177 protein-coding genes and 8 pseudogenes (1 of these 185 only partly in view) are annotated in these 230,686 nt (G+C 70.3%); 98 read left to right on the top strand and 87 right to left on the bottom strand.

The window, feature by feature from the left end:
- Window positions 1-288 precede the first annotated feature (288 nt).
- The gene (locus OG206_RS31100; RefSeq protein ID WP_327121920.1) at window positions 289-681 is read left to right on the top strand and encodes a TOBE domain-containing protein; all 393 of its coding nucleotides are present in this window, start codon (window positions 289-291) and stop codon (window positions 679-681) included.
- 131 nt (window positions 682-812) lie between these two features.
- Here the strand turns inward: OG206_RS31100 and OG206_RS31095 are convergent.
- Window positions 813-1,007, bottom strand: a pseudogene (locus OG206_RS31095) (hypothetical protein); the annotation flags it as partial.
- Window positions 1,008-1,370: 363 nt separating this feature from the next.
- Between OG206_RS31095 and modA the strand changes: the two are divergent.
- From modA to OG206_RS31055, 8 genes are all read left to right on the top strand, one after another.
- Window positions 1,371-2,183, top strand: a complete 813-nt coding sequence (modA, locus tag OG206_RS31090; protein WP_327121919.1) for a molybdate ABC transporter substrate-binding protein — start codon at window positions 1,371-1,373, stop codon at window positions 2,181-2,183.
- On the top strand, window positions 2,180-3,061 hold the full coding sequence (modB, locus tag OG206_RS31085; RefSeq protein WP_327121918.1) for a molybdate ABC transporter permease subunit: 882 nt from the start codon (window positions 2,180-2,182) through the stop codon (window positions 3,059-3,061). The genes modA and modB overlap by 4 nt, the downstream gene beginning before the upstream one ends.
- 61 nt (window positions 3,062-3,122) lie before the next feature.
- Complete coding sequence (locus tag OG206_RS31080; protein ID WP_327121917.1) at window positions 3,123-4,217, top strand: ABC transporter ATP-binding protein; 1,095 nt, start codon at window positions 3,123-3,125, stop codon at window positions 4,215-4,217.
- 118 nt (window positions 4,218-4,335) lie between these two features.
- Entirely contained in the window at window positions 4,336-5,163 is an 828-nt protein-coding gene (locus OG206_RS31075) for a siderophore-interacting protein (RefSeq protein ID WP_327121916.1), read from the top strand.
- A 423-nt stretch (window positions 5,164-5,586) separates the two neighbouring features.
- Window positions 5,587-8,178 carry a rifamycin-inactivating phosphotransferase gene (gene rph / locus OG206_RS31070; protein WP_327121915.1) on the top strand — a complete coding sequence of 864 codons (2,592 nt, stop codon included), beginning with the start codon at window positions 5,587-5,589 and terminating at the stop codon, window positions 8,176-8,178.
- Between the two features lie 134 nt (window positions 8,179-8,312).
- Entirely contained in the window at window positions 8,313-8,468 is a 156-nt protein-coding gene (locus OG206_RS31065; RefSeq protein WP_327121914.1) for a hypothetical protein, read from the top strand.
- Between the two features lie 104 nt (window positions 8,469-8,572).
- Window positions 8,573-8,833 carry a hypothetical protein gene (locus OG206_RS31060; protein WP_327121913.1) on the top strand — a complete coding sequence of 87 codons (261 nt, stop codon included), beginning with the start codon at window positions 8,573-8,575 and terminating at the stop codon, window positions 8,831-8,833.
- Window positions 8,834-9,155: 322 nt separating this feature from the next.
- Window positions 9,156-11,216 carry a phosphocholine-specific phospholipase C gene (locus tag OG206_RS31055; RefSeq protein WP_327121912.1) on the top strand — a complete coding sequence of 687 codons (2,061 nt, stop codon included), beginning with the start codon at window positions 9,156-9,158 and terminating at the stop codon, window positions 11,214-11,216.
- Window positions 11,217-11,628: 412 nt separating this feature from the next.
- Here the strand turns inward: OG206_RS31055 and OG206_RS31050 are convergent, their stop codons facing one another.
- A complete protein-coding gene (locus OG206_RS31050; protein WP_327121911.1) occupies window positions 11,629-12,510 on the bottom strand; it encodes a class I SAM-dependent methyltransferase in 882 nt (293 codons plus the stop codon).
- 613 nt (window positions 12,511-13,123) lie between these two features.
- On the opposite strand from OG206_RS31050, the pseudogene OG206_RS31045 reads away from it, so the two are divergent.
- The 4 genes and pseudogenes from OG206_RS31045 to OG206_RS31030 all read left to right on the top strand — a co-directional run.
- Window positions 13,124-13,297: pseudogene (locus OG206_RS31045) on the top strand (BatC protein); the annotation flags it as partial.
- Window positions 13,298-13,368: 71 nt separating this feature from the next.
- Window positions 13,369-14,520 (top strand): cupin domain-containing protein, encoded by a 1,152-nt coding sequence (locus OG206_RS31040; RefSeq protein WP_327121910.1) that lies wholly within the window; start codon window positions 13,369-13,371, stop codon window positions 14,518-14,520.
- A 5-nt stretch (window positions 14,521-14,525) separates the two neighbouring features.
- Entirely contained in the window at window positions 14,526-15,425 is a 900-nt protein-coding gene (locus OG206_RS31035; RefSeq protein ID WP_327121909.1) for a sucrase ferredoxin, read from the top strand.
- A gap of 343 nt (window positions 15,426-15,768) precedes the next feature.
- Complete coding sequence (locus OG206_RS31030) at window positions 15,769-17,157, top strand: SDR family NAD(P)-dependent oxidoreductase (RefSeq protein WP_327121908.1); 1,389 nt, start codon at window positions 15,769-15,771, stop codon at window positions 17,155-17,157.
- Between the two features lie 144 nt (window positions 17,158-17,301).
- On the opposite strand, the gene OG206_RS31025 is transcribed toward OG206_RS31030, so the two are convergent.
- Entirely contained in the window at window positions 17,302-18,240 is a 939-nt protein-coding gene (locus tag OG206_RS31025; RefSeq protein WP_327121907.1) for a LysR family transcriptional regulator, read from the bottom strand.
- A gap of 132 nt (window positions 18,241-18,372) precedes the next feature.
- Between OG206_RS31025 and OG206_RS31020 the strand changes: the two genes are divergently transcribed.
- The 3 genes from OG206_RS31020 (at window position 18,373) to OG206_RS31010 (ending at window position 20,978) form a co-directional block, all read left to right on the top strand.
- Window positions 18,373-19,656 (top strand): MFS transporter, encoded by a 1,284-nt coding sequence (locus tag OG206_RS31020; protein WP_327121906.1) that lies wholly within the window; start codon window positions 18,373-18,375, stop codon window positions 19,654-19,656.
- 7 nt (window positions 19,657-19,663) lie between these two features.
- A complete protein-coding gene (locus OG206_RS31015; protein ID WP_327121905.1) occupies window positions 19,664-20,200 on the top strand; it encodes an NUDIX hydrolase family protein in 537 nt (178 codons plus the stop codon).
- 100 nt (window positions 20,201-20,300) lie between these two features.
- A complete protein-coding gene (locus tag OG206_RS31010) occupies window positions 20,301-20,978 on the top strand; it encodes a DedA family protein (protein ID WP_327121904.1) in 678 nt (225 codons plus the stop codon).
- A 185-nt stretch (window positions 20,979-21,163) separates the two neighbouring features.
- On the opposite strand, the gene OG206_RS31005 is transcribed toward OG206_RS31010, so the two are convergent.
- Complete coding sequence (locus OG206_RS31005) at window positions 21,164-22,189, bottom strand: C40 family peptidase (RefSeq protein WP_327121903.1); 1,026 nt, start codon at window positions 22,187-22,189, stop codon at window positions 21,164-21,166.
- A gap of 371 nt (window positions 22,190-22,560) precedes the next feature.
- Between OG206_RS31005 and OG206_RS31000 the strand changes: the two genes are divergently transcribed.
- The gene (locus OG206_RS31000) at window positions 22,561-23,241 is read left to right on the top strand and encodes a HEAT repeat domain-containing protein (protein WP_327121902.1); all 681 of its coding nucleotides are present in this window, start codon (window positions 22,561-22,563) and stop codon (window positions 23,239-23,241) included.
- Complete coding sequence (locus OG206_RS30995; RefSeq protein WP_327121901.1) at window positions 23,241-24,251, top strand: MerR family transcriptional regulator; 1,011 nt, start codon at window positions 23,241-23,243, stop codon at window positions 24,249-24,251. Before OG206_RS31000 ends, OG206_RS30995 begins: the two co-directional genes overlap by 1 nt.
- Window positions 24,252-24,302: 51 nt before the next feature.
- Here OG206_RS30995 and OG206_RS30990 read toward each other — a convergent pair whose 3' ends face one another.
- The 16 genes from OG206_RS30990 to OG206_RS30915 form a co-directional block, all read right to left on the bottom strand.
- Window positions 24,303-25,691 (bottom strand): phosphomannomutase/phosphoglucomutase, encoded by a 1,389-nt coding sequence (locus OG206_RS30990; RefSeq protein ID WP_327121900.1) that lies wholly within the window; start codon window positions 25,689-25,691, stop codon window positions 24,303-24,305.
- A complete protein-coding gene (locus OG206_RS30985) occupies window positions 25,675-27,315 on the bottom strand; it encodes a glycoside hydrolase family 13 protein (RefSeq protein ID WP_327121899.1) in 1,641 nt (546 codons plus the stop codon). Before OG206_RS30985 ends, OG206_RS30990 begins: the two co-directional genes overlap by 17 nt.
- Window positions 27,312-28,556 carry a Gfo/Idh/MocA family protein gene (locus OG206_RS30980; protein WP_327121898.1) on the bottom strand — a complete coding sequence of 415 codons (1,245 nt, stop codon included), beginning with the start codon at window positions 28,554-28,556 and terminating at the stop codon, window positions 27,312-27,314. Before OG206_RS30980 ends, OG206_RS30985 begins: the two co-directional genes overlap by 4 nt.
- On the bottom strand, window positions 28,553-29,629 hold the full coding sequence (locus OG206_RS30975; protein ID WP_327121897.1) for a glycoside hydrolase family 130 protein: 1,077 nt from the start codon (window positions 29,627-29,629) through the stop codon (window positions 28,553-28,555). The genes OG206_RS30980 and OG206_RS30975 overlap by 4 nt, the downstream gene beginning before the upstream one ends.
- 8 nt (window positions 29,630-29,637) lie before the next feature.
- Window positions 29,638-30,570, bottom strand: coding sequence for a carbohydrate ABC transporter permease (locus OG206_RS30970; RefSeq protein ID WP_327121896.1), 933 nt, complete (start codon window positions 30,568-30,570; stop codon window positions 29,638-29,640).
- A gap of 1 nt (window position 30,571) precedes the next feature.
- Window positions 30,572-31,534 (bottom strand): carbohydrate ABC transporter permease, encoded by a 963-nt coding sequence (locus tag OG206_RS30965; protein ID WP_327121895.1) that lies wholly within the window; start codon window positions 31,532-31,534, stop codon window positions 30,572-30,574.
- Entirely contained in the window at window positions 31,531-32,835 is a 1,305-nt protein-coding gene (locus OG206_RS30960; protein WP_327121894.1) for an extracellular solute-binding protein, read from the bottom strand. Before OG206_RS30960 ends, OG206_RS30965 begins: the two co-directional genes overlap by 4 nt.
- 85 nt (window positions 32,836-32,920) lie before the next feature.
- Entirely contained in the window at window positions 32,921-33,940 is a 1,020-nt protein-coding gene (locus OG206_RS30955) for a LacI family DNA-binding transcriptional regulator (protein ID WP_327121893.1), read from the bottom strand.
- 357 nt (window positions 33,941-34,297) lie between these two features.
- A complete protein-coding gene (locus OG206_RS30950; protein ID WP_327121892.1) occupies window positions 34,298-35,590 on the bottom strand; it encodes a glycosyltransferase in 1,293 nt (430 codons plus the stop codon).
- Window positions 35,591-36,125: 535 nt separating this feature from the next.
- Window positions 36,126-37,034, bottom strand: coding sequence for an SAM-dependent methyltransferase (locus tag OG206_RS30945; RefSeq protein WP_327121891.1), 909 nt, complete (start codon window positions 37,032-37,034; stop codon window positions 36,126-36,128).
- Between the two features lie 77 nt (window positions 37,035-37,111).
- Window positions 37,112-38,167, bottom strand: coding sequence for an NAD(P)-dependent alcohol dehydrogenase (locus tag OG206_RS30940; protein ID WP_327122452.1), 1,056 nt, complete (start codon window positions 38,165-38,167; stop codon window positions 37,112-37,114).
- Between the two features lie 50 nt (window positions 38,168-38,217).
- A complete protein-coding gene (locus OG206_RS30935; RefSeq protein ID WP_327121890.1) occupies window positions 38,218-39,621 on the bottom strand; it encodes an aldehyde dehydrogenase family protein in 1,404 nt (467 codons plus the stop codon).
- A gap of 10 nt (window positions 39,622-39,631) precedes the next feature.
- Window positions 39,632-40,381, bottom strand: coding sequence for a (5-formylfuran-3-yl)methyl phosphate synthase (locus tag OG206_RS30930; RefSeq protein ID WP_327121889.1), 750 nt, complete (start codon window positions 40,379-40,381; stop codon window positions 39,632-39,634).
- A gap of 515 nt (window positions 40,382-40,896) precedes the next feature.
- Window positions 40,897-44,697, bottom strand: coding sequence for a S8 family serine peptidase (locus OG206_RS30925; RefSeq protein WP_327121888.1), 3,801 nt, complete (start codon window positions 44,695-44,697; stop codon window positions 40,897-40,899).
- A gap of 405 nt (window positions 44,698-45,102) precedes the next feature.
- The gene (locus OG206_RS30920; protein WP_327121887.1) at window positions 45,103-45,312 is read right to left on the bottom strand and encodes a hypothetical protein; all 210 of its coding nucleotides are present in this window, start codon (window positions 45,310-45,312) and stop codon (window positions 45,103-45,105) included.
- 90 nt (window positions 45,313-45,402) lie between these two features.
- Window positions 45,403-45,801: a PGPGW domain-containing protein gene (locus tag OG206_RS30915; RefSeq protein ID WP_327121886.1), complete on the bottom strand. Its 399-nt coding sequence runs from the start codon at window positions 45,799-45,801 to the stop codon at window positions 45,403-45,405.
- A gap of 397 nt (window positions 45,802-46,198) precedes the next feature.
- Between OG206_RS30915 and OG206_RS30910 the strand changes: the two genes are divergently transcribed.
- Window positions 46,199-47,572: an FAD-dependent oxidoreductase gene (locus OG206_RS30910; RefSeq protein WP_327121885.1), complete on the top strand. Its 1,374-nt coding sequence runs from the start codon at window positions 46,199-46,201 to the stop codon at window positions 47,570-47,572.
- Here the strand turns inward: OG206_RS30910 and OG206_RS30905 are convergent.
- Window positions 47,484-47,945, bottom strand: a complete 462-nt coding sequence (locus tag OG206_RS30905; RefSeq protein ID WP_327121884.1) for a hypothetical protein — start codon at window positions 47,943-47,945, stop codon at window positions 47,484-47,486. The two genes, OG206_RS30910 and OG206_RS30905, sit on opposite strands and share 89 nt — an antisense overlap.
- Before the next feature lie 117 nt (window positions 47,946-48,062).
- Between OG206_RS30905 and sigJ the strand changes: the two genes are divergently transcribed.
- Together sigJ and OG206_RS30895 are read left to right on the top strand one after the other, a co-directional pair.
- A complete protein-coding gene (gene sigJ, locus OG206_RS30900) occupies window positions 48,063-48,980 on the top strand; it encodes an RNA polymerase sigma factor SigJ (RefSeq protein WP_327121883.1) in 918 nt (305 codons plus the stop codon).
- A 240-nt stretch (window positions 48,981-49,220) separates the two neighbouring features.
- Window positions 49,221-49,982, top strand: coding sequence for a DUF1838 family protein (locus OG206_RS30895; RefSeq protein ID WP_327121882.1), 762 nt, complete (start codon window positions 49,221-49,223; stop codon window positions 49,980-49,982).
- A 29-nt stretch (window positions 49,983-50,011) separates the two neighbouring features.
- Here OG206_RS30895 and OG206_RS30890 read toward each other — a convergent pair whose 3' ends face one another.
- Entirely contained in the window at window positions 50,012-50,839 is an 828-nt protein-coding gene (locus OG206_RS30890) for a glycoside hydrolase domain-containing protein (protein WP_327121881.1), read from the bottom strand.
- A gap of 231 nt (window positions 50,840-51,070) precedes the next feature.
- Window positions 51,071-51,619: a hypothetical protein gene (locus OG206_RS30885; protein ID WP_327121880.1), complete on the bottom strand. Its 549-nt coding sequence runs from the start codon at window positions 51,617-51,619 to the stop codon at window positions 51,071-51,073.
- A gap of 301 nt (window positions 51,620-51,920) precedes the next feature.
- Here OG206_RS30885 and OG206_RS30880 point away from each other — a divergent pair, with 301 nt between their 5' ends.
- From OG206_RS30880 to OG206_RS30865, 4 genes are all read left to right on the top strand, one after another.
- Window positions 51,921-55,088 (top strand): discoidin domain-containing protein, encoded by a 3,168-nt coding sequence (locus OG206_RS30880; protein ID WP_327121879.1) that lies wholly within the window; start codon window positions 51,921-51,923, stop codon window positions 55,086-55,088.
- 456 nt (window positions 55,089-55,544) lie between these two features.
- Window positions 55,545-57,050, top strand: coding sequence for a glycine betaine/L-proline transporter ProP (proP, locus tag OG206_RS30875; RefSeq protein WP_327121878.1), 1,506 nt, complete (start codon window positions 55,545-55,547; stop codon window positions 57,048-57,050).
- 148 nt (window positions 57,051-57,198) lie between these two features.
- A complete protein-coding gene (locus OG206_RS30870; protein ID WP_327121877.1) occupies window positions 57,199-58,611 on the top strand; it encodes a S8 family serine peptidase in 1,413 nt (470 codons plus the stop codon).
- A 47-nt stretch (window positions 58,612-58,658) separates the two neighbouring features.
- Window positions 58,659-59,231 carry a hypothetical protein gene (locus OG206_RS30865; protein WP_327121876.1) on the top strand — a complete coding sequence of 191 codons (573 nt, stop codon included), beginning with the start codon at window positions 58,659-58,661 and terminating at the stop codon, window positions 59,229-59,231.
- 205 nt (window positions 59,232-59,436) lie between these two features.
- Here the strand turns inward: OG206_RS30865 and OG206_RS30860 are convergent, their stop codons facing one another.
- From OG206_RS30860 to OG206_RS30850, 3 genes are all read right to left on the bottom strand, one after another.
- Window positions 59,437-61,389, bottom strand: coding sequence for a LamG-like jellyroll fold domain-containing protein (locus tag OG206_RS30860; RefSeq protein ID WP_327121875.1), 1,953 nt, complete (start codon window positions 61,387-61,389; stop codon window positions 59,437-59,439).
- A gap of 258 nt (window positions 61,390-61,647) precedes the next feature.
- Window positions 61,648-62,352, bottom strand: coding sequence for a GPR1/FUN34/YaaH family transporter (locus OG206_RS30855; RefSeq protein ID WP_327121874.1), 705 nt, complete (start codon window positions 62,350-62,352; stop codon window positions 61,648-61,650).
- Window positions 62,353-62,573: 221 nt separating this feature from the next.
- Window positions 62,574-63,929 (bottom strand): MFS transporter, encoded by a 1,356-nt coding sequence (locus tag OG206_RS30850; RefSeq protein ID WP_327121873.1) that lies wholly within the window; start codon window positions 63,927-63,929, stop codon window positions 62,574-62,576.
- Window positions 63,930-64,038: 109 nt separating this feature from the next.
- Between OG206_RS30850 and OG206_RS30845 the strand changes: the two genes are divergently transcribed.
- From OG206_RS30845 to OG206_RS30815, 7 genes are all read left to right on the top strand, one after another.
- A complete protein-coding gene (locus tag OG206_RS30845) occupies window positions 64,039-64,524 on the top strand; it encodes a MarR family winged helix-turn-helix transcriptional regulator (protein ID WP_327121872.1) in 486 nt (161 codons plus the stop codon).
- Window positions 64,525-64,586: 62 nt separating this feature from the next.
- Window positions 64,587-65,516, top strand: a complete 930-nt coding sequence (locus OG206_RS30840; protein WP_327121871.1) for a hydroxymethylglutaryl-CoA lyase — start codon at window positions 64,587-64,589, stop codon at window positions 65,514-65,516.
- 26 nt (window positions 65,517-65,542) lie between these two features.
- Complete coding sequence (locus OG206_RS30835; protein WP_327121870.1) at window positions 65,543-66,313, top strand: enoyl-CoA hydratase/isomerase family protein; 771 nt, start codon at window positions 65,543-65,545, stop codon at window positions 66,311-66,313.
- Window positions 66,310-67,515: a CaiB/BaiF CoA transferase family protein gene (locus OG206_RS30830; RefSeq protein ID WP_327121869.1), complete on the top strand. Its 1,206-nt coding sequence runs from the start codon at window positions 66,310-66,312 to the stop codon at window positions 67,513-67,515. The genes OG206_RS30835 and OG206_RS30830 overlap by 4 nt, the downstream gene beginning before the upstream one ends.
- A gap of 1 nt (window position 67,516) precedes the next feature.
- Window positions 67,517-68,404 carry an enoyl-CoA hydratase/isomerase family protein gene (locus tag OG206_RS30825; RefSeq protein ID WP_327121868.1) on the top strand — a complete coding sequence of 296 codons (888 nt, stop codon included), beginning with the start codon at window positions 67,517-67,519 and terminating at the stop codon, window positions 68,402-68,404.
- Window positions 68,401-70,020 carry an AMP-binding protein gene (locus OG206_RS30820; protein WP_327121867.1) on the top strand — a complete coding sequence of 540 codons (1,620 nt, stop codon included), beginning with the start codon at window positions 68,401-68,403 and terminating at the stop codon, window positions 70,018-70,020. Before OG206_RS30825 ends, OG206_RS30820 begins: the two co-directional genes overlap by 4 nt.
- Window positions 70,017-71,006: an NAD(P)H-dependent flavin oxidoreductase gene (locus OG206_RS30815; RefSeq protein WP_327121866.1), complete on the top strand. Its 990-nt coding sequence runs from the start codon at window positions 70,017-70,019 to the stop codon at window positions 71,004-71,006. The genes OG206_RS30820 and OG206_RS30815 overlap by 4 nt, the downstream gene beginning before the upstream one ends.
- Window positions 71,007-71,070: 64 nt before the next feature.
- Here OG206_RS30815 and OG206_RS30810 read toward each other — a convergent pair whose 3' ends face one another.
- Entirely contained in the window at window positions 71,071-72,651 is a 1,581-nt protein-coding gene (locus OG206_RS30810) for a purple acid phosphatase family protein (RefSeq protein ID WP_327121865.1), read from the bottom strand.
- Window positions 72,652-73,121: 470 nt separating this feature from the next.
- Here OG206_RS30810 and OG206_RS30805 point away from each other — a divergent pair, with 470 nt between their 5' ends.
- Entirely contained in the window at window positions 73,122-75,944 is a 2,823-nt protein-coding gene (locus OG206_RS30805) for a PQQ-dependent sugar dehydrogenase (protein WP_327121864.1), read from the top strand.
- Window positions 75,941-77,704: a ThuA domain-containing protein gene (locus OG206_RS30800; RefSeq protein WP_327121863.1), complete on the top strand. Its 1,764-nt coding sequence runs from the start codon at window positions 75,941-75,943 to the stop codon at window positions 77,702-77,704. Before OG206_RS30805 ends, OG206_RS30800 begins: the two co-directional genes overlap by 4 nt.
- A gap of 126 nt (window positions 77,705-77,830) precedes the next feature.
- Here the strand turns inward: OG206_RS30800 and OG206_RS30795 are convergent, their stop codons facing one another.
- The 3 genes from OG206_RS30795 to OG206_RS30785 form a co-directional block, all read right to left on the bottom strand.
- Window positions 77,831-78,655, bottom strand: coding sequence for an enoyl-CoA hydratase/isomerase family protein (locus OG206_RS30795; RefSeq protein ID WP_327121862.1), 825 nt, complete (start codon window positions 78,653-78,655; stop codon window positions 77,831-77,833).
- A gap of 342 nt (window positions 78,656-78,997) precedes the next feature.
- Window positions 78,998-79,249, bottom strand: coding sequence for a DUF3253 domain-containing protein (locus tag OG206_RS30790; RefSeq protein ID WP_327122451.1), 252 nt, complete (start codon window positions 79,247-79,249; stop codon window positions 78,998-79,000).
- A 106-nt stretch (window positions 79,250-79,355) separates the two neighbouring features.
- The gene (locus tag OG206_RS30785) at window positions 79,356-81,131 is read right to left on the bottom strand and encodes an MOSC and FAD-binding oxidoreductase domain-containing protein (protein ID WP_327121861.1); all 1,776 of its coding nucleotides are present in this window, start codon (window positions 81,129-81,131) and stop codon (window positions 79,356-79,358) included.
- Window positions 81,132-81,526: 395 nt separating this feature from the next.
- On the opposite strand from OG206_RS30785, the gene OG206_RS30780 reads away from it, so the two are divergent.
- From OG206_RS30780 to OG206_RS30770, 3 genes are all read left to right on the top strand, one after another.
- Window positions 81,527-82,969: a Gfo/Idh/MocA family protein gene (locus OG206_RS30780; protein ID WP_327121860.1), complete on the top strand. Its 1,443-nt coding sequence runs from the start codon at window positions 81,527-81,529 to the stop codon at window positions 82,967-82,969.
- A gap of 67 nt (window positions 82,970-83,036) precedes the next feature.
- Window positions 83,037-84,041, top strand: a complete 1,005-nt coding sequence (locus tag OG206_RS30775; RefSeq protein ID WP_327121859.1) for an NEW3 domain-containing protein — start codon at window positions 83,037-83,039, stop codon at window positions 84,039-84,041.
- 155 nt (window positions 84,042-84,196) lie between these two features.
- Window positions 84,197-84,895 (top strand): class I SAM-dependent methyltransferase, encoded by a 699-nt coding sequence (locus OG206_RS30770; protein WP_327121858.1) that lies wholly within the window; start codon window positions 84,197-84,199, stop codon window positions 84,893-84,895.
- 15 nt (window positions 84,896-84,910) lie between these two features.
- On the opposite strand, the gene OG206_RS30765 is transcribed toward OG206_RS30770, so the two are convergent.
- From OG206_RS30765 to OG206_RS30755, 3 genes are read right to left on the bottom strand one after another with little or no spacing between them, the layout of a single operon-like run.
- Window positions 84,911-85,681 (bottom strand): polysaccharide deacetylase family protein, encoded by a 771-nt coding sequence (locus tag OG206_RS30765; protein ID WP_442805922.1) that lies wholly within the window; start codon window positions 85,679-85,681, stop codon window positions 84,911-84,913.
- Window positions 85,678-86,544, bottom strand: a complete 867-nt coding sequence (locus tag OG206_RS30760) for a DMT family transporter (RefSeq protein ID WP_327121857.1) — start codon at window positions 86,542-86,544, stop codon at window positions 85,678-85,680. The genes OG206_RS30765 and OG206_RS30760 overlap by 4 nt, the downstream gene beginning before the upstream one ends.
- Before the next feature lie 36 nt (window positions 86,545-86,580).
- Window positions 86,581-87,405: an SDR family NAD(P)-dependent oxidoreductase gene (locus OG206_RS30755; RefSeq protein WP_327121856.1), complete on the bottom strand. Its 825-nt coding sequence runs from the start codon at window positions 87,403-87,405 to the stop codon at window positions 86,581-86,583.
- Between the two features lie 181 nt (window positions 87,406-87,586).
- Here OG206_RS30755 and OG206_RS30750 point away from each other — a divergent pair, with 181 nt between their 5' ends.
- Window positions 87,587-88,792: an MGDG synthase family glycosyltransferase gene (locus OG206_RS30750; RefSeq protein WP_327121855.1), complete on the top strand. Its 1,206-nt coding sequence runs from the start codon at window positions 87,587-87,589 to the stop codon at window positions 88,790-88,792.
- Window positions 88,793-88,840: 48 nt separating this feature from the next.
- Here OG206_RS30750 and OG206_RS30745 read toward each other — a convergent pair whose 3' ends face one another.
- Together OG206_RS30745 and OG206_RS30740 are read right to left on the bottom strand one after the other, a co-directional pair.
- Entirely contained in the window at window positions 88,841-90,079 is a 1,239-nt protein-coding gene (locus tag OG206_RS30745; RefSeq protein ID WP_327121854.1) for a SpoIIE family protein phosphatase, read from the bottom strand.
- Between the two features lie 131 nt (window positions 90,080-90,210).
- A complete protein-coding gene (locus OG206_RS30740; protein ID WP_327121853.1) occupies window positions 90,211-92,208 on the bottom strand; it encodes a CASTOR/POLLUX-related putative ion channel in 1,998 nt (665 codons plus the stop codon).
- A gap of 392 nt (window positions 92,209-92,600) precedes the next feature.
- Between OG206_RS30740 and OG206_RS30735 the strand changes: the two genes are divergently transcribed.
- Window positions 92,601-92,927 carry a GNAT family N-acetyltransferase gene (locus tag OG206_RS30735; RefSeq protein ID WP_327121852.1) on the top strand — a complete coding sequence of 109 codons (327 nt, stop codon included), beginning with the start codon at window positions 92,601-92,603 and terminating at the stop codon, window positions 92,925-92,927.
- 301 nt (window positions 92,928-93,228) lie between these two features.
- Here OG206_RS30735 and OG206_RS30730 read toward each other — a convergent pair whose 3' ends face one another.
- The gene (locus tag OG206_RS30730; protein ID WP_327121851.1) at window positions 93,229-93,612 is read right to left on the bottom strand and encodes a hypothetical protein; all 384 of its coding nucleotides are present in this window, start codon (window positions 93,610-93,612) and stop codon (window positions 93,229-93,231) included.
- A gap of 481 nt (window positions 93,613-94,093) precedes the next feature.
- Between OG206_RS30730 and OG206_RS30725 the strand changes: the two genes are divergently transcribed.
- The 6 genes and pseudogenes from OG206_RS30725 (at window position 94,094) to OG206_RS30695 (ending at window position 105,945) form a co-directional block, all read left to right on the top strand.
- Complete coding sequence (locus tag OG206_RS30725) at window positions 94,094-94,945, top strand: enoyl-CoA hydratase/isomerase family protein (protein ID WP_327121850.1); 852 nt, start codon at window positions 94,094-94,096, stop codon at window positions 94,943-94,945.
- A gap of 211 nt (window positions 94,946-95,156) precedes the next feature.
- Window positions 95,157-96,101, top strand: a complete 945-nt coding sequence (locus OG206_RS30720; protein WP_327122449.1) for an MIP/aquaporin family protein — start codon at window positions 95,157-95,159, stop codon at window positions 96,099-96,101.
- Window positions 96,102-96,249: 148 nt separating this feature from the next.
- Window positions 96,250-96,963 (top strand): annotated as a pseudogene (locus OG206_RS30715) (GAF domain-containing protein); the annotation flags it as partial.
- A gap of 1,131 nt (window positions 96,964-98,094) precedes the next feature.
- Window positions 98,095-99,486, top strand: a complete 1,392-nt coding sequence (locus OG206_RS30705; protein WP_327121849.1) for an FAD-dependent oxidoreductase — start codon at window positions 98,095-98,097, stop codon at window positions 99,484-99,486.
- Between the two features lie 476 nt (window positions 99,487-99,962).
- Complete coding sequence (locus OG206_RS30700; protein ID WP_327121848.1) at window positions 99,963-100,646, top strand: peptide deformylase; 684 nt, start codon at window positions 99,963-99,965, stop codon at window positions 100,644-100,646.
- 520 nt (window positions 100,647-101,166) lie between these two features.
- Entirely contained in the window at window positions 101,167-105,945 is a 4,779-nt protein-coding gene (locus OG206_RS30695) for a non-ribosomal peptide synthetase (protein WP_327121847.1), read from the top strand.
- 316 nt (window positions 105,946-106,261) lie between these two features.
- Here OG206_RS30695 and OG206_RS30690 read toward each other — a convergent pair whose 3' ends face one another.
- Window positions 106,262-107,350, bottom strand: a complete 1,089-nt coding sequence (locus OG206_RS30690; RefSeq protein WP_327121846.1) for a hypothetical protein — start codon at window positions 107,348-107,350, stop codon at window positions 106,262-106,264.
- Between the two features lie 894 nt (window positions 107,351-108,244).
- On the opposite strand from OG206_RS30690, the pseudogene OG206_RS30685 reads away from it, so the two are divergent.
- Window positions 108,245-108,442: pseudogene (locus OG206_RS30685) on the top strand (helix-turn-helix domain-containing protein); the annotation flags it as partial.
- A gap of 570 nt (window positions 108,443-109,012) precedes the next feature.
- Here OG206_RS30685 and OG206_RS30680 read toward each other — a convergent pair.
- Window positions 109,013-110,686 carry a B12-binding domain-containing radical SAM protein gene (locus OG206_RS30680; RefSeq protein WP_327121845.1) on the bottom strand — a complete coding sequence of 558 codons (1,674 nt, stop codon included), beginning with the start codon at window positions 110,684-110,686 and terminating at the stop codon, window positions 109,013-109,015.
- Between the two features lie 499 nt (window positions 110,687-111,185).
- On the opposite strand from OG206_RS30680, the gene OG206_RS30675 reads away from it, so the two are divergent.
- The 6 genes from OG206_RS30675 to OG206_RS30650 all read left to right on the top strand — a co-directional run bounded on the left by OG206_RS30675 (window position 111,186) and on the right by OG206_RS30650 (window position 133,204).
- The gene (locus tag OG206_RS30675) at window positions 111,186-117,497 is read left to right on the top strand and encodes a non-ribosomal peptide synthetase (RefSeq protein ID WP_327121844.1); all 6,312 of its coding nucleotides are present in this window, start codon (window positions 111,186-111,188) and stop codon (window positions 117,495-117,497) included.
- Window positions 117,498-117,547: 50 nt separating this feature from the next.
- Entirely contained in the window at window positions 117,548-118,828 is a 1,281-nt protein-coding gene (locus OG206_RS30670; RefSeq protein WP_327121843.1) for an ATP-grasp domain-containing protein, read from the top strand.
- Window positions 118,829-119,030: 202 nt separating this feature from the next.
- The gene (locus OG206_RS30665; protein ID WP_327121842.1) at window positions 119,031-124,391 is read left to right on the top strand and encodes a non-ribosomal peptide synthetase/MFS transporter; all 5,361 of its coding nucleotides are present in this window, start codon (window positions 119,031-119,033) and stop codon (window positions 124,389-124,391) included.
- A gap of 165 nt (window positions 124,392-124,556) precedes the next feature.
- On the top strand, window positions 124,557-131,123 hold the full coding sequence (locus tag OG206_RS30660; RefSeq protein WP_327121841.1) for a polyketide synthase: 6,567 nt from the start codon (window positions 124,557-124,559) through the stop codon (window positions 131,121-131,123).
- Window positions 131,120-132,175 carry a ketoacyl-ACP synthase III family protein gene (locus OG206_RS30655; RefSeq protein WP_327121840.1) on the top strand — a complete coding sequence of 352 codons (1,056 nt, stop codon included), beginning with the start codon at window positions 131,120-131,122 and terminating at the stop codon, window positions 132,173-132,175. The genes OG206_RS30660 and OG206_RS30655 overlap by 4 nt, the downstream gene beginning before the upstream one ends.
- 489 nt (window positions 132,176-132,664) lie before the next feature.
- Complete coding sequence (locus OG206_RS30650; protein WP_327121839.1) at window positions 132,665-133,204, top strand: SMI1/KNR4 family protein; 540 nt, start codon at window positions 132,665-132,667, stop codon at window positions 133,202-133,204.
- A gap of 44 nt (window positions 133,205-133,248) precedes the next feature.
- On the opposite strand, the gene OG206_RS30645 is transcribed toward OG206_RS30650, so the two are convergent.
- Both OG206_RS30645 and OG206_RS30640 read right to left on the bottom strand, forming a co-directional pair.
- Window positions 133,249-133,371 carry a hypothetical protein gene (locus OG206_RS30645; protein WP_327121838.1) on the bottom strand — a complete coding sequence of 41 codons (123 nt, stop codon included), beginning with the start codon at window positions 133,369-133,371 and terminating at the stop codon, window positions 133,249-133,251.
- Between the two features lie 140 nt (window positions 133,372-133,511).
- On the bottom strand, window positions 133,512-134,060 hold the full coding sequence (locus tag OG206_RS30640; RefSeq protein ID WP_327121837.1) for a hypothetical protein: 549 nt from the start codon (window positions 134,058-134,060) through the stop codon (window positions 133,512-133,514).
- Window positions 134,061-134,700: 640 nt separating this feature from the next.
- On the opposite strand from OG206_RS30640, the gene OG206_RS30635 reads away from it, so the two are divergent.
- Window positions 134,701-135,915: a glycoside hydrolase family 3 N-terminal domain-containing protein gene (locus OG206_RS30635; protein WP_327121836.1), complete on the top strand. Its 1,215-nt coding sequence runs from the start codon at window positions 134,701-134,703 to the stop codon at window positions 135,913-135,915.
- A 75-nt stretch (window positions 135,916-135,990) separates the two neighbouring features.
- On the opposite strand, the gene OG206_RS30630 is transcribed toward OG206_RS30635, so the two are convergent.
- On the bottom strand, window positions 135,991-138,123 hold the full coding sequence (locus tag OG206_RS30630) for an alpha-galactosidase (protein ID WP_327121835.1): 2,133 nt from the start codon (window positions 138,121-138,123) through the stop codon (window positions 135,991-135,993).
- Window positions 138,124-138,303: 180 nt separating this feature from the next.
- On the opposite strand from OG206_RS30630, the gene OG206_RS30625 reads away from it, so the two are divergent.
- The 7 genes from OG206_RS30625 to OG206_RS30595 all read left to right on the top strand — a co-directional run bounded on the left by OG206_RS30625 (window position 138,304) and on the right by OG206_RS30595 (window position 148,653).
- On the top strand, window positions 138,304-139,491 hold the full coding sequence (locus tag OG206_RS30625) for an ROK family transcriptional regulator (protein WP_327121834.1): 1,188 nt from the start codon (window positions 138,304-138,306) through the stop codon (window positions 139,489-139,491).
- Window positions 139,488-140,798: an ABC transporter substrate-binding protein gene (locus OG206_RS30620; RefSeq protein ID WP_327121833.1), complete on the top strand. Its 1,311-nt coding sequence runs from the start codon at window positions 139,488-139,490 to the stop codon at window positions 140,796-140,798. The genes OG206_RS30625 and OG206_RS30620 overlap by 4 nt, the downstream gene beginning before the upstream one ends.
- A gap of 58 nt (window positions 140,799-140,856) precedes the next feature.
- The gene (locus OG206_RS30615) at window positions 140,857-141,831 is read left to right on the top strand and encodes a carbohydrate ABC transporter permease (RefSeq protein ID WP_327121832.1); all 975 of its coding nucleotides are present in this window, start codon (window positions 140,857-140,859) and stop codon (window positions 141,829-141,831) included.
- Window positions 141,828-142,748 carry a carbohydrate ABC transporter permease gene (locus tag OG206_RS30610; RefSeq protein ID WP_442805921.1) on the top strand — a complete coding sequence of 307 codons (921 nt, stop codon included), beginning with the start codon at window positions 141,828-141,830 and terminating at the stop codon, window positions 142,746-142,748. Before OG206_RS30615 ends, OG206_RS30610 begins: the two co-directional genes overlap by 4 nt.
- Before the next feature lie 56 nt (window positions 142,749-142,804).
- Window positions 142,805-144,637: an alpha-galactosidase D gene (locus OG206_RS30605; RefSeq protein WP_327121831.1), complete on the top strand. Its 1,833-nt coding sequence runs from the start codon at window positions 142,805-142,807 to the stop codon at window positions 144,635-144,637.
- Window positions 144,638-144,982: 345 nt separating this feature from the next.
- Window positions 144,983-147,421 carry a glycosyl hydrolase family 95 catalytic domain-containing protein gene (locus tag OG206_RS30600; protein ID WP_327121830.1) on the top strand — a complete coding sequence of 813 codons (2,439 nt, stop codon included), beginning with the start codon at window positions 144,983-144,985 and terminating at the stop codon, window positions 147,419-147,421.
- Entirely contained in the window at window positions 147,418-148,653 is a 1,236-nt protein-coding gene (locus tag OG206_RS30595; protein ID WP_442805920.1) for an SGNH/GDSL hydrolase family protein, read from the top strand. Before OG206_RS30600 ends, OG206_RS30595 begins: the two co-directional genes overlap by 4 nt.
- A gap of 145 nt (window positions 148,654-148,798) precedes the next feature.
- Here the strand turns inward: OG206_RS30595 and OG206_RS30590 are convergent, their stop codons facing one another.
- The 5 genes from OG206_RS30590 to OG206_RS30570 all read right to left on the bottom strand — a co-directional run bounded on the left by OG206_RS30590 (window position 148,799) and on the right by OG206_RS30570 (window position 156,476).
- Window positions 148,799-149,620, bottom strand: coding sequence for a class I SAM-dependent methyltransferase (locus tag OG206_RS30590; RefSeq protein WP_327121829.1), 822 nt, complete (start codon window positions 149,618-149,620; stop codon window positions 148,799-148,801).
- Window positions 149,621-149,885: 265 nt separating this feature from the next.
- Window positions 149,886-152,819 (bottom strand): hypothetical protein, encoded by a 2,934-nt coding sequence (locus OG206_RS30585; protein ID WP_327121828.1) that lies wholly within the window; start codon window positions 152,817-152,819, stop codon window positions 149,886-149,888.
- A gap of 2 nt (window positions 152,820-152,821) precedes the next feature.
- Entirely contained in the window at window positions 152,822-154,669 is a 1,848-nt protein-coding gene (locus OG206_RS30580; protein ID WP_327121827.1) for an HSP90 family protein, read from the bottom strand.
- 65 nt (window positions 154,670-154,734) lie between these two features.
- Window positions 154,735-155,724: a hypothetical protein gene (locus OG206_RS30575; protein WP_327121826.1), complete on the bottom strand. Its 990-nt coding sequence runs from the start codon at window positions 155,722-155,724 to the stop codon at window positions 154,735-154,737.
- A 278-nt stretch (window positions 155,725-156,002) separates the two neighbouring features.
- Window positions 156,003-156,476 carry a VOC family protein gene (locus tag OG206_RS30570; protein ID WP_327121825.1) on the bottom strand — a complete coding sequence of 158 codons (474 nt, stop codon included), beginning with the start codon at window positions 156,474-156,476 and terminating at the stop codon, window positions 156,003-156,005.
- A 654-nt stretch (window positions 156,477-157,130) separates the two neighbouring features.
- Here OG206_RS30570 and OG206_RS30565 point away from each other — a divergent pair.
- Window positions 157,131-157,505: a hypothetical protein gene (locus OG206_RS30565; RefSeq protein WP_327121824.1), complete on the top strand. Its 375-nt coding sequence runs from the start codon at window positions 157,131-157,133 to the stop codon at window positions 157,503-157,505.
- 218 nt (window positions 157,506-157,723) lie between these two features.
- Here OG206_RS30565 and OG206_RS30560 read toward each other — a convergent pair whose 3' ends face one another.
- From OG206_RS30560 to OG206_RS30545, 4 genes are all read right to left on the bottom strand, one after another.
- The gene (locus OG206_RS30560) at window positions 157,724-157,900 is read right to left on the bottom strand and encodes a CsbD family protein (protein ID WP_327121823.1); all 177 of its coding nucleotides are present in this window, start codon (window positions 157,898-157,900) and stop codon (window positions 157,724-157,726) included.
- A 713-nt stretch (window positions 157,901-158,613) separates the two neighbouring features.
- Window positions 158,614-158,907, bottom strand: a complete 294-nt coding sequence (locus OG206_RS30555) for a hypothetical protein (RefSeq protein WP_327121822.1) — start codon at window positions 158,905-158,907, stop codon at window positions 158,614-158,616.
- Between the two features lie 142 nt (window positions 158,908-159,049).
- Window positions 159,050-159,892 (bottom strand): alpha/beta fold hydrolase, encoded by an 843-nt coding sequence (locus OG206_RS30550; protein WP_327121821.1) that lies wholly within the window; start codon window positions 159,890-159,892, stop codon window positions 159,050-159,052.
- A gap of 194 nt (window positions 159,893-160,086) precedes the next feature.
- Window positions 160,087-160,941, bottom strand: coding sequence for an endonuclease/exonuclease/phosphatase family protein (locus OG206_RS30545; RefSeq protein ID WP_327121820.1), 855 nt, complete (start codon window positions 160,939-160,941; stop codon window positions 160,087-160,089).
- Between the two features lie 180 nt (window positions 160,942-161,121).
- On the opposite strand from OG206_RS30545, the gene OG206_RS30540 reads away from it, so the two are divergent.
- Both OG206_RS30540 and OG206_RS30535 read left to right on the top strand, forming a co-directional pair.
- The gene (locus OG206_RS30540; protein WP_327121819.1) at window positions 161,122-161,592 is read left to right on the top strand and encodes a DIP1984 family protein; all 471 of its coding nucleotides are present in this window, start codon (window positions 161,122-161,124) and stop codon (window positions 161,590-161,592) included.
- A gap of 461 nt (window positions 161,593-162,053) precedes the next feature.
- Complete coding sequence (locus tag OG206_RS30535; RefSeq protein WP_327121817.1) at window positions 162,054-162,875, top strand: thioesterase II family protein; 822 nt, start codon at window positions 162,054-162,056, stop codon at window positions 162,873-162,875.
- 33 nt (window positions 162,876-162,908) lie between these two features.
- On the opposite strand, the gene OG206_RS30530 is transcribed toward OG206_RS30535, so the two are convergent.
- Complete coding sequence (locus OG206_RS30530; RefSeq protein WP_327121815.1) at window positions 162,909-163,457, bottom strand: GNAT family N-acetyltransferase; 549 nt, start codon at window positions 163,455-163,457, stop codon at window positions 162,909-162,911.
- Between the two features lie 175 nt (window positions 163,458-163,632).
- Here OG206_RS30530 and OG206_RS30525 point away from each other — a divergent pair, with 175 nt between their 5' ends.
- A complete protein-coding gene (locus OG206_RS30525) occupies window positions 163,633-163,854 on the top strand; it encodes a hypothetical protein (protein ID WP_327121813.1) in 222 nt (73 codons plus the stop codon).
- A gap of 154 nt (window positions 163,855-164,008) precedes the next feature.
- On the opposite strand, the gene OG206_RS30520 is transcribed toward OG206_RS30525, so the two are convergent.
- Entirely contained in the window at window positions 164,009-164,398 is a 390-nt protein-coding gene (locus OG206_RS30520; protein WP_442805919.1) for a TraR/DksA family transcriptional regulator, read from the bottom strand.
- A 135-nt stretch (window positions 164,399-164,533) separates the two neighbouring features.
- Window positions 164,534-165,037: a metallophosphoesterase family protein gene (locus OG206_RS30515; RefSeq protein ID WP_327121809.1), complete on the bottom strand. Its 504-nt coding sequence runs from the start codon at window positions 165,035-165,037 to the stop codon at window positions 164,534-164,536.
- A gap of 234 nt (window positions 165,038-165,271) precedes the next feature.
- Here OG206_RS30515 and OG206_RS30510 point away from each other — a divergent pair, with 234 nt between their 5' ends.
- Complete coding sequence (locus OG206_RS30510) at window positions 165,272-165,661, top strand: DoxX family protein (RefSeq protein ID WP_327121807.1); 390 nt, start codon at window positions 165,272-165,274, stop codon at window positions 165,659-165,661.
- A gap of 130 nt (window positions 165,662-165,791) precedes the next feature.
- Here the strand turns inward: OG206_RS30510 and OG206_RS30505 are convergent, their stop codons facing one another.
- Window positions 165,792-166,178 (bottom strand): hypothetical protein, encoded by a 387-nt coding sequence (locus OG206_RS30505; protein ID WP_327121805.1) that lies wholly within the window; start codon window positions 166,176-166,178, stop codon window positions 165,792-165,794.
- 290 nt (window positions 166,179-166,468) lie between these two features.
- On the opposite strand from OG206_RS30505, the gene OG206_RS30500 reads away from it, so the two are divergent.
- A complete protein-coding gene (locus tag OG206_RS30500) occupies window positions 166,469-167,791 on the top strand; it encodes a cation:proton antiporter domain-containing protein (RefSeq protein WP_442805974.1) in 1,323 nt (440 codons plus the stop codon).
- Window positions 167,792-168,183: 392 nt separating this feature from the next.
- Here the strand turns inward: OG206_RS30500 and OG206_RS30495 are convergent, their stop codons facing one another.
- The 6 genes from OG206_RS30495 to OG206_RS30470 form a co-directional block, all read right to left on the bottom strand.
- Window positions 168,184-168,462, bottom strand: coding sequence for a hypothetical protein (locus tag OG206_RS30495; protein WP_327121800.1), 279 nt, complete (start codon window positions 168,460-168,462; stop codon window positions 168,184-168,186).
- Window positions 168,463-168,609: 147 nt separating this feature from the next.
- Complete coding sequence (locus OG206_RS30490; protein ID WP_327121798.1) at window positions 168,610-168,813, bottom strand: hypothetical protein; 204 nt, start codon at window positions 168,811-168,813, stop codon at window positions 168,610-168,612.
- Window positions 168,814-168,922: 109 nt separating this feature from the next.
- On the bottom strand, window positions 168,923-169,405 hold the full coding sequence (locus OG206_RS30485; RefSeq protein WP_327121796.1) for a hypothetical protein: 483 nt from the start codon (window positions 169,403-169,405) through the stop codon (window positions 168,923-168,925).
- 238 nt (window positions 169,406-169,643) lie between these two features.
- Window positions 169,644-169,997 carry a PRC-barrel domain-containing protein gene (locus tag OG206_RS30480; protein WP_327121794.1) on the bottom strand — a complete coding sequence of 118 codons (354 nt, stop codon included), beginning with the start codon at window positions 169,995-169,997 and terminating at the stop codon, window positions 169,644-169,646.
- Between the two features lie 682 nt (window positions 169,998-170,679).
- On the bottom strand, window positions 170,680-170,994 hold the full coding sequence (gene mihF / locus OG206_RS30475; RefSeq protein WP_327121792.1) for an integration host factor, actinobacterial type: 315 nt from the start codon (window positions 170,992-170,994) through the stop codon (window positions 170,680-170,682).
- A gap of 240 nt (window positions 170,995-171,234) precedes the next feature.
- Window positions 171,235-172,356 carry an AI-2E family transporter gene (locus tag OG206_RS30470; protein ID WP_327121790.1) on the bottom strand — a complete coding sequence of 374 codons (1,122 nt, stop codon included), beginning with the start codon at window positions 172,354-172,356 and terminating at the stop codon, window positions 171,235-171,237.
- 451 nt (window positions 172,357-172,807) lie between these two features.
- Between OG206_RS30470 and OG206_RS30465 the strand changes: the two genes are divergently transcribed.
- On the top strand, window positions 172,808-173,635 hold the full coding sequence (locus OG206_RS30465) for an aldo/keto reductase (protein WP_327121788.1): 828 nt from the start codon (window positions 172,808-172,810) through the stop codon (window positions 173,633-173,635).
- 195 nt (window positions 173,636-173,830) lie between these two features.
- On the opposite strand, the pseudogene OG206_RS30460 reads toward OG206_RS30465, so the two are convergent.
- Window positions 173,831-174,498 (bottom strand): annotated as a pseudogene (locus tag OG206_RS30460) (NUDIX domain-containing protein).
- A 209-nt stretch (window positions 174,499-174,707) separates the two neighbouring features.
- Here OG206_RS30460 and OG206_RS30455 point away from each other — a divergent pair.
- Together OG206_RS30455 and OG206_RS30450 are read left to right on the top strand one after the other, a co-directional pair.
- Window positions 174,708-175,469 carry a DeoR/GlpR family DNA-binding transcription regulator gene (locus OG206_RS30455; RefSeq protein WP_327121786.1) on the top strand — a complete coding sequence of 254 codons (762 nt, stop codon included), beginning with the start codon at window positions 174,708-174,710 and terminating at the stop codon, window positions 175,467-175,469.
- A 178-nt stretch (window positions 175,470-175,647) separates the two neighbouring features.
- On the top strand, window positions 175,648-176,427 hold the full coding sequence (locus tag OG206_RS30450; protein WP_327121784.1) for a hypothetical protein: 780 nt from the start codon (window positions 175,648-175,650) through the stop codon (window positions 176,425-176,427).
- Window positions 176,428-176,539: 112 nt separating this feature from the next.
- Here OG206_RS30450 and OG206_RS30445 read toward each other — a convergent pair whose 3' ends face one another.
- Window positions 176,540-179,548 carry a family 16 glycoside hydrolase gene (locus OG206_RS30445; protein ID WP_327121782.1) on the bottom strand — a complete coding sequence of 1,003 codons (3,009 nt, stop codon included), beginning with the start codon at window positions 179,546-179,548 and terminating at the stop codon, window positions 176,540-176,542.
- 376 nt (window positions 179,549-179,924) lie between these two features.
- On the opposite strand from OG206_RS30445, the gene OG206_RS30440 reads away from it, so the two are divergent.
- From OG206_RS30440 to OG206_RS30425, 4 genes are all read left to right on the top strand, one after another.
- The gene (locus tag OG206_RS30440) at window positions 179,925-180,569 is read left to right on the top strand and encodes a dihydrofolate reductase family protein (protein WP_327121780.1); all 645 of its coding nucleotides are present in this window, start codon (window positions 179,925-179,927) and stop codon (window positions 180,567-180,569) included.
- 289 nt (window positions 180,570-180,858) lie between these two features.
- Window positions 180,859-181,077, top strand: a complete 219-nt coding sequence (locus tag OG206_RS30435; RefSeq protein ID WP_327122473.1) for a hypothetical protein — start codon at window positions 180,859-180,861, stop codon at window positions 181,075-181,077.
- A 13-nt stretch (window positions 181,078-181,090) separates the two neighbouring features.
- Window positions 181,091-181,582 carry an ATP-binding protein gene (locus tag OG206_RS30430; RefSeq protein ID WP_327121778.1) on the top strand — a complete coding sequence of 164 codons (492 nt, stop codon included), beginning with the start codon at window positions 181,091-181,093 and terminating at the stop codon, window positions 181,580-181,582.
- Window positions 181,583-181,974: 392 nt separating this feature from the next.
- Window positions 181,975-182,391, top strand: coding sequence for an ATP-binding protein (locus OG206_RS30425; RefSeq protein ID WP_327121776.1), 417 nt, complete (start codon window positions 181,975-181,977; stop codon window positions 182,389-182,391).
- A 175-nt stretch (window positions 182,392-182,566) separates the two neighbouring features.
- Here the strand turns inward: OG206_RS30425 and OG206_RS30420 are convergent, their stop codons facing one another.
- The 4 genes from OG206_RS30420 to OG206_RS30405 all read right to left on the bottom strand — a co-directional run bounded on the left by OG206_RS30420 (window position 182,567) and on the right by OG206_RS30405 (window position 186,783).
- A complete protein-coding gene (locus tag OG206_RS30420) occupies window positions 182,567-182,992 on the bottom strand; it encodes a DUF6003 family protein (RefSeq protein WP_327121774.1) in 426 nt (141 codons plus the stop codon).
- Between the two features lie 249 nt (window positions 182,993-183,241).
- Window positions 183,242-183,406, bottom strand: coding sequence for a hypothetical protein (locus OG206_RS30415; protein WP_327121772.1), 165 nt, complete (start codon window positions 183,404-183,406; stop codon window positions 183,242-183,244).
- A 265-nt stretch (window positions 183,407-183,671) separates the two neighbouring features.
- Window positions 183,672-185,012, bottom strand: a complete 1,341-nt coding sequence (locus OG206_RS30410) for a geranylgeranyl reductase family protein (protein ID WP_327121770.1) — start codon at window positions 185,010-185,012, stop codon at window positions 183,672-183,674.
- 307 nt (window positions 185,013-185,319) lie between these two features.
- Window positions 185,320-186,783, bottom strand: a complete 1,464-nt coding sequence (locus tag OG206_RS30405; protein WP_327121768.1) for an L-fucose/L-arabinose isomerase family protein — start codon at window positions 186,781-186,783, stop codon at window positions 185,320-185,322.
- A gap of 1,022 nt (window positions 186,784-187,805) precedes the next feature.
- Here OG206_RS30405 and OG206_RS30400 point away from each other — a divergent pair.
- Window positions 187,806-188,444 carry a LysE family translocator gene (locus tag OG206_RS30400; protein ID WP_327121766.1) on the top strand — a complete coding sequence of 213 codons (639 nt, stop codon included), beginning with the start codon at window positions 187,806-187,808 and terminating at the stop codon, window positions 188,442-188,444.
- Between the two features lie 118 nt (window positions 188,445-188,562).
- Here the strand turns inward: OG206_RS30400 and OG206_RS30395 are convergent, their stop codons facing one another.
- Window positions 188,563-189,114: a DoxX family protein gene (locus tag OG206_RS30395; RefSeq protein ID WP_327121764.1), complete on the bottom strand. Its 552-nt coding sequence runs from the start codon at window positions 189,112-189,114 to the stop codon at window positions 188,563-188,565.
- A 272-nt stretch (window positions 189,115-189,386) separates the two neighbouring features.
- On the opposite strand from OG206_RS30395, the gene OG206_RS30390 reads away from it, so the two are divergent.
- Window positions 189,387-191,645 carry an FUSC family protein gene (locus tag OG206_RS30390; RefSeq protein WP_442805973.1) on the top strand — a complete coding sequence of 753 codons (2,259 nt, stop codon included), beginning with the start codon at window positions 189,387-189,389 and terminating at the stop codon, window positions 191,643-191,645.
- 116 nt (window positions 191,646-191,761) lie between these two features.
- On the opposite strand, the gene OG206_RS30385 is transcribed toward OG206_RS30390, so the two are convergent.
- Together OG206_RS30385 and OG206_RS30380 are read right to left on the bottom strand one after the other, a co-directional pair.
- Window positions 191,762-192,562, bottom strand: coding sequence for a class I SAM-dependent methyltransferase (locus tag OG206_RS30385; protein WP_327121760.1), 801 nt, complete (start codon window positions 192,560-192,562; stop codon window positions 191,762-191,764).
- A 191-nt stretch (window positions 192,563-192,753) separates the two neighbouring features.
- Window positions 192,754-193,842, bottom strand: coding sequence for a polyprenyl synthetase family protein (locus OG206_RS30380; protein WP_327121758.1), 1,089 nt, complete (start codon window positions 193,840-193,842; stop codon window positions 192,754-192,756).
- Between the two features lie 433 nt (window positions 193,843-194,275).
- Here OG206_RS30380 and OG206_RS30375 point away from each other — a divergent pair, with 433 nt between their 5' ends.
- Entirely contained in the window at window positions 194,276-194,632 is a 357-nt protein-coding gene (locus tag OG206_RS30375) for a UBP-type zinc finger domain-containing protein (protein ID WP_327121756.1), read from the top strand.
- Between the two features lie 90 nt (window positions 194,633-194,722).
- Here OG206_RS30375 and OG206_RS30370 read toward each other — a convergent pair whose 3' ends face one another.
- Window positions 194,723-195,340 (bottom strand): TOPRIM nucleotidyl transferase/hydrolase domain-containing protein, encoded by a 618-nt coding sequence (locus tag OG206_RS30370; protein ID WP_327121754.1) that lies wholly within the window; start codon window positions 195,338-195,340, stop codon window positions 194,723-194,725.
- Window positions 195,341-195,490: 150 nt separating this feature from the next.
- Between OG206_RS30370 and OG206_RS30365 the strand changes: the two genes are divergently transcribed.
- From OG206_RS30365 to OG206_RS30350, 4 genes are all read left to right on the top strand, one after another.
- Complete coding sequence (locus OG206_RS30365) at window positions 195,491-197,557, top strand: DUF4139 domain-containing protein (protein WP_327121752.1); 2,067 nt, start codon at window positions 195,491-195,493, stop codon at window positions 197,555-197,557.
- A 7-nt stretch (window positions 197,558-197,564) separates the two neighbouring features.
- On the top strand, window positions 197,565-199,124 hold the full coding sequence (locus tag OG206_RS30360; RefSeq protein WP_327121750.1) for a mucoidy inhibitor MuiA family protein: 1,560 nt from the start codon (window positions 197,565-197,567) through the stop codon (window positions 199,122-199,124).
- Between the two features lie 182 nt (window positions 199,125-199,306).
- Window positions 199,307-200,227 (top strand): AEC family transporter, encoded by a 921-nt coding sequence (locus OG206_RS30355; protein WP_327121748.1) that lies wholly within the window; start codon window positions 199,307-199,309, stop codon window positions 200,225-200,227.
- Between the two features lie 90 nt (window positions 200,228-200,317).
- On the top strand, window positions 200,318-200,674 hold the full coding sequence (locus tag OG206_RS30350) for a DUF6204 family protein (RefSeq protein ID WP_327121746.1): 357 nt from the start codon (window positions 200,318-200,320) through the stop codon (window positions 200,672-200,674).
- Window positions 200,675-200,800: 126 nt separating this feature from the next.
- Here OG206_RS30350 and OG206_RS30345 read toward each other — a convergent pair whose 3' ends face one another.
- Window positions 200,801-200,938 carry a hypothetical protein gene (locus OG206_RS30345; RefSeq protein WP_327121744.1) on the bottom strand — a complete coding sequence of 46 codons (138 nt, stop codon included), beginning with the start codon at window positions 200,936-200,938 and terminating at the stop codon, window positions 200,801-200,803.
- A gap of 424 nt (window positions 200,939-201,362) precedes the next feature.
- Here OG206_RS30345 and OG206_RS30340 point away from each other — a divergent pair, with 424 nt between their 5' ends.
- The 5 genes from OG206_RS30340 to sbnA all read left to right on the top strand — a co-directional run bounded on the left by OG206_RS30340 (window position 201,363) and on the right by sbnA (window position 209,619).
- Entirely contained in the window at window positions 201,363-203,894 is a 2,532-nt protein-coding gene (locus OG206_RS30340) for a Pls/PosA family non-ribosomal peptide synthetase (protein WP_442805918.1), read from the top strand.
- Window positions 203,891-206,368, top strand: coding sequence for a non-ribosomal peptide synthetase (locus tag OG206_RS30335; protein WP_327121742.1), 2,478 nt, complete (start codon window positions 203,891-203,893; stop codon window positions 206,366-206,368). Before OG206_RS30340 ends, OG206_RS30335 begins: the two co-directional genes overlap by 4 nt.
- 27 nt (window positions 206,369-206,395) lie before the next feature.
- Complete coding sequence (locus OG206_RS30330) at window positions 206,396-207,403, top strand: TauD/TfdA family dioxygenase (RefSeq protein ID WP_327121740.1); 1,008 nt, start codon at window positions 206,396-206,398, stop codon at window positions 207,401-207,403.
- Window positions 207,400-208,467, top strand: coding sequence for a 2,3-diaminopropionate biosynthesis protein SbnB (sbnB, locus tag OG206_RS30325; RefSeq protein WP_327121738.1), 1,068 nt, complete (start codon window positions 207,400-207,402; stop codon window positions 208,465-208,467). The genes OG206_RS30330 and sbnB overlap by 4 nt, the downstream gene beginning before the upstream one ends.
- A gap of 69 nt (window positions 208,468-208,536) precedes the next feature.
- The gene (gene sbnA / locus OG206_RS30320; protein WP_327121736.1) at window positions 208,537-209,619 is read left to right on the top strand and encodes a 2,3-diaminopropionate biosynthesis protein SbnA; all 1,083 of its coding nucleotides are present in this window, start codon (window positions 208,537-208,539) and stop codon (window positions 209,617-209,619) included.
- Window positions 209,620-209,633: 14 nt separating this feature from the next.
- On the opposite strand, the gene OG206_RS30315 is transcribed toward sbnA, so the two are convergent.
- Window positions 209,634-210,179: an MOSC domain-containing protein gene (locus OG206_RS30315; RefSeq protein WP_327121734.1), complete on the bottom strand. Its 546-nt coding sequence runs from the start codon at window positions 210,177-210,179 to the stop codon at window positions 209,634-209,636.
- 262 nt (window positions 210,180-210,441) lie between these two features.
- On the opposite strand from OG206_RS30315, the gene OG206_RS30310 reads away from it, so the two are divergent.
- A complete protein-coding gene (locus tag OG206_RS30310; protein WP_327121732.1) occupies window positions 210,442-210,645 on the top strand; it encodes a cold-shock protein in 204 nt (67 codons plus the stop codon).
- Between the two features lie 62 nt (window positions 210,646-210,707).
- Here OG206_RS30310 and OG206_RS30305 read toward each other — a convergent pair.
- Together OG206_RS30305 and OG206_RS30300 are read right to left on the bottom strand one after the other, a co-directional pair.
- Window positions 210,708-210,839 (bottom strand): annotated as a pseudogene (locus tag OG206_RS30305) (SRPBCC family protein); the annotation flags it as partial.
- 60 nt (window positions 210,840-210,899) lie between these two features.
- The gene (locus tag OG206_RS30300; protein ID WP_327121730.1) at window positions 210,900-211,910 is read right to left on the bottom strand and encodes an aldo/keto reductase; all 1,011 of its coding nucleotides are present in this window, start codon (window positions 211,908-211,910) and stop codon (window positions 210,900-210,902) included.
- Window positions 211,911-212,057: 147 nt separating this feature from the next.
- Here OG206_RS30300 and OG206_RS30295 point away from each other — a divergent pair, with 147 nt between their 5' ends.
- From OG206_RS30295 to OG206_RS30285, 3 genes and pseudogenes are all read left to right on the top strand, one after another.
- Window positions 212,058-212,960, top strand: a complete 903-nt coding sequence (locus OG206_RS30295) for a LysR substrate-binding domain-containing protein (protein WP_327121728.1) — start codon at window positions 212,058-212,060, stop codon at window positions 212,958-212,960.
- A 114-nt stretch (window positions 212,961-213,074) separates the two neighbouring features.
- Window positions 213,075-213,242 (top strand): annotated as a pseudogene (locus OG206_RS30290) (GNAT family N-acetyltransferase); the annotation flags it as partial.
- A gap of 87 nt (window positions 213,243-213,329) precedes the next feature.
- Complete coding sequence (locus OG206_RS30285) at window positions 213,330-213,710, top strand: hypothetical protein (RefSeq protein WP_327121726.1); 381 nt, start codon at window positions 213,330-213,332, stop codon at window positions 213,708-213,710.
- A 229-nt stretch (window positions 213,711-213,939) separates the two neighbouring features.
- On the opposite strand, the gene OG206_RS30280 is transcribed toward OG206_RS30285, so the two are convergent.
- Window positions 213,940-214,206 (bottom strand): hypothetical protein, encoded by a 267-nt coding sequence (locus OG206_RS30280; protein ID WP_327121724.1) that lies wholly within the window; start codon window positions 214,204-214,206, stop codon window positions 213,940-213,942.
- Between the two features lie 277 nt (window positions 214,207-214,483).
- Here OG206_RS30280 and OG206_RS30275 point away from each other — a divergent pair, with 277 nt between their 5' ends.
- The gene (locus OG206_RS30275; RefSeq protein ID WP_327121722.1) at window positions 214,484-214,915 is read left to right on the top strand and encodes a VOC family protein; all 432 of its coding nucleotides are present in this window, start codon (window positions 214,484-214,486) and stop codon (window positions 214,913-214,915) included.
- Window positions 214,916-214,972: 57 nt separating this feature from the next.
- On the opposite strand, the gene OG206_RS30270 is transcribed toward OG206_RS30275, so the two are convergent.
- Together OG206_RS30270 and OG206_RS30265 are read right to left on the bottom strand one after the other, a co-directional pair.
- A complete protein-coding gene (locus OG206_RS30270) occupies window positions 214,973-215,740 on the bottom strand; it encodes an NPP1 family protein (RefSeq protein ID WP_327121720.1) in 768 nt (255 codons plus the stop codon).
- 176 nt (window positions 215,741-215,916) lie between these two features.
- The gene (locus OG206_RS30265) at window positions 215,917-217,005 is read right to left on the bottom strand and encodes a hypothetical protein (protein WP_327121718.1); all 1,089 of its coding nucleotides are present in this window, start codon (window positions 217,003-217,005) and stop codon (window positions 215,917-215,919) included.
- A 201-nt stretch (window positions 217,006-217,206) separates the two neighbouring features.
- Here OG206_RS30265 and OG206_RS30260 point away from each other — a divergent pair, with 201 nt between their 5' ends.
- The gene (locus OG206_RS30260) at window positions 217,207-217,716 is read left to right on the top strand and encodes a GNAT family N-acetyltransferase (protein WP_327121716.1); all 510 of its coding nucleotides are present in this window, start codon (window positions 217,207-217,209) and stop codon (window positions 217,714-217,716) included.
- Window positions 217,717-217,873: 157 nt separating this feature from the next.
- Here OG206_RS30260 and OG206_RS30255 read toward each other — a convergent pair whose 3' ends face one another.
- Complete coding sequence (locus OG206_RS30255) at window positions 217,874-218,689, bottom strand: PepSY domain-containing protein (RefSeq protein ID WP_327121715.1); 816 nt, start codon at window positions 218,687-218,689, stop codon at window positions 217,874-217,876.
- Window positions 218,690-218,915: 226 nt separating this feature from the next.
- The gene (locus tag OG206_RS30250) at window positions 218,916-219,170 is read right to left on the bottom strand and encodes a DUF5133 domain-containing protein (RefSeq protein ID WP_327121713.1); all 255 of its coding nucleotides are present in this window, start codon (window positions 219,168-219,170) and stop codon (window positions 218,916-218,918) included.
- A gap of 275 nt (window positions 219,171-219,445) precedes the next feature.
- On the opposite strand from OG206_RS30250, the gene OG206_RS30245 reads away from it, so the two are divergent.
- The 4 genes and pseudogenes from OG206_RS30245 (at window position 219,446) to OG206_RS30230 (ending at window position 221,790) form a co-directional block, all read left to right on the top strand.
- Window positions 219,446-219,700, top strand: a complete 255-nt coding sequence (locus tag OG206_RS30245; RefSeq protein WP_327121710.1) for a DUF6296 family protein — start codon at window positions 219,446-219,448, stop codon at window positions 219,698-219,700.
- Window positions 219,701-219,882: 182 nt separating this feature from the next.
- A pseudogene (locus tag OG206_RS30240) lies at window positions 219,883-220,209 on the top strand (D-beta-D-heptose 1-phosphate adenosyltransferase); the annotation flags it as partial.
- On the top strand, window positions 220,206-221,153 hold the full coding sequence (pfkB, locus tag OG206_RS30235; protein WP_327121708.1) for a 1-phosphofructokinase: 948 nt from the start codon (window positions 220,206-220,208) through the stop codon (window positions 221,151-221,153). The pseudogene OG206_RS30240 and the gene pfkB, both read left to right, overlap by 4 nt.
- Before the next feature lie 202 nt (window positions 221,154-221,355).
- Window positions 221,356-221,790, top strand: coding sequence for a protein-tyrosine phosphatase family protein (locus tag OG206_RS30230; protein ID WP_327121706.1), 435 nt, complete (start codon window positions 221,356-221,358; stop codon window positions 221,788-221,790).
- Between the two features lie 16 nt (window positions 221,791-221,806).
- Here OG206_RS30230 and OG206_RS30225 read toward each other — a convergent pair whose 3' ends face one another.
- Window positions 221,807-222,094 carry a hypothetical protein gene (locus OG206_RS30225; protein ID WP_327121704.1) on the bottom strand — a complete coding sequence of 96 codons (288 nt, stop codon included), beginning with the start codon at window positions 222,092-222,094 and terminating at the stop codon, window positions 221,807-221,809.
- 123 nt (window positions 222,095-222,217) lie between these two features.
- The gene (locus OG206_RS30220; protein ID WP_327121702.1) at window positions 222,218-222,649 is read right to left on the bottom strand and encodes a DUF2000 domain-containing protein; all 432 of its coding nucleotides are present in this window, start codon (window positions 222,647-222,649) and stop codon (window positions 222,218-222,220) included.
- Window positions 222,650-222,734: 85 nt separating this feature from the next.
- On the opposite strand from OG206_RS30220, the gene OG206_RS30215 reads away from it, so the two are divergent.
- Window positions 222,735-223,541 (top strand): AraC family transcriptional regulator, encoded by an 807-nt coding sequence (locus OG206_RS30215; RefSeq protein ID WP_327121699.1) that lies wholly within the window; start codon window positions 222,735-222,737, stop codon window positions 223,539-223,541.
- On the opposite strand, the gene OG206_RS30210 is transcribed toward OG206_RS30215, so the two are convergent.
- From OG206_RS30210 to OG206_RS30195, 4 genes are all read right to left on the bottom strand, one after another.
- Window positions 223,538-224,044, bottom strand: coding sequence for a mycothiol transferase (locus tag OG206_RS30210; protein ID WP_327121697.1), 507 nt, complete (start codon window positions 224,042-224,044; stop codon window positions 223,538-223,540). The genes OG206_RS30215 and OG206_RS30210 overlap by 4 nt on opposite strands.
- Before the next feature lie 87 nt (window positions 224,045-224,131).
- Window positions 224,132-225,139, bottom strand: a complete 1,008-nt coding sequence (locus OG206_RS30205; protein ID WP_327121695.1) for an alpha/beta fold hydrolase — start codon at window positions 225,137-225,139, stop codon at window positions 224,132-224,134.
- A 172-nt stretch (window positions 225,140-225,311) separates the two neighbouring features.
- Window positions 225,312-225,749 carry a nuclear transport factor 2 family protein gene (locus OG206_RS30200; RefSeq protein WP_327121693.1) on the bottom strand — a complete coding sequence of 146 codons (438 nt, stop codon included), beginning with the start codon at window positions 225,747-225,749 and terminating at the stop codon, window positions 225,312-225,314.
- Between the two features lie 90 nt (window positions 225,750-225,839).
- Complete coding sequence (locus tag OG206_RS30195; protein ID WP_327121692.1) at window positions 225,840-226,553, bottom strand: DUF4230 domain-containing protein; 714 nt, start codon at window positions 226,551-226,553, stop codon at window positions 225,840-225,842.
- A 671-nt stretch (window positions 226,554-227,224) separates the two neighbouring features.
- Here OG206_RS30195 and OG206_RS30190 point away from each other — a divergent pair.
- Window positions 227,225-228,985 carry a glycoside hydrolase family 6 protein gene (locus OG206_RS30190; RefSeq protein WP_327121690.1) on the top strand — a complete coding sequence of 587 codons (1,761 nt, stop codon included), beginning with the start codon at window positions 227,225-227,227 and terminating at the stop codon, window positions 228,983-228,985.
- Between the two features lie 49 nt (window positions 228,986-229,034).
- On the opposite strand, the gene OG206_RS30185 is transcribed toward OG206_RS30190, so the two are convergent.
- Window positions 229,035-229,850, bottom strand: coding sequence for a VanZ family protein (locus OG206_RS30185; protein WP_327121688.1), 816 nt, complete (start codon window positions 229,848-229,850; stop codon window positions 229,035-229,037).
- A 62-nt stretch (window positions 229,851-229,912) separates the two neighbouring features.
- Here OG206_RS30185 and OG206_RS30180 point away from each other — a divergent pair, with 62 nt between their 5' ends.
- Window positions 229,913-230,413, top strand: coding sequence for a tetratricopeptide repeat protein (locus OG206_RS30180; RefSeq protein WP_327121686.1), 501 nt, complete (start codon window positions 229,913-229,915; stop codon window positions 230,411-230,413).
- Window positions 230,414-230,665: 252 nt separating this feature from the next.
- Here OG206_RS30180 and rpmG read toward each other — a convergent pair whose 3' ends face one another.
- On the bottom strand, window positions 230,666-230,686 hold the 3' portion of the coding sequence (rpmG, locus tag OG206_RS30175) for a 50S ribosomal protein L33 (RefSeq protein WP_327121684.1). 144 nt of this gene lie beyond the right edge of the window; only the last 21 of its 165 coding nucleotides appear in the window; its start codon lies beyond the right edge, outside the window — the gene reads right to left on this strand; its stop codon occupies window positions 230,666-230,668.

Raw genomic sequence — 230,686 nt, 5'->3', positions numbered from 1 at the left:
ACTCTTCGTCACCTGTCAAGAAGGTGACGAAGGGGAGTCGAAGGAGCACAGCCCCAGGTGGAGGGCGAGGGGCGTACCGGCGGAGCGGCCGGGCGTATCGTGAGCGGCGTTCGCCGACTCGATCATGTCGGGCGGCAACATCACGCAGCAGTCGCCACGGCGCGGCCGAACGGCGAAGCCGTCGTTTCGCGCCCGCGCGAGGCAATATGCCGTCGCAAGCTTGCATTTACCCACCTTCATGGCCCTATCTGCTTGCAGGTGCATGAATCAAGGCTCTATGTTCAGACTATGCAGCTCTACACGATTGGCCAGGCCGCTCGACTGCTGGGCGTGAGTCCGGATACGGCCCGCCGCTGGGCGGACGCGGGCAGGGTGGCGACCCATCGTGACGAGAGCGGGCGCCGGCTCATCGACGGGAAGGACCTCGCGGCCTTCTCGGTGGAGATCGCCGGCACGGGCGAAGTCGACGACGCCTCGTACACCTCGGTACGCAACGCCTTTCACGGCATCGTCACCGCCGTGAAACTGGGCGACGTGGCGGCCCAGGTGGAGATCCAGGCGGGACCTCACCGCCTGGTGTCGCTGCTCACGCGTGAGGCCGTGGAGGAGCTCGCACTGGAGGTCGGGGTCGAGGCGACCGCCCGCGTGAAGTCCACCAACGTGCACGTCGACCGTTCCTGAACACCGCGTCGACGCCGCCCTCGCCCGGGTGACCGGCGCCCGTCTCGACCCGGGCCATACCCGCCTCGGCCGGCGCGGCACCGTCCGCGGAGGGGGCGCAGGCCACGCGCCCGCCTCAGGCACTGGACGGGGTATCCGCCGTCCACGCGGATGCCGTTGATTCCACTGATGCGCCTGGCGCCGCAGCGGTCCTGAGGCAGCATGAGTTGAGGGCCGATCCGGTCCAGAGGCGTCTCGTCGATCCTCGCCGCGAGCAGGACGGGCGCCCGTCCGAAGTCCGGGTCGATCTCGGCCCAGGAGAGCAGGACGTGGTGGCGGCGAGTTCCGCCAGGGGATCGGCTGCCGCGACCGACTGGTTCACGAGAGACCACCTCCGGGAATGACGTACCCGGACGGCAGGACCGTATAAACGCACATGCCCACCTCTCCTGCGTCCAGTCCAGCTCATGCAATGCCACAAGTGACTTACACCTTGAATCTGCAGCAGTATGATCAGCGCATGCGGGCGTCGCGGATCGGGAGGTGGGGGCTTGACCGCTTACGAGTCCGCGCACCTCGGGGTTGCGCCTGCGGCGGGTGGCGGCCCGCCGGAAGGTCGACAGCCCCCGTCAGAGGGGGACGGGCCCGCCGGGCTCTTCCCGCGGAATGCCGACGGACTCTTCCGAAGAGTCAGAGGGAGTGGACACGAGATGACCCGTTCCGCGCAGTGGACCCTGCGGATGGCCGGAGCAGGCGTGGCCGCGCTGCTGGCCCTGAGCGCCTGTTCCTCCTCCGACGACCCGTCGCCGACATCGGATCCGTCGGCGTCGAACGTGTCGGAGAAGTTGTCGGGCACAGTGACCGTGTTCGCCGCAGCCTCCCTCAAGGAGAGTTTCACGACCCTGGGCGAGGACTTCGAGAAGTCCCACCCCGGCACGAAGGTCACCTTCAGCTTCGGCGGCAGCGACAGTCTCGCGGCGAGCATCACGGGGGGCGCCCCGACGGATGTCTTCGCCGCCGCCAGCCCCAAGACGATGGCCATCGTCACCGATGCGGGCGACGTGTCCGGGACGCCCGCGACCTTCGTGCGCAACCAGCTGGAGATCGCCACTCTTCCCGGCAATCCCGACGGAATCGACTCCCTGAAGGACCTCACCGATCCGAACCTCAAGGTGGTTCTCTGCGACAAGACGGTGCCCTGCGGCACCGCCGCGCAGAACGCCCTCGACAGCGCCGGGCTGAAGGTCACCCCGGTCTCCTACGAGCAGGACGTCAAGAGCGCCCTGACGAAGGTCGAGCTGAAGGAGGCCGACGCCGCCGTCGTGTACAGGACCGACGTGAGGGCCGCGGGTGACAAGGTGGAGGGCGTGGAATTCCCCGAGTCCGCCGACGCCGTCAACGACTACCCGATCGCTCTGCTCAAGGACGCACCCAACGCCGCAGCGGCCAAGGCGTTCATCGGGTACGTGCGGTCCACCGAAGGGCAGAAGGTCCTGACCTCAGCAGGATTCCTCGAGCCGTGACCGAGCTGGACAAGTCAGGTGCCGCGGCTCGGACCGCCACGGGTGGAGACACCCGCGGCGGCGGGCCGGGAGGGAGGCGTGATCGGCCGTCCGGCGGTCGCCGCGGGGTACCTCTGCCGCTGCTGCTGCCCGCCGTCGTCGGCCTCGCGTTCCTCCTGCTCCCGCTGGCCGCCCTCCTCGTGCGGGCGCCTTGGCGCAGCCTTCCGGAGCAGCTGACCAGCCCGGAGGTCTGGGACGCCCTCCAGTTGTCGCTGATCTGCGCGAGCGCGGCTACGGCCGTGAGCGTGGTGCTGGGAGTACCACTGGCATGGCTGCTCGCACGGACGGAATTCCCGGGGCGGGGCTTCGTACGTGCCCTGGTGACGCTGCCTCTGGTCCTGCCCCCGGTGGTGGGCGGTGTCGCACTGCTGCTGGCACTCGGCCGCAACGGGATCGTGGGGCAGTGGCTGGACGCGTGGTTCGGTATCACCCTTCCCTTCACCACCGCAGGGGTCGTGGTCGCCGAGTCGTTCGTGGCCCTGCCGTTTCTCGTCATCAGCGTCGAGGGCACGCTGCGTGCGGCGGATCCCCGCTTCGAAGAGGCTGCCATGACACTCGGCGCCTCCCGCTTCACGGCGTTCAGGCGGGTCACACTGCCGCTGATCATGCCTGGCATCGCCGCCGGCTCCGTCCTGGCGTGGGCCCGCGCGCTGGGCGAGTTCGGCGCCACCATCACCTTCGCCGGAAACTTTCCGGGCCGTACGCAGACCATGCCCCTGGCCGTCTACCTGGCGCTGCAGAGCGATCCCGCGGCTGCCATCGCGCTGAGCCTGGTCCTGCTCGCCGTCTCCATCGCGGTCCTGGCCGGGCTGCGCGACCGGTGGATGACCGTGACATGACCCGCTTCACCCACTCCCCCACGGTCTGCGCCGGACCGCCCGACCGCTGGATGGCCGCCTCATGACACACACGGGCCAGGAGTCCGGCCGTTCCCGCGGCACGGACCACAGCCGGTCTGAAGGGCTGGACGCACACCTCGTGCTGGACCGCGGCGCGTTCCGTCTCGACACGACACTGGCCGTCGCCCCCGGGGAAGTCGTCGCGCTCCTCGGGCCGAACGGTGCGGGCAAGACCACAGCCCTCCGCGCCCTGGCAGGCCTCACCCCGCTCACCGGAGGGCACCTGCGCCTGGACGGCGTCGCCCTGGACAGGACACCGCCCGAGCGCCGTCCGGTGGGCGTGGTCTTTCAGGACTACCTGCTCTTCCCTCATCTGACGGCCTTGGACAACGTCGCGTTCGGGCCCCGCTGCCAGGGCGCGTCCAAGTCCGAGGCCCGCGCGCAGGCCGCCCCGTGGCTGGAGCGGATGGGGCTCACCGAGTACGCGGGTTCCAAGCCGCGCCTGCTCTCCGGCGGCCAGGCCCAGCGCGTCGCACTCGCCCGTGCCCTGGCGACGCGCCCCCGGCTGCTCCTCCTGGACGAACCGCTGGCCGCGCTCGACGCCCGTACACGCCTCAGCGTGCGTTCCCAGTTGCGGAGGCATCTGGCGGAGTTCGAGGCTGTCGCCGTTCTGGTCACGCACGATCCCCTGGACGCCATGGTGCTGGCCGACCGGCTTGTCGTGATCGAGCACGGGCACGTCGTACAGGAGGGAACCCCTTCGGACATCGCCCGCCATCCGCGTACGGACTACGTCGCCCAGCTCGTCGGGCTGAACCTCTTCAAGGGGCAGGCCGCCGGTCACCGGGTGCGGCTCGAGGCGGGGCCCGTGATCACCACCACCGAAGATCTCGCCGGCCCCGCCTTCGTCGCCTTCCCCCCGAGTGCCGTCACGTTGTACCGGGAACGGCCCACCGGTGCGAGCGCCCGCAACCTGTGGCACTGCGAGGTCGCGGGACTCGAGACGCACGGCGATCAGATCCGTGCGGACCTCACGGGCGACCTGCCTCTCGCCGCGGACCTGACGACCGTCGCCGCCGCCGAACTCGACCTCCACCCGGGCGCTTCGGTCTGGGCCACGGTCAAGGCCGCACAGACGCACGCCTATCCCGCCTGACCCGGCCGTCGGCGACCCGCAGGCCCGCCGGTCCGCGGTCGGCGAAGACTCCGCAGAGGAGACGCGGCGGGCACCCCAGGGGGTTGGGCTGAAAGTTAGCTTAGGCTAACCTTTATTCGTGTCGAAGACCCCCAGGCTCATGCCCAAGCACCCCGGTCTGTTCCGCGGCGAAGTGGTCCGTACCGAGCGCTACTCGCCGTCGATGCAGCGCGTGACGATCACCGGTGCCCACCTCGGCGACTTCCCGTGGCTGGGGTACGACCACTGGTTCCGCCTGTTCCTGCGCCTGCCGCACCAGGTCGAGTTCGTGCTTCCGGAACTGTCCGGCCGGCGATGGTGGGATCCCTACTTCGCCATTCCGGAGTCCGTGCGGCCGCACTGCGCCAACTACACCGTCGCCGACTTCCGCCCCCGGGACGCCGAGATGGACATCGACTTCGTGGTCCACTGCGGCCCGGAGGGTGAGCCCGAGGGCGCGGCGGCGATCTGGGCCTGCGGAACTCGTCCGGGTGACCCGGTCGCCCTGCTGGACCAGGGACTCATATTCGACCGCCCCGAGGACGCCACCGAGGTCCTCGTGGTCGCCGACGAGAGCGGCCTGCCCTCGACCGCCGGCATCCTGCGCTCCCTCCCGCGGGACACCGTGGGACGGGTCATCCAGGAGATCCCGCTCGCCGGGGACCAGCGCCCGCTCGCCGCACCGGCCGGCGTCTCGGTGACCTGGGTGATCCGGGACGACGCGACCGCGGTCCCCGGCGCAGCCGCCCTTGCGGAACTCCGCCGCCACGACACCGTCGACGGGGCGGGCTACGCGTTCGTCGTCGGCGAGTCGACGCTCGCCACCGAGGGGCGCCGCCACCTCGTCCGCGCGGGCCTTCCCAAGGACCGCATCACGTTCTCCGGTTTCTGGAAGAGCGAGAAGAAGGAGTCGCTCGTACCCGCATGAGGGGCGGATCGAGCCGCTCCGCCGGAAGACGTGGGCCGGTCGTGGGGACGTCCTGACCACGGCCCGGCAACGAACGCGGGGAACTGACGAGGCCACAGCGTCGCGCGGGGGCAGGGGGCAAAAGACGAAGGCAAGGAGTTTCCCACTCCTTGCCCTCTCCAAGTTATAGCGCACAGGGGGGCTTGCGGCAAGGCCCCGGGGGCAGCGCAGAATGATCGGCCGAAGCCACCACCTGCGGAAATGGGAGCACGGAGTGCGTGTGTTGTTGTCGGCGTCCGGAAAGCGCTGTGACGTCGGACCTGTGGGACGACCGCCGGAGGCCGGAGCGCGCCCGGCGACGGGTCCGACGAAATGGGGGGCGCCGGTGATTCGATCGGCATGCGCAGGGCGACTGAGCACGACGGCTGCCTCGGAGGTATCGGAATGACCGGACAGTACGTGGTGGATCTGCGCGAGGCCGACGCGACGCAACTCGCCGAGGTCGGCGGGAAGGGAGCGCGTCTGGGCGAGCTGTCGTCGATCGAGGGCATCCGCGTGCCGCCGGGCTTCTGCGTGACGACGTCCGCCTTCCGTCGGATCATGGCGGAAGCACCTTCGATCGACGACCGGCTCGACGAGCTGTCGCGCGTGGACCCGGAGGACGGTGAGGCGATCCGCGTGCTCAGCGCGGAGATTCGTCGGACCATCGAGGGGATCGCCGTCCCGGGCGGGATCGCGGCCGCGATCACCGCCGCCCTCGCCCCGCTCGGTGAGCAGGCCGCCTGTGCCGTGCGCTCCAGCGCGACGGCTGAGGACCTGCCGACGGCGTCCTTCGCCGGCCAGCAGGACACCTACCTGAACGTCATGGGCCGTTCGGCGATCCTCCAGCACGTCAGCCGGTGCTGGGCCTCACTCTTCACCGAGCGGGCCGTGATCTACCGCCGGCGGAACGGCATCGACCACCGCGCGGTGCGGATGGCCGTGGTGGTGCAGCGGATGGTCTTCCCGCGGGCGGCCGGCATCATGTTCACGGCCGACCCCGTGACGGGCAACCGTAAGGTGGCCACCGTGGACGCCGGCTTCGGCCTCGGCGAGGCCCTGGTCTCCGGCCTGGTGAATCCGGACGTCTTCAGGGTCCGGGAGGGTGAAGTCGTCGCCAGGGCGATCGCCGCCAAACAGCGTGCCGTTGTCGCCGTGCCCGGCGGTGGTACGAAGGAGGTGCCGATCGCCCGGGAACAGCAGGGACAGCCGGCACTGACGGATGCACAGGCCGTACGGCTCGTGCGGCTCGGACGACGGATCGAACAGCACTTCACCGGCCCGCAGGACATCGAGTGGTGCCTGACCGACGACGACTTCCACATTGTGCAGAGCCGGCCGATCACCACGCTGTTCCCCATCCCCCGAGCGGATGACCAGGACAATCACGTCTACGTTTCCGTCGGTCATCAGCAGATGATGACCGACCCCATGAAGCCGCTGGGGTCCTCGATGTGGGCGCTGACGGCCATGGTGCCGATGCACGAGGCCGGCGGGAGGCTGTTCGTCGACGTCACCCGGCGCCTGTCCTCGCCGGCGAGCCGCGCCGGCCTACTGGAGGTCATGGGGAAGGGCGATCCTCTGATCAGGGACGCCCTGGAGACGGTCCTCGAACACGACGCCTTCATCCCGTCGCTCCCGGACGCGGCCCCCGGCGGGGCGCCGGCCGGCCCCCCGCCGGTCAAGACGGATCCGGACATCGTCTCCGGGCTGATCGAGCGCAGCCGGGCATCGACCGCAGCGCTGAGGCACGACATCCGGACGAAGAAGGGACCGGCGCTGTTCGACTTCCTTCTCAAGGCCTTCGAGGAGCACAAGCGGGTTCTCAGTGATCCGCTGAACCTCCAAGTGATCATGGCGGGGATGGAGGCCACGTGGTGGCTCAACGACACGCTCCGGGAATGGCTGGGCGAGAAGAACGCCGCTGACACACTCACGCTGTCCGCCCCCGGCAACGTCACCTCGGAGATGGGGTTGGCGCTTCTCGACGTCGCGGACGTGATCCGTCCGCACCCGGAGGTGGTGGCCTTCCTGCGGGGCGCCGACGACGCGGACCTGCTGGACGGGTTGGACGGACTCGCCGGCGGGAGGGAAGCACGCGAGGCCATCGAGGGCTACCTCGACCGGTACGGCATGCGCTGCGTCGGCGAGATCGACATCACGAGGCCGCGTTGGGGCGAGCGCCCCGGCACGCTCGTGCCCGCGATCCTCGACAACGTCAGGAACTTCGGTCCGGGCGCCGCCAAGAGGCGCTTCGAACAGGGGCGGGAAGCGGCCCTGAAGAAGGAACACGACGTGCTGTCACGCTTGCGGGACCTGCCGGACGGCGCGCGCATGGCCGACGAGACCAAGCGGATGATCGACCGCGTCCGGACGTTCATCGGGTACCGGGAGTACCCCAAGTACAACATCATCAACCGCTACTCCGTCTACAAGCAGGCCCTGCTGGCGGAGGCCGGGCGCCTGGAACAGGCCGGTGTGCTCCGGGAGAGGGAGGACGTCTTCTACCTCAGCTTCCAGGAGTTCCACGAGGTCGCACGGTCGAAGCAGGCGGATGAGCAGCTCATCCAGCAGCGCAAGGACGCCTTCCGGTCGTTCCGGGCGCTCACCCCGCCGCGGGTACTCACATCGGACGGCGAGGCCGTCGACGGAGCGTACCGGCGCGACGACGTACCGGCCGGAGCGCTGATCGGCCTGCCGGTTTCCACCGGGATCGTCGAAGGGAGGGCCCGCGTCGTCCTCGATTTGGCCGATGCCGATCTGGAGGCGGGCGACATCCTCGTGACGACCTTCACGGATCCGAGCTGGTCACCGCTGTTCGTCGGAATCGCGGGCCTCGTCACGGAGGTGGGCGGCCTGATGACCCACGGCGCGGTGATTGCCCGGGAGTACGGCTTGCCGGCCGTCGTGGGCGTGGACCGGGCCACCCGTCTGATCCGCGACGGACAGCGCATCCGCGTGGACGGAACCGACGGACACATCGAGATCCTGCGGTGACGTCACGCACGGAGAGGCGGGGCGTTTGCCGGTCGGTGACTCGCTGCGGTAATGCCGCGTCGGGCATGACTCGATTCCGAGGGGGAACCCGCCCGTACGGCAACGAAAGTGACAGATCATACGAGGAGAGGGCCATGGATACGCGGACAGACCTCCAGCCGAGAAGCAGCAAGGTGCCCCCGGAGGCACGGGTACGCACGTGCCGTCCGGCGACTGTGGAGCCCGGACGCGAACCGGAAGGTCCGGTGGACACAGGACCGGAGCGCAACATCGTCCGCAGCGACGACTGACTCCGGTCGGCCCTGACCAGCCCACTGCCTGGCACCGGCGGGCCCCCCACGCCTGTCGGCCCGACATGGCGTGTCCTGCGGGAGCGGGGCGCGTTGTACCGATCATGAACGTATGCCGAGCCCTCACCATTGCCACAGCCGGGTCCTTCCTGCTGGTGGCCGCCCCCGTCGCCCACGCCGACAATCTGGCTCCGGCGCTGACCGATACCGCTCTGGCCGCGAGCAGCATCGGGGAACAGACCGGCACGGCCGCACACGGGGTGGCGCAGCGGACCGGAGTGGCGGACGAGGCCTCGACCGTCACGGGCCTCGTGGAGGCGGGGGCCGAGGCGGTGAGCGCGCGCGACCGGTCCGTCGACAACTGACCGCGAGACTCCCCCGCAGCTGTCCCAGGAAGACCGGTGGCAGAACCCGTGCTCCTCGCGAGCTGTCCACGGGCGGCGGGATCCGGCCCCCGTTCAATACGCGTGTCACCAACACCTGTTGTCCGGGCACGTCGTGCACGTACCCTCCCACGAGCCGCAGACGTGGGAGGGTACGTGCCGTTCGTGGGCAGGGCCGTGCCGCTGGGGGCTACGTTCTCCAGGTGTACGGCGGGGTGTCACGGACCTGCCCCCGTCCGGTACCCCGGGACCGCTGTCCTTGGGGCGCCCCTGACACCCCCCATCACACCAGAGGTCGTCACCCATGACAGAGCTCGACCGCCGCAGGTTCCTGCAGATCGCCGGAGGCACCGCGGCCTTCGCGATGCTGAACGAGAGCATCGCGAAAGCCGCCGCCATTCCGGCGCAGGGAAGCACAGGGACGATCCAGGACATCGAGCACGTCGTCGTCCTGATGCAGGAGAACCGTTCCTTCGACCACTACTTCGGCGCCATGAAGGGCGTGCGCGGCTTCGGGGACCCCCGGCCGGTACTCCAGGACAACGGTCGATCGATCTTCCACCAGTCCGACGGAACGAAGGACGTCCTCCCCTTCAACCCGAAGGTGGCCGACCTCGGCATGCAGTTCCTGGAAGGGCTGAACCACGATTGGGCCGGTGGCCACCAGGCGTACAACAACGGCAAGTACGACAAGTGGATTCCGGCCAAGACGGCCACGACCATGTCGTACATGACGCGGAACGACATACCGTTCCACTACGCCCTCGCCGACGCCTTCACCGTGTGCGACGCCTACCACTGCTCCATGATCGGAGCCACCGATCCCAACCGCTACTACCTCTGGTCGGGTCACACCGGCAACGACGGCACGGGCGGCGGCCCTGTCCTGGGCAACCAGGAGGCGGGCTACAGCTGGAAGACCTACCCCGAGCGACTCGAATCGGCCGGGGTCTCCTGGAAGGTCTACCAGGACATGGGCGACGGCCTGGACGCCGCCGGGTCCTGGGGCTGGATCAACGACGCCTTCCGCGGCAACTACGGCGACAACTCCCTGCTGTACTTCGACAACTACCGCAACGCCAAGCCCGGCAGCGCCCTGTACGAGAGGGCCCGCACCGGCACCGACGTCAAGGCGGGCGGCACCTACTTCGACCTGCTGCGGGCGGACGCCGTCAACGGCACACTCCCGAAGGTCTCCTGGATCGCCGCCCCCGAGGCCTTCAGCGAACACGCCAACTGGCCCACGAACTTCGGTGCCTGGTACATCTCACAGGTCTTGGACGCTCTGACGGCCAATCCTGCGGTGTGGGCGAAGACCGCCCTGTTCATCACCTACGACGAGAACGACGGCTTCTTCGACCACGTCGTCCCGCCCTACCCCCCGGCTTCCTCCGCCTGGGGCCTGTCCACGGCCGACGTGTCGAGGGACCTCTACGCGGGCGGCGGAGGATACGAGGCGGGCCCGTACGGGCTCGGCCCGCGCGTGCCGATGATCGTGGTCTCGCCGTACAGCAAGGGCGGTTACGTCTGCTCCGAGACCTTCGACCACACCTCGGTGATCCGCTTCATGGAGAAGCGCTTCGGGGTACAGGAGCCCAACATCTCGCCGTGGCGCAGGGCGGTCTGCGGGGACCTGACGTCGGCCTTCGACTTCGCCCGCCCGGACACGGCACCCGCCGCGCTGCCCTCCACGGCCGGTTACGTCCCGCCGGACAGGAACCGTCACCCCTCCTACCACCCGACCCCGCCGGGAAAGGGCACCCTGCCGAAGCAGGAGGCGGGCTCCAAGCCGACCCGCGCCCTCGGCTACAGCCCGTACGTGGACGGCCGGGCCACCGTGTCCACCGGCAAGTTCACCCTGACGTTCGCCGGCGGCCCGAGCCTCGGCGCACACTTCCACACCACCTCGGGCAACCGCACGGACGGTCCCTGGCCCTACACCGTCGAGGCGGGCAAGACCCTCTCGGACACCTGGAGCACCAGCAGTTCCACCGGCTACCGGATAGACCTCACGGTCTGGGGACCCAACGGCTTCCTGCGTACCTGGAGGGGCCAGGCGAAGAAGACGGGCCCGGAGGTCACCGCACGCCACGTGCCGGGCGGGGGCAATCTGGCGCTCACCATGACCAACTCGGCCCCGACAGCAGTCAACCTGACCGTCACCAACGCCTACGGCGGCGCGGCTCAGACCTTCAAGGTCAACCCCGGCGCGACCGTCTCCCACACGGTCGACCTGCGCACGACGGCTCGATGGTACGACGTCGAGGTCGTCTCCGACGCCGACAGCACCTTCCTTCGCCGCTTCGCCGGCCATGTGGAGACTGGGGCATCCGGCGTCTCCGACCCGGCGATCAGGACGGTCTGACGCGACCCTGCGGCGTTCGCGGCAGCCGTCGTTCCGGGACCGGCCGGTCTGCAAGCGTCGGCTGCGGGGAGGCGCGGCGCCTACGGCTCGCCGCCCTCTGAGGGATGTCGAAGGCGGAGTCCGGTACCCGCCCCAGGACAGGTACCGGACTCCGCACCCCGGCCGGCCCGTCCCCCCACGGGCCGGACCAGCCGGGGAGCCTTGAAGCGGCTCACCCCGGTCAGCGGTGCCGGCAGTCAACGCCGGGCCGGACTGAGCGGCGGCTGTCGGACGCCCGGCCTTCCGCCGATGTGCGAAATGCAGGGTGCCTCCGGTCAAGACACGTGGCAAACGCCCATCAGGGTTCACACCATCTTCGCCGGACTCACACGTGGCGCACGCCGATCCGCCCTGGGGTGACGGACACGCGCCCTCACGGTGCGCCCTCAGCCTCAGGTGTTCTGCTCCAGGCCGTGACGGCTGTCGGCATGATCACCGTTGCGAGTTCCTCGGTGAGCTCCTGGCGCAGACGGTGGAGCAGCGTCTCTACGTCGCCGATCGTCTGCGCACGGCCGCCGTCCCGGGAGTTGCCCGGGAGGGCCGCCTGGGACAGCGCCCGGTAGGTCTGCACGACGAGCGGAAGTACGGTGGCGTCCTCCGCTCCGCCCATCGGTGTGGTCGCCGACAGCCCCGACGGGGGGAGACCGGCCCGGTGGAAGAGCGAGTAGAGACGCGCCCCTGCGCCGAGACTGGTTCCACCCACGGTGAGCGCTTCGGTGATGGCCTTCAGCACGGCGCCCGCCAGAGGTGTCGGCGGTTCGACGCGCAGGGGGAAGTTGTCGAAGTCCTGGAACAGGATGAGCCCGCCGGGGCGTACCAGACCGGACAGATAGCGCAGCGCAGCGACGGGGTCGGGCAGATGCCCCAGGACCAGGCGGCCGATCACCGCGTCCACCGGTTCGTCGAGGTTGATGTCCGTCAGAGTCGTCTGCTCGAAGCTGAGAGGCCCTCGCGCGACCGGTCCGCTCCCCCTGCGCGCCACGGCGCGCGAACGCGCGACCTCCAGCACATCCGCAGCCGCGTCGATTCCGGTCACCGCGCCCGTGGGACCCACGATCTCCGCCGCCAGGAACGATACGTCCCCGGCGCCGCACCCGACATCGAGGACCCGCATCCCGGGGCGGAGTCCTGCCTGACGCAGCACCTGTTCCGTGATCGGATCGTACAGGCGGGCCTGCAGGACGAGTCGGTCGGTCTCCGTGGGTGAGTGACCCAACAGGTAGTCCGAGGAGGGTTGTTCATGGGCGCGTGACATCTGGCGTCCTCCCGGGACGAGAGCATCGGATCGGTGGGACCGTGCCGGGCGCGGTCCCACCCGAACAGCATTACTTGCATGGCAAAGTAAAACACCGTAGGCCGAGGTGTCAAAGGCGTAGATCTGCGGTGACCGGCCGGCAGAGGACAACGGACCGCGTGTGATGCACACCGACGACCGAATCGATCGCAGAGGCGGACCAAGCCCGGGAGTAGCCTCCGTAGCGAGCCTGCAATCAGGCGCGACGCGGCTTCCCTTGCCATCCGACACGCGCATCTGCAATTCCGTCACTCCAATGGCCGAAGGAAGACCTGGGCCCGAAAACGGACCGCTGAGTGCGACGCCTATATCTGCGGCGACAGGGAGACGCACCCATGACGGCAGGCCGCGCACTCCACCAGGCCGAGGGTCCCGGTGACGAGCCCTCCTCAGACGTCCCCACCCGACAGGTGCGGCAACGCCCCCGTCCCCCATGGCCCCTCTTCCTCCGAATCGATGCATACGCCGACCGGCAGTACGCTGATCACGGCGACGTCCTGATGAGGTCGCTCTCTCACACCCTTTCTGTCACCGAGGGAATTCGGCTGCAACCCTTCCATTTACTGGAGGAAGCATGACCAACCCCGAACAGGATCCGAACCAGCAAGAGGGCCCGGCGGACGGCGGAGCTGCGGGCACGCCCGGCACCCACGACGGCGGAGCCGACGGAGGCGCCGAAGGCCCCGCGGACGGCGGAGCAGCCGGCACACCCGGCGTCCACGACGGCGGAGCCGACGGAGGCGCCGAGGAGTCCGGCAGCCGCTCTTGAGTACGCCCCCGAGGGGTGCCGGTGGCGCGGCCGGCGCGACGGACACGGCGGTGTCGATATCACGTCTGACCGGGCTCGGCCCGCAGGAGTTCGCCCGGGACGTGTGGGGCCGTGCGGCGCTTCTGGCTCGCGGCGCCGGTGACTTCTCCGATCTGTTCTCCGCCGAGGCGGTGGATGAACTGGTGTCGCGCCGTGGTCTGCGCATCCCCTTTCTCCGCGTCGCCAAGAACGGGGCCACGCTTCCCGAATCCTCGTACACGTCGCCGGCGGGCGTCGGGGCCGGTGTCGGTGATCAGGCGGACGACACCGCTCTGTGGCGTGCGTTCGCCGACGGTGCCACTCTGGTGTTGCAGGCCCTGCAACGCACATGGGCGCCGGTCGCGGACTTCAGTGCGGGGCTCGGCTCGGAGCTGGGGCATCCGGTGCAGGCCAATGCCTACGTCACTCCGCCGCAGAGTCGCGGGTTCGACGACCACTACGACGTCCACGACGTCTTCGTGGTGCAGGTCGAGGGCACCAAGCGCTGGGTCGTCCACCGGCCGGTGCATCCCGACCCCCTCCGCGATCAGCCCTGGACGGCGTTCAGGTCCGCGGTGGCCGAGGCAGCGTGCGGCGAGGCCCACACCGACACGGTGCTTGAGCCCGGCGACGTTCTCTATCTGCCGCGAGGCTGGCTGCACGCCGCCCAGGCACAGGGTGAGATCTCGATCCACCTGACGCTCGGAGTCCACACCTGGACACGCCACGCGCTGGCCGAGCAGCTCGCCCGGGCCGCGCTCGACGCGCTGCGGGACGACCCCGAGATGCGCACCTCCCTGCCCCTGGGCGTGGACGGGCCGGAGGGTGAGATCGGTATCGTCAGGAAGAGGCTGATGGCCGCAGTCGCCGATGCGGACTCCGCGTCCCGGTTCCATCGTGCCCAGCGGCGGCAGGCACGCCCGGCACCACTGGGGCCGCTGGCTCAGCTGCGGGCCGTCGACAGTCTCGGCCCCGCGTCGCGCGTCCGGCTTCGTGAGGCGCTGGAAGCGCGGCTGGAGGGTGCACGGCTGCTCACTCGCGTGGGATGGCTCGACTTCCCGACGGCGGACCTGCCCTCTGTCGAACGGCTGCTGGACGGCGGGATCCACCTCACCGCCGACCTCGGCGTCGACCTCGTCGGGAGACTGCTGCACGCGGGTGTGGTCGTGCCCGCTGGGCGGTGAACGCGGTGTCGGCGTCCGAGCGCTTCTTCTGCGCCGACGCGGCCCGGATACGCGGCGACTCGATCATGGGCACAGCGCCGCACGGTTCGGTCTGGATCCTCATCGAGTACCGCGGCGGCTGGCCGGCCAACGGCTTCGACGGTCTCGATCTCGAGCCGGACACCAAAGCGCTCGTGTACTCCGCCGCCCAAGCGGTCAGGGCCCGCGTGCTGCTGGTCAGGCGCCACGGACGGCTCAGAAGCGAGGAACCGCCGAACTGGGCCGTCCTGCACTTCGAGGGCCTCGGCGCATACCGCCAGCAATGGGGAAGGTGGAGCCGTGACGAGGACCTGGCGCAGATCGCGAGTGCCCTCGATGCCCCCGGCAGGCTGGGCTGCCCTCCCGTGGTCCTCGTCTGTACCCACGGGAGGCACGACACCTGTTGTGCGGTGCGCGGACGGCCAGTGAGCCGTGCCCTCAGCGAGCACTGGCCCGATCTGGTGTGGGAGTGCACGCACGTAGGGGGTGACAGGTTCGCGGCGAACGTCGTCATCGCGCCCGACGGCGTCTACTACGGCGATCTCGACGCCCTCTCCGCGGTCACGGCCGTCCGGGAGCATTTGGCCGGCCTCATCCACGCGGAGCACCTGCGCGGGTACACGAATCTGTTTCCACCGCAGCAGGCGGCCGTGACGGCTGTGCTCGAGCGCTTCGGTCCCGCGGGACGGCACGACTACACCGTCGCCGCGACCTCCCGCGTCGCTGACGACCGCTGGCAGATCCACGTCGACGGCAGCCTGCCGCACCCGGCCGGCCTGCAGGTCGAGGTGCACGCCCACCGGACACCGCCACGACGGTTGACCTGCCACGGACCGTCCACGGGCCGCGCCGTCGCCTACGAGGTCACTTCGATCCGCGCCCGCTGAGGAGGCGGGCCGCTGAGGGGACGGGATTCCGAGAGGCGTCCTGCCCGCGGATCAGATCGCGTCATTTCGTCGCCCGTGGCCGGCGGGCCTTGCAGGACAACGCCCGCGAGCGCGTCGGCCACGCTGTTCCCGTCCTGCGTCAGCAACGGGTTCATGGCCGGGGCGTTCGCGGACTGCCGGTAGAGCTCGACGATGTCGAGCTCGGCGAAGGCATCGAGGCCACGTCGCGAGGCCCTGCGTGACACGACAAGGATTGCTTGACGACTGTCAAGCGGAGATGCATGCTTGCCAAGTCAAGCAAATGTCCGTTTCGAGAGATATCGGCCCATTGATCAGAGGTGCCATGTCCAGCAAGAGGGACCGTTCAGCCGCAGTGACGCACACCTGGGAACCCGGAAGGCGCGGGAAGGCGATCGGGCTGCCGGTCGCGCCGCCCTCCCATACCGGTTACAACGGAGACCTCGGCAACGGCCCCGACCGCTCCACCTCGCAGGGTGTGATGCCCCTTGGATTCGACGGATCCGAACAGCTCGAAGACCGGATCAAGAGTGACCTGCCCGTCTGGACGGGACTCCGGGACGCCGCGCCTGCCTCCCTCGACCGGCTCGCGAAGGACGGCAGGACCGTCACACGCACCAGTGGCGAGGTGTTACTCACGGGGATGGTGCTCGGGATGACCGCGTCCGGCCGCACGGCCGGATCCAGCGGCACCCCCACCGGCCGCGTGATCCACGGCGGGTCCCCGTCGAGCACCGATCCGACGGCACCTACGACAGGTTCCCCGGCGACGTCGACGACAGCAGTCGCCCCGAACCGTCACACCAGCACCGAGCAGGACTGCGCTGGGGCCGGCCCCGGCCTCCACGAAGGAGTGGGCCGACACAAAGCCAGCCCGCGCATCCCCGGCTCACACACGCATCACGGGGCCCGATGGCCCCAGGACGATTCACGAAACAGGAGCAGGACCATGGGAACACTTGACGGAAAGATCGTGCTCATCACGGGCACCAGTGGAGGCATGGGACGCGTCGCGGCGCTGATCTTCGCCAGAGAGGGTGCCAAGATCGTCGGTGTCGACATCCAGGCCGAGACCAATGCGGAGACGGTCGACCTCGTACGCCGCGCCGGCGGCGAGATGACGAGCATCGCACCGGTCGACCTCACCGACCCGGAGCAGGTGCACCGGATGGCCGACGAGGCCGCGGCCGCCTATGGCGGGCTCGATGCCGTCTACAACAACGCGGCCATGCAGCGCTTCGGCGCCATGCCCGACTTCTCCGTCGAAGACTGGCGTGCGACGGAGGCCGGGGAGCTCGACATCCCCTTCTTCGTGTCCAAGTACACCTGGCCGCACCTCGTCCGGCGCGGTGGCGGAGTCATCATCAACGTCGCGTCGGAGGCCGGGCTGATCGCGGGCGCCACACCCCCGATGGTCGCCCACACCGCCGCCAACGCCGGCGTCATCGGAATGACACGACAGCTCGCACTCGAGGGTGCGCCTCACGGAATCCGAGCCGTGGCGATCAGCCCGGGCCCAGTTCTGACTCCCGCCAGCGACCGGGACCTCGGCGACAACCAGGCCATGAGGGACGCCATCACCAGCAAGGTCCTCCTCAAGCGCTTCGCACAGCCCGAGGAGATCGTAGAACTCGCCGCCTTCCTCGCCTCCGACCGGGCCTCCTTCATCACCGGCGCCAACTACCCCGTCGACGGCGGAGCAAGCGCCTGGTAGGAACTCCGGCTCACCGCACGGGGTACGCCGCGCACTCACGAGCGTGCCCACGTCCGCCTGCTTCCCAGCCAGGCCGGCGGTGGCACCCCGGGAATCCGGCAACCACGATCGCAGCGCGTGCCATGAGGCGTTCAGCGTTGGCGTTCAGCGGGGAAGAACCCAGCTCGGCGTCCAGGTGCCGGCCGCACCGTGGCCGGCAGCGGCGGAGTCGGCGAGGTAGGCGCGGAGCGAACTGAGCGCCGGGTGCGGACTGTCCCGGTGCCAGAGGAGCGAGTGCGGGTAGACAGGTGTCGGGCTGGTCACCGGGATACGGCGCAGGCCGTGGCCGGACGGCCAGACGAGGCGGGTCTGCCCTCCCATGAAGGTGGCCAGGGCAGGGGTGTCGGCGATGGTGTCCAGGAGCGCGTCGGAACCGAAGTTGGGGCCGGTCGCCTCGATGGTGAGGCCGAACTCGGCGACGAGATCGTCGTAGTAGGCGGCCCACTCGGTGCCCGGGACGATACCGGGCATCCAGATCCGGTGCCCGGCGAGCTGGGTGACGGTGACCGACCGGGCGCCGGCCAGCGCGTGGGCGGGGCCGGTGAGGAGTTGGAGCGGCTCGTCGAGTACCCGGACGGACTCGATGTCTTCGGGGAGGGGCCTCCCGGGCACGGACACGGCGCGGAAGGACGCGTCGATCGCGCCGGACCGGATCGCGGCGACGGCCGTCTCGATGTCGAACAGCATGACCACGTCGAGCTCGGTCTCGGGGTGCGCTCGGTGGAAGCCACGCATCAGACCGGTCGCCGCGCCGCGCGAGGCGATCACGTCGACGCGCAGCGGACGTCGGCCGCTGCGCACGGACCCGACGGCACGCTCGGCGACACGCGTCAGCTCTCGCGCGTGGGTCAGGAACGCCTGCCCGTCGATGGTGAGCTCGGCGCCGCGCGCCGTGCGGGTGAACAGCCGCACACCGAGTGTGCGCTCCAGTGCGGCGATGCGTTTGGAGACGGCCTGCTGGGTGATCGCCAGCTCGACGGCGGCGTCCTGGAACCGACCCGCGTCGGCGACGGCAATGAAGGTCCGGACGGTGTCGAGGTCCATACCGACACCCTAGGTGAACAACCCCTGGTTGTGGCTGACGGCTCTGCGGTTGTTTGATTCGCTGGTGCGGTGCTCGCTTTGATACTTCCGACCGCGATTCAGTTGTGCGGGTGAGCGGCGAGGGGCGTGGGCATGAAAAGCGGGTACCGGCTGGGGCGGCGGTTCGGCTGGCTCTGGGGTGCGTACGGGACCAGCGCGCTCGGCACATGGCTGGCGTTCGGTGCGTTTCCGCTGATCGCCGTCCAGGTCCTGGACGCAGGGCCGGCCGAGGTCGCCGCACTCGCCGCCACGGGGTCGCTGGTGGGCGCCGCCGCCGCGGTGCCGCTCGGCCCGTGGGTGGAGTTCCGCCCCAAGCGGCCGGTGCTGATCGCGATGGACCTGGTGCGCTTCGTGGCGCTGCTGACGGTCCCCGCCGCCTTCGCGCTCGGGGTGCTCACCTTCATCCAGCTCCTGCTGGTCTCGGTCACCGTCGCGGCGGCCGACATCACCTTCCGGGCCGCTTCCGGCGCGTACCTGAAGACGCTGCTGCCGGCCGCCCACCTTCTCGTCGCCAACGCCCGTTTCGAGTCGACAGCCTGGACGACGACGATGATCGGGCCGCCGCTGGGCGGCGTCGCCATCGGCCTTCTCGGCCCGGTGGCGACGGTAGTGGCCGACGCGGTCAGCTATCTGCTCTCCGCCCTCGGCATTCGTGCGATGGGCGGGGATCACGAGCCGCAGCCCGCGCGCCGTGAGGCCAGGCGGGTGCGGGCAGCGGACCTCTTCGACGGCTGGCGCCACATCCTCGCCGACGTGACGCTGCGTCCGCTGTTCTTCAACACCGCCCTGTTCAACGGTCTGGTGATGGCCACCCAGCCTCTGCTCGCCGTCCTGATGCTCGGCCCGCTGGGTTTCGCACCCTGGCAGTACGGCCTCGCGTTCGCCGTGCCGTCGATCGGCGGACTGCTCGGTTCGCGGCTGGCCCGCCCTCTCGTCACGCGTTTCGGGCAGCACCGGGTCCTCGTCGTCGCCGGCGCTACGCGGGCGATCTGGCCCGTCGGTCTGGCCTTCCTGGGGCCCGGCACCGGGGGGCTCCTGCTGGTCATCGGTGTCGAGTTCGGACTCATTCTCTGCTGCGGAGTCTTCAACCCCGTCTGCAGCACCTATCGGCTCGAACGCACTGCGACCGACCGAGTCGCCCGCACCGTGTCCGCCTGGGCCGTGACGTCCAAGGCGACGACCGCACTCCTGACGGCGGTCTGGGGCGTACTGGGCAGCCTGCTCGGCCCTCGCACGGCCGTCGGCCTGGCCGGGGTACTCCTGCTTGCGACCCCGCTGCTGCTCCCTCGCCGCGAGGCCGCGCCGAAACCGGTGGCAGAGGCCCTGCCGGGCGTTCCTGAGAAGGACACCCACCAGGACGCGGCCCGGAAAGTATGATCGGGCGATGTCTGACTTGACCGAGACCACGCCCGGCTGGCTCAGCACGGACGAACTGCACATGGCCCGCGCTCGCATGCCCGTCCTCTACGTCGAGGCCGTGCCCGTGCGAGTGGACGAGAGCGGAGAAGTCACCAGCATCGGGGTGCTCCTCCGGATCGGCGCCGACGGCACGATGAGCCGTAATCTCGTCTCCGGCCGCGTCATGCACCACGAGCGCGTCCGCGACGCGCTCCTGCGCCACCTGGAGAAAGACCTGGGCCCGGTGGCCCTCCCCCACGTCCCCGCCTCTCTGCAGCCCTTCACGGTCGCCGAGTACTTCCCCACGGCTGGCATCACCCCGTTTCACGATCCCCGCCAGCACGCGGTGTCCCTGGCGTACATCGTCCCGGTCACCGGCGACTGCCGCCCCCGGCAGGACGCACTGGACCTGGTGTGGCTCAGCCCGCAGGAAGCGGCGTCTCCCGCTGTCCAGGGCGAGATGCCCGGCGGCCAGGGCGTCCTGCTGAAGCAGGCTCTCGCCCACACGGGGCACATGTACTGAGGGTTCCGGAACGACGGGCAGGTACCCCCTGCCCGTCGGCTTCACGGCCTCCGGACCGTCTTCAGGGTGGCTTCAGGTTGGGGTCACTACCGTGGCTCGCATGATCGACAGCGGCGCGACGCAATGGGTGACCGACCTGATGGGCACCCTCGGGGCACCAGGGGCGGGTCTGGCCATCGCACTGGAGAACATCTTCCCGCCGCTGCCGAGCGAGGTGATCCTCCCGCTGGCCGGATTCACGGCGAGCACCGGCGGGATGAACCTCTACGCCGCTCTGGTGTGGACGACCGTCGGATCGGTCGTGGGCGCACTCGCGCTGTACGGCATCGGCGCCGCGCTGGGCCGCGACCGCGTCGTCGCCGTGGCGGCCAGGATTCCGCTGGTGAAGGTGGCGGACGTGGAGAAGACCGAGGCGTGGTTCGAGCGCCATGGCACCAAGGCCATCTTCTTCGGCCGGATGATCCCTGTGTTCCGCAGCCTGATCTCGGTACCGGCAGGCGTGGAACGCATGCGCCTCCCGGTCTTCCTCGCCTTGACCACCCTCGGCAGCGCGCTGTGGAACACGGTGTTCGTGCTGGCCGGATTCTTCCTGGGCGAGCAATGGGAAGTGGTCTCCGGCTACGTATCCACCTATTCCAAGGTGGTACTCATGGCCGCCGCCCTCGCGCTCCTCGTCCTGATCGGGGTTCGGGTATTCCGCAGGTCCGGAACAGGGGGGCCGGACCTGCGGAATACGGAGGAGATGCGGACGGACCGAACCTCAGGCTCAGATCGCTGAGGCCGCGTCCCCGGCGCCCCTTCGCGGCAGCGGACGCGGCGGCCGTTCGCCGGCACCCACTGCCGCATCGCGCCCGGCAGGGCACAGGCCCATGCACAGTTCGGCTTCCCTGATGGCCGTATGACTTCCGTGCCGCCGATCGCCGTGAGCCTTTCGGGGGCACGGCGGAGAGCCCGTTCGACCGATCAGATGCGCACCGCGGCCTGGAAGCTGCCGATGGTGCTCATCGACTCGTAGCGGACGTAGGCGCCCGGGTAGGGGGCGTGCAGCACGCTGTTGCCGCCCGCGTAGAGGCCCACGTGCGACGTGTTGTTGAAGAAGACCAGGTCACCCGGCTTGAGCTGGCTGCGCGCGATGCGAGTGCCCTCGTTTATCTGGGTGTACGTGGTGCGGGTGATGTTGGCACCGGCCTGGGCGTAGGCCCACATGGTCAGGCCCGAGCAGTCGAAGGAGTCGGGGCCCGTGGCGGTGCGCACGTACGGCTTGCCCACACGTGTGTCGGCGGCCGCCAGCGCGGCGGCGCCGAGCGCGGACGCGGGAACCTCGTTGCCGAGTTCGACCCGGTCACCGGCCGCGCGGCTGGCACGCTGGTCGTCGGCGGCCATCTTCGCGCGCTCGGCGGTCGTGAGGGTGTTGAGCAGCTTCTGCGCGTCGGCGAGCTTGCCCTGGAACTTCTGCTTGTTCTTGCCGAGCGTCTCCCGGACGTCGTCGAGGTCGGCGAGCTTGGCCTGCGCCTCCTTGCGCTGCTGCGCGAGAGTGCGCTGCTTCGCCTGGATCTTCTGCAGCGACTCGGCCTGCTTGGCCGTCAGCTGGTCGAGCGCGGATGCCTGGTCGAGGAAGCTGTCCGGGTCCGAGGAGAGCAGCAGCTGGACCGAGGGGTCGAGGCCGCCCGAGCGGTACTGCGCCGTGGCCAGCGAACCGAGTTCGCCGCGCAGTGTGTTCAGCTCGTCCTGACCGCGGGCGACCTTGTCCTGGAGGGCGTCGGCCTGCTTCTTGAGCTTGTCCTGCTGCTCCTTGGCCCCGTTGTACTTCTCCGTGGCCTCCTCGGCCTCGTGGTAGAGCTTGTCGACCTTCGCCTTGACCTCGCTCTTGATCGGCTTGGGGTCGGCGTGCGCGGCCTGGGAGGTCAGGGCCACAGCTGCGGCGGCGGTCGCGGTGAGCACGGTCACGCGGGTGCGGCTCGGCTGCTTGGGACGACGGTGGGACGCCACGAAGGCGAGCTCCTTCTTCCTTGAGCCGCCTACCGGGCTGTGGGGGACGGAATCCCCGGCTCCGTGCACATCACGGAATCGGCGGTTCCTTCGCTGCCACCCTGGATGGGTGACGATCACGCGAAGGCTCGAGGCCCGACTTTAGTGACCATCTTGTAATCAGTTCAATGTTCGAGTGAAGAATGTCGACACCCTGGGGACTTCTTTACCCACAACACACGGCATTTGATCATCACTTGACGGCCAGTCAGGCATTTACCGTCATCCACAGCCTCCACGCCTCCGAGATGCGGTCAGCATGCGGTGTGACCGTGCGCGCTTGACCTTGACACCGTGACAAGGTCTTCCCTGGAGCGCAGGAGGTGGTCCCGATGACCTTGCCGGAAGAGAGTCCGGACACGAGTCGTGCTCTCCGGGGACTCGGCAGCGACAGTTCGTCGACGCGGCTGCGTGCGGCGCTGGCGACGGGCTCGGCCCCCGACCCGCGGTCGGTCGGCACGCTCATCGAGCGCTGCGCGATCGAGCCCGAATTCCTGGTGCGCGACATGCTCACGTGGGCGCTCACCCGTCACCCGCCCTCGACGACGATCCCGCAACTGGTGGCGGAGCTGCGCTCGGAGCGGCCGCAGGCACGGAGCCAGGCGCTGCACACCCTGTCGAAGATCGGCGATCGACGGGTGTGGCCGGCGATCACCAAGGCACTCCTGACCGATGCCGACGCCGAAGTGGCACGGAGCGCCTGGCGGGCGGCAGTCGTGCTCGTACCCGAGGGTGAAGAGCGCGGGTTGGCGGCGGTCCTGTCGACGCAGCTCGGTCGCGGCGGCGACGAGACGCGGCGGAGCCTCAGCCGGGCGCTCGTCGCACTCGGTGAGGCGGCCGTTCCGGTGGTGCGTGCGGCGATGGCGGAGAGGGACGCGGAGCCCGGCAAACGCGAGCACGCGATCGCCACCGAACGGCTGTACCACGACCCCGAGGCCGGATTCGCCTCCGCGATCGAGGAGGCGAAGCGCATCATGGTCCTCGGCCGGGCAGGACAGGAGGGTGGCGGGTAGTGCTGATCGGTGAGGTTGCGCGGCGGTCCGGGGTCAGTGCGCGCATGCTCAGGCACTACGACTCGCTCGGCCTGGTGCGGCCGAGCGGTCGTACCGGATCCGGCTACCGCGAGTATTCCGGCGACGACATCCGGCGGATCTTCCACATCGAGAGCCTGCGATCGCTGGGCCTGTCACTGCGTGACGTCGGACGCGCACTGGACGACTCCGGTTTCGAGCCCTCGGAACTCGTCGACGACCTCATCCGCCGGACCCGGGAACGCATCGCCGACGAGACGGCACTGCTGACGCGGCTCCGCCGGATCGGGGCCGCGGAACCCGCAGACTGGGAAAACGTCCTCCAGATCGTCGGGCTCCTTCAGTCGCTGGGGTCGAAGAGCGCAGGGACACGTCAGCGTGCGGCCCTGTCCGCAGTGGGAGAGGTACCGGTGGAGGTGCTGGCCGAAGCCGCCCTGCGGGAGGCGGACCCGCACGTGGCCGGTGCCCTTCGATGGGCTCTGGCCCGGTCGGGCGGTGACGGCCCTGCACTGCTCGCCGAGGGACTCGACGCGACGGCCGCCGAGGTTCGTACGCGTGCCGTGCGGTCACTCGCCGAGATCCCGGGCGACGAGGCGACGGCACTGCTGCGGGATGCCCTCGGACATACGGACGTCGTGGTCCGCGGGTACGCGGCCCTGGCGCTCGGAGCACGCGGGGTCGCCGACGCGGTCCCGACGCTCGTCGACATGGTCGTCGGTGAGGCTGACGACGTCGACGCGGCCGACGTCCTGGGCACGTTGGCGCGGCGTCCCGCGCTGGCGGATCGGATCGCCGTGCTCCTCGTCGAACGCCTCGAAGGCGGGACTCTGGAGGCGTCCGCGCGCCGGCGTCTCGCGCAGGCGCTCGCGGATGTCCCCGGGGAAACGGCGTCGGCCGCCCTCGAAGGTCTGTCACATGATGACGACCGCGCCGTTGCCCTGACCGCGGCATACGTCCTGCGGATTCGCGCGGGTGATCTCTCCACGCCATGAGACCCGTGTACGTGCGAGTGCGCCGGTCTCATGGCGGCCGCGGCCCGCGGCTCACGAACGGACGAGAGCCAGGACCTCGTCGCGCAGGGTCCGCATGGTGTCCGGGTCGCGGGCCTCGACGTTGAGCCGCAGCAGCGGCTCCGTGTTGGACGGCCGGAGGTTGAACCACCAGTTGTCGCCTTCGACGGTGAGGCCGTCGAGTTCGTCGAGGGTCACGCCGGTCCGGTCGCGCCAGGCGGTACGGACGGCGGCGAGGCGGTCGGCCGGGTCCCCGACGGTGGAGTTGATCTCTCCGGAGGCGGCGTACCGCTCGAAGCTGCGCGTGAGGGCCGAGAGGGTGCCGTCCTGTCCGCCGAGCGCGGCGAGGACGTGGAGCGCGGCGAGCATCCCTGTGTCGGCGTTCCAGAAGTCGGCGAAGTAGTAGTGCGCGGAGTGCTCGCCACCGAAGACCGCACCGGTGCGGGCCATCTCGGCCTTGATGAAGGAGTGGCCGACGCGGGTGCGCACAGGTGTGCCACCGGCCTCACGGATCACCTCGGGCACGGCGCGCGAGGTGATCAGGTTGTGCAGAACGGTGGCGCCGGGCCTGCGTGCGAGTTCGCGGGAGGCCACGAGTGCGGTGACGGCGGAGGGTGAGACCGGCTCGCCCCGTTCGTCGACGACGAAACAGCGGTCGGCGTCGCCGTCGAAGGCGAGGCCGAGGTCGGCGTGCTCGGCGCGTACACGGGCCTGGAGGTCGACGATGTTGGCCGGGTCGAGCGGGTTGGCCTCGTGGTTGGGGAAGCTGCCGTCGAGGGTGAAGTACAGCGGTACGACGTCGACGGGGAGCCCGGCGAGTACGGTCGGCACGGTGTGGCCCCCCATGCCGTTGCCCGCGTCCACGACGACCTTCAGCCGGCGGATCGCCGTGAGGTCGACCAGGGTGCGCAGGTGGCGCGCGTACTCCGTCAAGGTGTCGTGGTGCGTGACGGTGCCGGTGCGTTCCGGGGACGGCGAGGGCGCACCGTTGTCGGACCACTGCTCGACGAGCGCGCGGATCTCGGCCAGGCCGCTGTCCTGACCGATCGGTGCGGCGCCGGCGCGGCACATCTTGATGCCGTTGTAGCGGGCGGGGTTGTGCGAGGCGGTGAACATGGCGCCGGGCAGGCCGAGCGCGCCGGAGGCGTAGTAGAGCTGGTCCGTGGAGCACAGGCCGGTCTCGGTGACGTCGGCTCCCTGTGCTGCGGCGCCTCGTGCGAAGGCACGCGCGAGGCCGGGCGAGGTGCTGCGCATGTCGTGCCCGGTCACGAGCGCGCGCGCTCCGGTGACCCGCACGAACGCTGCGCCGAACAGCTCGGCCGTCGACTCGTCCCACTGGTCGGGGACGACGCCGCGCACGTCGTACGCCTTGACCAGCGAGGAAAGGTCGGTGCGCGGAGAGGGTTCAGTGGACGCGGCCATGGCCGACTCCTTCGTAGTGCTGCGGATCTTCGTTGTGCTGCGGATCCGTGTCGTCGATGAGCCACACCGCTGTGTCGGGCGGGATCGTGCCGCCGTCGAGGGGTCCGCTCGTGAGTACGGGGCTGCCTGTCACGCCGAGCGCGGCCCACGGCAGCGGCTGCGTGCCGAAGTTGACGACGCAGGTCAGCGCGGAGCGGCGGAAGGCGAGGTACGGGTCGGTCGGCGCCGAGTACCAACGGGGTGCGGCCGTCGGTTCGTGCGCGGGGTGTGCGCGACGCAGACGGAGCGCTTCGCGGTACAGGGTGAGTGTGGAGGCGGGGTCCCGTTCCTGTGCGGCCACAGTGTACGGGGCCCAGTCGTCCGGTTGCGGCAGCCAGGTGCGCTCGGCCCGGGCGGTGGTGAATCCGTACGGGGGGAGGTCACCGGACCAGGGCAGCGGCACGCGGGAGCCGTCACGTCCCCGGTCGGTGTGACCGGAGCGTTCCCACAGCGGGTCGCGGATGCGGTGGTCCGGGACGGTGGCCTGCGGCAGGCCCAGTTCCTCGCCCTGGTAGATATAGGCGGAGCCGGGCAGTGCGAGCATGAGCAGGGCGGCGGCCCGCGCGCGGCGGGCGGAGCCGAGACGGGTCACCGGCCGCACCGCGTCGTGGCTGGAGAGCAGCCAGGTGACGGCTCCCCCTCCGGGCGCGGACAGGGAGGCGTCGATGACGCGGCGGAGCTCGACCGGGTCCCAGGCGGCCTCCAGGAAAGCGAAGTTGAAGGCCTGGTGCATCTCGTCGGGGCGGATGTAGCGGGCGAGCCTGGCCGGGTCGAACACGGCGGATTCGGCGACCATGACCCGGTCGTGCGGGGCCACTGCACCCGGCGGCGCGGGGTGGGTGTCCAGGAGCTTGCGCCATTCGCGGTACAGCGGGTGCAGTTCCTCCTGGTCGTAGTAGGGCATGAGGTGGTTGCGCAGCGGGTCCTGGTGTTGGCCGGGGCCGGCGTCCGGCATGCCCTCGGCCTTGAAGAGGGCGTGCGCGACGTCGATGCGGAAGCCGTCGACGCCCCGGTCCAGCCAGTACCGGAGGATGTCGGCGAAAGCGGAACGAACCTCCGCCTCCCGCCAGTTGAGGTCCGGTTGCTCGGACGCGTGCAGGTGGCAGTACCACTCGCCGTCTGCCACGCGGGTCCACGCGGGACCGCCGAAGGCGGACTGCCAGTCGTTCGGCGGGAGTTCGCCGGCGAGGCCACGGCCCTGGCGGAACAGGTAGCGGCCGCGGGCGGTGGAGCCGGGGCCCGCGGCGAGCGCCTCCTGGAACCAGGGGTGCTGGTCGGAGGTGTGGTTCGGCACGAGGTCGACGATGAGCTTCAGGCCCAGGTCGTGGGCGCGGTCGGTGAGCCGGTCGAAGTCCTCGGAGGTGCCGAGGTCGGCGGCGACGGCGCTGTGGTCGGCGATGTCGTAACCACCGTCCGCGAGCGGCGAGGGGTAGAACGGCGTGATCCACACGGCGTCCGCGCCGAGTTCCGCGATGTGACCGAGGCGGGCTGTCGCTCCGGCGAGGTCGCCGGTCCCGTCACCGTCCCAGTCGGCGAAGGCGCGGGGGTACAACTCGTAGCAGACGGTGTCCTGCCACCAGCTCATGAAGACTCCTGGAGGTGCGGTGGTGCGCTGGTACCCGGGGTGCCGTCGAGCCCCGGAACGAGCTGTTCGGTGCCCGTGACGGCGGCCAGCGTGGCGGCTTCCGCGACGGCGACGGCGGTGAGACCGGCCACCGCGTCGGCGACCGGGGTACCTCCGTCACGCGCGACACGGACCAGATCGGCGACGGCGGCACGGACGCTCTCGGTGTAGACGTGCGGTTTGCGGGCCTCGCCGCCGAGATCGAGGACGGCGCGGACGTGGTGCGGCACGACGCGCGTCTCTCCGCGTCCGCGCGCGGGGGCGCGGGCGCCGGCGTCTCGTTCGACGGTGACGGAGACGCGCTCGCCACCGTGCGGACGGAAGCCGTCCACGTGGAGCAGCGCCTCCGCCCGGGCGGGCAGCTTCTCCCACGCCTCGGCGCCGTTCTCGTCGGTCCACGCCGAGATCTCGGCCCGGACCGGGATCCAGCCGTCGATCCTGGTCTCGGCGAAGCCGTGGTCCAGGCGCATCAACTGGCGTTCGCAGCGGTGCGCGTGGGTGAAGGAGTGGAGGTGGGAGGCGAGAACCCCGCCCGGGTGGAGGACGTCGGCGCTGACCATGTCGACGGGCCCGCCCGGCCGGCGTACCTCGGTCGCGCGCACGCTGAGCGGATCGGAGCCCAGCAGGGCGCGCGCCGCGTCGAAGAAGTGCACGCCGTGCTCGACGAAGATGCCTCCGCTGTGTGCGGGGTCCCAGAACCAGTGACCGGGGCCGAGGTCCTGGTCGGATGCGTCGTTCTCGAAGAGGAACCGGCGCGGGGACGCGAGCAGCCCTTCACCGATGAGCCCTTGCAGGGCCCTCAGGAGCGGGTTGTAGCGCAGGACGTGGTCGACGACGAGGGCACGCCCGGCGCGCTCGGCCTCGCGGGCCACGGCGCGGGCGCCCTCGGTGGTGGTCGCGAGCGGCTTCTCGCAGAAGACGTGCCGGCCGGCGCGCAGGGCGGCCGTGGCCATCGCGGCGTGCGCGGCCGGCGGTGTGGCGATGGCGACGGCCGCCACGTCCTCGCGCTCCAGCAGCTCCTCCAGGGAGCCGAGCGCGGGGACGCCGTACCGTTCGCCGAGCGCCTTCGCCCGTACGGGGTCGGGGTCGGCGACGGCGGTCGGCCTCAGCCCGGGGAGGCCGGCCACGGCGTCCAGGACGTATGCCCCGAAGCCGCCGCAGCCGACCAGTCCGAGGCCGAGTGGGGCCGGCGCGGATGTCATGCCGTGCGCTCCAGGAGGGCGACGCCGATGTGCGCGTCGGCCATGCCGTAGAACACGTACAGCTGTCCGTCGACCTCCTCGATGGCGGTCGGGAAGACGACGTTCGGCACGGTGCCGGCGCGCTCCTCCTCCGTCTCGGGCGCCATCAGTGGCTCCTCGGAACGGGCGAGGACCTTCGAGGGGTCGGCCGGGTCGAGGATCATCGCACCGGCCGCGTAGGACACGCTCTGGTTCTGTGCGAAGGGGTCCTCGATGTGGCCGGAGACGCCGTGGTGGATGAGGAGCCAGCCCTCGGGGACGCGGATCGGGGCGGGGCCGCCGCCGATCTTCAGCTCTTCCCACGGGTGCTCGGACAGGGCGACGAGGCGGTGGTCGCGGGGGCGGGCGAGGGCGCGGATGTCGGCCTCGACCTCGGCGACCGGCACGTACGAGATCCAGATGCCGGGCCGTTCGTCGGTGATCCCGGCCGGCAGGTGGACGCCTTCGCCGGGGCGGAACCAGCCGAGGTCCCACATGGGGCGGTGCAGCATCGCGTACGCGGGCTCGCCGTCCGGGCCGGGTACGGGCTCGGGGAAGTGGACGACGTCCTTGTTCGGGAAGAGGTTGAGATCGGTGTCGAGGTCCGGCTGGTAGGCGAACTGGACCGGGCCGAGGCGGGTCCAGCTGGTCAGGTCCTCGGACACGGCGAGGGCCGGCTTCGGGCCGAGCGGACCGTAGGCGACGTAGGACATGACGTGCTTGCCGAGCGAGGGTATCCAGGTGACGCGCGGGTCCTCGACGCCGGCGTTGTTCTTGCCACGCTCCCAGCCCTCGTCGGGCGAAAGGACGACTCCGCGTCGCTCGACGCCACTGGGCACACCGTCGGTGAAGGTGACCTCGGCAAGGCCCACACGGGACACGTTGCCCTCGGCCACCAGGCGCGGCAGCAGGTGCAGACGGCCGTCGGGGGTGCGGCCCGACGCGGGGTTCAGGACTCCCTCGGCCTCGTTCGCCTCGCCGGGAAGCGGGGACATGATCAGGCCTTTGCGCACCAGTCGGTACGGGATGTGCGAGGTGGTGCTGGTGGTGCTCATGCGGGAAATCAGCCCTTTACTCCGGAGTCGATGTCTGTCGAGGTGAAGTGGCGCTGGAAGAGGATGAACAGCGCCACAGCGGGGGCGGCCAGCACACAGGCGCCGGCCAGGAGGGCGCCGGTCGGGTTGGCGACCGTGCCCTGGAGGTTGGACAGGAAGCTGGCGAGGGAGACGGCCAGAGGCTGCATGTCGGCGTTCTTCGTGACGAGGAACGGCCACAGGAACTCGTTCCACGGTCCGATGAAGGTCAGCAGCATCGCGGTGAGTACCGCGGGCCGCGCCATCGGCAGGGCGATCTTCCAGAGGATGCGCAGTTCGCCCGCGCCGTCCAGACGCGCTGCCTCGAAGAGGGACTGCGGCAGCTGGAGGAAGAACTGGCGGAAGAGGAAGACGGCCGTCGAGTTGATCGCGAACGGAAGGATCATGCCGACGTAGTTGTCGCCCAGCCCGTAGTCGCGGACCACGAGGACGTACAGCGGCAGCGTCAGCAGCTGGAAGGGCACCATCTGCACGAGCATCAGCGAGGCGAACACGGTCCCCCGGCCGCGGAACTGCAGCTGGGCCAGCGCGTAGCCGGCGAGCACCCCGAAGACGAGGGTGCACAGGAGGACACCGATCGTCATGATCCCGGAGTTCAGCAGGGAGCGCCCCAGCGAGATCGCGCCGTTGACGGCCGTGTAGCTGCTGCCGGTCAGTCCGCTGGGCACGGCTGAGGACAGATCACCCGTCGTCGTCTTCCGCAGCGAGCCGACGATCATGTAGTAGAAGGGGAAGAGGAAGGCGACCGCGCCCAGCGAGAGGACGGCGTACTTGACGACCGTCCCCCGGGTGCGGTGCGCGCCGGCGGACCGGGGGCGGGCCCTCCGGGTACCGGAGGACGGTGTTTTCACGGCCGGGCTCATCGGAGTGCTGGACCCCGGGGCCGGAGTGGAGACGCTCATGTCAGTTGCCCCTCTCGGTGAGCTTGCGGGCGGCCAGCGAGATGACGAGGACGAAGGCCACCAGGACCACGCCCAGGGCGGCCGCGAAGTCGGGGTGCCCCTGCTCGATGCCCTTCTGGTACATGAGCAGGACGGGTGAGGTGGAGGCGTGGTCGGGGCCGCCGCCGCCCGTCAGCAGGTAGGGCTCACTGAAGAGGTTGGCGCCGGTGATGATCGCGTAGATCACGACGAGGGTCGTGGCCGGCCGTACTCCCGGCACGGTCACCGAGAAGAACTGCCGGATGCGCCCGGCCCCGTCCACGGAGGCCGCCTCGTACAGCTCCTTGCCGACGTTCTGGAGTGCGGCGAGGTACAGCATCACGAAGAAGCCGAGCTGCTTCCAGGTGACGAAGACGGCGATCATCGGCATCGCGAGGTGTGAGTTGACCAGCCACGAGGGATCCGGTGCGTGCGAGCCGAGGAGATGGTTGACGAAGCCGTCCGACCCGAACAGGAACTGCCACACGGCGACGAGCGCGACGCTCGCCGTGATGTACGGCAGGTAGTAAGCGGCACGGAAGAAGGCACGGAAGCGGATCTTCGCGTTGAGCGCCGCTGCCAGGACGAGCGCCAGGAGCACCGTGAGCGGCACGTTGATCACGAGGAAGACGGCGATGTTGAGGAAGGCGCGCCCTACGACGGGGTCGGTGAAGACGTCCCGGTAGTTGGAGAGCCCGACCCAGGGCGAGTCCGCGTGTGTGCCGGGAGCCGTGAAGTAGAAGCGGTGAACGGAGATCCACAACGTGTAGACCATGGGGATCGCGAACACGACGAGCAGGAACAGCACGTACGGCGTCACGAACAGTGCGCCGGTCCGGGTGGTGAGCCGTCGGTGGCGGGAGGCGGCGCCTTCGGCCGGCCCGCGGCCGCCGACGACGGCGGTACCCGCGCGGGGGGCGGTGACGGCGGATCGGAGGTTCGTCATGACTGGTCCCCGTACTCGTCGAGCAGCTCGGATATCTTCTCCGAGGCCTTGCGCAGACCGGTGTCGGTGGGCTGGTCGCCGAAGACGACGGACTTCGTCCACTCGTCGCGGAAGGCCTGCCAGATGTCGACGGAACCCGGCACGTTGGGGACCTCGACCACATGCTCGGCCTGCCGTGCGAACGCGTTGTACAGCGGCTTCTTCGCGAAGAAGTCCGGGTAGCGTTCGGTGAGGTCCTCGCGCATCGGCATCTGGCCGGTCGCTTCGAGGAACTTCCCGTCCTGCTGGGCGGAGCTGGAGAACTTCAGCAGGTCCCAGGCCGTGCCCCGGTTGCGGCAGGCGCTGAACATCGCGGCGGACTTCTCGTCGCTGAAGGAGTACGTGTCGTCGGGCGACTTCCCCTTGGCCGTCGGCACGGGGGCCACACCGATGTCGACGCTGTCCTTGTATGCGGAGACCGCCCAGGCTCCGACGGTGGCCATGGCGGCCTTGCCGTCGTTGACCGCGTCACCGGGATACATCTCCTGCGGCGCGAGCTTCTCGGAGTACAGCTTGCGCCAGAACGCCGCCACCTGGCGGCCGGCCGGCGAGTCGAACTGCGGCTTGCCGTTCTCGATGAGCTGCTTGCCGCCGGTCTGCGCGGCGAAGGCGGGGTAGAAGTCGAGCCACGACTGGAAGAACTCGCTGCTGGGTGCAGGCCAGATCGCCGCCCTGGCGGCGCCGCTGTGCACCAGGGTGCGGGAGGTCTTCAGGAACTGGCTGTAGGTCGCCAGCTGGGGGTGCTCGGGGTCGAGACCGGCCTTCGCGAAGATCTTCTTGTTGTAGAGGATCATCACCGGGTTGCTCTTCCAGGGCAGCTGGTAGAACTTGCCGTCCTGCGACTTGTACTGGTCGGTGAGCGCGCCACCCCGCTTCTGGATGTAGGCGTCACCGTCGGAGAAGTCACTGAGCGGCACGAGACCGTTCTGCTTCTCGAAGGTCGGCACCGAGGCGGGCGCCGTGTTGTAGACCAGGCACGCGCTTGTGCCCGCGATGATCGAGGCGCTGATGGCTTCCTCGGAGGTCTTACCCGCCGGGATCTGCTGGACCGTGACGTGCTGGTCCGGATGGATCTTGTTCCAGGCGCCGACCATGCTCTTGCCCCAGGCCACTTCCTGGGCGTTGTTCGACAGCCAGATCGTGATGGGACCGCGTGCGGTCGCCGCGGTCGCCTGATCCGGTGCCGACCGCCCACAGGCGGTCGCGGTCGCGGCACCCGCGAGTGCGAGCGCGACCAGCGAGTACGCCGTTCTCCTCAGCATGCAAACTCTCCGAACTGTTCACGCCCGGCCTCGTCGCCGGACGGACATTCCTTGCCGTGCCTCGATCGGCCCGGCGACCCGGCCGTCAGGTACGGGGCGCGGGGCCGATCGAGGCACGGGGGATGAACTCGGCGGGCGGCAGCACCACGTGTGCCACCTCCTCGCCGGACAGCACCCGGTCCAGAGCACGGGCCGCGGCCTCGCCCCAGCCGCGCGCGTCGGCGCGGGCGGAGGAGAGCGGCGGGTGCGTGTAGCGGGTGAGACTGGTGTCGTCGTAGCCGACGACCGAGAGGCGGTCCGGTACCGAAACGCCGAGTTCCTGCGCCACGGACAGTCCTGCCGTCGCGGCGAGGTCGTTTCCGTAGACGATCGCGGTGGGCGGCTCGGCCAGCGACAGCAGCTCGCGAGTGGCGCGGGCGCCGCCCTCGGCCGTGAAGCCGCCGGGCCGTACGGGCCCTTCCGGCAGTCCCAGGGCGTGCAAAGTCTGCTCCCAGGCTACCCGACGGCGGTGCGCGTGGCGGAGCTCCTGGGGGCCTTCGACATGGGCGATACGCCGGTGTCCCAGCTCGGCGAGGCGCCGGACGGCGTCGACGTAGGCGGGCCGGTCGTCGAGGCTCACGGAGCTGAGCCCGTCGCTCCACTCGCTCTGTCCCACCACGACCGCGGGCAGCCCGAGCCGGTGCATCAGGGCGGGCCGTGGATCGTCGTGGCGCAGGTCGGTGAGGAGCACGCCGTCCACCCGGCGGTCGGCGGCCAGCCGTTCGTACACGGACGGCTCCCGCTCGGGGGTGGTCAGATGCACCATGAGCCCGTCGCCGCGCTCGCCCAGGGCGACCTCGACGCCCGCTATGAAAGCCGGGAAGAACAGGTCGGCGCCGATCAGGTCCGGTTCCCTCGCGAGGACGAGACCGAAGGCTCCTGCCTTGCCGAGCGACAGCGCCCGGGCCGGACGGCTCGGGGTCCACCCGAGTTCGGCCGCGACCGCCAGGATGCGTTGCTTGGTCTCCTCTGCGATGCCGGGCCGGTTGTTCAGGGCGAACGAGACGGAACTGCGCGAGACACCCGCACGCTGTGCGACGTCGTCGATGGTGGGCTTCCGAGCCATGGCGCCTTCCGCTCTCTGTGCACCCGGGGAACCGGGCGACCGGTGGAGAACGTCCCCCCACTGGCTTCTAAACCGGTTTAGACGTTCAACTGGCGTTAACTAAACCGGTTTGAAACAGGAGGGTCAATGGTCGGACCCACGTGATCCGGACCACATGTGCGTGAAGGCGACCACGCGCGGGCGCGCCCTCCGGGCAGCCGGACGGCCGACCCGGTGGCGATCAGGGGGCGCGCACCCCTGTGCGGCAAGGAGCCGGCCGGGCGCACGGCGCGCGGGCACCCGGGCGTCGCGCCGGGATGACGGACGCCTCGGCGCGGGGACGTGCCGCCCGCACCGCAGGTGCCCGCGCGCAGGCCGTTACGCCTGTTCGACGATCTCGGCGATGGCGTCGAAGGGGCGGCTCTGCTGGATACGGGTTCGGATCCAGTCCGCGCGCTCACGGTAGCGCGAGCCGCTCAGTACCTGGTCGACGGCGCTACGGATGGCAGCCACGTCGGGCCGGGCGGTGCGCAGATTGATGCCGACGCCGGACCACTCGACGCGGGCGGCCACCTCGGGCTTGCCCTCGGTCTCTCCACCCACCACAAGGGGAACGCCGTGGCGCAGTGCCGTCTGCACACCGCCGTATCCGGCGTTGGTGATCAGAAGGTCAGCGGCGGGCAGCAGCCGGTCGAAGGGGACGAAGCCGGCCACATGGGCATTCCCGGGAATGGTCTCCCCCATCACCTCACGCACCATGCCGGGCCCGTCAGGGCGGGCCGTGGCCGCGATGACGGTGACGTCCATGTCCGCGAGGGCACGGAGCGTGGGAATGAGGAGCTGGGTGAGATCGTCGTTCTCCAGAGTTCCCTGCGTGACGACGACGACCGGCCGCCCGGCCGGCAGGTCGTGCCACCATTCGGGGAGGTGGGAATCGGGCTCCGGGGCGGGCGGCAGCGGGCCGATGCAGCGGAACCCTTCCGGCGCGTCGCTGCGAGGGTACTCGAACTCGGGCACGGTCAGCTGGAGCATGCGGTCGGGAATCGTGGCGCAGGCGTTGAAGATGAAGTCGGGAAGTGTGACTCCCATCGACGCGAAGACCCTTTCGACATGCTGCTGCCCGTCGGCGAACATGGCCCGCGCATCCTGCCTGATCCCCTCGTACCGGGCCCGGTCTTCGTCGACGGCCGGAGGCGGCAGGCCCGGCCCGTAAGGTGCGGTGTCCACGCTGTCGAAGAGCGGCGGATCCGCACTGACCGTGACCACCAGCGGGCGTCGGCCACGCGGGGCGCGCAGGGCCATCGGAAGGAGCCCGAAGGAGCCCACCTCACCCATGACCACCGAGGCCGGAAACTCCGTGAGCAACTTCTGAATGCGCTCGTCATGGGCGGGAATCGCGTCGGCGAAGACGTGCTTCAGGTCGAAGTTGAAGCGGTCTACGGGAGCCAGGTGTTTGCGCCCCGGGAAGGAACCGTCGAGGTCACGGTCGTCGTAGTCGACCTCCGCGGCGTACGGGACGAAGCGCGCTCCGGTCCTCAGCACCCGCTCCTCGAACCGGGCGCCCGTATAGACCAACACCTCGTGCCCGCGATTCGTCAGGTCGGCCGCGATCGCTTCGATCGGTGCGACATGGCCTTGGAACGGCGTCGACGTAAGCAGAATTTTCGCCATGATCTCATTCCGTTGGAGAGGCAGCAGGCCGTCCCGCGCGCAACGATGCTGCTGCACTTGCTCGCTTTAATTGCCGCGTCAATTATGACGACAGCTGTGCGGGCGCTTCGAAGCGCCCCCCGGCACAGGCGACTTCTCCGCCCCCGGTGGCAAGGGCGGACCGGGACGGCCGGGTCAGCTCATGGGCCGTTCGAGCAATCCACTCCGTGTCCGAACGGACCGCAGTCGCCCCGCGGCCGAGCCATGCGCGCCCTTCTGTCCATGCGGCGCCCCAGGCCGACGCGAGCCGGCTGATCAGGGGGCGAGCGGACCGAGCCCGGTCCCGCGTGCGGTCCGAGCTCGGCGGCAGCGTCCCGCCGAGCCGGCGGTGGAGGACGTCCTCACGGGTGCGGGCCAAGTCGGACTCGCCGTACTGACAGGGGCCGTGCTCCGGCTGACGCCGAGCAGACGCGACCCAACACGTACATGTTGCGCCGAGGTTCCTGCCTGTGCCGTCAGGGGGGTCCGTCAACGGACCGTGCGACGGGACTCCATGTCACGGCCGTTGCTTTTCGGCGAACACCCAGCGGTTTCCCTCCAGCGCGTCGTTCTGCTCGGGCAGTGGACCGCGTCCGTGTCGGTGGGTGAACTCGAAGGGGGTGTGCACCGAGGTGAACCAGCCCTTGCCCGCGAGGTTCCCCGCGGAGTCGGGTCGCGCTTCCGCGTCGAACAGATCGAGCAGGTCGATGCCGAGCTGCTCCTTCGTCGCCACGTAGAGCGGACTGTGCCGGTACGTCAGCAGGTCCTTCTCCAGCTTGACCTCGTAGGCCAGGGAACTGCCGTCCGCGCTGAGCCGGTCCACCGTGTCGATGAGGTTGGTCTCGGCAGCGGCCGGCAGATAGAACAACAGCCCCTCGGCCAGCCAGACAGCCGGTTCGGCCGGGTCGAAGCCCGACTCGGCCAGCGCTGCCGCCCAGTCGGCGCGCAGGTCCAGCGGAATCGCCACACGGGCCGCCTTCGGCCGGGCGGATGAGCCGTCCAGCACCTCACGTTTGAAGGCCAGGACGCCCGCCCGGTCGATCTCGTAGACCACACAGCCCGAAGGCAGGTCGAGCCGGTACGCCCGTGTGTCAAGTCCCGCTCCGAACAGGACGACTTGGCGTAGGCCCTTGCCGTGCACCGAACGCAGCACGAAGTCGTCGAGGACCCGTGTCCGAAGGCCGAAGTAGCGCGCGAAGCGCCCCCACAGCGGGTTCGCGTCACCGTCCGGAACCTGCTGGATCCGGACGGGCCAGTCCACAGAGGCAGGTGCGGCGCGCACGAAGTGCTCGGCGTGGACATCCCGTGCCAGGCTGTCGTGACGATGGGTCTCGATCGCCCGTGCCGCGGCCACCAGGAGTGCGGTCACACCGACTCCCCCGTCCACGCCCTCCACTCCGGTGCTCTGCTGTGCGGTCTCGGTCATGTGTGGAGCTCCTCCGGGTGTGGGTGCGGACGGCGCGTGTGCTTCGTGGCACAGGCGCTGCGAGCCGGGTGTCCTGGTCACAGACCGGTCCCCTCCGGAATCAGGACGGGTTTGACCACACGTCCGGCATCGCAGTCGCGCTCGGCCTCGTTGATGTCGGCGAGCGGATAGGTTCGGATCAGCTGGTCGAAGGGAAAGAGCCCCGCCTGCCAGAGTGCGGTCAGGCGCGGAATCAGCAGGGCGGGCACCGCGTCCCCCTCACAGATGTGCGAGATCCTCCGGCCCCGGTCCAGCGTCCCCGGCTGGAGCGCGAGCGGGCTGTGGAGGCGCGCGACCAGACCGAGGTGGCCGGTGGGCCGCAGAGCGCGCAGAGCGTCGTTGATCAGCTTGGCGGAACCGGTGGTGTCCAGCGCGAACTGTGCTCCCCCATCGGTCAGACGGCGGATTCGGTCGTCCAGGCCGGCTGAGGCGGAGTGCAGCGGCACGGCTCGGAACCGCTCGGCGAGGGCCAGCCGCTCGGGGTGCCGGTCGACGGCCACCACGACCGCCCCGGCGGCCGCGGCGGCCATCACGGCGGCCAGGCCCACCGCTCCCGCGCCGAAGACGGCGACGGTGTCACCGGGACCGGCCCCGAAGGAGTTGAGGACCGCTCCCGCTCCGGTGAGGAAGCCGCAGCCGAGCGGTCCCAGCAGTTCGACCGGCAGGGCGGGATCCACCCTCACGGCGTTGCGGGCACGGACCACCGCGTACTCCGCGAAGGAGGACTGGCCGAACCATCTCGGGGCCAGAGTCCCTCCGTCGAGGTCGGTGAACCGAGCCGTGCCCTCCTCGCGCCCCCCGAAGAGGTTCAGCGAGGCGAAGGATTCGCAGTAGGCGGGAGCCGCCCGCACACAGTTCCGGCAGTGTCCGCACGAGTCGAAGCTCAGCACGACATGGTCTCCGGCACTCAGGCCGGTGTGCGGCCCTCCCACCTCCGTCACGACTCCGGCGCCCTCATGACCCAGCACCGCCGGCAAGGGCGTGCGGCCGGCCGAGTGCCGGACCGCGAGATCGGTCCGGCACATTCCGCAGCCCGCTATCCTGACCAGGACCTCGCCGTCGGCCGGGCCGTCGTCGAGATTCACCTCCTCCATCGAGAACCGGCCTCCGTACGTGCGCAGCACTGCCGCGCCGAACCTGTGCCTCACGTGTCCTCCGGGCGGTGCACGACGAAGGGTCTGAGGTTCCCGTAGAGCCCCCACGGCCCGCCCGCGACCCCGACCCCGCTCTCCTTGATGCCCGCGAAGGGCTGGGCGAGGGAGAGTTCCGCGTGATGGTTGATCCAGGCCGTCCCGCATTCCAGCCGTTCCGCGACGGTCTCGGCATGGTCGAGGTCGGTTGCCCACACCGAGCCGCCCAGTCCGAAGCCGGTGTCGTTGGCGGCCTCCACGGCCTCGTCGATGTTCTCGTAGGACAGCACGGGAAGGACGGGGCCGAACTGCTCCTCCGTCACCACCGCGCTCCGGGTGGACACGTCGGCGAGGATCGTGGGAGCGAAGAAGTATCCGGGCCGGTCGAGCCGGTGGCCTCCGGTCACGGCCTGGGCGCCGTCGGCGAGGGCCTGCGCCGTGTACCGCTCGACGCGCGCGAGTTGGGGGGCGTTGTTGACGGGACCGATCTCGGAGCCGGGATCGAGTCCGGCTCCGACGACCGCGGACTTCGCGCGCTGCGCGAGGGCCTCGACCACCTGGGAGTAGAGCCGGGCCGGGGCGTATACGCGCTTGACGGCCATGCAGACCTGTCCGCAGTTGCGGAAGGCCGCCCAGAACAGCCGGTCGGCGATGCGGTCCACATCCACGTCGTCCAGCAGAACCGCGGCGTCGTTGCCACCGAGTTCCAGGGTGACGCGGGCGAGTGTGGCGGCCGCTCCCCCGGCGACCGCCCGTCCGGTGGGAATGGAGCCGGTGAAAGTCACGTGCCGGATCCCGGGGTGGGACGCGAGACGCGCGCCGAGGGCCTCACGGCCCGTGACGATCGTCAGTACGTGCTCGGGGAGCGCGGTGGACATGATGGATCCCAGCAACCGCGTGGCGAGGGGTGTGAAGGGTGAGGGTTTGAGCACCATCGTGTTGCCGGCGGCCAGAGCGGGCGCGAACTTCGCCGAGGCGAGCTGGAGCGGGAAGTTCCACGGTGTGATGGCTGCGACGGGTCCGAGCGGCCGCCACCGGACTTCGCTGCGTACCGCCCGCCCGTCCGTGATCGCCTCACGGCCGGGCCGCAGCTCGGCGAAGTAGCGCAGGCGGGCTGCCGTGCGGCCCACCTCCGCGTACGACTCGCGCAGTGGTTTGCCCTGCTCGCGGGTCAGCAGGGGTGCGAGGTCCGGCGCGGCCGCCTCGACGGCGCCTGCGGCCTCGATCAGTGCGTGTCGGCGTGCGGAGGGGTCGGCACGCCAGCTGTGCCAGGCCGCGTGGGCCCGGTCGACGACTGGGTCCAGCTCGTCAGGGTGCTGGTCGGGAGCCTCGTCGAACGCCTCGCCCGTCGCCGGGTCGAGCACGGGGATGCGTCGGCCTCGGGCGCCGGGCGAGCGACCGGAGTGGGTTGTCGGCATGCGTGGCGCGTCAACTCGCCGTGGCCGCTGTGTGTTCCCGCGCGTGCCGGTCCATCTCGGCGCGGAAGGCCGCCACCAACTGCGGCTGGATCCTGCCGGTGTTGCGGTCGCCACCCTGGCAGACCGCTCCACGCACTCCGACGATGTCCGTGCCGATACGGGTCAGCTCCGCGAGGTCGGCCGCCTTGATACTGCCGGCGAGGGCGGCGAGGAGGCCGTTGTCGTGGGCGCACCGGACGAACTCCGCGCAGGCGTCGGGCGGGACGTGGTCGAAGAGCCGTGTCCCGTCCTTGATCGCCGTGTCGAGCATCGCCGCGTCCGAACCCGAGCGGCGGGCGATGTCGGGGAGCGCGAGCGGATTGACGCAGCCGATCCGGTGGGCATCGGCGTAGCCCGAGGCGACGACGAAGGCGTCCGGCCGGTAGTCCTTCACTGCCCGGACGACTCCTCTCATGACGTCGACGGCCTGGTCGGGCGTCGTGCATCCGTAGAGGCCGACCTTGATGTACGTGGCGCCGGAGACTGCTGCGCCGAGCGCGGCCTGGGCAACCGTCCCGGGCTTGTACGGGACGTCTCCCACTGTGGCCGAGACCGGCTTGTCCGCGGGGACCGCGGCGCGGATCTCCTTGATGACCCAGGGAAAGTTCGCACCGAGCGAGCCTTCGTCGGGCTTCTTGACGTCGACGATGTCGAGGTGTTCCGCCGCCTTGGCGCAGTCGAGGGCTTCTTCGACACCGTCGGGAGAGATGAGGAGCAACAACGTGTTTCCTTCCACCGGATGGGCCTGCCGGGAGACAGGTGTGCGGAGTTGTCGGGATCACGTGCGGTCCACTCATCATCTCCGCGGCCGGTGGTCGCGGGCAGGGCGCGTGGAGTGCCGAACGGATCACTGTCATCGTGTGTCCGCGCCCCTGCGGGTGCGCCCTGCACGCCGGTCGGGAACCAGCCGCGGTGGCGCAGCGGCACGTGACTGTCCGGCAGGTGTGAACCCCCGCACTGCGGATCGGTGACAACTGCACAGGGGACGCCGCGGCGGAACACGCCTCGTCACGGTGCTCACACATCCCCGTCCACGGTGCGTGGACACGTGGTGGTCGCGGTCCGGGAGTCCGGCCGGACAGGGGCGGGTCGTAGCCCCGGGGTCCGCACGGTCGCGCTCGGGTGGCCGAGTCGCGTACGCCGTGGCGGGAAGACGAAAGCCTCGCGGCCGGCCCGGATGACCGGACCGGCCGCGAGGCCGTGCGCACTAGGTACGCGTCGAGCTGTTCCCGCCGGTCATCCGGCGATGCCCGCGGCCCTCACCACCGTCTGGGTGACGGTGTTGCCGTGGCTGTCCCCCGCGTGCACCCGCAGGGTCAGGTAGCGCGCCGGCTTCGGCGCCTCGAGTACGGTACTCACCTTCCCGTTGCCACGGCCGCTGACGCGGGCCGTCGTCCAGGTGGCACCGTCGTCGTAGGAGATCTCCACCCGCCGCGTGTGCAGTGCGGCATGGGTGGCGCCCGGCAGGTGCAGCGGTGTGACGAGCAGTGTCGCGTCGCGTGCGGCCCTGCCCTCCCCGTCGGTGGGCAGGGCGTAGTCCACCTGGATCAGGGGCAGTTGCTCGGACTCGGCCCTGCCGTTCGGTGCGGCCGAAGTGAACGCCCACTCGGTGCTGGTCGCGGTCGAGTAGGGGAACTCCGTGGTGGCGTCCCGGGTTGCGGTGTGGAGCAGGCGGTAGGAGCCCTTGGCCGCTGGTACGCTCGCCGACACCTCGCTCGAGCCTGTGCCGAGGAGGGACCCAGCGCGGTACAGCTCGGTCTTCTCCGTGAGGCCGTCGCTGCCGAAGGCCGCGAAGTTGGCGTGATCGCCGCCGGAGTCCCCCCAGGCCGGGACGACGACGTCCATGTGATCGCCGGTTCGGGTGGGTGGCTGGACTCCGTCGTTGATGCGCGGCCTGGTCACCGTGCCGAACCAGTGCACGTCGGTGGTGCGGCCCGCCGGGTAGCGCGTCTGCCCGGAGGTGCTGAACACCACCGGGTAGAGCATGGCCTCCTCGGACCAGGTGAACGTGGCATCGCTGCTGACGTAGTCGGTGCGGTCGGTGCCGGACGTGCTCAGCCGGGCGGTGGCGACGTTGTACACGGTCCACGGGTGGACGTCGTAGCGGTTCTCGTACACCTCCCGCCCGTTCGGGTTGCGGAAGTGCGCCTCCACGCGTGCGAGCTGCCCGTCCTTCGGGGCGTACGTGAGGTCGGTGGGGATGCGTCCCTTCCAGGTGTGCACCAGGTCGTACAGGTAGGCGGTACGAGGACGGGACACGGCGTGCAGGCGCACACTGTGCGAGGCACTCGCGTCGATACGGGCGATCAGTTCCTCACCCTGGGTACGGGAGAGACCGACGACCTGGATGGTCGACCTGATGATCGGCTGCCGCAGGCGTCCGTCGAGATCGTGCACGAACAGCAGCATCTTCACGCCGGCCGCCTGCGCGGCCCTGATCTGGTCGTCCGCGGTGTCCTCGTCGTACGAGTCCCAGCGCACGACAGCGGCCTTGCCTGCGGCGTCGACACCCTTGTAGTCGGCCGCCATGCCCTGGCCGGGGTGGATAAGATCGAAGTCCCGATCGCCTTCGGTGAGCCTCGACGATCCGGGCATGATGCTCAGGTCGTCGAACTCCTGGGCTCCGGCGGTCAACGTCAGCAGCGGCTGCCGGTCGCGCCAACGGACGGTCAGGTACTGCTCACCGTCAGGCCCCGGCGAGGTCGGAGCGGTCCACAGGCTGTCGTAACCGTCGGCGATCTCGGTGCTGTCGGTCACCAGGGAGTGGTCGTCGAACTGCCGGTGGTAGTCGACGCGCCGGAGAATGTTCTCCGTCTTCCTGGGGGTGCGTGCGGTGACCTCACGGAGCTTGGTGCCGTCGAGGACGAGATCGGCGTCGCCGGTGACATCCACCTGCGGAAGGACCATGCGGGCGTAACCGGCGGAGGAGGCGCCGTGCGTGCCCTCGACGCGGAAGTCGGCGTAGACCGTGTACCGGCCGGGCGGCAGCAGCTCGTCGGAGACCCCGCCGCCGTAGGGGTAGATCCCCGCGAAGTCGTCGCCCTTGCGGAAGAAGGTGAGGACACCTTCGGTGGCCTCACCCGAACGTCCGGTGATCTTCGTACGGACGTGTGCGAGACGGTTGCGGGTGCTGACCCCGAGCAGGGTGCGGGTGCGGACGGTGTCGTCGACGGACGCGGTCAGCCGGCCGGTCCAGCGCTTCAGTTCGCCGGTCTTGGCGAGGTCCGTCCGCACCGTGACGGCGGTTGTGCCGTGGGCCGGAACCGTACGTCGGTTCTCGGAGAGGGTGAAGACGCCTGCCGGGACGCCCGGCGCGTCCACGGCGAGGTCCACGGTGACCGCCCGGTCGGAGGTGTTGGTCCAGGTGACCTCGGACTCGACGAGGGCCTGGTCCCCGCCCGGCGTGTGGATGCCCGCGTCCGCCTTTGCCGTGGCGGTGAGGGTGCCCACGGCCGCGGCTGCGTCGACCCTGCCGTTCCCGCCGTCGTCGATCGTGATGCCGGGGGTCGGGCGCACCGTGCTGATCAGCGCGTCCTTGACGCGGTTGCCACTCCAGTCCGGGTGGGCGGCGGCCACCAGCGCCGCCGCGCCGGCCACGTGCGGGGTGGCCATGGACGTGCCGCTGAGACTGGCGTAGGAGCCGGATCCCCAGGGGGCGTACTGCGACCTGGCGGCGAGGATGCCGACACCGGGTGCGGTTATCTCGGGCTTGAGCGCGTCGTCGCCGTAGCGCGGGCCGCGGCTGGAGAATTCGGCGATCTCGTCGGCGGAGTCCACCGCACCGACGGTGAGGGCCGCGTCGGCCGTGCCGGGTGACCTGACGGTCTGGGCATCGGGGCCGTTGTTGCCGGCCGCGATGGTGAAGAGAGCGCCGGTCTCCTCGCTCAGCTCGTTCACGGACCGGGCGAGCACGGTCTCGCCGTCGGCGTTCTCACTGCTGCCGAGACTCATACTGATGACGCGGGCGTGCACGTCTCGTGCGGCCCACTCCATACCGGCCACGATCCACGAGTCGTACCCCGACCCGGCGTCGCTCAGGACCTTGCCGACGTGCAGGTCGACGCCGGGAGCCACGCCCTTCTCCCTGCCGTCGGACGCTGCGCCGCTGCCGGCGATGGTGGACGCCACGTGTGTTCCGTGGCCGTTGCGGTCGGTGGCGTCCTCCCCGGGGACGAAGCTGTGGCTGTCCTCGACGGCATCCTTCAGATCGGGGTGGTCAGGGTCGTACCCGGTGTCGAGGACGGCCACGTCCACGCCTTCGCCGCGGTTGCCACCGGACCAGACGTCGGGGGCGCCGATCTGGGCGACCGAGTCACTCAGCGTGGCCTCGGCTTTGCCGTCGAGCCACACCTTGGAGACGCCGCCCCGGAAGGCAGCCTTCGTATCCTGAGCCTTCGCAGGCCCAGCGTTCGTGTGCCGAGCACTCCGGTCAGGCCCGGGCCCCCCGGTGAGGGCGGCCCACAGTGCGCCGCCGTCCTCCCTGTCGGCTGTCAGTGCGACACCGTTGACGCTGGTGAGCGGAAGCGTGACGTCGCCCGGGATCGCGTCGCCCCGCCGGCGCAGGGCTGCCGCGCCCGCTTCCTCGCCGCCGTACGTCACGATGAGGGGCAGCCGGTCGAGACGGGCGTCGTCGTAGCCGTCGGCCACCAGCCGGGTGACGTTGAACAGCCGTTGGTCCAGGGCTCCGGCCGTCAGGTACGGCCGGACGGAGTCCGGATAGACGTAGGTGTCGCCGCCCACGGTCATGACCCGGGCACCGGTGGGCTCCCCGTCGGGGTCCTGAACGGTGATGGTTCCGGGACCGCCGCCGGCGGCGGGAGCCACGGTGACCTTGTCTCCGGTCAGCAGGGTCACGACGGATGAGGCAGGTCGGTCGCCGTGGGCTTCGGCAACGGCGTCGGAGTGCGTGGCGGTGGCCGCGCCGACGGCGGAGGAGACGTCTGCGGAAGCGGTCGCGAGCGGGGTCGCCGCAGTGACCAGGACGACGGCCGCGAGCAGGAGCGGGCTGCGCCGTCTTCCGGAGTGATGGTGTGTCAAAAGATTCCCTTGACTCGAAAAGTCCTACAGGCAGACGGAATCTAAGTGCTGCGGGGTGATCTTGGGAAGCCCCTGACGGCGGTGTTGGCACACCATCAACACGCGCGAAACATGTGTGTGCCCGCCTGCCGCTTGAACGTTTCAGAGAATTGCGCCGAAGGCCTTGCTCCGCGCACCGTCGACCGACAGGGTGTTTCGAGTACGTACAGGTGTCGCGAGCACGTACCGCCACAGCGGGACACCGTGACCTCGATGGGCGCGCGACTCCCCTCCCCCTGTCACGGCGCCGCGTACGCCGCGATCCTTCCGACTCCTTCGCTCACTGGCAAAGGCAGTTGACGGGTAATCCAGCTGTCTGCGCCCGCCGCCCGTCAAGGCTTCCCGAGCCGGTCCGGGACTCGCAGCTCACACCAGCACGACCGGGTTCGTCAGAGCTGCCATGTGACCGTAGGGATGTCGCACCTCGATCCGTACGAATGCCGCGTCCTGCGCTGTCGTATGCCACACGGCGGTACCCACGCCGGACTCCGGCAGGGTGTCGCGGTATACGTTGCCCCGGTCCGTGTCGAAGCTGACGCTCGCCGAGGAAACGCCACGTATGTGTGCACGCACCATGAGGGGCTCTCCGAGGGTGGCCAGGCATTCGGCGATCCCCGCGCTCCGGCCGGCGGCGGACTCCGCTGTACAGCTTCGGTTGAGGGACCCTCAGCGGCCGGTACGCGTCGTGCGGTAGCTGTACACCAGCAGAGCCACGAGGACAAGACTCGAGAGGATCAGCCCGGCGCCGGTGGGCCAGCCGCCGAAGGGCAATTCAGGCATCAGACCCCAGACCAGGCCCGCTGCCAGAAGAACCGCCGCCGTGAGGGCCGAACCGGCGATGCGGACCGGTGAGGCCACGCTCTCCCTGGCCGCACGCATGGCACGGTCGCGCACCGGGTCGACGTAGCGAGCCACAGCGGGGAACTGATCGGCGAGAACGAGCAGGCCTGCGAGGATGAGCAGCAGCCCCGGGCCGGGCAGGACGAGCAGCGCGACGCCCAGGATCAGCAGCGCGGCACCTGCTACGAGGGCGGCACCCCTGCGCAGTGGGTTTCGGCTCTGCACCTCACTTCCCTCCTGGTCGCACCGGACGAGTCCGGGAACCGCTCCGGCTCTCGGTCGGCTGATCGGTGGGATCACTCCCGTCCCTGACGGTTTCCACCTCCATGCTGCGGCTGGACCGCTGCACGCGCAATCGACCGCGCCAGGTGGTCGAGCAGACACGCCGAGGCCCTCACGCCGCGCGTGCGGGCAGGTCGCACCGCACGGGTTCCGCCGGCCGGAGACAGGAGGCCGGCCCGACGGGCTCGACGGCCGCCGCGTCGCCGATCGGTCCGCCACGGTCCGGCAGGGCCCGCCCGGGGCACGACGTCCAGGCCCACGGCTGCCGGCGAGGGCGGTACCCGCCCGAAGATCGCCAAGCAGTAGGCTCGCTCCGCAACACGACGCGAAGGGGAACACGGTGGCGCGGGTTGCGGTGATCGGTGGGGGCATCAGCGGGCTGGGGACGGCGCTCATGCTGGGCCGGCGGGGCCATTCGGTCACGGTGTTCGAGCAGGACCCGCGTGAGGCGGGAGAGGATTCGGACCGGGACTTCTTCCACTGGGGCAGGCCCCGTGTCCCGCAGGCCGTCCAGCCCCATTCGCTCCTCGCGCCGGTGCGCACGGTACTGCTCGCCGAGGCCCCGGACGTCTACGCGGACGTGCTGGCGCGCGGAGCCCGCGAGTACCACGAGTTCGACTGGTTCGACGGGCATCCGCCGCACCGGCCCGGCGACGAGGACCTGGTGACCCTGCGCACCCGTCGCATCGTGCTGGAGGCCGCCTTGAGCGCGGCCGTGCGGCGGGAACGCACCGTCGAGGTGCGGCGAGGTCAGCGCGTGCACGCCCTCACCCTCGCGGAGGGCAGCCCTGCCCGGGTCACCGGCCTGCGGGTGGGCGCGGAAGCGTACCCGGCAGACCTCGTCGTCGATACGTCCGGCCGCCGCTCGCCCGTACCCGCCTGGCTGGCCGCGGCCGGCTGCCGGCCGCCCGTGGCCGAAAGCCACCGCAGCGGGATCGCTTATCTGTGCCGCTGGTACCGCCTGCGGCCCACAGGCCCTCGCGGCCCGGGGCGGGTGAAGACCGGATCGGCCGCGGCGTTCGCGCTCGCGGGCGTCTTCCCCTCCGACAACGGCACCTTCGCGGTGAGCCTGGTGCTGTCCACAACTGATCCGACCCGCGGCGCGCTCGCCGACCCCGCCGTGTTCGAGGCTGTGGCCCGCCGCTTCCCCGCCACTGCCGCCTGGCTCGACCTGGCCCCCGAACCGCAGTCGGCCGTCCTGGCCATGGCCGGCCTGGACAACCGCTGGACCGCTCTCTCCGACGGAGACGGACCGGTGGTCACCGGCCTGGTCAATGCCGGCGACAGCCTCATCCACACCAATCCCACCTTCGGTCACGGCGTGGCTCTCGGACTGCTCGCCGCGCGGCATCTCGCCACCCACGTAGAGCGGACAGCGGCAGACCCGGCCTGCTATCACGCCTGGACGGCACAGGCCCTCCGCCCGTGGTTCGACGCGCAGGTGACGGCCGACCGCACCAGCGGGCAACGCCTCGCCGAGGGCGCGGCGGCCTCGGACCGGCGAGCTGCGGCACTGGCCCTCTGCGCCTTCGACGACCCTGTCGTGATGAGAGCGCGGGCCCAGGTACGCCACCTCGTGCGCACGGCCCAGGACGCCTATGGCACCGACGAGGTGGACCGGCACCTCACCTCCTGGCTGGCCGCCCACCCCGACTTCGCGCCGAAGCACGACGGACCGACCCGGGAGCAGTGGGACGCGCTCGTCCCGGGATGAGCACCTGCCTCAGCGCCAGCACGCTCAAGCCGAACATCAGGACGCCCAGAGGAAGGTGCACCGCCGGGACGTGCGCGACACCGAGCACGACCTGGACCGAGGCCAGGGCCAGGAAGCCGCCTGCGTACAGGACCGGCCGGACCGATCCGCCACCCGGCTTCCACGCGAGTACCGCCGCGAGCACGTACAGCATCGACGCCCCGTACATCACACGGGCCCCGCCGCTGTGCAGCGGCTCCCCGTACGACGTGCTGAGCAGCAGCCCGGCGGACACCGCCTGGAGGAAGATGGTCAGCGTCTGCAGGGCGATCGCAGTCCGCACGAGCGATGAGCCGCGCCGTTCCCGCAGCCTCGCCGTCGCATGAGTGGCCATGTCGTGGTCTCCTTTTCCGCCCTCGGGCATTTCCGCCCTCGGGCAGCAGATCGATAGAGTCTCGACAGCTCGACGACGCGGGTACGCGAGAGGTAAGGCGAGGGAGCGGCCGGAAGCATGGGGACTGTCGGGACCGGACCGGACGAGGTGACCGGTGAGCGACGTCAACTGCTCAATGTCGCCTACCGGTTGCTCGGCTCGGTCACCGAGGCCGAGGACGCCGTGCAGGACGCCTACGCGCGCTGGTACGGGCTGTCACGGGGCCGGCAGGACGAGATCCTGTCCCCCGGCGCCTGGCTGACGACGGTGACCAGCCGCATCTGCCTGGACGTGCTCGGCTCCGCACGGGCTCGCCGTGAGCGCTATGTCGGCATGTGGCTGCCCGAGCCGCTGCCCGACCGGACGGAGGGGGCCGGGAGCGGCGCGGGCCCCGCAGGGCACGCAGACCCCGCCGACCAGATCGTCCTGGACGACTCGGTGAGCATGGCCTTCCTCGTCGTCCTCGAGTCGATGACGCCCGCCGAGCGGGTGGCTTTTGTCCTGCACGACGTCTTCAGGTATCCGTTCGCCGAGATCGCGCTCGTTCTCGGCCGGACGCCACCGGCGTGCAAGCAACTGGCGGCTTCGGCCCGAAAGCGGGTCGGCGTTCCGCGCGCGCAGGAGGCTGCGACCCGCCGGGCCGACGTGGTGAGAAGTGTCAGGAAGGCGTGGGAGGCCATGGATATCGCCGCCCTCGTGGGCCTCCTCGATCCGGCCGCCGTGATGACCGCCGACGGCGGCGGCACGGTCGGCGCGGTCCTGCGACCGGTCGTCGGCGGCACCCGCATCGCCCAGTACATGGCAGGTATCGCCGGGAAGGCTCCGGGTCTCCAACTCCTGGAGCGTTCGGTCAACGGTGCGCCGGGGCTGGTGGCCCTGCACGGCGGGGCCGTCATGACAGTGGCCTCGTTCGACGTGTCCGACGGGCGTGTCACCCGCATCTGGGCAGTCCGCAACCCGGAGAAGCTACGGCCGTGGGCGCGGGCTGGCCGATGACGGCATCTCAGGCCCACCGGACGGAATGACGCTGAGGTTCAGGGGGGCAGGCGGCGGGTGTCCGGGGCGGAGTCACGTACCTGGGACGGCACACCTGGCCCCCGGATGCACCGAGGGTGCGGCATCGGAGGCTACGGGAAGCGCTGTCTCACCGACGCGCGTCCGGGTTCCGGCACCACCACCTCACCTGCTCCTGGCGGAACTTGCCGGTCGGGGTGGCGGTCGCGCACAGTACGCCGTATGACGAACCCCGCAGAACTGCTCCGCTCCCTCGCCCGCACCAGGGCCTCACTCGACGGCGAGGAGGTCACCTACTGGTGGTCGGGAGATGTCTACACCTGGGCGCCCGACGAGCCCTACCAGCGCGTGTTCGGCTTCGAGGGGCTCAATGTCGCACGCCTCGTCCAGGACGACGCCGGGCCGGACACGTATCAACTGCTGACCCGTGAGGCCGCCTTCTATCTGGACCCCGTCACGCGTGAGATCCTGGAGACCTGGCACGACCTGCCCGTTGTACACGTCTGGAACGACCCGGCGAACCAGAAGTGGCGGCCCTTCCCGATCCCGACGACCGAACTCGGCGAGCAGGTCTGCTTCAGTCTGGAGATCCCGCTCGCCTATCCCTCGCCGCTGCCGGTGGCCGATTACCCCGTCCACTCGGCCGGTGACACGTACAAGGCCCTGGAACTGTTCCAGTTCTTCGCCGACCGCGCCGACCTCGCCGGCCCCGCACCAAGTGTCCCGGCGACCATGTCGTGGACGCGGATGTCTCCATGGCTGCCGTGGATGGCCCGCGGGCAACGGCCCGGCGGCCTCACCTATCACTGCCGGGGCAGGAAGCTGGGCTCCTACGCGGAGGTCCCCGAGCGCACACGCGCCTACATCGCGGACCACAACCCTGAGTTCGCCCATGCCCCGGAGAAGTGGGCCGAGCCCAACGAAACCAGCTGGACGTACTTCCGCAAGCTCAACCCGCCCAGCACGCCTCGGCCGGCCTCCTGACCGGCCGAGGGGGCGTCCGACGCGGGCTGTCAGCCGATGATCGCGACGGGGGCGTCCCACGCGTTGCGATCGACCGTGATGGTGTAGCCGCCGCGCTTTTCCTTACTGTTGACCATGTACTGGTGAGCGCGGCTGTGACCGGTGAACTGGGACGGGTTCCACGGCCAGTCCGTGGTGGTCGTGTTCTTCTTGTCCCACAGCGCGTACCAGAGATTCCCGGGCAGGTCGGTCTTGTTCGTGGCCGTGGCGACGGCCTTCGCGCTGGAGCTGCTGAAGCCGTAGAAGCCACCTCGGTAGGTGGCGTTGCGCAGGGTCTTGGTGAACGACCGCACGTACGTCAGGACGGCGTCGTTGCACGCCTTGTCGGTGATGTCGTACGGCTCCATGTCCAGGTAGACGGCGCTTCCCGCCTTCATCCCCAGGGCGGAGGCCTTCGCCACCGCGTCCTTGCCGTTGCTCGCGCCGAGGGAGGCGGCCGTGGAGGCCGTGAACCTCTCGGGGTTCGAGCTCTTCTGGCAGGGCGGCTGAGCGCCGACGTAGAGCGGGATCAGTTTCCATCCCGTGGCACTGACCGACTTGACCCAGGACTTCGTCAGACTGGGCTGGGCGCAGCCACGGTTCTTTCCACCGATGTAGACCGCGGCGGCGCCGTAGAAGCCCGTGTTCCACGCCTTCATCGCGCTGAGCGAGGGCGCGGTGCACGCGTCGAAGGCGCGTCCCGTGTAGGTCTTCTGCGCAGGCCAGGCGGTGGCGGCCATGGTGGTCTGCGCCGCGATCCCGGCACCCGCGACGACGACGACCCCTGTCGTCGCCAAGGCGATGTAGCGGCCCTTCCTGGACAGCCGATGACTGGACATTCCCCACCCCGTTCACTGGGCGACCCTCGGTCGCACCGAATCCGACGCGCCTGCTGGTGCCGCGCTGCTCCGCCGATACCGCGTGGCAGGTGCGGCGCCCGCACACGGTGGTACGGCAGTCCCCCTCCGGACACCGAAGCGCACCGCAGAATAGCCCACGGGCGCGCCTCCGCCGGGCGGTCCGGGCATCGCCCGTCTCTCGTCCCGGGGTAGCCGGCCGCGTCGACCCCCTCAGCTGTCACTGGCCAGCAGCTTCTTGATCGCTGCGACGGCGGTCTGCGGTTCGTCGGCGTGGCAGCGGATCGTACGAACCTCCGTGCGCTGCCCCCACAGGCTCACGGCGGTGACTGGCTGGGCTAACTCGACAGTGATCGAAGTCTGCGACGCGATAGCCAACTCCAGTACGCCGTCTTCAGACTTGTTCCCATCCGGGAACCGGAGATCGTGACGGGCGGACGCGATCAGTTCCAGCGGTATCCGCAGATCACGTCGCGTACCGCGCCGCACCCGCAGCCCGCCCGGCCCCACGACGTGGGGGCGCGTGACGGCGGCGGCGTGCAGCCCCAGCACCAGAAACACCGTGTAGAGGTCGAGAAGCAGCATGACCAGGTGGGCGACCGGATACGGGGCGAGCATGAAGGACACCCCGACCGTCTCGACCACGAACACGAACACCAGCCCGTACGCCGTTGACGCCTGAGCACGCGCATACCCAACAGCGATGTCCTCGCCACCGACCTCATGCGAGCGTCGAGCCACCCACAGCCCGAGGCTCGCCATCCACCGCCCCTCGTGTGCCGCCAGCCGTCTCGTCTGTGTGATGAGCACCCCGATCCCCATGTACCTCAGTGAATCAGAACTCGAATTCCTCCCCAGGTCGTTGTCTGTTTGCCGTCGGCGCATCCGGTCGGACGTGTCCTCGACGGACTGGGGGCGGGGGCGTGTTCGGCCACACGGTGCCGCCTTCCGGGTCACGGCGTTCCGTCGCACATCAGGCGGTCAGGCCCCTTGACGGCCGCCTGGGCCGGGTAAAAAATGAGCCACCACATTGACAACGTTGTCAGTACGCTTCGGAGGACCCATGTCAAGCGACCCGGCCCACTACGACAGGCGTCGTTTCGTGCAACTCGCGGGACTGGCAGGACTTCTGGCCGCCAGTCCCCTGTCCCTCACCACCGGGTCGGCGGCTGCCGCGGCGCCCGCCCACCCCGGTGGGCATCCCGCCGACCCGGTGGACCAGGACAGCATCGCGGCCACCTACTACCAGGCCCTTCTCACCCACACCCGCTGGGCGGAGACCCAATGGGACGACGCACTCGGCCATTACACGGCCAAGGACTTCGGTTTCGCCGTCGTACTCGGCCATGCGGTACTCCTCACCCATGGCACCTACGACGCCGAGCGCGCCGGCATCGGCAAGGACGTCCTTCTCAGTCGCACACTGGCCACCATCAAGCACTTCGCCGCGTCCAACCGCCTCACGGGCGGAACGGAATGGGGCCGGAAACTGTTCTTCGACACCACCTTCCAGCTGTACTTCGTGCTCGCGGCCCGCTTGCTCTGGGACCAACTGGACGCCGCCACCCGGCAGAACGTCGAGACGATCGCCGCGGAACAGGCGCAGTACACGACAGCCCTGGGTACCTCGGCCGACCCCGCTTCCGGGGGGTGGACGGCCAACGGGCTCAAGGGCGGCTTCGTCGGCGACACGAAGCTGGAGGAGATGGGCGTCTACGCCCAGTCACTGGCACCCGGCCTCGCCTGGTCGTCCGCTGATCCCCGCCACGGCGACTGGGAGGCGGCCTTCGGCCGCTGGACCAGGAACGAAGCGGGCCTGCCCGCCGCGGACCTGGCCAACCCCGCCCTGGTCGACGGTGTTGCCGTGAACGCGAACACCGCGACGAACCTCTATGACACGTTCATCGTCGAGAACCACGAGTCCTTCGGCCCGCATTACCAGGAGGAGCTGTGGCGCACCTCCGGCCGCAACGCGGCTCACTTCATCACCGCAGGACGCCCCATGCCACAGGTCCTGACGGCGCAGCCGAACGCGGAGCCGCTGTGGCGGACCCTCCTGATGGTCATGAGTGACGCGGGGGAACCGCTGATGCCCATGGTGGCCGACCGCGAGCACCTCTACGGCCGCGATGTCATTCCGCTGGCCTTCCTCGCGCAGGTGACGGGCGACCGGGCCGCCGCCTGGGCCGAGGCCGCGATGGCGGAGCGGCTGGCCCCCTACCAGGGCTACGCTCCGGTCAACCGGCTGGCCAAGTTCTCGGGTGAGGCGAAGTACGAACCCGAGGCCCGGGCCGAGATCGCCATCAGCTACCTGCTCCACCGGTGGCGGGCGTCGCACGGTGGGATCGTACGCCCGCTGTCCGACACGGAGTTCTTCGAGAAGGCGGCGGGAGTGCGGGACTTCGGTCCCGGTCCCGGGCTGGTGGTCCAGCAGTCCCCCGCGGCCTGGGCGGCGTCGGTGAGCAAGCCGGGCTTCGTCAAGTTCGCCTGGCAGCCCGCGCACGACGACTGGCTGTTCGCGCTGAGCGGCAACAGCCCGGTGTTCCTTCCCTCCACCGGGGCGAAGGTACTGCACCGTTCGGCCACCACGTACACCGAGGTGCGTGACGGCCTCGACGCCACTGCCACACTGCTCCAGCTCGACTCGGGGTTCGCCGGATTCACCACGCTGCCGTCGGGGGCGGTCGTCTACGCGACCAGCGGGACCGCCCCCGGGGAGGGGCGCCTGCGGGTGCACAACCTCACCATGCCGGGACTCGCCGGGCTGGACGGCACGCGTACGTACACCGCGGCTGACGGCTCGGCCGAGGTGGGTTCCGCGGACAGCGGCACCATCAAGGTCAAGCCCGGGCCGCGCGTCGACACACTGGCACTCCCCAGGAGTTCCTGCCGCCACGTGCGCATGCAGGGCGTCTCCGGTCACCCGCAGTACGGGTACTCGCTCTACACCTTCGGCGTCACGAACGGCGAAGGCGGCCCCGACCTCGCCCGCGGCCGCACCGCCACGGCGTCGTCGGCAGCGACGGGCTACGGGGCGGAGCGGGTGCTCGACGGTGACGCGAGCACCCGCTGGGCCGTGGCCGTGGGCGAACGGAGCCGTCAGGACAGCTGGTTGAGCGTGGACCTCGGCAGCACCACGGAGTTCGACCACCTCACCCTGGCATGGGAGTCGGCAGCCGCGACCGCGTACCGGGTGCAGGGGTCCGACGACGGGAAGACCTGGACGGACCTTGCCCGGTTCCCCGAAGCGGACCTCACGAGCCGCGGCGGCTGGCTCTCGGTGGACGGGCGGGCCGGACTGGTCGTGCGGGGCGGCGGGAATCCCCTGGCCGTCTACGGCGACGTCGTGATCCTGTCCGACGGTCCGGCCGAAGCCGTGACCGTGGAGGGTCACCCGAACGGGGACCCCGCCGACGTGAAGGCCGCGGCGTCCCGGAGGGCGCCGCTGGCTCAGGACCCCGTGGTCCACGCCAGCACGGTCGGTGGCCACCTCAGTCTGTTCAACCTCTCATCCGAGCCGGTGAACACCGTGGTATCCGTGCCCGGGCAGGACGACGGCCTCCACCTGTATGCCGGCTCGCAGACCGTGACCGCCGAGGGAACCGATTTCAGAGCGGAACTCGCCGCCGCGACGGCCGAGATCGCCGCAGCACGGTTCACCCTGCGTACGGCGACGGGAGCGGCGGTCCCGGCAGGTGTCCGGGCGGATGTCGTCGACGCCTCGACGCTGTGGCTCACCGGACCGGCCTGCGATCTGGTCGTGGCCTCCGGCGACGGCCGGAGGACACGGGTCCGGCTGCGTAGGGGCAGGACCCGCAAGGTGTCCGTACCGGGCACGACCGCCTACCCGCTCAATGACGCCGCCCTCGGCTGTGAGACGTTCCCCACCGGTCCTCTCCCCGGCGGCATGTCCGACCCTGCCGCCGTGGTGGACGGGGACGCAGGGACCTCGTGGACACCCGGCTCGGACAAAGCCCGGCTGGTCGTGGATCTCGGTTCCTCCGTGCCCATCGGGCGGGTCGTGACGGAATGGACCCCGGGGCGCGTTCCGGGCGCGACGATCGAGTTCAGCGACGACGGAGTCACCTACGCGCGGAGGGGAACACTCCAGGGCCACACCGCCGTACGAGGCCTGACGACCCAGGCCACCGCTCGCTACGTGGCGCTCGACGTGTCGGGGTGGCGCGCTGGACACGCCAGGCTGAGGTCGCTGTCGGTGACGCCTCGGTAGGACACCTCGATCCGAGCGAAGTGACGCCCCGTCGAGGACTTCGCGGTCTCGCGGGTGTGACGCCCCGCCGAGTGCTTCCGGTCCTCGGCGGGGCGTCTTCACGTGCGCCTCCCGAGGAGTGGGAGGGCGTGACCACCAGGCAGCACCGACGGTCGAGGGCGCGGAACGGTGTGCTCGGCACCTGATTCCGCTACCGCGTCCGTGGGGGCCCACGGCCCGGTGACGCTCGCACGCGATCACCCGTCCGGCCTCGTCCGTACGGGTCCCCTGGCTCACTCCTGCGGCACAGTCACGCGACGTTCCGGGGAACGGGCAGACAAGGTGGGCCCCCTACGGAGGACCAGAGGCGGCGCCGCGCGGTGCGGCGCTACGGCAGAGGGCGGGACAGTCATGCCGGGACCGAGACGACAGCCGGGTGTTCCCCGCCGCCGAGGTGACCGCGGGGCGACGGACCAGATGCTGCGGACGCTGCTGCGTCGCCGCAAGAAGACCTTGGCCGCCGAGGACGTGACCGTCACCGATCCCCCCAAGGTGCGACGCGCCGTGACGGCCGCGGCGCTCGGCAACACCATGGAATGGTTCGACTTCGGTGTGTACGCCTACCTGGCGGGCACCCTCGGCAAGGTCTTCTTCCCGTCGAGCTCGCCCGGTGCGCAGGTGGTGTCCACCTTTGCCACCTTCGCCGCCGCCTTCCTCGTACGTCCCCTCGGCGGTCTGGTCTTCGGCCCGCTGGGCGACCGTGTGGGGCGCCAGAAGGTGCTGGCGATCACGATGATCATGATGGCGGCGAGCACCTTCGCCGTCGGATTCCTCCCTTCGTACGCCACGATCGGATTCGCCGCTCCCCTGCTGCTGCTGCTGTGCCGTCTGGTCCAGGGGTTCTCCACCGGAGGTGAGTACGCGGGCGCCACCACGTACATCGCGGAGTACGCGCCGGACAAACGCCGTGGATTCCTCGGCAGCTGGCTGGACTTCGGGACTTTCGTCGGCTATTCGCTGGGCTCGGGGCTGGTGACCGTGCTGACGGCGGTCCTCGGTACGGACGGGCTGACGGACTGGGGGTGGCGCATTCCCTTCTTCGTCGCCGGCCCGCTCGGCCTGATCGGCCTGTACATGCGGCTGAAGCTGGAGGAGACGCCCGTCTTCCGGCGTGAGGAGGAAGCACAGGCCGAGGCCCTTGCCGAGGGCGACCCCGTCGAGCAGGCGCGTCAGTCCGGCAAGGGCCGGCTCAAGGAGATCTTCACCGGTCACTGGCAGGCGGTACTGATCTGCATGGGCCTGGTGCTGGTCTACAACGTCACGAACTACATGGTGACCTCCTACCTTCCGACGTACATGTCACAGACGCTCGGCGAGCCCGAGACGACTTCCCAACTGCTGGTCCTGGGCACGATGCTGCTCGTGGTGCTGACCATCACGACGGTCGGCAGGTCGTCGGACCGCTGGGGCCGGCGGCCGGTCTTCCTGGCGGGGAGCGTGGCCCTCGTCGTTCTGGCGATTCCCGCCTTCCTGCTCATCCAGGAGGGCGGCATCCTGCTGCCGGCGATCGGCTGCTGCGTCCTCGGGCTGCTGCTGGTCTGTTTCGCGGGCGCCTCGGCCTCGACGCTCCCGGCCCTGTTCCCGACACGCATCCGCTACGGCGCCCTGTCGATCGCCTTCAACATCTCCGTGTCCGTGTTCGGCGGGACCACACCGCTGTTCGCCTCCGCCCTCGTGGAGGCGACCGGAGACGACATGGTCCCGGCGTACTACCTGATGGTCGCGGGCATCGTCGGTCTGGCCGCCACCTTCTTCCTGCACGAGACGGCGGGCAAGCCGTTGCGCGGCTCCGGGCCGATGGTGGAGACCGCGGAACAGGCGCGCGTCCTCGTCGCCCGAAGCAGGACACGTGCGGGCAGACAGGCACGCGACGTGTGGATCCGGATGCGGCATCCCTGGAGCGGGGACAGCCACAGGAAGTGACCGCACCCGCTGATCCGGACGCGGCCTGACGGTGATGTGATCACAAACACACAACTCCATGCCACAGCAGCCCCGTTGCAAGGGTGTCAGGGGTTCTCCATGTCGAAACGGCGACGAACCCCGAACCCACAGAGTGAAGTGAGGGCGCGTGAGGCGACGAATAGGGACATGGGCAGGACCGGCGACGGGGGCACGCCGGTGGGCGTTCACGGCGGCAGCGGTCACCGGGCTGGTGTGCTCCGCGCTCACGGCGAACACGGCGCCGTCTTCGGCGGCACCCACCGCGGACGCGGTCGTCATACCCCCACTGCCCGTCACACGGCTTACCGGGGAGGCGAATTCGGGTGAGGGTGTCGCCCGCCTGCACCAGCAGGTGAAGGAGGGGACACTGCTCGATCACCACGGCTCGCGACCGGTCTGCCCCACGTGTCACGCCGAGGTCGTCACCGAGGGCCCCAAGGGCGACACCCCGCTGCGGTCTGCGGCACCCGCCGGCTACGGTCCGGCCGAACTGCAGACGGCCTACGGGCTGCCCGCCGCCTCGCGCGGCACCGGCACCATCGCCATCATCGACGCGGGTGTCTATCCGACGCTGGAGAAGGACCTCGCCGTCTACCGCAAGACGTTCGGCCTGCCGGCGTGCACCATCGCCTCCGGCTGCCTCTCCCTGATGAACTACGACGGCGGCAAGCGGCCGGCTCCGCAGACCGGTGACCAGGGCCGGCTCATGGAGGAGGGAGCCGCCCTCGAGACGGCGCTCGACCTCGACATGGCTTCCGCCGCCTGCCCGTCCTGCCGGCTCCTCGAGATCTCCGTGCCCTGGCAGGACGCCCAGGACGACAACGACGTGTCCACGGGCGACTTCGCGCAGGCGGTGAACACGGCGGTGGCAGCCGGCGCCTCGGCTGTCAGCATCAGCTACGGCTTCCGGGCCGACGTCCAGAACACGCACGGCTTCCGCCGTACCGCACTCGACCACAAGGGTGTGGCCATCGCCGCCTCGACCGGCGACGGGGGCTTCAACAGCGGCGTGCACCAGCTCTGGCCGTCCGCCCTGCCGTCCGTGATCAGCGTGGGCGGAGTCTCCCTGCCCGCCGCCGGGGAGGAGGCGGCAGCCTGGTACGCCGCGGGCAGCGGATGCGAGCAGGCGTTCCCCGCCGCCAAGGGCCAGCCTTCCTCGGTCGCCGCCGCCTGCGGAGGCCACCGGGCGGCCTCCGACATCTCCGCGGACGCGGACCCCGCCACCGGTGTCGCCGTGTACGACACCTACGCGCCGCTGAGCGACCAGCCCAACAACTGGGTCGTCGCCGGAGGGACCAGCGCGTCGGCGCCCTACGTGGCCGGACTGTTCGCCCGCGCCGGCCACCTCTCGGCCGTCGACGGGCCCGCGAGCCTCTACCGCGCGCCGAAGAGTGCCTTCACGGACGTCACGAGCGGCAACAACGAGATCTACCACCAGTGCACCTCGTACCCCGCGATCAGCCCCGCGCTGTGCAACGCGGGCCCCGGCTGGGACGGACCGACCGGTCTGGGTGTTCCGCACGGGCTCGGCGCGTTCTGAACGCACGCGCCGGCCGACCGCATTCCTACTGTTCGTGGAGGTACCCCATGCGTCTCAATTCCCGTGCCGCCGCAGTCGCGGCAGCCGTCGCCGCCCTGCTGCTGAGTGGTACAGCGGTGGCGAGCGCCACCATCGGTGACCGGGCGACGGCGGGCACGCCCGCCGCGACCCGGGCCCCGGCCAAGCCGACGACTCCCCGTCCGTGCACCATCGAGGACGTCTCGTTCCACTTCGGCGGCTACACGGCCGGTCTCAGCAAGCGCAGATTCGACCTGACGCTGCTCGCCCACGACGGCGTCGTCTGCACGCTCAGCGACACCCCGCTGATCACCGTCAGAAAGGCCGAGGACGGCAAGCCCGCTCCGGTCAGTGCGAACGGCCGGGGCGGCACCCTCGTGCTCAGGCCCGACTCGCCGCTGCACACCACGGCGATCTACAACATCCCCGACTCGCCCGAACACGGCGCCAAGGTCAACGCCTTGACGCTGTCCATGCCCGACGCCAGCAGCCGGAGCACGTACTTCTACGCGCCGGGTGACACCGACGTCTATCAGGCGGGTGTGTCGTTCACGTCCTGGACCACCGGCCTCGGACTGGGGCAGGGCGAGGAATCGTTCTGACCTCTCCTCGTCCCGGCCTTCGTCTTCTGACGTCCGGGCGTCTGCCTGACCCGGCCTCCGCTTCGGCTGCCGCCGCTCCGGAGGGATCAGGACGGTGAACGACGCAGGGGCCGGTCCTCCTGGACCGGCCCCTGCGTCTCGGCGTCACGCCGCGCGTCTCCCCGCCTCCCCGGCCGGGCGGCAACACGCCCGAGCGGGGGCAGCGCTACTCGGCGGTCAGGAACTCACGGTGGGACAGCGGCCGGTCGACGATACGGATGTCACCGACGTTGCCGTGGAAGACGACGTCGATCGCGCCCGCGTACTCATGGCCACCCACGAGCCAGGGCAGGCCGAGCGAGGTCAGTCCGGCCGACACCCTGCTCGGGTTGTCGAGCACGGGAGCACCCTCGACGTACAGCTTGGTGTGGCGGCCGTCGTTGACGACTGCCAGGTGGAACCACTTGAGTTCCGGCATGCCGTGACCCCAGTTGGTCGTGGGGTAGGTGTCGTTCGTCGGGTAGTGGTTGAACTGCGCCTCGCGGCCGTTGTTCGTGATGGCGAGCTGTGCCAGGGGCTCCTTCGGGTCCGTGTTCCTGCCGTGCTTGCCGGCGTCTCCGGCGGCGCCGCGGCGGCTGAGGATCGAGGCGTTGCCGTTCCTGCCCCCGTCCCAGTCCAGCGGCATCCTGACGAAGGTCTCGATCGTGTATCCGCCCTTGAACGTCTCGGTGTTCAGGGGCGCCTTCGCTCCGGTGGTCAGGTACGAGCCGTTGACCGGGTTCCTGCCGCCGACGAACTTCAGGCTGGCGTGGCCGGGCTGGTCGGGGTGGTGGTCGGCGGACCAGGACAGCGCGCCGTCGGGCGTGCCCGGCACGGTCACCACGGTCAGGTCGTTGCCCTTGCCCGACAGGTCAGGGACCTTCTGGCCCGCGCTGAGCGAGGCGCCGGGGGCGCCCTGTCCGTCGAAGCGCCAGTACGCCAGGGTGCCCTTCACCAGTTCTCTGTGGGCCGGGCGCGCGGGACGGACCGGGATCGGTATGAAGCCGGAGAACCGCTGCTCGAAGTCGATCGGGACCGAGAAGTTGTCGACCGGGCCGGTGATCCGGGCGTGCTCGGCGGCCAGCTCGTTGCGCGACTCGGGGTCCTGGGCCAGGATCCAGGGGTTGATGGTCTCGACGTCGATCGTGTTCCGGGCCAGGTCGAAGTGGTACAGCCGGATCATGCCGCCACCGCCGAAGTAGCGGTTCTGGTAGTTCGTGATGTGCATGTCGACGTCGTTGCCGGCGCCGTTCTTCCTGGTCGTGCGCCCGGGCGGCCAGTAGTGACCGTTGAGGGTCAGGAAGATCTGGTCGTTGTCGTTGATCAGCTTGTCCCAGACGGTCTGCCCGTAGCCGGAGAGTACGGCGTTGTTCTCCGGGTCGCCGGACTCGTACGGGAAAACGTTGTCATCGTACGGCGAGGCGACGATGTCGTGCGAGGTGAGGATCACCGGCATCTTCGGGTGCGCCTTGATCACGTCGTTGGCCCACGCGAAGCCCTGGTCGGTGGTCCGCCAGTCAAGGGCGAGGAGCAGCCACGAACGGCCGGCCGCCTCGAAGACGTGCGCGGTGTTGTAGCCCGTCCGGTCCGCCCCGGCGAACGTCTTCGCCCGCCTGAAGCGCTGCGGGCCCATGGTGCGCAGGTAGGGCGTGTCGCCGCGGCTGTCGTCGCCGGTGACGTCGTGGTTGCCGGCCAGCACGCTGTAGGCGGCCCCGTGCTTGTCCAGCATCCCGAACGCCTTGTCGACCTGCTCGAAGGACGAAGGATCGGCGTCCTGTGTGAGGTCGCCGAGATGCGCCATGAAGACGATGTTGTCGCCGGCGGAACCGCTGTTCTCGATGATGTAGCGGAAGGACTCCTCCTGCGGCGTCCTGTTGACGCTGTCCTGGCTGCCCCAGTAGAGGAACTGGGTGTCCGGCATGACCGCGAGGGTGAACTGGAGCGAGGCCGGGTCAGGGCTCCACGTGGCGGACGGGCCGTGTCCGGAGGCTTCCGCGGCGGACGCGGGCGTCGCGCCGAACGCGGTCACGCCGACGCTCGCGGCGGCCGCCCCCGCACCGGCCAGAGCCGCGTTGCGCAGGAAGCCGCGCCTGTTGTGCCCGCTCGGCTCGTGTGACTCGGTGTCACCAGTGTGGGACATGTGGGGGTCCTTCTCGGGTAGGTGGTTCAAGATGCAATGACGTGGGTCAAAAGCTCCTCGAACAGGGCGTACGCGAGATGACCACCGGAGGTCAGGCGTCTGTATACGACGAGAAGTGCGTATCGGGCCTCATGGCCGTAAAACGGCCGGTAGGCGAGAAAGGTGCGACCTGAGCGGGTTGCGCTCCGTCACAGCCGCCGCCGGACGGCGGCGGCAGGCAACCGGTGTCCGGGCTTCACCGCAGAGCCGGACCACGCCTCACAGCTGGTGGCGGACTCCGGCTTCCTGCTGCGCGGGGGTGAGCTGTTCACGCAGGTCGCCCTCGATGGACCTGCGTGCGGCCCCACGCCGGAAGAGCGGCAGTACGGTGCGCTGCTTGCCGTCCTCCACGAGGAGCGCCAGTCCGCCGTACAGCGCGTAGACGCCGATGACGATGCCGGTCCAGCCGGCCGCGACCTGCAGCGTGTTACCCGTGCCCGCTTCGTAGAGACCCGTCAGTCCGAAGCGCAGCGCGGTGAGGGTGAGGAGCGCGGCGAACAGGGGCTTCGACTGCACCGCCGCACCCGCGAGTGCGAGGACGAAGGGGACGAGCGCCAGCAGGAAGACGGCTTGTGCCACCACGGGCCGGCCGGGCGGAGAGTCGAGGGAGGTCACGCTCGTTCCGGCCCAGGCGGCGGCGAGCAGGAGCAGCGCCGTGCCGGCACCCGCGTCGCGGGCGAGGAACGCGAAGAGTCCGGCGACGAACTGCAGGGGGACGACGAAGATGAGGACCAGGAGCAGCAGCATCTCGCTCTGCCCGGTCGGCACCCAGCCGAGTTGGAGCGAGGACAGGACCACACTGCCGATGCCGAGGGCGAAGAAGCCCAGGGGAAGAGGGCTCGCGACGGGGCGCAGCACGATGCGTGTGACCGCGTCGGTGGTGAGTGGTTCGGACGGGCCGGGTGTGTCAGAGGTCTGGGGCATCGTTGCAGGGTACGGGCCGGGCTGTGGTGCATCGCGGGTGCCCGTGCGATTCGCGGACGCCTCGCCGCCCGCCCGGATCAGCGGCAACGGGAGAGGCCCTTCGGTCCGCCGCCGAAGGACGGGGTGTCTCCCCGCGGGGCCCCGGTACGAAGGCTGCGGGGGAGGGTCGGTGCGGCGTCCGTACGGCCGCACCGGCCCTCCCCCGGCTCGCGCCGGGAACGTCAGGAGGGGCGCTCCTCCCGCAGGTCCTTCGCCTTGACTCCGACGAGCAGGAGGACGACGGCGAGCAGCACGATTCCCGCGCTGATCTGCAGGCCGAGCGACAGGCTGCCCGTGCTGCTCTGGATGAACCCGAGAAGGGAGGGCGATGCGGCGGCGGCGAAGGAGCCCATGGAGGTCACCAGGGCGATACCGGTGGCCGCCGCGCGTTCACCCAGGTAGATGGACGGGATGGAGTAGAAGACGGTGAGGCCGGAGTAGTGCGCGGCTGCCAGGACGGCGAGGAGTGCGACGACCAGGGCGACGTCGTCCCCGGACAGCGAGATCGCGACCATGGCCAGGGCCGCCACGGTCCAGCTGAGGGCCGCGTGCCAGCGGCGTTCCAGGGTGCGGTCGGAGTGCCGTCCCACGATGAGCATGACGACGATGCCGAGCAGCGGCGGCAGTGCGGAGAACAGGCCCAGGTCCAGGACGTCGCCCACGCCCGCGTCGGCGATGATCCGCGGCGTCCAGAACGACACCGCGTTGGCGAGCGTGTAGGCGCCGCAGGCGCAGAGGCCGATGGTCCATACCTTGGGGTCCTTCAGGGCGAGGAGGAGTCCACCGTGCCCCTTGCCGGCCGCCCTCCCGGCCTTGCGCCTCTGGTCCGCGTCGAGGTCCTCGCGGACGGCGGCCCGTTGGGCGAGGCTCAGCCAGCGGGCCTGCTCCGGTTCGTCGACGAGCCACAGCATCACCGCACCGGCGAGGAGGATCGGGGGAATCCCCTCGATGATGAACAGCCACTGCCAGTCGGCGAGTCCCGTGCTGCCGTCGAAGGCCTTCATGATGCTGCCGGACATGAGCGAGCCCAGCACGCCGGAGACGGGTACGCCCGCGAAGAACACCGCGGTCATGCGTGTGCGCCGTGCGGAGGGGAACCAGCGCGACAGGAAGTAGAGGGCGCCGGGGAAGAAGCCGGCCTCCGCCACTCCGAGGAGGAACCTCGCGATGTAGAAGGTGATCTCGTTGTGGACCAGTGAGGTGCCCAGGGTGACGACCCCCCAGGACACCATGATGCGGACCATCGTCCTCCGTGCGCCGAGCCGGGCCAGCAGGGCGCTGCTCGGCACTTCGAAGAGGATGAAGCCGACGAAGAACAGGGTGACGCCGAGGCCGTAGACGGCGGAGCCGAAGCCGAGGTCCCTCTCGAGTCCCTGCTGGGCTATCCCGATGTTGGTGCGGTCGATGAAGCTGACGACGTAACAGGTGACCAGGAGCGGCATGACGCGCCAGGCGATGGTGCGGTAGGTCGCCGCGCGGTCGACTTCGGAGGTGTCGACTGCGTCCTGCTGTGCGATGGAGGTCGAGGGGTCGGCCACGACGTACGACTCCTTTGTCGAGGTATGTCGCCGAGAGCGGCGGGCATGGCGAGTTTCCGATGCTCAAGTTGATAAAGTCAACACCTTCAACGGAGATAGCATGCGGCCCATGGTGAAACGTGATGACGGCCGGGACCTGGCGCCGATCTCCGAACTGCTGTCCTACAGGCTCTCGCGGACATCGTCGGCCCTCTCGCGCAGCGCGGCACTCAGGTACCGCCGCGAGTTCGACGTGAGCCTCGGCGAATGGCGCACCATCGCCCTCATCGCGGCCGATCCGACACTGACGCTCAATCGGCTCGCCCGACGGGCCGGCCTGGACAAGGCCCAGATGAGCCGCGTCGTGCGCGGCCTGGTCGAACGTGACCTCGTCCGCCGCACCGAGGGCGCCGGCCGCAGCAGGCAACTGGCCCTGACCGACGCCGGGGTCGAGGTGTACCGGGGCCTCATCGCGGCCGCCAACGAGCGGGACGCGGCCTTCGCGGCACTGCTCTCCGACGAGGAGGCGGAGGTCCTGGGGCGCGCCCTGGAGAAGCTGGCAGACCTGGCACTGCCCCTGGAGAAGCGGGAGCGGGAACAGCTCGACGAGAAGTAGCTGTTGACATTATCAACACGTGGGGCGTACAAGTTGTCGAGTCATCCTGAGGAGGTGGCTCGATGACCGACATGGTCACCATCTGCGAGTGTTTCGCCCGTGACGGGCTGCAGCACGAACCCACGTTCGTGCCGACCGCGGACAAGATCGCCCTGCTGGACACCTTCGCCGACGCGGGCTTCCGCCGCATCGAGGCGACCAGTTACAGCCATCCGAAGTGGGTGCCCGCCTTCGCGGACGCCCGTGAGGTCCTGGAGGGCGTCACCCGACGGCCGGGCGTGGCGTTCAAGGCGACGTGCCCGAACCCGCGTGCCGTCGAGCGGGCGTTGGCCGATCTCGACCGCGGCTCGGGCGCCGAGGAACTGAGCCTGCTGGTGTCGGCCAGCGAGAGCCATACGCAGAAGAACCTGCGCAGCACACGCGCGCAGCAGTGGGAGCGCGTCGAGGAGATGGCCGCCCTGGCGGCCGGGCGCTTCCGGCTCGTGGGCGTCGTGTCCGTCGCGTTCGGCTGTCCGTTCGAAGGGCAGGTGGATCCGGGGCGGGTGGCCGATGACGTCGCCCGTTTCGTCGATCTCGGCGCGGACGCCGTCACTCTGGGGGACACCACGGGCGTCGCCACCCCCAGGACGGTCGCCGCCCTCTTCGACCGTCTGGGCCGTGCCCACCCCGGACTCGCGCTCATCGCCCACTTCCACAACACCCGCGGGACGGCCGTCGCCAACGCGGTCGCCGCCCTGGAGGCCGGCTGCCGGCACTTCGACAGCGCCCTGGGAGGAGTCGGCGGCCACCCGTCGAAGATCGGCTATGGAGCCGGCCTCACGGGGAACGTGTGCACAGAGGACCTGGTGTCCCTGTTCGAGAGCATGGGCGTGGACACCGGCATCGACCCGGAGGCACTCGCCACCGCGTCCCGGGCCTGCGAGGCGGCGTTGGGCCGCCCCCTGCACAGCATGGTGGCCCGTGCCGGATTCCAGCCCTCCGCCGCCGCCTGACCCCCGCCCACCGAGGAGGATCTTCTGTGACCGTCACGACCAGCGGGCAGCCGGCCGACGCGGCTACGGCCGCCCCCGGCACACTGCTCGTCGAGGACCGCGGATCCGTCCGCGTCCTCACGCTCAACCGTCCCGACAAGCTCAACGCCCTGGACACCGCGCTCACCCGCGCCCTGAGCACCGCGCTCACCGCGGCCGAGGACGACGAGCGGGTCCGCGCGGTCGTCCTCACCGGCGCGGGCCGCGCCTTCTGCGCGGGCGCCGACCTGTCGGAGTTCTCCACCCTCACACCGGACCGGCCCGGGGCCGTCCTGGAGCGGGCGGAACTGACCGCACGCGTCCAGACCCAGATGCAGCGGATGGGTACGCCGGTCGTCTCCGCCGTGCGCGGTGCGGCCGTGGGCGGCGGGGCCGGACTGGCCATCGGCGCCGACATGACGGTCGTGGCGACGGACCTGAAGTTCGGCTACCCCGAACTGCGGCACTCCATCGTCCCGGCCCTGGTCATGACGGGACTCCAGCGGCACCTGAACCGCAAGCTCGCCTTCGAACTGATCAGCACGGGCAGGCTGCTGACCGCGGCCGAGGCCCTGGAGCACGGCCTGGCCAACCGCGTCGTGGAACCGGACCAGGTGGTCGACTCCGCGCTGGAGACCGCACAGCGGTGGGCAGCGGTCGAGCCCCGTGCGCTCCGGGCGGCGAAGGACCTGTTCTACCGTGTCGCGGACCTGCCCACCGAGGCCGCGATGCGGGCGGGCCAGGACGTCAACGCACTGATGCGGGGGTTCCGCAGGTGACGGACAGCACCACGTCAGGCCCGCTCGACGGCATCACCGTCCTCGACTTCTCCCGGGTCCTGGCCGCCCCGATGGCCACCCAGATCCTCGCCGAGCAGGGAGCAACCGTCATCAAGGTCGAACGACCGGGCGGCGGCGACGAGACGCGCGGCTTCGAACCCCGTCTCCCCCACGGTGAGAGCGCGTACTTCTTCGCATTCAACCGTGGAAAGCACTCGGTCACCCTGGACCTCAAGGACCCCCGCGGGCGGGACGTCGCCCGCAGGCTCGCCGCCCGGGCCGACATCGTCGTGGAGAACTTCCTCCCCGGCGCCATGGAACGTCTGGGCCTGGGGTACGAGGATCTCCGCACGCACAACCCGGGGCTCGTGTACATCTCGGCCACCGGTTTCGGGCAGAGCGGACCCGACCGCATGCGCAAGGGCTACGACACCGTCTTCCAGGCCCTGTCCGGTGTGATGGCGATGACCGGTGAGCCCGACGGGCCGCCGAGCAAGACCGGCATACCGGTGGCGGACATGACGTCCGGCCTCTGGATCGCCATAGCCGCCCTCACCGGGCTGGCAGGCCGGGGTGTCACCGGCCGCGGCCGCCACTTCGACGTCTCCATGATGGACGTCCAGCTCAGTCTTCACGCCCTCAACGCCGCCAGGCTGTTCGCGCTGGACGAGGACCCGGTGCGCACCGGCACCCAGCACCCGGGGCGTGTCCCGTCCGCGGCGTTCCGGGCCGCGGACGGCGGCTGGCTGCACATCAGCGGAAGCGACCAGCACTGGGCGCCGCTCTGCTCCGTGCTCGGCCTAGCGGAGCTCGGCGCCGATCCGGCCCTGCGGCACAACGCGGGACGCGTCTCCCAGCGGGACCGGGTCATGACCGCCCTGCGCACGGCCGTCGGCGACCGGGACCGCGAGCAGCTCCTGAAGGACCTGCGGGCCGCCGACGTCCCGGCCGGGGAGGTCCGGGACGTACGCGAGGCCCTGGCTGCCCCGCAGGCACACGCGCGGGGCGTCGTCACCGAATTCGAGCACCCCACCGAGGGCACGTTCAAGGCCCTGCGCACACCGCTGCGCGAGACCGGCGGGGATCCGGTACCCGTGGGCACACCGCCGCTGCTGGGTGCCGACACCGATGCCGTGCTCGCGCGGTTCGCCGACCTGGACGACAGCGAGATCGAGGGCCTGCGGGCCGCGGGGGTGATCTGAGATGACCACGGCCGACGAACCGACCCGTCCGGACACACCCCGCGTGACGTGCGCGGTCACCGACGGCATCGCCCGGGTCGAACTGGCCAGGCCCGAAGCACGCAACGCGGTCGACCTCCGGATGTGCCGGGAACTGCGGTCCGTGTTCGAGGAACTGGATGCCGCCGACGACGTCCGCGTGGTACTCCTGTCCGCCCGCGGGCCCGCCTTCTGCGCCGGAGCCGACCTCAAGGAACGGGCCGGCCGGGACGCCGCCTGGGTCCGCCGGCGGCGGCTCGCCTCCTTCGCCGCCTACCAGGCCGTCCAGGAGTGCCGCCGCCCGGTCGTCGCCCTCGTGCACGGCGCCGTCGTGGGATCCGGCGGTGAGATCACGCTGGCCGCGGACTTCGCGGTCGCCGCCGAGGGCACCACCTTCCGTTTCCCCGAACCGCACTGGGGCACGGTCGGCGCCACCCAGCGCCTGCAACGGGCCATCGGCAAGCGCCGCGCCAAGGAACTCCTCTTCACGGGGCGCTCCATGTCCGCCGCCGAGGCGCTGGACCTGGGCGTCGTGGCCCGTGTCGTACCGGACGACCGTCTGGCGCAGGCCGGGGCGGACGTCGCCGCGGCCATCGCCGGTGCGCCTCCGCTGGCCATCGCCCTCACCAAGCGGGCCGTCGACCTCGGCAGCGAGACCGACCTCGACCGCGGCATACGGATCGAGATGTCCGCCATCGAACAATGCCTGTCCGACGGCGGCTGGCGCGACGGCGTGGAACGGTTCTCACGCCGCGGTTCCGGCGACTCCCCGACCGACCGCTCCCTGATCGACAGCTCCGGGACCGACGAAACCGCGACCACCGACTCCGCGACCACCGACTCCGCGACCATCGACGAGGAGCAGCGATGAACCTCAGGCAGGCCTGCCCCCTGACCGCTCACGAGGCGCTGGAGCGGGCGGCGCTGCTGGCCCCCGACGTGGAGGCGGTGGTGACCACCGGGGAACGCCTCAGCTACGCCGCGCTCGCCGCCGAGGTCACCCGTATCCGGTCCGCTCTCGTGGGCGCCGGCATCGGCCGGGGCGACCGTGTCGGTCTGTGCCTCGGGAACGGACCGCGCTGGGTGGCTCTGTTCGTCGCCCTGGGATCGGTCGGTGCGGTGACCGTGCCGGTCAACACCCGGTACACCGCCGACGAGGTGGAACACACCCTCGTCCACGCCGGGGTCACCACCCTGTTCGTCGCCGACCGGGTACTGCGCGTCGACTTCACCGGGATCCTGCGTGATCTCGGCGTCGGCGCGGACGGAACCGCGGCGAGCCCCCGTCTGCCGAGCCTGCGCCGGGTCGTCGTGTGCGGCGACGAGGTGCCCGGCTGGGCGACGTCCTGGCCGCGGTTCCTGTCCGGGGGCACCGGCGACGCCCCCGCGACCGGCACTCCGGACGACGTCCTGCTCGTCCAGTACACCTCCGGGACGACCTCTCGGCCCAAGGGCGTACTCCTCATCCAGCGGAGCATGTGCGCCGACGCGTTCTTCTCCGGCGCCCGTCTCGGCCTGCGTCCCGGGGACCGCTTCCACAGTGCCCGGCCCTTCTTCCACGTCGCCGGCAGCACGCTGTCCGTGCTGGCGTCGATACAGCACGCCACCACCCTGGTGACGATGCCGAAGTTCGAGCCGGCCGAGGCACTGCGGCTGATGGAGCTGGAGCGCTGCACCCACTTCTCCGGCAACGACACCATCGCGCTGATGCTGCTCAACCACCCCGACCGAGCGCGCCGGACGCTCCGCCTCCGGGGTGCGTGGGTCGCGGCCTCCCCCACGGTGATCCGCAGGGTGATCGACGAGCTGGGAGCTGCCGAATGCGTCGCCGGCTACGGGCTGTCGGAGGCGTCCCCGAACGTCGCCCAGTCCTGCTGGTGGGAGGACGACGAGGTGAGGGCGTCCGGTGCGATGCTGGTGGAACCCGGCGTCGAGGTCCGCATCCGCGCGGCGGACGGAACCCGCGACTGCGCCCCCGGCGAGCCGGGTTCGATCCTGGTGCGTGGATGGAACGTCATGAAGGGCTACCTCGACGCCCCCGAGGCGACCGCCGCGGTCATCGACGCCGACGGCTGGCTGGCCACCGGTGACGTCGGCGCTCTCGACGCCACGGGGCGCCTGCACTTCGTGGGGCGGACCAAGGACATCATCCGGGTGGGCGGGGAGAACGTCGCACCCGCCGATCTGGAGAACACGCTCCACCGCCACCCGCTCGTCCGGCAGGCCGTCGTGGTCGGCGTTCCCGACGAACGGCTGGTCGAGGTGCCCTTCGCCTTCGTCGTGCTCACCGGGCCCGGCACCACAGAGGACGAGCTGATCGCGTGGGCGCGTACCCGCATGGCGGGCTTCAAGGTTCCCCGTCATCTCCGTATCGTCGACGGCTTCGAAAGCATCGGTATGACCGCCAGTTCCAAGATCCAGCGCAACCGGCTGGCCGCGCACGCCCGCGGGCTCCTCGCCGGGACGGACCACGAGGTGTCCGCATGACCAGCATCCCCACTCCGGTCACCCGCCTGCTCGGCACACGCCTCCCGGTGGTCCAGGCGGGCATGTCCTGGGCCTCGTCGAGCTCGGCTCTTCCCCTCGCGGTCAGCCGGGCCGGGGGGCTGGGTGTCGTCGCCGCAGGACCCATGCGCCTGGACGACCTCGCGCGTGTGCTCGACGAGACGGCCGCGGGGACCGACCTGCCCTGGGGGGTCAACCTGCCGCTGTACCGGGCGGGGGCCGACGACGTCATCGACCTGCTTCTCGCCCGGCGTCCCCCGGTGCTGATCGCCTCTCAGGGCGGACCGCGCCGCTATCTGCGGCGTTTCCAGGACGTCGGCACCGTGTGCCTGCACGTCGTGGCGGGTGTCGAGCACGCCCGCAAGGCCGCCGACTCGGGTGTCGACGGCCTGGTCGTCGTCGGAGCGGAGGCCGGCGGGCATCCGCCGCCCGCACTGGTGACCACCCAGGTGCTCGTCCGGGCAGTCGTCTCGGCCGTGCCGGACCTTCCCGTGATCGCCTCCGGCGGAGTGGCGGACGGAGCGGGGCTGGCGGCGATGCTCGCGCTGGGAGCGGGCGCCGCCCAGTTCGGCACGCGGTTCCTCGCCACGGAGGAGGCCACCGTGCACGCGGAGTACAAGGCCGCGGTCCTCGCGGCGGGCGTGGAGGACACCCGTACCGTCGGGCACGGTCTCGGACTCATTCGTGCGCTGGACAACGACTTCACCGCACGCATGCAGCAGCTCGAGGAGTCCGGCGCCGAACTCGACGTCCGGCGTGAGGCGTTCCGGGCCTCCAGTCTCAAGGACGCCGCGCTGCACGGCCTGATGGGCGAGGGCAAGGTCGAGGCAGGTCAGTCCGCCGGCCTCGTCGACGCGGTCCTCCCCGCGGCGGAGGTCGTCGAGCGCATCGTCGCCGAGTACCGGATCGCGCTCGGCCGTCTGCCCCTGCCCCAGGTCACCGGCGCGCAGCACGTCGTGGCCGGGTGACGGTCGGGGCAGGGCCCCACAGATCGTGGCCGGTACCTCCTCGGAGGTACCGGCCACGCCCCTGTCAGCCCCGGCTGATCTCGAAGTGGTCGATGCGCTCCCCCGACTCGGCGAGCGCCGTGACCTTCATCCGGGGGTGTCTGCCGGGCTCCACCTCCACCGCGAGGAAGGAGAATCCGGTGTAGCGGACCCGGGACCACTCGACCGTCTCGGTGGCCTTCGCGCCGCCCTTGACGACGTGGTAGGTGTTCACGCTCTCCAGGTCCTTGACATGGCCCTCGTAGCTGTCCGGGGCGGGGAAGTCGTACAGAGCCTTGCCCGCCCCGCCCGCCGTGACGTACACGATGCCGTCCCGCGTCGGGTCGGTGCGCTCCCCGATGGGGACCGTGCGCTTGACCGCGTTCTTCAGGATCGCGTCAGTGCGCTCGTAGACGTGGTTGTGGCCGTTGATGACCAGGTCGACCTGGTGCTTCTCGAAGAGCGGCACCCAGGCGTCACGGACGCCGCCGTCCGAGGCGTGGGCGTTGGTCGTGGAGAAAGCGCAGTGGTGGAAGAACACCACGACGAAGTCGATGTCGTGGCGGGCCCGCAGCTCTCCCAGGCGCCGGTCCAGCCAGCGCGTCTGCTTGCCTTCGCTGATGCCGAAGTTGGCCGGGATCTCGTACGAGACGTCGTTGGCGTCGAGCGCGATCACGCCGACGTTGCCGTGCGTGAAGGAGTAGGCGCCGGGCTGGTGGACGGGGTCCGGGCCGTTGCCGGGCAGGGTCCAGCGGGCGTTCTGGCCGCCGTAACCGTTGGGTGAGTACCAGGCCTCCATGTCGTGGTTGCCGGTGGTCACCATCCACGGCACGGTCTTGGACACCGTCTCGGTCTGCGCCAGGAACTGGTCCCAGGTGCGGGCGTCGTAGGTGTCGGAGGTCTGCCCCGAGCCGGACGGGTCGGCGTAGCAGATGTCGCCCGCGTGCAGGTGGAAGGCGGGGTTCTGCCCCAGGATCAGCTGGTCGTTGCCGAGCGCGTGGTAGCTGACACCCTGGTCGCCGAAGGCGGTGAAGGTGAAGGCCTCGGCGCGGTCCGGCGCGGTGGTGAAGGTGCCGAGTGTGCCGAGGTTACGGGTGTCGGCGGGGTCGAAACCGTCGTGACCGACGCCGTAGTAGTAGGTCGTGCCGGGCTTCAGCCGCTCCAGGGCGGCGTGCACGTAGTACTGCTCGGCGGCCGCGATCTTGCCGCCGTTGAGCATGGGCGTCGTCAGGTGCCGCACCTCCGCGTCGATCTTGCGGCTGAGTGCCCATGGCTTGTTTCCGATGCGGATGTAAGGCCGCTTCACCGCGAAGGGGACCTGCCAGGAAACCGCCATCTCGGTCTTCGGGTCCGCCCCGTACGCGAGATGCCTGCCGAAGGGGGCGACCAGCGAGCCGTCCACCTGCGTCGAGGTGTGGTGCGACGCGATCACGTCCGGTCCGGCGGCGTACGCGGACGGGGAGACCAGGCCCGAGGCCGCCAGTCCGGTGCCCGCGACGGCCGCCGTGGCCACGCCGGTGCGGAGAACACCGCGACGGGTCAGCCTGGCGCGCAGGTATTCGTGCTGCTCGGCCATGCTCATGCGGTCGGCGAGCTTCTCGGGGATTCCGAAACGGGGGATGTCCATGGCCGAAAACATCTACCGGAATTCTGACCGGATTCCGTCAGGTGTGTGAACGCTACACGTACAACCCTCCATGAGTTCCTATAGCGGACACGGCGCGTCACGGAGCGCGACGGCCGGCACGGCGCCGGGCGGAGTGCCGGCGAGCGGTCACCGGCCCCCCTCACCTGGGCATCACTCACGGGCGCGGGCACCGCGTGCGCGGGCGGAGACCGTCCCACGCACCGGGTCGTGCGCGGCTCCCCCACGTCCACGCCGGCCGGATTCCCGGCGGGCCGCTTTGTCTCCCCACTAGAGGAAGTTGCGGTCCGGTGCGTCAAAGGGGTTTCTGGCCGGTGCAAAAGCCATTACCTTCCTGATCTGAACCGGACAACAACGGCCGGGCGCCCTCCCCTCCCCCGGGCACCCGGCTCGCCGGCGCGACGGCGCGCGCCTGTGCTTCACCCCGCCCCGTCACCACACGGAGGTATCGCGTGCACAGGAGATTCACCCGGCCTCTCGCGGCGCTCGCCTGCACCCTGCTCGCCGCCGCGGGCGCCCTCGCCACTCAGCAGAGACCGGCCGAAGCCGCACCCGCCGCGGCCGAAGAGTTCCAGCAGGTCACCCTGGCCAAGGGGGTGGCCGAGACCGGTGAGCCCATGACCCTCGCCGTCCTGCCCGACCGATCCGTCCTGCACACCTCGCGGGACGGCACCCTGCGGCTGACCGACGCCGCGGGCACCACCAAGGTCACCGGCCGGCTCGACGTCTACTCCCACGACGAGGAAGGCCTTCAAGGCGTCGGCGTGGACCCGGGCTTCACCAGTAACCGCTTCGTCTATCTCTACTACGCACCGAAGCTGTCGACGCCCGCGGGAGACGCCCCGGCGAACGGCTCGGCGGCCGACTTCGCACCGTTCGACGGCGTGAACCGTCTCTCGCGCTTCGTGCTCCGGACCGACGGCACCCTGGACATCGGTTCGGAGACGAAGGTCATCGACGTCCCCGCCAGCCGCGGTCTGTGCTGCCACGTCGGGGGTGACATCGACTTCGACGCCCAGGGCAACCTGTACCTCTCCACGGGCGACGACAGCAATCCCTTCGCGTCCGACGGATACACCCCCATCGACGAGCGGGCGGACCGCAACCCCGCGTACGACGCGCAGCGTTCGGCGGGCAACACGAACGACCTCCGCGGCAAGGTGCTGCGCATCAAGGTCAACGCCGCGGGCGGCTACTCCATCCCGTCGGGCAACCTGTTCGCGCCGGGAACCGCGAAGACCAGGCCCGAGATCTACGCGATGGGTTTCCGCAACCCGTTCCGGATGTCGGTCGACAAGCCCACCGGCATCGTCTACCTCGGTGACTACGGCCCCGACGCGGGTACCGCCAACGCGGGGCGCGGGCCGGCCGGACAGGTCGAGTTCAACCGGATCACCAAGGCGGGCAACTACGGCTGGCCCTACTGCACCGGCAACAACAACGCCTACGTCGACTACAACTTCGCCACCGCGACGTCGGGCTCGGCCTTCTCGTGCGCCGCCCCCAAGAACACCTCGCCGAACAACACCGGCCTGACCGATCTCCCGCCGGCCCAGGCCGCCTGGATCCCCTATGACGGCGGCTCGGTACCCGAGTTCGGCAGTGGCTCCGAATCGCCCATGGGCGGTCCCGTCTACCGCTACGACGCGGCGTCGGCCTCGGCGGTCAAGTTCCCCCAGAGCTACGACGGCGACTTCTTCGCCGGTGAGTTCGGCCGCAGGTGGATCAAGCGGATCGAACAGGGCTCCGACGGGACCGTCCAGTCGATCAACGCGTTTCCGTGGCAGGGCACCCAGGTCATGGACTCGGCCTTCGGACCGGACGGCGCCCTCTACGTGCTCGACTACGGCACCGGCTACTTCAACGGGGACGCGAACAGCGCGGTCTACCGCATCGAGTACGTCACCGGAGGACGCTCCCCGCTCGCCAAGGCGACAGCCGACCGGACCTCCGGCACTGCCCCCCTCGCCGTGAACTTCTCCTCCGCCGGCAGCTCCGACCCGGACGGGGACCCGCTCACCTACGCCTGGAAGTTCGGCGACGGCGGCACCTCGACCGCCGCCCAGCCCGCGCACACCTACACCGCGAACGGCCGGTACACAGCCGAGCTGACGGTCTCCGACGGTACGGGCAACACGGCGACCGCCTCGGTGATCATCACCGTCGGCAACACGGCGCCCACGGTCACCCTCGACCTGCCCACCGACGGTTCCATCATCGACCCGGGCGCAGCCGTCCCCTTCAAGGTCACCGTCACCGACCCCGAGGACGGCGCCGTCGACTGCTCCAAGGTCAAGGTCACCTTCATCGTCGGACATGACAGCCACGGACACCCGCAGACCTCCGCGACCGGGTGCTCGGGAACCGTGCAGACCATCGCCGACGGCGAACACGACCCCAACGCCAACATCTTCGGGGTCTGGGACGCCGAGTACACCGACAAGGGTGCGAACGGTCAGCCCGCCCTCACCACGCACGACCAGAACGTCAGCCAGGGCAGCCAGCGCCAGGCCGAGCACTTCGGGGACTCAGCCGGTGTCCAGATCGTCGACAAGACCGCAGCGCACGGGGGCAAGGCGGTCGGCCACATAGAGAACGGCGACTGGATCTCCTTCAAGCCGTACCTCCTCGCCAACGCCACACGGATGACGGCCCGCATCGCCTCGGGCGGTGTCGGAGGGACGCTGGAGGTCCGTGCGGGCACACCCAGCGGCACTCTCCTCGGATCGGTGTCGGTCCCGGTCACCGGGGGCTGGGAAGCCTTCCAGAACGTGTCCGTGGACCTCACCGACCGCCCCGCCGGCACCACCACCCTCCACCTCGTCTTCAAGGGAGGGAGCGGATCCCTCTTCGATGTCGACGACTTCACCTTCACGACCGGTGCAACGACCGTGCGGACCGGCGCGATCACCGGAATCGCCGGCAAGTGCGTCGACGTCGCGTCGGGAGCCAGCGCCGACGGCACACAGATCCAGCTGTACGGCTGCAACAAGACGGCCGCGCAGACCTGGACCGTCTCCGCCGACAGCACACTGCGGGCACTCGGCAAGTGCCTGGACATCAGCGGCGCCGGCACGGCCGACGGGACGAAGATCCAGCTGTACGGGTGCAACAACACCGGAGCCCAGAAATGGGTGCCCCAGGCCGACGGCACCCTGAGGAACCCCGCGACGGGCAAGTGCCTGGACGCGGCAGGAGGGGCCTCCGCGGACGGTACGAAGCTCCACCTGTGGACCTGCACCGCCGGCGCCAACCAGAAGTGGATCCTGCCATGAGCCGACGACTCCGGCGCCTCGCATCCTGGGGCACCTGCGCCTTACTGAGCACCGCCCTGCTGCCCGCGGCGGCCACCGCCGCCGTGGCCGGGAGTGACACACGACAGGCACCGCCCTCGACGGTGGCCGCCGCGGCCGACCCGGCGTACGACGTGCTGGTCTTCTCCAAGACCGCCGGCTTCCGCCACTCCTCGATCGACGAGGGTGTCACCGCCCTGCGCGAGCTGGGCGCGGCCGGCAACTTCACCGTGACCGCGACCGAGGACGCGGCGGTCTTCACCCCCACCGCCCTGGCCGGCTACGAGGCCGTCGTCTTCCTCTCCACGACGGGCGACGTGCTCAACGCCTCGCAGCAGACCGCCTTCGAGGGCTACATCCAGGCCGGCGGCGGATACGTCGGCATCCACGCGGCGGCCGACACCGAGTACGACTGGACCTGGTACGGCGGCCTGGCCGGCGCCCTCTTCCGGGCACATCCGCAGATCCAGCCGGCCACGGTCACGGTGGAGGACCGGGCGCACGACGCCACCGCCCACCTCGGCAGGACCTGGCAGCGCACCGACGAGTGGTACGACTACCGCACCAACCCGCGCACCACCGCGCATGTCCTGGCCTCGCTCGACGAGTCCACCTACAGCGGTGGAGGCATGGGCGGCGACCATCCGATCGCCTGGTGCAAGGACTACCAGGGCGGCCGCGCCTTCTACACCGGCGGCGGTCACACCGAGGACTCGTACGCCGATCCGGCCTTCCGCCGCCACCTTCTCGGTGGAATCCGCTGGGCCGCGCGCCTGACGGAGGCCGACTGCCGGCCCGAGACGGGCTACACGACCCTGTACGGCGGCTCCGGCACCACCGGTTGGAAACAGGCCGGCCCCGGATCGTTCGGCGAGAGCGACGCCACGCTCACCTCCCGCGGCGGCCTCGGCATGCTCTGGTTCCAGGCGAAGGAGTACAGGGCGTACTCCCTGAAACTCGACTGGCGGCAGGCCGGCGACGACAACTCCGGTGTGTTCGTGGGCTTTCCGGCTTCCGACGATCCGTGGTCGGCCGTCGACAGCGGATACGAGATCCAGATCGACGCGACGGACACCCCGGACCGCACCACGGGATCCGTCTACGGATTCCAATCGGCCGATCTGCCCGCGCGCGACGCGGCACTGAACCCCCCGGGAGAGTGGAACACCTACGAGATCCGGGTCGAGGGCGAACGCCTCCAGCTCTTCCTCAACGGGCGGAAGATCAACGACTTCACCAACACCGACCCCGCCCGCAGCCTCCAGCAGGGTCACATCGGACTGCAGAACCACGGCGCCGACGACGACGTGTCCTTCCGCAACGTCCGCATCAAGGAACTCGGCGGCACGACAGGACCGAGGGAGGGCGCCATCACGGGAATCGGCGCCAAGTGCGTGGACGTCGCGAACGGCTCCAGTGCCGACGGCACGCAGATCCAGCTGTGGACGTGCAACCAGTCGGCGGCCCAGAAGTGGACGGTGGGCACGGACGACACGCTCCGCGCACTCGGCAAGTGCCTGGACATCAGCGGCGCCGGCACAGCCGACGGCACGAAGATCCAGCTGTACGGGTGCAACAACACCGGAGCCCAGAAATGGGTGCCCCAGGCCGACGGCACCCTGAAGAACCCTCAGTCGGGCAAGTGCATGGACGCGTCGGGCAACTCCTCGGCGGACGGCACCAAGCTCCACCTCTGGGCATGCCACACCGGCGCCAACCAGAAGTGGGCCCTGCCCGGCTGATGTTCCCCCGACTCCGTCGTCACCGCGGGAGGCAGTGGCGACGGGGGCCGGCCGCTGTTCCGGGCCGGTGACGGCGGCGGGGCGTGACGCCGAAGCGCCCTGCCGCCGTTCCTCCCGTCCGACGGGTCACGAAAGGTCCGCCACCTGCCTGCCGAGGTCCCGCTCCACGCCGTCCGCCCGCTGCAGACCGCCGTCGAGGAGCCGCTTCACCCGGTGGGAGTTCTCGGGCCTGCCGGAGGTGCCGAAGAACGCTGCCAGCGCCGCACCGAACTCCTCGACCGGTGGCTGGGTGCCGGCGTCGACGAGTTCCTTGGTCTTCCGCAGCGCCACCTTGTCGAAGCCGGCGATGCGGCGGGCGAAGGTGTCGACGAACTGCTCGAGTTCCTGTCCCGGCACGACGCGGTTGACGTAGCCGTACGCTGCCGCAAGGTCGGCGGGGAAGTCGTCGGAACCCAGCAGGATCTCCAGGGCCCGCGCCCGCCCGACCAGACGGGGCAGCCGGCCGGTGGGGTTCCCGCCGGGGACGGAACCGACGCCCACCTCGAAATGCCCGAGGACCGCGTCCGGTCCCGCGAAACGTATGTCGGTCGACAGGACGAACTCGCTGCCGGCGCCGCGCGCCCGGCCGTTGATCTCGCTGATGGTGACGGACGGCACCCTGCCGAGCCGGTACATGTTGTCGGCGTACGGATGCAGACCCGAAGCGGCCGTCTTCATGGCGGCCACACGAGAGCGGTCCGACAGCATGTCCCAGTGCGCCATGAAGAAGTCCGGGTTGGCACTTCTGAACACGACGACCGAGAGCTCGGGGTCCTGCTCGATGCGGGTGATCAGCTCGGCCAGCTGCTCGACGGTGTCGGGATCCATCAGGTTGATCTCGCCGTTGGAGAACGTCACCCTCCAGTAGGACGGGCTGACTTCCTGGACGGCGAACTGCTCGTCTGTGCTCATGACACCGGTCCTTGTGGGGATTGGGGGACGGACACGGGGGCCGCGGCCTCGCTCGAGACCACGTCCCGGAGATGGCTCCGTACGGGGCCGCCTCCGCACTGTTCCGGTCCACGCGCCGCCGCCGGTATGCGGGGGCGACCGTGGAAGGCGGTTCGCGATGGCGACGTCGCCCGGGCCCTCCACATCTTCCGGGATCCCGAGATGTCAGTATTTCACTGGTTTCGCGGGCACGCATCCGACCTGGTCGGCGTGCACTCCCCCGCCCGTACGGCGCCGGTCGCCCTCCTGATCAGCGAGCCTCTCCGACGGTCTCCGAGGGCAGGACGCTCCCGTCCCGGTACGTCAGTGAACGCGCCGGATGCGGATCGGTCCCCGGGCTTCTGCCGGCTCTACGGGACGGCCAGCCTGGGTGATCTCCACCTCACCCGCTGCGACAAGTCTCCGCGCTGCGGCACGGGCCGGCTCCATGAGCGCGCGCCAGCCGTCGTCGTCCCCCTCGTAGACCGCCCGCGCGGCGTCGGAGGGGCAGATCGTCGCGCCCGGGCGGCGGTGGGCCAGCAGCTCGACAATGGTGCGTTCCAGGCGTCTGGCCATCCGGTCTTCGATGTCCGTCACTCCGCCAGTGTCGCACCGGCGGCGCCGGGAGCCAGGGCGACGGTCCCCCGGACCCCGGCGGGCACGGTACGCCCCTCGGCCCGGTTCACAGGTCCAGGACCACCGGCTCGGACGGCGTGGAGCAGCAGATGAGGACGTTGCCCTCCGCCGGCGGCTCGACCGGTTCGGGGTCGTAGTCCACGGCCCCGGCGAGCAGGCCCAGTTCGCATGTGTGGCAGACGCCCGTGCGGCACGACCACCGGACGGGGACGTCGCACTCCTCGGCCAGTTCCAGGAGCGACCCGTTGTCCTTCCCCCAGCGGACACTCATCCCGCTGCGCGCGAAGGAGACCGGTGTGCCGTCCTGCGGCATGCCCTCCGGCTGATGCGGCGCACGGCCGGTTCCGGGCTGTGCCACGCCGGGCGTGAGGCCGGCGCCGGACCCGAACGTCTCGGTGTGGACACTGCTCGCGTCGAGTCCCGCCTCGTCCAGTGCCTTCGATGCCTCACTCATGAAGACGGCGGGTCCGCAGATGTACACGTCGGCTCCTTCGGGGAGCGCCAGGTCCCGGATCCGCTCGGCGGACAGCCTGCCGGTCTCGTCGTAGTCCGTCCCCGCCCGGTCCGTGCCGGCGGGCTTGCTGTAGAAGACCGTCGCATGCGCGTCGGGAAGATCCCGCAGCAGCCGGCGAGCCTCCTCGGCGAACGGATGCTCCGCGCCGTCGTGGGCACCGTGGAGCCACCAGACGGACCGCGGTGACCGTTCGTGCGCGAGGGCGTGCAGCATGGCCAGCACGGGGGTGACCCCCACTCCGGCGGACATCAGCACCACCGGGTCACTTCCCGGTACGAGCCGGAAGCTGCCGCGGGGTGCCGCTACGTCGAGCGTGTCTCCGACTCGCACCGTGTCGTGGAGCCAGGCGCTGGCCGAGCCGTGCGGTTCGCGCTTCACGCTGATGCGGTAGGCGTCGGCACCGGGTTCGCCGGACAGCGAGTAACTCCGTATCAGCGGGGCGCCGGTGCCCTCGGGGGTGAGCCTCACCGTCAGGAACTGCCCCGCGGCGGCGTCCGGCAGTGCCGAGCCGTCCGGCGCCGACAGGTACAGCGATCGGACCGTCCGGCTCTCCGCACGGACCGCCGAGACCTTCAGGGGGCGAAAGCCCTGCCATACGGGCGCGGGGGACGCCGCGGCCTCGCTCAGCCCCACGGCGCCCGTGGAGCCTGCCGTACCCTCGCCGTCCGCCGCCTCCAGCAGTGCCCGCATCGATCCCTGCCATCCGGGGCTGAGGGCGGGGATACGCAGCGCGCGCTCGACCTGTTCGCGGGTGTGGCCGGGCAGGTAGAGCACCCCGTCGATCTCCTCGATGGTCATCCGCTCGGGCCCCGAGGCAACCTTGGCGATCTCCTGGCCGGCCTCGATCTCGCCCTCCCGCAGGACCCGCATGTAGAAGCCCGGGCGCCGGTGGGCGACCAGCAGCGCGGCCATTCGGGGCTCGCCCACACGCAGCCCCACCCGGTAGCAGGTGACGCGGGGCTGGGTGACTTCGAAGAGGGCTTCGCCGATGCGATACCTGTCCCCGACGCACACCTGGTCGTCGGGCAGGCCCTCGACGGTGAGGTTCTCCCCGAACCCACCCGCATCGAGGTCAGCGCGCCCCAACTGCTTCTTCCAGAAGTCGTAGGAGTCGACCTGGTAGACCAGTACGGCGCGCTCTTCACCCCCGTGTCCACCGAGATCGCCCTGGCCGTCGCCGTCGATGTTGAGGCGGCGCACCATCCGCGGACCGCTGACGGGCCGCTTGTAGACACCGGTGTGCACGGTCCGGCCACGCCACGGAACGTCTGCGGGCATTCCGACGTTGACGGATACCAGCCTGCCCATGTCGCTCCTCCTTACCTCCGGTGGAGGCGAAGTCGTCGCGGTTCGTGGCTGACGTCGGCGGAATACCGGTCACTCCTGTCACGTTAAGCCCGCTCGCGGCGGGGGGCAACAGCCTCGATGTGCACGCGGACGAGGGACGGGCCGGAGGGGCGGCCGCCCCTCCCCCGGACCACAGGACGAGCGAAGGCAGCGGCCCGCCTTCCCCCTGACGTCAGCCTTCCTGCTGCGTCAGGTCGCCGAGTGCCCGCTCGACTCGATGCGCACCAACTCGCCACTGGCTGATTGATTTTGCTCGTAACGCACTTCTTTCGAGCATCTATTGACATGCAACTGGCGTCACGGCCAGAGTCGTCCCCGCCAGTGCTGCCGGTCGACGCATCGAGGAGTGTCTCGCCATGCCCGGAATCCCCGCCGTCTCACGTCGCTTGCTACTCGGAGGAACACTGGCCACGGGAGCCGCCGCGGCCGGGCTCGGACCCGGCGCTGCCACTGCCGCGGGAGCGGCACCGGCGGAGGCGGTGACCGCTGCCACCCCCGGCCGCCGGCCGGGCCAGAAGTCGATGATCAACGTGCCGTTCGAGCCGTACAGGACAGTCCGGGTGGGTGTGATCGGGCTCGGTAACCGGGGCTCCGGCATGACCACGGGCTGGTCCGTGGTTCCCGGCTGTGTCGTCACAGCCGTGTGCGACATCCGTGCGGACCGCGCCGCGCGCACGGCCGACGGCCTGGTCGCGGCCGGCAAGCCCCGCCCCGCCGAGTACGGCGGATCCGCGGAGGCGTACGCCAAGATGCTGCAGCGTGACGACATCGACCTCGTCTACATCGCCACCCCGTGGGAGTTCCACTTCGAACAGGGCAAGGCCGCTCTCCTGGCCGGTAAGCACGCGGTCGTCGAACTGCCCGTCGCGACCGAACTGCACGAACTGTGGGACCTCGTGGACACCTCGGAGCGCACCCGCAGAAATCTGATGCTGTCGGAGAACTGCAGCTACGGCCGCAACGAGCTGGCCATGCTGAAGATGGCGCACGAGGGGCTGTTCGGCGACGTCACGAACGGCCACGGCGGCTACCTGCACGACCTGCGCGAGCTGCTCTTCTCGGACACGTACTACACCGACGCGTGGCGCCGGCGCTGGCACACCCGCAGTACGGCTTCCTTCTACGCCATGCACGGGCTGGCGCCGGTCGCTGCCGCGATGGACATCAACCGGGGCGACCGGATGACGACACTGAAGGCGACCGCGACCGCCCCGAAGGGACTCGCCGACTACCGGGAGCGCTTCATCCCGAAGTCGCACCCGTCGTGGCGCGAGACGTACATCAACGGCGACCTGGTCAGCTGCGCGATCGAGACGGCCAACGGCAGGACCATCAGGGCCGAGCACGACGTGAGTTCACCCCGTCCGTACAGCCGCATCAATTCGCTGGCCGGCAGCCGCGGCATCTTCGAGGACTACGCCGGCACGTCGACGACCGGCGGACGCATCTACGTCGAACCGGACCACGGCGGCCATTCCTGGCGGGACTTCGACACGTACCTCAAGGAGTTCGACCACTGGCTCTGGAAGAAGATCGGAGACGACGCCGCGAGCAACGGCGGCCACGGTGGCATGGACTACGTACTCCAGTGGCGCACCGTGCAGCTGATGCGCACGGGCCTGGTGCCGGACATCGATGTGTACGACTCGGCCTCCTGGTGCGCACCGGTTCCACTGAGCGTCATGTCCCTGGAGAAGAAGGGCCGCCCGGTACCGGTCCCGGACTTCACACGGGGCAGCTGGGTCAACCTCCGCACCGGTCTCGACTCGCGCAGCACGGACATGCCGCCCGTGTCGTGAGCCTCCGCTCCGGCCGCTCCTCCCCGCCTCCGCCCCTCTGCCCCGCTGTCACCCGAAGGAGCACGTGATGAGACCAGCACGACGGTTCGGTCCGCTCAGAACACTGGCGGCGGTCGCGGCCGTCGGGGTGACCGCCCTCATGCCCGCCCGGACGACGGCGTCCGCCCAGGACATCCCGGCGACAGCCGCTGGCACCGAGGTGACCATCGCCCCCGTGGACCTCGAGGGGCCGGCCATCTCCGCCGTGACGGTCACCGTCAAGAACTCCGGCCCTCAGCGCCTTCGTTCGCTCGCGATCGCCTTCGCCGGACCGAAGGGCTGGGCCGTCCAGCCCTCCGTGCGCAGCGTCGACGGTTCCCTCGGGGCCGGCGCGTCGGCCGACGCGTCGTTCCGGATCCAGGTGCCGGAGAAGCGACCCGGTCTCGTCATCCGTACGTTCACGGCGACCGCGACATACCAGGGTGGCGACGGTCGCGGCACGGCGACCGGCACCCGCACCGAACGCTCCGGCTCACCGCAGGAGAACCTGGCGGCGGCGTACAACAACGTCGGCATCACCGACGAATCGGCGACCGGGCCCGGCGATTACGACGGTGAGGGGAACAGCTTCTCCGCTCAGCGACTGGCGGCGGCCGGCCTGACGCGCGGCGCGAAGGTCGAAGCACTGGGAGCCGAGCTGACCTGGCCGGACGTGGCGGCGGGCACGAAGGACAACGTGTCCAGCGGGGGCCAGGCGGTGAAGCTCACCGGGAAGGGCGGCAAGCTCGTCTTGCTCGGCTCGGGTGTCACGAGCGGCGCGACAGGGAACGCCACCGTCCATTACACCGACGGGACATCGAGCACCGGGACGTTCGGCTTTCCCAACTGGTCCTTCGACCCGGCCGACGCACACGGCGCCGAGCTGGTGAAGTCGACGGACGGTCGCAACCGTCCGGACGGCTACGGCAACGCCACAGTGAAATACCGGGTGTTCGCCCACTCGATCCCGCTCGACCCGTCCAGGACGGCCGAGTTCGTGATCCTGCCCGCCAACGCCAACATCCACATCTTCGACATGGCGATCGCCCCGTGAGTGCGGAGACGGCCACGCCCCCGACCCCGGTCCCAGCCTGAGTGGAGCGTTGGTCGGCTCCGCCGGGGCGCGGAGCCGACCACCCCGATGCGGACGACAGGATGGACCGGGTCGAACCTGTGGTGAGCCGATACGGCGTCAGGAATGGATGGCGAATGACCGCGCACCAGGAACCCCTTCAGCCGTGGACCGTCTATGGGCAGCAGCAGCTGGACCGCGGCTACCTACCTCCCGTGCCGGACCGCATCGACTGGGGCTTCTGGACAGGCGTCGGGCCGGGGGCCGAACTGCTCGGAGACCTGCGCGGCAGGCGTGTACTCGACATCGGCTCCGGCCCCGGCCACCACGCGGTCCACCTGGCCCGGGCACACGGCGCCCTTGTGGACGGCGTCGACGCGTCGCCGACCCAGCACGCGCGCGCCACGAGGACTTTCCCCGCAGAACCGGGAGTCCGTTTCGTCTGCTCGGACATCGCCGAGCACCTGGACCGCGTCGAACCGTACGAGGCCGCGTACGGCGTCCGCACCTTCGGCTGCATCGACCCGCTCCATCTCCTGCCGGCCCTGCGTGACGGATTGGCCGACGGCGCGGTCCTCGTCTTCTCCGCGCTCCACACGAACAGCGAGGGTCGACAGCCATCCGCTTCAGTGGCACCTCGATCCGATTTCATCCGGCTCCGGGGCGAGGAACCCATCCCGGTGCGGATCTGGGCCCTCACCCCCGGCCTGTGGAAGGACCTGCTCGCCGAGCACGGCTTCGCTGTGGAGAGAGTGGATCTGATCCGGGCGCCGGAGCCCGGCAATCCCGTAGTGGTGCAGCTCATCCGCGCGCTGCGTCGGCACACCGGCGACTGACGGCTCGGTACTCGCTCAAGCCCGCACCGATGACGTGTCGCCATGCCCGATCCCGTGCTCGTTCAGCGGGCCCGCGCTCAGACCGAGCCGACGGCACTCCGCCAGCAGACCGGGGAGTGCGGCCAGTGTCGCCCGCCACGCACCCGGCGCACTCCACCCGTCCGCGTCGTGCAGCAGCACAGTGCCACCGCCGGTGAGGTCCGCGAGGACCGAAGCCTCCACCGACCGGGCATCGGCCTCCGCCGTCCAGTCGCGGCCCCATGACGACCACAGCACCGGTCGCAGCCCCGAGCGGCGGGCTGCGGCCAGGCGGCCGCCGCTGAGGATTCCGTACGGGGGCCGGTACCACTGCGGCTCCGTCCCGCAGATCCTCCGTACCGCATCGGCCGTTCGGGCGACCTCGCGCGCGTCTCGCAGTGGCGCGGGGAACCACGGGCGGTCGTGATGCCATCCGTGCACCGCGACCTCGTGCCCCGCCGCCACCAGGGCCCGGCCGAGGGCGGGATGGCGCTCGAGCGACTCGCCGACGACGAAGAAGGTCGCCCGTACGTCGTGATCGGCCAGGGCGCGCAGGAAGTACGGGGTGCTGGCCGGATCCGGCCCGTCGTCGAAGGTCAGCGCCACGTGGTCGGGGCGGCCCCGGCCGTCCAGCCCGGGGCTGAGCCTCCTGCGCACAGGGGGCAGCCAGGTGGCGGCAGGCCCGATGTGCCAGGCCGCCACCAGACCCAACGCGCACGCCGCCACGCCGGACGCACGTCCCGCACTTCCGGTAGCACCACGTCTCACCACCGCTGTGCCTCCTTTCCCGAGACGAGGGGTGATCTGCTCAGATGTACGCACGCGAACGCGATGAGCCCGAGCGACGCCAGTTCGGGAAGCACCCGCCAGCCGAGGGAGATGCTCTCGTCGAACAGCGAGACGCCCAGGATGACGCTCAGCAGCGAGTCGCCGAGCGTGAGCGCGGGCTGTGACGCGGCCAGCGATCCGGCCCGCAGGGTCGCCTGCAGCATCAGGAAGGACGTCAGGCCGACGGCAGCGGCCGTGTACAGCTGCCACCCGGTGAACAGCTCTCCCGGCCCGTCGGGCAGCAGGCCCAGCGTGTCCTTGATCAAGGCCGCGGTGAAGGAGAATCCGATGGCGGTCACCGTACCCAGCACCGCCGCCCGCGCGGAGAACCTCTGCCGTCTGCCCACGAAGATCAGTACGGCCGACACGACCACGGCGGGCACCGCGCTGACCAGCCATCTCTTCGGTGGCACCGTTTCCGTGCCACCGCCCGGTCCGGCGAGCAGGAGGAAGGCCGCCAGACCCAGCGCCATCGCGAGGAAGGCCGCCCAGGTTCCGGCTCCCGGCGGCCACCTGAACACTGCCGCGGCCAGAACGAGCGTGAACAGGAGTTCGGTCGTCATCACCGGCTGCACCACCGCCAGAGGGCCGACCGCCAGGGCGAGGGCCTGTGCCACACCCGAGACGGCGAGCAGCCCCGCCCCCCAGCGCCAGACCCGGAGACGGACGAAGCCGAACCGCCCGGCCGGGCGGCCCCCGGCGGATGTGGACAGGTCGGTCGCGGCTGCACGGCGTTGGAGGACGGACGCCGCCGCGTTCCCGAGGGCGGCCAGCAGAGCCAGCAGGACACAGAGGACGATCATGTGTCACCCCCGACCCCGGGCCGGCCGGGAGCCCGCTCAGCCAAAGCGCATGGCCAGCCTGCGAAAGAGGTTCGGCGCCATGCCCTGCACCCGGGCGGGCGCGCCGAGCCAGCGCGGCACGGTGATCTGGCCCCGGCCGCCGGCCAGGGCTTCCTCGACCGCCGCCGCGACCCGCCCGGCAGGGACCGGCCGCGGCCAGGAACGCGTGTAGGGGGCATCACGGCGGGCGAAGAAAGGTGTCGCCACAGGACCGGGCTGCACCAGGCACAGCTGGACCCCCGTGCCCTGGAGTTCGTAGCGCAGGCTCTCCGCGAAGGGGATGAGTGCTCCCTTCGTCGCCGCGTACGCCGCCTCGCCACGCACGCCGTACCGTCCCGCGACGGAGCCCAGCAGGACGAGCCGGCCCGACCCTCGGGCCACCATCTGCGGCAGTACGAGGCCGACGAGGTGGAGCACGGCGCAGACATTGACGTTCACCAGGCGGTCGACGGTGGCGGGAGTCATGTCCGTGTACGCGCCCGCCCAGCCGAGTCCCGCCGCGGCGACGAGTGCGTCGATTCTGCCGCTGTGCGCCAGTGCCGCCTCGGCGAGCCTCCGGCAGCCCTCCTGGGAGGCCAGGTCCATCGGCAGCGCGGCTCCCCCGGTTCGGGCGGCGACCGCACCGAGCCTGTCCTCGTCCCGCCCGTTCAGCAGCAGTTCCCACCTGTTGCCGGCCGAGAGGCGTGACGCGACCTCCGCGCCGATCCCGGACGAGGCACCGGTGATCAGCACGACCCGCCGTCCGCCGCGGGCAGGCTGCCCCGCCCCGGGCGCGGCGTCGCCGGCTGCGGGGTTGATGCGAGGTGGGGGGCTCGCGCGCATGGGCTTTCCGTCCTCCGTCGCCGCCGACAGGCGAGCTCCTCTCCGAGCCCGCCGACACCGGACCGTCCTGACTCATCCTTCATGGAACCGGCCCACCGGCAAACGCGCGTGACCGCTTCGGGCTAACGACGTGACCTGTCCGGATGTGGCACACCTGCCGTTATACGAAGAATATTCAGGAATGAGCAGGTTCCTGCTAGTCAGTGCCAGCATGGGTGCGGGACATGACGCCGTCGCGCACGAACTGGCCGGGCGGCTGCGCGCGGCCGGCCACCGAACCGCACACGTGGACTTCCTGGACATGCTGCCCGCAGGTGCCGGCCGCGGGCTGCGCGCCGCCTACCGCGCGACCGTACGCCGCTGCCCGTGGGCCTACCAGGCGGTCTACTCGGCGTTCTTCCGTGACCGCGGGGCACCGGGCGGGCGGAGGGGCTGGGCGCCGGACACGGGGCCCTTCGCCGCTGCCCTCGAGTCCCGTCTGCTCGACGTCGTCGACCGCTGGCGGCCGGACGCCCTCGTGCCGACCTTCCACCAGGCCGCTCAGGTCACCGGGCGGCTGCGAGCCGCCCACGGCACGGACTGCCCGCCCAGCGCGGTCGTGGTCACCGACTTCGCCGTACACCGGCAGTGGCTCCATCCGGGGAACGACCTGCACCTGTGTCTGACGGACGCGGCCGCGGCACGGGTCCGCGCATCGATCGGGCGCCCGGCAGAAGTGTGCGGCCCGGTCGTCCCGGCGGCCTTCACCACTGCCGCCCGGACACGTCCGGGTGAACATCCGCCGTCACGGTGGGCGCGCGAAGTGGCGCGGCAGGGCAGGGGCCGGCCGGTGGTGCTCGTGTCGGCCGGAGCCTGGGGGGTGGGGCAGGGGCTGACCGCGACGGCGCGCCTCCTCGCGGGCGCGGATCATCTGCCGGTGCTGCTGTGCGGCAGGGACGAGGGTCTGCGAGTCCGTGCGGCGGGACTCCCGGGCGTCCTCGCCCTGGGCTGGGTGGACGACCTGCCCGACCTGATGGCGGTGTCGAGCGCCCTGGTCGACAACGCGGCGGGGCAGACAGCCGTGCAGGCCCTCGCGGCGGGCGTACCTGTCGTCGGATACCGGCCGATTCCCGGACACGGCGCCGAGGGAGTCGGCGAAATGGCCGCCGCGGGCATCACCGAGCACGCATCCGACGAGAAGGCGCTGCTCGGAGCACTGAACCGCCTGGCACTCCCGGGCCCCGAACGGGAGCGCCGGATCACCGCAGGCCGCGCCGTCTTCACCGCGGACCCTGCCGCACTCCTGGCCCGGTGGGCTGATCCCCGCACCCGCCCGGGGGGCATCGCCGAAGAGGGAGGCGTGAGCCGACGGGCGGCACGGGAACGGCGCGGGACGTCCGGAGCGTGACGCCCGCAGGACATGGCCCCCCTCCCGTCGCCGTGGGATGCCGTCGGACTACAGACGGATGACGACGAGCGCGACGTCGTCGGCGGCACCCCCCGCGATGCCCAGGCGGCTCAGCAGCGAATCGGCGAGCTGGGCGGGAGCGAGGGTGCTGTCCTGGGCCAGGGCTCCGGTCAGCCGGGCCAGGCTGACGTCGATGTCCTCGTTACGGCGCTCGATGAGGCCGTCGGTGTACAGCACGAGGGTGTCCCCGGGGGTGTAGGCCAGCCCCGCCTGAGGGCGCGGGACGTGGTGGAGGCGGGCGCCCAGCGGTGGATCGGTCGCCTGGTCAAGCAACTCGTGGGTCCCGTCGGGGTGGAGCAGCACCGGCGGCGGGTGTCCGGCGTTGCTGTAGATGATCAGACTGCTGCGCGTGTCGATCAGTACCTTGACCGCGGTCGCGGCCGTCGCACCCTCCAGGGACCGGGCATAGAGTCCGAGGACTTCCAGGGCCTGTGCCGGGCTGGGGATGGCACGGATGACCGCGCTCAGGGCGCTGCGGAGCATACCCATCACCGCCGCGGCCTGCAGCCCGTGACCGACGACATCTCCAACGGCTGCCGCGAAGCGGTCGGGCGGCAGATCGACGACGTCGTACCAGTCCCCGCACACGTTCAACGACGTCGTCGCCGGCAGATAGCGCACGGCGATGCTGTCGTCGTGCCGGTCCAGGTCCGGGACGGTGAGCATGGCTTCCTGCAAGGTGACGGCGACCCGTCGTTCACGGGCGTTGGACTCACGCAGCTTCTCGTTGAGCCTCTGGAGTTCGTCGGCCCGGACGCACAACTCGGCCGCCATTCCCTGTTCCTGACCACTGAACTCCTCGGTGAGCCGCCGCGCCCGGCGGGAGCGGACGAAGGCCGTGACGTCCTCGGCCCGTTGGACGACAAGCTTCACCTCGCCGTCGGATCCGCGCAGGGGTGTGTGAATCGTGGACCACCAGCGCTCCTCGAAACCGCCCGGCTCGTCCGGGGCGGGAATGTCGTAACGCTGGAGCACCAAGGTGTCCGGTTTCCCGGTCTCGAGGACCATGCGCATCGACGCCTTCAGATTCCGTTGTGCGTCCCCGGTGCCACCGGGGCGTTCGGGGAGGGCGTCGAAGAAGTACGTGCCGATGAGCTGGTCCCGGGTCCGGCCCATGCTGTGCAGGTACGCCCGGTTGACATAGCAGATACTCAGGTCCGTATCGAGCACCACGTAGGGGCTCGGCGTGGCGTCGAAGAATTCCGTGAGATCAATGTCGATCGTCATCACGCGCTCTCCATGGCTGTGGAGCGCTGCCTTTCCCTCCAATCTACGCGCGATCCTCCGACCGGGCTCGAGTACCGGGACCGTCGGCGGATCGCGTGTGTGCCCGCCGTGGTGTGTCACTGCGCGATGTGTCACTGCGCCGTGATGACGATGACGTCGTCGTCCGCGCCCCACCGACGGGCAGTCGCCTTGGAGGGATTCACGTGGACCCGGTGGCCCCGGTCCCGCGCGGGGTCACGAGTCCGGAATCCGATGGCGCACTCCCCGCGGCGCGAAGCCGATTCGACGACCGTGGCGAACGAGGCGTGGCCTCCCTCTCGGATGTAGTCACCGGACGGTCTGAGGTGGATCCCGTTGCCGCCGGGGGCGAGGAGGCTCTCGAATACGTCGGCGAGGAGCGAGTTCTGGGAGATCTGAGCCATCAGGAGTCCGATCAGCTTGCCGCTGACGACGAAGTCGGCACCCGGGCCGGCTGGTGCGATCGACCTGTTGCGGTCGTCGGTCATCTCGGTGACCACGGAGACCGGGCGGCCCGTTCCCTCTCCGAGGGCGCGCAGGAGCAGCAGGGTGACCAGCGCGCGGTCGTCCGGCGATCCGGTCCCCGCCGGGTGGTCGGGCCCCAGAACGATGACGCCGTCGTACGCGGCGGGGAACAGGGCGTTCACCGTCTCGGGGAGAGCCGGATCTCCGCGGTGAAAGGTGATCTGCAGGCCGGTGGCCTCGACGGCCCCCCTCCGCACCTCCCTGCGCGCCGTGTCCGCGTTCTCGGTCACCACGTGGAGGACGGTGCCTGCCGTCGCGTGGCCGGACAGGTGGTCGACGATGCGCCGCGCCCTTCGGTTCCACCCGAGCAGGAGCAGCCGTTCGGGCCTCGACCGCGTCACCGGGCCCGACACGATCAGCGACTCGTCGAAAGCCGCCGGCACGTCGGTCGCCGACGCCGCGCCGTCGTCCCGCGCGATGACGACGAGTTTGTCTCCGGGGCGGACGGCCGAGTCCCGCGCCGGGTTCAGACGCACCGCTCCGTCCGCACCCACCAGGCCGACCACGCTGGCGGTGGGATGGAACAGCACCACCTGCCCGAAGGTGCGGCCTGCCTGTGCCCGGGCATCGATGACGTGGAACTCGTCCCCCGCGAAGTCGAACAGCTCCTGGTAGACGAGAGAGAGGCCGGGCTGCCGCACACACTGTGAGACCAGGCGGGCGGTGATGTCGTCGATCTCGAGGACGACCGCGTTCGCGCCCGCAGCGAGCCGGGCGGCGAGCCGGTAGCGCTCGTCCCGGACCACGGCCACGATCCTCACACTGCAGTCGTCGCCGACCAACGCCCTCAGCGCCAGGAGGGTCTTCACGACTTCCGCGTCCTCGTCCGGCTCGTCCCGGGGAAGCACCAGCACGACGTCGGCCGTGCCGGGGCTGACCCGTGCGAGTGCCACCGGGTCGGTGGCACGCCCGTTACGGCAGATGATCCGTGTTCGCCCGGTCTCACCCACCTCGGCCCTCAGTTCTTCCTCCATCTCGGTCTTGTCCAGGTCGGCCAGCACCGCGATCGCCCTCTGCCGCCCGCTCGTGTCGGCGGCGACGAGTTCGGCCGCCACCGTGTGGATCTGCGCCGACCAGCCGAGCACCACCGTGTGTCCCTGCTCCAGCACCGTGGAGTGTCCCAGCCGCAGGGCCACCAGTTCCTCGGTGATCGCCGTGGTGATGAGACTGACGAGGGTGGAGACGTAGAAGAGGGCCACCAGGGCCAGCAGTACCGAGAGCGCGACGCGCAGGGGTGAGCCGACCTCGCCGCCCAGCCTGAGCGTCTGCCCGACGGTCCGCCACACCGCCGCGGCCTTGGCCCACGGCGCGTGGGGGGCGCTGTCGTCCGTCCAGACCAGGACGGAACTCACGGGGACGACGATGGCGAGGCAGGCGACGGCGAGCCAGCCGATGAGAGCGGCCACACCGCCGGTCAGTGTGTTGTCGAACCAGTACCGCACGTGATCGGTCCACGGGGGCCGGCGAGTGTCCTCGGCCTTCAGGCGCACCGCGGCCAGCGGTGCGCGCTTCGGCTGTCGCTGTCTGCCCACCCGGGCGCTGCCGGCGTGGGGGCGCCGGTCGGCACCACCTCTTGTCCTCTGCACAGGAGCAGCGTGAGGAATCGGTGTCCCCGGCACGTGGATATCGGGCCGGGGTTCATCCTTTCGGGATGCGTTGCCAGGGGCACGTTCCGGCCCGGGGGGAGCACGCCGGTCGAGGCAGCGCGACGGAGCCGTCGGTCCAGGGTGCCGGACCCGCTTCGGCGAGGAAGACGGCGAGGCGTGGGGGGCTGGTGTGCGCGCCTGGTCCGAGGGGCCCGCCAGGCGCATCCCCCTGCAGTCGGCCGAGCGCACTGCGACCTGAACCTCGGGCGCCCGGGCGGGTGATGGCCGTCGGACACCTGACCCGCTGCCTGACGGCGGGCTATCGGATGCGGCCTCGCGGGACTCCCCCGCACCCGACCGGCCGCCCCACCCCGACAAGGCGGCAGAACAGCGTGAGCTCTACCGTGATCCGCCTCGTCGAGCCGTCCGACGGCCCCGCACTCGCGGACCTGCTCGACCGGGACAAGCAGGTCCGTGCTCGCCTGCTGCCCGCGCGGCCGGCGGAGTTCTACACGCCCGACGGGCAGGCCTCGGTCATCACATCCCTTCTGGCCTCCCATGGCAACGGGCTGGCCTGGCCGGGCGTGGTGGTCCTGGACGGGACCGTCATCGGGCAGATCGGCATCAGCTCGATCCTGCGCGGCTCGTTCCAGACACGGATTCAGCCCCTGGGGCATCGCCCAGGGCTTCGGCGTAGTTGCGTGATGTCTGATTTGTGATCATATGATGCCGAGCAAGGCGGCGGGCGGGACCGGGGATGATGCGACGGCAGGCACGGGCTTCCGTAGGGATCACTGGACTCGACACCCACATAATCTCGGAAGCCCGCGCCTGCCCTGCATCCAGGACTCCAGCAACGCGCACCAGGACAACACGCTCAAACCGCAACTGCGCCGAAGCCCTGGTCAGACTTGGAGCAAGTGCGCGCTACGTGGCAGCTCGCGACCGGCCGCGAAGAAGCCGTGATGATCTCTGAACGCTATCGGTTATCTGCTCCCAGATGACTGATCCCAGAGTGGGTCAGCCGGTCGCCTTCGAGCAGTCGACCCAGGCGACGAGGTCGGTGCTGAAGTCGGGATCGTTGACGTGGACGACGCCGAACCTGATGTGCTGTCCCTGGGACAGGGGCTTGAGACAGTCGATCGGGCTGCGGTCGTGCCAGGTGCCGTTGGTGTCCTTCCACGGCACGGCGCCGAGCCCGAAGCTTCTTCCCGGCTGGTGACCGTCGAGGGAGACCCCGAACTTGTCTCCGTTGACCCCGACTGCCGAAACCGTGCCCTGGAACACCTGCGGGGTCGCAGTATCCGTCGGTAGCGTGTGGCCAATCCCGAATCCGACACCGGCGACCACCAGGCCCGCGACTACCAGCAGCGCCGACTTCGACTTGGTCTTGTGTATTTCCATCCGCGCAACATACGCGGATTCCGTCAGCGCCGCGCCTGGTCGGCGTGACGGGCGTGTGCCTTCCTGAACACGTTCACCTTGAAGTTGATCGCGATGTCAGGCAGGGCTCACCTCGCCCCGGGTCCCCGGGCCGGCCTGGCGAGCTGAACAGGAGGACTTGACAGAGAACTCCACCAACGCGCACCAGGACAACACGCTCAAACCTCAACTACGCCGAAGCTCTGGGGCATCGCCCATGACCACTTCTACGCCGACGGCGCATGGCGCGACGAACTGTTCTGGGAGAAGAGGCTGTCTGCGGCCATTCATTCCCCCGGTCTCGAAAAAGGCCCGCACAACTGAACTCCGGAGTCCGCCGGCAGGCGTTCCCGTGCCCATGAAACAGGCTCACGCAGCTGGAATTCGTGTGACAACACGACTCTGCGCGTCATTGGGCGAGTCTCTGATCCGGCACGGACATCGGGCATTAGCGTCACGACCCATGGCCTCCCCCACCCGGTTCACCCTGACCGAACATTCCCCCACCCTGTGGCGCGTGACCTTCAACAATCCTCCGGTCAATCTCGTCGACTCGACCATGACGAGCGAACTCAACGAGGTTTTCACGCGCGCGGAGAAGAGCGATCGCGTCGCGATCATCGTCTTCGACAGCGCCGACCCCGAGTTCTTCATGGCGCACTACGATCTGTCGGCCAAGGACGAACTCGACCACGTCCTCGCCCACCCGGAGGAAGTCCATCCCTACACGGCCCTCCTGACCCGTCTCACCAAACTGCCCTTCGCCACCCTCTCTTCCATCAGGGGAATCGCGCGCGGCGCCGGAAGTGAGTTCCTGCTCGCGACCGACATGCGTTTCGCCAGCCGCGAGAAAGCGGTATTCGGTCAGTTCGAGATCGGCATGAGCGCCATCGCGGGCGGCGGTCCCGCCACACGGCTCCCCGGACTGGTCGGACGGGGCCGGACCTTCGAGATCCTCTACGGCGGCCTCGATCTCGACGGGGCACGCGCCGAGCAGTACGGATATGTCAACCGGGCCTTCCCCGACGCCGAACTCGACTCCTTCGTCGATGAGTTGGCATCTCGTATCTCCTCCTTCGACCTGCAGACGATCAGGGACATCAAGCGGTTCGTGAATGTCGCCACCCTCCGGCCGGACGCCGAGTTCAAGGACCAGATGGACGCGTTCTGGGCCGCGGTGAACCGTCCCGCGCAGCAACACGTCGCAGGCAAGCTGTTCGAGGCCGGACTCCAGCAGCGAAGTGAACTGGAACGCGACCTCCCCCAGTGGGTGACGCGCTTTCAGTACCGCTCCGGAGCCGACGAAGGAAAGTAGTCCTCCGCCTGGACGGACGCCACCGGCCCGTCCGGACCTCCCGACGTCCTCGCTCGAGTCGCAGCGGGTGCCGCCGCGGATCGGCGCCCCGTGACCTCATGACGCCGGTTCCGCCTCACGGAGCCCGCGTCGTGCCGGCACCCCCGCACCGAGCCGGCACGACGGGCTGTGCGAGCACCCGCCGGTGACACGGCCGACCCTAGGAGCCATGATGGCTGTTGAAATTCCCCCCTTGGTCAAGCCCTCACGGCTGAGACGTCGAGGAGGGCTGCTCGGCGAGTGCCTGGCGGAATTCCTCGGCATGTTCGTCCTGATCTCCTTCGGGTGCGGGGTGGCGGCCATGGCGGTCGCGGCTCTCCCGGGTTCGGGGCGCACGGCAGGACCCACGACGAGCTTCCTGGCAGCGGGCGACTGGGTCATGCCCGCACTCGGTTGGGGCCTGGCCGTGACGCTCGGCATCTACGTCGCCGGAGGGGTCAGCGGCGCCCACCTCAACCCGGCGGTCACTCTCGCTTTCGCGGTACGCCGCCGGTTCCCCTGGCCGAAGGTGATCCCTTACATCGCCGCCCAGGTGGTCGGGGCCTTCGCCGGTGCGGCGCTGGTGTACGCGGTCTACCACGACGCGATCAACGCGCTGGACCTGGCGATGAAGGGGCCGAAGACGAACGGGCACACGCTCGCCACCTTCTCCATCTTCGGCACCTTCCCCGCGTCGTACTTCCACGGGGGGATCTGGGGCCCGTTCGTCGATCAGGTCGTCGGCGCCGGGTTCATGCTCGTGTTCGTGATGGCGGTCATCGACCTCCGCAACCCTGCGGTGAGGGTCTCGCTCGGGCCGGTCCTGATCGGCCTTGCGGTCGTGGCGATCGGCCTGTCGTACGGTGCGAACGCCGGCTACGCGATCAACCCGGCGCGCGACCTCGGCCCCCGCCTGTTCGCCTGGGCACTCGGTTGGCAGGAACTCGCCATGCCGGGCACGCTGCCGGGGGCCTTCAGCGACTACTTCTGGATTCCTCTCGTCGCACCCCTGGTCGGCGGTGTCGCCGGGGTGCTGCTCTACGACCTCTTCATCGGGGACGCGCTGTTCACCCGTACGCAGATGGCCAAGCCGCCGGAGGTCGGTTGCACCCGGCCCGTGACGAGCGCGAAGGGCTGACACCCGGAGCACGACCGCGTCCGGCCCTGACGGCCCGCGCGGTCACTCCCGCGGGTACGCCGACGGCGATTGACCCGTTCCCGGTGCTTGTCGCGGACGCCCCCTGCCCCGACGATGGGAGCCAGGCGGGCAGGGACGGGAGGGCGAGTTGACGGACCCCTGGGTGGCTCTGCCCCCGGACGCCGATCCCGGCACCCGGCTCGGTGAACTACGCCGCGCACACGAGGTGTTCACCTCCGGCGGCCGGTTGGAGACACCGGTACGGTCCGTGGTCGGCCAGTCGTGGCGGCGGTCCGCTCGGGCGCGGGTCAGCCCGGACGGTGCGGCGCTTGTCGAACTCCGCGCGGACGAGCTCGGGCCTTACCGGGACGCACATCCCCTGGCACGCGTCATGCCGATGATCCGTGAACTCATGGGTGCCTACGCGATGGACGGCGAGCATCTCCTCGCGGTCTGCGATGCGCACGGCCGGCTGCTGTGGGTGGAAGGACACGCCCGGGCGCGCCGTCGCGCGGAGCGGATGAACTTCGTGGAAGGCGCCCGCTGGGCCGAGTCGGAGGCCGGGACGAACGCACCCGGCACAGCTCTCGCGGTCGACCGCCCGGTCCAGGTGTTCGCGGCCGAGCACTTTCTGCGGCCGGTCCAGCAGTGGACGTGCGCGGCGGCCCCGCTGCACGACCCGCACACGGGCCGGGTGCTCGGCGCCGTCGACATCACCGGAGGCAACGGGCTCGCTCATCCGCACAGCCTGGCGTTCGTACACGCCGTGGCCCGGGCAGCCGAGTCCCAGCTCGCGCTCGTCGCGCCAGAGCCCACAGGAGCGGCGGTGCGGCTCTCCGCGCTCGGGAGGGACGAGGCACTCTCTCTGGCATCGTCGTACATCTCCGCCACCAAGGCGCGTGCAGACGCGGGATCGCCCTCGGCAGCTGCCGCGCGGGCCGACTGCAACGTGGAGCGCAGTCGTGTACGGACCTGAGGATCCTCGCCAGTCCGGGCGTTCAGATAGCCGGACCACACATCGAACGCCTTGCTCAACTCGGCATCCAGCATGATCTTGTGCACGTCCGGCACTCCGCACCGCTCCTCCGTCGGGCCCGTCCCGGCATGGACGGCAGCGGACAGGACAGGACGGGAACTGGGCGGGACGCCTGCGAATTACCTGGTGCGGGGTGCAGGAGCCACGCGTCAACTGAGATGCGCACCTCTGCCACCCAAGTGCGCAGGTGCCGACGGCAGCCGAGGACGCGACGGACGGGATCGACCGGGACGTGTCGGCGGACTCGACAGCGATACGAGCCCACCAGCACGCCGCCGGCGCGAGGAAGGCACCTCAGGCCGCCGTTCCTCGAAAGGGGGCCGAGCGAGGGACGAACCAGGCTGATCCGGCACTGCGGAGACTGGTCCCCCCGTCTGGAGGAGGTGGTCAGATCGGCGAGTGTCCGGGACGTTCCCGCGGCGGATTCACCGCCAGGATCCGCCTTGCCGCCGAGGGGCGATTCCGGCCCTCGCGTTCGTCGGCCGGCCTACCTGTTGCACATGCGAAGCGAAGGATGTGACACAGACACATCGGCCACCCGTAAGTGTTCATCAACTATCGTGTGTACGAGGGTTTTTACGGGCACGTTGCGTGCGTCGCCCCCGGTCAGCCGCATGGTGGCCAGGCGTCACATCCCGGGTGGACGTGGTGCCGCAACAGGCAACGTACTTCTGCTGCGGGACGATGCCTGACGCGACACTGGGCACGGCCACTCCCCCCTTGTTTTGCTGACGAATCATCACAAACGAGCGGTGGAACCGCTGCCCGGGGCGCTGAACCGTCAACCCGGGCTCCCCTCACACTTAGTTGACCCAACAAAGATCTCTTGTATTGTGCCCTTGTTCGGGGCGGAGATCCGCATGTACTCATGGCCGACTGCGCTGGCTCAGACCACCGTTGGCCACTGGGCCGAACCATTCAGGGTGGCCCAGAGCGCCACCGAGGCAAGGAGTAGTTGTGGTTGACTCACCCGTTGCAGTGTTCGACAGACTGGTCCGACTGGACCTGCCCGAACGCGCGCCCGTCCTCTTAGACACGGTTGCTGTGCTCGGTGGCAGCGTCGCCGGCCTCCTGGCCGCACGGGTTCTCTCCGACCATGCTCATAAGGTCCTGATCATCGAGCGTGACGACCAGGTGAACGTGGAGGGGCGCCCCCGCACGGGAGTACCGCAGGATCGTCAGGTGCATGGTGTCTTGACCGGGGGCCTCGAGCTGATCAAGCGCTGGCTGCCGGGCTTTGAGCGTGAACTGCGGGACCGGGGTGCGGTTTTCGTCGGCTCGGAGCAGATGACCACGTACGTTGACGGGTACGAGCAGCCGCGCATGGGCGACGACAGTCACCACCACTTCACTCGGCCCTTCTTCGAGTCCCGAATTCGCAGCCGCGTTCTCGCCCTGCCCAACGTCTCAACCCTGACGGCACAGGTGACGGGTCTGGAATACCGCAACGACGCGGTGAGCGCCGTACGCTATGCGGTCGACGGCGTCGAGACAGCGGTGGACGTCGACTTCGCGGTAGACGCGATGGGGCGTGCCAGCAAGCTGTCGGACTGGGTTGAGCAGGCCGGCTACGAGCGGCCGCGACTGCAGCGGATGCAGACCGGCGTCAGTTACGCGACCGCACTGTTCGAAAGACCGGCGAATATTCAGCCGACTGCCACGGTCTCTCGGCACTCCCCCCTCGGCCGGCCGGACGAACTGGCCGTCGCGCTGCTCACCCCGGTCGAAGGTGACCAGTGGCTGATAGGCCTGACAGCCTTCGGGAAGAGCCAGCCGCCCAAGACGATCGAGGAGTTCCGGACCGTCTGTTCCACCCTGCCGCCGGGCTTCGCCGCAGTGGCCGCCGGTTCGGTGACCCGTGAGGTCCTGAACTTCCACCAGGCCGACAGCAGGAGGCGGGACTACGTCGGGCTGTCGCGCTTCCCTGCCCGCCTGGTCAGCGTGGGTGACGCGGTCGCGTCCATGAACGCGACCTACGCCCAGGGTATGTCGTCGGCCGCGCTGCACGCCTCCTGCCTGTCGGAGTATCTGGTCGGCGAACCGGACTTCGCCTCGCCCGCCGACGAGTTCTTCGCCCTGCAGGAAGTCGCCGTGGACGCTCTGTGGGCTTCCTCCGCCGGCGCCGATGCCGACCGCCTGGCCGTGATGAACGGCGTCGAGGCGTCGGAAGAGGTTCAGCAGCAGCGATGGGCCATGGGGCAGATCATGCAGGCCTCCTCCCGGGACGAGGCCATTGCCGAGGCGTGCAAGGCAGTGTTCTTCGTGTCCGCCCACCCGTACACCTTGGCTGACCCGACCCTGCTGGAGCGGGCGATCGCTGTCAACCAGCAGGTGTCCGCAGACGCCTGAGTCGCCAGGCCCCTGAGTTTGTTCCTCTTCCTCCGCCCTCGAACGGTGTCTCGAACTGGTTCGCTCACCCGGGGGTTCACCGGACGTAGGTGCGGCCTTCGTCTGATCATGTGCTCGACCAAGGTGCACGTGACCACGACGAAGGCCGTGAGGGTGAGTCTCCTGGCTGATGCTGTCCGGAGGGAAGCATTCGCAGAAGCGTCAGGCTTGCGGGGCGAGTTCCACGAGTGTCCGACCGCCCGGCGCGACGAACTGTTCGAGCCGGCGCACGCGGTGCCATGTGCCGACGGTGCGTTGAAGTCCCGTCGCGCGTCACGTGAAGGCCGCACTGCCGTCCCGGGAACACCACGAACGAGTGATCGCCGGGCCCGTCAGTTCGAATCCTTCCGAACCTGGGTGCGGCTCAGCCTCAGGAGTGAGACGACTCGGCGGCGACCGGGGCCATCCCTGAATCCGGTCTTTGAGATGCTGGAGCGATGGAAACCGGGATACTTGTCGATCTTGTTGAGGAACTTCTCTCTGGGCCCCGACCTCTGCCTGTCGTCCGTGCCGGGGACCCGGTTCTGCGGCGGCCGACCATGTCCTACGAGGGACAGCTCGGTGCGGAGCGGTTGGCTCGCCTCGTCGAGGCGATGAAGGAGACCATGCGTGCCGCGCCTGGGGTGGGTCTGGCGGCACCGCAGGTCGGGATCCCGCTGCGGCTTGCTGTGATCGAGGATCCGGTCGAGTTGCCCCCTGAGCTGCGCGGGACACGTCCGGAGATGCCCGTGGAAGTGCGCGAGATCCGTGGCCGAGTGCCGCTTCCTTTCCGGGTGCTGGTGAACCCGCAGTACGAACCCGTTGGCGAGCGCCGGGCCGCGTTCTTCGAAGGATGTCTGAGCATCCCCGGTTGGCAAGCCGTCGTTGCCCGGCATGAGCACGTGCGACTGCGCGGGGAGGACGAAGCCGGACGGAGCTTCGACGAGGAGTTCTCGGGCTGGCCCGCACGTATCGTTCAGCATGAGACGGACCACCTTGAGGGCACGCTCTATCTTGACCGCGCTGAACTGCGTTCCCTGGCAACACACGAAGCAGTGGCCGAGCACTGGCAGCAGGCCACTCCCGCCGACGCCGCTCTGGCCCTGGGTTTCCCGCTGCCTGAGCTGAAGTGTGACCGGTGAGGTCGGCTGGTCGGCGGGGGACGGCTGGCCCTCGATGATGCGGTACTGCCCGGTGCAACTGTCGTAGTCGTGGGCTGACGTCGGGGATGCGAGGGCTCGGTTTCCCCTTGGCGGGACCGCCGGCCGGGCAGAGGGCCGGCGGCTTCGTCCTGCCGAGCGTGCACGGGAAGCGCGGCTGCGCTGACGCCCTGCGTGTGAGCAGGGCGGGCGAACACTGCGGATCGGCGGCACTGACGAGGTCCATACGGTGCCTTGACGTCGCCTTGATTGCCGCACCGGTTCACAGGCACTTCCCGGTGTTAGTGTTCGAATTCCCAGGAACCCAGTGCCCTTCGCGCAGCCACACCGTCGCTTCCCTTGTCGGCTGTAGGCGAGGGAAATACGGAGAACGTGCGCAACAGGCCGACGGCTTGAACGGTTCGCGGCGAATGAAGCAGCGGCCGAATTGGCTTCCCCTGTGCATCGCGCACGGTAGGCAGAGAGCTCAATGAGAACTGAACTTCATGCGACAGCGGCATGCGTGCACGAGGAATTCGAGCAGCAGGCCCTGAGAAATCCGGACCTCACCGCGGTGGTGGTCGGCGAGGCCAGGCTCAGTTACACGGAAGTCGACAGGATGGCGAACGGCATCGCCAGGCGACTGCGCGCCGCGGGGGTGCGCAGCGGCGATCGTGTCGGCTTGTGCGTGCGACGTGATGTGTGGCTGGTGCCGGCCCTGTTGGGGGTGATGAAGGCCGGTGCCGCCTATGTGCCACTGGATCCGGCGTACCCCGAGGAGCGCATCAGGTTCATCGCTGAAGACGCCTCGCTCTCGGCGGTCCTCACCTCGGCGGGCACAGAGCACGTGATCCCGGGCACCGCCACGTCCATGTGCGTCGAGGACACACCGCCCGCGGACAGCCCCGGCCCGGAATCCGATCCGCACGGTCCCGCGTACGTCATGTATACCTCCGGATCCACCGGGGCGCCCAAGGGTGTGGTCGTCGAGCATCGCAACCTTCACAACCTGATCAGCTGGTTCGCGGCTTACCTGTCCGCGGACGAACTGCGCGGCATGCTGGCGTCGACGTCGGTCTGCTTCGACCCCTCGACCGTGGAGATCTTCGCCCCGTTGGTGGCCGGCGGCACCGTGATTCTCGCGGAGAACCTCTTCGCCGTACCGACGCTCCCGGCCCGTTCCGAAGCTGTCGTACTGATCGCTGCAGCGTCCGCCCTGTCGGCGCTGATGAGTGCCGGACTGCCGCCTGGCGTGCGAACGGTGATCACAGGTGGCGAGCCGGTCACCCGCGCCCTGTGCGACCGCGTGTACGCCCACCCCCAGGTCCGTCGGGTGCTCAATTTCTACGGCCCCACCGAGTGCACCGTGTGCTGCACCATGGCCGAGGTGGACCGGCACGGCAGCGGCAGTCCACCGATCGGACAGCCGATCGCCGGAGCGAAACTGTCTGTCCGGTCCCCGGACGGCGGCCTCCTGCCGGAGGGCGGGACCGGCGAACTCTGGATAGCCGGGCCGGGTGTCGCCCGCGGCTACCTCGACCGGCCGGAACTGACCGCCGAGCGCTTCGGCCCGTACGGCTACCGCACGGGCGACCTGGGACGCCGACTGGGAGACACCTACTACTTCGCCGGTCGGGCCGACGAACAGGTGAAGGTGGGCGGCGTCCGGCTGGAGCCGGGTGAGGTCGAGGCCGCGCTCGCCGACCACCCCGGCGTCCGGCACGCCGTCGTCCTGGCCACCGGCGACCGGCTCGTCGGGTACGCCGAGTCGGACGCGGCGACCGAGGCGGAGCTGCGTGCCTGGCTCACCGCCCGGCTGCCGCAGCACGCTGTGCCGTGGCGCATCGCGGTGCTGCCCCGCATCCCCGTCCACCCCACCGGCAAAGCCGACCGCGCGGCGTTGCCCGTCATCACGGCGGGCCGTCGGCCGGACGCGCCGTACACGGCGCCGCGCGACGACACCGAGCGGCTCGTCGCGGACGTCATCGCCGAGGTCCTCGGTATCGACCAGGTCGGGGTCGACGACCGGTTCGCCGATCTCGGCGGACACTCCCTGGCCGCCGCCCGCGTGGTCAGTGAACTCGGAACGCGGCGCGGGACTCCGGTGCCGCTCGCGATGTTCCTGAACCATCCCACCACCGCGTCGCTGGCGCGGGTGCTCGGCACGGTCGCCGCAGAACCGCCCCTGCGCCGGGCGCCGGAACGGGCGCGCTACCCGCTCACCGCCGTGCAGCGGGAGTTCTGGCTGCTGCGGCAGCTCGCCCCGAACGTTCCCGTCACCACTCTGACGATGCGCGTCGGCCTGCGCGGCCCCGTGAGCGGGCCGGCAGTGCGAGAGGCGCTGGACGCGATCGTCAGACGACACGAGGTGCTGCGCAGCACCATCCGGTCCGACTCCGAGCCCTACCTCGTGGTCGGTCCGCCGGTGTCCGTCCCGGTCAGCGAGGTCGACCTGCGCGCGCTGCCGGCCGACGAGCAGCGGCGTCGGCTGGAGGTGCTGCACCAGGGCACCGCGACGCACACCTTCGACCTGAGCGACGAGAGCCCGCTCATCCGGGCCGCGTTCGCCCGTACGGCCGACGATGCGGGCGAACTCGTCGTGGCCGTCGACCATGTGGCGTTCGACGGCGCCTCCGTCCCCGTCTTCATGCGTGAACTCGCTGCGGAGCTCGACGGCGAACCGGTGGACGAACTTCCGGTACAGATGGGCGACATAGCGCTGCACGAGCAGGGGCTCGACGGCCAGCCGTCGCGCCGCGACCGGCTGAACGCCTTCTGGCGGACCGCGTTGGAGGGTGCCGTCATCCCTGACGACCTGCCCGGCCGCCAGGAGGCACCGGGGTGGGAGACGGAGCGGGTGACCTTCGCGCTGGAACAAGCCCTGGTGGCCAGGTTGGTTCGGTTCGCGGCCGAGACGGGAACGACTCCGTTCGCCGGTTACCTGGCCGCGCTGGGGCTGGTGACCGGTGGCCTCGGCGGACACGACGACGTCGTGATCGGCGCGGCCGCTGCCCGTCGTCACCGATCCGGGACCGAGCGCGTACTCGGCCCGCTGGTGGACACACTGCCACTGCGGCTGCGCATGAGCGGCGACCTGACCTTCAGGGACCTGATGCGGCAGTGCGCCACGACGATCGTCGGCGCACTCGCCCACCAGGAGCTTCCCGCACGTGAGCTGCTCGAACACCTTCCGGCCCACCGGGTGGCCGGCGCGTCGCGCACTCCGGTCGTCATCACCATGCTGCCGCTCGACGAGCCGGCGTCGCTGTCCGGCGGACCGTTTCGGCTGGAGCTGCGGTCGGACCGGGGCAGCGGCGCCGCGGCGAACGAGTTGTCGGTCTTCGTGTCGCGGACGGTCACGGGCTTCCAACTCCAGGTCGAGTACGCCACCGCCCGCTTCACGCGGCAGGACGCCGAGGCCTTCGCCGAGCGGATGCTGAGGACGCTGCGGACCGGGCTGGCGGATCCCGACCTTCCACTGTCCGGCGTCGAGCTGGTCAGCCGGCAGGAGCGTGACACCGTGCTGGAATTCGCCACGGGACCCGCTCTGCCGGCGTCCAGGCCGGCGACCGTGGTGGACGCCGTGCTGGCCGTGGCCGGGACCCGACCGGAGACGGTCGCCGTGACCGGGTCCACGGGCTCCCTCACCTACGCCGAACTGGTGGCCTGGTCCGGGCGGGTGGCCGCGGGGCTGCTCGACGCCGGAGTTCGCCCCGGCGACGTCGTCGGAGTGAGCGTGCCTCGCGATCATCTGCTTCCCGCGGCCCTTTTGGCGGTGTGGCGGGCCGGGGCGGCCTATCTGCCGCTGGACCCCGACCACCCGGAGGAGCGACTGGTCCGGCTTGCCGCGGACGGGGGCGCACGGGCAGTCCTGGCGCGGGGACCGATCCCGCCCGGGCTTCCCACGCCACTGGACGCCGACGAGTTGTCCGCGCGCGCCACCGGGCGCGACCTGCCCGAGGTCCGCCCCGGAGAACTCGCCTACGTCCTGTACACCTCGGGGTCGAGCGGCCGGCCCAAGGGTGTAGAAGTGACGCACGCCAACCTGGCCGCGTTCGTCGAGGGCTTCCGTCTCTCGCCCGGCATAGGACCGGCCGACTCGATGGCCGCGGTGGCTCCGCTGTCCTTCGACGTGTCCGCCGAGGAGATCTGGGCACCGCTGGCGGTCGGGGGTCGCTGCGACATCGTCGAGCGGGCCTGCGCGACGGACGGATTCGCCCTGGCCGAGCGGATCACGGCCGACGGGGTCACCATGGTGCACCTGACTCCGACGACAGTGCGCATGCTGCTCGCCGCGGACTGGCCGGGCGACCCGCGGATGCCGGTCGTCACCGGCGGCGAGGTGCTGGACCCGCAGCTCGCCCGGGAACTGCTCAGCAGGGTCGGCCAGGTGTGGAACTCCTACGGGCCGACCGAGACGACCGTCACCGCCACCGTCCACCGCGTGACCGCGAGGGACGGCGACACGGTCCCCATCGGCCGCCCGGTGGCGGGCGCCCGCTGCTACGTGGTGGATCCGCTCGGCCGACTGGTACCACCGGGAGTGACCGGTGAACTGTGGGTGTCGGGCAGCGGGGTGGCACGCGGGTACCGGAACCTGTCCTCGACGGCGTTCATGGCCGATCCCTTCGAGCCGGGTGAGCGCTGCTACCGCACAGGCGACAGGGCTCGCTGGCGGCAGGACGGGACGTTGGAGTACCACGGTCGCAGCGATGACCAGGTGAAGGTGCGCGGATACCGTATCGAGCCCGGCGAGGTGGAGGCCGCACTGCGTGCCGACGCGCGGGTGGCCGACGCCGCGGTGGCGGTGTCCGGCACTGGCGGTGGCAGGCATCTGGTCGGCTATCTGGTGCCCGACAGCGTCGACACCGTGGCCGTCCAGGCACAGCTGCGCCTGCGACTGCCCGCGCACATGGTTCCCAGCCGGTGGGTAGGGCTCGCAGCGCTGCCTGTCCTGCCCAGCGGCAAGGTCGACAGGGCGGCACTTCCGCTGCCGTCGGAGGACTCCGGGCATTCACGCGTGTCACCCGGTAGTGAGGCCGAACTGTTCGTCGCCGACGTATGGGCGACGGTGCTGGGAGTCTCCCCCGTCTGGTCGGACGACCACTTCTTCGCGCTGGGCGGCCACTCGCTCGCCGCCACCCGCGTCGTCGGCAGGTTGCGGGAGACCCTGCGCATACCGGTGGCGGTGCAGCTCCTGTTCGACCGGCCCGTCCTCACCGACTTCGCGGCCGCTCTCGAGGCGCTTCTGATCGACGACTTGACCGGCCGGGCTCAGGGGCCGGCATCCAGCGAGCCGTGAGGTGAGGTGACGGGATCTCACTGGGCGGTGCGGCTCCAGGGCGGATGAGCGCCGGTCCAGTGCTGCCGTGCCAGGGGCGAGCCGTGCCGCACCGCCGCCGTGGTCTGGAGGGATGTGCCCTGCGGCTTGGATAAATTCCTTTGATAGCTCCAAGGTGGTGAAGAACCTGTTTGGCCTGCGCATATCCAGCCCAAACGAGGTTGGGCAATGCCGATGCCCTCCTGCCGTCCGGGCGACTATTTCTGGCTCTATCGCAGCCCCCGAAACGCGAAGGGTCCGTCGCGCTTATCGACGGACCCTCACGAAAGATCGAGGCTCAGAACCGCCCGGACCCCTTCCAAACGTTTACCGCGTCGGACCATACAACCCCCAGCATGACCAGAGTCACACCGTGGTTCACCAAATGAAGCGTGTCCGGCTCCAGTTCCCCGCCATGGACGTCCGGATCAGGCGCGCCGGTCACCGTCGTCCAGCCCCCGTCCAGTCGCACACCGGCGGGCTGGTTGCCATCGGAGCGGATGGTTATGATCTGTCCCCCGCCGTCGGTGCCCCAGACGCCGCCGTTGTTCACCCACGGGGTCACAGCAATCTGCCCTGCGCCGTTGTCCGTTAGCGCTACGGTCGGCGAATTCTGGGTTGAGACGCCGGCGATTTGCCGGGGCGTGGACCAGTAAGCGGATCCGTAGAGTTGCGTCGAGTAATTGACCTGCAGATCCGTTCCGGCCCAGGTGAGGACGAGGTGATTCCAGGAGTTGTTGTACGCGATGGAGGGTGTGCTGGATGAAAACACACCCGGGATGGCCCGGGGCGCTTGCCATCCAGTGTTGTAGCGATCGTCACCGAAGCCGTTGAAGAATGCGCCGTAGATCTGGTCGCTGGTGGCGCCGTGGTAGGCGAGATAGACGGACTCTCCGCGGGGCATGGCAGTGACGGCTGGAGCCATGTTGTTCCGCGTGATCACGCCCGGGACCGTTCGCCAGCCGCCAAGAAGACCGACCTGACCAGCATTTATGGACAGCCCTGCGTAATAGATGCGCCCATCCGTGCCAGTGTGATACACGCGGAATCCGTAGTCAGTCGCCACGATCTGCGGAGTCGCGTACGTTGTCGCTGCCCCGCCATCGGCGTTCGCCGGCCACCGGTAAATTGCGCCATTGTTTGCGGCAACGTAAATGGCGTTGTCGCTGTAGCCGCGCCACGCCTGCACGAGGTTGCCGTTCGCGTCGTGCGCCTCCGTCATCCCCCCGCGCGACTCCACCCTTTCCCCGTGGTCGTACTGATAATGCCATTCGGCATCCTCGCCAGGCTGCGCGGCAAAGGCGGAAGCCCCTGCCCCGACAGATATAGCCAGCGCGGCGGTGAGCGTCACAGCTGCTCGGCGAAGCGTTTTCACTCGCTTGTTCACTTTTCCCCTTTTTCTTATCTTGCTGAAATTGGCAGTTCGATGGTGTCGTCGATACGCCGATACCAGGCATTTCTCTTCCGAAGTGCACGGCGGTGCGGGCCGCGAGGAGGAATATCCTCAGCCACGGTTTCGGCTCAACGCCTTTCCAGTTGCCGAGAAGTCCCCATGGCGTCACTGCGGGAGATGTTCACGCAGTCGCCCAGCCTTGCCCTCCTCAGAGCAGAGCGGGACTCTTTGCAACGGGTTAACGAGTCTCAGTACAGAAAGGGTTCACGCCAACCCGGGATCCGTGTCGCGGTTGCGAGCGAGGTCAACACGAATCGGAATCCCCCCATTGTCCTGATCACATCAGCTCCATTCACAGTTCCCGGCAAGCGGGGTGCGGAGCGGGATCGATTGATCAACACGGAGGAATGGTCGGCCGGCCCCTCCACTCTGGAGTGCTTGCTAGGGGAAGAGAATACCAGACCAGATGATGATCATCATCTTCGTGTCTGTGCGCGCGGACTGCGCGGACAGTGTGAGGCCGGTGGCCACTTCGGCCTGACCGACCCTTCCGGCCTCGTCGGACTGGCCCGGAGAAAGAAGGACGCTGCGGGCACGGCGGGCCCGGTTGGCGGTGGGCTGGGCGGGCACTCCGCGCTCGAACGCCCTCACGCTCGACGGCTTGGCCTTGCCGGAGCCGGTGCAGAGGTGTCAGCCCCGAGCAGCCAACATCTCGACAGCACCGCAGCGGCGCCGGTCCCGGACGGGCTCTCGAAGCCGGCGCCACGTCGAGTGAGCTGTTTCGGAGTCGCCACTGATCGGTGATGCCGGCGGTGTGCGCAACGCACGAGGCTCCCGTGCCGTCGGGGGAGGTGTTCGAAGTCTCAGCCCACGGGCACAGGAGCCGTGTTGGTTCCGTATTCTGCCGCACTCGACCTGCCTCATGCTCTGGTCGAGTGGGTCACCATGCTCATCCTCACCCGCGAGGGTGAGCGCCGCTGCAAGCTCCCGCCGCACCAGCGTGCCCTGGTCGGCCTGGTGTACCTGCGGCGGCACGACACTCTCGCCCAGCTCGCTGCCGGGTTCGGCATCTCCGTCGGCTCCGCAAGGCCCGGTGCAGCCCGAATCGAATGTCGTCAATCGCTGCAGCCGTCCTCACCCTGGAGCGGCAACGCTGAACCCAAGACACCGATCTATCGCGATGGGAGTCCGACGATATCCAGGCCGTTGTTCGACGCTCTGCTGCAGCGCGGTCGTGAGATCGGCGGCAGGTTCGGGCTGAGGCGGTTCGGCCCAACCGTGGGCGTCAGCCGCCTCCGCCTCCACCGCTGGTGTTGTCCGGACCGAGGTCATACTCCCGGCTCTGGTTCGCGCCGGATCCCCAATGCTCGTAGCAGATGAGCCCCGCCCCGACGAGCAAGACGATCCCCGTAGCTATCAGCGATATCCATGCACCGGCATCCATGCTTGCGGATGTACCCACCGCTGTCAGTCCGAAGCCTCACCCGGGCCTCCACCGATCCGGAGCGGTTCAGTGGGCGTTGTACAACTTGGCTGACATGCCGGGTGCCTGAGACGATTCTCTCCACATCGTGCGGACGGACCACGGCAACGAGGCGGCAGGGGCCCGGGCCCGCCGACTGGTGGTCCCGGCGGGGGGGCGGGGTGGTGACCGGGTCAGCGGAGCTGGGTGAAGATCTCCTGCAGCTGACGACGCTCGTACGACTCCTCGTGGTCCACGCCTCCCAGCATGTAACCGCCGAACTTGATGTTGGCGCCGCTGTTGTCCAGGGCGATGACCCCCCGTCCGAGATCGGTGAGCGCTGCCTCGACATCCGCCAGCTCCACTTCGGTGTTCTCGCGGATATAGAGTTCCGAGAGCTTTCTGATGGGAAGCAACTCGCCGTGCCATTCCCTCACGACAGCATGCTGGTTAAACGCGTCCCGGTACATGCGGGAGCCCGGGATGATCGCGGGCGCGGCCACCGAGATGGTCGTGATGGATCCTGCGAAGGTCTCTGCCATGGAGAGCCAGTTGTCCACCTCCTCCTTGAGTTGCCGCAAGGTGGTCCCCGGAAGCCCGAGAATGCCCGACAGGTACATTTTGTAGTCAAGGCTCCGCGCCAGTTCGAGCGCCTCGAGAACCCTGTCGGGCCCCTTGTTGATGCCCTTGGAGTTTCCTTTGAGAAGTTTGGGGTCGAAGGCTTCGATTCCGACGTTCCAGGTCTTCACGAAGCCCTTGCAGAGCTCTGCCGACTGAAGGAACTCGTAGACCAGGCCGTAGGCGAGCATGAACCGCCGGCCCCGCAGGATCTCCGAGCCGGCGCACGCCTCTGCGAGATCGTCGAGGAACGATATGTTCCCGCCCCATTGGGCCTTGGACATGCCGAGAGTGGAGTCACCGGCCGCGTAGACGTTCGACTTGAGCCGGCCGACCAGCACCTCGAGGGTCGAAACAGCGGCGCTGACTTCGGAGGTCTTGGGAGTCAGTCCCTGGATGGAGCAGTGCAGGCACCGGCGTGTGGGGCGCCGGCCCCAGTTGCAGCCGCCGTCGAGCGGAAGGGTGACCATGCGCTTCAAGTCGTAGTGCGACGCGTACCAGACGCTGAACGCGTCGTCGTAGTGGGCTTCCAGCTCGTTCTCTATGAGCCGGTAGTCGGGGAGCACGCGCCCGGACAGCGGATACGTGGGCGCCGCCTGGTTGTGGATCTCGCCGGCTCCCCCGCGGTACGCCAGGGAAGGAATCCGTGAGAGGTCCAGTCTCCCTTCGAGCCACGACAGCAGTCCCATCATCGTGAAGGGGCCGTTGTTCCCCGTACAGACGAAGTCCACGATCTTCGACCCGTAGGTGCCCGAGAGGACCTCGCGGTGCAGGATCCCCGGGTGATCGTTGCCGAAGACGACAACGGCATCGGGGTTCACCCGCTTGATCTCGGCGGCGACGATGTAGGCCCACATCGCGGTCGAGGAATAGACGGTGAACGCCGCCACGTCGGGAGGATCCGACTGGATCCTCGCGCGAACGTCCTCCCAGTCGAGATGGCTCATGTCCAGGTACTCCCAGCCAAGATGGGGAAAGCACTTGTCCTGATAGGTGATCATCTCGACCAGTGAAGAGTGCGGGTAGACCGTGCCCTCGTTGGAGTAGCGGGACTGGTCCCCGGCTTCGTCGATCAGTGCTCCGCCGCCCGAGTGGCTGCCGCGGTGAGCGGATGTGAGAGGGAGCCCCACATACCAGACGGACTGGAGCTTTTTCGTCTGCGGCTCCGAGACGGGCTGATCGACGGGGTAGGACCAGACGTATCGGGAATCAGTGGCGGAGACCAGCTCTTCCACCGGCTCAAGGCTCATCATCAGGTTCGTCTCTCAGCTTTCTTGAACGGGTGCACATAGCGCGTGGACATACGTGCCGACTTCGACGTGGCGCGGTTCGGCCGGGCATCCGGCCGACGGGGCTCGTTTTCCGGCCCGAATCAGTCGGCGGTGCACGAGACGCGGCCTTCGGAGCGGGGCGGAGGCGGGGTGAATTCTGCTGTCAGGGCTGCAGTTGCAGGATTCTCCGGGCGCAACAAGGGGAGCTGATCCGCCGGACCCGATCGTACGGGGGCAAGGCGTGCTGAAAGCGTCAAGATGGGGGCGATAGCCGTCATGGCTGCGTTAATCGCCGGGGCAACCGGCCCCGGAGCCGTACATGGTGGTCACCGGACAGTCGCGAGCACAGGAACGCCGCTCGCGCGGCCTCCGTCACCGGCGCCGCCACCCTCACCCGTCACCGGCCCAGGGCCTCGGGCCTCGGGCCTCGGGCCTCGGGCCTCGGCGAGCCGGCCTAACGACCTCCAAGAAGGGGAACATGAGCAACACAGGCGACGGCCTGCGCGATCAGTTGAACGCGCGATTCGCGGCCGGTCGTGAGGCCGTGGGCCTGGAAACCGTCCGGCCCAGGACCATGGGCCCGGATGCTCCGGTCCCGCTGTCGGCCGTGCAGCGCAGGCTGTGGTTCCTCGCGCAGCTGGAGCCGGACAGCCCGGCGTACAACGTGCCCGTGGTACTGCGACTCTCCGGCGCGCTGGACGAGGAGGCCCTGCTCGCCGCCCTCCGGGACCTGGCAGAGCGGCACCGAATACTGCGCGGCGTCGTCGATCCGGACGGACCCCGGCCGGTCGTGCGCACCCGCCCGGCCGCCGAGGTGCCGGTGTCCGTGGCGGACCTGGGAGAGGAGGAGCTGGACGCGGCGCTGGCCGAGGAGACCGGCCGTCCGTTCCGGCTCACCGCCGAGCCGCCCATGCGGGCCGTGGTGTTCCGGACGCCCGACGGCTGGACGCTGGCCATGACGCTGCATCACATCGCCACCGACGGATGGTCGCATCGGATCCTCCTCGCCGACCTGGCCGCCCTCTACGCCGCCCGCCGTGGTGCCGGCGGGCCCCTGCCCCCGGCGTCGCAGTACGGGGACGTGGTGACCCAGGAGGCCCAGGACCCGGCCGGGCTCGACTGGTGGGCCGGTTACCTGGCCGGCCTCCCCCCGGTGCTCGACCTGCCCACCGACCGGCCCCGGACCCTGGCGTCGGCGTGGCCCGGCGCGGCCGCGCCGGTCGCCGTGCCGCACGCGACGGCAGCCCGGGTCCGTGCGGTCGCCGCCGAGTCGGGGGCCTCCCCGTTCATGGTGCTCATGGCCGCCTGGCAGGCCCTCCTCGGGCGCCTCGCGGACACCGACGACGTCGCGGTGGGCGTCCCGCACGCGGGACGGCACTCCGCGGCGAGCGAGACCGCCGTCGGCTGCTTCCTGGACACGGTCGTGGTGCGCGCCGACCTCTCCGGCGAGCCGTCCGGACGTGATCTGATCGCCCGCGTGCGCGCCGGGGCACTGGACACGTCTCGCCACTCCCGAGTGCCGTTCGAACGCGTCGTGGAGCGGCTCCGCCCGGAGCGAACCCTGTCGGCGACACCGGTGTTCCAGGTCATGCTCAACCTGTACGACGAGTTGCGGCCACTCGCCCTGCCCGGTGTACGGGCCGAGTGGCGCCCGGTACCGCCGCGTACCGCCAAGTTCGACCTGAGCATGGAACTGGCCGACAGCGGCCCCGGCTCCGGAATGAACGGCCGCCTGGAATACCGGAGTGACCTGTTCGATCCGGGAACCGCCGAGAACATGGTGCGGTGGTTCATCGCCCTGCTGGACGGGATGGTCACCGAACCCGGACGGCCGGTCGGCACCCTACCCCTGGAGCCGGCAGCGGGTCCCGTGCTCGCAGGCCCCGTCGCAGGACCGTCCTCAGTGCCCGTGCACGCCCTGATCGAACGATGGGCGGACGAACTCCCGGACGCCACGGCCGTGGTGGGTGCCGACGGCCGGCTCACCTACCGCGAGCTGGAGTCGCGTGCCAACCGGCTGGCGCACCGGCTGATCGCGCTGGGCGTGGGCCCGGACGACACGGTCGGCATCCTGCTGGAGCCCGGGATCGACTTCGCCACTGCGGTGCTCGGCATCCTCAAGTCAGGCGGCGCGTACCTGCCGATGGACGCCGCCCACCCCGCCTCCCGCATCCGCGCCATGCTCCGCTCCTCAGGTACGCGGCTGGTGGTCACGGCGGGCGAACCGGCGGACCGGGTCCGCGGACTCGCCGACACCGTCGATCCGATGGTCTCCCACGGCGGCCCCGAGAGCCGGCCCGCCGTGCAGGTCGCCCCGGACCACCTGGCGCACGTCATCTTCACCTCCGGCTCGACCGGCGCGCCCAAGGGCGTCGCGGTGCGGCACGGCAACCTGTCCCACCGCGTCGCCGGTCTCGTCGGCCGGATGCCCCAGGTCGCGGGCGGGTCCTTCGCGACGGTGTCCACGGTCGCGGCCGACCTGGGCCTCGCCTGTCTGTACGGGGCATGGCTCACCGGCGGCACCCTCCACCTGCCGGACCGGGAGACCACGACCGATCCCCGTGCCTTCGCCGCCTACCTCGCGCGGCACCGGGTGGACGTCGTCAAACTCGTGCCGAGCCACCTCACCATGCTCGCCCGGCACGGCGACCTGGCCGACGTCCTGCCCGGCAGGCTGCTGATTCTCGGCGGGGAGTCCTGTCCCTGGTCGCTGGTCGAGGAGGTCCGGCGCCTGCGGCCGGACCTGACGGTACACACCCACTACGGGCCGACCGAGACCACCATGATGTCGCTGATCTGCGACGTGGACGAGGTCCCCGCCCCGGCGCGCACCGGCCTTGTGCCGCTGGGCCGTCCGCTGCCGGGCGTGACCGGCCGGGTGGTGGACCGTCTGGGCCGCCCCCAGCCCGCCGGTGTACCCGGCGAACTCCTCCTCGGCGGTCCGGGGGTGGCGCGTGGCTACACGGGCCGCCCGGACCTCACCGCGGAGCGGTTCGTCGACGACCCGGAGGGCGGCCGCTGGTACCGCACCGGCGACCTGGTCCGGCTGCGCGACGACGACGTGGTGCAGTTCCTCGGCCGGGCGGACGACCAGATCAAGGTGCGCGGTCACCGCGTCGAACCCGGGGAAGTGACCGCCGCGCTGCGGGCGCTGCCCGAGGTGGCCGATGTCGTCGTGCTGCCCGAGGGCGAGGCGGACGAGCGCCGGCTGGTGTGCTGGATCGTGTCCGCTGCCGGACACACGGCGCGGCCCGACAGGATCCGCGCCCGGCTGCGGGAGTCGCTGGCCGAACACATGGTGCCGGCCGACGTGGTCGTACTGGACCGCATCCCGCTCACCTCCAACGGCAAACCCGATCGGGCGGCCCTGCGGCAGGCGCCGAGAACCGCACGGCCCGAGGCCTCCGCCGTCGTGCCGGGCACGCCCGTCGAGGAGGCGGTCGCCCGGGTGTGGACCGCACTGCTCGGCCTGCCCCGGGTCGATGTGACCGATGACTTCTTCGCGCTGGGCGGCCACTCCTTCGCGGCCACCCGCATGGTGGGCATGCTGGCCGAGGCCACCGGCTGCAGACTGCCGGTCCGCGTGGTCTTCGAACGGCCGGTGCTGCGTGACCTGGCCGCCGAGCTGGAACGTCGTACGGAGGCGACGGCCGCGTCAGGGCCCCTGCCCCGGCGCGCGGATCCCGCAACCCCGGTCCGGTTGTCGCCGGCCCAGGAGCGGTTGTGGTTCCTGTGGCGGCTGCGTCCGGACAGCGACGCCTACCACACCAGCGTGGCACTGCGGTTGAACGGCCCGCTCGACGTGGTGGCCCTCCGTACGTCCCTGCGTGGTCTCGGCGCACGTCACGAGGTGCTGCGCATGGTCGTGACGGAGGACGAGGCGGGGCCGCTGGCCGTACCGGTGGCTCCCGGCACCCTTCCCGTGTCCGTGGTGGAGGCCGGGACGGACGGCGTCGGCGCCGCGGTGCGGGAGGAGACCACGCGACCGTTCGCGCTGGACCGCGAACCGCCCTTCCGCGCGCTGGTGCTGCGGATATCGGCGGCCGAGCACGTTCTTGTTCTGACGATTCATCACATAGCTGTCGACGCCTGGTCCTGGACGACGCTCCTGGAGGACCTGTCGGCGCTGTACCAGGAGCACCGGGACGACGGCGGCCCGGCTCCACAGCCCCTCGACCTCCAGTACGCCGATGTGGCCGAGTGGCACCGCGCCCGTCACCCTCAAGGCGCTGCGGACGAGCACCTCGGCTGGTGGGCGGCGCACCTGGACGGCCTGTCCCCGCTCACGCTCCCGGTGGACCGCCCGCGCGGCCCGGCGACCGGCTGGGCGGCGGCGGCCGAACCGATCGCTCTTCCCGTTGGCTCGACGGCACGGCTTCGCGAGGTCGCGGCCGAGCTGGACTGCACGCCGTTCATGGTGCTGCTCACCGTCTGGCAGGTGCTTCTGGCCCGGCTCGCGGGCACCGAGGACGTGCCGGTCGGTGTGCCGGTGTCCGGGCGCACGCACCCTGGCACCGAGCGCATGGTGGGCTGCTTCGCGAACACCCTGGTCCTGCGCGGCGACCTGTCCGGAGACCCCACGGTCAGGGAGGCACTGCTGCGCACCCGGACTCGTGTGCTGGACGCCCTCGACAGGGCCGAGACGCCGTTCGAGGAGGTCGTGCGGCAGTTGCGTCCGGAACGCGATCCCGACTCCACTCCGCTGTTCCAGGCGATGCTCAACGTCATCGGACTGCCGGGCGCCGTGGACTCGTTCGCCGACCTGGCAGCGGCGCGCATCGACACACCGCGGACGGCGGCGCAGGTCGACCTGTCACTCGCCCTGGTGGACGACGGCACCGGGTTCACCGGCACACTGACCTACCGGTCCGGCCTGTTCGACCGGGCCACCGTGCGACGCTGGGCGCGCTGGTTCGTCGCTCTGCTCGACGGCGCGCTCGGCGAGCCGGACCGGCCGATCCTCGGGATCGACCCGCTCTCCGCCGGTGAACGCGCGGAGCTGCGCTCGGCGGCCACGGGCGAGGATCTGCCCCAGGGCCGGCCGGCGACGGTCGTCGGTGCTGTTCTGGAACAGGTACGTCGCCGACCGGACGCGGTCGCCGTGCTCGCCGCCGACGGCTCGGTGAGCTACGCCGAACTCGCCGACTCGTCAGGGCGCGTCGCGGCCTGCCTCTCCGCGCGAGGGATCGGACCAGGTGAACCGGTCGGCGTCTGCCTCCCGCGTGGCCGGCGGCTGCCGGGAGCGCTGCTCGCCGTGCTGCGGGCGGGGGCGGCCTACGTCCCGCTCGATCCCGATCACCCGTCCGCCCGGCTGGCCCGGCTTGCCACGGACGCGGGGGTGCGCGTGGTCCTGTCCGGCGGCACGGCCCTCGCCACGGCCCGCCTCGCCCTGCCGGGGGTGACCGTGCTCGACGTGGACGAGGCAGCTGAGCACGCCCCTGCCGCCGACCTGCCGGAGCCCGAACCGCAGCGGGTGGCATACGTCCTGTTCACCTCCGGCTCGACCGGGAGGCCGAAGGGGGTGCGGGTGACCCACGCGAATTTGGCCGCCTTCGTCGCCGCGCTCTCGGCGAGCCCCGGGATGGAAGAGGACGACGTCACCCTCGGTGTGGTGCCGTTCACCTTCGACGTGTTCGGCTACGAGCTGTGGGTGACTCTCGCCCGCGGCGCGCGACTGGCGCTCACGGACCGGCACACCACCACGGACGGCCACGCACTGGCCGAGTGGATGGAGCGCACCGGCGTGACGGTCGCGACGGCGACGCCGACCACGCTGCGCCTGTTGCAGGCCGCCGACTGGCCGGACCGGCCCGGGATGCGGGTGATCAGCATCGGTGAAGTCCTCGACCCGGCGCTGGCCCGGGCCCTCGCGCCGCGCGTCGGGGAGCTGTGGAACGCGTACGGGCCCACCGAGACCACGATCTACTCGATGACCGGCCGCGTGGACAGGCCGGTCGCCGACCGCGCCGTGCCCATCGGCGCCCCGATCGCCGGAACCCGGATCCACGTGGTCGACCGGTGGGGCAGGCCCGCCCTGCCCGGAAGCACCGGTGAACTGTGGATCGCGGGTGCGGGCGTGGCCACCGGATACGTGGACCGGGCCGCGCTGACCGCCGAACGCTTCGTCAGGGGACCCGACGGCGAGCGGTGCTACCGCACGGGAGACCTGGTCCGGTGGCGTGGCCGGTGGCTGGAGTACCTGGGCCGGACCGATCTCCAGGTGAAGGTCCGGGGCCATCGCGTCGAACTCGGTGAGATCGAGTCGGTGCTGCGCGAACACCCTGACGTCGCCGACGCCGTCGTCGCAGTCGCCGGCCCGCCCGGTGAACGGCACCTGGTGGGCTACGTCGTGTCCACGACGCCTCGGCACGCGGCGTTCGAAAGCCATCTCGCCGAGCGACTGCCCGACTACATGGTTCCGCGCCGCTGGGTCGTGATGGACGGCTTCCCCACCACGCCGAACGGCAAGGTGGACCGCGCCGCGCTGCCCGAGCCAGGAGCGGTCGAAACGGCAGCCGGGGCACCCATGTCGCTGATGCAGCAGGTCGTGGCGAAGGTCTGGGCCGAGGTGCTGCACACGGACGAGGTCGGACCGCGGGGAGACTTCTTCGCTTTGGGCGGCACCTCGTTGGCTGCCACCCGGATGGTGGGTCGCCTTCGCGAGGCGCTCGGCCGGCGGATACCTGTCCGGGCCGTCTTCGACCGTCCGGTGCTCGCGGACTTCGCCGACGACGTGGAGCGGCTGATGCTGGAACACCTCGCCTCCGAGCAGATCGACGACCCGGCATGACCGGAAGCCGGCGCGCCGCGGACCAGGAACGACAGAGCAGGGAAATGGACTTGACGACGCATCCCGTGATCATGGTCGGGTTCGCCTGGACCTCGGTCGCCGCCATCGGCGCCTTCCAGCCCGACGCCTCGGTGATCGTGATCGAGGAACCCGACGTCGTCCGCAAGCGCGGACTGCGCTCCGCGGTACGGGGCGCGGAGGTGATCGGCGACCTGGTCGAGTGCGAGTACCAGCTCGCGGGCGCCGCGGACGCGTTCCACAGAGCGCACCCCGGTCTCGCACCCGCCGCGATCGCGCCGACGGTCGAGGACGCCACCCTGTTCGCCGCGCGCCTCGCGGAGTGCTACGGACTCCCCGGCGCCGGGCTCGGCGCCGCACAGGTGCTGCACGACAAGTCGTTGCTGCGCGGCGTCACCCGGGCGGCAGGTATCCCGAACCCCGAGTCGCAGGCGGTGCAGAGCCCGGCACAGGTGGAAGCGTTCATGGCGGCCCACCCCGGTCCGGCGGTCCTCAAGCCCGCCGACCGGCAGGGGGCCGTGGGCACCCGCGTGCTCCGCTCCGCGGACCAGGCGGTGGAAGCCTGGGCCGAGTGCGCCGCCGAGTGCTCCGCCCTGTCCGGGAGCGTCTGGGTGCCGGACCGGGCGGTCCCGGTGCGGATGCTGGTGGAGCGGTACGTCAGCGGCCGCGAGTACAGCGTGGAGATGCTGGTGTCGGCGGGCAGCGCTCTGTTCGGCAACGTGACCGAGAAGGACCTCTACCCCGGACCTCGGCCGGTCGAGCGCGGGCACCTGGTCCCCGCCGACATTCCCGCCGAGCTCGACACGCTCCTGCGGGAGCAGACGGAGCGGGTCGTGCGCGCGGTCGGCTTCGGCACGGGCATGGTGCACTGCGAGTGGATCGTGGAGGCCGGCACGCCCTATCTGGTCGAGTGCGCGGGGCGCCCTCCGGGCGACGAGATCGCGGAACTGATCGAGTGGGCGTACGACACGGAGCTGGTACGCGCCTTCTGGACCCTGCTCAGGGGAGAACCGCTGGCGCGTCCACTGCCGCGGCGCGCCCGGAGGGCCGCGGCCATCCGCTTCCTGGGGGCCCCGGCCGGTGTGGTGGCGAGCCTCGACGGACTGGCTGCGGCATACGCGGTACCAGGCGTGATGGCGTGCGGATTTCTGGTGGAGCCCGGCGCGCGCACCCGCGAGCCGCACCACTCACTGGACCGCGTCGGATACTCCATCAGCTGCGCGGCGACGCCGGGGGAGGCCGTACGCCGGGCGGAGGAAGCGATCGGCCGGCTGCGGATCGGGATGCGGCCCTCCCACGCGTCCGGATCGTGACGCTGCACCCGCGCCCGCCTGCCCGGGCACGAAGACGGGCACGGCCTCGGCACGGATTCCACCCAATCGCTCGCCGGACGTCAGTCGCGAGCCTGACAAGCACGATCGCCAGGGCACAGGTGGCCCCGTACGGACACGCGTACGTGTCGTCCGTTCCTTCGGGCTCCTGCGACCGCGCGCACGTCGATGGAGACTGAACACAATGGGAACTGAGATTCTCGGCACGGCCCCGGGCGCTGACACGGCCGATCCACGGACACGTCCCCGTGAGCTGTTGGAACAGCGTCTGGCCGCGGCACTCGCCCGGCCCGCCGACACCATTCCACGACGGTCCGAGCCCGCCGCACCGGTCCCGCTCTCGGCCGCGCAGTCCAGGCTGTGGTTCCTGGAGGAACTGGGCAACAGCGGCTCCGCGTTCCATGCCCGCCTCGTGCTGCGACTGAGCGGCCCCGTGGACGAAGCGGCCCTGCTCGGCGCGGTCCGGGACCTCGCGCAACGCCACGAGGTGCTGCGCAGCCGGATCGAGGAGCGGGACGGGAAACCCGTCACCGTGGTCGGCAGCGCCGCGGATCTGCCGGTGTCCACCGGGGACGTCCGGCCGGAGCGACTGGAGGCGGCGCTCACCGCTGAATGCGACCACCCTTTCGACCTGAGGCGGCGGCCGCCCATGCGGGCGGCGCTGTTCCGGACCGCCGACGAGTCGGTGCTGGCACTGACGTTCCATCATGTAGCCATCGACGGATGGTCTCTGGGGTTGGTCCGCGCCGAGCTCCCGGCGCTGTACGCGGCACGACTCGGGATCGGCGAGACGCCACCGCCGCCCGCCCAGTACATGGACCACGCCGCATGGCTGGCCGGGCTTCCGGACCGGCCCGAGACCGTGGACTGGTGGGAGGAGAAGCTGGCCGGTCTCGCGCCCCTGCTGGACCTGCCGACCGACCGGCCCCGGCCCGCAGTCGCCGGATCCGCGGGCGGTGAGGTCTCCTTGGCGGTGACCGGCCGTCTGGCGGAACAGGTGCGTTCGGTGGCCGGGCAGACCGGCTGCACACCGTTCATGGTGTTTCTCGCAGCGTGGCAGGCACTGCTGTCGCGTATGTGCGCCACCACCGACGTGCCGGTGGGCGTGGTGGAGGCGGGCCGCCGCCACCCCGGTACCGACGGCATGGTGGGCTGCTTCGTCAACACCGTCGTCATGCGTACCGACCTCTCCGGCGACCCCACAGGGTCCGAACTGCTCACGCGGGTCAGAGAGGTGGCACTGGACGCGTTCGCACATGCCGATGTGCCGTTCGAGCAGGTGGTGGCCCGGCTGCGGCCCGACCGCAGTGCGACGTCGGCCCCGGTCGTGCAGACGCTGCTGAACTTTCTCGTGCTGGACGAGGAAGGGCCGGGCTTCCCCGGCCTCGATGTGACCGCGGTGAGCAGACCGGTACCGGCCGCCAAGTCCGATCTCCACCTCACGCTGGCGGAGAGCCCGGACGACTTCTCCGGCAGCCTCAACTACCGACGTGACCTCTTCGACGAGGAGACCGTGCGGGGCATCGCCTCGTGGTACCTGAGCCTGCTGGCCCGGATGCTGGACGATCTCGATTCCCCGGTGGGTGCAGCGGAGTTGGGGTCCACCGCCGCATCGGTGCTGCGCGGCCCGGTACGTGAGGAAGTCCCACGCACCCTGCACCCGCTCGTCGAGCGGTGGGCGGACCGCACCCCCGACGCGCTCGCCGTCGTGGCGCCCGACGGCAGGCTCTCCTACGGCGAGCTCGACCGTATGGCCAACCGCGTCGCCCACGCCCTGATCTCCGCCGGTGTCCGCCCCGACGAGCCCGTCGGAGTCCTGCTGGAGCACTCCGTGGCCCTGCCGGCCGCCCTGCACGGCGTGCTCAAGGCCGGTGCCGGCTATCTGCCACTGGACGCCACACACCCCGCGAGCCGTATCGCCGCGATCCTGGACACCGCGGGCGTGCGCACGGTCGTGACCGTGAGGGAGTTCACCGGGCTCGTCGAGGGAGGCGCCCGGCGCGTCGTCGTCCTGGACGACCCGGCCGTACTCGAGGACAGCCCCGAACACCGGCCGGACGTCCGGGTAGACCCCCGTCACCTGCTGCACGTCATCTTCACCTCCGGCTCCACCGGCACCCCGAAGGGCGTTGCCGTCGAGCACGCCAGTGTGACCGACTACCTGGACGGTGTCCTTCAACGACTGGGCGACGACGTACGCGGCGGCGCGTACGCCGTGATGTCCACGATCGCGGCCGACTTCGCTCATACCTGCTTCCACGCGGCACTCGCCACCGGCGGCACCGTCCACTTCGTGGCACGGGAGACAGCCATGGACCCTGTGGCGCTCGCCGGCTATCTGGCCGACAACCCCATGGACGTCATCAAGCTCGTCCCGAGCCACTTCGAGTTGCTTGCGGCCAACGGCGACGTGGGCGCCGTCATGCCCCGGAAGCTGCTGATGTTCGCAGGCGAGGCGCTGCCGTGGTCCATCGTCGAGCGCGCCCGTGCCGCCCGCCCCGGACTGCGGGTTCAGAACCACTACGGGCACACTGAATCGACCATGGTCCGCACGGTCTGCGACGTGGACGACGTGCCCGAGGACCTGCGGGCCGACATCGTCCCGCTGGGCCGGCCCGTGCCCAACACCGTCGGCTTTCTGGTCGACCGGGAGGGCCGCCCGGTACCTCCGGGCATCCCGGGAGAACTGCTGGTGGGAGGGCCCGGGGTCGCACGGGGCTACATCGGGGCGCCCGAGCTCACCGCCGAGCGGTTCATCACCGTGGAGGGACGGCGCATGTACCGCTCCGGCGACGTCCTGCGGATGCGCCGGGACGGCTGGGTGGAGTTCCGCGGACGCGTGGACGACCAGGTCAAGGTGCGCGGCTACCGGGTGGAGCCGGGCGACGTCGCGGACGCCCTGAGGCGGCTGCCGGGCGTCGCCGAAGCGGTCGTCCTGCCCGTCGGCGAGGGGCAGGACCGGGGACTCGCGGCCTGGGTGGTGCCGCAGACCGGGGAGCGGCTCGATGTCCGGCAGGTACGCACCGACCTGCGGGAGCGCCTACCTGAGTACATGGTGCCCGGCTCTGTCTCCGTTCTCGACCGGATGCCCCTGACGCCGAACGGCAAGGTCGACAGAAGGGCCCTGCCGCTGCCCGAGGCCGGGGAGTCCGGAGGCGGGGTGCTGCCTCGCACCCCCACCGAGGGCCGACTGGCCCGGGTGTGGGAGCGGATCCTCGGGCTTCCCGAGGTCGGGATCGACGACGACTTCTTCGCCCTGGGAGGGGACTCGTTCGCGGCGGTCCGTGCCGTGCGGGCCTGCGACCCCGGCCTGCGGGTGATCGACATGTTCACCCGTCCCACCGTGCGTGAACTGGCGGCACATCTGGACGCGTCCGACACCGGACAGGGCCGGATGCTCCACCGCCTGAGCGGATCGCGGGAGGCCGTGGCCACCGTGGTCTGCATTCCCTACGGCGGCGGGTCGGCGGCCGTCTACCAGCCACTCGCGGCGGCACTGCCCGACGATCTGGCACTCCTCGCGGCCGAACTGCCGGGACACGATCCGGCCCGGCCCGCGGAGGACTTCGTGACCCTTGACGAGCTGACCGAGCGGTTGGCCGAGGAGATCGAGGCGACGGTGACCGGCCCCGTCGTCGTCTACGGGCACTCCGTGGGATCGGCCGCCGCCGTCGCACTGGCCCGCAGGCTGGAGGCCGGCGGTCGCCGGGTGCTCGGCGTGGTCGTGGCGGGCAACTTCCCGTCCGCACCGCTGCCGGGACGAGCGGTCGCCTGGGCCCACCGCATCCTGCCGCTGGAGCGGTGGGCCTCCAACCGCCATTACCGGGACATCCTCCGCACGACCGGCGGAATCCTGGACGACATGGACGAGGCCGCCACCGAGACCGCGCTGCGTGCGATGCGTCACGACTCGTCCGAGGCGCGGGCGTGGTACGCCCGGGAACTCGCCGAACCGCACGCCGTCCTACGGGCACCGATCCTGTGCGCTGTGGGTGAGGCCGACCACTCCACCGAGCTGTACCAGGAGCGGTACCGCGAATGGGAGGCCGTCTCCGACCGGGTCGAACTCGTCACCATCCCCAAGGCGGGCCACTACTTCCTGCGCCACCAGGCGACCGTCCTCGCGGCCCTGCTCGGGGAACGGATCACGGACTGGACCGCGGGGCGCCTGCCCGAGCCGGTCGCCGCGGTCCGGGCGCCCTCGGGGCTGCGGGCCTTCTACACCGTCGCAGCCGGACAGTTCCTGTCCATGCTGGGCGGCAGCCTCAGCATGTTCGCCCTGGGCGTGTGGGCCTACCAGCGCAGCGGCCGCGTCCTCGACCTGGCGCTCGTCACGATGCTCGCCACGCTCCCGGCGCTCCTGGTCACACCGGTCGGCGGCACGGTCGCCGACCGGGTTGACCGCCGCCGCGTCATGCTGGCCGCGGACAGCACGAGCGGCCTGGCGATGACTGCTCTGGCCCTGCTGCTCATCACCCACCGGCTGTCGCTGGCGGCCGTGTGCGTCATCGTCGCCGTCACCGGGGTCGCGACCGCCTTCCACCGGCCCGCGTACCTGGCCGCCACCGCCCAACTGGTGCCCAAGCCCTATCTGCCGCAGGCCAACGCCCTCGTCGGGCTCGGGCTCGGCTTCGCCGGTGTCGTCGGTCCGCTCCTCGGTGCTGCGCTCGTGGCGTCCGTGGGCGTGACCGGCGTCGCGGCCGTCGGCGCGTGCGCATTCGCCGCGGGCATCGGGTCCCTGTTGGCCGTCCGTTTCCCCGAGCGCATGTTCCACCGACAGCGCGAGTCCTTCGGCCAGGCACTCCTCGGCGGCTGGCGCTTCATCGCGCACCGCAGGCCGCTGCTCCTGCTGACCGGCTTCGCCGCGGTACTGAACCTCTTCGCCTCGGTGGTGTTCGTCGCGGTGCAGCCGCTCGTCCTGTCGTTCGCCGGTGTCCCACAGCTCGGCCTGGTGACGACCGTGGGCGGCCTGGGCGGTGTGCTGGGCGGCCTGCTGATGGTGCCGTGGGGCGGCACCCGGCGCCGGGCGATCGGCATGATCGGCGCCACCATCGGAGTGGGGGCCGGGACCGTGGTCATGGGACTGCACGCGTCCGTGCCCCTCGTGGCGCTCGGACTGACACTGCGCATGGGCGCCATGGCCGTGCTGAACGCCCACTGGCTGTCGATCATCCAGGTCAAGGTGGGACAGGAACTGCAGGGCCGGGTTCTGGCAACCAACGTCATGCTCGCGCTCGCCACCCAGCCCGTCGGGTTCCTGGCGGCCGGGCCGCTCGCCGACCACGTGTTCGCCCCGGCGCTGCGGGAACACACCACGCTCGGCAGCGTGCTGGGCAGCGGCCCCGGACGCGGGACGGCCCTCCTGCTGATCGTGAGCGGGGTGTGCCTCGTCGTCTGGGGCGCCCTCGGTCTGTGCTTCCGGCCGCTGCGCCGGCTGGAGGACGACCTGCCGGACGCCACCCCCGACCACGAGACCGAACGTGATCTCGACGCTGTCCAGGAGCGGGCGGAGCGCCGGCTCGCCGCCTGGCGCCGGACGGGATGAGGTCTCCCGCAAGCTGCCGTTCTCACCCGGTGATTCCCGGCCGCGCCCGGAACAAGCGGCAGCCCGGAAGGCGAGCGGCCCCCCTGCGGGCCCATCCACCGTTCACCCCGGCAGTCGGCCCACGCGGCTGACTCCGACCACCGACTCACGAATCAGGACGACCCCGTGCCCGTGGACGATCGGTCCAGTCGCACATCAGCGACGGACCCAGCTGAACCCATAGCCATCATCGGGATGGCCGGCCGCTTCGCCGGTGCCGACACGGTCCCGGACCTGTGGACACTGCTGCGCGGTGGCACCGATGCGATCACCGAGATTCCCGACGACCGTTACGACGTCGAAGCCGTGTACGACCCGCGGCCGCGTACACCCGGCCGTACCGTCAGCAGATGGGGCGGTCTCCTCCGGGACGTCGGGGACTTCGACGCCGAGTTCTTCGGCATCGCCCCGCGGGAAGCCTCGAAAATGGACCCCCAGCAGCGCCTGCTGCTGGAAGTCGCCCACGAGGCCCTGGAGGACGCGGGCGTACCGGTCTCCGGCCTGGCCGGTTCCGACACCGGGGTCTACGTGGGCCAGACCGGCGGCGACTACTGGCACACCCAGTACGGGACACGTGACCGGCTCGACCTGTACGGCATGACCGGAGCCGCGTTCCGCGCCATCACTTCGGGCCGGCTGTCCTACACCTTCGACCTCCGGGGACCCAGCTTCACCGTCGACACGGCCTGCTCCTCGGGTCTGGTGGCGGTGCACAACGCCGTGCAGGCCCTCCGCCTCGGCGAGTGCCGCATGGCCATCGCCGGCGCGGTCAATCTCGTCCTCCGGCCGGAGGAGGGAATCGGCTACTCCAGCGCGGGCATGCTCGCCAGGGACGGCCGCTGCAAGTTCGGCGACGCGTCCGGGGACGGCTTCGTCCGCAGCGACGGGATCGGCAGCGTGATCCTCAAGCCGCTCTCACGGGCGCTGGCCGACGGCAATCGGGTCCGGGCCGTCCTGCGCGGCTCAGCCGTGGGCAACGACGGCCGTTCCAGCGGTTACCTGACCACTCCCGGGGTCGAGGGTCAGCGCGACGTGCTCGTACGCGCGTACGCGAACGCGGGCGTCGATCCGGCGGACGTCGACTACGTGGAGGCGCACGGCACCGGGACCGCCGTCGGTGATCCGGTCGAACTCGACTCACTCGCCCACGTGCTGGGAAGGGGGCGGTCCGCAGATCGCCCCGTCCTCGTGGGATCCGTCAAGACCAACATCGGGCACACCGAGGCTGCGGCGGGAATCGCCGGCCTGATCAAGGCGGTGCTCTGCCTCGAACAGCGTGCCGTCCCGCCGAGCCTCCACTTCGACACCCCCAACCCGGCCGTGCCCTGGCCGGATCTTCCACTGACCATCGCGACCCGGAACACCCCGCTGCCCGACGCAGGACGGCCCGCCCTCGCGGGCGTCAGCAGCTTCGGGCTTTCCGGCACCAATGCGCACGTCGTCCTGGAAGAGTACGTACCCGCCCCGGCGCGGTCCGTCGGTGAAGTGCCAGTGGATCGAACGGAGTTGCTCACCCTCTCCGCCGCGACCCCCGAGGCGCTCAAGGCGCTGGCGGCGTCCGTGGCCAGGTTCCTGGTCGCCGCCGACACCGGTCTCCCCACCCTTCGGGACGTCTGCCACAGCGCGGCGTTGCACCGCTCCCACCTCGACGCCCGGCTCGCCCTGCCGGTGGACTCCCTCGATCAGGCCGCGCTCGCACTGGACGCCTTCGTGCGGGACGAACCCGAACCCGGTCTGTCCTTCTCGGAGTACACCGATCCCGGCCGGCGCCCCCGGGTGGCCTTCGTCTTCCCCGGGCAGGGTTCCCAATGGGCGGGCATGGGACGGGAACTGCTCGACACGTCGCCCGCCTTCGCGCGCGCCATGCGGATGTGCGACACGGCCGTGCGGGCGGAGACCGGCTGGTCGGTCGTCGAACTGCTCCGCAGCGGTCTTGAGGAACGCCTCGCCGAACTCGATGTCGTACAGCCCGTGCTGTGGTCGATGGAGATCGCCCTGGCACAGCTGTGGCGATCCTGGGGGGTCGAGCCCGATGTCGTCATCGGCCACAGCATGGGCGAATCGGCGGCAGCGTACATCGCCGGCTCGCTGAGCATCGAAGACGCCGCGGCCGTCATCTGCCGACGCAGCCGGATCGCCAAGCGCCTGTCCGGCCGCGGCGCCATGGCGTGGGTCGCCCTGTCCGCCGCCGAGGCCACCCAGGCGCTGGCCGGCCATGAGGACTCCGTAGCCGTAGCGGCCGCCAACAGCCCCACGTCCACGCTGCTTTCCGGTGACGCCGACGTCCTGACCGAGATCCTCGCGGCACTCGACGCCCGTGGCACACCCCATCGGCTCGTCAAGGTCGACTTCGCCTCCCACAGTCCGCAGATGGACGCTGTGCACGACGACCTGCTGGACGCCCTGAACGACGTGCACCCCCGCCCGGCGGCCGTCCCCATCCACTCCACCCTCCTCGGCGAGGTCATCGACGGCTCCGGTATGGACGCCCGTTACTGGGCCCGCAACATCCGTGAGCCCGTCGACTTCGTCGGCGCCGTCCGTCATCAACTCGACTGCGGAACAACCGTGTTCCTTGAGATGGGCCCTCACCCCGTGCTGGTCGGCAGCATCAGGGAGACCGCTCGCACGGCGGGCAGGGCAGACACCATCGTGGCGGGGTCGCTGCGCCGCGAGGAGGACGGACGGACCGCCCTGCTGAGCGCGGCGGGTGCCCTCCACACCGCCGGGGTGCCGATCGACCTCGCCGCGGTCATCGACGGCGGCCGCTACGTCCCGCTGCCCGGCTATCCCTGGCAGCGCACCCGGCACTGGCTTCCCGAACCCGACTCCGTGCAGGGGATCTCCGCGGGCCCGGTCCCTCCCCAGGGCCTGCCCGCTACCGCGCCCCGGCATCCTCTGCTGGGAACGCCGACGACGGCCGCCGACGGCACCCGCGTGTGGCAGGGCCCCCTCGACATCCGTCATCACCCCTATCTGGCCGGCCACCGTGTCCAGGACGCGATCGTCGTACCGGGAACCGTCTACCTGGAGTTGCTGACGGAGGCGACACGTCAGGTCCTCGGTGACGGACCGCTGGCCCTGGCGGACGTTCACTTCGAGCAGGCTCTCTGTCTCGACGAGGAGGGCCCGGCTCCCGTCCTGCGGGTGAGTGCCGGCTCCGCCGGGGGGCAACTGGCCTTCCAGGTGCACAGCAGCTCCACCGGCCGTGCGCCGTGGGCGCTGCACGCCGAAGCCAGGGGGTACGCCCTCCAGGCGGGCGCCGACGAAGCCCCCGTCGACCTGGCAGCCGTCCGGGACGCCCTCCCCGAACGCCGAAGCGCCGCCGAGTTCTACGCCCACCACGCCGAGCACGGCAATCAGTGGCAGGGCGCCTTCCGAGGCGTCAGTGAACTGTGGTGCCGCGACGGCGAGGCCCTGGCACGCGTCGAGTGCCCCGAAGAGCTGCGGGCCACTGTGGCCCACCACCACTTCCACCCGGCACTCCTCGACGCCGGCTGCCACGCGATGGCAGCAATCCGTCCCCGGCAGGAAGCCGGCCCGGAAGGCGTGTTCGTCCTCGGCGGCATCAAGCAGTACCGATGCTACGACCGGCCCGGAACGGAACTGTTCGGCCATGCCCGTCTCGCACCGAGCCAACGCGCCGGCTCTGTCACCGCCGACCTCGGCATACGCGACGCCTCCGGACGGCTCCTGGCCGAAGTGACGGGTGCGCGGCTCCAGTACCTCGCCGGCCCTGCCCCGGCCGAAACCGCTTCCCGCCCGCCCGCGGTCCGCACACCCCAGCCGACGGACGATCCGGACAGCTGGATGTACGACGTCCGGTGGAAGGCGCTGCCGCGCTCGGACGCCGGCGGGCGGGTCCCGCAACGCGGCACGTGGCTGGTCTTCACGGACAGCGGGCCCTTCGGCCGAGCCGTGGTTCGAGGACTCTCGGCCGAAGGCGAGGACGTGGTCGTCGTCACTGCCGCAGCCACGTACCAGGCCGCAGACAACCGGCTCCGCATCGACCCCGGTGACGCGGCGCACTACTCCGCGGTGCTGGACGAGGTGGCCGGGCGGGGCGGACTCCGCGGCATCGTGCACATGTGGACCCTGGACGCGGAAGCGGGGCTGCAAGCGACCGGAAAGGAGATGGACCGGGCTCAACTGCTGTCCTGTGGCAGCGTCATCCATCTCGTGCAAGCCCTGGACACCCGGGAACTTCCCGGTGCCCCTGGAGTCTGGCTGATCAGCCGGAACGCCCAGCGGGTGACACCGGACGACCGGCTCGTCGCTCCGTTTCAGGCTCCGCTGTGGGGCCTGGGACGTACGCTCGTCGCCGAGCACCCCGCTCTGCGCAGCCGTCTCGTCGACCTGGACCGCAGCTCCAGGAGCGTGGCCGCCCTGGTCGCGGCCCTGCTGACCCCCGACGACGAGGACCAGATCGCATTGCGTGACGGCACCCGCCACGTCGCCCGCCTGGTGCCACATCGAGGGGTGTCCGCGGGCGAGGGCAGCCCGGTCGCCGCGGTGCGCCTCTCCCTCCCGCCGTCAGGCTCCGTCGACGACCCGCAGCTGATGCCGGTGGCCATCCCCGTGCCCGCCGCGGACGAGGTCACGATCCGTGTCTCGCACGCCGCGCTGCACAGCCCGCCCACCCCGGACGCTGCCGGTCCCCACCCGATACGGGGTGATCAGCCGCTCGGCACAGCGTGCTCGGGGACCGTGATCGCTGTCGGTGACGGCGTGCACGACGTGGCTGTCGGCGACCAGGTCATCGCCCTCGCCGAGAGCGCGACGGCCACGCACGTCGTCACCATGGCCGTTCTGACGGCGCCGAGGCCCGACGGCCTCACGCCTGCCGCCGCCGCCGCACTGCCCGGGGCGTACCTCGGCGCCTACCACGCGCTCCACGAGCGTGCCCGCGTCGGGAGGGGCGATCGTGTGCTCGTCCACTCGGCGGCCGGGGGAACCAGCCCGGCCGCCGTCAACGTCGCCCGCTGGCTGGGCGCCGACGTCCATGTCACGGCCACCGGGCGTACCGGATTCGACGCGGTCGTGAACACCCTCACGGGCGTGGCCGCAACCGCCGGCCTCTCCCTCCTGGCGCCCTACGGCCACTACCTGGACCTCGCCGCGCCCGACACGGCCGGGGTCGCCCCCCTGAACCGAGGGCTCCTCGCACCCAACATCTCCTTCCACGCGATCGATGCCGCTCACATGATCAAGCACCGCCCGTACCAGGCCGGCGCCGTGCTGCGGGCGACGGCCGGCCTCGTCGCCAACGGAGCGCTCGCACCCCTGCCCCACCAAGAGTTCAGCGCTGCCCGAGCCGGGGAGGCACTGCGGTCGGCAGCCGGGCAGCGGCATGTCGGCGAGATCGTCCTTGCCTTCACCGACGATGTGCTTCCCACCCCGCAGCCCAGCCGGAAGCCCGTGGAGCCTGCAGCGCGGGTGCACCCCGTCGGCACCTACCTCATCACCGGCGGCACCGGCGGCATCGGGGCGCAGGTGGCGTCGTGGCTCGTCGACCGGGGTGCCCGTACCCTCCTGCTGACCGGCCGGACCCCGCTGCCCGACCCCGCGACCGCTGCTCCCGGCCACCCACGGGCCACGCAACTGGCGGTGCTGCGCGATCTCGCCCGGCGAGGCGTCGATGTCCAGTACGCAGCGGTCGACGCGGCGGACCACCAGGCCATGCGCGCCCTTCTCCACGAGCGAGGCCGTCAGGGCAAGGCCCCGCTGCGAGGGGTATTCCACGCAGCCGGCACTCTCGACGGCGTCCTGATACGCGACATGACGGCCCGGCAGCTCACCGACCACTTGAGGGCCAAGGTCTCGGGCGCCTGGAACCTCCACCGGCTGGTCCGCGACGTACCCCTGGACATGTTCGTCCTGTTCTCGTCGTGCTACTCCATCCTGTCCGCGCCCTTCCTCGGCGGTTACGCGGCCGGAAACGCGTTCCTCGACGCCCTCGCCCACCACCGCCTCGCCGGAGGAACCCCGGCCACCTCGGTCAACTGGGGGTACTGGGGCGGTGTCGGCATGGTCGCCCGCAGGGAGGCGGAAGGCGACCGCGGCCTTGTCCCGCAAGGCATGGCGAGCTTCTCACCCCGCGAAGGGCTCACCCTCCTGGACGGCATTCTCAGCGAAGGCTCCTCTCACACCGTCGTCCTGCGCGCCGACTGGCAGGCATGGGGGCTCGCCTACCCGGGTGCGGCCCGGGTCCCGCTGCTCAGGGAGCTGTCCGCCGTCGGTGGCCGCGCCGCGACGCCTGTTCCGGACGATCCGGCGCCACCGCAGAGCCGTGCCCCGCGGACGACGCGGCCCGGCCGGCCGGAGGATCCCGCGGCTACGGGACCGGTCGATGCCGAGCCCGCCACTGCGGTGCCCGCGAACGCGGCGAACTCCGCCCACGGGGGACGGACAGCGCCGGATCCGAAGGTGGTCGAGGCGCTGAAGGAGGCGGCCGCAGAGATTCTCGGCCTGAAGCCGGCGCGGGTGCACGCGGCCCGGCCCCTGAACAAGATGGGAATGGACTCCATGACGGCGGTTCAGCTGAGGAACAGCATCGACCGGAAGTTCCAGGTCAAACTACCGATGATCGAGATCCTCCGGGACAGCTCCATCGACTCACTCGCCAGGGCCGTCGCCGACGCCAAGGCCCCCATGACGACCGACGCGGCGTCGGAAGGAGCGTCCTCGAAGTGAAGACCCCGGACCTGTACATCGCCGGCCTCGGCGCTTATGTCCCTGACATCCTCGACGCCGGCAAGGCGGTGGAGTCGGGCCTGTACGACGCCGATGACCACGAGCACCAGGGATGGACCGGCGCTGCCGTCGCAGGCGACATGACGGCACCGGACATGGCTGTGCGGGCAGCCCGTCAGGCCAGTGAGCGCGCCGGCCTCCACCCTCACGATCTCGACCTTCACATCCATGCCTGCTTGCACAGGCAGGGGCCCGGAGCGTGGTCGGCGCAGCACTACATTCTGCGCCACCTCACGGACCGCGACATTCCCGCCTACCAGGTCTCGCAGGGGTGCAACGGACTGCTCGGATCGATCGAGCTCGCCGCCTGCTATCTCCAGGCCGTCCCCGAACGCAAAGCCGCTCTCGTCACGGGCGCCGACAATCTGGGCTCGCCGCACTTCAACCGCTGGGCGTCGCTCGAGAACGGCCTCCTCGCCGACGCGGGAAGCGCCGTCCTGCTCACCAAGCAGCCCGGATTCGCCGGCATCCTGTCGATCAACAGCGGATCCACGGCCGAGGTGGAGGAGCAGTTCCGCGAGGAGGAGTTCCCGCCCGTGAACGTCGGTGCGACCGCGACCGCCGCCCTTGCGACCACACACGTCGGCGACCGGCCGGAGGCCGACCGGGCCACGGAAGAGTCGGTCGCCGAAGCGGTGCGCCGGCAAGGTGAACTGCGCACCGAACTCGCCCTGCGCACGATCGCCGAGGCCGATCTGGACGTCGACGACATCACCCGTGTGGCTCACATCTTCACCGGCCGGAAAAGCTACCTCAAGGGCATCCTCGACCCTCTGGGCCTCAGCCCGGAGCAGGGACTGTTCGAATTCGGTCGGGGCGTCGGACACATGACGGTCAACGACCAGGTAGTGGGGCTCAACCACCTCGTCGAGACCGGACAAGTGGCCCCTGGAGACCACGTCCTGATGGTGGCCCACGGAGCCGGTGTGTCGATCTCCTGCGCGGTGGTCCGCATCGATCACCTTCCGGCCTGGGCCAGGGAAGGGACCTGAGCGGCACCGAATGCCGCAGGTCCTGGTCGGCGCCGCCGAGCGTAGGGCCTGTCGTGCCGGTGGGCAGCACCATGCCGTCCGCTCGCGTCGTCACCGACGAGGCGGCGCAGCTCCAAACTCGTAGCCGAACAGTATGTGCGCCGGTCCGAGGCCGCATGGTGAGACGGGTGCGCGCCCCGTCTGGAGTACTTCGCCCGCGTCCGTACCCGGCCGCGCGCGCCGGCCTGAGCCCGTATTCCGAGCTGTTGCGTCGGCTGGTGGGCACAGCTGTGCCGACCTCTTCCCGCGCTCGGCGGGCCGAGCCGCACGCGGCGGTGTCTCTGCTTTCCGCGTCCCGGCTGCAGCCCGGCCGAGCGGCTTCCAGCTCGCACTGCGCCCGGTCACGCGTATGATTCCGGCGTCCTGGTTGCCCGTCACCGGGACGCGGAGAGCAGGGCAGGAAGAGGGAGGTAGGTGTACGTGAGGGCGGAGGAGAGTTGGTCTCGCGTCATGAGACTTCTGCGGGAACACGCGCCGGCCGACTACGCCGATCTGCCTGGGCCGGCCGCGGAGTCGACGCTTGAATCCGCTGAGCGACGGATGAACATCAGCCTCCCTCAGGAGCTGCGCGCCTGGCTGCTCCTCAACAACCTGGATCCCGACGAGGAAGACTTCGACGAAGATGTCGCGTGTTCCGGATTCCCCGGCTTCCCGGACGAATCCCACTTCTTTCTGGGGATCCGGTCGATGGAGCAGCTCTACGGCAATCACGCGATGCCCGGCGGGATCAATCCTCCGGATCAGCGGGAGAATCCGTTCTGGCGCAATGAGTGGGTCCCCTTCCTGTCGGACCAGGACGGCTGGGCGGGAAATTTCGTCGACGTGCGAGACGGACGAGTCGGCAGTTGGCGCGTGGGTGAGATCACCTCCACGGGCGAGTACGAGTCACTGGCCGACTTCTTCGACTCCGTGGCACATACGCTGACCAAGATCGCCGCCGGTGACCATCCGATCTGCTCAGTGGCCGACGGGCGACTCGTCTGGATGTGAGAAGTGCCCCCCGATCGGATCGGGGGGCACTTCTCACCGTGGACTTACGGTGCCGGCGGAGTGAATCCGTCGAGGTCGACCCAGTAGCCGTCGTCCTCCATCAGACGTTGTTCCTTGATGAAGTCACCGAAGGGGCGCATCGACTGGGTGTTCTGCCAGTTCGACATCGAGGACCGGCCGCAGGGCTCCTTCCACGTCGGCGCCGTCGCGTTTGGACGCAGGTGGAGCGTCATGGAGTCGTCGGCAGCTCATCGGCTCATGTCACGCGGCGGTGCCACGCAGGCGGCATCGCGCGTCGGCGTGATGATCAGGCGCAAGGCGAGGAAGGCGTGTCCACGGCGAAGACGTAACCGCCCTTCCAGTTGATGAGATTCGACGTGCCGGCCTCGTTCTTCATGAGTGCGGTGATGGTGACGCACCGGCCGCCGGCGGCCTGCGTGCTGCTGCGCACTGGACCCGCGTACGAGGAGAAGTTCCCACTGTCGCGCTCGCCCGCGCTCGGGGTGTCCCCGGGGTACATCCGCAGATCCATGAAGTTGGCGCCGCCGGGAGTGTTGTTGTCCAGGATCGCGCAGGCGCTGTTGCCCTTCATGTAGAAGAACAGGGTGCCGTAACGCTTGTCGGCGTTCGGGAGCGCCTTGGCGTCCACGAACTCGTAGCCGTCGCCGCAAACGGTCGCCGAGGCGAGGACGGACGCCTCGTTGGCGGCTGCGAAGGCACGGGCAGGCGCGCCTGCCTTGGCCGAGACCGCCGGAGCGGCTTCGGCTGCGGTGGCCGCGGGCGCGGAGACACCGACGGCGGCCAGTGCCGTCACGGCCACGCACGCACGCACCAGCTGGAAACGAACAGAAAGCATGATTCTCCCCCGTGGATGAAAGCTGTCCCTCCCTCCAGGTGCGGAGTGAAGGCGGGGTGACGTTAGCCATTTCGGTTCTTCACAGGCAAGTGGTCCATACCTAGGCCTCCCTGACCGTGTGTCACAAACTGTTGAAGACGCGTTCACCGTCAAGTACCTGCGAAGAGTTTGCCCGATATGCCTTCCGTTCGGCGCGGCTGGGCCGTGACCCTCCGTGCAACCGTGACTCGCGTCACAATGTGACGCGTTCGCCCTTGGGAGCGTCCGAACCCGGTCTTCACAGCCGTACCACCCGAACTCGCCGCAACAGCAGACCACCCCACCCTTTTCGCAGGTCAGCGGCGAGATTCGGGGTAGACCACGCACAGGCGCCGACGATTCCACCATGCGGAAGAGTCGGAAAGAGGCGGAAGACGTCGTCGCCCGTCTCCAGCGGCAGACATCGCCGCCCGCACCGCCCCGGCTCATCCACGCCGCTCTGCCTGGGTGAGGCCGGGGGCGGGGGGCAGCCACGCCGTGTGCCGCTCGCACGTGCGGGGCGAGCGACGCCCGACGTAAGCGGGTTAAATGATGAGGTGACCGTCATCGACGGCCGAGCAAGCAGTGCCCGGCCCGGGGTCGGTTCCGGAAGGGGTTCCGTATGACTTTGCGTCCGGCACTGTCTCGTGGCTCGAGGGTGCGGCGGGCCGTCTGGCCCGTCCCGCTTCTGACGTTCTCGCTGGTGGCGGCAGGCCTCGGCGTCGCTCACACCTCACAGGCCATGCCGACGGATGCCGCGTCGGCACGCAGGGCTCCGCAGGCCGCGACGTGCGTCGACACGGTCTTCGCAGCGATGAGCGGGCCACAACGCGTCGGCCAGCTCTTCATGGGGGGCGTCAACGCCTCGAAGCCTGATCAGAAGCGAATCGCGGTACTGCGCAAATATCACGTCGGGGCTGTGTTCCTGGCCGGACGCAGCAAGTCCGGCACCAAGGCGACCAAGTCCCTGGCCGACAGTCTTCAGGCGAAGGCCGACACCGCCGGCGGACATCGGGTGGGCCTGCTGGTCTCCACCGATCAGGAGGGGGGCCAGGTCCAGGTGCTGTCCGGCCCGGGGTTCTCGACCATACCGAGCGGACTCACGCAGGGAACCTGGTCCACATCGAAACTCCGCGGTTCGGCCGCCACCTGGGCGAAGCAGCTCAAGGCCGCAGGCGTGAACCTGAACCTCGCACCCGTCGCCGATGTGGTGCCGTCCAGCCTGGGCAAGAACAACGCTCCGATCGGCAGGTACGACCGCGAGTACGGTCACTCCGCCGCGACCGTCGCCCCCCACAGCACCGCCTTCGCCGAGGGCTTCGCTCAGGCCGACGTGCTGGCCACGCTCAAGCACTTCCCGGGACTGGGGTACGTCCGCGGCAACACCGACACCACGGCGAAGGTGGTGGACTCGGTGACCACCAGGAACAGCGCGAGCATCGCGCCGTTCCGTTCGGGGATCAAGGCGCATGCCCCGTTCGTCATGATCTCGCTTGCCACGTACAGCAAGATCGACCCGAAGCACAGGGCGGTGTTCTCCCCCACGGTGATTCAGGAGATGCTGCGCAAGTCCCTCGGCTTCACCGGAGTCGTGATCTCGGACGACCTCGGCAACGCGGTGGCGGTCAAGTCCGTACCGCCCGCTGACCGCGCCGTGAAGTTCCTGTCCGCCGGCGGCGACCAGGTCCTGACCGTCGAGCCGAACCTGGTGCCGGCCATGGCCAAGGCCGTGCAGACCCGGATGGCCGCGGACGCGGCCTTCCGCGCCAAGGTGGACAAGAGCGTCCATCGAATTCTCGCCGCGAAGCAGAAAGCCGGCGTGCTGCGCTGCAGCTGAGCTCCGGGTGACCTCGACCCCGGCCGCCAGGAGTGACACCGCACGCCGCGGCGTGCGGTGTCACCGCCGGCCGCGTCAGAGGGACACGCGCATCAGGTGGATCGCCGTGCTCGCCCAGTCCCCCGCCGGCAGTTCGAGCGGCAGCCCGTGCTCCATCAGCACCGTCGCGTGGTGCGTCACGCCGGTCGCCACGTCCCGGTAGACCGCCGCCGGGTCGAGACCGGCGAGATGTACGGGGAACTCCGGCCGCCCCCGGCGCGGCGCCCGCTGCCAGGCGAGCACCAGGGCCTCCGCACGGTCGGGCGAGGTGTACTGCACGACCGTGGGCCCGTCGTCGACGGGACCACGCAGCCTGTGCTGGACGCCGTGCTGCACCAGATGACGGACCCGCTTGTAGGCTCCGACCAATGCGGCACCCTCGGCGATCTCCTCGTCCGACCAGCGGGTGAGGTCACCGCCGACGGCCAGGAGCCCGGCCGTCGCCACGTGGAACCGGAAGGCCAGCGGCACCGTGCGTGCCGTGAGTTCATTGGGTACGTCGGTGACCCACGCGGCCATCGTCGACGCGGGGTAGAGCTGGCCGTAGCCGTGCTGGATCGCGATGCGGTCGGCCGCGTCGGTGTTGTCCGAGGGCCACACCTGATCGGTGCGGGAGAGGATCCCGAGGTCCACGCGACCGCCGCCGCCGCTGCACGCCTCGATGCGGAGCCGGGGGTGGTCGGCGCGCAGCCGGTCGATGACGCCGTAGAGGTTGTGGACGTATGTGCTCCACAGGCGGTCGTCGCCGTCGGGGCCGGACGGGCCCGCCTCGCTGAACGGCCGGTTCATGTCCCACTTGAGGAAGTCGATGCCGTTGTCGGCGACCAGCGCGGTGAGCCACGTGTACGCCCAGTCGGCGACGTCGTCCCGGGCGAAGTTGAGCACGAGCTGGTTGCGCAGTTCGGTACGCGTGCGGTGCGGGAAGTGCAGGACCCAGTCGGGATGGGCGCGGTAGAGGTCGCTGTCGGCGTTGACCATCTCCGGTTCGACCCAGAGGCCGAAGAGCATGCCGAGACGGTGCACCTCGTCGACCAACGGGCCGAGGCCGTGCGGAAACCGGTCCGGGGACGGGGTCCAGTCGCCGAGGCCGGCCCGGTCGCTGCGCCGGGCGCCGAACCAGCCGTCGTCCATGACGTACAGCTCGGCCCCCAGCTGGGCGGCTCGTGCCGCGAGGGCCATCTGGCGCTTCTCGTCGATGTCGAAGCCGGTGGCTTCCCAGGAGTTGTAGAGGACGGGACGCGTCTCGTCCGGGTGCGGCACGACGTGTGCACGGGTGTAGGCGTGCCACGCACGGCTCGCGGCGCCGAAGCCGCCCTCGGTGCGGAGCCCGGCGAAGCACGGAGTGGTGTGCGTCTCGCCGGGTGCCAGACGCAGGGCCGTCGAGTCATGTCCCGCACCGCCGGTGAAGCCCGCCCGGCCGTCGGAGGTGCGTTGCGCGGTGATGCGCCAACTGCCGCTCCAGGCGAGGGCGGCGCTCCACACCTCGCCGTGCTCCTCGCTCGCGTCGCCGTCGTCCAGCATGACCCACGGGTTCGTGTGGTGGCTGGAGATCCCGCGCCGGCTGGTCAGCACGGTCTCGCCGAACGGCAGTGCCTCGCGGCGGAGTTGTGTCTCCGCCGCCCACTGGCCGGTGACGTGGCTGATCCGGTGGTCGCAGCGCGGCGGCAGGGTCCATGCGGCCGAGTCGGCACGCAGCAGGACGATGTCGTCCGTCCCGGTGTTGAGCAGGGACGTCCAGCGCTCGATCACGTCGCTGTCCTCGTGCACCCGGTAGTGCAGCACGATGCCGAATCCGTAGTGGCGGTCGCGGAAGACGAGGTCCAACTCCGCTGCGCCATTGGGTGTTTCGCGGATGTCGTGACGGACCGGCATCCATTCGACGGCGCGTGTTCCGTCGGCGAACCGGACCTGGAGCGACGGCACTCCGTAGCGGGCACCGCCGGCGACGGGCAGTTCCTCGCCGACCGGCGGGCGGCCCTCGAAGCTGCTGACCTCGCGGTCGAGCGCCTGTGGCCGGGCAGCGATCTCCCGCGCCTCGTCCAGGGTCAGCCTGCCGCCCCAGGCCACGTGGCAGGGTGCGCCGGTGCTGTCGATCCGCACCGCGTACGAGGTGTGCGGAGTGTTGAGCAACCACAGGCGGACGTCCGGGGCGTAGGAGATCTGGGGCATGGACGTCCTCACGTTCGGGGGCAGCACTGTGACGGCAGGTAGCCAATCCGCCCTTCGATCCATTGTCAAGTGCCTGCTTGCGAGCAACTTTCGCTCGATAAGGGGGTGATCAACTGCTGTTTCGCAGGAGTCCTGCTTTTTTTATTGACAGAGGAAATTAAGTCACCTACGTTTCCGGCCATGTCAACGACCGACCAGGTGGAGGCGTTTCCGGCGGCCACTCCCGCCGCGTCCCTGATCTTCACCACCGTGCTCTCGCAGGGTCCGCTCTCCCGTGTGGAGCTCTCCCGGCGCACCGGCCTCTCCTCGGCCGCGGTCACCAAGGCCGTACGACCTCTCATGGCGGCCGGCTACTTCGTCGAGGCCGTCGACGACAGCGCCCCGCCCGCCGTAGGGCGGCCGGCCAACCCGGTCCGTGTGGACGGCGGCAGGGCCTTGTTCATCGGTGTGAAGGTGACGGCCGACGAGGTGATCGCGGTCCTGGCGGACCTGTGCTGCCGCATCCGGCTGGCGCGCCATGTGCCTCTCACCGGCCGTGAGCCCGACTCGGTGATCGCCCTGATCACGGAACTGACGGCGGAGCTGAGGACGGAGGCCGAGGGATTCGGTGTCTCGGTCCAGGGGCTCGCGATCGCCATGTCCGGGGACGTGGACCGGGCGGCGGGAGTCGTCCGCTACTCGCCCTTCCTCGACTGGCGTGACGTCGCGCTCGCCGAGCTCGCGGCGGCGGCCACCGGGCTGCCCACCACCGTCGACAACGACGTACGCGCGCTGACGGTCGCCGAGCAGTGGTTCGGCGCCGGAGTGGGGCTGTCCGACTTCGCCCTGGTCACCGTCGGCGCCGGAATCGGCTGCGGCCTGGTGGTCAACGGGCGGGTGGTCTCGGGGGCCCACGGCATCGCCGGGGAGATCGGGCATCTGCCCATCGATCCCCGTGGGCCGCTGTGCCACTGCGGCAACCAGGGCTGCGTCGAGGCGATCGCCTCCGACTGGGCCATCGTGCGGCGGATCCGGCAGGACACGGGCGAGCCGGTCACCGGCCCGGCACAGGCGCTCGAGCTGGCGCACGGCGGTAGTCCCGAGGCCCGCGAGGCGTACGCGGACGCCGGTGCGGCGATCGGCCGGGCGATCGGCACGGTGGTCAACCTTCTCGGCCCGGAGCGCGTGATCATCTCGGGCGAAGGACTCGCGGCTTACGACCTGTTCGCCGCCCAGATCAAGGAAGCGTTCTCCGCGACCGCTTTCAGTACAGCCGATCAGTGCGACGTGGTCACACGTCCGCTGCCGTTCGAGGAGTGGGCGCGCGGGGCCGCGGCCACCGCGATCCAGACCTTCACAGGGTCAGACACCATCCAGGAGAAGCGATGACGCAGCAGAGCCGCATACCCGCCACCGGCGGTCCGAGACGACGCAGCGTCGTCAACGGAATGATGGGCGTAGGAGCAGCCGCCCTCGCCGGGCCCGCCCTGACGGCCTGTGGAGGTCCTCCCGCCGGTGACCCGAAGAGCGTGACGTTCGGATCCAACGGCGCCGACGCCACGCCCAAGAAGGCGTACGCGGCCGTGACCAAGGCCTTCACCGGGAAGACCGAGCTGAAGGTGAAGACCAACACGGTCGATCACGACACCTTCCAGAAGAGCATCTCGAGCTACCTGCAGGGCACCCCGGACGACACGTTCACCTGGTTCGCCGGCTACCGCATGCAGTACTTCGCGGAGAAGAAGCTCGCCGCCCCCGTCGACGACGTGTGGGAGACCATCGGCTCCGGATACAGCGAGGCGGCCAAGCAGCTCTCCAAGGGCACCGACGGCAAGTACTACTTCGTTCCGCTGTACAACTACCCGTGGGCCGTCTTCTACCGGAAGAGCGTCTTCAAGGAGCGCGGTTACACGGCGCCGGCCACCTGGTCGCAGTTCGTCGCGCTGGCCAAGAAGATGAAGAAGGACGGGCTCTCGCCCATCGCGTCGGGCTACGGCGGCGGCGACAGCTGGTCCATCCTCGGCGCCTTCGACTACCTGAACCTGCGCGCCAACGGCTACGACTTCCACATGGACCTGATGCACGGCGGCGTCGCCTGGAGCGACAAGCGCATGAGCAGGGTCCTGGACCTGTGGCGCGAGATCGCCCCGTACTACCAGCCGGGCGCCGGTGGCCGCTCGTGGCAGGACGCGGCGCAGTCGCTCCTCGAGAAGAAGTCCGGCATGGCCGTCATCGGACTCTTCCTCGGCCAGCAGATCACCGACCCGGCGCTGCGTGACGACATCGACTTCTTCCCGTTCCCGGAGATCGACCCGGCGCACGGCATGGACAGCGTCGAGGCCCCCACCGACGGCTTCATGCTCAGCCGCAGCCCGAAGAACCCCGAAGGGGCAAGGAAGTTCCTCGAGTTCCTCGGCAGCCCCGAGGCGGAGAACATCTACATGGGTGTCGACCCGAGCAATGTCGCGGTCCACAGCAAGGCTGACACCAGCAAGTACAACGCGCTGCAGAAGAAGTCGGCCGAACTGATCGGTGCGGCCAAGCACATCACCCAGTTCAGCGACCGGGACAGCGACCCGGGGTTCATCTCCACCGTCGTGCTGCCCGGGCTGACGCAGTGGCTCAGCCATCCCGACGACGGGACGGCGACGCTGAAGAAGATCGAGTCCCAGCGCGCCCGCTTCTTCTCCGGCTGACCCGCTCCCGATTCCCGAGCCGCCACCCCGACGACCCGCCCGAGGGACGCCCACCCCTATGACTTCCACACTCGAAGCACCGGAGGAGCCGGTCACGCCGGCCGCTCGCCGGTCGCCGGCCCGACCGGGCAGGCCGCGCAGGCTGAGTCTGCGCGACAGGCTGTTCCTCGGCGTCATCGTCGGTGTGCCGCTGCTGGCCCTGCTGATCTTCGTCTGGCTGCCCGCACTCGCCTCCTTCGCTCTCTCCTTCACCAGTTGGGACGGCATCTCGCTCTCCGACGTCGACTGGATCGGCTGGGAGAACTACAGCGAGATCTTCACCAACTACCCGCCGTTCTGGCCTGCCGTCCAGCACAACGTGATCTGGCTGCTGTTCACCGCGCTGCTGCCCACACCGTTCGGCATATTCCTCGCGTACCAGCTCGACCGGAAGATCCGTTTCACCCGGATCTACCAGACCGCGATCTTCCTGCCCATGGTGCTGTCGCTGGCGGTGGTCGGTCTCATCTGGGAGATCATCTACAACCCGGACAACGGTCTGCTGAACGGCATCATCGGCGCTGTCTCCCCGGGCACCCACATCGACTGGCTGTCCGACCCCGACCTCAATCTGTGGGCGGTGCTCGTCGCGTCCGCGTGGCGCCACACCGGCTACATCATGATCCTCTACCTGGCCGGGCTCAAGGGCTTCGATCCCGCGCTCAAGGAGGCCGCCGCGCTCGACGGCGCCAACGGCCGTCAGACGTTCCTGCGCGTGGTCTTCCCCGCGCTGAAGCCGGTCAACATCGTCATCCTCGTCGTCACGGCCATGGAGTCGCTGCGCGCCTTCGACATCGTGTACGTCCTGGGCGGCGGCATCGGCAGCAAGCCAGGCATGGAACTGCTCTCCCTCCTCATCACCGACAACATCGTCGGCGAGACCAGCCATATCGGCTACGGCTCGGCGATCGCGGTGATCATGCTGCTGGTCTCACTGACCGCCATCTGCACCTTCCTCGTACAGAACTTCCGCAAGGACAAGGAGGAGGAGTGACCGCGACCGCCACACCTCCGGCCGCCCCGCCACGGGCGCCTCACGGCACACCCGACGCGAAGCGGTCACGCCCCCGCCGCCAGACCGGCCGGCATCTGTTCCTCGCCGGCGTCTCCCTGCTCTGGCTGATCCCACTGCTGTGGGCGATGTACACCTCGCTGCGGCCTTACGAGGACACCGCCGCGAACGGCTACCTGTCCTGGCCCCGCAGTCTCAGCCTGCAGAACTTCAGCGACGCCTGGGCGCAGTCGGGCCTCGTGCACTTCTTCTGGAACTCGGTGCTGGTGACCGTGCCGGCCGTCCTCGGCACGCTGTTCTTCTCCGCCGCGGTCGCCTTCTACGTCTCGCGCTTCGACTTCCGCTGGAACATCGCGCTGCTGATGCTGTTCACCGCGGGCAACCTGCTCCCCGCCCAGGTGCTCATCACCCCGCTGTACCGGCTGTACCTCCAGTGGAACCTGCCCGGTTTCCTGAGCGACTCGTACCTGCTCTACAACTCCTACTGGGGCATCATCGCCATCCACATCGCCTATCAGTGCGGCTTCTGCACCTTCGTGCTGAGCAACTACATGAAGACGATCCCCAAGGAGATCACCGAGGCCGCACTGGTGGACGGCGCCCCCGTCTGGCGCCAGTTCTTCCAGATCGTGCTGCCCCTGTGCCGCCCGGCGTTCGCCGCTCTCGCGACGCTGGAGTCCATCTGGATCTACAACGACTTCTTCTGGCCGCTCGTCCTGATCGAGACCGGCGACAAGCGTCCCGTCACCTCGGCACTCGCGAGCCTGCAGGGCGAGTACTTCACCAATCCCAACCTCATCGCGGCCGGCGCGCTGATGACCGCCATCCCCACGCTGATCGTGTACTTCGCACTGCAGCGCCAGTTCATCAGCGGCCTGACGATCGGTTCGGGCAAGTAGCCGCGTTCCCCACCCGCACCTCCCCTCTTCACCGGACAGCAGGAGGCCATTTCCCCATGCGCCCATCCACCCGCACCGCCGCGAGAACCGTGCGCGCAGCGCTCGTCCTCGCCGTCACCGCAGGCCTCGCCGTCGCCGCGCCGGCGTCGGCCCAGGGCCGAGCAGAGACCGACAGCCAGGTGCCCGCGGTCAAGGAAGCCGCCACCGGCACGACGGCCACCGCCGAGAAGCCGTTCATGGGCTGGAGCAGCTGGAGCCTTCAGACCACCTCGTATCCGGGGGTCAACACCAAGGGCAGCTACAGCTACCTGACCGAAGAGAACGTCAACAAGCAGACGGACGCCCTCGCGTCCAAGCTGAAGAAGTTCGGCTACGAGTACGTCAACATCGACGCCGGCTGGTGGCGCGGCTGGGACTGGGCCCCGGAGTTCGACGAGTACGGGCGCCAGAAGGCGGACACGGAACGCTTCCCGAGCGGGATGAAGGCCGTCGCGGACCGTATTCACGGCAAGGGCCTGAAAGCCGGCATCTACCTCCCCGTGGGCCTGGAGAAGGAGGGCTACGGCGAGGGCAAGCTGCGGATCTGGAACACCGACGACTGCACCACCGGGGACATCGTCTACAGCGACCTGCGGACGACCAACGGCTGGGACAGCTCGTACAAGATCGACTTCTCGAAGCCGTGCGCACAGAAGTACGTCGACTCCCAGGCGCAGCTCATCGCGGACTGGGGGTACGACTTCCTCAAGCTCGACGGTGTGGGCCCCGGCTCGTTCAAGAGCGGTGACAACTACGACAACCGCGCCGACGTCGCCGCCTGGCAGAAGGCGATCAAGGGCGCAGGGCGGCCCGTCCACCTCGAGATCTCGTGGTCGCTCGACATCGGCCACGCCAAGGACTGGCAGGCCACGTCCAACGGGTGGCGTGTCGACACGGACGTCGAGTGCTACTGCAACACGCTGGTGTCGTGGGAGAACTCGGTCGAGGACCGCTGGCGTGACACGCCCGGGTGGACCCGGTACGCCGGTCCCGGTGGCTGGAACGACCTGGACTCGATCAACGTCGGCAACGCGGCCATGAGCGGTCTGACCAAGGCGGAGCGTCAGAGCTACATGACGCTCTGGGCGATCGCCAAGTCCCCTCTGTACAGCGGCGACGACCTGACCAAGCTGGACGACTACGGTCTGTCGCTGATGACCAACCGCGACGTGCTGGCGATCAACCAGCAGCCGGGCCGGCCCGCGAAGCCGGTGACCTCGGTGGGCGACGAGCAGGTCTGGGCCTCCCAGAACCCGGACGGCAGCTACACCGTCGCGCTGTTCAACCAGGGTGACTCGCCTTCGCCGGTGACCGCGGACTGGCAGGCTCTCGGCTTCACGGGACAGGCCTCCGTGCGTGACGTGTGGAACCGCGAGTCCCTCGGCCGCTACAAGGACGGCATCACCCAGGCCGTCCCCGCGCACGGCTCACGGCTGTTCACCGTGACCCCGCAGGTCCCCGGCCTCCGGACCACGGCGTACGAGGCCGAGTCCCCGGCCAACGTGCTGTCCGGCAACGCGTCGGTCGCCGGCTGTGACGAGTGCTCGGGCGGCAAGAAGGTCGGCAACCTCTACGTCGGCGGCGCGGTGCAGTTCACCGATGTCGTCGTCGCCAAGGCGGGCCGTTACCTGGTCAAGGTCGCCTACACCTCGGGCGACCCGCGGTCGGTCGGTGTCTCCGCCAACGGCAAGGCGCCCGTCGCCACCGCCTTCCCCGCCACCGGTGGCTGGTCGGCGGTCGACTCGATCAGCGTGCCGGTCACACTGAAGGCGGGCAGCAACACCCTCACCTTCGACAGCGGCGACGGGTACGCGCCCGACATCGACAAGATCGACGTGCCGCGCGTCTGACCCCGCCGCGTACGAGCACGTCCCGGGGGCGCACCGATCGCGGCGCGCCCCCGGCCCCTGCTTCCGCCAGGTTCCGGTACCACGGCGCGTTCTCCGGCCCGGTCCGGCACGACGGAGCCGTTCGCCTGCCGGTACGCCACACGGCACCCTCTTCCGTCCGTGCCCCGGCGCACCGCACACTCCCAACCGGTCGGGGCCGCTTTGCCGCAGTGGCTCCGGAGCGGGCCACGCGTCCGCATGCCGCCGGCACCGGCCGCACCACTCCGTGCCCCTCATTCCACGCCTTCCTCGTCTCCGCGCCCTCCCGTCCGCGTACCCGCATGTCCGCAGGAATGGAGTTTCCCCGTGTACGACCAGCAGCAGAACAGACCCGTGCAGACCGGTCCCGGCGACGGCCCGGACCCCACCCGGCGCCGTGTGCTCTCCCTCGCCGCCGGCGTCGGCGCGCTCACCGCGCTCGGCGGCCTGCCCGCGTTCGCGGTGACCGCTCCCCCGCAGCGCCCGGCGGTCTCCCCCATGCTCGCCGACGGCGAGGGCTCCACGACCCGGATGTGGTACCGCGCCCCGGCGGGTGGGACGACGATGCTCGAGCGGGCCCTGCCCGTCGGCAACGGCCGGCTCGGCGCGCTCGTCGGCAACGACCCCGGCCATGAACTCCTCTTCGTCTCCGACGCCACACTGTGGACCGGCGGGATCAACGACAAGCTGGAGTCGGACGGTCAGTTCCCCTACGGACGCGCCGACTTCGGCAGCCTCACCCAGCTGGCACATGTGACGGTCGAGATCCCTGACCATGATCTCGGATCGGTCAACGGCTTCCGCCGTGAGCTGGACGTCGAGCAGGGACTGGTCCTCTCCGGATACACCAGGTCGGGCGTCACCTACGAGCGCCGCGTCTTCGCCAGCCACCCCGACGATGTGATCGTCGTCCACTTCTCGCAGCGCGGCGGCGGCCACTACACCGGAATGATCTCGCTCGACGGCACGCACGGCGAGAAGACATCTGCGGACGCGAAGAAGGACAGCCTGTTCTTCGGCGCACAGTTCGCGAACGGGCTGCGCTACGGCGCCGCCGTCACCGCACGCAGCAGGAGCGGTTCGGTCACCACCAGCGGCTCGCGCATCGACTTCACCCGGTGCGCCGACCTGACCCTGGTCATCAGCGGTGGATCCAACTACACCCCCGACTCCACCGCCGGCTTCCGCGACCCGGACCTCGATCCGGCGGCGCTCGCCGTGACCAAGGTCCTGGACGCCGCGCGTCTGTCCCCCACCACACTTCTGCACACGCATGTCGCCGACCACCGGGAACAGTTCGGTGGGATGAGCATCTCGCTGGGCACCTCCACGGCGGAGCAGCGGGCCCTCGACACCTGGGAGCGGCTCAAGTACCGGACGCAGCAGGACGTTCCCGACCCCGAACTCGAAGCGCTGTACCTGCAGTTCGGACGGTACCTGATGGTCAGCAGTTCGCGGGACGGCCTTCCGGTCGCCCTCCAGGGTCCGTGGCTGGACGGCAACGATCCGGACTGGATGGGCGACTACCACACCGACGTCAACATCCAGATGAACTACTGGATGGCCGACCGGACGGCACTCTCGCGCAACTTCGACGCCTTCACCGACTACTGCCTCGCGCAGCTTCCGGTCTGGACGGAACTCACCCGGAAGAACTTCAACGATCCCCGCAACCGGTTCCGGAACTCCTCGGGGAGGGTCGCCGGCTGGACCGTGGCGTACTCCACGAACATCCACGGCGGGCTCGGCTGGTGGTGGCACCCGCCGGGCAACGCCTGGCTCTGCAACTCGCTGTGGGAGCACTACGAGTACACGCGGGATCTCGCCCACGTGAAGAGGATCTACCCCTTGCTCAAGGGCGCCTGCGAGTTCTGGGAGACCCGGCTGGTGACCATGACGGTCACGGACGCGGAGACCGGCGGGGAGCGCGAGGTCCTCGTCGCCGACAGCGACTGGTCGCCCGAGCACGGCCCCCAGGACGCGAAGGGCATCACGTACGCGCAGGAGGTGGTCCGCCAGCTGTTCGCCAACTACCGCGAGGCCTGCCGGCTCCTCGGCGAGGACGCCACCTTCGCCAGGACTGTGGCGGGGCTCCAGGAGCGCCTGTACATGCCGGAGGTCAGTCCGAAGACCGGCTGGCTCCAGGAGTGGATGTCCCCCGACAACCTCGGCGAGACCACTCACCGCCATCTCTCACCGCTGATCGGGCTGTTCCCCGGTGACCGCATCCGCCCCGACGCATCGCCGGCGGCCCTGGTGAAGGGTGCTACCGAACTCCTCACCGCCCGTGGCATGGAGAGTTTCGGCTGGGCGAACGCCTGGCGCGCCCTGTGCTGGGCGCGTCTGAAGCACGCGGACAACGCGTACGCGCTGGTCGTCAACAACCTGCGGCCCTCCGTCGACGGCAGCAACGGCAGCTCGATGAACCTCTTCGACATCTACGAGGTCGAGAAGGGCCGAGGTATCTTCCAGATCGAGTCGAACTTCGGCACACCCGCCGCGATGATCGAGATGCTGCTCTATTCGCGGCCCGGGCACATCGAGCTGCTTCCCGCGCTGCCGGACGCGTGGGCACGGTCCGGCTCGGTCACCGGTGTCGGCGCGCGCGGCGGGTTCGTCGTGGACCTGAGCTGGCGGGACGGGAAGGTCCGTGAGGCGAGGATCCGCAGTGTAGGCGGACGCACGACGAAGGTCTCGGCCGGCGGCCGCACACGGGACGTGGACATCCGGCCCGGCGCGGCCGTCACCCTGCGGGACTTCGCGTGAGCGCGCCCGTACGCCGCGCCGTGCGCCTCGGCCTGATCGGCGCACTCACCCTCGCGGTGACTCTCCTTGGGCCGGCCCACGTGCCGTCGGCCGACGCGGCAGCGCCCACGGCCGCACCTCCCGCGAAGTCGGTCGTCACCTGGGCAGCGAGCGCCGACCGTCTGGGGGACGCTTCCGGCGACCGGAGCTACCGGCTCGTCCTGCGGACGAGTGTCGGCGGCAAGGGACTGCGGGTCCGGGTTTCCAACGCCTTCGGCGACCGTCCCCTCGTCATCGGCAGCGCGTACGCCGGGCTGCGCGACAGCGGCGCCCTGCTGCGGCGCGGCAGCAACAAGAGACTCACGTTCGGCGCGGAGCCGTCGGTGACCCTGGCGCCGGGCGAGATCCGCTACAGCGACCCCGTGCCCGGCAAGGTCGCGGCGATGAGCGATCTGGCCGTGAGCCTGTACGTCCGTGACGCAGGCGGCCCGGCGAGCGGGCACGGGATGGCCATGCAGACCTCATACGCCACGAGTGGCGAGCACGCGGCGGAGGAGAGCGGCGGCGCGTACACGGAGCGGCTGGGGTCGTGGTTCTACCTCGACGCGGTCACCGTGGACGCGGACCGGGGCGCCGGTGGCGTGGTGACGCTCGGGGACTCCATCACGGACGGCTGGCAGTCGAGCAGCGACAAGAACCTCCGCTGGCCGGACTATCTGGCCCGACGACTGCACGCTTCCCCGGACAGCACGGTGAAGGGCGTGGCGAACGCGGGGATCTCGGGCAACAAGGTGCTGGCCGACGGCGCCGCGCAGAGCGCCCTCAAGCGGCTCGACCGTGATGTGCTGTCGCTGCCGGGCGCGCGGACCGTCGTGCTGTTCGAGGGCGTCAACGATCTCAAGTCGCACAGCGGCGTTACGGGGGCCGCGCTCATCGCGGGATACCGCGAGATCATCGACCGGTCCCACGCGGCGGGCCTCTGTGTCGTGAGCGCCACCGTCCTGCCGTTCAAGGGCTGGTCGGAGTGGGATCCACAGGGTGAGGCCGTGCGCACCGAGGTGAACGAGTGGATCCGCACGAGCGGGGAGGCGGACGCCGTGGCCGACTTCGACAAGGTGCTGCGCAGCCCGTACGACGCGCAGCGGATCCTGCCGACGTTCGACGGCGGCGACCACCTGCACCCCAACGACAAGGGCATGCAGGCGATGGCCGACTCGGTGGCTCTGACGTCCCTGGAGTGCGGGCGCGGCTGACGGGTGCGACGGCGGGGCGGTCCTCGACGGGCCACGGACGGCGGGAGTCGGTGCTGAGCCCGACGGTCCGTGGCCCGGCGGGGCCGCCCCCGCGTTTCCCGAAGGGCGGGGCGCCCTCCCGCCGCCGCGACCGGTCCAGGGATCCTCAGCGCAGGTGTGCCGTCGCCACGTGGATTCTGAAGACACACGCGAGGTGTCCGTCCGGGTCGGTCAGTTCCGCCGTGCCGGCGAGGAAGCTCTCACGCAAGGTCGTCGCAGCGGCACGATCCAGCGGACCGAGGTCGTACATGCCCGCCAGGGACCCCCACACCTGGTCGGCAGAGCCGCTCAGGTCGATGGGTACGGTCTCCCACTGCGTAGCACCGAAGCCCGCGGTGCCGAGGACCTCGTCCAGTCCTTCACGGGCGCGTGTCCTTCTGTCCCCCAGTGCCGGGACGCGTTGTGCCGCGGGCACCTCGTCGAGCATGGACCGCACCAATGCGCTGAACCGCTCGTACGCCTCGCCCTCGACGCCGCCGCCCAGCACGCAGGCCAGCGCTCCGCCGGGTGACAGAACTCGGGCGACCTCCGCCGCGACCTGCTCGATGTCGGCCATCAGCATCAGCGCCATGTGCGAGACACAGGCGTCGAAGCTGCCGTCGGCGAAGGGCAGGTCCTGGGCTCGCCCTGCTTCCAGCCGCGCTCCGGAGAGGGCGGGCCGGCGTCGTGCCAGCGCCACTTCTTCCGGCGAGAGATCCACTCCGGCGAGCTGTCGGCCCTCGCTCGCGGCCAGGTACTCGAGCAGGAGCCCGTCCCCGCACCCCAGGTCCAGAACACGCCCGCTGCCGGAAACCCGATCGCGCAAAATCTCGTAGCTGGACCTTCCGTCCGGGGCGCGGCCACGACCGAATGCCTCGGCGGTGACCGCCGGGTGCTCGGCGTGAAACGCCTGCAGGAAGGCTTCCTGTGATGCGGTGGTCGTCGTCATCCGTTCAACCTACGACGGCGCCCCGCGGCACGGTGAGGCATCGGCGCACACGGCCTGCGCACGTTCCGGAGCCGCTCGCCGCACCCGTGCCGCCCTGCCGGGCGCGGAACGACCGGGGCAACCATCCGGGCTCCGCTCGGCCACGCACGGCGTGCAGCGCGAAGCCGCGGCACCCTCACCACCCGGTCGGCGCCGGCAGCCCGGACGCCCAGGAGGCGCGCGGTGCCGGACGGGGCTCTCGCCCGGTCCGGCACCGCGCGCCGTGTCACTTCTCGTCGCGCAGCCGGGCCGCCAAGGCGGTCAGCGGCTCGGTCTCCTCGGTGTGGCCCAGGGCGGTCAGGCGGGAGACGGCCGCGTCGAGGCGGGTGAGCGCGGGGGCGGGCCGTTCCAGGTAGATGCCCTCCACGGCGCCCGCGAGGCGGACGCACTCGGCCCACTCGCCGGCGCGGTCCTCCTCCCTTCCGGGCTCGCCGATCAGGGCAAGTGCCTTGTCCAACGCGACCAGTGCCTTCTCGTACTCGCCCGCGTAGGCGTAGACCCGTCCGTGTTCGTAGGCCAGAGCGGTGTCCAGGGAGCGGCCGTGTGCCTCGTAGTCGGCCGCGCGGGCCTCGTCGGCGATCCTGCCGGCGTCGGCGAGACGTTCGAGTGCCTGCTCCAGGCCGTCGGGGCCCTGGTTCTGGGCCTGGAGCCTCGCGAGTTCTCGCAGGCTGTTGCTGACGTGTTCGTAGCGCGGTGCCCGGGCGTGGGCGGCGAGTGCCTGCGCGGCGACCTCCCCGGCCCGGTCGAACTCCCCGGACTCGCCGAGGAGCACGGCTGTCTCCGCGGCGATCATGGCGTGGCTCCCCGGGTCGTCGTCCCAGCCTGCCGACTCGGCGGCCAGGGCCACGAATTCCACGACGGCGGCCTTGAGGTCCTCTCCCGAGTGCAGCGCGCGGGCGCGGGTCAGGCGGAGCTGGGCGACGAGCCGGTCGTCCAGCTCGCCGGCGGCGACGTCCGGCTCGGTCAGGAGGGAGTCGAGCAGAGCGATGCAGTCCTCGACGCGGCCCAGGTCGAGACTGAGCTGTGCCGCGTTGCTGTACGCGCAGTACGCGTCGGTACGGCTGCCGCGGCGCAGTTCCGCCTCAGCCGACCGCGTGAGGTGGCGCAGCGCCTCCTCGGAACGCCCGAGGTGCATGCACGTCTCCGCGAGATCGGCGTGGAGTCGGGCGGTGTCGATGACATCGACCGGCCAGTCGGCGGCCAGTCGCAGTCCCTCGGACAGGTCCGCGTGCGCTGCGGGGGCGTCGCGGAGACCGAGCTGCAGACGGCCGCGCAGTCCGAGCGTACGGGGCAGGTGCCACGCGGGGCCGTGCGTCTTCAGCCGGTGCAGCAACGCGTCGATCTCCGCAACCGCGGCAGGCAGGGCGCCGGAGATGGCATGCGTGCTGGCCCGAAGCATCAGAGCGCCGGAGATCTGTGTGATGTTGTCGTGCCGGGTGGCGAAGGCGTGGAGCAGGTCCACCTCCGCGAACACCGGCGTGACGTGTTCGTCGCTCCCCGACGTCTGGAGGCGCATGCCGAGGGCGGTCGCCCGCAGCCGCAGCAGGCGTGCCTCCTGATGGGGGGCGAGGCCGTCGGTTTCCTCGTGCAGACGGACGACGGCCTCGTGGGCGGCGGTCAGCGCGGCGGCCTTCGCCTCTGCACCGTCGGCACCCTCTACGGGGACCTCCGCCGCGGCGAGCAGGGCGCAGGCCTGGGCGACGGCTGCCTCACCGGGCATCCCGGCGTCCTCGTACAGCCCTGCCGCCTCGGCGTGCAGGTCTGCGGATTCGGCGTACTCGTCCCTCTCCCCGGCCCGGTTCGCCTCGTCGGCCAGCAGGTCCGCGCGCAGACGTACGAGCGGGCCGACGGCCGGGTCGTCGGGGTGGGTGTAGTCCCGGGCGGCGGTGAGTGCGCGCAGCCGCGCCCAGCAGACCTGTGCCTCCGGGTGGCCCTGTTCGTCCAGTTCCCTTGCCCGGGCGACGAGTTCGGGAAGCGCTTCGGGAACGGCGACGGCCGCACGGGCGGCGGGCGCGGCGGCGGGCGCCTCCGCGGCCGCCTCGTCGAGGCTCCGGGTGCGCAGGGTGAGTTCCAGCGCGGCTGTGAGCGGGGCGCGGTCGAGGCGGGCCCTCCGCCGGTCGGTGTGCGCCGAGGTCTCGTTTCGTGCGTCGAACCGGGCGGCGTGGGCGTCGGCGCGGCCGTGCACCTCGGCGCGCAGGCCGGCCACGGTCCAGGTGCGCCCCGCGAATCCGGCGGCGGGCAGGTCACCGTGGCCGAGGTCCTCGACGCGCTGGAGGAGGACTTCCACACCGGTGAGGAAGTCGCACAGGTCGAGCGGTGAGTCGACGTCGTCGAGCAGGCTCCGGTTCTCGGCCAGCAGTTCCAGCCCGCGCGCCTCGTTACCCGTCAGCGCGCAGAACTCCAGGTGGCGGCCGATCTCGCCGGCCATCGAGGGGTTGCGGCGGCAGCGCCGGTAGCCGGCGAGGTGCAGTTCACGGGCCCGGTCGGTCCTGCCGGTCCGCAGCAGGGGCAACAGTGCGTACGAGACGGAGCGGGCGGGCTCCTCCTGACAGGATTCCTTTCCGTCCAGGACGGGTTCCCAGGTCCGCAGCGCACGCTCGTCGTCCCCGGCGGCGAGGTGGAACCGGGCCCGCTCGCAGATCTCGCACGCCTCGCAGTCGCTGAGCGGCGTGCGGGCCCTGCCCGCCCACAGCTCGTAGGCGAGCGTGGTGTCCTCGCCTGCGTGGGCCGCGAGCTGGTAGGCCTGCCCGTAGTAGGGCTGGAGGCCGAAGCCCGCCTTCTCGTACCGTTCACCCATCTCCGTCAGCCACTGGCGCAGGCTGACCAGCGGTATCTCGGGGAGCTGACGAAGGGCGTTGGCCACCCACTTGAACCGCCAGAACAGCGTGTGGCGCAGCCGTTCGTCGAAGACGTCGGGCTGCTCGTCGAACAGGGTGAGCACCCGGGCGAAGACGACGGGCGACTTCCGGGGCTCGGAGCCGTAGGTGTACGCCTCCTGTAGCTCGAACAGCGCGTGCACGAGCGGCACCGGCTCATCGAACCGCTCCGCGGCGTCGACGAGTTCTTCGGCCGTGACGGTGCGCGTGCGCCCGTAGGGAAGCCGGTCGTTCTCCTGGAGTGCCTGGTACAGCTCGTCGGTGGTCTGGGGTGCGGTCGGCATCGTCAGCTGTCCTTGCGGAGGGCGTGGGCGAGAAGGTCGAGGAAGGAGCGGTTGATGAGGCTCGACTCGGAGGGCCTCAGCGGGCGCCGGGACAGCAGCGCGGCCTGCCCGTACAGCGCTTCGGCACTGGTACGTGCCAGCTCGGGCGCGTCGATGGCAACGGCGGTGCGGACCAGCGGGTTGAGCTGGTTGAGGATCAGCTGGGCTCTCGGGGCCTCCTGGCGCAGGGCGCCGAGGATGTCGCCCCACAGGCCGCCGTCCTGCTCACGGGCGAGCTGCGAGCGCGTGCGCTCGTGCCGGGCTTCCCGGCTGTCCATGAGGAGGGCGGGGGCGGACGCGGGCTGGAACGTGCGCAACGCGACGTCGCAGTCGAAGACGGCGAGCGCCTCGCGCGCCAGGGCGAGGTAGGCCGTGGCAGCCAGTTCCGTCTCCCGGTCGACCGGATCCAGGTGGGCCGTGAGGGTCGCCGGATCGAGGTCGGCGACACTGACCTCCGGCCTGATCTCGGGGAGCCGGTGGACCAGTTCGCGGTCGTACGTGTAGCCGCCGTTGACGACGCCGAGCCCGGCGGCCGAAGCGATCGCCGCGACCTGACGGAACTCCTCCACGCTCGACGTCACGAGAACGGTGCGGTGGGCGCGCGCGAACGCGTCGAGGGTGGTGTGCCCGTCCGTGGTCTCGAACGGCAGCCACGGCAGCAGCATCCGCATGATCTCGTTGTCGTGCACCGCGAGCGACTTGACGGCGAGGTGATGGGCCTGGAGGAAACGGGTGAGGAGGTCCGGGTCACTGGCGGCCGCCCGGGCGATCCATGCGCGAAGCCTCTCGGCCAGGGCGTCGCGTACGGCGGCGAGTGTGTCGTCCTCGTACAGTGACTCCCGGGACGCTGTCGGGCGCAGGCTCTCGGCATCGACGACGCACCGGACGAAGAAGGCCCACTCGGGCAGGATCTCCTCGGCCTGTTCGGACAGCAGCATGCCCTTGACGTGCACGCGGTGGCCGTGTCGGCGCCCGGCCGGCACCGCCTCGGGCAGCACGCACGCGATGCCCTTGAGGCCGACTGCGGGCAGATCCAGATCGATGGTGTCCAGCGGCGTGAAGCCGAAGACCTCCTCGCCGTACGCGGCGAGAGCGCGCGAACGCGTCCCCGGCGTCGGGTACGTACGTGCCCACGGGGCGGGCTCGGGGTTGACTGAGGCGCCGGGGCCACCCGTGCCGTCGTCGAAGGTCACCGGGTGGCGCAGCAGGGCCCCGAAGTGCCGTGCCAGTGCGTGCACCTTCGCCGGCCGGGTCCACTCGGCGGCGTCGGCACGCGGCGTCAGCGTGACCGTGGTGCCGGGCCGGGGACGGGCGGACACGGGCAGGGCGCGGATGGTGTAACTGCCGTCGCCACGGCCCCGCCACTCCACAGCGGGTGCGTCGGGGGTGCGGGCGGAGCGGCTCACGACGTGGATCTCGTCCGCGACCAGAAAGCACGAGAGCAGACCGATGCCGAACTGGCCGATGAAGTCGCCACGTTGTTCCGCGATCCGTTCGGCGCGCTTGCTGCTGCGGCCGATCGTGGCGAGGAAGGTGTGCACGTCGGTCTCGGTGAGGCCGACGCCGTCGTCCTCGACACGCACCACCGATCCGTCGGCGTACATGCGGATGCCGAACGCGTCCGCGGGTGCGTCGGGTTCGATACCGTGCCGAGCGGTCAGTGCGTCGACCGCGTTCTGCAGGAGTTCGCGGAGATAGACCCGCGGGCTGGAGTAGAGGTGGTGGGAGAGGAGATCGACGAGGCCGCGCAGATCCACCTGGAAGGTGTGGTCGGCGCCGGCCGGGTTCGTGGCGGTGTCGGGCAGAGTCATCGGGCAGTCCGGAGTGGGAGAGTGGCAGAGGCCGGTGGGCGGGGCGGGATACGGGCTGAGTCAGCTCAGCCGCGGCGGCGGGAGTGCCGGGCGAACTGCTGCTCGGGCTCCGCCATGTAGGTCCACGGCCAACTGGTGTACGCGCCGTCGAGTGCACGGAAGACCCGCTTGGCCGCGTGGCGCTCGTCGGCGAGCGACAGGGCCATGGCGAACATGTTGAAGTCGTGCTGCCAGCCCGGGCGCCGCTCGTAATCGGGGTGGAGGATGCTGTGCTCGGCCGCTTCCCGCAGCTCCGCCTGGATCCGGGGGGTCTCCAGACACTCCTGGGTGTCCGACTCCACCCAGTCCTCGATGTGAGCCATGGCGATCACGCAGCCGAGGCGGTGCCCCTGCGGAGTGCGGGCCATCGCGTCACGGGCGAACTCCATGCCCTGGCCGGGCTCGCCGCCCCAGCGCGGCTGCACCTGCTGGAGCCATTCCACATGGATGTCCAGGTTCAGCGGGTCGCGGCGCATGGCGGCGTCGAGTCGGGTCTCGTTGACCGCGAGACCCAGCGACATGCCCCGGCCGGAGGTGAGCAGATGGCGCCACGGTGTGACCCACTCCGGGCGCAGTTCCGCGGCCTCGAACAGATGCTGTTCGGCGATGTGGAGACGCTCGTGGAACACCCGCCACTGTTCCCGCGTGACATTCACGGCGCGGGCGGCCGTGCGCGCCTCCCACCCCCAGGCGACATGGCGTGCCCCGGATATGAGAAGGGCCGTCGCGCGGTGGTCCTTGTCCTCCTCGGCGGCACGGACTATCCAGTCCTGCAGCCCCTCCCAGGTGGCGAGTTCGCCCAGGACCAGTTGGTCATGCCCGATGTCGAACGGAGCCAGCGCGGCCTTGACAGCCTCCCAGTCGCCCTCGTCTGCCGCCTCCAGCAGGGCCAGCACCCGCGCGTCGCCGAGTGCGCGCAGCGTGTACATCCCGTTCTTCTGCCTGCGAGGAACAGGAAGGGCGTGCGGATCCGTCGGCGGTCTCTCCCCGGTCCTGTCGAACAGCTTGCCGAACATGCCGCGCCCTCCCCTGGTCCAGCGTGATCATCGGGTGCAGCATAAGCGGCGCCACCGACAGCGCGTCCACAGGGTATTCACGGTTGCTTCACGCGTTCCACCCGGTCACCGACCCGTCCTGACGACGCTGAACACACGGCGGCCGCACCGGACTCGCCGGGGAGCGGGTCCTCATGCGCAGGGGGTGTGCGGTCGGTGGTCGGTACGGGACCCGGGATGCCGGCGCGTGCGGCCCGGCCACCGAGGGGGCACGCGTTTCAGGGTCTGTCCGCGACGGTTCAGCGCCCCGGGAATCGCTGCGTGATCTCCTGGAGCACCCAGCCGTTCCCGTCCGGATCGTCGAACGTGGCGTAGGAGCCGTAACTCGCCCGATCGGGGTGCGGACCACCTTCGCGCCCCTGGCCCGCGACGTTGTGCACTATCTTTCCGGCGTCGTGGCCGTGGAAGTAGAGCCCCTTCGCATCATGGAACACCTCACTCACGTCGATCCCACGCTCGACGAGTTCGCTGCGAGCTTCCACGATGTCCGTCACGATGAGGTAGAGCCCTTGCGACGAACCCGGCGCGGCCGTGGTGAGCCCTTCACCGAAAATGATCGCGCATTCGGAGTCGGGGGGCGTCATATGGACGACCCGGTATCCCTCCGTGATGTCCTTGGCCAGATCCAGACGGAAACCCGCCTTTTCGTAGAATTCCTTGGCCCGGTCCACATCGGAGACCGGAAGTACGATGAGTTCGAGCTTGAGCTTCATGTGCCCATTAACCCTCTGGGCGCAGCCGTTCGCATCTCGTCTCCGCCCCGTATTCCGAGGTTCGCGCACACATGTCGTCGGGCGTCGGTTTTCCTCGGTCCGCGACTTCGGTGAAACCGATTCCCACGGCGTCCGGTCTTCGACTCACACATCGTCACGCTGCATGCTCCGCGCGGGAGAACCAGCGCTTCCGTGCGCGGGTACGCACGGAACCTCCCTCCTGATTTCATGTGGTCGGACCGCCGGATCGGAATGCGCACAGTGTGGAGGACGCCCGTAATGCCCCGGAGCCGAAGCGGCTGCCGGCCGGCCGGGTCCGGTCCTCCGCATGCGGTGCTCCCTCGCGTGGACCGGTGCGCGCCTCACCGGGCCGGACCGGCGCGGGGCCGCACAGCCGATGCGCGTCGCGGGGCGCGCGACCTGCGGATCTCAGGGGACGAGGCAAGGATCCTGCTGTCAACTTCGTGCGCTACATTCATTCTCCGGAGCGAAGAACACGGGTGGGGACGGGGTTCGGCTCTCGGATCACCGATTCCGCCGGGGCCCTCTGTGCGTGCGCTCCGGTCCATTCCGTTGGGGGATGTGCGTACAGCCGTGGAGAACAGGCAGGAAGACACCCGGGCAGAGCACAGTCATGAGCGCCATGAAGTGACCATGCAACTGCATGGCGTTCTGCGTCAGCTCTCAGGCCTGGCTGCTCACGCGCGCCCCGCGAACGGGCAGGACGGCCCGGTCTTCGTCGATGAGAGCGGGCGCCGGGGGAAGACGCTGCGCAAGGTGGGCTGGCTGATCGCCGCCGTCTGCGCGGCCTTCGCAGCCTCCATCGTGCTTTCCCTCTTCGGGGGCGACTCGACCGCGCCGTCGCTTCCGCTCACCACCCAGGAGGGGCGCGTGGCGCCTGGGGTCACCGATGGTGAACCCGCGGCCGCCGAACCGAAGCAGGGTACGTCCGCCTCACCCGGGTCCGGTTCCTCGGTCGCCGGTCAGAACGGCGTCGAGGCCGGCGTCTCCGGCAACGACGAGGGATAGGCGCACCGCCCCTGCGCGTGACTCGGCGGCGCGACCGGCTGTGCCCCCACTGCTGGTCCGTGCGATGACGTCTGCAAGGCACCGCAACGCTCCCGTTCGGGTTCCAGCGACCTGCTGCGCCATGTGGTTCCGACGGCTGAGCGCTGTCCTCCGTGCCGGACACAGCTGATCCCGGCGGCCGTGGGAGGGTTCGGCCGCCGGGATCGGTGAGGAGAAAGTCACTTGGACTTGAAAGCGTCCTTGGCCTTCTCCTTGGCCGCACGGAGATCGCCCTTGGACTCTTCCGCGCGGCCTTCGGCCGTCAGCGACTCGTTGCCCACCGCCCCGCCCACGGTCTTCTTGACCTTGCCCTTGGCCTGCTCACCCTTGGCCTGAGCCTTCTCGTCCGCAGCCACGAAACTCACATCCCGCCGTACTCGAGAACATCGTCGTCCACCGTCTGACCAGAGGCTCTCGCGCTAAACCAGGAAACCGTCCTGACGAGAAACGAATACGTCCGAGTGCCGGCGCATACGGAGCCCCGGTCGCCGGGGGAAGTTCCCGGAGCAGTCACCCGGCCGGTTCGCCGGTTCTCGCGTGAACGGGAATCGTGTTCGGTGCGGAGCGGGCTTGCAGGGCGAACGTTTCGCGGGGCAGGAGAGGCAAAGGGACGGTGCCGGGTCCGTGCGGCCCTGTACGGACCCGGCACCGTCTCCCTTTTCCGCGTATCACCCTTGCGGCCGGTTCGCTCGCGGCACTCCATCGCTCGGACGCGACCGGCAAGACATGCGAAGCCCCGGCCGGTCGGGGGGGCCGGTCGGGGCAGACAGGGGGTGCGGGTCCGGAGGGAGGTCGCCTCTCGGCGGAGGGCTCCATGGGGCTTCAGCCGAACGATCGTCCCCATGGGCTATAGGTGAGGCCCGGGGACACTGTCCCCTCCGTACCCACATACAGATGAACCATCAACCAAGCGGCGTTGTTCCGGACTCCTCGCCTCCGGGCAGTGAGCCGGACCACTTCGGCCGAAGGCACCGGCACCGCTCTGTCGGCGGGTGCTCCACTCGTGCCGCGCTTACACCATGCACGGGATCCAGCCCTGCGGGCCGTCCGCGTAAGGAGGCGGAGGGAATCAGCCCGTCGATTCGTCCGGGGTGGGCTGTTCGGGGTGCACTCCGGCATTGCGCGCGGCGTCACGACCCGAGCCGGCCTCGTCCGGGTCGGGACTGTCCGTGTCCGTGGCGCCGTTGTCGGCGTCGGCCCCGGAACCCGGCCCCTCACGGGGACGCTCGGTGTCCGGCGGAAGGATCACGTCGAGGGCGTCCTCGCCCTCCTGGACCTGCTGGTCGGGCATGTCTGCGGGAACCGGCGGCGGGCTGGCCTCGGCCCCCGTGTACGCGGTTCCGGCGGGCCTGCGGTCGGTCATGTCGTTCCTCCTGTCGATGCGCGGCCGCTCCTCTGCGGGCCGGTGTCGCCCCACGCGTACCCACTGCGTTCCGCACGACGCATGGCGCGCCCCCTGCCGGGTTCACGCCCGCGTCGGCGCCCGTCGACGGGCGCCCGCGCGGTCAGCCCCCGGCCCGCCGTCGGCCCTCGCCCGGCCGCGCCGCACGCCTGATGGGCAGCAACGTCTCCACCCCGTCCTGCGCCAGGTGGTCCAGGATCAGCCGATTCACCAGGGCCGGCTTCTCCAACGGCACCAGGTGGGAGGCTCCGGGAACAACTGCCAGCTGGGACTCCGTGATCGTCCGGTACACGGCGATCGTGTGTTCCAGAGTCATCATGTCGTCGTCGCCGACCATGACCAGAACAGATGCCTGGATCCGGGCCAGGTCGTCGGCGGTGAGCGTCGGCTGGGTGCGCCACATGTCGATCATCTTCGCCGCCACCACCGGCCAGTGATCCGGGCCGTCCGGGGTGACGGACTCGTACATCTCCCGGAAGAACCCGAGATCGTCTCCGTCGGGAGTCATCGCGTCGAGCATGGCCGGTGCGGCGAAGCTTTCCGCGGCGGGTCGGACGTTGGCCCCGATCACCACGACCTTGCGGACCAGATCGGGCCGGGCCATGGCTACGAGCAGCGCGACGACCCCTCCGTCGCTCCAGCCCACCAGGTGCGCCGGTCCCGTCACGACCGTCTCCAGAAAGGCCACTGTGTCGTCGGCCATGTCCTGGTAGGAGAGCGGGCCTGCTACATCAGGGGTGTGGCCGTGCGCGCGCCGCTCGGGCAGGAAGAGCCGGAAACCGGCGGCGAGGTCGGCGCGCTGCGCTCCCCACGTGTCGTTGGTGCAGAACCCCCCGTGCAGCAGGAGGAGCGGATCACCGGCGCCCTCGGTCTCGTACCACGTCCTGACGCCGGGCAGGCCCACGTAGTCGCCCGCTGCCCGCAGCTGTTCCGGACTAGCGTTCACCCAGTCAGTCTGCGCCGCGCCCGCGACTGGCGCCACGCGGGGCGCCGGCACCACCGCTCCCGCCCGGTGCGAGGCCGGACGGAGGTGCGGGGCGCCCGCCCGGCGCCCTGCGGGCCCCCTCCGCTCCCCCGTCGCCCTGTGGACGAAGGCGCGCGGCGGGCGGACGGCGGACTCACGGACTGCGTCGCCGGCGGTCAGGAGGTGACGAGGACCTTGCTGAGCAGGGGCAGGTGGTCGGAAGCGGTCGGCTCGGCCCCCGCGACACGGGTGACGAGCGGTGTGACGCCACCACGGGTCGTGTAGATGACGTCGATCCGCTCGGTCGGGCCCTCGGCCGGATACGTGGCGCCGTCACCTCGTCCGTGCAGGGACGTGGCCCACGCGTCGGTGTAGGCCTTCTGCAGCGGCTGCGACTCCGGCGCGGTCGGCAGTGCGTTGAAGTCACCGACGAGGATCCCGGGCTTCTTGGTGCCGATCAGGTCGACGACCTGCGCCGTCTGCTGCAGTCGGTCGGCCTGCGAACTGGCCGACAGGTGGGTGTTGTAGAACTCCACCTTCTTGCCTCGGACATCGACAGTGGCGTGCAGCAGACCGCGCTGCTCCTGGCCGGGCGTCTTGTAGAGCCAGGTGTTGTCCGACGCGGTGATCGGGTACCGGGACAGGATCGCGGTTCCGTACTGCACGCGATGTCCGCCGGGGGCCGGCGGGGCGTTGTCGATATTGGCACCGAACACCACGTGGTAGCCCAGCATCGCGGCGAGTTCGGCGGGCTGGTCCGCCCACTCGCTGCGAGCCGAGTAGTGGTTGTCGACCTCCTGCAGGCCCACCACGTCGGCGCCGCTCCGGCGGACGACGCCGGCGATCCTCTCGAGGTCGAGGGCGTCATCGGTGCCCTGGGCGTGGTGGATGTTGAAGGACATGACGTCCAGTACGCGCGGCCCGGTGACGTGGGTGCCCGAAGTGTCGTCGGCGGCCGAGGCCTGGCCGACCGCTCCGGTGGTGGCGAGCGCTACGACAGCGGCGAGAACGGACAGGGTCCGGCGGAACATGGGGCCTCCTGGATCGGGTTCACTGGCTGTCCCGATCTTGGTGCGGCCCTCTGACGTGCCCGTGACCACCAGATGAAGCGCGGCTCCCCTCCAGGTGTCGTCCGTCCCCGTCTCTCGGCTCGCACTCCTTCAGGTCCGTATACTCGATCGAAATGCCGGGTGGGACGGGGATGGAAAGCAGTGAAGCTCGCTGAGGCACTGGCGGAACGGGCGGAAGCCGTGCGCCGCGTGGAGCAGTTGCGCTCACGCGTGGTGAGCAGTGCGCGGTACCAGGAGGGTGAGACGCCCGCGGAGGACGCAGGTCTGCTGCTGGCGGAGGCGGGTGAGGTGCTGGGCGCCCTCGAGACGTTGATGGCGCGTATCAACCGGACCAACTCCGCTGTGGACATGGGTGCGGACGGCACGCTCACCGACGCGCTGGCGCGGCGGGACGTCCTGCGGTTGCGCCACTCGGTGGTGACCGCGGCCGCCGACGCCGCAGCGGGTACGGCCGAGCGCGGGTACGGGCGGCAGCTCCGATCCGAGCTGATGATGCTCTCGGCGCTTCCGGTCGCGGAGCTGCGCGGCCAGGCGGATGCGCTCGCGCGGGAGATCCGCGAGATCGACGTACGCATCCAGCGCACGAACTGGGAGGTGGATCTGCGGGACTGACCGGTCCTCGCAGGGCCTGTCGATGATGTGGAGCAGGTAGTCGTTTCGGAGGCGTGCACGAACCGAGGACCGGCGGATTCCGGCCCACTCCTGGCGCGTGAGGAGCAACGCAGGGGTTCGATTCCCCGTCAACGGTGCAGCTCAGCATCGCGTACAGGTAACGGTGCACCACACACAGCACATCACCATGTGCAGATCCGAATCGGTGAGGGCGGGCTCGGGGTCTTTCACATCACAGCAGGAACGGGCCGTGTGACAGGTCAGCTGTAGCGGCTCCCGCAGACGGCTTTCTGGGCGGGCCTCAGTCGGGGTCCCCCCGGAGCGCGGGCTTTCGCGGGCCGGCGTCGAGCCCGAGGCCTCTGTCGTCAGGGACCCCTGAGCGGCCGGGGTGCAGGGTATGTCCGACGACGCAGCGCCGAACCCTCGGGACGGCCGTACCGGAAGATGAGGAAGACGCACACGTGGATCGAAGCGCGACGCCGCAACCGCGACGGGCCGACGGCTGGATCACCGGTCCGCAGCGCCGGACCGCACCGGCCGTGCGGCTCTTCTGTCTCCCCTACGCCGGGGGTGCGGCCTCCGCCTATGCCCGGTGGCCCGCCTCCTTCGGCGGCGAGGTGGAGGTCTGCGGCGTGGAACTTCCGGGGCGCCAGTCGCGATTCGGTGAACAGCCCTTCACCCGGATGGGGATGCTGGTCGACGCCCTGGCATCGGCTGTCGAACCCGAACTCAAGCTGCCCTACGCTCTTTTCGGACACAGCATGGGATCGCTGGTGGCGTTCGAGCTGGCGCGTGAGCTGCACCGGCGCGGTATCCCCGGGCCACGGGTGCTCTTCGTGTCCGGCGGCCCCGCGCCGCAGTCGCGGCAGGCACGGCCCCGGGTCCACGACCGGTCGGACGCGATCGTGATCGACAGGATGCGTTCACTGGGCGGGCTCTCCGAAGAGATACTCGCCGAGACCGAACTCCTGGAACTCCTGCTGCCGACGATCCGTGCGGACTTCGAGCTCCTCGATACGTACGCCTACCGTCCGGGTCCCCCGCTCGCGTGCCCGGTCGTGGCCTTCTCCGGGACGGAGGACCAGGCGGTGCCGGCCGCCCGGGTGGAGGCCTGGCACGAACAGACGTCGGCAGCCTTCACCCACCACGAGTTGCCGGGCGGTCACTTCTTCCTGCGCAGCGCACAGGAGCCGCTCCTGCAGAGGGTCCGCGCGTCGCTGGCGGAGGCGTGCGCCCCCGGGGACCCGCACAACGGCCCCGAGCGGGGCCACACCCCTGCGTAGCCGCCACGGACCGCACGGCGCACAGCTCGCTGATCAGGCGGGGGGACGGTTCAGCCCCCACGTCTGCAGCGCGAACGGCCGTCCCTTCTCCTCGCCCTCGATCAGCGGGAGGTCGAGGAGTCCGAAGCCCGCCCTGCCGGCGACGGCGACGCTGGCGGCATTGTCGGCCTCCAGTTCCAGGATGACCTGCTCCGCACCCAGCTGCTCGAAGGCGTAGGCGGCCATCACACGCACCGCCCGTGCCGCGAGCCCTTGGCCGCGGTGCGCGGGGCCGACCGCGTAACCGATCTCCGTTCCCTCGGGGGCGCGGCGCAGCATCACCTCGCCGAGCGGTGCGCCGCCGTCGACGGTGATGGCGAGGAGAATGGTCGTACCCTCCTCGCGCAGCTGCCTGGCCCGCTTCAGCCGCTTACGGGCTGCGGTCTCGTCGAAGGGCGAGACGATCGGAGTCCAGTGCGCGATGTCCGGGTGGTCGAAGATCGCCGGCATCTCTGTCAGGTCCCTCTCCGACCAGTCGCGGAGAACGAGACCCTCGCCCGAGAGTTCGAGCCGTTCGGGCAGGGACGACGTGAGGCTGCTCATGCTGGGTACCTTCCTGGCCGGTACAGGACGCCGAACGATATCCGGGGCGGGCCGGTGTGCGCGCATGGTTTTCGACGGCCGTTCGCACATCGGCCCCGGTGGGGCGCAGTGTCACGCGCGAGGCGTCCCGGCCCAGCGGTGGCGCATGACCCGCTCCCGGAGGCACCGTGGATGGATGAACCCGCCCGTCACCGTTCATCACCTGAGCCCGGACGGCGGCCGCCGCGTTTCCGTGCGGAGCTCCGCCGACACCCACATTCTCGGCATCGCGTACAGCGACCGCGATGTCGTCGAGTTCCTGCGCCGTACCGGACTCGAGGACCCCGACCTGTTGCTCGACGACCCCGCGTGGGTGAGGTGGCGCGGCGGCAGGCCGCACGAATGGGCCGCCGCATAGAGACCGCCGGGCCGGGGCCTTCCGGCACGCATACTCATCCTCGGGCGCGGGTGCACCGCGATCGGGAGTCGTGCGTGACACCTCGGACACGGATGGTTATCGACCTCGGGCGCCCGACCGGGCGGCGGCCACGGCGCGACGCGCGAGCCGCCGTTCAGCGGCGGCCGGCCGCGGCGCAGCGTACGCAGGTGCTCGCCGCCGGGCGTGCCAGCAGACGTTCTTCGGGGATCGGTCCGCGACAGTCCTCGCACACCCCGTAGTCGCCTTCGTCCAGCCGTTGCGCCGCCTGGTCCAGTTCGTCCAGAAAGCTGCGGGCCTGCGCCCGCAGTGACGCGATATGGGAACGCTCGAAGGCCGTGCTCGACCCTTCGGGGTCGTGCTCGTCGTCGATCGCCACAAGGGCGTTCGCCTCGACGATCCCGTCGTATTCGCGGCTCAGGGAGGCGATGCGCACGAGCGTGTCGGCCCGCTCGGCCGCCAAGCGGGCACGCACACGATCGGGATCGACCGGCGAGGAAGACATGAAAGCGGACGAATCACTCATCCCAGGTGGAACTTCCCCGTCGGGGCGCATATTCCCGGCGGCCTCGGTGACCAACCCCGGGGACCGCCCGGGCAGCAGGCCACGATGGCACGATGGGCATGTCGCGCGACCGGAGCCCGGACAGCCCCCGGGCGGTCAGCCCGGGTGGGGAAGGCGGTGCAGACGTACGCCGACGAGCTGTCCGCCCGATACCTCGGCGGTCATGTACGTGCGGTGGGGCTGCCTCCGCCGGTCGGTCGGTGAGCCGGGGTTGAGCAAGCGCAGCCCGCCGGGAGCGACGGTGTCCCACGGAATGTGGCTGTGACCGAACACCAGGACGTCGAGATCGGGGAAACGGGCGGCGCACCGCTGCTCCCTCCCCCGCGACGCACCCGTCTCGTGCACGACACCCAGGCGGATCCCTGCGAGCTCGACGAGTGCGATCTCGTCGAGCCTGGCGCGCAGCTCCGCTCCGTCGTTGTTGCCGAAGACGCCCACGAGGCGCCGCGCACGCGCCTCGAACTGATCCAGGGTGGCCACGTCGACCCAGTCACCGGCGTGGACGACGACATCGGCCGCGTCGACCGCCTCCAGCAGAGCGGCGGGCAGCTGCCTGGCCCGCTTGGGTACGTGCGTGTCCGAGGTCAGCAGCAGCCGCACAGTGGCACTCCCGTTCCTTCGGCTCGGCTCTTGAGGGGGTGCGGGCCATCGTGGCACGCACTTCGGCGTCGCGCCGCCTCCGCCTCGCCGGGCCGCGTGCGCCGTAACGCCGCCCCCTGCCCTGAAGTCGGGCACAGGGCGGCACGGAGACGGGGCACCATTGCCGGCCCGAGCGCTCCTTACCGCGGGGTAACCTTTGTGGCCCGGACCGCCGACCCAGCACCAGGAGCCCCCATGGCACGCGTCGTCCGCCGCACCCCCGGTTCCCCTCTCCTGCTCGCCGGCGTCCTCGCCGCGGCCGGGGTCGCGCACTTCGCCGTCCCGCGACCCTTCGACGCGATCGTGCCGCGAGCCCTCCCAGGCAGCCCCAGGGTCTGGACCAGGGCCAGCGGCGTCGTGGAGCTTGCGCTCGCGGCGGGACTCGCCGTGCCCCGCACCCGGAGGCTCAGCGCCCGGGCGACGGCGCTCCTCCTGGTCGGCGTCTTCCCGGCCAACGTGCAGATGGCGTACGACTGGCGCGACCGCCCGGCACCAGCCCGCGCGCTCGCCCTCGGCAGGCTGCCCCTGCAGGTCCCCCTGTTCCTGTGGGCCCGCGCAGCCGGTCGCTCCGCAGCCGAACAGTAGCTCGTCGGGGGAGGCGGCCCGAGAGATGCGCGCGGCCGGCCGCAGCGCATGCCCCGCGGCCGGCCGGTCCCGGGCACCCGAAAGCCCGATCGAGCTTCACATGCCCGGGACGAGCGGTACGCCGGAGCGGTCAGTCCTCGGTGAATTCCCTCTTGGCGCAGATTTCTCCGGGACCGTTCCAGCAGATCTTCATCAGGTACTTGGCCGTGTAGGGGACGACGTTGTAGTCGAAGTACCCGCAACCGGCGTCACCGCCGTCCGCCTTCGTCTCCCTGAGCTGCCAGCCGCCGATGTAGATGTACAGCTTCCCTGTCACGCCGTGCCCGTCGGCGCGCGTGTCGCAGACCCTGAAAGTGTCGGGGTCCGGGTCCAGGTGCGTCATCGTGCCGAGCGAATGGCCGTCGATGTCGGACAGGAACAGCGTGGTGTCGGCCGCACTGGCAGAACCGGATGTTCCCATCACCAGCGCAAACGCCGCGCCTCCTGCCAACGCGGCACGCGAGACCCATGATTTCACTGCGGGGCCACCTCCAAGATCCTCGGGTGTCAACGGAAGGTCACAGTGAAGCGCAACCACCGTCTGCGTCTGGAGGCGACCCCGTATCCCCTTCTCCGACGCACAGTTGCCGGGCCGTCACCTGCGTGCCGGGGCGCGGCGCCCCGCATCGCCGAGGCGGACTCACGCGCACCCGGCCTCCGTTCGTTCCGGGCCGCGGCATCACTGCCCCGCATTCTCGCTACGGGCACGCGAAGGGGGTAGACGGCGCAGAGCAATCGGATCAGGAGAAGGGAGTGGCCGGCGTGGCCATCACTACCACCGGCGCTGTGTACGGGTGCCTCGGCCTGGGGGCGCTCCTCGCGGCAGTGCTCCCTCGGCTGCTGTCGCGCCGGCCCGTCTCCCCACCGATGGTGTTCCTGGCGTCCGGTGTGCTCGTCTACGCGCTGCCACTGTCGCTGCCACTGCCACAGGTCGACCCGACGACACACGGGGTCTGGGTGGAGCACCTGACCGAACTCTGCGTCATCGCCTCCCTGATGGGCGCGGGGCTCGCCATCAACCGTCCTTTCGGCCGACGGCCCTGGGCCACCACCTGGCGTCTGCTCGGCATCGCGATGCCGCTCACCATCGCCGCCACCGCCCTCGCCGCCTGGTGGTTGCTGGACTGGCCGCCCTACGTCGCCCTCCTCGTGGCGGCGGTGCTGGCACCGACGGACCCCGTGCTCGCCTCCGAGGTGCGCGTGGGTGAGCCGACCGATGCGGAGTACGACGAGGACGAGGTGCGCTTCGCGCTCACGAGCGAGGCGGGGCTCAATGACGGGCTCGCCTTCCCGTTCGTCCTCGCCGCGCTCGCACTGGGCGCCTCGGGCCAGGCCTGGTCGACGGACTGGATCGTGCACTGGGCCTGGAGCGACGTGCTCGTACGACTCGTGGTGGGCGTGGTCGTCGGAATGGGTACAGGACTGCTCCTCGGACGCGTCCTCTTCCATGCCGGCGCGGCACCGCTCCGGCTCGCCGAGCACGGTGAGGGCTTCGTGGCGCTGGCGGCGACCCTCACCTCGTACGGCCTCGCCGAATCGCTCCACGGTTACGGCTTCCTCGCGGTCTTCGCCGCCGCATGCACCCTGCGCAGGTGCGAGCGGGGCCACGACTACCACCAGGTCCTCCACGAGTTCATCGAGCAGATAGAGCGGCTGCTCATGGCGGTGCTCCTCTTCGCGACGGGAGCCTTCATCGCGACGGGCGCCCTGACCCACCTCACCTGGCAGGGTGCCGCGACGGGGCTGATGCTTCACCTCCTGATCCGGCCGCTGACCGCATGGCTCGCGCTGTTGCGAGGAGCGGGGGCCCGCAAGGAGCGTCTGGTGACGGCGTTCTTCGGGATTCGGGGCATCGGTTCGTTCTTCTACCTCGCCTATGCCTGTGCCCGCGGGAACTTCGGCAGCTACGAGGACGAGATGTGGGCCGTCGTGGTCTTCACCGTGCTGGTCTCCGTCGTGCTCCACGGAGCCGCTGCCTCACCGGTCACCGCTCGGCTGGACAGGAAGAACGGGCGGAAGGGTGACGGGCTCGCCGACCGGGCGGCCGAACGCCTCGACCGGGGCGACGGTGCGCCCAGGGAGCGCGTCTGAGGACGCGGGGGTCGAGGTGCCGGGGGTGCTGCGCGTGCGATGCGGGACGGGGCACCCATCCTCGGGGCACCTGTCCTCTCCGACACGAGAAGCGCCCCACCGTCTCCTCGGACGTGTGGGGCTCGGCATCAGGCTCTGCGGCTGTCGCTACGGCTACGGCTTCCACGCGCTGCGGGCTGCGGGCTACGGGCTACGGGCTACGGGCTACGGGCCAGCAAGACGATCTTGGGCTCCGGTGGCGGGCAGACCGACCGGCACACGCCGTGACGCGACTGCTCGCGTACTGCCGTTCACCGGAGCCGCGTCCGGGCGCCACGTCCCACCGCAGTGGGAGGAGCGCCGGCCCGGTCCCCCTTCGCAGTGCGAGCGGCGGCTCAGCGGAACGAGCGCTGTCAGCTCCGCAGAGCGGTCGGTGTCAGCTTCTGCGCGGTGCTGCACTGCGCCCTGCGCCGGTGTCGCCGGAGCTGCACCAGAGTCACCCCGAGCAGCACGGTGAACACCACCAGGAGCAACCCCGCGATCTCCAGCTGCCTGCCGCTCGCTGCTCCGGCCCGCCCCTGAGTCAGCAGACCCAGCAGCGAGAGCAGGGCACCCACCAGGTAGACGGAGCGCACGCGCCGCAACTGCCGCAGCATACGGGGGGCGAGGGCCACACGCTTCATTGATGCCATGCGCGCCTTCTACCCTGAACGCCATGACACAGACACGGAGTTGTGAATCATCCCGGACTTTCGTGCCGGGCGGCGGACACAGAAGTGTCCGGGACTCTCGGGGAGCCCCGGACACCGGTGACGAAGGCGGTCGAACAAAGATCGTGCTCAGCCGCCCACAGGGTGGCCGCCGTCACCCTCCACCACGACACGGTCCTCGCCTGCCTCGGCGGAACGCTCGACCATGGTGACATCGACCTCGCCGTCACCAGTGGTGTCGAACTGATACAGATCGGCCTTGCCGTCACCGGTGGTGTCCGTCATCCAGACGTCGGGCTTGCCGTCGCCGTTGGCGTCGGCGGCCAGAACCACGTGTGCTCATTGCCGCGGGTCTCCACAAGCTCTTCGCTTTTGTCCATGAGGGCCGCGTGCCCGGGTCCCGCCGACCGAAACGCGGCGAAGGCATCGGCCCGCATCGACGTCACCCTTGCTCAAGGACCGCCGGGTCGACGATCTCGTCAGCGGCCGGCTCCTGGGCCTCGACCTGTGTGCTGTAGTCGCTGAACAGGGCCTTCCCCGGCTCCTCTCCGCCCCCGGTGACCGTCTTGAGGACGTACGGCTCGCCGTCCGTGGCCACGTACAGGGTGACCTTCTCACCGCCGGGCTGCTTCTTCTCCAGCGCCAGGGCCCTCTTACCGCCGATCGTGGTCATCGCGCCCCTGGTCATGCCTGTGCGTTCGGTCGTGTCACTGTCCAGGGCGGCGAGGAACGACCGCTTGTCGCACATGCCCTGGCTGCCGGCTCGCCCCGCCTGTGACCTCACCCGTTTCCCCTGCAGCTCACGAATGATGCTGTACGTGCCCGGACGGCCCTGCAGGGAGTTCGCCCAGAAGGCGCGGTCACCCTTCACGTAGAGATCGCGCCCGGCCCGAACGATGGCCGCCTGGGTGTGGCGGCCCGCCAACGACCCTGTGCAGTGGCCCTGCCGGTCGACCCGGAAGTCGACTACTGGCTGCCGCGCCCACACACATCGCCGCGGCAATGACGATCGCGTTCTTCGCCTTCATCGAGGATTCCCTCCCTGGGTAACCTGCCCCCGCTCAGGGCCACGGGGCGGGTTACCTCAAAATGCGACAGGAAACCGAAAGGGGCCGACCTAATTCTCTTCGGCCGGCCCCTTTCGGCGGGGTATCGCTGTGCGGTCAGACGCGGCGGTGGCTCGTGTAGTAGCCGCCGACCTGGTCGTGGTATCCGGCGTCGCCGACATGCTTGTCCTTGTCGAATTCGGGTGAGCCCTTGATCTGCTCCTTGGTGAGGTCGACGAAGACCTTCCGCTCGGCCTGATCCACGGTACGCACGGTGCCCGCGGGGAGCAGTACGTGCTTCCCGAAGATCCAGACGCCGGTGTCGACCACCAGGTAGGCGGAGTTGACCTCGTCGGAATGCTTGTCGACCTTGCCGATGGTGCCGTCGGTGGCTTCGACCTTGTAGCCGATCAGGTCATTGCCCGCAGTGTGGCCGGAGGTCGGCTGGTAGCCCCAGATGTTGTCAGTCATAAGATGCTCCTTATCGGAATGCGCGGCCCACCGATTCGTCGGTGGAATCGGGACGAACGACCGGAAGATTTCCGGCGATTCGCTCTCAGGACACCGCGTGCCCTCGGTTCGGGGCCTCACACATTGCACGCAGAAAAATATTCCGCCCGAACTGACGCCGTCAGCACACACATTCTCGAAGACGGCGGCCGGTCCCATGTCCCGCGTGCCCAGGAATACGTCCACTATCGCCTGCACCGTGCGGATTCCCTGCACCAAGGCCGATGAAGCCGCCGAGCGGCTGACGCAGTTGGGTGGGCCGCGACCATGTTCGTCGCGGCCCACCCAAGTGCCGGCGGTGCTGTTCGGGCGCGGTCCACCCGCGGTGGCAGCGGTCTCTCCCCCGTCTCCCCCGCAGTCCGATCCGGCCGGATTCCTCACCACCCGGCGCCTTGACGCCCGGTCCCTGTTCTCCCTTTCGCCCGACGACCCACAGCGTCTGCGGAGCAGATGTTCTCTCGTGGCACGTGGGTCGGAAACTCGTCGAGCGAATGGGCGGGGACGGAGGGTCACCCGCTCGGTCTCCCCCGGTGTGCCGGCGGTTCACGTCCGCGCCGGCGCACTCGCCCCGACGGCCGCCCGGGGTACGGCAGCGCGCCCGCCACGCCACCGGTGTCGCCCGGCGTCCCCGTCGGCGCGCCGGTCAGCCCTGATCCGGAAACAACGTGAGAAGGCGGTGCTTCTGGTGCGCACCGAGACCCCGGACGCGGCGCGTCTCGGAGATTCCGTACTCACGGAGGATCTGACCTGCCCGAATCTTGCCGATGCGGGGAAGCGACTCCAGAAGGCGTCGGACGGATGTCCTGGCCACGACCGGGTCGCTGCGTCTGAACACGTCATGCAGGGAGATCCTGCCCGCCTTGAGATCGGCCAGCAGCTCGGCACGCTCCTGGCGTACGGCTATGGCCCTCTTCAGTGCGCTGCTGCGGGCTTCGGCTGTCAGATGGGGCAGAGTCACGGCGTGGTTCCCCTCTTCCTGTCGGGTCGGCCACGACGCCTCGTCGCGTCGCACCGTCGGACCTGGTGCCTCTGCTAGTGCCCGTGTGGGGCCCCGGTATGACTCCGTGTCGGCTCTCCCCCGAAGCGTGGCCGCCGCTGTCACGATCCCTGGGCAATCCGATCCCTGGGCAACCCACCGCGACCCGTCCGCGGTCCGGCAGCCCGTGGAGTCCGGAACGCACCTCAGCGGTCGCGCACCCTACGACGAGGAGCCGACCGGTGACGCGTGGGCTTCCGGGTCCTGCGTTGGGTCCTGCGTCGGCACGCTGAGCTGCTCGCGGAGGTAGTTCCAGACCACGGCGATCAGTGCGGCGACGGGCACCGCGAGCAGGCTGCCCACGATGCCGGCGAGGCTTCCGCCCAACGTCACCGCCAGCAGGACCACCGCGGCGTGCAGGCCGAGTCCCCGGCTCTGGATCATGGGCTGGAACACGTTGCCCTCCAGCTGTTGCACCACCACGATGATCGCCAGGACGATCAGCGCGTCGGTCAGTCCGTTCGACACGAGGGCGATCAGAACGGCGACGAAGCCCGCGAACAGTGCGCCCACGATCGGCACGAACGCGGAGACGAAGGTCAGCACCGCCAGGGGGAGCACGAGCGGCACTCCGACGATCCACAGGCCGAGGCCGATGAGGACCGCGTCGAGCAGACCGACGTATGCCTGGGAGCGTACGAATTCGCCCAGGGTCGCCCAGCCGCGTGCCGCGACGGTCGGCACGTCCGTGGCGAGCCGCCCGGGCAGTTGACGGGCGAGCCAGGGCAGGAAGCGGGGGCCGTCCTTGAGCATGAAGAACATCAGGAAGACCGCCAGGACGGCTGTCACCACACCGTTGACCACGGTGCTCACTCCGGTGACGACGGTGGTGACCATGCTGCCGATGCTGTCCTGGATGCGGCTGGTCGCCGAATCGAACGCGCCGGTGATCTGATCGTCACCGATGTTCAGCGGCGGCCCGGAGGCCCACTCCCTCAGCCGTTGGATGCCTTCGACCACGCCGTCGGCGAGTTCACCGGACTGCGAGGCCACCGGCACCGCGATGAGCGCCGCGACCCCGACGGCCACCAGGAGGAACACCACCGTCACGACGGAGGCAGCCAGAGCCGGAGGCCACCCGCGCCGACGCAGGTGGCGCGTGATCGGCCATGTCAGTGTGGTCAGCAACAGGCCGACTATCAGCGGCCAGACGACCGACCACATACGGCCGAGCAGCCACACCACCGCCGCGGCCATGACAAGGACCACCAGCATTTCGCCGGAGATTCGCGCTGAGACGCGGAGAGCCGCTCGGGTCTTGGTGGAGCTCAACGTGACAGACATGCGAGTCACCCTATTCGCCCGGCGCACCTCTTCGGACCCGGCCCGGATCGGGGGGTTGGTGCGGACTCGGACACCACCCACTCGGGGCCCTTGGAAGCCGGACGCGACAACGACGCGCCCCCAGGCCGCGCTCGGGGCGGACGGCGGCCTCAGGCCCTCGCGGGCCGGAGTCGTTGAACAGCGACTGCACGGGCGCCGGGAGAGCTCCCCTCTACGTAACGCACCGTAAACGAAAGTTGCTGATATAGATACCTACAGCCCGTTTTCCACCTGCTTGTTCGGGTACGACGCGAGAAGGACGGAACGCATGATCCACCGGGGTCGGGATTGAGGCGATCCCCCTCGCCGACGGCAACTCGCGCACTCCCGGTGGATCCGTCCTCGGCCGACGGCACCCTCCCGGACCAGCTCAGCTCACCGCCTCCCAGGCACAGAACAGCAAGGAGCCACCGTGTCCTCAGTACCCGACGTGACGCTCAACAACGGTGTGAAGATCCCGCAGCTCGGCTTCGGGACCTTCCAGATCCCGCCGGAGGAGACCCGCGAGACGACCCTGGCAGCCATCAGAGCCGGCTACCGGCACATCGACACCGCGGAGATGTACGGCAACGAGAAGGGGGTGGGCCAGGCGGTCCGTGACTCCGGACTGGAGCGGGCCGACGTCTTCGTGACCAGCAAACTGAACAATGGTGCCCACGCGCACGATGCCGCTCTGGGTGCGTTCGAGGGCACGATGGAAGAGCTCGGGCTCGACTATCTGGACCTCTTCCTCATCCACTGGCCCCTGCCGGGTGTCGGGGACTTCGTGGAGACCTGGCACGCCATGGAGGAGATCTACCGCTCCGGACGGGTCAAGGCGATCGGCGTCTCCAACTTCCAGCCGCACCACCTGCGTCGGCTGATGGAGAGCAGCACGGTGGTCCCTGCGGTGAACCAGATCGAGGTTCACCCCTACCTCACCCAGGACACCGTCCGCTCCTTCGGCACCGAGCACGGCATCGCCACCGAGGCGTGGTCGCCCATCGCGCAGGGCAAGGTGCTGGACGACCCGGCCATCACCCGCATCGCGGAGCGCGTGGGCAGGTCGACGGCTCAGGTGACCCTGCGCTGGCACCTGCAGCGCGGCGACATCGTCTTCCCCAAGTCATCGACGCAGAAGCGGATCGAGGAGAACTTCGCTCTCTTCGACTTCGAACTCACCGACGCGGATGTCGGCGAGATCTCCGCCCTCAACCGTGACGAGCGCACCGGTTTCGACCCGGACACGTTCAACGGCTGACGCCCGCCGGGGCCGTCCGCGGGGCGCGACCGGCTTGCGCGCACACGACCGCACTCGCGCGGTCGTCGGGCTGTCGCACAGCTCCGCCCAGCGGTCGGCGGGCGGCAGCCCCGTGCCACCCGCCCCGACAGCGCGGCCCTTCCGGCCGGAAACCCGGGACATGGCCGCGCTGCCGTCGGCTCCGCACGCCTCCCGTCATCCGGTCGCGGGCGCGAACGGCCCGTCCAGGGCGGCCCATTGCAGGAGCAGGATGGTCTTGCCGTCCGTGATGCGCCCGTCGCGGGTCATGGCGAGTGCTTCCGCGAAGGGAAGCTCGAGGACCTCGATGTCCTCACCCTCCTCCTCCAGCCCTCCGCCGGTTCCGACTCTGTCCGCCGCGGTGTAGGGGCGGCGAAGTAGTGCAGGCACTCGGTGACCGAACCGAGGCTCATGAAGGCGTCGAGGACGTGGGTGAGCCGGCCGAGCGTGACACCGAGCTCCTCCGCGCCCTCGCGCCTGACGGCGGTGATCGGATCGTCCGCGTCGAGCAGCCCCGCGGCGGCTTCGACGAGCATGCCGTCGGGGTGGCCGTTGACGTAGGCGGGGTAGCGGAACTGGCGGGTGAGCAGGACGCATTGGCGTTCGGTGTCGTAGGGCAGGACGACTACGCCGTTGCCGCGGTCGTACGTCTCGCGCTGCTGGGTGGCCCAGCGCCCGTCACGGCGCCGGTAGTCGAAGGTCGTGCGGCGCAGGACGTGCCACCCCTGGGACGTGAGCTCGACATCGCGGATCACCACGTCCGGGTTGCGCCGCAGATCCCGTCCCGCGCGATCGAGACCGGTGCGGCCACGGTGGTCGGGGGTGTCTGTGCCGGGGCTGCTCACACGGTCTCCTGCGGTCGGGGTACGGGTACGAGGTGCGACGTGGAGCCGCGACGTCCTGACACGCCGGCGTCGGGCGGGGCCCGCACCGGCCGGATCACGACCGCAACCCCCACCGCATCCTCGGACCGGTGATCGGGGTGTGCGCGGATGTCAAGGTCGCGGGACGCTAGGATACATGCAGAAACGCGCATGAACAGGAGAGAACACAGATGTTGGCTGCTGAACGACGCGCCCACCTGCTCGGCCTGCTCTCCCGCGAAGGAAAGATCGTCGCCAAGGCTGTGGCCGCCGAACTGGGGATCTCCGAGGACAGCGTGCGGCGCGACCTCCGTGATCTCGCGGCCGACGGACTGTGCCAACGGGTCTACGGCGGCGCGCTTCCGGTCTCGCCCGCCGTGGTCGACCATTCCTCACGTCTGGGCGTGTCCCCCGACGGGAAGCGAAAGGTCGCTTCCGTGGCCGCCGGCCTGGTCCGGCCGGGCGACGCCCTGATCCTCGACGGGGGCACCACCGCCCTGGCCGTCGCGCGGGCGCTTCCGCAGGATCTCGCCTGCACCGTGATCACCCACAGTCCGACGATCGCCGCAGCCCTGCTCGACCATCCGCACGCGGAGCTGTTCCTGCTCGGCGGGCGCGTCTTCAAGCACTCGGCGGTGACCTGCGGCGCGACCGCGGTCGAGGCCGCCCAATACGTCTCCGCCGACCTCTGTCTGCTCGGCGTGACCGGCGTGCACCACGAGGCGGGACTGACCACGGGCGATTCCGAGGAGGCGGCGATGAAGCGCGCTCTGGCCTCCCGTGCGGCGGACACCTACATCCTCGCCTCCTCCGAGAAGATCGGAACGGCCTCGCGCTACCGGGTGCTGCCCTGGGAGGAGATCAGCGGGCTCATCACCGACGCCGGCCCGCACGACGCGTCGATCGGGGAACTCGCGGCACTCGGCGTGGAGATCCTCGGCACCCGCCCCTGACCCACGGACGGCCGGCCGGCGCCGTACCGCCGCGGCTGATGGCCCCGGGCGTCGTGTCCGGGCTCCGCTTCGACCGGCGAGTCGTGGAGACTTGGGAACAGGGGCGGCGTCCGTCGCCCGTGAAGCGTCGCACGGCCGAAGCGCGGACGGTGCGGCACAGGCGCTACGCATCGCACCGGTGGCAGGCCGGGCAGACGAGGAGGACACGATCGACACCGCCGAAGCGGGCCGGTACCCGCTGGACTCCGCCAGCGTCATGAATGCGAAGGAGACCCTCTTCGAGCTCCTGGGCCGTGCGGGCGTCCCCCGGAGTGAGGCCGAGGAGCTCATCGCGCTCGTGCAGGCCGGGGCGATCGCGGACGCCGCCGGCGAACTCGGCAAGGCCGGCGGCGCCCCGGGCGACAGCGGGCAACCGTACGGCATGGGATGGAACGACGGCGCCCGTGCCGCCGGCGACGTGCTCGTCGGTGCCGCCGGACGGGCCCTGGAACGTGCCATCGGCCCGGCTGCGTCCGGGACCGAGGAGAACACGTCGCGAGGCCACCACCCCGTCGGGAAAGTGGACGTGGAGCGCGCGAAGGTTGCCGTGACACCGGTCTATCTCACCTTCAGCGGCAGCTCGGACCTCGACCCCGAAGTGTCGGACGAAGTGCTCACCGCGGTGCTCGGCACCATGAGTGTCGTGGGCCGCGTGGGATACGCCGGACAGTTGGAGCGGTTCGCCCAGGCCGAGCGGGAGCGGCTGGCCAGGTTGTACGCCCGGTACGGGCCGAGCAGTCACATCGCCCTTCACGGTCGCTACTCCCTCCTCCACTCCCCCACGAGCATCGCCGTGCTGGAGCGCCTCACCGTCACGCCGTCCGCGTTGCGGGCGGAGTGGGAGCACGCCGAGCTGCCGCCTGCGTGGCTGACGGGTCTGTCGTCCGCATGGAGTGCGGCGGAGGCTTCGCCGGGCTGACGTCGACCGGGACCACGGTGGCCCGCTCGGGCCCACCGGCGGTGAAGGCGGGCAGACCGGTGCGGGGCACCTGCCTTGGCAGGTGCCCCGCGTCGGTGGTCGCGCCGGATCCTCAGCCGAGCGGCTCGATGCGGATGTTGCGGAATCGCACCTTGTTCCCGTGGTCCTGGAGCCGGATCGCTCCGGCCGAGGCCCCTTCGGCGATGCCGGCACCGGTCGGTCCGTCGATCGCGATGTCGTCGTGGACCTTCGTGCCGTTCCACACGACCGTGACTCGCGCGTCGGCGGTCTTGAGGCCGTTGTCGTCGAAGCGGGCAGCGCGGAACGTGACGTCGTACTTCTGCCATGTCTCCGGTGCGGTGGCCGCGTTGATGTCCGGAGCCTTCTTCTGGTAGATGGCCCCCGCCTCGTTCGTGTCGAGGGTGGTGTCACCGAACGAGTCGAGGATCTGCAACTCGTAGCGGTCCTGCAGGTAGATGCCGCTGTTCCCGCGATTCTGACCCGTAACGTCGTCCGGCAGCAGCGGTACCCGGAACTCCAGGTGCAGCCTGAAGTCCTGATAGGCGTCCTTGGTGCGGATGTCCCCGCAGCACACCTCCATGGCTCCCTCCGCGGCCAGGGGCCACTCGACGTTCCGGCCGTCCGTGTGCTGCCACTGCTCCTGGGAGGCGGCGGTGCCGTCGAAGAGGGGGACGGGGGTCCCGTGGGCGAGCACAGTGATCAGATCGAGGTTCACATGGCCCGCGTCACCGGGATCGAAGCGGTACGAGAGGGTGTTGGGCCCGGCGTGCAGGCGGATCCGCTCGGTCTGCGTGGACCAGGCGTCCCAGGTGCCGGTCGAGGCGAGACGCGTCTGCTTCAGCTTCTTTCCGTTGACGTAGAGGGAGAGCGACTTGGTGCCCTGGTAGGGGTTGGGACCGTTGGAGTAGCGCAGGTTCACGTCGTAGTCGCCGACCTTGGGCACGGTGACGTCGAAGGTCGTGGCGCCCTTGTTCTCCGTGTTGTAGCGGTCGACGAACCCACTGCCCGAGAAGCCGGGGTGGTCGGTGTTGACTCCGGCCGTACCGGTCAGCCGGGCCTCCTCGGCCTCGTACAGGGTGGCCGGCGGCGGCTGCTTCCCCGGCAGGGCGTTCAGCGTGTACCACGCCTCCGTGCTCCAGAGCGTCTCGCCGGAGGCCGAGGCGAAGGGGCGCGGCGAGCGGAGGTGTACGACGCGGCCGGGCTTGAGCCCGTCGAGCCGCAGGCGCACGGTACGGCCGTCCTCGGCGAGGGTCGCCGACGTGACGCCGAGCTGCTCCTCGGCGATCTTCGGGCCTCCGTAGTCGGCCGTCGGTGTGTAGCGCCACTGCTCGGCCCTGTAACGGGTCACCAGCTCCGCGGCCGTGGCCTCGGACAGCGGCTGGGTGTACTCCAGGTCGAAGCCACCGGGCACGGCGCGCATCTCCTGGATGTCGAACGTGTTGCCCCCGTTGGGTGTGAGCTTCTGCAGGCCGAACTTCAGCTTCCCCTCCTGGCCCCAGTTTCCGTCGGCCCCGAGACCGCCGGCGTAGATCGCGCCGTCGGGCCCCATGGTGATGCGGTTGACACCGGCCTCGAGGCCCTGGGTGTAGCGGAACACCGCGCCCTGGTACTCCCCCTTCACCTTCTCCAGGTATGCGCGTTGCAGTCCGCCGTAGGTGACGTCACCGATGAGCATCTGCCCTGCGAAACGCCCCTTCGTCAGGTGCAGAGGTGTGCTCGGGGAGTTGCCGATCTCGTTCTGCGGCAGCCAGAGCACCGGCTGGTTGACGGCACGGTTGTCGAATGGGCCCGAGGGCTCGGTGTAGTGGTTGAAGAAGCGGTCCTGCTTGATGTGCACGAGCTTGGAAGCCGGCAGCCAGCCGCCCTGGTTGTCGGTGGTGAAGATGTCGTCGCCGGGGCCCCAGCCGATCCCGTTCGGGGTCCGCAGGCCGCCTGCCACCGCCTTGATCTTGCCCGTCTTCTTGTTCACCCTGTACGTCGTACCCCGGCCCGGCGCCGGCTGCGGGGTGGTCGTCGCGCCGCCGTAGTTGATCGCGACCGACAGGTTCACGTAGAAGAAGCCGTCGCGGTAGAGCAGCCCGAAGGCGAACTCGTGGAAGTTGCCGCCGTATGGCCATGTGGCCACCGTGCGGTAGGAGTCGGTGACCAAGTCACCGTCGATGTCGACGAGTTGCGTCAGTTCGTGCTTCTGCGAGACGTAGAGCGAGCCGTCGACGTACTTGATGCCCATGGGCTCGCGCAGGCCCTCGGCGACCTTTGTCACCGTCACCTTGTCGCGACTGGTGTCCCCCGTGACGTGGTCCAGGAGGTACACCTCACCCTTGACGGCCTCGGAGCCGCCCCAGGTGGACAGCGCGAGGCGCCCGTCCGGCAGCCAGTCCATGCCGGTGACCTGCGGTTCGAAACCGTCCGGTCGCAGGTCGGTGAGGGCGAGGTCGGGGCGGACGTCCGTGAGCGGCAGGCCGTCTCCGGGGCTGTCTGCACCCGACTCGCATTCCTTGCGTCCCGGCGCCGTGACCCGGACGACCCCGGCGTCCGTGCTGAGCGCCTCACGCGGGATCACACCGAAGTCATCCTTGCCCGGCGGCCTCCAGGCGAGTGTGAGCTGCTGCTCGCCGCCCCTCTCGAAGTAGTCGACTCGGAACGGGTGTGATCCTGCTTCGAGTTGGACGGACCCGTCCTTCGGCTCGGCACCGTGGAGACCGTCGTGGTCGATGACCTCCTGGTCGTCGATCGTGAGACGCGAGCCGTCGTCACTGGTGAGGCGGAAGGTGTACGTACCGTCGGAGGGGATGACGAGGTAACCAGAGGCCTCAGCAACGAAGTTGTCGGCGTAGCCACCGAAGTCGCCCACCGTCGACCAGTTCACGTCGGGCATCAGCTTGTCGTAGTTGGGCGTCTGGCCGGGCTTGAGCGTGCACAGCTTGCTGAGCGGTACCTGGGTGTCGAAGACGCGCAGGGTCACGCCTGGTTCCTGAGGCGGGATCTCGTCGGGTGCGGCCGCGGACGGAGAGGCGGCCCAGACGCCTCCTGCGAGAAAACTTCCTACGAGCAGAGTGGTGAGCTGTGTTCGGGCACGTTGGAACAGCCGTGGATGCATCGGTCCTCCAGAAGGGGGTGGCACTCCGGTCGGGCTGAACGAATCCGCGAGATTGCATGACGCCTGTGGTTGCGCCGTCACGCTAGGGGACTTCCGCTGGAGAAGTCCATACTTTGTCATCTGTGAGTTCAAAGTTCGGCGACGCCCCTCCTCTGGCCGCGAACCGACATGTACGTGGCGACCGCCGGCCCGGAACGCGGCCGTGGAGGTGGCCGTGGCGGCGGCGTCGCGGTCCCTGCCATCGGAGCACCCCGGAATGTGCAAACCTCGCAGGCAGGAACTTGGGCAGCCGGGTTCGGGCCGGCCACGGACGCAGCGATGAGTTTCCCCGCCCCCGCAAGTCTCGCCATCGCTGTAGACAACACAGGAGGAACATGTGCCTCAGCTACTGAGAGTCCAGAACTTCAATGTCTCGAGTGACGGGATCGGTGCCGGTGAGGACCAGACCCTCGAGAGGCCGTTCGGTCACGTCGAACCGGAGAAGCTGTTCGCCTGGGCCGGCGCCACGGCGAGCTGGCCCATGCGCACCGACCCCGGAGGGAGCCGGGGCCTGGACGACTACCTCACGCGGGACTACCCCCGCAACATCGGCGCCGAGATCATGGGCCGCAACAAGTTCGGGCCCCAGCGCGGACCCTGGCAGAACTACGACTGGCAGGGCTGGTGGGGTGACGAGCCGCCTTTCCGCACCCCGGTGTTCGTCATGACCCACCACAAGCGTCCTTCGTTCACACTCTCCGACACCACATTCCACTTCGTCGACAGTGACCCCGCCGCAGTCCTCGAACAGGCCCGGGAGGCAGCGCAGGGCAAGGACGTCCGACTCGGCGGCGGGGCCACCACCATCCGGCGGTTCCTCGACGCCGACCTCGTCGACACCATGCACATCGCGGTCTCGCCGGTGAAGCTCGGGTCCGGAGTGAAGCTCTGGGAGTCCCCCGATGAGCTGCTCGACCGGTTCCACCTCGACGTCGTCCCCAGTCCGAGCGGTGTGACGCACCACCTGTTCTGGCGAAAGTAGTCACTCCTCAGCACCGGCCCCGGACAGCGGTTCCGCTTCCCGGGGCTGCCCCCTGGGCGGACCGCCGAGTCACACCTCGGGCGGCCAGCCGGCCCCGGCTGCTTCTCGGCTCACGCCCGGACGGAGGCGCACCGGTAGCAGACGGTGCCGGTCTCGACGACCGCAGAACGTCAGGGGGCCGACGACGGCACGCGCGGAGCGACGGGGAGCGGTGAGCTGCGGGCCGGTCTCGGCGCGCCCGGCGATTGGGAACCGCGCGGGAGCCCCCGCCTCTCAGGGTGCCGCCTGAGTGTCTACCAACAGGAACTCCGTGGCCCGGGCGATCGCCTCCGTCGATCTCGCGTGCACCGCGGCGGACTCCTCCTCCTGCCCGTCGGCGGCGGTGGCGGTGTACCACCACGCGTCGGCGCGCCGGGTCGCCGGGAGCGGCTTCCGCTCGACGGGTGTGCGCCGCCCGATGGCGGGTACACGCGCGTGGCGACTCAGTTGCACGGTGCGGCTGGTCTGACGGGGGACATGACATGGAACAGTCGGCGATCGCTGGCGGGGCCTTGCTGAACAGCCGAGCGATCAACGCGATCAGCCTCACGGCCGGTGCCGCGTATGACATGAGCTCGGTGGAGATCGGCACCGCGCGGGGGTTCGTCCGCGACTTCCTCCTGAGTGCCGGATCCGAGCACGGCGTGTCCGTCCCCTCGCGTGTCATGGACGTCGCACGGCTGGTCGTGAGCGAGCTGGCCACCAACGTCTGCAAGTACGCGCCCGGCCCCTGCCTCCTGGATGTCGAGGTGATCGACGACATGCTGGGCATCACGATGTGGGATTCCGGTGACGTCCTCCCCATGGCCCAGCAGGCCGATCCGGCGCGCGCGGGACAGCACGGCCTGGAGATCGTCCTCGCGGTCTGTCAGAGTTTCGAGATCCGCCGGGAGCCCGTGGGCAAACGCATCCGCGTCCAGATCTCCCTGCTCGATGGCCGGCAGGAGGACCGGGCCGGGCAGTCACCTCGGTAAGGAAAGTTCACGGCGGGAATGCGCCGGCAGGGAGTGACGGCAATGCCGCTGGGACGCGGTGGAAAACCCGCCATGGTGATCGCGCTTGCTTCCACGCGGCCTGCCGTGCGACGACACGGCGAGCCCCGTCGCGTGCCGCAACCGTCGTCGTATCCGCACCGAAATGCATCGGCGCCGCGCCCGGGGTGGCCCGGCAAGCGAAAGTCCACGTGCAATTCGGGGACTTCGGCCACGGGCCCCTCGCTCGACCCGACCTCCGCACAGTGAATTCCCTGCGCACCGTTGTGCCTGGACAGGGCGGAAGAAATTGCCGCAGGTGTGCAGATGGAGTCGGAGGGCACACTTCCTGTCACGGCAAAGCGGCACAACGGACAACAGGCGGGTGAACTCGCATGAACGGTCAGAAGATCAACGACGCATCGGCACCCTTCGCTCCGACCAGGGTGCGGGGCGACGGCTCGGACAGCATCCACCAGGCGCGCGAGGCATCACGCACGTTCGCCGACAGCCTCACACCGGCCCCGGATCCTGCCACAGCGGACTCCCTCGTCCTGGTGGTTTCCGAGCTCACGACGAACGCGGTACGCCACGGCGGCGGTCGCTACACCCTCGAACTCTCCGCCACGCCGGACTGCCTGACGGCAGAGGTCAGCGATCCCAGCCCCTCACCCCCGCGTGAGCGCGCGCCGGACCTCAACGGTGGCAGCGGGGGGTTCGGCTGGCACATGGTCCGACGCCTCGCCAGCGAGCTGACCGTCATCTACGGGCCCACCACGGGAAAGACCATCCGCGCCCGACTCGCGTACTGACGCGGCCCCGCCAGGCTCGGACGGACGCGGTGAGCGAAGCCTCACCCGGCGCGGGGCAGCGACAACAGAACGGTTACGCAGGCCATGACGGAACTGGACGGACACCGCGGCGTCCTTGACGCGGTCACCCGCAGAGGCCCCGCATCCGGCCTTCCGCAGGCACAGAGGCGCAGAGTCACGCCTGGATCAGACCGCTGATCTCCCGTGGAGACAATCCCGTCAGCTGCGCGATGCGCGGGGCGGGGATTCCGGCGGTGAGCGCCCGGTGAACGAGAGCCTCCGCGCCCTCGGTCATCTCCCGGAAACCCGAGAGCTCGGCCTCCAGGTCCGCGACGGACCGGGGAACGGATTCACGGTGAATCCGCTGGGCCTCTTCTTCGCTCAGCGGGACGGGCAGGCTTTCGGCGCCGTCAGGAACCAGCGCTTCCGCGTCGGCGAGAAGAATCCTGACCTGCTCCGACGAGGCGGAGACTCCATGAGCCTGCAGCCATCCGTGCACCGCCGGTGTCTCCGCACACGCCAGCGCGCCGACGGAGGCCAGAGCCACGCCCACCCTCGGGTAGTCGTCGGAAAGCAGGAACAAGCGAGCGTCGTGGTCCATCGCGTACAAACACCTTCTCGATCAGGGCATCAACGACGCCCTGATATTAGCCCTCAGTTGTGGCACGAAATGCCTCTGACCACTCCGGCCCGCCCCGGCGGCGAATGCCGATTCCGCCGGACCACGGAAGTGGCCGACGCCATCGGCTGCACAACCGCCCCGCCCTGAGCACGCAATTCGCGATTCTCTCGCGAAACCATGTGCTGCCCATCCCGCGCGAATCCGGTCGTCCCCGGCGTGCCACTCAGCCTACGCAGGGCGGCCACGCTCCTCACGGCGCAGACCCATCTCCTCGCGATCCTCCGCCAGACGCTCGTCGAGCTCCCGCTCGTTCGGACGCCTCGGCATTCCGCGACCGTGTCCGTTGTGCGGGTCGCCTTCGACTTCCTTGTTGGACTTGTGGTGATGCACCATGGCCGTCTCCTCGGCGTATCGGCGCGCCCGTCCCAGGGGCCCCTGCACCGGACTTCCCCACGGTGCGACCGGGCCCGCGCCGCCGGCTCTGCCCCACCTGACGAGCAGGCCCGGTAGCGAGGAGGGATCGACGGGCAGCAACGCGGTGCCACCCGGCCGTTCGCGCGTGGCCCGCTGTGCCCCACCTGTCGTCCGGGCACTTGTTCCCAGTGTCCCCGACGGTACGGCCCGCCACCATGCGGTCCCCGTGCACCCGGCGTGCACTTCAGCGAGGCCGTACGTCCAGGCCTCGCACACGGCGGCGGCCGGGCGTGGGAACCATCCGCACGAGGCCGTGGACGACGGTGTCGATCAGATCGTCGGAGGGCGCGTCCGTCCCGTGCGTGAGCAATCGTGCCAGTGTCTGTACCAGTGCGGGCGAAGCCATGACACGGCGGTTGAGCAGGGGACGGTAGCCGTAGCGGGCCAACACCAGATCGGCGACGGCGTTCCCGAGACGGTAATAGCGCCCCCAGCGGCGATTCACCTCGCGGGGGTAGTGGTGCAGAGCCTGTTCCCGCGCCGGGCCGTCGGGCCGGTGCAGGGCGAGAGCCACGGTCTCGGCGGCGACCTCACCGGCTTCCATGGCCTGGACTATTCCCTCGCCGCTCCACGGGCTGACCATGCCGCCGCTGTCGCCGACCAGGAGCAGACCTCGACGGTACTGCGGCCTGCGGTTGAAGCCCATGGGCAGTGCGGCGCTGCGCAGAGGGGAGTCGGCGTTCTCGTCCCGCAGCTCCCAGTGCGCGGGCAGCCGGGCCAGCCACGTGTCCATCGTGGCCCTGAGGTCGACCGTTCCATGGCTGCGGTGCGGGAGCGCACCCAGGCCGACGTTCACACGCCCGTCCCCGAGCGGAAAGATCCATCCGTATCCCGGCAGGTCACGGCCGGTACGGGAGCAGAGCAGGTCGGCCCAGAGTTCGAGGTAGGGGTCGTGCGTGCGGGCTTCGCTCCGGTAGTAGCGACGCGCGGCCGTAGCCATCGGAGTACTCGGGTCCCGCTCCAGCCCCATGGCCAGAGCCGTCCGGGCCGAAGCTCCGTCCGCTGCGACGACCAGAGGGGCACGGAAGTCCCTGGGGCGCGCACCGCCCCCCGCGACGGTGCTCACGCCGACGATCCGTCCGCGGTGGTCGGTCAGAGGGCCGGTGGCTTTGGTGTCGAGGTGCAGCCGCGCTCCGGCAGCCACGGCCTGTCGGGCGAGGATGTCGTCGAAGTCGTGCCGGGTGCGGGTGAGGCCGAAGTCCGGGTGGCTGCCGGAACGGGGCCAGTCGATGTGAACCCGGCGTCCGCCGCACACCCATCGCATCCCCTTGGTCCGCATCCAGCCCGGAGCCTCGATGTCGATCCCCATGCGAATCAGCTGCTGCACGCCCCGCGGGGTGAGGCCGTCCCCGCACACCTTGTCCCGGGGAAACGTCCCCTTCTCCAGCAGCAGTACGTCCACCCCGGCCCGGGCCAGATGCAACGCCGTGGCGGAACCGGCGGGCCCCGCACCCACCACGATCACCTGTGCCTGGTGGTCCCCGGGACCGGCATCCGCGCCTGACTCCACTGGCTGACTCCTCATGAGCGAGGCGGGCCGGAATTTCCGACGGCGCGCCGGGACCGCAGTCCGCTCCACGGACCCGGGTGCGCGGGCCGTACCCGGCACGCGCACCGATCACATACCCGCCCGGCCCGTCCGGCACCCGTCCCGCCCTAGGCAGCCGGGATCCGGCCGAACTCCTGCCGGCGCGCACCTGGTTCCCGAGCGCATGCCCCGTGCCCGGCCGCCCACGACGGTCCTCCGGCCGAATGGGTGCGTCCCCGCCGGCCGGCGGGGACGACCGCCCGGCATACGCGGCGGAGGAGGCCCGGACCGCCCGCCGAGGTCGTCAGAGAACCTCGGTCCCGTCGACGAGGCGGAAGGGCAGGCCGAGCAGGTCGGCCGCCGCCCTCAGGTCCTTGGCCCGATGACCTGTGCACAGGGCCCAGTGGTGCCCGATTCCGGAGGCCGACCAGGCGTCCGTCCACTCGCCGGGATCGACTCCGAAGTCGACGCGGGAGGTGGTGTTGCCGATCGCCAGCAGCGGTCCCGGGACCACTTCGCCCTCGGAGGCGATGAACACGAACGTGCCGTCGGCCTCCTGCCCCAGGCCGAACGTGGTGACCGGACCGTGGGTGACGTCGAACTCGACGCTTACGCCCCAGCCGCGCTTGCCGTGGTAGACACCCAGCCCGCGAAGCAGCGGGTCCGTGGAGCTGATGGCGAGGTGGGCCGGTCCGTCGTGCCCCATCTCCACAACGCCGTCACGGAAGTTGAGGGCCTGGAGTTCGGTGAAGGACCCCCCGGCACCGATGGTGTCCGCCACCAGCATCGCCAGACTGGTGCGCAGTTCGTACTCCCCCGCGACCGGCAGACCGCGCGCGGTGAGCAGGGAGGCGCCGAGGATCATGCCGGCACCCAGCCGTTCGTGCAGTTCGCCGTCCAGGCCCCGGTGGTAGTAGGCGAGACTGTCCAGGGCGAAGTCCTCGACCAGCCGGTCGAGACCCACCGAGACGCGGGCCGCCCAGTCGAAGTCCTCGGCGTCGACCGAGTCGTCCAGATGGAAGACCTCGCGAGCCAGCTCGACACGCGCGGCAGTCTGCTGATCGGTGACCGCGGCCACGCGGACGCGCAGGTCGTCGAACTCGATGACTTCCATGTGACCGCCCAACTGCGCGGAGACCAGGGTCATGTCCGTGGACACGTCCAGCATTCCCGGGTACAGGTGGCCCATCAGACCGTGGCGGCCGTGACGCAGCGCGGCGCGTACCCCGGCTGCGTTGATCCATCGGCCGATGCGGGTCCAGGCGTTCTCGTCGCGAAGGTGACCGGAGACCGAGCGGAAGGGGATGCCGCTGCGGCGGAAGACGTTGGCGACCTCGGGCAGCGGGCACTGGCCGCAGTAGGCGAGCCACTTGCCGGTGTCGAATGTCGTGTGGTCCATCGCCTCGGTGGGCTGCAGATCGATGACAAGCACCGGCGATCCGCTGCGCTGGGCGATCGGCAGCACCATCGACGAGGTCAGGTACGTCGTGAGGAAGGTGACGATGATGTCGCAGTCCGCGCGCCGTAGCACCTCCGCGGCACCGGCGGCCTCCACCGGGTCGGAGACGAACCCCGCGTCCGTGACCTCGCACCCCATGGATTCCAGACGGCGGGTGACAAAGGCGGCGGATTCCTGCAGCTGCTCCAACAGGCCCGGAAACTGCGGCCAGTAAGCACCGAGACCACCGGAGACGAGACCCACCCGCGTCGTGCGGCGAGTGATGCGCTCCAGCGCGGCGCTGGACGGAACGGCGGATGCGGCAACCATGCGTGCTTCCCTTCGAGGGGTTCTCTCGATGGGACCGTAAGCGCGGAAGTAGCACTTGAGCAAGGGTTTGAAACGAATCAATGCACGCGCCGGACGGGGTTGCGCCGAGGCGCGCGCCCTGCGACGGCCCCCGCCGGAGAGCACTTCTCGCGGTCGTGACGCGTGCCGATCCCGGGGACATCCGACCCTTCCGGCCGCGTCGGTCCCGCGCCGTCGAGTGTCACACTGAGCAACGGGAATCCGAGGGCACGGCCTCCGTCACGCCGTTCGGAACCCCCGCAAGCGACCTGCGTCCAGGCGGGTCGCACCGGCGCGCATCCACGAACCGCGACATGCCCGGGAGCCGGCCAGGAGGTATGCCGATCACCTTTGCTCACTTCTTTGCAACCGCCACTCCCATCGACGGGACGCGCGGCGCGAAGACGCCCGTCGATGACTGGGAGGCGATCCTCCGGGCCGGACACCACGTTCTGGACAGGTTTTCGCGATAACCGACTTGGCCGGCATCGGGCCGGACGCGTTCCGTACCCGGCCGATCCTGGCTGCGCGCCACCTCTACCGCCTTTCCACCGGGCCGCTTTCGGGAAGAGGGCAGCCGGTGGGGGCGGGGGGGCACACTTCCGCATCTGCTCGACGAGCTCCTCACACGAACACCCGCACGCCGGACGTACTGCAGAGTGCATGAGAAGACGGCCAGTCGGGACGATCACGTCGCTGCGCGGAGCGACGTCCGGGCCGGGCGGCGGCTCACGTACCGCAGGGGAGCGCCGAGCCGCGTGTCGGCGGGCGACGCACGAGCGATAGCGATATACGTCGGCATGCACTCGCAAAGCGATCATGGAATCCGGGTACGTGCGCTCGTCGTCCTGCACCGTCCTCGAAGGCCGGACCACCACGGCCCCCGGCAGTCTTCGTCAGCCGGCATCACCATCCGTCCCGGTCCCGGCTCGTCGGCCGTCGAGGAGGGCGGCCCTCGGAAAAAGGGGCTGCGCGTTCACGCCTCGGCCTGTTGGATGCGCTTCATGGTGTGTGTCGACCGGTTGCTGGCCTTCGCGGCCGTATCGCTCCTCCTGATCGTGGTTCCCGGACCGAGCGTGCTGTTCGTGATCGGACGTGCGCTGTCGCTGGGACGCCGGGCTGCGCTGACCACGGTCGTGGGGAACACGCTCGGGTCGTACGTGCTCGTCGTGGCCGTGGCACTCGGTGTCGGGGCCGTCGTCGAGCGCTCGGTCGTCGTCTTCACCGCGCTCAAGCTCTGTGGCGCCGTGTACCTCGTGTACCTGGGTGTGAAGGCGTTGCGTCAACGACACCATCTGCACGCCTCGTTCACCGGTGGGGGCCCGGACAACGGGAGTCTGCGCACCTTGCTGGAAGGCTTCGCGGTCGGTGTGGCCAACCCGAAGACCATCGTCTTCTTCGCCGCCGTACTCCCTCAGTTCGTCGAGCCCCGCCTGGGGCACGTCACCGTCCAGATGCTGATCCTCGGCCTGGTCTTCAACGCCCTCGCTTTGACCTGCGACAGCGTGTGGGGGTTGATCGCATCCACCACCCGGGACTGGTTCAGGCGCTCCCCGGAACGGCTCGCTCGCGTGGGCGGAGTCGGCGGACTCACAATGATCGGGCTCGGCGTGACCGTCGCCGTGACGGGGCGCAAGGACTAGGGACTCTCGTTTGGATCATGCTGGGCTCGCGTGCCCCCGCACCGCGCCTCGCGGCGTTGTCGTCGGTCGGCAACGCTCCGCGTCGACTCCCTCCTCCGCCTTGCGATGCCCCGGACCGTCAGCCGATCGGCAGGTGGTCCCGCGCAGCGTGCGCGGCCGACCTCACTTCTTGCGCCCGGTCGGCCACAGCAGTGTTCACGGTGTGACCGGCCTTCCGGGCGCTGCGGCTGCCGGCAGCGGCCGCGGCACGGGACCGGTAGGCCAGTGAGGGCTTCCCGTGGGTGTCCGCCACCGCGATGAGCAGTCCGCCCAGGAGGGAGAGGTTCTTGGTGAACTGGACACGCTGGCGGGCGCGCTCGTCCGCGTCCTCGGCCTTCCACCAGGCGTGCCCGGCGAGAGTCGTGGGCACGAGTGAGGCCGCCAGCGCGAGCGCGGACGCACGCGGGAAGCGTCCGGTCGCCAGGAGGGCGCCGGCGCCGATCTGCACGGCGCTGTTGATCCGCACCAGCCGCACCGTGTCGTTCGGCAGTCGGGGCACTCGTCCCGCGACGAGCTGCGCCACCGGCTCGGCGGCCGGAGCCACGGAGTGCGGGTCGCGCAGCGTACGGAGTCCGCCGGAGATGAAGACGGAGGCGAGCAGGGGGCGGGCGGCTGTCCTCAGAATTGCCATGCTCCGCGCATGCCCGGGTTCATGCGGGACACTCACCCGGATTTCGGGCGATGCCTCGCGACGCGGCGGCCGTGCGCTCACACCGGCACCGCGCTTGCGCGCCTCGCCGCGGCGTCGCTCCCGCCGGGGCCAGGGGTACGCGTCCGGACAGCGGGGAGTGCTCACGGGACCTTCGCCGGGGCCCTGCCCTCCCCCGGGCACCATCGGCCGTGCAATGCTGAGACGGATACGAGGATCTTGGCGGCACCGGAAGAAACGGCAGGGTGAGGGTAGTGCGGCGGCGGGGCGGGGCCATCACGTGGGATCGGTTCGCGGCGTCGGATCCCGGACTCCTGCGGCTGACGGCGGGGCTCAGGACCGTCTCGGCGATCGCACTCACCTTGGTCGTCCTCGTCATGTTCGACAGCGACGTCACGCACATGGTGGCCGGCGCGATGACGGCGATGACCGCCACCTTCGCGGTCAAGGACACACTCGTACGCGACCAGGCGATCACACTCGCCCTGGGGCTGCCTGTCGCCCTGGTGGCGACGTCGCTCGGCGCGTTCCTGACCTCGCAGGTCGTCCTGGGCGACCTGTTCTTCGTGGCTCTCATCTTCGGCGCCGTGTACTGCCGGAGATTCGGCGAGCGCGGCACCGCCCTGGGTCTCGTGGGCTTCCAGATCTACTTCCTCTCCCTGTTCGTAGGGGCGGCGGCAACGACCCTGCCGACGCTCTACGGGGCCTTGGCCCTCGGGTTCGCCTGCAGCGCGGTGGTGAGGTTCGCCGTCGTCCCCGAGACGCCCCGACGCGTGCTGACGCGCCTGCGCGACGCCTTCCGCACGCGGCTCGCCCAGCTCGTGTCCATGCAGATCCAGATGCTCGATGCCGACCCCGGTCAGTTGGAGAAGGTGCTCGACGACATGCGCCGGCGCACCGCGCGGCTGCACGAGGCGGCGCTGATGATTCAGGGCCGCCTGGAGGAGGGCACGAAGGACGCGGACAAGGCGGCACTGCTGCAACGCCGCGTGGCGGAGGCCGAGATCGCGACGGAGCGGCTGGGCATGCTGCTGCTGAACGCCCGCAGTGCAGAGCGCGCGGACACCCTCACCCTCCATCTGCCGAACGCACCCGTGCCGCTCACCGGGGACTGGCGGCCGGCCGAGGACGACGCGACCATTGCCCTGCGCCGGGACCTGGCGGCGCTGCACCTCCTGGTGGTCAGGCCGACGTCGAACGACGAGGGTACGGCGGTGGCCCACATACGCAACAGGCTGCTCGGTTACCGCGAGGAGGAGAGGCTGCCGGCCGCGTCCCCGGCCCTCCAGGACGCCTTCCGCGGCATCGGTGAGGCGGCCCGTTCCGTCCTGGGCCTGCGACTCGCGCTGGACGGGCCCCAGGACGAGTCGGACGACTCTCCTGCGACCACCCGCTCCCGCGAGGAGTTCGACGCGGAGGACATCGCGCTCGCCACGTCGGATGAGGCCGTGGAGGACGACCGCACGGGGTTGCGGCGTCCCACGACCAGGGCGGCGTTCCAGGTGGCGGTGGGGTCGGTCCTGGCGATCATCGGGGGCGAACTCCTCTCCAGTCAGCGTTGGTACTGGGCCGTTCTCACCTGCTGGGTGGTATTCCTCAACACGGCATCCACCGGGGAGATCCTGGTCAAGGGGTACCGGAGACTCATCGGCACGGTGCTGGGCGCTGTGGCGGGTGTCGCGCTGGCGGGGGTGGTCGGAGGCCACACCTGGCTCGCGTTCGCGCTGGTGCTCGTCTTCATCTTCGCGATGTTCTTCACCGCCCCGCTGTCGTACGCGGTGATGTCCTTCTTCGTCACCGCGATGCTGGGGCTGCTGTACACCTTGCTGAACTCTTACAGCTTCGGCGTGCTCGTCCTGCGTATCGAGGAGACCGCGATCGGCGCGGCCTGCGGCGTCGTCGCCGCCGTGTTCGTGCTGCCGGTGCACACCGACCGCCGTACCGACGAGTTGCTGGGCACGGTCCTGGACCGGCTGGGCGACGTCGCGTCCGCTGCGGTGGAACAGCTGAGCGGCGGGCCCGCCGCCGATCTCCTCGGCAAGGCCCGTGACCTGGACACGGCCCTCGACGAACTCAGGGCTTCCACGACCCCTTTGACGTATCCGATCACTCCCCTGCGTGGCAGGCGGCAGACGGTCCGCTACCTGGTGGCGCTGCTGGAGACGTGCGCCTATCAGGCGCGCTCGCTGGCCGCGACGGCGGAGCTGCTGCCGCACAGCAGGACGATCGCAGCCGATCCCCGCCTGCACCGGGCCGGCCGGCGTATCGCCCACAACATCGCGGTACTGGCCGCGCACGTCGAGGACGAGGCCGCGCGGGGGGAGGTCCGGTCCGGCGCGAGCATCGCCTCGACACTGCGGGACGACAGCTCCGGCACCTGCGCGGCAGGCACGGTCACGTCCCGCGTCCTGCGGCACCTGCAACGGCTCGACGAGGGTGTCGTGGGCCTCGCCCGCCCTCTGGGCGTGCCGGTCGCCGATCAGCAGCCTGTCGCGACGGCCCCGATCGGCTGAGGGCGCATCAGCACCCCCTGCCGGGCATGGGAGGCGCGGCCGGCGGCTGACGGAGTGCACGACGAGCGGGAACGGGCCGGTCCGCTCCGGCCGGGTGCGCGCAGCGGGCAGCGCGGCTACGGGCAGCGGCCCCACGCCGAGATCATCGGGGCAGTGGCCAGGTCGAGCCGTCCGGTGGCGACGTTCGCCAGGTGGCGTTCGACCTCCTCGTCGGTGGCGATCCCCTCCCCCACCAGACGATCGCGGATCTGACGCACCGTCGCGTCCTCCAGCACCGCACACGCAGGCGAGGTGACCGGGAAGTACGCGTCGGCCTGCACATCCTCAAGGCCGGCCTCACGCAGCACCCGGGGCAGGGTCCGCCCGTACGCGAGGTCCACGCCGCGTGCCGCCATCAGGGTGCGGAAGCCGGACCGCAGCCGGTTGGCAAGCCGCTGCTCCGGGCCCGACTCGTCGGGGCACAGCAGCGGCTGCAGTGAAGGGTCCGCGTCCTCCAGGAGAAGGTGGCCACCGGGCCGCAGCGCACCGGCCATCCTGCGCACCGCCTCGGCTCGGTCGGCTACGTGCACCAGGACCAGCCGGGCGTGGATCAGGTCGAACCGGCCGGGAGGCGGGTCTGCCGCCACGTCGTGGGACAGGACCTCGATCGTGCCGCCGGCGATGTCCCGGATCCAGGACACGTCGATGTCGGTGGCGGTCACCGAACCGCCGGGGCCCACTCTCCGTGCCAGCTCCAGCGGGACCGAGGGGCCCCCGGCACCGACTTCCCAGCAGCGCGCACCGGGACCGATGCCGAGCCGGTCGACATGCCGGAACGTGACCGGATCGAACAGTTCGGCGAGGGCTCCGAAGCGGACACCCGCCTCCGACTGTCCGTTGTCCAGCAGATAGCCGTGACCGGCGCCGCTCTCTTCCATACGCCGATTCTGGCAGACGGCGCCGTGGCCTCGGCTCAGCCCCGCGGGGCTGAGCCGAGGCCACGGCCGGCGGGCGGGAAGACCACGGAGCGCCTGCGGCCGGAACCCGCGTACCCGGGGACGGGCTGCCCGTCGGGTCGTGCTTCGTTCGGGCACGGGGCACCGGCCGCCGCATGGCACCTAAGCACCGGTCAGAGCACCCGCTCGACGCTCCACATCGGCAGGTACTCGAAGAACGCGACCGCCTCCTCGCGCCAGTGGGAACGCCAGCCGGTCGCCTCGGCCGCCGCACGCTCCGCACAGCGGCGCATGTCGGCCCGCATGATGTCCTCGACGCCGTGGCGCCGGGCGATGGCGCGGACCGACTCGATGGAGTCCTCATCGCAAACGGGGTCACCGAGGCAGGATTCCAGCACCGCCCTCTCCGCCCCGTCGGCCACTTCGAGGATGGCGTGCACGGTGTAGTTGCGGCGCCCGTCGCGGATGTCCGTCCCCGTCGGCTTGCCCATGGTGGCGGCGTCGCCGAACAGGTCCAGGTAGTCGTCACGCATCTGACCGCAGATGCCCGCGAGCATGGTGTAGCGACGGAGCTCCTTCTCGAAGGACGCGGGCTGAACCCCCGCCGCGATCAGCCCCAGTTGCATGGGCGCGAGGGCCGAATAGCGAGCGGTCTTGAAGTCCGCGACCTGGTGCAGGACGTCCTTGGCCGGGGCGTCGGCGAAGTCACGCTCCATGTCGATGATCTGGCCCACGAACGTGGCGGAGGCCGCCCTCGTCTGCACCTCGATCATCGCCTGGCGCACGGCGAGTGGTGCAGGGGAGTCGAGCAGCACTTGGAGCGCCGACGTCAGTGCGAGGTCACCCGCGAGCAGGGCGAGCCCAAGGGCGGCCTGCGGGTGATCGGGGAACCTCTCCCGGTAGGCGTAGTAGGTGGAGGGACCGCCCCGGCGGGTGGGGCTGTCGTCGATGATGTCGTCGTGCACCAGTGCGTGCGTCTGCAACAGCTCGATGCTCAGGGCTGCTTCGTCGAGGCCTTCGAGCGGCTCGTCCGTGACCAGGCGTGCCGCTTCGAAGAGCAGGGCGACCCGCATCCGCTTGCCGCCACGCAACGACAGGTCCCTGAGGAGTCCCAGGCACTCGGGCGTGAAGCGGCTGAACGCCGGCGCCTCGAGCGTGCTGCCCAGGCGCTGGAAGTACTCCTCGAAGAGGACCGGGAACCGGCGGTGGTATCCGGCCATGCGGGACCGGATCTGGGCGGTCAGGGCGGCGGTGTCGGTCATCGGTTCTCCAGCTTCCCGAGGTACGGGGGGATCACGCTGCCAGACGTCAGGGAGCGCGCGCGATCAAGGGCCGGACAGGAGGCCGCAGCGCCGGGTGGCGAACCTGCCCGGTGTGCCGCTCCCGGATCCGGACGTGCCGGCGGAAACCTGTTGCGCGTACCGCCGGGCTACCGAGGGCGCCTCCTGTCCGCCTGCGCACCCTCGCTCGGCGCATGTGACTCCGAGTGACCAAGAAGGGGCCCTCCGTCGTCGGCCGACGTCATCACCACGCTGTCCGCGGACGGGCGCCCCGGGCTCCGCACCACATCGGGAGGGCTCCCCGGTGGACTCGACTCGCGGCCGCATGGCGGGGGGCGCAGCCTGGAGGAAGGGAAAGCACCCTCCGCCGGCCGGCGTGGGCCGTCCCGGCGCCCACCGCACGAGGAGTTCACAGGTGTCTCACAACATTCCGGGCGTGAATCCGCAGGTGGCCCCCAGCGGAGAGGGCTGCGCCGACTGTCTGCACGGGGACGGGCCCGGATGGTGGTTCCATCTACGGCGCTGTGCGGAGTGCGGGCACATCGGCTGCTGCGACACCTCCCCCTCCCAGCACGGAACGAAGCACTTCCAGGAGACCGGCCATGCCGTGGTCACCAGCTTCGAACCGGGAGAGAACTGGTACTACAACTTCGAGACCCAGCAGGTCTTCGACGGGCCGCCCCTCGCCTCGCCCACCTCGCACCCGACCGAGCAGCCGGTGCCGGGTCCTGCGGGGTCCGTACCGTCGGAGTGGCAGCAGCGGCTGAACTGACGACGCCGGACATCCCGCGGCGGTCCGGCAGGTGACACCGGGCGTTGCGTACGACCGCACGCGCTCGCCGCCGCGAACGTCGGCCCCGGTTCACAGAGCGGTGAGCAGATCGTCCAGTGGGGCGGGTACGCGCTCGGGGGCCAGGGCTTCGACGAGGACACGACCGTACTGGATCTTGCGTCCCTTCTTCGTGCCGAGGAACCGCCGCAACTGCTGCTGTGCGGTCCGGTTCTGCTGTGCCGGCTGCCGCAGGAAGGTCTGAAGGGCACGCAAGTCACCCTGTTCCTCGACGATTTCCGCAACGCGTGCGACGCCGAGGGCGCGAATCAGCTCATCCTCCAGATCCGCGGCGCAGACGAAGAATCCCTGCGATGCGGCGCCCGCGCGTTCCAGGCCACGGGTGTAGAAACTGCGCTCCGCCTCGTCGCACAGTCCCGTGAGACGAAGTCCCAGGCAGGGAGGACCGAGGAGGTGGGCGAACCGCCCCACGCTCATCGCGCCGCCCATGGGCAGCACGCAGACACCCTCGTCGGCGAGGTTGCGGCCGCGGCTCCCGGTCAGTGCGTCGACCGCGGCGGCGTCGCTGGGCCCTTCGAGAAGGACGACCGCCCGGACGGAGAGTCTCCCGGCCAGCTCGCGGGCGACCGTGCCGTCGCCCCCGGCCGCCCATGCGGCGACAGCGTCCCGGAACGTCACCATGTCAGTCACGGATCGAGTCTCCGCCCTCCGCGGCGGGCACGCCAGGCAATTTCGGCGGGCCGCCGCCGTGTCGGAGGGTGCGGACAGGGTCCCTCCGCGCCACGCGCCCGCCCGTCACGGAGGCGTAGGCTTCGCCGCGTGCGGACGGGGGCGGATCATATGACTACCGAGACGGCGCAGAGGTGGGGTTCGGCCCTCGACTCTGTGGTGGTGTACGAGCAGGGGGCCCTGTGCCGTCGCCTCGCCCGGGGCAGCGCAGGACCGTTCGGGAGCGTGCGCGTGGTGGGGCTGCCCCGCTCCATGGACCCGGATTCCCTCCGGGTCCGGGTCCTGGGACCTGCCGGGGTCCGGGTGAGCGAGGCGCGGGTCGAGATCGAGGCGGAGACGCTCGACGCCTCCGGCCAGGACGAGTTGCAGGCCGAGGTCGATCGCCTCAGTGACGCGTGCGCGGCCGTCCGGGGGCGACGGGACCGCACGCTCGGTCTCATCGAGGAGATCGGGGCGCTGCGTCCGGTTCCGCCTCCCCGCAAGCGTGACGAGCCGCACCGGCGCACCCCGGTGGACGCCTGGCTGGAGCTCGGCTGCTTCGTGGACGACCGCCTGAGGGGACTGCACGACACGCTCGGCGAGCTGGAGGAGTCCGTGCGGCGGGCCGCGCACGCGCTCGACCTCGCCCTCGACAGGCAGGCCCGTGCCTCCACCGACTCCGGGACCGACGCCGCGTCAGCGCATCTCCGCACGACCGTGTCGGCCGTCGTGACGGTCGACGTCCCGGACACCTGCGATGCGCGGGCGGAGGTGGAGCTCGAATTGGAGTACGGGGTGCCGGGCGCGGTCTGGGTGCCCGCCTACCGGCTCGCCCACCGGCGGGGCGAGCCCACCGGCCGCATGACCCTGCGCGCCTCGATCGCCCAGCGCACCGGCGAGGACTGGACCGGCGTGGCCGTAGGCCTGGCCACCGCTGATCTGCGCCGGGACACGGGGCTGCCGAAACTGCGCTCGATCCGGATCGGCCGTCGCCAGCCCTCCCCCGAGCCGTCCGGCTGGCGTGAGCCGCCGCCTGGACTCGGCGAACTGTTCGCCGGATACGACGTGGCCGGCCCTCGCCCAGGGACGGCAGCCGGGCCCGCATCCGCCAGGGTCGGGTCTGCTCCGCCACCGCCGTCGGCTCCGCAGGCCTACGGCGGTGATCTTCCCGCGGCTCCCGCCGCCCCGGTTCCGGGCGGCCCGGCGGGCGCTGCCACGGAGCGCTTCGGAGGCGGGGCGCCTGCCCCTGTGCAGCCCGGCCGGGCACGTTCGGGCGGCAGGTCGTTCGCCGCCGCGGCCCCTGTGGCGCCCCCGGTCCCGGGCGGGGCCATGCCGTCCGCGCCCCCGGCACCCGTGTCCGGCCCGCCGCAGCCACGTGGTGCCGAGCTGGATTACGCCGCCCTCGTCCTGTCCGGCCCCGAGGAGCCGGGCGCGCGCAGGGGCCGTCTGTTCACCGGCTCCCCCTTCGATCCGGTGGCGGAGGAGCACCGCCGCCGCGCCGAATCGGTGGCGGGGCTGCCGCTGCCCGGCCACGCCGTGCGGCCCCGGGAATCGGCGGGCTCCTTCGACCACCGTTTCGACACGGCGTCGCGCGCCGACATTCCGTCGGACGGCACCTGGCACACCGTCACCATCGGTGAGATACCGATCGGGCTGGAGACGGAGTATCTCTGCGTCCCCTCGGTCGAGCAGACGGTGTACGCCACGCTCGTCGTCTCCAACTCCACCGGCCAGGCTCTGCTGGCCGGGCCGGTGGAGGTCACCGTCGACGACGAGTTCCTGCTGACCACCGCGTTGCCCACGCTCGCGCCCGGCGGTGTCCGCAGGGTCGGACTCGGACGCGCCGAAGGCATCGAGGTGACCCGGCGTACCACGGTGCGCGAGTCCACCTCGGGACTCCGCAACAACGTCACCGTGCTGGACCACCAGGTCCGTCTGGAACTGGCGAACAGGCTCACCCGGCCGGTCGTCCTCGAGGTCCGCGAACGGGTGCCCGTCACCTCCGAAGCCGACGTGCGTATCGAGGAACGGGCCGGCTGGATCACGCCCGAGGACGGGCAGGGCCAGGATCACCATGCTCCGGGCACCCGTATCCGGCGGGTCGACCTGCCCGCCGGCGGCACGGCAGCACTCGACGGCGGCTACGAGATCAGAATCCCGTCCGGCAAGGCCATCGTCGGCGGCAACCGCAGGAGCTGACCACCTCATGACCACGGCCCCGAAGCCGATCGCCCTCCCCGTTACCGCCGTCACCTGCCTGGAGGACCGCGCCCACGTCGAACGTGCCGCCGAACTCGACCTGGAGGCGGGTGTCCAGCTGCTGCGCCTCGGGCCGGTGAGTGCCTTGGCGGTCGATCGCACCCTCCATGCCGAACTGACGGCCGGGCACCCGGCCTCCGTGCTCGATCTGCGGGTCGTACGCGCGTGGACGCCGCGCGAGCCCGAGCCGTCCGCCGACGACTCCGCCCTGCGGCACCGGATACGCGCACTCGAAGGTCAGCAGCTCGCGCTCGCACAGCGCCGAGACCGACTTCATACCCGACTCGACCTGCTCGACCGCCTCGCCGCCGACCTGCTGCGGGAAATCGGCGAGGGTGCCGGCCACGGGGAGACCGACTCGCCTCGCTGGGCCCGTGAACTGGACCGCCTGGACGGCGAACGCGATGCGTTCGGCGAGCAACTGCGTTCTGCACAGCAGGAGATGGGTGAGATCTCCGGTCAACTGGATGAGGCACGGCGTGCGGTGTGCGCCACCGGTGAGGAGTCCTCCGAGCTCACCGCGCACATCGAACTGACCTTGGAGACGGCTGCCGCCGGTCGGGTCGGGCTGCGGTTGAGCCATCTCACCCCCTGCGCTCTGTGGCGTCCCGCCTACCGCGCCGTGCTGGACGGGGACACCGTGACCCTGGAGACCGACGCGATGGTCTGGCAGCGCACGGGCGAGGACTGGTCGGACGTGCGGCTGACCCTGTCGACGGCCCGTTCCGCTCTCGCCGGCGATCCACCGCGGCTCGCCGAGGACCGGCTGACACTCACGGACCGCTCCGCCGCGGAGCGCCGAGCCGTCGACGTCGAACTGCGCGAGGAGGAGATCGGGTCCCTGCGCCCGGCCCCGGTGGCCGGTCTGCCCGGGGTGGACGACGGTGGCGAGACGCGGGTGCTGCGGGCCCCGGCTCCGGTGTCCGTACCCGGCGACGGGCGTGCCCACCGTGTGCCGCTCTCGGCCTTCACCACGGCCGCGCGCAGTGAGTACGCCTGCTCCCCGGAGCTCTCCGCTCTGGTCACGAGGGTGGTGCGGTTCGACAATCGGGCCGGCCACGCGCTGCTCGCCGGGCCGGTGGACCTGGTGAGGGACAGCGGCTTCAGCGGCCGGGGGACACTGGCCTTCACCTCCCCCGGCGCTTCTGTCGAACTGCCTTTCGGAAGCTGCGACGACCACCGTGTGGTCCGGCAGGCGGAGGAGTCGCGCGGCACCGCCGGAATCACCCAGCGGACCGTCGTCACGCGTACGGTCCGCCTGCACGTGTCGCGGTTCAGTGCCCCGGACGCGGAGGGCGACAGGGTCGTCGCACTGCACGAGAGGATTCCGGTGTCCGAGGTCTCCTCGGTGGAAGTGCGGCTGCGCACGGAGTCCTGCTCTCCTGTCCCCGATGAGGTGGACGCCGAGGGCGTCGCCCGCTGGGACATCTCCCTGCCGCCGGACGGCCACCGTACGGTCGTCCTGGTCTACGAGGTTTCCGCGAGCGCCGCGGTCACCGGCCTCTGAGCCCGGGGACCTCTGCCGGAACAGAGCCGCACCACGCGGTCGCCGGCCGGCCCCCGTAGGCCGTTGCCACCATCGCGGTACGAGCACGGGCGCGAGAAGGCGCGGTGCCCCCGTGAGCAGCCGCCCGGTCGGAGGGCTCCGCACTCGCCCGGCCCCCTTCGATCAGTGCACCGAGGAAAGAAATGCAGGGAGTTCTCACCGGTTTCGCGGTGATCGCCGTCGTCATAGCCGTCGGCTATCTGCTCGGCCGCCGCGGAAGCCTCGGTGAGGACGCCCGGACGGTTCTGACCGGCCTCGCCTTCGGGGTCGCGACCCCGGCCCTGCTCTTCACGACGCTGGCGGGTGCCGATCTGTCGGTCATCCTCTCCGAGCGGCTCCTGGTCACCGCTGCCGGTACCGCCGCGGCGGCGTCCGTCTTCATCGTCGTCGGACTCCTGCGGGGCTGGGGCACCGGGCAGATCACCATCGGCGCGCTGTGCTCCAGTTACGTCAACGCCGGCAACCTCGGCATCCCGATCGCGGTCTACGTGCTGGGGGACGCCTCCCTCGTCGCCCCGGTGCTGCTCTTCCAGCAGATCGTGGTCACCCCGCTGGCGCTCACCGTCCTGGACCTGCACCGGAACGGCGAGCGGATCGCACTGTGGCGGCGCCTGACCACCCCTCTGCGCAACCCGATGGCCATCGGTTCCCTGTCGGGTGCCGCCGTGGCGGCCTCCGGCTGGACCGTCCCGCAACCGGCCCTCGAACCCCTCACGCTCATCGGCAACATGTCGGTCCCGGCGGTCCTCCTGGCGTTCGGCATTTCCCTGCGCGGAAGCGGCCTGCCGGCCCGGGGGGAGAACAAGCCGGCCATCGCCCTGTCCGCCGCACTCAAGACGACCGCCCAGCCCCTCGTCGCCTGGGGACTCGGGGCGGGCGTCTTCCATCTGCACGGTGCGGCACTGCTGGACGTGGTCGTCACAGCCGCGCTTCCGGCAGCCCAGAACCTCTACACCTACGCTTCGCACTACCGCGTGGCCGAACAGCTCGCCCGGGAGTCCATCCTCCTGTCCACCGCCTTCTCCGTGCCGGCGCTGATCGCCATCGCCACCCTGCTGGGATGACGACTCGTGTCCCGTGCGCATACCGACCGTCAGAACGCGGGCGCAGTATTCCGGACGACCGCGGAAGGGTGTGCTGGTTAAGCTCGGTGGATGAGCAACCGCACATTCCGTATCACCGTCCGCGGTGTCTTCGACAGCCTGAGCACCGAGCAGCGGGCAGAACTCCTGGCGCACGCCGACGAGCACGACGTACTGCGCTCAGCCTTCACTGCCGAGGGCCATCTCACCTACGACGTGGCCGCGCGGGACGCCTTCACCTTCCGCTTCCTCGACTCGGGTGAGGAGGAGGACATCCTGGAGGCGTCGGAACGCGCCGAGGCCACCGCGAAGGAGTGGCTGACCGAGCGTGGTTACCGGTACAAGAATCTCCGGAGCAGCGCCGAGGACCTCTCCCAGGCTCCGCTGGGCAAGCGGCAGCGCCGGGAAGCCGCCAGGAAAGGCATCTGAGGCGTACGGACGCCCCGGCACGGGACCCCGTCGCAGCGGGGAACCCCCGATGAGGCCGTCACCGCGCCGGGGCGAGCGCGATCCAGGCCGTCGTGCCACGGCGGGCGCAGCTGGGACCGTCGGTCCTCATGCCGTATCGGCAGCCTCCGCGAACCGGCGCTGGACATCTGCCACCAGCTGCTGAGGCCGCCCCGGCCGGACTCCCTCGTCCAGGGAGGCCTTCAGAGCGGCGACCGCTTCGTCGAGGGCCGCGAGCAGATCCACCAAACCTCCGGCCGACCATGGAGAACCCCCCGCGCCACCCGCGGCGGGGACCACCAGTATTCCTCAATCGGGCACCCTGCGAAGGGAAATGCGGGCGCGCGACCGCGCCCACGGACGCACGGTCGTGCCGGATCGCGTCGGCGCGAGGCCGTCCCTCCGTTTTGGAGCTTCCGCCTCACCCCGGTGCGAGGAATGTCAAATTTCTTCCGTTTTGGGCAAACTTTCGTCCTACCCGCGTCGAATGCCTGGTAGACAGCGCCGCACGTGACCGCATTGAGTCGGTTCGGGCAGGTGGGCGCCCGGTTACGGATCGCACACCGTCCACGACCGTGCCCGGTGCGCGCCGCTTCCGGCGGCGGCTGGAGCGCACGGGGGCGCCCAGCCGGAGCCGCATCACCGAGACAATTCTCGCGAGGGAGCTCCCATGACCGCGAAGCAGGTCGCCACACTCGCCCCTCCGCCCAGGGGCGCACCGCCCCGCGACGGAACACCGGACACGGGCGTCGAGGCGGATCTCGCCGAGGTGCTGGCCGAGGTCATGCACCTGGACCATGTGGCGGCCGACAGTACGTTCTTCGACGACCTGGGCGCGGATTCCCTGGTGATGGCTCACTTCTGCGCGCGGGTGAGGAAGCGGGCCGACCTTCCGTCGGTCTCGATGCGGGACGTCTACGCACACACCACCATCGGAGGTCTGGCCTCCGCCGTGACGGCCGTCGCCCCACGGGCCCCGGCCGAGCCGACGCCCGCAGCTCCGCCCGTCACGGCGCCGCCCGCTGCCACCGGCAGCCCGAGGTACGTCCTGTGCGGGACGCTCCAGTTGCTTGCCTTCCTCGTCTACTCGTGCTTCGTCGGGTTCATCGGGGTCGAGGGGTACGAGTGGATATCCGCCGGTTCCGGCGTGCTCGACGTGTACCTGCGCTCCGTCGTCTTCGGTGCGGGGGTGTTCCTCGGGCTGTCGCTCCTGCCGATCGTGGCGAAGTGGGTGCTCGTGGGGCGCTGGAAGCCCGCACGGATCCGCGTGTGGAGTGCTGCGTACTTCCGGCTCTGGATCGTCAAGACACTCGTACGCTCCGACCCCCTCGTGCTCTTCGTGGGCTCGCCGGTCTACACGCTCTACCTGAGGGCGCTGGGAGCCCGGATCGGGCCCGGCGCGGCGGTCTTCTCCCGTCACGTGCCCCTCTGCACCGACCTGCTGTCCGTGGGGGAATCCGCGGTCGTCCGCAAGGACTCCTTCTTCACCTGTTATCGCGCCCGTGACGGCGTGATCGAGACCGGCCCCGTCACGCTCGGGAAGGACGCGGTGGTCGCGGAGGCCTCGGTGCTCGACATCGGGACGTCCCTCGGCGACGGCGCCCGGCTGGCTCACGCGTCCTCCCTGCACAGCGGTCAGGCGGTACCCGCCGGTGAGCACTGGCACGGTTCACCCGGGCAGCGCGCCGACACCGCGTACCAGGTGGTGGAGGACGTGCCCTGTGGTTCCGTACGCAGGTCGCTCCACAGCGTCGCGCAGCTGCTGACCGCCCTGCTGGTCTATCTGCCGCTGGCGGTGGGCGGGATCGGGATCCTGCTCGCCGAGGTGCCCCAGCTCTCCGGGGTGCTCGAACCGGGGCCGTCGATCCTCACGTCGTGGGTGTTCTACCGCGACGCCCTGATCGCCTCGTCCGCGCTGCTGTTCGTGATCGCGCCGCTCGGCTTCCTCGTGCTCGCCGTCGTCCCCAGGCTGCTCGGCCGCACCATCGTGCCGGACAGGGTCTATCCCCTCTACGGCTTCCACTACGGGGCGCACCGGGCGATCACCCTGCTGACCAACCGCCGTTTCCTGACCCGTCTGTTCGGCGACAGTTCGGCCGTCGTCCCGTACCTCCGGCTGCTCGGGTACGACCTCTCGCGGGTGGAGCAGACGGGGTCGAACTTCGGTACCGAGGTGAAGCACGAGACGCCCTACCTGAGCACGGTCGGGACGGGGACGATGGTCGCCGACGGGCTGTCGATCAACAACGCCGAATTCTCCAGCACGTCCTTCCGTGTCTCCCGCACAGCCGTCGGTCCGCAGAACTTCCTGGGCAACAGGATCGCGTATCCCGCACGGGGCCGGACCGGGGCCGACTGCCTGCTGGCGACCAAAGTCATGGTTCCCGTGGACGGCAAGGTCAGGGAAGGCGTCGGCCTTCTGGGTTCGCCCGCCTTCGAGATACCGCGTTCGGTGCGGCGGGACAGCAGTTTCGACCCTATGAAGAGCGGCGAGGGACTGCGGAGCGGCCTGGCCGCCAAGAACAGGCACAACGCCGCCACGATGGGCCTGTACCTGCTCGTTCGCTGGATCTACGCGTTCCTGGTCACCCTGGTCGTGGCGGGTTCCGCCGAGCTCTACACCTCGGTCGGCACCGTGGCGTTCGCGCTGGGCAACATTCTCGTGGTGCTCGTCAGTGCCGCGTACTTCGTCCTCGTGGAACGCGTGGTGACGGCCTTTCACCCGCCGGCTCCGCTGTTCTGCTCCATCTACGACCTCCGCTTCTGGCGGCGCGAGCGCTTCTGGAAGGTCCCGTCGGAGATCTACCTCCAGCTCTTCAACGGCACACCCTTCAAGAACGTGATGTGGCGCCTGCTGGGCGTACGCATCGGGCGCAGGGTCTTCGACGACGGCTGCCACCTGACGGAACGCACGATGGTGTCCATCGGGGACGGCTCCACCCTCAACACGGGGAGCGTCGTGCAGTGCCATTCGCAGGAGGACGGCGCCTTCAAGTCCGACAGTTCGGCCATCGGAGCCGGCTGCACGCTCGGGGTGGGTGCCTTCGTGCACTACGGCGTCACGCTCGGCGCCGGGGCGACGCTCGCTCCGGACTCCTTCCTCATGAAGGGCGAGTCGGTCCCGGACGACACCCTGTGGGGCGGCAATCCCGCCCGCCAGATCACCCGGGCGGCCACCCGGGGCGAGGAGGCGACACGATGAACACGCCCGCACGCACCGGCAAGGAGTACTGGCGCGAGGTGCTCTCCGCAGGCGGATCCGCCCCGGTGGCCCCGTGGACGCGCGCCCCACGGCCCGGAACGGCCGTGGCCGAGGCCGTCGTCCCCGCCGCCCTCGTCCAGGCCCTGGACGGTCTGACGACGTCGATGCGGGTCTCCAGCACCGCGCCGCTGCTCGCCGCGCATGCCAGGGTGCTGAGCTCGCTGACCGGGGAATCGGCCGTCGCCACGGGCTATGTCGCGGACGCCGCCTCCGGACCGCTGCCGTGCCGGCTGGTCACCGGTTCCGGCTCGTGGCGCACCCTGGTGGTGCACGCGGACCGTGCCGAGTCGGAGCTTCTGGCCCACCGGCACTTTCCGGTGGAGGCACTCCGGGAGGAGCTGGGTCTGCCCGTCGTCGCACCGCGGACGGTGTTCGACCCGACGGGCGGCGGCGGACCGGTGCGGGGCTGCGCGCTGCAGGTTTCGGTCCTGCGACGTGACTCCGCCTCCGTGCTGCGGCTGAGGTACGGGACCGACGTCATCGACGACGCGTACGCGAACAGGATCCTCGGTTACCACCTCACCGCCCTCGAATCGATCGCCTCCGGTCCGGACGCGGCACACGGGCGGCAGAGCCTGCTGTCCCCCGCGGAGGTCCGCCATCAGGTGGACGGTCTCGCGGGCCCGCGTCGCGAACTGCCGGACCTGCGCTTCCACCAGCTGTTCGAGCAGCGGGTCCGCGCCCACCCGGACCGTGTCGCGGCGGTTCAGGGTGAGCGGCAGTGGACGTACCGGCAGCTCGACGACCGTGCCAACCGGGTGGCACACGCTCTTCTCGGTGAAGGTCTCGGCCGGCAGGACGTCGTCGCGGTGGTGGCGGAACGCAGCCTGGAGTGGCTGGCCGCGGTCGTCGCGGTGTCCAAGGCCGGCGGCGTCTACCTGCCGGTGGAACCGCACTTCCCGGCCGGCCGGATCACCTCCGTGCTCAGCCGCGCGGACTGCCGGCTGGTGCTCACCGAACCCGGCAGCACCGCGACCCTCGGCCGGGCCGTGCGGTCTCTGCCGGGGGTACGCACCTTCCACATCGGCGCACTCTGCGAGGACGGCGACTCCTCCGCTCCCCGCGTACCGGTCGCGTCCGGAGATCTCGCGTACGTCTTCTTCACCTCCGGCTCGACCGGCGAGCCGAAGGGTGCGATGGTCGAGCACGCCGGAATGCTCAACCACCTCCTCGCGAAGATCGCCGATCTGGAGATCGGCGAGAACGACGTGGTCGCCCAGACCGCGCCCCAGTGCTTCGACATCTCCGTGTGGCAGCTCCTGTCCGCACTGCTGGCCGGCGGGCGCACGCTCCTGGTCGGCCAGGACGCGGTCCTCGACGTGGAGCGGTTCGTCGGCACGCTGGCCGACGGGCGGGTGGGGGTTCTCCAGGTCGTCCCGTCCTACCTCGACGCCGTCCTCTCCTTCCTGGAGCGGCACCCACGCGAACTGCCCGGCCTGCGCCGCGTCTCCGTCACCGGCGAAGCCCTGAAGAAGGACCTCGTCCGGCGCTGGTTCGCCGCCATGCCCGGTATCCCGCTGGTCAACGCGTACGGCCTGACCGAGACGTCCGACGACACGAACCATGCGGTCATGGACCGGGTTCCGGACACGGACGGCGTCCCGATCGGCCGCCCAATCGTCAACGTACGGGTCTATCTCGTCGACGAACACCTCTCCCCGGTTCCGCTGGGCGCCCCGGGCGCGATCGCCTTCTCCGGTGTCTGCGTCGGCCGCGGCTACATCAACGATCCCGAACGGACTCGGGCGGCGTTCCTGCCCGATCCACACCATGCGGGCGAGCGCCTGCACCTCGGTGGTGACTACGGCAGGTGGCTTGCGGACGGGCAGCTGGAGTTCCTCGGCCGCCGGGACGCCCAGGTCAAGATCCGTGGCTTCCGGATCGAGATCGGCGAGGTCGAGAACGCTCTCGCGCGGATTCCCGGTGTGCGCGAGGCGGCGGTGGTGGTCACCGGGGAGGACGGTCGGGAACGGCAGCTGGCCGCCTTCTACACCGGCGAAGGCGCAGCGGGCCCCGCGGCCGTGCGGGACCGGCTCTCCGAGGCCCTGCCGGCGTACATGGTTCCGTCGGCCTTCCACCGGCTGGAGACCGTGCCACTGACCGCGAACGGGAAGGTCGACCGTCGCGAACTGTCCGCGCGCGCGGCCGCGTCGGACGCCCCCGCCGTCCGCGAGGACGACAGCCTTCCGCACACTCCCACCGAACTGCGGCTGGCGGCGGTATGGGCCGACGTGCTCGGTGTGCCCCGGAGTCGCGTGGGCCGCCGGGACAACTTCTTCGACCGCGGAGGCACCTCTCTCACGGCGGTCAGGGTCGCGATCTCCCTGGACCGGGAGGTCTCGCTCAAGGACCTCGTGCGACACCCCGTACTCACCGACCTGGCCTCACTCGTGGACGAACGTTCCGCCTCGTGAACCGATCACAACACTGAGGAGATCACGATGACTTACCTGGACACGACCGCACAACCGCTCGACGTGGCGCGCGAGCCAGGCACATCCGCACTGCTGCGGGTCAAGGAGGCGGACGGCGCGGCCGGATGGGCGGCGGGAGCCCGCGACGAACTGCGTGCCGCACTCGCCGAGCACGGCGCCGTCATGGTCCGCGGGCTGGGCCTGCGCGACGCGGACGGTGTCGCCGAGGTGCTGCGCGGGCTGGCCGTCGAGCCGGTGACCGAGCGCGAAGCGTTCGCCGCCCGCCGGACCCACTCCCCCGGCGTCTACTCGTCGTCGGCGTGGCCGCCCAACCAGCCGATGTGCATGCACCACGAACTCAGCTACACACACGGCTTCCCCGGACTCCTGCTCTTCGCCTGCCTCTCCGAACCCGCCACGGGTGGAGCCACGGGCCTCGCCGACGCCGCGGACGTCCTCGGCGACCTGCCGGCCGGACTGACCGAGCGGTTCGAGCGCGACGGCTGGCTCCTGACCCGCAGCTACAACGGCGAGATCGGGGCGACGGTGGCCGAGGCGTTCGGGACCGACGACAGGGAGACCGTCGAACGGTACTGCCAGGACCAGGGCATCTCCTGCGACTGGCAGCCGGACGGCGGGCTGCGCACCACCCAGCACCGCGGCGCGGTGGCGTCCCACCCGGCCGACCGACGGCGCTGCTGGTTCAACCAGATCGCCTTCCTCAACGAGTGGACGCTCGCACCGGAGGTCAGGGAGTACCTGGTGGACGAGTACGGGCCGGACGGCCTCCCCTTCAACACCCGTTACGGAAACGGCGACCCCATCGGCGAGGAGGTCGTGCGGACCATCAACGCGGCCTACGAGAAGCACACCGTGCGCCGGCCCTGGGAGGCAGGAGACCTGCTCCTCGTCGACAACGTACGGACCGCGCACAGCCGGGAAGCGTACGAGGGGCCCCGCGACGTCGTCGTGGCCATGGCCGCTCCCGCCCGTCCGGACACCCGGGCGCCGTCGATCCAGGAGGGACCGCGATGAACAGGGAAAACCACACCGCCACGGCTTCCGCCGCCGAGGACGTCACCGTGCCGTCGTTCGCCGTCATCCCCGGCAGCCAGGTCCGCCATGCCCTCGACGGGCGTGAGAAGGAGATCGTGGAGGTGGTCGAGGCCGCCTACCGGCTGCACGGCGCCGGACGGACGGTGAACCCGCCCTCCTCGTTCCTGCGCTTCCCCGACCGCCCCACCTCCCGGATGATCGCGCTGCCCGCTTCCCTCGGCGGCGAGTCACCGGTCGACGGGCTGAAGTGGATCTCCAGCTTCCCGGCGAACGTGCGGTCCGGCGTCCCCCGCGCCTCGGCCGTACTGATCCTCAACGATCCCGCCACCGGCTACCCGTTCGCCTGCCTGGAGAGCTCGATCATCAGCGCGACCAGGACCGCCGCCTCCGCCGCGTCGGCCGCCGACCGGCTCAGCCGCGACCGGCCACGCCCGACCCGTGTCGGGTTCTTCGGCACGGGCCTGATCGCCCGCTACATCCACACGTTCCTCGAAGGCTCCGGCTGGTCGTTCGACGACGTCGGGGTGTACGACCTGTCCGCGGACAGCGCGGCCGGCTTCCGCCTCTACGTGGAGCAGTCCGGCGGCGCGGGCGCCGTCACGGTGCACCACGACCCGGAGGAACTGATCCGCACGAGTGATCTCGTCGTCTTCGCGACCGTGGCCGCCGAGCCCCATGTGCACGATCCGGCGTGGTTCGACCACAACCCCGTCGTACTGCACGTGTCGTTGCGGGATCTCGCCCCTCAGGTCCTGCTGGCCTCCACCAATGTCGTGGACGACATCGGACACTGCCTCCGGGCGGCCACCTCTCCCCATCTGACGGAACAGCTCACCGGTAACCGGGACTTCGTCCTGGGCACCCTGGACGACGTGATGGCGGGGCGGGTGACTCCGGCGAGGGACCGGCCGGTGATCTTCTCACCCTTCGGCCTCGGAGTGCTCGATCTCGCGGTCGGCGGCTACGTCTACGACCGGGTAGCCCGTTCCGGCGAGCTCGGCGTCGTCGACGACTTCTTCCACGAACGGCGCCGCTACGGATGACAACCGCCCCCGGGGGCCCGGGACCAGGCCCGCCCATGGACCGCGTACCGATCAGAGGAGGAGTTCGTCGTGTCGGTCATCACCGATCCTCAGGCCTTCAACGAGGAGGAGCTGTATGTGGACGTCGAGTCTGTCTTCGGCCACCCACTGCTTCTCAAGTGCGAGGGTTTCAATTTCGCCGGCTCGGTCAAGCTGAAAGCAGCCACGGAGATGGTGGCCGCGGCCGAACGCGACGGGACCCTGAAGCCCGACTCCGTCCTCGTCGAGTCCTCGTCAGGGAACCTCGGCGTGGCGCTGAGCATGATCGCGGCGAGCAAGGGCTACCGGTTCGTCTGTGTGACGGACGCCCGCTGCAACCTCGCCACACGGCTGATGATGGAGGCCCTGGGCGGCGAGGTCCACATGGTGGCCGGCCAGGAGGCCAACGGCGGCTTCCTCGGCGCGCGGCTGGACTACGTCCGGCGCCTGTGCGCGTCCGACGACCGTTGCGTGTGGCTGAGCCAGTACTCCAACCCGGCCAACTGGAAGGCCCACTACCGGACGACCGGCCCCGAGATCACGCGCGCCTTCCCACAGCTGGACGTCCTGTTCGTGGGTGCCGGGACCACCGGAACGCTGATGGGCTGCGCGCGCTACTTCCGGGACAGGAACCGGGACGTCGAACGCCCCGTGCGGGTCGTGGCGGTGGACAGCGTGGGTTCCGTGGCCTTCGGAGGAACACCCGGCCGACGGCTGATCCCCGGTCTCGGGATGAGCATGCGGCCGCCGCTCCTGGACGAGTCGTACGTCGACGAGGTGGTGCTGGTCGAGGAGGCCGACACGATCCGCGCGTGCCGGCGCCTCGCCAGGCGCGGCTTCCTCTTCGGCGGCTCCACCGGCACGGTGGTGAGCGGGGCGATCGACTGGCTGGCCCACCACGGGACGCCGGGTCTCACCTCGGTGGCCGTCGCGCCCGACCTCGGTGAGCGGTACCTCGACACCGTGTACCAGGACAACTGGGTCCAGGACCTGTACGGCGAAGGGCCGTTGAAGACGGCCGGGCACGCTCCGGCGGCGTCCCCGTCGGGCCGGCCCGCACCGTCCGAGCTCGCACCTGACGCTCCGCCGGACATCAGCGCGTCACGTGAGGGGCTTGCCGTGAACCCCAGGTAGGTCCCCCGCAGCGCTCAGACGCGCTCCAGGGGGCGATGCGGGAGGGGAGGGAGCTCGACCCGGACGGAGTCGAGGGGGCGGACGGGGCCGCCCCGGCGTACCACGGTCATGATTCCGGCCTTGAAAGTGAACTCGCCCGATACCGGGTCCAGGGCGAAGACCTCACCGAGCAGGCCCTGCCGGAAGTCGTTGATCTTCGCGCACGGGTTCCGCAGGCCGGTCACCTCGAGAACGGCCTGCGCACCGAGGTGCAGCAGGGTGCCTTCGGGCAGTCCGAGCAGGTCGACACCCCGGGTCGTGATGTTCTCACCGAGACCGCCCGCAGTGACGGCGAACCCCTTCAGCGCGAGCTCGTCGAAGAGTTCCTCGTGCATGAGGTGGACCTGGCGCAGGTTCGGCAGGTCCGGTTCGTAGGTCATGCGGAACTGGTGACGGATCGTCGCCCCCGCGTGCACGTCCCCTTCGACGCCGAGGCCGGCGAGCAGGGTGATGGCCTCACGGTTCGGTTTGCTGAACGAGTACGTCGCATTGCTGCTGACGGCTGTCACCCGGCCCATCACCCTGCACCCACCCGTCCTCGGAACACATGCCGGTCAGACTGTAAGGGAGCGCGCGAGGGGCCATTGCGCCCGCCCCTGGGCACACCCCGAGCACCTGCCCTCGACGGCCTGTGTCCCATGACGCCGGTGCGCCGCCCCGGTCTGCCGCATGTCGGATAAGAGGGTCGGAGTCGGGGTAGTACGGCTGATGGCTCCTGTGGTCGCAGGGGCCGGGGCGCGCTCGACGAGGGCTGCTCCTGGGATGGGACGAAGGAAGAACGGTATGGCGAGCGGCACCGTGAAGTGGTTCAACTCCGAAAAGGGCTTCGGTTTCATCTCGCAGGAAGGCGGGGGCCCTGACGTCTTCGCCCACTACTCGGAGATCAACGGCTCCGGCTACCGCGAGCTGACGGAGGGCGAGCACGTCACCTTCGACATCGGCCAGGGGCAGAAGGGCCCTCAGGCACAGAACATCGTCCGGGGCTGACCCGGACGGGCACCGAGGGGTGTGCGGCTGCCGTCCGCGCAGCCGCCACACCCCTCGGCCGCACGTTCGCCCTCACCGAGTTCACTGCCGGCGATGTACGGAAGCCAGTCCGGCAGACTGCCGAATCCGCCGATGAGTTTCCAGACACGGTCCGGCGGGACGGGAATGCGGACGGACGCACTGGTCGTGGCCATCAGGTTCTCCTTGTGAGTGTGCGGGGGAGGGTCAGCTCCTGGGTACAGGGGCGTGGAGGGTCAGCTCGTGGGTACGGGGGCGTCGGCGGCGATCAGCCTCTCGTCGCGCAGCGCCGCCCAGAAGTCAGCGGGAACCCGCTCGCTCAGAGCGGCGACGTCCTCGGCGATACGGCTCGGCCTGGTGGCGCCGGGGATGGCGGCGACGGTTGCCGGGTGGGCGAGCGAGAACTGCAGGGCCGCGGCCTTGATACCGACGCCGTGGCGCTCGGCGAGAGCCTTGATCCGCTCCACCTTGGCGACGATCTCCGCAGGTGCTTCCTGGTACTCGAAGTGGCGGCCTCCGGCGAGGACGCCCGAACTGTAGGGCCCGCCGACGACGATGTCGACGTCCTGCTCGGCGGCAGCGGGCAGGAGACGCTGCAGGGCACGGCTGTGGTCGAGAAGGGTGTAGCGGCCGGCGAGGAGGAACGCGTCAGGCTTCGGCTCGTCGAGGTCGAGGGTGAGTTCCAGTGGCTCAACCCGGTTCACGCCGAGGCCCCACGCCTTGATGACGCCCTCGGCGCGCAGCCTCTCGAGGGTGCGGAACGCGCCGGTGCGGGCGGTCTCGTAGAGCGCGAGCCACTCGTCGCCGTAGAAGTCCTGTGCGATGTCGTGCACCCAGACGATGTCGAGGCGGTCGGTCTTCAGCCGGGCGAGACTGTCCTCGATGGAACGCATCGTCGCGTCGGCCGTGTAGTCGTTCACCATCGTGTTGGGGCGGCCGTGCTCGAAGAGGCCGCCCTTCTCACCGAGCTCGCGGGCCGCGGGGTCCTCGACCTCGTCGAGGATGACGCGCCCCACCTTGGTGCTGAGGACGAAGGCTTCCCGGGGGTGGGAGGCAAGGACCTCGCCCAAACGGATCTCCGCCAGGCCCGCGCCGTAGAAGGGGGCGGTGTCGAAGTAGCGGATGCCGTGGGCCCAGGCGGCCTCGACCGTGGCGGCCGCCTCCGCGTCGGGGATGGCGCGGAACATGTTGCCCAGCGGAGCAGTCCCGAAGCCGAGCGGTCCGGAGAGGAGGGGAGCGATGCCCATGAGGTGATTCCTTACGGGAGGGATTGGTTCCGACGTCGTTTCATGCGATGTGCGATGGTTCGTCGGTCTTACGTGTTCGAGGTTAGGATCGATACTTGAGACTGTCCAAGACACGCTTGGACTGAGTTGAGTCCCCCGAGGTCTGACATGCTTGACCTGCGACACCTTCGCTATTTCGTGGCCGTCGCCGAGGCTGAGCACGTCGGCCGTGCCGCGGAGGAACTGCACATCTCACAGTCACCCCTCAGCCGGCAGATCGCCCAGCTCGAGAAGAACCTGGGCCTCACCCTGTTCGAGCGGAGCCAACAGCGCATCCGTCTGACCGCCGACGGCAAGGTCTTCCTGACCGAGACGCGGGCCCTGCTGCGCCACGCGGACAGACTGGAGAACCTCGGCCGCCGTCTGGGGCGCGGCGAGGAGGGCGGTCTGTGCATCGGATACGTCGCGGACGCCATGCACACCGGTGTGCTGCCGGCGGCGCTGCGCGCCCTCCAGGAGGACCGCCCCGGCATCCACGTCTCGCTCTACAGCCTGACACCCGAGGAGCAGTTCGTGGGGCTCAGACAGCGCAGCCTCGACATCGCCCTGGTCCAGCGGCCGCCCGCAGGGGACGACCCCGACCTTCTCGCGGCCCCGCTGCTGGAGGATCCCCTGCTCCTCGCCCTGCCGGCGCGGCATCCGCTCGCCGGCCGCGAGGAGGTCGAGGCGGCCGATCTGGACGGTCTGCCGTGGATCGCGGTCGAGAGTTCCGGCGAGCCGGGGGCGCGGGACGCGTTCGTGGCCTCATGCGTGGCCTCGGGCTTCACACCGGACATCCGCCTCGACGCGCCCGACCCCCTGACCGCACTGGGACTTGTCGCGTCCGGCCTCGGTCTCGCGCTCGTCCAGCGGAGCATGGTCCGCGGGACCACCGACGGCGTCGAGGTGCGCGAACTCCCCTGGCACCAGGAGTCCGTGCACCTGTGGGCCGCGTGGCACCGGGTCGACCTGCGGCCCGTGGTGGCGTCGTTCCGCGAGACGGTACTGACCGGGCGCACAACCGGCTCATGACGCGGCCGCCGCGTGCTGGGCACGGCGTGCCCGGCCCTGGAACTCCCGGCCCGTCGGGCCTGCCGGCCGAGCCGGGCCGAGCGTCTCGCGGATCACGCCGTGGCCTCCGGCGTGCCCGCGCCGACCCTCACCACGTTCACGGACGTCCCCTACTACAGGCGCTGCGGCTTCCGCACGCCGGCCGAAGACGAACTCGGTCCCGGACTGCGGGAGATCCGCCGGCAGGAAGCCGCCCACGGCCTGGACCGGTGGCCCCGGGTCTGCATGCGCCGCGACGTGTGAGGCCCCGTCCCGGTGCCGCCCGGCGCGCGGCGCACGCGACGTCCGGTGCCCGTCGGCAGTGTCGTACCCCGTCGTTACGCTCAGGTCATGAGTGTCTCTCTCTACTACACCGCGAGCAGGGCGACGCCCCTGACAGATGCCGAGGCGGCCACCGTCGCCCGAACCGTCGCCGCCCGTGAGTCGTCCTTCCCGTACCGGGACGAGGAAAGCCTGTACCTGTACGAGAACGGCGGGGGTGAGCCGAACGACATCCTGGCCGGGTCAACCAAGATGCCGTTCCACCCCGGCCGAGCCCTGCCGGTGATCGCCCATGTGCTCGGCTCCGTCACCGAGTTGCGCCGTACCCTGCCGGATGCGGAATGGCGCGTGCACATGGACGACCTCGATGTCCCGTGGGACGAGTACGGCGGCTACGCCCTCCCCGGCATGCGCGATGCGGACCTCGCGGCCGAGCCGGGCGAGCTCTGAGAGACCGGCCGCCGTGGCCTCATGGACCGGTGGCCGCAAGCCGGGTGCGGTCCGCAGAGCCGGCCAGGGGGCTCTCCACCGCGTCGGCGGGCGAGCCTGCCGCATGGGACCCGGGGCCGGGCCGCACCAGGCTCGCCGTCATGACGAACCGGTCCAGAAGGACCGGCCCTCGCAGCCGGCTGTTTCCGGGACTTCGTCGCCTGGGCGTGGCGCCGGATCGGCACCGGGCTCAGGGGCTGTCCGCCTCCCAGGCCCAGCGATCGCGTCCCGCAGCGGTCGGCCCGTACACGGCACGGCCGCCCGAGCCGAATTTACCCAGCTCCGTGCCGAGCGCGGCGCCCACCGCGAGGCGGTCCTCGGACCAGCCGGTGACGTCCAGGAGCAGGCCGTCCAGCGGGCCGCCCACCAACTCCACGTAGACGTGCCCAGGCCGGGGTCCCGGATCGGGGTCGTCGTGGTCGGCGCCGTAGACGCGCCGCCTCATCAGTTCGTCCATGCCCCCAGCATCACAGCCACCACCGACAGTCCTCCGTGGAGCGGTCGCGCCGGGGACCGTCGCTCGCGGTACCTGGGTCGGGAACAGACCCCGGCAGGCGGGGCGCAGGGCGGGTGAATCGTCACAGTGCGGCCCCCGCTGGCGTTTCGGGGCGCGCGGAGACGCCTGCGTGGGTGACGGTGGACCTCTCCGGACCGCGCCGTGGCGCTGCGCCACGTCCGGCCCGGCCGAGGACGATCCGTTCGGCCAGGTGTGCTGGCCCTGCTGAGGAGGCTCCATGAACTGGACACTCGAGGTTGTTCCGGTCCCTGTCACCGACATGGACCGCGCGAAGGAGTTCTACACGGAGAAGGCCGGCTTCAAGCTGGACCTGGACGACGAGGTGGCACCCGGGATGCGGATCATCCAGCTGACTCCCCCGGGCTCCCGGTGTTCGATCGCCATGCTCCAGGGCATGCCGGCCCTTCCCGGCGCGAAGGTGATGGCTCCCGGCACGTTGCAGGGGCTCCAGGTCTGTGTCACCGACATCGAGGCGGCTCGGAAGGAACTGGTCGGCCGGGGGGTGGACGTGTCCCCGATCAGGCACGTGGGCGCCACGGGCTGGGAAGAGGGCACGGGCGACACATGGAACTCGTTCATGTCCTTCGCCGATCCGGACGGGAACGGCTGGGTGGTCCAGCAGGCTCCGTCGGAGCTGGCGGAGCGCTGACGGACCGTCGGAGGCGGGCAGAGGGCACGGTGGTGCGGGTCCGCCCGCCCCGGCGGGTCAGGCGTTGGGGTCGAAGGGGATGCCCGCGGGCTTGGCCTTCTCCAGGTGGTAGTTGAAGTTGCCGTCCTTGAGGCCGAAGACCGCGCTCCCGAAGTCGGCCTGGCTCAGCCGGTCACGCAGTCCCGCCGGATAGCCGTTCCAGCCCACGAGCGCGGGGAAGCGCCACGTCCCGTAGTGGTTCTCCGGCGGTTCGTCGTTGGAGTTCGCGGGCCGGAAGCAGTGCGTGCCCAGGCCGTCCTTGTGATAGACGACCTTGGGATGGGTCCCGTCCCACCGGATCGCGTCGCGGCCGTACACGTTGAAGTTGCCGTGGGCCGAGGTGGAGACGTAGCGGGCTTCGTTGTTCTGTACCCACACCACGACGTGTTCCCAGTCGTGCCGGTGTCCGCCGAGTCCGCTGCCGGCCACCGCCTGGTCCTTCTCGAAGTAGAGCCCGAACATGACGGCGCACCAGCCGTTGTTGCACTTCGAGCGGGCGTAGCCGTTGGTGTTGTCGAGGTCGACCGCGTCGCGGCAGCTTCCGTTGACGGCACCGGTGGTGTTGAGTCCGGGGGCTATCGTGCCGTCGGTGCCGATGGCGGGTGTGGGGTAGCAGCCGTCCGTGTCGTAGTCGAACGCCGGCTGGAACGTCTGCTCCGTCCCGTCCGCGTTCGCCGGCAGCGCGCCGGGCGGGTCGGCGAGCGCGCTGCCGGCGGTTCCGATGACCAGCACGAGGGCACTGGTGACGACGAGCGAGGCCTTGCTGATCGGTGCGCTGATTTTCACTGCATCCTCCGGGTCGGCGCGTGGCGGGGACACGCGGCTACGCTTGGCATGCCCATAGCAAGCACCCTGAACCCCACCGGCCCCGGAACGTCCGATGACGGATCCGGGGCCGGCCGATGCACAGTCAGATGCACGACGAAAGGATCACGTGGAGCGCGGGCCGCCTCGGAGCACCGTCAGCGGCGCCGCGCAGCCGAAGGCGGGGCGACCGTGCCCCCCTGAGCAGCCCGGCCGGGGCGCAGCGTCCACGGCACCGGATCGGTGTTCGTCAGCCATTCGTCCGCGACGAGCCGGCGAACGGCGAAGATGCGCAGTTCGCGGGACATCTTGCCCCAGCCGAGCCCCTTGCACAGTTGCCTGACCGAGGGCCCGTGACCGTGTGCCGCGCGGAACGTGGCCGCGAACTCGGCCGCTTCCGGTCCCTGACCGGGACGCCCGGCCACCCATGTCCCGTAGGCCGCGCGCACCTTCTCGTCGAACTGGGCGGGAACCGCCTTGCGCATGAAGGCCTCGGAGACCCTCGCGGTCGACAGAGCACAGTCGGGGCAGCCTTCGACGGCCTCGACGTGGCGCCGCAGGGCGACGCTCACTCCGTCCTTCCACTCGTCCCAGGTCGGCGGCGGCTCCTCGCGCGCCCGGGGAGGTACGACAGGCCGGGGCCGCATCCCCGCCAGATGCCGGACGGAGTCCCCCAACAGGTACCGTTCCCCGTCCAGTTCCGAGATGAAGCCCTTGGCGATCAGCTCGGGCAACGCGGCCCGGCAGACTTCGGGCAGGTTTGCGGGGAGCGTGCCGTAGTCGTCGGCCGGCCAGTGGGCAGCCAGATGGAGCGCGGCCAGCCGGGCCGCGGACGAGGTCTTCTTGACCGGCTTGGCGGACATGGTCCGGCCTGCCCAGCCCGACACCCGGGAGCGCATCACCTTGCCGAACGGGAGCCGACGCTCCGGCCCGCCCGCGAGGTCGGGCACGCCGATCCCCACGGGAGTGACCAGGTCGTCCCCCAACAGTCTGTCCTGCCCCTGCCAACCGAGGGCGGAGAGGCCGGTCACCGCCGCCCCGGCGTCCGCGAGGCGCAGGGCACGGAGGTCCTGACCCGTGATGTTCCCGATGCCGCTCCGCGCCGCACGGATGGCGACGACGACAGCGAGGAGCTGGGCGTCCGCTTCCTTCAGAGGGAGCGCGCTCGCGTAGGCCAGCAGTGTCCGTGCCGCCTGCCCTTGATCATGCGTCAGCAGAAAAGGAGGGGCGGCGGGCTTCACGACCACGGGCGCAGGAGGATGGGGTGAGCGGGAAGAAGAGGGAGGCACACCCTCTACAACGCGTGCGGGGGCGCGAGGTCACTCCGCCGATCACGTGGGCGGGCACGTGACGCCCCGAGCAGGCCGTCGCCGCAAGCACGTCCAGGGGCCGCGTCCTCACCGGATTATCGATACGCCCCGACGGCAGCAGGTGTATATCGTCGCCGGATGACCGCCCTCCAACGCCTCCGCCCCGATCACGCTCCGGCGCTGCTCGTCTTCGAACGGGAGAACCGCGCGTACTTCGCCGCTTCGATTCCCGACAGGGGCGACGAGTACTTCACCGGATTCGCTTCGCGTCACGCCGAGTTGCTGGCCGAACAAGCGGCGGGAATGCACCACTTCCACATCCTGGCGGATGACGACGGGGCCGTGCTGGGCCGTGTCAATCTCGTGGACGTCGCCGAGGGTTCGGCCGAGCTCGGCTACCGCATCGCCGAGCGGGCCGCCGGACGGGGCCTGGCCACTGCCGCGGTGCGCGAGGTCTGCGAACTGGCCGTCTCCCAGTACGGCCTGATCGGACTCACGGCCCGCACGACCCGTGACAACGAGGGCTCCAGGACGGTGCTCGCGCGGACGGGGTTCGTGGAGGCCGGGACGATCGCACTGATGGGAAAACCCGGACTGCGCTTCGACCGCGACCTGGCGGAACCGGTCCGCGGCGCAGCCCCGCGCTGACGGGACCATAGCCGCTCCGGCCGCGACCCGACGGAAGAATCCAGGGCCGCTCCGGCCGCGCCCTGACGCCCCCGGCGACGAAGACCTGGACGTGACGCACAACGGTGACGGACCGCGAGGCGGTCCGCCACCGTTGGATGGGTTCGGGGTGCGGTGGTCAGTCGTCGTCGACCTGCTCGTCAGTGATCGTGCCCGTGGCCGCGTCCACGTCGAAGGTGGCCTTGTTCCAGCCCTTGGTGACCACGTCCACCATCCAGACAACGGCCTGGCTGTCGTTCTCGTCGAGTGCGACGGAGGTGACAGTGCCCTTCTGCTTGTCCGTGGCGATCTTGGCCGCCTGCTGGGGCGTCTGCTTCGCCTGGGCGAGCCGGCCTGCCAGCTCCTGCTTGTCGGAGTCGCTCTGATCCGCGTCCGGCACGGAGTCGATGACCCTTCCGGTCACCGCGTCGATGGTCACGATGTGCGCGGTGCCGTCCTTCTCGGCGACCTCCGCGACCCACCTCGGGTCGGTGGAACTGCCGCTCGGGCTCGGGCTGCCGGAGCCGCTCGGGCTGGCGCTGCCACTGGGGCTGGCGCTGCCACTGCCCTCGGGGCTGGGGCTGGCGCTGGAGTCGTCATCGTCGTCGAGGCCCTCGAGGTCGATGTCGGTCAGCTTGCCACCGGACACCTCACCGACAGCCGTCGTGGCGGCCTTGTCGAAGGTGACCTTGACGGTGGAGAGCACGTCCTTGCGCTTGGTCTGGTCCTCGGTCAGCTGCGCCGTCCCGGAGGGGCTGACACTGCCGGAAGGACTCGTCGTCTGCTTCGGAAGAACCTTCGCGGCCTCGGAGGTCTCGGCGGCGGTCTTGTCACCGCTCTCCTGCCCGCAGCCGGTCACGAGGGTGGCAGCAAGGGCGACGCTCAGGACGCCGACGACGCGGAGCCGGCGCGTGCGCGAGGAAACGGTCATAGTGCGACGGGTCTCGAATCTCATACCCGCATGCCTAGCCGCCCCGGCGAACAGTCATGTTGTCCCACCGGCGGGTGTCACCCGATCGACGGCCCCGTCCGCCCATTCGCCGTGGCCGTACACCGGAGGGCCGGAGACCTCCGGACACACCGATGACGCCGGTCCGGAGGGAGCGGCGTCATCATGGGGCCGGAAGGCGAAGTACCTGCCACTGCGGGTCCGGGCGTCACCGCGCGGTCCGCACAGCGCCTCAGGCGGTCAACTGCACCTCGGAAGGCGCCGCCGCCGTACCCAGAGATCCCGCCGGTGTCAACGGGCGCAGCTGTGCGGCGGCGACCGCGAGGGCGTCGGGGACGGTCCTCGTCCCGGTGGTGACACAGAGGGTGTACGAGACGTCCTCGAGGGTGCGGCCGCTCTCGGAAGTACCCAGCCGTGCATGGGCGCTTCGCGCCGTCTCGTAGCGCTTGACGAGATTTCGCAGCGTTGCGGGATTGGCCATCAGCACGGCAGTTCCTCTCCACGGGGCGGCCGGGAGCCCGTGGGCCCCGCGCCGACGAAAACCGATCGCGCCGGCGGTTCCGCCTGGCGCCGTGGGCGGCCGTGCGAAGCGACAGCACGCGTCCGAGCCCTTGCAGACGATGGTCGCCCGGGCTCACCCATTCCGCATCCGCAATCACCGAGGGTCACACGGCCGTTCTCCCCCGAGCGTCGTGCTCCCGGGTGAGAAACAATGGGAGTGACGGGCCGGCGGCTGCCGCACGAGCCCGGGCGGAGGTCGACATGGAGTATCCGGAGAGTTACGAACTCATCTTCCAGGCGGCGGGCGCCACTGACGACGTGGTGATCGTCCATCTGACGGCACGTTCCGGCGCGGGTGGCTACCCGGTCTACGCGGACGAGACGGGCATCGTGCGTGCCGAGATCAGCGAACGCGGCGAGGTGCGCATGCAGGCCAGCGGAGGTCACCAGGTCCTTGGGGTTCCGCTGCTCGCCCGCCCGCTGAGCCACGGAGCGGCGGGACCCGGCACCGACTGACGCACGTCCGGCATCTGCGTGGTGAGGCCCCGGAGTTCCGTTCACGCCCACTCGTCGTCCGATTACGTTTACTTCAGCGATTCATGGCCGTAGCCTGCCGATGAAACCACAGACTCGGGCATGAGACGGAAACATATCCACATGTACGCACCGGAGCGGCAGCAAGAGATCCTCCGTATCGCGGGCGAGAGCGGCCGCGTCGACGCGACGCCTGGGCGCTGAGCGCGTACTCCGAGATCAACGCGGACATCGTGGTCCTCGCCACCGACGGCTTCTCGCCCGAGGGGGGCCTGACCACGCCGGACCTGGCCGAGGCCGCCGTGAAGCGTACGGTGATCGCGGCCGCCCGGAGGGTGGTGCTTCTCGCCGACTCCGGAAAATACGGTCAGAGGCACTTCGCCAGGTTCGGCGATCTCTCCCACGTGGACCTGCTGATCACCGATACGGGGCTGAGCCCCGAGGACGCCCGGGCCATCGAGAACCTGGGCACGGAAGTAGTACGCGCATGATCGTGACCGTCACGCCCAACCCGAGCCTGGACCGCACCTACGAGCTGCCCGGGCTCGTCCGCGGCGCCGTCCTGCGCGCAGCCTCGGACCGCGTCGATCCCGGCGGTAAGGGGGTCAACGTCTCGCGCGCCGTCGCGGCGGCCGGACACCGCACCGTCGCCGTCGCGCCGCTCGGCGGGCCCGAGGGTGCGCTGCTCGCCCGGCTGCTCGGTGAACACGGCGTCGAGGCCGCCGGCGTGGAGATCTCCGGCAGCACCCGGGTCAACATCACCCTTGTCGAACCCGACGGCACTCTCACCAAGGTCAACGCGCCGGGGCCCGAGATCACCCCGGCCGAGGCCGGGCGGCTGCTCGACACCGTCCGGGACCGGTCGGCCGGCGCGGACTGGATCGCCTGCTGCGGGAGCCTGCCCCGTGGACTGCCGTCGCGCTGGTACGCCGAACTGGTCTCCCGCAGCCACCGTGCCGGAGTACGGATCGCCCTCGACACCTCGGGCGCGGCGCTCTCCGCCGCCCTGGGCGAACAGCCCGACGTGGTGAAGCCGAACACGGAGGAGCTCGCCGAGGCCGTGGGCCGTCCCCTCACGACGGTCGGTGACGCACTCGGGGCGGCGCGGGAGCTGTGCGGGCGCGGAGCGCGCTCCGTGCTCGCAAGCCTGGGCGCCGCGGGTCAGTTGCTGGTGGAACCGTCCGGAGCCTTCTTCGCCGCCGCCCACGTGCCTGCCGTACGCAGCGACGTCGGGGCGGGAGACGCGTCACTCGCGGGGTTCCTCGCCGCCGGCGGCACGGGCAGGACGGCGCTCGCCGCCGCTGTCGCCCACGGAGCCGCGGCCGTGCGGCTGCCCGGAAGCGTCATGCCGTCGCCGGCCGATCTCGATCCCTCGGCGGTGACCGTCAGCGCCGACATCCCCGTGGACCTGGTCCTGAAGCAGCAGGCCCCGTGAAAACCCCGCCACCGTCCGGCCGGACGACGTTCCCGCCCCCGACGAGGGCGCGATCCCGTGGACACCAGGAGCGTGCTGTCGGTGCTCGACCTGCCCCCGGTTCGGGTTCCGCTGGTGCTGTCCCGCCAAGGCGAAGACGCGCCCGAGGCGTGGAGGTGCTGGCTACCCTTCTCGCAACGGATCTCGACCGGAAGGACTGAGCGTGGAGCAGACCTGGGACCCCGCCGGCGCAGGGGTGATGACGCTTCCCTCGGGACGGCTCGTCCGCGGACGTGGTCTGAGGCGCCCCCTGCCGGAGGGGCCGGTACCGGCCTTCGCCGTAGTCCTCCTCGGCGGACCGCCGCCCGCGGTCACCTGGGAGTCGCGGTGGGTGCGCTGGCCGGACTTCCGCCTTCCTGCTGACAGACGGGCGGCCCGCGCCGCACTGGAGGAGGCGTGGGCCCGGGCCGCGGCGGAACGAGTGGAGTTCGCCTGCTGGGGCGGGCGCGGAAGGACCGGCACGGCCCTCGCCTGCCTGGCCGTGCTGGACGGGGTCCCGGCGGCGGACGCGGTCGCGTTCGTCCGCCGCGCCTACCACCCCAGGGCTGTGGAGACTCCCTGGCAGCGACGCTACGTGCGCGGCTTCGCAGGCAGCTGATGTCGTGGTGCGGAGGTCACTCGACCGTGTGCGGAACCGGAACCGTGGCTCCGCCGCCGGCGCGCACCGCCTCGACGACGCTCTGATGGAATGACCGGCTGGCTTCCTCGGAAGGACACGGCACCGGGCTCCCGGCCAGTGTGAACCAGTCCGAGGCGCCGCTGAACTGCACGGCGACCTCTGCCTGCCCTTCGGTCCAAGTCGTGTGCACGGTCAGATCACCGCTCACGACACCTACCTCTTCGGTGCGCACTCCGCCGGTTCCCGCGAAGACACCGAGGGTGGTCCACGATGCCCAGTTCATGACGCGTCGCCTTTCGGGACGGTGACAAGCCTGTCTAGCGGACTGCTTTCGAGTATGGCACCGGGAACGTTCACTCGCACGGGTGTGCCCGTGAGTATCCGGCCGGTGACGCGGCGATGCCGGTCAGGGATGCATGGACGCGCCCTTGAGGATCTTGTCGACGGCGTTCCGCGGCCCGTACACGGCCAGTCCCACCAGATCCAGCCCGCCTCGCGGAACGGCCCGGACGGCCGCCCTGTTGGCCTTGTCGTGGCCGGTCGAGAACAGGTCGGAGGTGAACACGGCCAGAGCCGCCCCGCGGCTCACCGCCCTGGTGTGCGCGCTGGTGAGCAGTTCCTTGGATCCGGCGAACACGAGGACGGGCTGGCGGAACATGGGCAGGTAAGGGGTGTCGTCGGCGTCGGCGTACGGTTCGCCGATCACCTCGGGAACCTGCGTGCCGAGACCGCTCACCAGGAAAGCGGTGACGTTCAGGCGCTGCCAGGTCTCCAGGTCGTCGCGGAGCAGTACCGCGATCCTGGTCTCGAAGCGTACGGGTGCGTTGTCATCGGTCATGCGGACAGGCTGCCCGGCCGCACGGTGTGGGTCTTGTACGAAATTTGCGTCATGGGCGACCGGCCGCCCTCTGTAAGGTGCACGCATGGGTGCACGTCCGGACATCACCGCGTGGCGTCCGCGGGTCGAGGGGATCGACGAGGTCTTCCACGCGCACTTCGCGGACCACTCCTACCCCATGCACACGCACGACGCCTGGACGCTCCTGATCGTCGACGAGGGCGTGGTCCGCTACGACCTCGACCGTCATGAGCACGGAGCGCCCAGCTCGGTCGTGACCCTGCTGCCTCCGCACGTCCCGCACAACGGGGGCGCCGTGACCCCCGCGGGATTCCGCAAGCGCGTCCTGTACCTGCACACCGGGCAGATCGACGCGGACCTCGTCGGCCGCGCGGTGGACCGGCCGGTGCTGCACGATCCGCCACTGCGGCACCGGGTGCACCAGCTCCACCGCACCCTCGAACGGCCCGGCGACGAACTCGAGGCGCAGAGCCGACTCGCCCTCGTCCGCGAACGCCTCGCCGGACATCTGCGCGACGAACTCGGCGTGCGGCCCCGGGTATCCGACCGCGGAGTCGCGCACGCGCTGCGTGACCTGCTCGACCAGCACGTCGTGGAGGGACTCGCCCTCCGCGAGGCGGCCGAGCGCCTCCACTGCCATCACGCCCATCTGGTACGGACGTTCAGCCGCGAGTTCGGCATGGCTCCGCATCAGTACCTGACGGGTCGCCGTGTGGACCTGTCCCGGCGACTGCTGCTCGGGGGCATGCGCGCACCCGACGTGGCAGCCGCGGCGGGGTTCTACGACCAGTCGCACTTCTCCCGGCACTTCAAGCGAGTGGTGGGTACGAGTCCGGGGCACTACGCGCGCGGGGGCGCAGCGGCCCTCTAGCGGCGCTGCAGCGAACCCCGGACGAAGGCCGCTTGCCCGGCATGCTGCAGGTCGTCGGAGATGACGCTGACCAGCCGCACGCCCAGGGTGACGGGCGGCGACCACGCCTCGTCCACGACCCGGTCCAGAGCATGGCCGTCCAGATCCCTCACGAATGCCATGGTCCGCTCGTGCACGGCGTCGAAGTACCCGAGGAGGAGGTCGCCCGACGTCACCCGCACCGAAGCCACCTGCGCGCTGGTGTGGCCGTAGCCGGTCGAGCCCCTCTCCAGTGGCAGATCGAAGCGGCGGCCCCAGTCCTGGAACCAGAGCTGCTCCGTCCCCGCCGCGTCGGCGATGTGGTCGTCCTGGACACGTGTGAGGTGCCAGACGAGCCAGGCGATCGAGTTCGCCCCCTCGTCGAGCCTGGCGTTGAGGTCCTCGGGGGGAAGTCCCTCGACGGCGGCGTGCACCGTCTCATGAATGCGTTCGAACGCGTCGGCGAGAAGCCCTGCACAGTTCATCCAGCCACCATGACCGGTCCGTGCACGGCACCAGGAGTGCGACACGCGGCCGGCCCGGGTGGCGGGCCGCATCGCACGGCGGGCGGATCAGGCGTGCACCGTGTGGAGCCACTTGGTCAGGAGCGCGTTGACCTCCGCGGCACGCTCCTGCTGGATCCAGTGTCCGGCTCCCTCGATGATGTGGGAGGAGATCAGGCCGGGCAGCGTGGTGGGGTAGGCCGCGATCGCGTCTGCCATCCAGGTCGTCGAGGAGTCGAGGCCGCCTCCGATGAAGAGCGCGGGACTCTTGAGTGGGGCCCCCGCCCAGACCGAGAGGTCCTCCCAGTCCCGGTCCACGTTGCGGTAGCGGTTGAGGGCGCCGGTCAGGCCGGTCCTGCCGAAGTCTGCGCTGTACACCTCCAGGTCCTCGTCGCTCAGCCACGAGGGCAGGGCGCCGCCGGTGAACCGGTCCCGCATGGACGCTCCGGCGGGCACGAAGAAGGGGCTCGGGGCGCCGGGCACCGCCATCGTGTCGCCGGACAGCGAGGTGTAGAAGCCGGCGAGCCAACCCCGTACGTCGGGGTCGATCTCCGCCTCGGCGCGGCCCGGTTCCTGGAAGTAACTGACGTAGAACTCCTCGTCGCCACCAATGCGTGCGAACCCGTCGGTGGGCCTGACCGGGTTCCAGGGCGCGTAGGGGACGCTGAGCATGCCCACCGCGGTGAACACGTCGGGGCGGAGCAGCGCACTGTTGGCGGCGATGGGCGAGCCCCAGTCATGGCCCACCACCGTCGCCGTCTCCTCCCCGAGTGCGTGCACGACGCCGACGTTGTCGGCGACGTGGGCCGTCATGCGGTAGGCGTCCACGGAGTGAGGGGCCGAGGAGCGCCCGTAGCCGCGTACGTCGAGGGCGACCGCGCGGTAGCCCGCCGCGGCGACGGCCGGGAGCTGGTGACGCCAGGAGTACGACGTCTCGGGGAAGCCGTGGATCATGAGCACGAGCGGGCCGGTCCCCTGTTCCAGGAGGTGGATCCGGCCGCCGGGGACGTCCACCAGGCGGTGGACCGCCCCGGGGACGGCGCTGGAGGGCTCGGCGGCGGGGACGGGCTGCGGCATGGTTCTCCTCGTGTTCCCGGGGCGCGTCTGCCGGACCATCATTCGGCGGGCGGCACGTCCTGGACAAGGCAACTTGCCGTTACGGCAAACCGGGCCGTGGTCCCGCCCGAAGAGGTGGCGGGCACGGCAGCGCCCGGCCCGGAGGCCTCCCGGACCGGGCACACCGGTGGTCTCAGCCCGCGGCCGGGTCCGGTACGAGACCGTCGGCGGCGAGCCCCTTCAGGACGGCCTCACCCAGTGCCTGCACGGCGGACATCGGGCGGACCATCACCGTGAACTCCTTGATCCGGCCGTCCTCCGCGAACTGGAGCAGGTCGATACCGTGGATGGCCTTGCCGTTCACCGATGCCTTGAACAGCAGGATCTCCGAGGGTTCCTCGGACTCCTCGGCGCTGGTGAGCGCCTCCCCCTCGAACTGCCCGATGTAGCGGAAGTCCTCGAAGGTGCGCAGGAGCACACCGAAGAGACCGAGCACCATCGGCCGGCCCTCGAACGGAGTGAACTTCACCGGGCTGAAGAGGCGGACGTCCTCGGTGAACAGCTCTTCGAGGGCTGCCGGATCGTGCTTCTCGACGGCGGCCCTGAAACGTTCGGCGGTCTCGGCGCTCATGGTCGTCACTCCCCGGCTCTGCCGGCCGACGGTACGGCCGGTGCGTTCCGGTGAGTGTGCCGCAGGACCTCCCGTCCGCCCCACGGGGGGTCAGGCGGGTGAGTCGACGTAGGTGACGGTGACCTTCTCGAACCCGAGCGAGCCGAGCAGGCCCTGGAGCATCGACGTGGTGTTCTTCTCCGCCCGCTTCGTGAGGCCGCTCTCCTCGGCCGCCTCCCCGATGTGCTTGGCCGCGAGCTTGTTGACCGCCTGCTCGCTGCCCGGGTTGTCGGAGAAGAAGTCGCCCAGCCGGTCAAGGAAGCCGCGCTGCTTGGACACCGCGTAGGAACGGTCCGGATCCAGGGCGGGCTTGCCCAGGACCGCATGCGGCAGCCGGAGCTCGGCCGTGGTCCGTTCCTTGTTGACCGTCACGCCGTTCTCGCCGACCTGGCCGAGGTCGACGGATGCTCCGACGGTGCCCGCGCCGACGTACAGGGTGCGCGTGCCGCGGATGGCGTCGGGCAGGTACTTGGCGTCCTTCTCCAGGTCGACGACCACCTGGAAGTTGCCGGAGGCGGCCTCGTACGCGCTCATGTCCTGGATGGACTTGAGCACTGCGGGACCCGACCGGTCGTTGGTCTTCTCTCCGAAGAGGTCGCCGAACCCCGGAAGCAGGCTGAGCTTGCTGCCCAGGAGCAGCAGGACCAGCGCCGCGGCGACCACCCCGGCGAACGGCAGGCATCCCCGCGTCCGTGCGCGGCGCCGGGGCGCACTGCCCTGGCCGGGATCGCCTGTGCTGTCTGTCCTTACGTCAGTGGACGTCATTCCTTACATGTGACCCGGTCCGGCGATTTCACTCCGCCGAACGGTCACGACTACGTCAATTCCTGTACGGGGGCGGGGTTTCGGGCTCGGCCGGAGCCGGCGTCCTGCCCCCGGACGGGTGGAGCCCTTTCGTGGAGCAGCGCCTTGGCCGTGGCCAGGCGGAGTCGAATGCCGGCACCCGGGTCCGACGCGGTAACCAGGTTCTTCGTGCGCGTCCCGATGGCATGCGCGGTGCCTCCTCGCGGCTCGGCGACGTGGGGGTGTGCGGGTCGAGCACAGGCCTTGAACCAGTGGGAGCGCTCCCAGCATGGGGACGGAAAATAGAGGAGTCAAGAGACGTGAAGAGTCGAATTACTTCGACAGCCACGGCACTTCCCGCACCTGTGGCCGGCCCAGCGGCTCGACACACCGGGGCGACTTCCGATCAACTTCCCGACTGGCAGTCCCGGTTGGCCGCCGCTCGGGTTGAGCCCACCGACGCACCCACATCGCACCCGGTGCGGGGCGGTTCGACGGCCGCCGCGCTTCGCCACCTCACCACCGGACGGAACCGGAGCACCTGGGACGCTCCCCACCCGTCCTTGATCAGCGACTACGACGTAACCCACCCGTACGCAATCGGGCTGCGCGGACATCCGCGCGCCCTCGACAGCTGAGGAAACGGAACTCGTATGAGCCGCACGAGCCGCACCAACCTGCGCCGGTCCAGAATGGCGCTCATAGCGGCGGGAACCCTCGTCGCCGCAGCCGCAGGCTCCGCCGCCGCGGCGGTCCCCTTCGGAGCCACGGCCGCCGCAGCGGCCGGCTGCACGGTCGACTACAAGATCCAGAACCAGTGGAACGGCGGCCTCACCGCTGCGGTGAGCGTGACGAACAACGGTGCTGCGGTGTCCAGCTGGCAGCTGGAATGGTCCTTCGCCGGCAGCGAGAGTGTCAGTCAGGGCTGGAACGCCACCATCGCGCAGACCGGCGCCGCCGTCACCGCGAAGAGCCTCTCCTACAACGGCACCCTCGCCACCGGCGGCTCCGCCTCCTTCGGTTTCAACTCGACGGGCGACGGCAACAGCACCGTGCCGGCGGCCTTCAAACTGAACGGCGTGACCTGCAACGGTGGGGCGACCGACCCGACGGATCCGACCGACCCCACGGACCCGCCCACCGACCCGCCCGCAGGCAGCCGCGTCAACAACCCGTACGAGGGCGCCAAGGTCTACGTGAACCCGGAGTGGTCGGCGAAGGCAGCCGCCGAACCGGGGGGCAGCCGGGTGGCCAACCAGCCGACCGGCGTCTGGCTCGACCGCATCGCCGCCATCGAGGGCACCGACGGCGGAATGGGCCTGCGCGACCACCTCGACGCGGCCCTGGCCCAGAAGGGGTCCGGCGAACTCGTCGTGCAGCTCGTCATCTACAACCTGCCGGGACGGGACTGCGCGGCGCTCGCGTCCAACGGCGAGCTCGGCCCCACGGAGATCGGACGCTACAAGACCGAGTACATCGACCCCATCGCGGCGATCCTGGCCGACTCGCAGTACGCAGGCCTGCGCATCGTCACGACGGTGGAGATCGACTCCCTGCCCAACCTGGTCACCAACACCGGCAGCCGCCCGACCGCTACCCCGGCCTGTGACGTCATGAAGGCCAACGGCAACTACGAGAAGGGCGTCGGCTACGCGCTGAACAAGCTGGGCGACGCGCCCAACGTCTACAACTACATCGACGCCGGGCACCACGGCTGGATCGGCTGGGACGACAACTTCGGCCCCTCGGCCGACACCTTCAAGATCGCGGCCACGTCGGAGGGCGCGACCGTCGACGACGTACACGGCTTCATCGTCAACACCGCGAACTACGGAGCCACCAAGGAAACCAACTTCACCATCGACGACTCCGTCAACGGCACGTCCGTACGCCAGTCGAAATGGGTCGACTGGAACCGCTACACGGACGAGCAGTCCTTCGCGCAGGCATTCCGCACCAAGCTCGTCTCCGTCGGCTTCGACTCCGGCATCGGCATCGGCATGCTGATCGACACCTCTCGCAACGGCTGGGGCGGTGCGAACCGGCCGACCGCACCGGGTGCCACCACCAGCGTCGACACCTATGTGAACGGCGGCCGGTACGACCGCCGCATCCACCTCGGGAACTGGTGCAACCAGGCCGGAGCCGGCCTCGGCGAACGGCCGAAGGCGGCCCCGGCGGCAGGGATCGACGCGTACGTGTGGATGAAGCCCCCGGGGGAATCGGACGGCTCCAGCAAGGAGATTCCGAACAACGAGGGCAAGGGGTTCGACCGGATGTGCGACCCGACCTACACGGGTAACGCCCGCAACGGAAACAACCTGTCAGGGGCGCTGCCCGACGCTCCGGTCTCCGGCAAGTGGTTCTCGGCCCAGTTCCAGGAGCTCATGAAGAACGCCCACCCGGCACTCTAGGGTCCTTCGTCCGGATCAGGCCGGGCCGGCCTGATCCGGACGCGAGTCCCTACGCTCCGCGTCGGCGGGGTCCGGGCGCACCCCCGCCCGGGTTCTCCCGACGACCGCGCACCTTGTCGAACAGGGCGCGTCCGCGAGCGGCCGACGCGGGCGCGCTCCGCCGCGCGACGGGCCGCGACCCGGGCTTCGCCGCGACGCCGGACTTCGTCCGCGGGGCCGCCGTCCCCGTCTTGCCTTCCGCCCCGCGCCCCGCACCTCGGAACCTGCCCATGAACCCGGGCTTCGACCCTCCACCGGCATCGCCGTCCGATGCGCCGGACCGCGCCGCCTTCGCCGGCGTGCGAGGTTCGGTCTTCCCCTCGTCCGGCGCGACCGGTGCGTCCGCCAGCGCGTGGTAGCGGTGGCTGATGCGCCGGCCCACCACCAGGTAGCCGAGCAGCGCGCCGGTCGTATTGAGGATCACGTCGTCGATGTCGAAGGCCCGTCCGGCGACCAGGGCACCCTGCGTGAGCTCCACGACCGCCATGACCAGCACGGTCAGCAGGGTCATCCGCAGCATCCTGAGGCGCCGGGGCACCAGGATCGGCAGGAGTACCCCGAAGGGCGTGCCGAGCAGGATGTTCCCGCCGGCCTGCTTGCACGCCGCGAGGAAGGTGTAGTCCTCGGCGTACTGCCGGATGGAGCGTCCCGGCTTCATGTTGGACGTCACGATGTCCTCGGAGGCCGGGGACGGTGTCAGTGTCACCTTCGCCAGGACGACCGAGAACGCCACCAGTGCCAGGAATGCGGCAGCCAGTACTGCTGCGCGCAGCAGAAGGCGTCCCACGCTTCTGCGTCGTGTACTACGATCCGCCTCTGCTGTCATGGCGGAACTGATGCCCCCAACCCTGTTCCGCACACCCACGGTTCGGATGCGACCATGAGCGCATGAGCGCACAGGACAAGGACGAGCGGATCTCGGAGGCCGTGAGGCTGCGTGAGCAGGGGCATCCGGAGCAGGCGAGGGAGCTCCTCCTCGCCCTCACGGCCGATTTCCCTGACTGCGTGGACGTCGCGTATCAGACCGCCTGGGTCCATGATGTGCTCGGCCTCGAAGCCGAGGCGGTTCCGTACTACGAGCGGTGCCTGCAGGGTGACGGCCTCGATGACGACGACCGCCGGGGCGCCCTGGTCGGGCTCGGCAGCACCTATCGCGTGCTGGGCCGGTTCGGACAGGCCGTCGAGACGCTGCGGCGCGGGGTGGAGGAGTTCCCGGACGACGGCGCGCTGCGGACCTTCCTGTCCATGGCGTTGTTCAACACGGGCGAGCACCACGAGGCCATGCAGATACTGCTGCGCCTGGTCGCGGCGACGAGCGACAGTGACCGTGTGCGGCGCTACCGGCCGGCCATCGAGTACTACGCCGCGGACCTCACGCACACGATGTGACGCCCCGCGCCGCATGGGCCGGAGAACGCGGAAGCCCCGGCCGGATCGGGGGAATCCAGCCGGGGCGGTTTGTGAGTGTTCGCGGGACGGTTCGCCGGTCGCTGCGGGCTCCGTCACTCACGCCCACGTATAGATGAACGATAAACCACCAGCTGCCGTTCCCGTGAATTCGCATGCATTCATGTGATCCACACCACGGTCGGCGCAGGCCGGGAGCCCGCGCCGACCGAGGAGGAACGGCGCCGCCGTCGGTCAGCGGGACTCGCGGAACAC

The organism is Streptomyces sp. NBC_01341 (assembly GCF_035946055.1).
Classification (GTDB): Bacteria; Actinomycetota; Actinomycetes; order Streptomycetales; family Streptomycetaceae; genus Streptomyces.
The sequence above is the reverse complement of the archived record's forward strand: the minus strand, read 5'-3'. Positions and strand labels throughout refer to the sequence as shown.

Bases quoted from the DNA above. Each gene is read 5' to 3' on its own strand.
- OG206_RS30820 (WP_327121867.1), top strand. From the start codon at position 68,401: ATGAACCTCAGGCAGGCCTGCCCCCTGACCGCTCACGAGGCGCTGGAG.
- OG206_RS31060 (WP_327121913.1), top strand. From the start codon at position 8,573: ATGAACGTATGCCGAGCCCTCACCATTGCCACAGCCGGGTCCTTCCTG.
- OG206_RS31000 (WP_327121902.1), top strand. From the start codon at position 22,561: ATGACCTTGCCGGAAGAGAGTCCGGACACGAGTCGTGCTCTCCGGGGA.
- OG206_RS30360 (WP_327121750.1), top strand. From the start codon at position 197,565: ATGACCACGGCCCCGAAGCCGATCGCCCTCCCCGTTACCGCCGTCACC.
- OG206_RS30845 (WP_327121872.1), top strand. From the start codon at position 64,039: ATGGTGAAACGTGATGACGGCCGGGACCTGGCGCCGATCTCCGAACTG.
- OG206_RS30615 (WP_327121832.1), top strand. From the start codon at position 140,857: ATGACTTCCACACTCGAAGCACCGGAGGAGCCGGTCACGCCGGCCGCT.
- OG206_RS30445 (WP_327121782.1), bottom strand. From the start codon at position 179,548: ATGCATCCACGGCTGTTCCAACGTGCCCGAACACAGCTCACCACTCTG.
- OG206_RS30770 (WP_327121858.1), top strand. From the start codon at position 84,197: ATGACCGCGCACCAGGAACCCCTTCAGCCGTGGACCGTCTATGGGCAG.
- OG206_RS30525 (WP_327121813.1), top strand. From the start codon at position 163,633: ATGAACCCGCCCGTCACCGTTCATCACCTGAGCCCGGACGGCGGCCGC.
- OG206_RS30650 (WP_327121839.1), top strand. From the start codon at position 132,665: ATGAGACTTCTGCGGGAACACGCGCCGGCCGACTACGCCGATCTGCCT.
- modA (WP_327121919.1), top strand. From the start codon at position 1,371: ATGACCCGTTCCGCGCAGTGGACCCTGCGGATGGCCGGAGCAGGCGTG.
- OG206_RS30430 (WP_327121778.1), top strand. From the start codon at position 181,091: ATGGAACAGTCGGCGATCGCTGGCGGGGCCTTGCTGAACAGCCGAGCG.
- OG206_RS30675 (WP_327121844.1), top strand. From the start codon at position 111,186: ATGAGCAACACAGGCGACGGCCTGCGCGATCAGTTGAACGCGCGATTC.
- OG206_RS30745 (WP_327121854.1), bottom strand. From the start codon at position 90,079: ATGACGATCGACATTGATCTCACGGAATTCTTCGACGCCACGCCGAGC.
- OG206_RS30565 (WP_327121824.1), top strand. From the start codon at position 157,131: ATGCAACTGCATGGCGTTCTGCGTCAGCTCTCAGGCCTGGCTGCTCAC.
- OG206_RS30940 (WP_327122452.1), bottom strand. From the start codon at position 38,167: ATGGAGGAGGTGAATCTCGACGACGGCCCGGCCGACGGCGAGGTCCTG.
- OG206_RS31055 (WP_327121912.1), top strand. From the start codon at position 9,156: ATGACAGAGCTCGACCGCCGCAGGTTCCTGCAGATCGCCGGAGGCACC.
- OG206_RS30810 (WP_327121865.1), bottom strand. From the start codon at position 72,651: ATGGACATCCCCCGTTTCGGAATCCCCGAGAAGCTCGCCGACCGCATG.
- OG206_RS30415 (WP_327121772.1), bottom strand. From the start codon at position 183,406: ATGGTGCATCACCACAAGTCCAACAAGGAAGTCGAAGGCGACCCGCAC.
- OG206_RS30620 (WP_327121833.1), top strand. From the start codon at position 139,488: ATGACGCAGCAGAGCCGCATACCCGCCACCGGCGGTCCGAGACGACGC.
- OG206_RS30330 (WP_327121740.1), top strand. From the start codon at position 206,396: ATGACTTACCTGGACACGACCGCACAACCGCTCGACGTGGCGCGCGAG.
- OG206_RS30530 (WP_327121815.1), bottom strand. From the start codon at position 163,457: ATGAGCAGCCTCACGTCGTCCCTGCCCGAACGGCTCGAACTCTCGGGC.
- OG206_RS30545 (WP_327121820.1), bottom strand. From the start codon at position 160,941: ATGTTCCGCCGGACCCTGTCCGTTCTCGCCGCTGTCGTAGCGCTCGCC.
- OG206_RS30730 (WP_327121851.1), bottom strand. From the start codon at position 93,612: ATGGAAATACACAAGACCAAGTCGAAGTCGGCGCTGCTGGTAGTCGCG.
- OG206_RS30920 (WP_327121887.1), bottom strand. From the start codon at position 45,312: ATGGTGCGTGCACACATACGTGGCGTTTCCTCGGCGAGCGTCAGCTTC.
- OG206_RS30245 (WP_327121710.1), top strand. From the start codon at position 219,446: ATGGAGTATCCGGAGAGTTACGAACTCATCTTCCAGGCGGCGGGCGCC.
- proP (WP_327121878.1), top strand. From the start codon at position 55,545: ATGCTGCGGACGCTGCTGCGTCGCCGCAAGAAGACCTTGGCCGCCGAG.
- pfkB (WP_327121708.1), top strand. From the start codon at position 220,206: ATGATCGTGACCGTCACGCCCAACCCGAGCCTGGACCGCACCTACGAG.
- OG206_RS31015 (WP_327121905.1), top strand. From the start codon at position 19,664: ATGTCTGACTTGACCGAGACCACGCCCGGCTGGCTCAGCACGGACGAA.
- OG206_RS30400 (WP_327121766.1), top strand. From the start codon at position 187,806: ATGGTGTGTGTCGACCGGTTGCTGGCCTTCGCGGCCGTATCGCTCCTC.
- OG206_RS30365 (WP_327121752.1), top strand. From the start codon at position 195,491: ATGACTACCGAGACGGCGCAGAGGTGGGGTTCGGCCCTCGACTCTGTG.
- OG206_RS30570 (WP_327121825.1), bottom strand. From the start codon at position 156,476: ATGAAGCTCAAGCTCGAACTCATCGTACTTCCGGTCTCCGATGTGGAC.
- OG206_RS30760 (WP_327121857.1), bottom strand. From the start codon at position 86,544: ATGATCGTCCTCTGTGTCCTGCTGGCTCTGCTGGCCGCCCTCGGGAAC.
- OG206_RS30855 (WP_327121874.1), bottom strand. From the start codon at position 62,352: ATGCCCCAGACCTCTGACACACCCGGCCCGTCCGAACCACTCACCACC.
- OG206_RS30720 (WP_327122449.1), top strand. From the start codon at position 95,157: ATGGCTGTTGAAATTCCCCCCTTGGTCAAGCCCTCACGGCTGAGACGT.
- OG206_RS30395 (WP_327121764.1), bottom strand. From the start codon at position 189,114: ATGGCAATTCTGAGGACAGCCGCCCGCCCCCTGCTCGCCTCCGTCTTC.
- OG206_RS31010 (WP_327121904.1), top strand. From the start codon at position 20,301: ATGATCGACAGCGGCGCGACGCAATGGGTGACCGACCTGATGGGCACC.
- OG206_RS30295 (WP_327121728.1), top strand. From the start codon at position 212,058: ATGCTTGACCTGCGACACCTTCGCTATTTCGTGGCCGTCGCCGAGGCT.
- OG206_RS30605 (WP_327121831.1), top strand. From the start codon at position 142,805: ATGCGCCCATCCACCCGCACCGCCGCGAGAACCGTGCGCGCAGCGCTC.
- OG206_RS30260 (WP_327121716.1), top strand. From the start codon at position 217,207: ATGACCGCCCTCCAACGCCTCCGCCCCGATCACGCTCCGGCGCTGCTC.
- OG206_RS30755 (WP_327121856.1), bottom strand. From the start codon at position 87,405: ATGCGCGCGAGCCCCCCACCTCGCATCAACCCCGCAGCCGGCGACGCC.
- OG206_RS30575 (WP_327121826.1), bottom strand. From the start codon at position 155,724: ATGTTCGGCAAGCTGTTCGACAGGACCGGGGAGAGACCGCCGACGGAT.
- OG206_RS30405 (WP_327121768.1), bottom strand. From the start codon at position 186,783: ATGGTTGCCGCATCCGCCGTTCCGTCCAGCGCCGCGCTGGAGCGCATC.
- OG206_RS30815 (WP_327121866.1), top strand. From the start codon at position 70,017: ATGACCAGCATCCCCACTCCGGTCACCCGCCTGCTCGGCACACGCCTC.
- OG206_RS30280 (WP_327121724.1), bottom strand. From the start codon at position 214,206: ATGGACGAACTGATGAGGCGGCGCGTCTACGGCGCCGACCACGACGAC.
- OG206_RS30300 (WP_327121730.1), bottom strand. From the start codon at position 211,910: ATGGGCATCGCTCCCCTCCTCTCCGGACCGCTCGGCTTCGGGACTGCT.
- OG206_RS30225 (WP_327121704.1), bottom strand. From the start codon at position 222,094: ATGAACTGGGCATCGTGGACCACCCTCGGTGTCTTCGCGGGAACCGGC.
- OG206_RS31020 (WP_327121906.1), top strand. From the start codon at position 18,373: ATGAAAAGCGGGTACCGGCTGGGGCGGCGGTTCGGCTGGCTCTGGGGT.
- OG206_RS30885 (WP_327121880.1), bottom strand. From the start codon at position 51,619: ATGGCGAGCCTCGGGCTGTGGGTGGCTCGACGCTCGCATGAGGTCGGT.
- OG206_RS30200 (WP_327121693.1), bottom strand. From the start codon at position 225,749: ATGAGCGCCGAGACCGCCGAACGTTTCAGGGCCGCCGTCGAGAAGCAC.
- OG206_RS30580 (WP_327121827.1), bottom strand. From the start codon at position 154,669: ATGACTCTGCCCGACACCGCCACGAACCCGGCCGGCGCCGACCACACC.
- OG206_RS30800 (WP_327121863.1), top strand. From the start codon at position 75,941: ATGAGCCGACGACTCCGGCGCCTCGCATCCTGGGGCACCTGCGCCTTA.
- OG206_RS30215 (WP_327121699.1), top strand. From the start codon at position 222,735: ATGGGTGCACGTCCGGACATCACCGCGTGGCGTCCGCGGGTCGAGGGG.
- sigJ (WP_327121883.1), top strand. From the start codon at position 48,063: ATGGGGACTGTCGGGACCGGACCGGACGAGGTGACCGGTGAGCGACGT.
- OG206_RS30410 (WP_327121770.1), bottom strand. From the start codon at position 185,012: ATGAGGAGTCAGCCAGTGGAGTCAGGCGCGGATGCCGGTCCCGGGGAC.
- OG206_RS30975 (WP_327121897.1), bottom strand. From the start codon at position 29,629: ATGAGCACCACCAGCACCACCTCGCACATCCCGTACCGACTGGTGCGC.
- OG206_RS30480 (WP_327121794.1), bottom strand. From the start codon at position 169,997: ATGACTGACAACATCTGGGGCTACCAGCCGACCTCCGGCCACACTGCG.
- OG206_RS30825 (WP_327121868.1), top strand. From the start codon at position 67,517: ATGACCACGGCCGACGAACCGACCCGTCCGGACACACCCCGCGTGACG.
- OG206_RS30895 (WP_327121882.1), top strand. From the start codon at position 49,221: ATGACGAACCCCGCAGAACTGCTCCGCTCCCTCGCCCGCACCAGGGCC.
- OG206_RS31030 (WP_327121908.1), top strand. From the start codon at position 15,769: ATGTCCAGCAAGAGGGACCGTTCAGCCGCAGTGACGCACACCTGGGAA.
- OG206_RS30255 (WP_327121715.1), bottom strand. From the start codon at position 218,689: ATGAGATTCGAGACCCGTCGCACTATGACCGTTTCCTCGCGCACGCGC.
- OG206_RS30275 (WP_327121722.1), top strand. From the start codon at position 214,484: ATGAACTGGACACTCGAGGTTGTTCCGGTCCCTGTCACCGACATGGAC.
- OG206_RS30335 (WP_327121742.1), top strand. From the start codon at position 203,891: ATGAACACGCCCGCACGCACCGGCAAGGAGTACTGGCGCGAGGTGCTC.
- OG206_RS30190 (WP_327121690.1), top strand. From the start codon at position 227,225: ATGAGCCGCACGAGCCGCACCAACCTGCGCCGGTCCAGAATGGCGCTC.
- OG206_RS30520 (WP_442805919.1), bottom strand. From the start codon at position 164,398: ATGAGTGATTCGTCCGCTTTCATGTCTTCCTCGCCGGTCGATCCCGAT.
- OG206_RS30210 (WP_327121697.1), bottom strand. From the start codon at position 224,044: ATGAACTGTGCAGGGCTTCTCGCCGACGCGTTCGAACGCATTCATGAG.
- OG206_RS30630 (WP_327121835.1), bottom strand. From the start codon at position 138,123: ATGCCCCAGATCTCCTACGCCCCGGACGTCCGCCTGTGGTTGCTCAAC.
- OG206_RS30970 (WP_327121896.1), bottom strand. From the start codon at position 30,570: ATGAGCGTCTCCACTCCGGCCCCGGGGTCCAGCACTCCGATGAGCCCG.
- OG206_RS30750 (WP_327121855.1), top strand. From the start codon at position 87,587: ATGAGCAGGTTCCTGCTAGTCAGTGCCAGCATGGGTGCGGGACATGAC.
- OG206_RS30865 (WP_327121876.1), top strand. From the start codon at position 58,659: ATGCGTCTCAATTCCCGTGCCGCCGCAGTCGCGGCAGCCGTCGCCGCC.
- OG206_RS30340 (WP_442805918.1), top strand. From the start codon at position 201,363: ATGACCGCGAAGCAGGTCGCCACACTCGCCCCTCCGCCCAGGGGCGCA.
- OG206_RS30635 (WP_327121836.1), top strand. From the start codon at position 134,701: ATGACTTTGCGTCCGGCACTGTCTCGTGGCTCGAGGGTGCGGCGGGCC.
- OG206_RS30950 (WP_327121892.1), bottom strand. From the start codon at position 35,590: ATGGCGAAAATTCTGCTTACGTCGACGCCGTTCCAAGGCCATGTCGCA.
- OG206_RS30585 (WP_327121828.1), bottom strand. From the start codon at position 152,819: ATGCCGACCGCACCCCAGACCACCGACGAGCTGTACCAGGCACTCCAG.
- OG206_RS30785 (WP_327121861.1), bottom strand. From the start codon at position 81,131: ATGGGCAGGCTGGTATCCGTCAACGTCGGAATGCCCGCAGACGTTCCG.
- OG206_RS30555 (WP_327121822.1), bottom strand. From the start codon at position 158,907: ATGACCGACCGCAGGCCCGCCGGAACCGCGTACACGGGGGCCGAGGCC.
- OG206_RS30510 (WP_327121807.1), top strand. From the start codon at position 165,272: ATGGCACGCGTCGTCCGCCGCACCCCCGGTTCCCCTCTCCTGCTCGCC.
- OG206_RS31080 (WP_327121917.1), top strand. From the start codon at position 3,123: ATGACACACACGGGCCAGGAGTCCGGCCGTTCCCGCGGCACGGACCAC.
- OG206_RS30195 (WP_327121692.1), bottom strand. From the start codon at position 226,553: ATGACGTCCACTGACGTAAGGACAGACAGCACAGGCGATCCCGGCCAG.
- OG206_RS30425 (WP_327121776.1), top strand. From the start codon at position 181,975: ATGAACGGTCAGAAGATCAACGACGCATCGGCACCCTTCGCTCCGACC.
- OG206_RS30890 (WP_327121881.1), bottom strand. From the start codon at position 50,839: ATGTCCAGTCATCGGCTGTCCAGGAAGGGCCGCTACATCGCCTTGGCG.
- OG206_RS30795 (WP_327121862.1), bottom strand. From the start codon at position 78,655: ATGAGCACAGACGAGCAGTTCGCCGTCCAGGAAGTCAGCCCGTCCTAC.
- OG206_RS30470 (WP_327121790.1), bottom strand. From the start codon at position 172,356: ATGTCTGTCACGTTGAGCTCCACCAAGACCCGAGCGGCTCTCCGCGTC.
- OG206_RS30380 (WP_327121758.1), bottom strand. From the start codon at position 193,842: ATGACCGACACCGCCGCCCTGACCGCCCAGATCCGGTCCCGCATGGCC.
- OG206_RS30980 (WP_327121898.1), bottom strand. From the start codon at position 28,556: ATGACATCCGCGCCGGCCCCACTCGGCCTCGGACTGGTCGGCTGCGGC.
- OG206_RS30665 (WP_327121842.1), top strand. From the start codon at position 119,031: ATGGGAACTGAGATTCTCGGCACGGCCCCGGGCGCTGACACGGCCGAT.
- OG206_RS30420 (WP_327121774.1), bottom strand. From the start codon at position 182,992: ATGGACCACGACGCTCGCTTGTTCCTGCTTTCCGACGACTACCCGAGG.
- OG206_RS30700 (WP_327121848.1), top strand. From the start codon at position 99,963: ATGGAAACCGGGATACTTGTCGATCTTGTTGAGGAACTTCTCTCTGGG.
- OG206_RS30960 (WP_327121894.1), bottom strand. From the start codon at position 32,835: ATGCTGAGGAGAACGGCGTACTCGCTGGTCGCGCTCGCACTCGCGGGT.
- OG206_RS30880 (WP_327121879.1), top strand. From the start codon at position 51,921: ATGTCAAGCGACCCGGCCCACTACGACAGGCGTCGTTTCGTGCAACTC.
- OG206_RS30725 (WP_327121850.1), top strand. From the start codon at position 94,094: ATGGCCTCCCCCACCCGGTTCACCCTGACCGAACATTCCCCCACCCTG.
- OG206_RS30645 (WP_327121838.1), bottom strand. From the start codon at position 133,371: ATGTCGAACTGGCAGAACACCCAGTCGATGCGCCCCTTCGGTGACTTC.
- OG206_RS30455 (WP_327121786.1), top strand. From the start codon at position 174,708: ATGTTGGCTGCTGAACGACGCGCCCACCTGCTCGGCCTGCTCTCCCGC.
- OG206_RS31025 (WP_327121907.1), bottom strand. From the start codon at position 18,240: ATGGACCTCGACACCGTCCGGACCTTCATTGCCGTCGCCGACGCGGGT.
- OG206_RS30860 (WP_327121875.1), bottom strand. From the start codon at position 61,389: ATGTCCCACACTGGTGACACCGAGTCACACGAGCCGAGCGGGCACAAC.
- OG206_RS31100 (WP_327121920.1), top strand. From the start codon at position 289: ATGCAGCTCTACACGATTGGCCAGGCCGCTCGACTGCTGGGCGTGAGT.
- OG206_RS30935 (WP_327121890.1), bottom strand. From the start codon at position 39,621: ATGCCGACAACCCACTCCGGTCGCTCGCCCGGCGCCCGAGGCCGACGC.
- rph (WP_327121915.1), top strand. From the start codon at position 5,587: ATGACCGGACAGTACGTGGTGGATCTGCGCGAGGCCGACGCGACGCAA.
- OG206_RS30775 (WP_327121859.1), top strand. From the start codon at position 83,037: ATGAGACCAGCACGACGGTTCGGTCCGCTCAGAACACTGGCGGCGGTC.
- OG206_RS30905 (WP_327121884.1), bottom strand. From the start codon at position 47,945: ATGGCCACTCATGCGACGGCGAGGCTGCGGGAACGGCGCGGCTCATCG.
- OG206_RS30385 (WP_327121760.1), bottom strand. From the start codon at position 192,562: ATGGAAGAGAGCGGCGCCGGTCACGGCTATCTGCTGGACAACGGACAG.
- OG206_RS31065 (WP_327121914.1), top strand. From the start codon at position 8,313: ATGGATACGCGGACAGACCTCCAGCCGAGAAGCAGCAAGGTGCCCCCG.
- OG206_RS30640 (WP_327121837.1), bottom strand. From the start codon at position 134,060: ATGCTTTCTGTTCGTTTCCAGCTGGTGCGTGCGTGCGTGGCCGTGACG.
- OG206_RS30220 (WP_327121702.1), bottom strand. From the start codon at position 222,649: ATGACCGATGACAACGCACCCGTACGCTTCGAGACCAGGATCGCGGTA.
- OG206_RS30990 (WP_327121900.1), bottom strand. From the start codon at position 25,691: ATGGCCGCGTCCACTGAACCCTCTCCGCGCACCGACCTTTCCTCGCTG.
- OG206_RS30955 (WP_327121893.1), bottom strand. From the start codon at position 33,940: ATGGCTCGGAAGCCCACCATCGACGACGTCGCACAGCGTGCGGGTGTC.
- OG206_RS30355 (WP_327121748.1), top strand. From the start codon at position 199,307: ATGCAGGGAGTTCTCACCGGTTTCGCGGTGATCGCCGTCGTCATAGCC.
- OG206_RS30495 (WP_327121800.1), bottom strand. From the start codon at position 168,462: ATGGCATCAATGAAGCGTGTGGCCCTCGCCCCCCGTATGCTGCGGCAG.
- sbnB (WP_327121738.1), top strand. From the start codon at position 207,400: ATGAACAGGGAAAACCACACCGCCACGGCTTCCGCCGCCGAGGACGTC.
- OG206_RS30680 (WP_327121845.1), bottom strand. From the start codon at position 110,686: ATGAGCCTTGAGCCGGTGGAAGAGCTGGTCTCCGCCACTGATTCCCGA.
- OG206_RS30205 (WP_327121695.1), bottom strand. From the start codon at position 225,139: ATGCCGCAGCCCGTCCCCGCCGCCGAGCCCTCCAGCGCCGTCCCCGGG.
- OG206_RS30840 (WP_327121871.1), top strand. From the start codon at position 64,587: ATGACCGACATGGTCACCATCTGCGAGTGTTTCGCCCGTGACGGGCTG.
- OG206_RS30310 (WP_327121732.1), top strand. From the start codon at position 210,442: ATGGCGAGCGGCACCGTGAAGTGGTTCAACTCCGAAAAGGGCTTCGGT.
- OG206_RS30350 (WP_327121746.1), top strand. From the start codon at position 200,318: ATGAGCAACCGCACATTCCGTATCACCGTCCGCGGTGTCTTCGACAGC.
- OG206_RS30945 (WP_327121891.1), bottom strand. From the start codon at position 37,034: ATGACCGAGACCGCACAGCAGAGCACCGGAGTGGAGGGCGTGGACGGG.
- OG206_RS30985 (WP_327121899.1), bottom strand. From the start codon at position 27,315: ATGAGCTGGTGGCAGGACACCGTCTGCTACGAGTTGTACCCCCGCGCC.
- OG206_RS30180 (WP_327121686.1), top strand. From the start codon at position 229,913: ATGAGCGCACAGGACAAGGACGAGCGGATCTCGGAGGCCGTGAGGCTG.
- OG206_RS30790 (WP_327122451.1), bottom strand. From the start codon at position 79,249: ATGGCCAGACGCCTGGAACGCACCATTGTCGAGCTGCTGGCCCACCGC.
- OG206_RS30965 (WP_327121895.1), bottom strand. From the start codon at position 31,534: ATGACGAACCTCCGATCCGCCGTCACCGCCCCCCGCGCGGGTACCGCC.
- OG206_RS30780 (WP_327121860.1), top strand. From the start codon at position 81,527: ATGCCCGGAATCCCCGCCGTCTCACGTCGCTTGCTACTCGGAGGAACA.
- OG206_RS30590 (WP_327121829.1), bottom strand. From the start codon at position 149,620: ATGACGACGACCACCGCATCACAGGAAGCCTTCCTGCAGGCGTTTCAC.
- OG206_RS30285 (WP_327121726.1), top strand. From the start codon at position 213,330: ATGAGTGTCTCTCTCTACTACACCGCGAGCAGGGCGACGCCCCTGACA.
- OG206_RS30625 (WP_327121834.1), top strand. From the start codon at position 138,304: ATGTCAACGACCGACCAGGTGGAGGCGTTTCCGGCGGCCACTCCCGCC.
- OG206_RS31050 (WP_327121911.1), bottom strand. From the start codon at position 12,510: ATGTCACGCGCCCATGAACAACCCTCCTCGGACTACCTGTTGGGTCAC.
- OG206_RS30185 (WP_327121688.1), bottom strand. From the start codon at position 229,850: ATGACAGCAGAGGCGGATCGTAGTACACGACGCAGAAGCGTGGGACGC.